The sequence below is a fragment of the Kitasatospora sp. GAS204B genome (genome assembly GCF_029892155.1).
Lineage (GTDB): Bacteria > Actinomycetota > Actinomycetes > Streptomycetales > Streptomycetaceae > Kitasatospora.
Window position 1 is genome coordinate 1 of sequence record NZ_JARZAG010000010.1, and the last position, 230,686, is coordinate 230,686.

Sequence of the window (230,686 nt, forward strand, 5' to 3'; positions counted from 1 at the left end):
ACTACCCTGACCCGAAAACAACACCGCCAACCGACCACCCACCACACCAGACCCACCCACCACCACACCCGACCGCCGCCCCTCCACCAACGCCGCCAGCCCGTCGGCCAGTTGCCCGGAGTCCGCGGCGACGACCACGGCCCGGTGCTCGAACCGCGCCCGGGTGGTGGCCAGCGCGGCGGCCGCCGCCTGCGGGTTCCCGCCCTGCGCCACGGCGGAGAGCACCGGGCCGAGTTGGGCGGCGCGGTCGCGCAGCGCCTGCTCGCTCCGGGCCGAGAGCACCCAGGGCAGTGGCACGCCGGGCAGCGGCACGCCGGGCCCGCCCGGCTCGGTCGCTTCGGGCGCCGACTCCGGCTCGGCCGGGGCCTGTTCGAGGATCAGATGGGCATTGGTGCCACTGATCCCGAACGAGGACACCGCCGCCCGCCGCGGGTGATCGGTCTCCGGCCACGCGGTGGGCTCGGCCAGCAGCGCCACCGCTCCGCTCTGCCAGTCCACTTGGGTCGAGGGCTGCTCGACGTGCAACGTCCTGGGCAGTACCCCGTGCCGCATCGCCTCGACCATCTTGATCACCCCGGCCACCCCCGCCGCCGCCTGGGTGTGCCCGATGTTGGACTTCACCGACCCCAGCCAGAGCGGCAGTTCGGCCGACCGGCCCTGACCGTAGGTCGCCAGCAGCGCCTGCGCCTCGATCGGATCACCCAGGCTCGTCCCGGTCCCGTGCGCCTCCACCGCGTCCACCTCACTCGCCGCGAGCCCCGCCCCGGCCAACGCCTGGCGGATCACCCGCTGCTGGGAGGGGCCGTTGGGCGCGGTGAGCCCGTTGCTCGCCCCGTCGGAGTTGACGGCGGAGCCGCGGACCACCGCGAGCACCCGGTGCCCGTTGCGGCGCGCGTCCGAGAGCCGCTCCAGCAGCACCATGCCCGCGCCTTCGGACCAGGCCGCACCGTCGGCGCCGTCCCCGAAGGACTTGCACCGCCCGTCCGGTGCCAGCCCGCGCTGCCGGCTGAACTCCACGAACACCGCGGGCGTGGCCATCACCGTCACCCCGCCCGCCACCGCCAGCGAGCACTCGCCACCGCGCAGCGCTTGCGCCGCCAGGTGGAGCGCGACCAGCGAGGAGGAGCAGGCGGTGTTGACCGTGACGGTGGGCCCCTCCAGGCCGAAGGTGTAGGCGATCCGCCCGGACGCGACGCTGCCGGCGCTGCCGGTGCCCAGGAAGCCCTCGTACTCGGCCGGTACGGGGTTGATCCGGGAGGCGTAGTCGTCGTACATCACTCCCGCGAAGACGCCGGTCGTGCTGCCGCGCAGCGCCGCAGGATCGATCCCGGCCCGCTCCACCGCCTCCCAGGTGGTCTCAAGGAGCAGCCGCTGCTGCGGGTCGGTGGCCATCGCCTCGCGCGGGCTCATGCCGAAGAAGTCGGGATCGAACTCGGCAGCGTCGTACAGGAATCCGCCCTCGCGGGTGTAGACCTTGCCCGGCGTGCCCGGGTCCGGGTCGTAGAGCGCGTCCAGATCCCAGCCCCGGTCGGCCGGGAACTCGCCGATCGCGTCCCGGCCGTCCGCCACCAGCTGCCAGAAGTCCTGCGGGGAGCACACCCCACCGGGAAAGCGGCAGGCCATGCCGATGATCGCGATCGGTTCGCCGGGATCGAGGGCTGCCGCCCTCGACCCGTCGGCGGCCGCGGTGTCCGGCTCGGTGCCGCAGAGCAGCGGCAGCAGGTGGCCGGCGAGCGCCGCCACCGTGGGGTGGTCGAAGACCAGGGTGGCGGGCAGCGCCAGTCCGGTGGCGGCGCCCAGCCGGTTGCGCAGTTCCACGGCCGTCAGCGAGTCGAAACCGAGGTCCTTGAAGGCCCGGTCGGCAGCCACCGCGTCCGGCGTGTCGTGGCCGAGGACGGCGGCGACCTGACCGCGGACCAGGTCGGCGAGGACCTGCGGGCGCTGGGCGGCCGGCCGGGCGCCCAGCCGCTCGGCCCAGCTCGAGCCCGTCGAGCCCGCCGGGCCGGCCGGGGTACGGGTGACCGGCAGCAGGCCGCGGACGACGGGCGGCAGCACGCCCTGCTCGACCAGCCGGCGCAGCACGCCCACGTCCACCCGGGCCGGGACCGTCACGGGCGCGCCGGACAGCAGCGCCGCGTCGAACAGCGCCAGCCCCTCGCTCGCCGACATCGGCACCAGGCCGCCGCGGGTCAGCCGGGAGCGGCCCCGGCTGCCCAGCTGCCGGGTCATGTCGCTGTCCAGTTCCCACAGACCCCAGGCCAGCGCGGCGGCCGGCCGGCCGATCGCCCGCCGGTACAGCGCCAGCGCGTCGACGAAGGCGTTGCCGGCCGCGTAGTGCGCCTGGCCGGCGGAGCCGAGCACGCCGGCGGCGGAGGAGAAGAGCACGAAGGCCGACAGGTCCGCGGTGGCGGTCAGTTCGTGCAGGTTCCAGGCGGCGTCGGCCTTGGGCCGCAGCACCCGGTCCAGCTGGTCCGGGGTCAGCGACTCCAGCACGCCGTCGTCGAGGACACCGGCGGCGTGCACCACGGCGGTCAGCGGGAACCGGTCCGGGATCCGGGCCAGCAGCGCGGCCAGCGCCTCGCGGTCGGCGCAGTCGCAGGCCTCGACGGCCACCTCGGTGCCCGACTCGGCGAGTTCGGCGACCAGTTCGGCGGCGCCGGCCGCCTCGGTACCCCGGCGGCTGACCAGCAGCAGCCGCCGCACGCCGTGCGCGCCGGCCAGATGCCTGGCCAGCAGTGAGCCGATGGCGCCGGTGCCGCCGGTGACCAGCACCGTGCCGGTGCCGAAGTCGACCGGCCCCGCAGGCTGTTCACCGCCATCGGGGGCCGTCGCGAGCCGGCCCAGACGCGGCACCAGGACGGCGCCCGCGCGCAGCGCGACCTGGGGTTCGAGGCAGCCCAGCGCGGCCGCCAGCGCCGCCCGGTCGTCCGGGTCGAGCTCGTGGCCGAGCTCCTGGGTGGGGTCCAGGTCGGCGTCCAGCAGGGTGAACCGGCCCGGGTGTTCGGCCTGAGCGCCACGGAGCAGGCCCCACAGGGCCGCGCCGACCAGGTCCGCCGGCTGCTCGCCGCGGACCGAGACCGCGCCCCGGGTCAGCACCACCAGCCGCGAGCCGGCGAACCTCGGCTCGCCGAGCCACCAGCGCAGCAGGTCGAGGGTCTCGCCGACGGCGGCCCGCACCCGCTCGCCGTCCGGCTGCCCGCCGCCGAGCCGGACCGCGACCACGGCGGGCGCCCCGGCCAGCGCGCGCAGCGCCGCCGCGCCGTCCACCACCACCGGCTCGGCGACGGCCGCACCGGCCGCCGCCGTGACCCAGTCCAGCCCCAGCAGCGAGCGGGAGGTGTCCCGCAGTCCGGCGGCCGGCAGTGCCCGGGTCCGCAGCGCCTCGACGGTGGCGACGGGCGCGCCGGTGGCGTCGGCGAGGTCGAGCGTGACGGCGTCCTCGCCGCGCGGCACCAGTCGCACCCGCAGCGCGGCCGGGCCGCCGGCGTGCAGGGTCACCCCGCTCCACTCGAACGGCAGCCGCACCTGGCGGGCGTTCGCCGCCAGCGCCTCCACCGCCAGCACGTGCAGCGCCGCGTCCAGCAGTGCGGGGTGCACGGCGAAGCCTGCGGCCTCGGTCGGCTCGAGCGGCGGCGCGATCTCCGCGAACAGCTCCTCGCCCCGCCGCCAGGCCGCCCGCAGGCCCTGGAACGCCGGACCGTACGCCAACCCCCGGTCGGCGAGCAGCTCGTAGGGGTCCAGCAGCTCGACGGGCCGCGCGTCCGCCGGTGGCCAGCTGTCCAGCCTGGCCGGCGGCCGCTCGGCGATCGGCGGCGTGAGCAGGCCGTCCGCGTGGCAGGTCCACGGGAGATCCGCGCTGTCCGGATCCGTGCTGTCCGGATCCGCGCTGGCCGCGCCGCCACGGGCGTTGATCGTCACGGTCCGCCCGCCGCCCGGGCCCGGTGCGCCGACGGCCACCTGTACGGCCACGCCGCCCTCGGCCGGCAGCTCCAGCGGGGCCCGCAGCGTCAGGTCGGCGATCCGCTCGCAGCCGGTGTGCCGGCCTGCCTGGAGGGCGAGTTCGGCGAAGGCCGTACCGGGGAAGAGCACCTGGCCGGCCACCGCGTGGTCGGCCAGCCAGGGGTGGGTGCGCAGCGACAGCCGCCCGGTGAGCACCAGCCCGCCGTCGGCGAGTTCGATCGCGGCGCCGAACAGCGGGTGGGCGACGGCGGCCTGGCCGAGCGCGAACGCGTCGCTGGGCGCCTGGGTGTCCTCCAGCCAGAAGCGCTCGCCCTGGAACGGGTAGGTGGGCAGCGCGATCGGCGGTCCGGGCCGCTCGCCGAAGGTCGCGGTCCAGTCCAACTGCACTCCCCGGGTGTGCAGTTCGGCCATCGCGGTGGCCAGGCGGGACAGGCCACCGTGGTTGCGCCGCAGGGTCCCCACCGCGACGCCCCGCACCCCGGCCGACTCCAGCGTCTCCTGGACCGCCGCGGTCAGCACCGGGTGCGGACTGACCTCGATGAACGTGGTGCAGCCGCCGGCCGACAGGGCCCGCACCGCCTCCTCGAAGCGGACGGTGCCGCGCAGGTTGCGGTACCAGTAGTCGGCGTCGAGCTCGGTGGTGTCCGCCACCGGCGCGCCGGTGAGTGTGGAGCAGAACGGGATCAGCGCCTGTCGCGGCGTCAGCACTCCGATCAGCTCGGCGAGTTCGTCCTTGAGCGCCTCGACGTGCGGGGTGTGCGAGGCGTAGTCGACCGGGATCCGACGGGCCCGCAGCTCGGCCTGCTCGCAGTGCGCCATGAGTTCGTCGAGCGCCGCCGCCGCGCCCGCCACGATGGTCGTGCCGGGGCCGTTGACGGCGGCGACGTGGATCCGCTCCGTCCAGGGCGCGATCAGCTCGCGGGCCGCCGGCTCAGGCAGCGGCACCGAGACCATGCCGCCGGTCCCGGCGAGCGCGGCCAGCGCCCGGCTGCGCCGCGCCACCACCTTGGCCGCGTCCTCCAGGCTGAGCGCCCCGGCGACGCAGGCGGCGGCGATCTCGCCCTGGGAGTGGCCGATCACGGCCGCGGGCGTGACGCCGCGCGAGCGCCACAGCGCGGCCAGCGACACCATCACCGCGAACAGCGCGGGCTGCACCACATCGACCCGCTCCAGCGAGGCGGCACCGGGCTCCTCGCGCAGCACCGCCAGCAGCGACCAGTCGGTGTGCGGGGCGAGGGCCGCCGCGCACTCCCGGATCCGCTCGGCGAACACCTCCGAGGTGTCCAGCAGTTCGGCGGCCATCCGCGGCCACTGCGAGCCCTGGCCGGGGAAGACGAAGACGGTCTTCCCGGTCGGCCCGGCGGCCCCCTCGACCAGGTTCGCGGCGGGGCGGTCCTCGGCCAGCGCCCGGATCCCGTCCAGGAGGCCGTCGCGATCGGCCGCCACCACCGCGGCCCGGTGCTCGAAGGAACTCCGGGTGGTGGCCAGGGCGTGGCCCAACTCGGCGACGCCGAGCTCTGGTTCGGCGCTCACGAAGGCGTACAGCCGGGCCGCCTGGGCGCGCAGCGCGGCGGGCGTCCGGGCCGACAGCATCAGCGGGAGCGGCTGCGCGTCGGGCGCGGGACCCCCAGCCCTCTGCTCCGCAGGCTCGTCGACCGGTGCTTCGGCGAGGATGACGTGCGCGTTGGTGCCGCTCATGCCGAACGAGGAGACGGCCGCGTGGCGTGGCCGGCCGCGCTCCGGCCAGTCGGCGGCCTCGGCGAGCAACGACACCGCGCCCGCCGCCCAGTCGACGTGCCCGGAGGGCCGGTCCAGGTGCAGCGTCCTGGGCAGCGTCCGGTGCCGGATCGCCTCGACCATCTTGATCACCCCGGCCACCCCCGCGGCGGCCTGGGTGTGCCCGATGTTGGATTTGATCGAGCCCAGGAACAGCGGCGCGTCCGCGGGCCGGTCGCGGCCGTAGGTGGCGAGCAGCGCCCGCGCCTCGATCGGGTCGCCGAGGGTGGTGCCGGTGCCGTGCCCTTCGACCACGTCCACCTCGGCCGGGGCGAGCCGGGCGTTGGCCAGTGCCTGGCGGATCACCCGTTCCTGGGACGGCCCGTTGGGCGCGGTGAGCCCGTTGCTCGCGCCGTCCTGGTTCACCGCGCTGCCGCGGACCACGGCCAGCACCCGGTGCCCGTTGCGCCGCGCGTCCGAGAGCCGCTCCAGCAGCAGCATGCCCACGCCCTCGCCCCAGGCGGTGCCGTTCGCGCCGTCGGCGTACGACCGGCAGCGCCCGTCGGGAGCCAGCCCGCGCTGCCGGCTGAACTCGACGAACGCGGTGGGCGCCGCCATGACGGTGGCGCCGCCGGCCAGCGCCAGGTCGCACTCGCCCTGACGCAGCGCCTGGCCGGCCAGGTGCAGGGCGACCAGCGAGGAGGAGCAGGCGGTGTCGACCGTGATCGCCGGGCCCTCCAGGCCGAAGCTGTAGGCGATCCGCCCGGAGGCGACGCTGGTCGTGTTGCCGCTGGCCAGGTAGCCCTCCAGGTCGGCGGGCTTGTGCTGGACGCGCGAGACGTAGTCGTTGTAGAAGACGCCCGCGAAGACCCCGGTGTTGCTGCCGCGCAGCGAGCCGGGTTCGATCCCCGACCGCTCCAGCGCCTCCCAGGAGACCTCCAGCAGCAGCCGCTGCTGCGGGTCGGTGGCCAGCGCCTCGCGCCGGTTGACCCCGAAGAACGCGCTGTCGAACAGGTCCGCGTCGTGCAGGAATCCGCCACTGCGGACGTAACTCTTGCCCGGCTGGTCGGGCGTGGGGTCGTAGAGGCCCTCGAGATCCCAGCCGCGGTTCGTCGGGAACGCGCCGATGGCATCGGTGCCGCTCGCCACGAGCCGCCACAGGTCCTCGGGAGAGCGGACGTCACCCGGGAACCGGCAGGCCATCGCGATGATCGCGATGGGCTCGTCCTCGGCCGACTCGGCCTCCTCCAGCCGCTGCCTGGTCCGGTGCAGTTCGGCGGTGACCCACTTCAGATAATCGGTGAGCTTCTGTTCGTTCGTCATCGTGGCTCGGCTTCCTGCGAGTTTCCGGCGAGCGGGCAACGGACGCGGCTGGCAATGCTGACCGGTAATCGTCGACCGGGTTCTTAAAGCAGGCCTAAACGCACTCCTGATCCGGCACGGTCCCGAATCCGCGCTCCGGGCCGTCGGCGCCGGATCCGCCGAAGCGTCCGGTATCCACCGGTTCATCCCGCCGCACCCGGAACGGCTTTGGGCCGGCTTCAGCCGGCGGACAATACTGGTGAGACGGTTTCGGCGGCGATCGAGCCCGGTCACCGCCGCAGGGAGGCTCCTTGACCCACGAAGGAAGCCGCGCCTAGCATCTAAACCGGTCATAAGGCAACGCTCAGCTTTGACGGGGGATCATGAGTCGTCCCGGGGGCCCTTCACCAACCGTGGATCTGTTACGGCAGCTGCACCTTTGCCGAACCTTCGCAGAATTTTCGCCCGGGCAGCCGGAATCCACCGACGCACTTTGTCAGCCCATGACGTTGCCAGGCCGGCGAAGCCGGACGGACACCCGTTCGCAGACGGCCGGTAGCGCGTCGCCGGCCACTCGGGCGTCGTCCGTCACGGCGGCGAACACCGGCACGCACCCGGCCGCGAAGGTGCGCACCGATGCCTAGGGCCGCCGCACGGATCGAGGCCTCCCGGCGACCGGCCGTCCGCCGCGCGGAGTTGCGCTCCGTCCAGTCGGCCCTGGAGCGGTTACGCCACGGCGACGGCGGCATCATCGAGATCTCGGGGGACCCGGGCTCGGGCAAGACCCGGCTGCTCGCCGAGGCGAAGCGCGCGGCCGAGGAGCTCGGCCTGGCCACGCTGAGCGGCTGTTGCGCCGAGGCGGAGGAGCAGACGCCGCTCAGCGCCTTCGCCCCGATCGTCGGCAGCCGCCTGATGGCCGAGGCCATGCGCGACCCGGCCGCACTCCCCATAGGCCCGTTCCCGCTGGCCGCCACCGCCGCACCGCAGCCCGCGCGGCCACGGCCGAACGCCATCCCCGAACCCTTCGACACCCGACTGCGCGCCCGCCTGCTGCTGGCCCGCTGCGCCCGCGACGGGCTGGTCCTGCTCCTCGACGACTTCCACTGGGCCGACGCCTGCTCGGTCGACGTGGTCGAACACTTCATCCGCAGCCCGCTCGACGCGCCGCTCCTGCTGATCCTCGCCCACCGTCCGCGCCAGAGCGCCCCGCGGATGCGCGCCGCGCTGGCCCACGGCATCGAGATGGGCACGGTCGAACACCTCCGGCTCGGCCCCCTGACGCTGCATCAGTCCGCCGAGATCCTGGACCTGCCGGCCGACCACCCGCAGTTGCACCGGCTGCACCGGGTGAGCACCGGCAACCCGTTCTACCTGCTGGCCCTGGCCGACCACCGGACCTGCGCGGCACCGCCGACCGATGGGGCCAGCGGTCCACCCGCCTGCTCGCCCGCCCCCGCGCCCGGCGACTGTGCGGCCCGGCTCACCGCCGACCAGACGCCGCTGATCATCGGCGAGCTGGCCTCGCTGGGAGCCGGGGAGATCGCGGTGCTGTCGGCCGGCGCCGTTCTCGGCGACGGCTTCGACTGGGCCACCCTGTCCACCGTCGCGGACCTGCCGCTGGACGAGACCGCCCGCGCGATCGACCGGCTCGCCGGCAAGGACCTGCTCCAACACTCGAGCTGTGGAAGCAGGCTGACGCTCCGTCACCCTGCCCTGGGCACCCTGCTGCGCGAGGACATGACGTCGTCCTGGCGGGCCGGCGCGCACCGTCGGGCGCTGCGACTGCTGGTCCGGCGCGGGGCGCCGGCCGCGGAACTGGCCGACCACCTCGAGTTCCTGCTGGACACGATCGGCCTCGACGACCTCGACGTCCTGGAGCGCGCGGCGCGCGACGCGCTGTGGTCGGCGCCGAACCTCTCCATCCGCTGGGCCAAGGCGGCGCTGCGCATCCTGCGGGAGCCGACCGATCCGGACCGGCACTACCTGCGGCTGACCCAGACGCTCGGCTACGCCCTGGCCTTCTCCGGTCAACTCACCGAGAGCAGCCACCTGTTCCGGAAGATCCGGCCGCTGTTGCGAACCGTGCCGGCCCGGGTCCGGCTGCCCACCGTGGCGCTGCACGCGATGGTCGAGAGCCTGCTCGACCACCGCGCCGAGGCGACCACGCTGCTCGCCGAGGAACTGGCCGCCCTGCCGCCACGGCCGCCGGTCGAGGCGGTCGGACTGCACGTCGTCCAGGGGCTGGTGGGCCTGCTGGCCGGCCGGGCCCCCGAACCCGCCCAGGTCCAGGCGGCCGTGCGGATCGCCGCCCAGCACCACGACTGGCTCGCCGAAGGGGGCACGCTGGCGCTGCGCGGCCTGGCCGAGGCCATGGCGGGCGAGGTCGAGGTCGCCGGGCAGAGCCTGTCGTGCAGTGCCGCGCTGCTCGACGGCTTCTCCGACCAGCGCCTGCGCGACCACCCGGAGTACCTCGCCCTGCTGGGGCGCGCCGAGTTGTTCATCGGGCGGTTCAAAGCGGCCAGGCGGCACTTCGAGCGTGGCGTGGTGCTGCTGCGCTCCCCCGGGCACCAGTACCTGCTCCCGGTCATGCTCATCGGTCTGGCGAGCAGTTGCCTGCGCACCGGTCCACTGGAGCAGGTCCGCAAGGCGGTGGACGAGGCCCAGGAGATCAGCCTGCGGATCGGCGCCAACCGGCTGTACGGCAGCACCCTGGCCCTGCGGTCGATCGAGCGTGGCTGGGCCGGTCCTGACGGCAGCCGGGCCGCGCTGCGGATCGCCGAGCAGGCCGTCAAGGCCGCGCCGCCGAACTCCGACCGCTGGGGCCTGGAGAGCGCTCTGGTGCTGGCCCGCGCCGCCCGCCTGGACGGCGATCCGCAGCGCTGCGTCAGCACGCTGCTCGACGCGTTCGGCGGCCCCGAACTGCCCGAGCTGCTCGCCGTGCTGCGCCCGTCGTGCTTCGAGCTGCTCGCGGCCGCCGCCGTCGAGTCCGGCCAGAACGCCAACCAGTGGGCAGTCGCGGCGCGGGCCGCCGCCGCCGCCCTGCCGGGGCCGTCCTGGGCCTCCTACGCCCTCGCGGCCCAGGCGCACGGCGCGCGCGGCTCGGGCCACCTCCCCTGTGCCGCACAGCTCTACCAGGAGGCCGCCGGCGGCTTCGGCCAGGCCGAGCTGATCGGTGACCAGGCGCGGATGCTGGCGCTCGGTGCGGCCTGCCTGGCCGCCGCCGGGCAGGCAGGCCAGGCCGACAGCCTGACCGCGGCGGCCGACCGCTCGGCGCTGCGCTACGGCACCAAGGCGATCGTCGTGGCCGCTGCGGTGGTCGAGCAGCCCGCCCGACCACCGCAGCGGCCACCCGCCGCGCCGCCGGAGCAGCCGCCACGCGAGCTGCTGTCGCCGCTCACCAAACGCGAGCGCGAGGTCGCGGGCCTGGCGAGCACCGCCATCCGCACCCGGGACATCGCCAAGGCGCTGGGGCTCAGCCCGAAGACGGTGGACGTCCACCTGACCCGGATCTACCGCAAGCTCAATGTCAACTCGCGCCTCGAACTGGTACGAAGAATGGGCGAGTTGGAGTGATCAGCGAGGTCCGTGGGAGTCGTGGGAGCGGTTCTGGCCGCGCGCGCTCAGCAACCGCAGCACGGCGCCCAACGCGGCGGTCCGCGGGCCGCGCACGCCGTGCATCCGCAGCACGGAGAGCAGCGCCCACAGCCGGGTCTCGGCGACGTGCCGGGGTGCGCCGTGCACGTCGTCATGCTCGACCAGTCGCAGCCGGCGGGCGTGGTCGCGCAGCAGCCGGACGTCCGCCGCCGGGATGATCTCGTCGCGGCGGCTCGCGCTGTAGGCGATCGGGATGTCCAGGTCGGCGATCAGCGCGGGTTCGAGCGCCCACGGCGCCAGCAGCTCGGGCAGTTCGTCGACCCTGGCGCCGGTGAGGTGGGCCAGCGTGTCCGCGGTGATCCGGGGCAGCCGCGCCAGCCAGTCGGCGTCCGTGAAGAACGCCTTGACCGGGGCGCCGGCCGTCACCACGCCGCGGATCCGCTTGTCCTCGGCAGCCGCCCGCAGCGCCAACTGGCCGCTGAAGCTGAGCGTGACGGTGTACACCGTGTCCACCTCGGCCCGGTCGGCGACCGCGTCGATGATCCGCGGCAGCAGTTGCCAGCTGTCGCCGTCGAAGCGCAGCGGGTTCTCGCCCACCCCGGGCAGCTCCAGGACCACGCCGGCCATCCCGAACCGGTCCAGGGCGCCGAGCGCCGGGGCCCACTGCTCCTTGCCGCTGACGATACCGCCGCACAGCAGCACCAGCGGACGCGGCCGTTCGGCGGACAGCCCGCTCGCCCAGCAGGCCACCCGGCCGCCCGGCAGCGCCACTTCCAGCCGCTCGAGGGACCGACCGGCCGCCCAGCCGGCGAAGGACTCCAGCGAACGCCGGTGCGCGAGCGCCCGGGCCGGCCCGTCCACGTAGGGGAAGCGCGCCATGTTGTAGTGCCGCAAGGCCGCCAGCGGCCGGCCGCGTTCGCGCAGCGCGTCGCCGTGCCGCGTCCACTCGGTGCTCCACGAGCCCGGCCGGCCGTCCTCGTCGGTGCTGATGCCGGCCAGGATCCGCTCGCAGTGCGCGATGCGCTGGGCGCGGGCGTGGGTCTGCGCGAAGTGCTTCAACTCCCGGACGTCGTTCACGCGCCGCCCCGGCCTGACGGCTCCTCGGCGAGCCCGCCGGCGACCGCTGCAACGGTCCGCCCGGTGGCCGGCGGCGGCGCCGACGGCTGCTGCGGCTGCGGCTGCGGCTGCGGCTGCGGCTGGGCGAAGTCCTGCAGCCCGTCCCGAAGTTCCGTCAGGACGTCCGCGGCCTCGGCACCGTCGATCACCCGGTGGTCGAAGGCCAGGCTGAGCCGCAGCACCGGCGCGATGGCGAGCTGTCCGTCCCGGACCACCGGCCGGTCGACGACCCGGCCGACGCCGAGGGTGACCGTGGTGCCGCCCACCGAGTGGAAACCGTCCACCGCGCGGTGCCCGAGCGAGCTGACCGCGACCGTGCCCATCCGGCGCCGCCGACCGCCCAGCGGGCGGATCCCGGCGTTGAAGGCGGCCGCGCCGAGCGGCCACGGCAGCCGCTGCAGCGCCCGGGTCGGGGCGAACTCGGGCATCGTCTGCGGATCGCCGTCCCGGTAGTGGTCCACCTGGGCCTGGATCTGCGCCAGGGTGGCGGCCTGGACGCCGGGCAGCAGCGCCGACAGCACGACCCGGCGCCCGTCGAGCGTCTTGTCGAGAGCCAGTTTGGCGTCCACCGAGTCGTAACGGGCGAGCCGCGGGCGCAGGCGGCCGCGCAGGGCAGCGTTGGCGTCCGGGTGCGCGGCGAGCACCCGGCCCGTGGTGTGCAGCAGATAGCTGACCCACGAGTAGTGCAGCCCGGCTTCGGCGGCGGCCGCCCGGTGCGCGCGGACCGCCGTCAGGTCCACCTCGGTGTCCAGGTAGACCGGTGCGAAGTCCCGCGCGTACTCCAGGAAGCGCAGGGTGTGCCGGCGCTGCCGGGGCAGCGGCTCGATCCTGGTCACGCCGGCACCGCCAGCCGGTAGAGCGAGCCGAGGCTCTGCGCCTGGAGGACGTCCGGGAAGGAGATCGTCCGGCCGGTCTCCCGTTCCAGGACGGTGACCAGTCGCAGCATGTGCAGCGAGTCCCAGCCCGGTACCTGGTCGAACCCGAGCTCCAGGTCGGCGCGGGTCACCGGCAGGCCGATCTCGTCCCGGATCAGGACCACGAAGTCCTCGGCGCTGTTCACGGTCGCATCCCTTCGAAGTTCTCGGTGAGCCGCAGGTTCGCGGGGGTCTCGGCGATCTCGGTCAGCTCGTGGCGGAAGACGGTCACGCCATCGCGCTCGGCGGCAACGGCGGCATCGGCGTCGCGGTCGGCGATCTCGACGAAGCCGTTGCGCGGGTAGAACGCCTTGACCTTGGCGTTCTTGGCCGTGGGCCGGTAGCCGGCCTCGACGGCCCGCACGCCGCTGTCCCGTGCGTGCCGCAACACCGCCGCCAGGCAGGCGCCCTCGATCCCCCGCGAGAACACCCGGCAGCTGAGCAGGAAGTTGTCCAGGTACCCGGTGTCGCCCTCGCGCCGGTAGAAGACCGCGCCGACCAGGCCGTTGTCGCCGAACCGGTCCGCGGCCTGGATGGCGAGCACCAGGTGGTCCGGGCTGCCGGCGAGCCGGCTGACGTCCGCCGCCTGCAGTCGGGTCGTCGTCAGGTTGAACTGGTTGGTGCGCAGCGTGAGTTGCGAGACGCGGGCGATCTGCTCGGCGGTCACCGTGCCCAGCCGCACCTCGATCCGCAGTTCGCGCAGGTAGTCCTCGATGCTGGAGAAGCTGGTGAGGAAGTCCTGACGGGCCAGCTCCTCGCGGTACTTGACGGTCCGTCCGCGATCCTCGCCGGTCAGCTCGCGCACGGCGAACCAGCCGTCCCGCAGCACCGCCCCGACGTGCTGCGCCGGGTCCTGACCGAGCTGGACCACCGCGACCTCGGGCAACTCCCGGCGCACCAGGCCGCACTCGTACGGGCTGTCGTCGACGAAGACGAAGCTGTCCGTACCGAGATTGAGCGCTTGGGCGAGCGCCTTGATGTTGTCGTGCTTGGGTTGCCAGTTGGCGATCACCCGGACGAAGTCCTCCTCGCGCAGCACCATGTCGGGATGCTCGCGCAACACCTGACGGACCGGTTCGAGGTCGTTCTTGCTCACCGCCGCCAGCAGCACACCCTGCGAGCCGAGTTGCTTGACGACCTGCTGGAACCGGTGGAAGGCCTCGCCACGGTAGCCGTCCGCGACCTCGATGCCCTCCGCGCCGTCGTCACCGAGGATGCCGCCCCACAGGGTGCCGTCCAGGTCGAGCAGCAGGCACTTCCTGGTCCGCCCGGCCACCTCGCGGGCAACCGCGCCCACCTCGCGGGCGTAGCCGGCCAGCAGCTGCGGTGACAGGTGGGCCTTGGCGTAGACGCTCATCCGAGGGTCACGGGCGGGAACACCATCGGCCAGGATCGGGTCGAGGTCGACGACCAGCAGACCGGGGTGCCGCTCGCCCAGCCGCAGCAGCCGGGCCGCCGCCTCGTGCCAGACGGCGGCCAGCTGCGCGCGGGACCGGTCGGCCACCAGCTGCGCGGTCGTCTCCCGCAGCAGCGGAAGGGTGTTGACCACCAGCGTCTTTCCGCCGGCCTGCTCGAAGGAGGTGGCCAGCCGGTCGACCAGCGCCACCTTGGCAGCCAGCACCCGTTCGGCATCGGCCGGGCTCCAGGGCACCGGTAGCTCGTCCAGCACCACGAAGGGGTCCAGCAGGCAGAGCGCGAGGTCGGGCGCGAAGCGGTACAGCTCGCTGTCCGGATCGGTCAGGTCGAAGACGTAGCTGTCGAAGTCGGCCAACTGCGGGCGCAACAGCAGGCCGTGCCGGGCCAGCTCCGCCGTGAGCGCGGGCACCAGGGCGGCGAGCGTGCCGTGCCCGGTGATCGCGATGCGCACCACGGGCTGCGCCGGATGGTGGGCCAGGACCTCGTCGACGTCGAGCCTGGCGAGCAACTGCCCGAACCTGGGCAGCAGTTCGTCCGGCACCTCGTGCAACAGCCCTTGCACCAAGTGGTATTCGGCGGTGAGCCGGCCCTCCCGGTTCAACCGGCCGAGGGTGTCCTGGGCCGTGGTCGCGAGTTCGGTGTCGGTCATCGCCTCAGGCCGCTTCCAGCACGAATCCGGACTTGATCCACTTGCTGGACTCCACCGCGACGGCCACCGCCCGCTGCCCGGACGACATCCGGGACAGCATCCGCTCCAACTGGAAGAAGGGCAGCGCGTTCGCGGTGTTGCCGGTCTCGCCCACGCAGCTCACCTCCTCGGCCCGCGGCAGCGCGAGGTGCTTCACGATCCGGTCCGTCATCCGGACCGACAGCTGCGGCGGCAACAGGTAGTCGAGGTCCGCCGGCTGCCACCCCTGGGCCTCGATGAGCTCGGTCAACGCCTGCGCGGCGAGCGTCGGCACGTGCTCCTCGATCGCCTTGAAGTCCTCGTGCAGTGCGGGCCGTTGCTCGTGCCGGTCGCCCATCCCGAACCACTCCACGATCTGCCCCGGCGCCCGGCCACGACCGACGAACCGGACCAGCACCCGGCGCAGCAGCACGCTGCCGGCTGCCGGGTCCGCGGTGAGCACCAGGGCACCCGCGCCGTCCCCGAAGAGCACGGTGTTCACCAACTCCCCCGGGGACAGGGTCTCGAACTCGACACCGAGGTCCACGTGTTTGGCGCAGACGTCCCCGCCGAGCACCAGCGCGGTGCGGTGCCGACCGGTCAACAGCATCTGGTGGGCGACGTCCAGGGCCTGCATCGCCCCCGTGCAGCCCGACTGCAGCTGGTAGGTGGCGACGCCGTCGATCCCCAGCCGGTCCGCCACCACGTTGACGGTGGTCGGCAGCAACGAGTCCGGCATCGAGGTGCCCATCACCACCAGGTCGACCTCGCCCGGCGCGACGCCCGCCGCCGACAACGCCTTGCGACCGGCCGTCTCCGCCAGGTCGGCGAGGCTGAACCGCACCTCGCCGGTCTCCAGGTCCATCGCGAGATGCCGGGTACTGGTACCGATGAAGGTGTCCACCCAGCTCTCGAACGTTCCGCCGGCCCGGAGCGTGCGGCCCAGCGTGGCATTGTCGATCGGCGGGCCCGGAAGCGCGGTGGCGACGGCGGCGACACCGATGTCAGAGGCGGCCATTGTGCTCCTTTCAGGAGTCTCCACGGGCCGGACGAGATCCGCAGCCGACCGGAGACGGCGTCTGAGCGGGATCCGCGGCACCCGTCGTGTGCGGCCATCGTGCGGACGGTGCGCAAAGCGGCCCTAAAGCCGCTCTGCGCACGCGACCGCCGCCCGCCGGACGGCCGGCCGACCTGCGCTCAGCCGGACATCCGGACGAGGCTGCTGCCGAGGTCGTCCTCGGCGGCCAGGATCGTCTGGTGCAGGTCGCGCAGCTGCCGGCAGGGTTCGATCCCCAGGTCGCGACGGAGCACCTCGCGCGCCCGCCGGTAGACCTGGAGCGCGTCCCCGCGCCGCCCCACCCGGTACAACGCCGCCATCAACCCCTGGTAGAACGCCTCGTGCAGCGGGTGTTCGAGGATCAACGAGTAGAGCAACCCGATGAGTTCGTGGTCCCGACCGAGCGCCAGGTTCGAGGTGACGTTCAACTCGACGCACTCCAGCTGAAGTTCCTCCAGCCAGGTGGCGAACCCGCTGACGATCCGCCCCTCCTTCAGCCCGCCGAGCGCCGGGCCGCGCCACAGCGCCAGGGCCTGGTCGAAACAGCCGACGGCCTGCTCGTAGCGCTGCGCGCGGGCGTGGCCGCGCCCCTGGATGGTGAGCCGCTGGAAGATCTGGAAGTCCAGCTCGTCCTCGCCCAGTTCCAGCAGGTACCCGGACGATCGGGTGACGATCGGACTGCGCTCGCGATCCCGACACGGCAGGAAACCACGCAGTTGTGAAATGTAGACGTGCAGTGCCGCCGTGGACCGGCTCGGCGGCTTGTCCCCCCACAACTCGTCGACCAGTTGATCCTTCGTGACCACCTGACCGGCCCTGATCAGCAGTGTTGCCAGGAGAATCTCCTTCTTCCTGGCACTCAGCGCATGAACCCCGCCATCCCCCATGACACGCAACGAGCCCAGGAGTTCGTATCGCACTTTCCCCCCTTGAAACCGTGCACTAACACCCGAGTAACATACGGCGAAACAAGCCGCTTGAATGCGTCGCAATCACGCTTTAGCAGCCTGCAAGAGCCGCGGGGTCGGCAGCAATAGGGGAAACTACCTACGGTTCGACAGCCGGACGGCCACCCTCCGGCCAGGCGTTGACGAAGCCGCCGAACCTGTGACGCAGAGCACATGACGTCCGCCGCCCCGCCCGCTCCCAGTCAAGAACGGGGTTAGCACTCCTTAAGCAGCGGCGCCGACGCTGCCAGGCGACCACCTCGGGCGCACCGCGACCTCCGCGACCGGGCCGGCGCCGAGTTGGGGAGGGAACCCACCACATGCCTTGCCGCCACCGGGCGCGGCGCATCGCCCGCCTCCTGCTCGCCGCCCTGCAGCCACTCGCGATCCACTGGGGCTGCTGGACCCCCCTGCCGCCGCCGAACCTCCCTCGCCGCGGCACCTCGCCCCTGCACCCCGAGGAACTGCGCCCCGACCTCCCGCTGACCCCCACCGAACGCGCCCTCAATCATCAACTGCGCCACCTGGACCGCTGACGCCCCGTCACCACGGCGGCCCGTCCCAGGCGCTCAGGGCACGCAGGGGCGGGTCTCGGTCCAGTCGACCAGCAGGCGGCGCTCGGCGAAGAACCACCCGCCGTCCCGCTTGACGAATTCGTCGAGGTAGCGGATGGACGCGATCATGATGGTGCGCTCGGCGTCCGCGCCGGACGAGATGTGGTGGGCCAGGCAGTAGCTCTCGCCGCTCGCCCGATCACCGTCGAGGGAGACCGTGCTCTGGCCGTTGAAGTGGGTCGTGGCCCGGTAGGAGTTGAGGTTGTCGAACACCGGGGCGAGAGCTTCCCGCCCGTGCAGTTCCTGGGTCGGCTCGGCCGCGGTGGCGTCCAGGTGGACCAGGAACCGGGTGTCTTCGGTGAACAGGGCCATCTGACCCTTGGCATCCCGGCGGTCGGCGCAGTGCGCGTAGGCGTCGATCAGCTCGCGGATGGCCAGCCGGTCGGCGGCCTCCTGTGCTGAGATCGAGCTGTGAGCGGACATGCCTGCTCCCATCATGGTTGAACCTTCAAGCCAAGTTCTCAGGCCAGGCCGAGCTGGGCGGCGATCACGGAGCCCTCCGCGTAGCAGTCGAAGCGCTTGATCCTGCCGTCCACCAACTCGAACACGTCACAGCAGGGGGCGTCCATGCGCTTGCCGGTCGGCGGGACGGTGCCCGACGGCAGCTCCAGCGGGCCGAGGTGGGTGCCCTGCAGCCGTAGCTGCACGATGACCATGTTGTCGACCGCATAGAACCGGCCGAGCTCCCGGTGCATGTCGGGGAACGCCTTCGCGTAGACCTCGACCGTCCTACCCAGCTCCTCCGCGCCGCGATAGGTGTGCGGGATGGACTCGTCCGTGAAGGTCCCGTCCTCGGTGAAGGCCGCGACCCACGCGGCGACATCCTTGTCCTCGGCGGCCTGGTAGGCGTTACGAATGATCTTCTCGTTGTCCAGTGACATCTCGGTTCTCCTGGTTCGTGCGGTCGGCACCGCTTGCCAATGGAGGCACCTGCCCTCTCAATCACTTTAATGCTCAAGTCATGAGAACGCGCAAGAGCAATACGCCGATTGCCACGTGCACAAGGTGAACGACTCGCCCGCGCGCTCAGCGCGCGGGCGAGTCGATGCGCCGCAGGATGCGCTCGGCGTCCTGGCCGAGCCGGCGCAGGCGCTCGCCGGACAGGTTGTCCACCACGAGGTGGCGTACGTAGGCCACGTGGCCGGGCGCGGCCGACTCGAGCTTGCTCATGCCGGCGGGCAGCAGGATGGCATTGGTGAAGCGCCCGTCGACCGGATCCGCTTCGCGCCGGACGTAGCCCCGGCGCTCGAGCCGCTTCACCAGGTGCGACAAGCGGGACAGCGACGAGCTGGTGTGCTCGGCCAGCACGCTCATCCGCAGGGTCCGCGCAGGAGCCTCGGACAACATCGCCAGAGTCATGTACTCGACCATGCTCAGATCCGCATCACGCAGCAACTGTGCGTCGATGGCCCACGGAAGCCGGGTGATCAGGCGGACCACCGACATCCATGACGCCAGTTCGGCGGACGTGAGCCACAAGTCGGCGTGCTCGTCCGCCTGCGGCGACGGCTCGGGCGTGGTCATCCTGCGAGGCTATCAGCGCGGCGTGGCGCGGGCGCGGCGCCTCGGAACGCACCGCCTCAGGACCCGCTCCGCAGCCTGTGCTCGATGTGCGGCGGGGTGACGAGGGTCCGGTCGGCGATGGCCTCGACGAAGGCGGCCGTGATCGGGTCGGGGCGAACCCGGGTGTAGACCGACAACGGTCGCAGGACCGGCGGGTCGGGTCGCAGCAGGGTGCCTTCGAAGCGCGGTGGGATGTTGTTGCCCGGGATGAGCGCGAGGCCGAGGCCGGCGAGCGCGAGGTTGAGCGCGGTGGGGCTCTGCTCGGCGCGTACCGCTACGCGCGGCGTGAATCCGACGGCGTTGCAGGCGTGGTCGAGGATCTCGGACAGGCCGCTCTGCGGGGTGAAGTGGATCCATTCGTGCTCGGCGAGGTCGGCCAGCCGGATCCGGTTGGTGTCGGCGGGCAGGTCGGCGTCGCTCGCGGCCACGATCAGGAACTCCTCGGTGCCGATCTCGCGGGTGGGGCCGTCCCAGTTCGGGGGCGTGGGGCCGACCGCGAGGTCGGCGTTGCCGGCCTCCATGGCCGCGACGAGGTCGTCGCTGTGGCGGAACTCGACGAGCTGGACGCGCAGTTCGGGGTAGTTGCGACGCCAGGCGCGCAGTGCGTGGGGCAGGACGCCGGTGCTGATGGAGTAGAGGGTGCCGACGTGCAGCTCACCGGTCGCGATGCCGTTGGCCCGGCGCCCCGCGCTGCCGGCCCGCTCGGCGTGGGCGAGGCTCGCTCGCGCGTGCGGCAGGACGGTGCGGCCGGCCGGGGTCAGGCGCACCCTGCGCGGCAGGCGCTCCAGCAGCGGACCACCGAGTTCGCGCTCCAGGGCCTGGATCTGGTGGGAGAGGCCCGGCTGGCTGACATGGAGCAGCTGGGCCGCTGCCGTGAACGACCCCTCGTCGACCACCGCAACGAAGTACTCGAGTTGACGCAACGAAACTGCCATGCACTCAGGTTATCACCGTAAGAACAGCCATTTGTTGGACGAATGGCGCAAGAAGGCGCACCATGATGTGCAGATGGCGACCAGTCAGTATCTCGACCTACGGCGGAAGTTCAGATATGCGCAATATTCGAGTGCTCTGCCTCCACGGCTATCACGGCAGCGGCCGCGTGCTGCGTGAGCAGATGGCACCCCTGACCGACGGCCTGCAAGATACCGTGGAATTCGTCTATGTGGATGCCCCGTCATTGGCCACCGGAGACTTCGGCTGGTGGCACCATGAGTTTCGCGGCTGGGAGCGCACCCGGGACTGGATGGTCGACCTGTTCGAACAGCAGCGCCCCTTCGACGGCGTCTTCGGCTTCAGCCAGGGCGCCGCACTCGCCTCGCTGCTCGTGGGGATGCGCGATCCGCACGGGCGCGTCGACGAACGCCCGCCCGTCGCCTTCGAGTTCGCGATGATGGTCGGCGGATTCCGCAGCGACTCGTCCAAGCATGCGGGGCTGTACGCCGCCACCGAGCGGTACCGCCTCCCGTCCCTGCACATCATGGGACGCTCCGACACCATCGTCCCGATCGGCGACTCACGGGTGCTCGCCGAGCAGTTCAGCTCCCCCACCGTCCTTGAGCACTCCGGTGGCCACGTCATTCCCGGCGCTCCGTTCATTCGCGACGAGGTGACGCGCTTTCTCCACCGCATGGCCGCATGAGGACCCACCAGAACACTCCGACAAGCCGACAGACAAGGACATCAGAAGTGATCCGCACCAGGTTCAAGTTCGCCGCGACCGCCACCGCTCTCGTCGCGACCGTGTGCGCCGTGGCCGGCTTCACCGGAAGCCAACCCGTGCGAAATGGTGAGCAGTCCACCGTCTCCGCGCAGCGGACGGACCGGGATCGTCCGAACCCGTACGCGTACCTGAAGAAGGTCCCCTCGTTCCGCCTCTCCAGCACGACCGTGCGCAACAGGGAGCCGCTTCCGACGCCGCAACTGTCGGGCGTCTTCGGCGTCCCGGGTGGAAAGGACATCTCACCGCAGTTGTCCTGGTCCGGCTTCCCCGAGCGCACCCAGAGCTTCGTCGTCTCGATGTACGACCCCGAGGCCCCCACCAGTAGCGGCTTCTGGCACTGGGTCGTCGCCGACCTCCCCGCCACGACCCACTCCCTGCCGGAGAACGCCGGCGCACCCGACAGCACGGACCTTCCCCCCGGAGCGTTCCAGCTCAACGGCGACGCCGGCACGCCCCGCTACATCGGCGGCGCCCCGCCGGCCCACTCCGGCGTCCACGACTACTACCTCACCGTCACCGCGCTCGACATCCCCAAGACCGGCCTCAACTCCGCCACCAGCGGCGCTCTGCTCGGTTTCACCATCAACAGCCACACCATCGCCCGGGCCACCTTGGTCTGCCCGACCAGCGCCGGCCCGGAGCAGTAGAGCGGATGCCGGGAGGCTCCGACGGCAGTGCGGCTCTTCGGGCCGTACCACCGTCGGCGTCGTCCCGGCGTGCTCGACCCGCTGCTCGCCGACATGCGGCACCCGCACGAGGGCATCACCGCCCACCCGGCGAACACGCTCAGGAGTCCTGAGTGAGTTTGTCCTGGAGCAGAGCGTGGCGGAACTGGTATCTGGGCCCCTCCGCCCGTAGCACCTGGCGGTTGTAGGCATCTTCCAGGAAGCGCATGCCACGGCCGGGGAACGCGCCTTGGAGACGCCACTGGAGGAACAGCAAGGAGCTGCGCCAGGCGTCGGAACTGGCGATCGTGACACATATTCCGCAAGGAACGGCGATACCGATCGTCTGGAACAGTGCGGCGACGAGGTCCTTGTTCCACATGAAGGCCTCGCGCAGACCGAACCCCAGGCCGACGCAGAGTCCGAACAGCACTCCGAAGACGATGGCCCGGCGGCGCTCCTGCCTCCAGACGGCATGCCGGCCGCTTCGTATGGCCACCTGGTAGGGAAGTCGCGCGGCTCCGATGATGAGGGAGACCATGAGCGTGCCCCACAGTCCGTTCAGCGGGCCTTCGACCGGATGGAGTCCGTGGGAGATGCCGTGCGGGAATGCGTATCTGAAGCCCAGCGGCAGGCCGCCGGCGACGGCGCCGGGGAGCAGGGGCAGTCTTGAGTACAGGGCCTTCCAACGTGACCACGCGGTCCGTCCGGGAGCCGGGTGGACACGTATCGCGGTCATGCCGGCCACGGCGCCGGCTCCGGTTCCGGCGGCGAGGAAGACCGCGGCTGCCGCCGCGAGGTCGTGGGTGGTGTTGAAGCAGTAGTCGCCGGACAGCATTCCGATGACGACCCCGACGATCGTTGCTATCCCCGGGTTGAAGCTCAACCGCCGCCTGCTGTCGTTGGCGAACCGCCAGCCGAGTCCACCCGGTCTGGAGTCGCGCAGTTCCGAGGCCGCCCCTGCCGCCAGGCCGATGACGACGCCCAACGCCGCCCCGACCAGAGCCCCGCTGCTCGCGCCACCGAATCCTTGAGTGTCGAAACCGCCCCAGCCGTAGCACAGGGCGCCGCCGAACGCTCCGGCGAGCGTGCACACGATGCTGAGCATGACGATCCTGGGCAACGCCCGCGCCCACCGCGGCAGATACCGCCAGTCAAGGCTGTAGGTGCCGTGCTCCGCCATCGTGGCCGCGAGATAGCTCAACCACCGTCGAGCCTGCGCCGCCTTGTAGGGGACCGGGTCGGAGAACTGCTGTGGCTGGTAGGCGATGCTGATGAACCGGTCCAGGAGATAGGCCATGACCTCCTCGGTGGTCGTGAACCGGTCCCGGTCCAGCAGATCGGTGAGGGCGTCGGAATGGGGGAACGCATCGCGGACCAGCGTGAGGCCCAGCGGTATGTCCAGGGCGCGGGAGAGGGCACTGTCCGGCTGGTTCCTGAGGTGGTCCATCAGCCGTTCCCACGGTTCGGGCGCGGGTTCCACCTGGCAGCGCCGCAGGTACTCGGCAGCGTCCGCGCCGGGAATCGGTGCCAGTTCCAGCACCGCGGCACCGGGCAGGTGACCGGCGCGGATCGTGTCGGTGAATTCGTCGGTGCGCGCGAACACCATCACCCGGGATTCGGAGTGGTGACCGATTCCCTTCAGGGCGGCCTGGCGCAGTCCGGGCTCCAACTCGTCGAATCCGTCGAGGAAGAGCGCGACCCGACCATGCTGCACCAGCGTGGCGGGAATCCTGCGTCCGTACTTGCGCTGCTTCAGGAAGGGATAGTCCTCGGCGAGTCGGGCGGCCGCCCAGTCGGTCAGGGTTTCACGACTCGCGTCCCATCCGCTGACGCTCAGCAGCACCGGGACCGGCACCTTGGCGCGCTCGAACGCGTTGTCCAGTTCGCTGCGGTGATTCAGCGCCTCCAACACCGTCAGGAGCGCCGCCTCGGACTTGCCGCTGCCCGGGCGGCCGAGCAGAGCGACGCGGCCCGAGGGCAGTCCGCCGTAGACCCGGAGCAGGTCGACCAGCTCACCCCCACCCAGAGTGCGGGAGTCCGTCACCGGAATGCCGGGCAGCGGTGCGAAGGGAACCGAGCCCTCGGAGTCCCCCAGCGCCGCCACCATCGGGCCGGCAAGCCCGCGGCGAGACCACCGCCACCGCACCGGTATCGGCGCGGGGGCATACAGCTTCCGGTCGTGCGCGGCCTGCTTCCACTGCTGATGCACCTCGTGCATCAGTGCGTCCGCCGCGGCATCCAGCGGCGGTGCCCCGCCTGCCAGTGCAAGGTGGCGCAGATCGATCCGGTCGACCGGCAGGATGACCGACCCGATGGTCGACTCCCGGTCAACGCGGGCCCTGTCCTTGGGATTCACGCTCCGGGAAAGCCGCGCCGGTTCGGCCGGCGGGATCGGCTCGATGCGCGCAGGCGGCTCGGGAGGTCCGGTCGGACGGCCCCGTTCCTCGGCCGGGTCCGCTGTCGGTGCCGCGGTGTTGCGAGCGAAGGCGTAACTGGCAGCGTGATTGCTCACGCGGCTTCGGGGCTCGGGCTTGCCGTCGCGTACCAGCCCGTCGGCGACCCGGTCGAAGATCGGGCCGAGTGTGAGTGCGGCAGGCTGACCGGGGATGCCGCGTTCGATGACGTCAGCCAGGTACTTGGTGAAGTAGGTCTGTGGTGCGGGGATGTCGGCTGCCGATTGGAACCAGGCCGTGTAGGAGGCGCCGCTGGCCATCATCAGGTAGAAGCCCGCCGAGCGCGGTAACTCTGCTTGCTGCGGTCCCAACGTGTTCCGGCCTGCGGCCAGTTCGGCGTAGCAGCAGTCCACGATCGCGATCTTCGTGGCCGCATCGCTGGACCGGAACGCCCTGCGAACGGCGTCGAAGGTGAGACTGGTGCTGGTCCGCAGGTAGGCGTCGTCGCTCGACTCGGCCAGTGCGAGGCAGAGTTCGTCGTCGTTGTCGTACTGGCCGTGCCCGACGTAGTAGAACAACGCGACGTCCGCTGCCTGGTGAAACCACCGAGTCAGCTGCTCCGGCAGGTCACCCGGCCTGCTCTGGTTGCGGACGACCAGGATGCTGTCCTCGGGCCAGCCGCCGCACAGCGGGCCGGCCAGCAGCGCCCGCATCCGGTTCAGGCTGTGCTCGGCCGCAGGCACGGCGCTCAGATTCCGGTACTCCCAGGTGCCGATGAGGACGGCTCTGGACCGGGAGAAGTCGCCGTCCAGGGCATCAGGCATCGCCGAACCACTCGTCAAGAGCAGGCTTCACCTCGGCTGCCCACGCGTCCCCGACGGCGTTGGTCCTGTTGATCGTGATACTGCGCTCCCCCGACGTCACGGTCACCGTGATGTCCGAGCGGCGGGACCGGATGAAGTCCGGCAGAGCCTTGATCACGACCGCCAGCACACCACTGCTGCCGGCCAGAACTTCCAGGATGTCCCAGGCTCCCTGTTCCCCGGGGCCGGGCCGACCCGGGAGCTGGACGACCTCCGCGCCGGACACCCGGCGCAGGTGCTCGCGAAGCGACCGCAGCTCAGCCGGGTCCGACACCGCCAACGCGATCGCGCGCTGCTGATGTGAGCTGTGCTCAACCGCCATGATGTGCCCCCGGATTGGTGCGACAGACCTGCGCCGACCATTGTCACAGGAAGTGGCCCTGCTGTCACGGAAACCGCAGTTCATGACTGCTGACCCGGCTGTGCTGACGCGGCACCATGGACACGAACCAGTTGTCGGATCAGGACCCGATCCCCAGGAACGCGCGGCCGTTGGCTTCGAGCGTCGCGGCATCGATGCCGCCCGCCAGCACGAAGCCCGCGGGGTCCGGCTGCGCCATGTCGAAGGGGTAGTCGCTGCCGCACAGGATTCGATCCGGCGCGGCGTGGGCGCGCAGCAACCGCAGCGCCTCGGGATCATGCGTGATCGTGTCGAAGTACAGCCGCGCGAACGACTCGGCCGGCGGGCGGCTGCTCCCCCGGCGCACGTCCGCCCGTGATCGCCAGCCGTGTTCCCAACGGCCGATCAGCGACGGCGCGCAGCCGCCGCCGTGGACGAAACAGATCCGCAGGTCGGGCAGGTCCTCCAGGACGCCGTCCAGCAGCACCGATGCCACGGCGGTGGTGCTCTCCACCGGGTTGCCGATCAGGTTGACCAGATAGTGCTCCGCCCACTCAGGCCGCGGCAGCTGCATCGGGTGGACCAGCACGGCGAGATCCAACTCCGCTGCGACGGCCAGCACTTCGCGCATGACGCCGGAGCCGTAGGAGCGACCGTCGGCGAGCGGCGGGACGGCCACGCCCGCGACGCCGTCCAACGCCGCCAGGTGCGTCAACTGCCGTCGGGCGGCACCCACATCGTCGAGCCGCACCAACCCCAGTCCGACGAGCGTGCCGTCGGTGGTCGACACCGCCTGTGCCAACTGTTCGTTGTAGGCGGTGATGTAGTCGTCCGCCTGCGCCGGCGCGTGCACCGGGAAGGCGAACGGCGGCGCCGAGATGACCCGGCAGCCGAGACCGGCTCGCACGGTGTCGGCGACGATGGTGCCGATGTCCGTCATCGCCGCCGTCGGAAGCGACAGCGGACGATCGCCCAGAAACAGCTCGCCGTCGCGGTCGTTCATCCCGCCCAGCGGGGAGCCGGGCGGCAGGGCGAGCAGGTCGCGTGGCAGCCAGTGCGCGTGGACGTCGATGATCCCCGCGCGGATCTCACCTGTTGACGCCATCTCGATCTCCCTGCTGCTCGCGCGCGGCCCGCAGGATGGCGCGACGGATGGGTTCGTAGCCGGTGCACCGGCAGATGTTGGAGCCGACCAGACCGTCGACGCGCTCCGGGTCGTCGCCGATGTTCGGATCGGCCTCCAGCGCCCCGGCCGCCACCATGAGGAAGCCCGGGGTGCAGAAGCCGCACTGCAGGGCGTGTTCGGCGGAGAACGCCCGCTGCAGCGGGTGCGGTTCACCGTCGGGCGCGGCGAGCCCCTCCACGGTGCGCACCGAGCTGCCGTCGCACTGCACGGCGAACATCAGGCACGCGCGGACCGCCTCGCCGTCCACCAGCACCGTGCACGCCCCGCAGATGCCGTGCTCGCAGCCCAGGTGGGTGCCGGTCAGCCCGCAGTCCTCGCGCAGCACGTCGGCGAGGATGCGGCGCGGCTCCACGTCGAGCGGATACGCCGCACCGTTCACCGTGAGGGTGATCTTCACTGCTGGTCTCCCTTGAGCTGGGCGGCGCGCGACCGCTGGTCGTTCGCCGCCTGGCAGAGCGTCCTGCCGACCAGGACCGCGATGGCCTGCCGCTTGTACTCGACGTCGGCGTACGGCTCCGCCAGGGGCGCGGCATCCCGCGCCGCCGCGATCCGGCCCGCGTGGGCGAACGGATGGTCCTCGGGCGGCCGGTAGCCGTCCACGGGCGGCCCGAGCTCCTTGCCGATCAGCGCCTGCTCGGCGGCGCGGGCCCGCAGCGGCCGGTCGGCGCAGTTCACCAGGCCGATCCGCGCCTCGCAGATCACCCCGTCGCGCACGGTCAGCGCGGCGGCGACGGCCACCTGGGCGAAGCAGAAGTGCGTGCGCCGGTGCTCGATGAAGCCGACCCCGGTGTCGTCGCCGAGCAACGGGAACCGTACGGCGGTGATGAGTTCCTCCGGTCGGCGCGCGGTCCGGTACGGACCGTGGAACCAGTCGCGAGCCGCGACCACCCGCCTGCCCGCCGGGCCCTGCACCTCGATGTCGGCATCCAGCGCGGTGCCGATCGCACACCACTCCGAGGCGGGGTGCGCCCAGGCGAAGCTGCCCACCATCGTGCCGCGGGAACGGATCGGCGGATGCGCGATGTTGACCACGGCGCGTGCGAAGAGCGTGCCGAGCGGGCCCGGCACGGCCCGCGCCGACTCGAAGACGCCATGGCGGACCAGCGCGCCCACCCGCAGCGTGTCGCCGTCCACGCTCAAACGGTCGAGCCCGGCGATGCGGTTGATGTCCACCACCAGCTCGGGGCGGATGCGTTGCAGGTGCATCTCGAGGATCAGGCTCTGCCCACCGGCGAGCACCTGGACCTTGCGCCCGGTGTCGCCGAGCGCCGCAACGGCCTCGGGCACCGTGCGCGGCACGACATAGTCGAAAGCGGCGGGCTTCACCGGACCTCCTGAAGTTTCGGGGCGCGGGCCGCCCGCCAGACCACGTCCGGGGTGAGCGGCATCTGCAACAGGTCGGGGTCGGCGATCCGCAGCGCGTCGGCCACCGCGTTGACGATCGCGGCCGGCGTGCCGATGCACCCCGACTCGCCCGCGCCCTTCGCGCCCAGCGGCGTGCTCGGGCTCGGCGTGCAGGTGTCCTTCACCTCGATGGGCGGGACCTCGGTGAACGTCGGCAGCAGGTAGTCCAGCAGGCCCGAGGCCAGCATCGGCACGCCGTCCTCGTCGTACGTCATCCCCTCGTACAGCGCCTGGCCGATGCCCTGCACGGCCGACCCGAAGGCCTGCCCGCGCACGAGCACGGGGTTGAGCACCACGCCGCAGTCGTCCACGGTCACCACCCGCAGCAGCCGCACCGTGCCCAACTCCGGATCGACCTCGGCCACCACCGCGTGGGAGCCGAACGGAAAGGCCATCCCCGACTCGAACCGGTCGGCCACCCGCAACGGCCCGGTGACCTTCACTAGTTCCGCCACCTCGATGGCTGCCGAGCCGCTCTCGGCGGCATGCACAAGGCCGTTGGACCACGCCACCTCGTCCACCGGCAACTCCCACAGCCGCGCGGCCCGCTCCCGTGCCTCGTCGACCAGCCGCCGTGCGACGTGCTGTAGCAACGCGCCGACCACCTGGGCGGAGCGGCTGGCGAACGAACCCAGGCCCTCGGGCTGCTCGTCGGTGTCCCCCTCGACCAGCCGGACCCGCTCCTCGGCGACCCCCAGCGTCCTGGCGACCAGCGCGGCGAAGACCGTCTCGTGCCCCTGCCCGCTGGGCGCCGCACCGCACCGAGCGGTGATCGTGCCGTCCTCGCCGACCTCGACGCTGCCGAACTCGTGCAGTCCGCCTGCCTCGCCGCCGGAGCGTTCCACGTAGCAGGACAGGCCGATGCCCAGCGGCAGGGCGGCCGGATCGGTGCGGCGCCGGGCCTGCTCGGCCCGCCACTTGTCGTACCCCAGGGTCTCCAACGCCAGGTCCAGCGCGGCGACGTAGTTCCCGCTGTCGTAGCACCGACCGGTGGGCGTCCGGTACGGGAAGCTCTCGGGTGGGATGAAGTTGCGCCGCCGCAACTCCGCCGGATCGAGCCGGAGCTGACGTGCCATCACATCCATCGCCCGCTCCAGCGCGATCGTCGCTTCCGGCCGGCCCGCACCGCGATAGGGGTACGTCATCATCGTGTTGGTCAGCACCGAGCGGACGGTCGCATGCACCTGAGGCGTGGTGTACGGGCCCGTCGCCAGCCAGGCGGTCTGCATCGGCAGCCCCGCCCCGAGGTGCGGATAGGCGCCCACGTCGGCGTCGATCTTCAACTCGTAGCCGAGCAACCGCCCTTCGGCGTCGGCCGCGAGCCGCACCCGCTGGTCCTGGCCCCGTCCCCGGGTCGCGACCAGCATGGATTCCAGCCGGTCCTCGATCCACCGCACGGGGCGACCCAGCTTCACCGCCAGGAACGCGACCACGACGAACTCCGGGAACGCCGCGCTCTTCGACCCGAACGCCCCGCCGGTGTCCGGCACCACCACGCGCACCCGGTCCTCCGACCACCCCAGCAGCGCCGCCAGTTCACGACGCAGCCGATGCGGCATCTGGTGCCCCGACCACACCGTCAGCCGGTCCCCCTCGGGCACGGCGAGGATCGTGCGGCACTCCATCGGTGTGGGCATGAGCAGTTGCTGGCGGTACCGGCCCTCCACCACGGCCGCCGCCTCGCGCCACACCGACTCCTCGACCGGCTTCCCGGCCTCGCCTTGGAACGCGATGTTGCTCAACCCGTCGAACAGCCGCACCGAATCGTCCACCGCGGCGGACGGCTTCACCATCGCGGGCAGCGGATCGACCTGGCAGGAGACCTCGGCCGCCCCGTCCTCGGCCCGGTAGCGGTCCTCCCCCAGCACCACCGCCAGCGCCTCGCCCGCGTACCGCACCCGGTCCTTCACCAGCGCCGGCCACTCCCGACCGGCCACGGCCTCCTCCGTGGAGAGCCTGGCGAGCAACGTGTACGGAACCGCGGGCAGTTCCGCCAGGTCCGCGGCGGACCAGGCCCCCACCACACCGGGCACCGCACGCGCGGCGGCGCAGTCCACCTCACGTAAAGTGCCGTGGCCCACCCTGCTTCTGACGAACACCGCGTCCAGACAACCCGGCACCGCGATATCGGCGACGAAGCGGCCCCGCCCGGTGAGCAGCCGCCTGTCCTCGCGCCTGGTCCATTGCTCCACGACTCCACCTCTGCGCCTCGTGATTGTTTGCGGGGAGTGACCGTGAACTCGCCACGCGCACACTGAGAGTGCTCGAACGAATTCAATGTATGGGCCGCCCGCGTCGTGACCAGAGCGACGAGTACTCCTGTGCGCTCCGAGGACAGGCCTGGTGCACTGCCCGGCGCGAATCACCCGCGCAGGACAGAGCCGGTGCGTGCAGAGGAAAGCCGCAGCCCGACGCCGACCTAGTTTGGTGCCCGCCAAGATCAACGAACCGTGCAGCCAACGCTGTTCGGCCCGAACGACAGGACCGGCACCATGCCCTTCATCACGGTCGGCGAAGAGAACTCCAGCAGCATCGACCTGTACTACGAGGACCACGGCACCGGCCGGCCCGTGGTGCTGATCCACGGCTGGCCGCTGAACGGGGCGTCCTGGGAGAAGCAGGTGGCCGCGCTGCTGGCCGCCGGCAACCGGGTGATCAGCTACGACCGCCGCGGCTTCGGCGCCTCCGACAAGCCGGCGTTCGGCTACGACTACGACACCTTCGCGGCCGACCTCGAGGCCGTGCTGACCCACCTCGACCTGCGGGACGTGGTCCTGGTGGGCTTCTCGATGGGCACCGGCGAGGTCACCCGCTACCTCGGCGCCTACGGCTCCGCGCGCGTCGCCAAGGCGGTGATGCTCGGCGTGGTGCCGCCGTTCCTGCTGCGCACCGACGACAACCCCGACGGCGTGGACGGCATCGTCTTCGAGGAGATCCAGGGCGCCATCCGCGCCGACCGCCCCGCCTTCATCGCGGACTTCCTCGCCGACTTCTACAACGTCGACGTGCTCGGCGGCGACCGGGTCAGCGACCAGGTGGTCCAGTACAGCTGGAACGTCGGCGTCTCGGCCTCCGCCAAGGCCACCCTGGACTGCGTCCCGGCCTGGCTCACCGACTTCCGCGCGGACCTGCCGAGGATCGACGTCCCCGTGCTGATCATCCACGGTGACGCGGACCGCACGCTGCCGCTGCGCTCGACCGCGATTCCGCTCTCCCAGCGCATCGCCGGCGCCCGGCTGGTGGTGCTGGAGGGCGCCCCGCACGGTCTCATCTGGACGCACGCCGAGGAGGTCAACAAGGAACTGCTCGCGTTCATCTCCGCATGACCGCACCGGTCTCCTGGAGGAAGTCGGCGGTGGCCTCCCACAGTTCGCGCTGGACCTGCTCGTCGTGTCCCGCCCGCGGGCAGGCCAGCGGCTCGGCGCCCTTGGCGCCGTAGAACCCACCGCTGCTCGCGGCGAACGCGGGATCGGTCGCCAACCGCACGATGGTGTCGGCGCCGTGCTGCGGGTCGCCGACACCACCTCGCGGTGGGCCACCACCTGCGCAAGGAGGTCGACGACACCATGACAGCGGGCGGCCTCTCCCTGGCCCGCACCAAAGTCCTGGAAGTCCTCGCCCGCCGCAACCCCCTGCAGCAGTCGGCACTGGCCGAAGCACTCGGCCACGCTCCCCGCTCCGTCACCCAATCCGTCGAGGCCCTGGAGCCCGAGGGACTCGTCGAGCGGACCACCTCCCCCGAGGACCGGCGCTCCAAGCTCGTCACCCTCACCCCCCAAGGTGCCGCCGCCCTCGCCGCCGGCACCACGGCGGGCGAGCACCTGCTGCGCCAGATCTTCGGCTCCCTGCCCGGCGCCGAACTGGCCCAGCTCGACAGACTGCTCGCCGCCGTCGCCACCGCCATGCCGACCGCAACGGGAACGCCGGAGAGCCACGGCAGCTGAGCCAGCCGTCCGCACCGCGTCGGCGAGCCGTGCCGGTCAGCCCGTGGTGGTGGCGTAGCGGGCCAGGAACATGCGGACAGCTGCGGTGATGTAGCGGTCGATGGTGGCCGAGTCGGGCGTCGCGCCGAGTTGGAGCATGGCCTGGTCGGGGACGAGAACCATGCTGTGGGCGTAGAGGGTGACGGTGACCTGGGGATCGTCGAGGCGCAGGAGGCCGCGGTCGGCGAGGCGGCCGAAGGCGCGCAGCAGGTACTGCTGGAGGCGTTCGGGGCCGCGTTCGTTCCAGGTCTGGGCGAGGTGGGGGAAGTTGGTCGACTCGCCGATGACGAGTCGGCGCAGGGCCAGGACGTGGGGCTGGAGCATGACGGTGGCCCAGGTGGTGCCGAGGCGGGTGAGGTCGGCTTCGAGGTCGTCGGATTCGCCGAGAGCCGTCTCCTCGACCTGGTCGGCGAGGGTGCCGAGGACCTGGTCGAGGACGTCCTGGACGACGGCGCGGAAGAGTCCTTCCTTGCCGCCGAAGTGGTTGTAGAGCGTCTGGCGGGACACGCCCGCCTCGGCGAGGATCGCGTCGACGCTGGTGCCGGCGTAGCCGTGGCGCAGGAAGACGCGCATGGCGGCCTGGCGGATCGCGTCCTGCTTGGCGTTGCGCCGCCCTGCAGTGGGTGGGGTGGGGGATGCTGGCATCGGCGCTCCTGCTCTTGGCGTGCGGACATCCGCCACGCAATAGATCACCCAGTCTAACAACATTCATCATGGCTGCTCAGTGCTAGCCTCTAGATTAGATCGTCTAGTCTACTTTGGAGTTGGTCATGGCAGTTCGAGGAGCCGACACCGTGCTGCGGGCCGCAGCAGTCCACACCCTGGTCGCCGGGCAGAAGCCGCAGCGGGCCCTCGCGATCGTCGGCGACCGCATCGCCGCCCTGTCACCGGACCCGCACGGCCTGGACGACTGGATCACCGAGCGCACCACCGTCATCGACCAGCCCGGCGCCACCGTGCTGCCCGCCTTCGACGACACCCACACCCACCTGATCCTGGCCGGCCACAGCGCCCACGACGTCCCCGTCCACCAGGCCCACACCATCGCCGAGTTCCTCGACCTGATCCGGCAGCGGGCCGCGACCACGCCCGAGGGCCAGTGGATCCGCACCACCACCAACTGGCAGGAACTCAACCTCGCCGAGCGCCGGATGCCCACCGCCGCCGAACTCGACCAGGCCAGCGACCGGCACCCGATCCTGGTCAAGCGCGGCGGCCACAACGACGTCGTCAACACCCTCGCCCTGAAGCTCGCGGGCATCACCGAGGACACTCCCACGCCGCCCGGCGGCGTCATCGGCCGCGACGAACACGGACAGCTCAACGGCCGCCTGATCGACAACGCGATGAGCCTGGTCGAGCGCCTCCTCCCGCCGCCGGACCTGACCACCCGCGTCGACGGCCTGCGCCGCGCCTCCCTCGACTACGCCGCCACCGGCATCGGCACCGTCCGCGACTGCATGGTCCCGCTGCCCGACCTCGCCGTCCTGCAAGCCGCCCAGCGCGACGGCGCCCTCAACGTCCGGATGCGCGCCCTGGTCTCCGCGATCGGCATGACCGACCCCGCCCAGATCGAGGACCTCCTCGACGGCATGCAGGACTGGCGCTACACCGCCGACCCGCTGCTGCGCGTCTGGGGCGTCAAGTTCGTCCTCGACGGCGGCCTGGAAGCCGGCGCCACCGAAGAGCCCTACTGCGACCACGGCGACTTCTACGGCACCCTCACCTGGGAACCCGACGCCCTCGTGCGCTCCGTCGAGGCCGTGGTCCGGCGCGGCTGGCGGGTCGGCACCCACGCCTACGGCGACCGCGGCGTGCGCACCCTGCTCGACGCCTACCAGCAGGTCCTGGAACGCAACCCCGGCCTACCCGCCAACATGCTCGTGATGGAACACGGCGGCCTCGCCGACGACAAGCAGCGCGCCCGCGCCATCGCACTCGGCATCCCGGTCACCATCCAGCAGCCGCTGCTGCACGACACCGCCGAGGTCGAGGACGGCTTCTGGGGACGGGAGCGGGTCGACCGCCTCTTCCCCGCCCGCGAATGGCTCGACCAGGGCGCCCTGGTGACCGGCGGCTCCGACTACCCCGTCGGCGCGTACGGGGCGATGCGCTCGGTGTGGGGCATGACGACCCGTCAGACCGTCACCGGCGTCCGCGGACCCGAGCACGCCATCACCCGCGCCGAGGCCCTCGCCCTGCACACCGTCAACGCCGCCCGCCTCACCGGCGAGAGCCACCTGCGCGGCACCCTCACCCCCGGCCGCCTCGCCGACCTCACCCTGTGGCCCACCGACCCCACCACCTGCCACACCGACCAGTTGCGCGACCTCGACCCGACCCACACCCTCGTCGGCGGCCGAACCGTCCACGCCCCGACGCGCTGAACACCCGCCCGCCCGGTCGGCGGGCGAGCACGCGGCCCACCGAGTTCAGGACCCCGGGGGCGGCGTCCGCCACTGCGCCATCTGCTCCCGGAACTTCGGGCACCCGACGATGTCCTCCTCACCGCAGTGCAGGGCGTGGGTGAGGAGTTGGTGCGCGTGGTCGAGATCGACCACGCGCTGCTCGATCTCGGCGATCTTGGCCTGGATCATCGCCTGCCTGCGCGGCTGGTCCTGTTGCAGTTCGCCGATCTCGACCAGCGTCAGTCCGGCCTGCTGGCACTTGCGCAGCAGCACGATCCGTTCAGCGGCCTCCGGTGGATAGCGCCGCTGCCCGCCCTGCCGTTCGGGCACGGGCAGCAGGCCGTGGCGCTCCCAGAACCGGATCGCGGACGCGGGCACCCCGGTCGCCTCGGCGAGCCGGCCGATCGTCATCGCGCACACCCTGTTCCGCCCTCTCCTCGCCTAGCCTTGACTTGAACCTTAGTTCAAGTTGAAGAGTGGTCGGCACGTGGACGGCGGCGAACGAGCGGCCGCTGGCAACAGACTTCGAGGTACCGGGATGACAGACACACATACGGCGAACGAGCAGGCCCAGCAGCTCGTCGCAGCCGCCGGGCAACTTTTCACGGCAGGGGTGATGTCCCACTCCGGACACGCCAACCTGAGCGCCAGGCTCGACGGCGAACGCTTCCTGCTGACACCGGGGTTCGTCTGCGGCCTGCGGCCCGAGCAGCTGGCGACCGTCGGTCTCGACGGGCGGGTCCTCGCGGGAGAACTGCGGTCCGTCAGCGCCGAGATCATCGCCATGCACAGCGCCGTCTACCGCGCCCGCCCTCAGGTGGGGGCGATCATCCACACCCACTCCCCCGCCGCGACGGCCTTCGCCGTGGCGCACAGGGCGTTGCCGTGCCGCACCGAACCGATGCTGCGCTTCGGACAGGCCGAGGACGTCCCGGTGGTTCCCTGGGGACCCCGCGGGTCGGACGTATCGGTCCGCGGCATCGCCGAGGTCCTGGAACGACGGCCCACGACGGCCGCGGTCCTGCTGGCCAACCACGGCCTGCTGGTGTTCGGCCCCGACTCGGCGGCCACCGCCCACCTCCTGGTGGCGATCGAGGAGAGCGCCGAGGCGGAGCTCGCCGCGGTGGCCATCGGCGGCGCCGTGGACTTCCCCGACGGAGCTCTGGAGGCTGTGCGGGCCTCGATCGCACGGGTCTCGTCATGACGGACGACGCCCTCGCCCGACGTGCCGAGGCCGTACGGGACCGCTACCGCGCCACCCTCGGAGCCGTTCCCAGTGGTGTCGAGGACCGGCTGCGCCTGGCCCGGGACTTCGGGCGGCTGCCTACCGAAGAGGCCGTCGCGGCACTGCGGCACATCGTGCTGACCGACAGTCCGCTGGGCGGGCGGGTGCAGCAACTGGTCCACTTCGGCCAACTGCTGGCCCTCGGCCGGGCACATCCCGCCCGGATCCACGCCCAGGGCGCACTCCATGCCGGCGCCGGCATCGCCGACCTCATCGGGGTCGCCGAGACCGCGCTGATCACCGCGGGCGTGCCCGCCTACGCGCTCGGTACCGAGATCATCGCCGAACTCCTGCCGGAGTAGCGGTAGCTGGTGCGGCAGCCGCCCCATCGCGCCGGGCGCCGCGAGTTTGCTCGCGGCGCCCGGCGCTTCGCTCACCTGGCGGTCGCGGAGGGCGACGGGCTCGGGGAGCTCGTCGGCGCGGCGGCCGTGGGCGAGGGGGACTCGCAGCTCGGCGTGGGGGTGCCGGAGGGCGCCGGGGAGCCCGGGGTCGCGGACGCGGAGGGCGTCGGGGTCGGGGTCGCGGAAGGCGACGGCGAGGCGGTGGGCGAGGTCGAGGTCGACGGGCTCGGCGAAGCGGACGCGCCGGCCGTCGGGGACGGGCAGGCGGTCGGCGTCGGGCTCGGGGTAGCCGTCGGCGAGGCGGTGGGGGTGGGCGACGGCTTCGCACTCGGCGACGGCGAGGCGGTGGCGGTCGGGGTGGGCGACGGCTTCGCGCTCGGCGACGGCGAGGCGGTGGCAGTGGCAGTGGCAGTGGCGGTGGCGCTGGGGGTGGCACTTGGGGTGGTCGTGGGCGAAGCGGTGGCGGACGGCTGCGCCGTGGGTGCGGCCGTGGCCGGCGGCGCGGTGGTGGGCACCGCGACCGGGCCGGGTACCGGGGACGACCCGGGCGTACCGGACGACCCGGAGGCGGTCGACACGGCGGCCACCGGCCCGGGCCCGGCCGACAGGTCCGGCACGGTCGAGGCGCCCGTCCGGTAGTAGGCCATCCAACTCTTGACCGTGTTGAGGTAGTCGGTGGAGTTGTTGTAGCCGAGGACCGCCCGGTCGAGCTGGGCCGGCACCGACAGGTCACGACCGTCCGCGCAGAGGTAGCGGCCGGCAGCCATGGCCGCGTCCCAGACGTTGTTGGGGTCGGCCTTCCCGTCGCCGTTGCCGTCGGCGCCCCACTCCGCCCAGGTGGAGGGGAGGAACTGCATCGGACCGACGGCCCGAGCCCAGGAACCGCTGCCGTCGTAGGTGCCGCCGACGGCGTTCGGGATCGCGGCGAAGCCGTTGGTCCCGTCCAGCGCCGGACCGAGGATCGGCGTGTACGTCGTGCCGGCGGCGTCGACCCGGCCGCCATCGGCCTGGCCGGACTCCACCTGGCCGATGCCGGCCAGCAGTTGCCACGGCAGGTGGCAGCCGGGGTCGGTGCGCGCGAGGGATGCTTCGGCGTTGCGGTAGGCGGCGAAGACCGTGGCCGGCAGCCGGGGTCCGTCCACGGACAGCGACATCGCAGGCGATACCGGTCCGGCGCTCGGCGTCCCGGTCGGCGTCCCGGTCGGCGTCCCGCTCGGTGCCGCGAAGGGCGATCCGGCCACCGTGGCCGGCGGCTGCGGCAGGGGCCGGGGGCCACCGCCGTCCAGCGGCGGCTGACCGGCCGTCGTCGCCCCGCCCGCGGCGGTCGCGGGCGCACCGAACGCCACCGGTGAAGCGAAGGTCAGGGGTGCGGACGGCGCCGCCGCGCCAGCGAGGGCGACGAACACCCCGGCTGTCTGGAACAGCATGCGTTTCCGTATCCACCCGGCCACGTGAACTCCTTCCGACGGTGCTGCGGTCAGTCATTGGACGAACCGACCGCCCATCAGGTTCCACTCGGGTCCCACAGTTCGGTCTCGACCGTCGACAGCCGGTCGGCCTCAGCATCAGACCATGCCGAGGTGACGCGGGTTCACGGGGGGCCCGAGGAAAGGCCCATGCCGGGCGGCTCGGCTCGCTGGACGGTCTCGGTGAGACAGTCGCCGGTACCGGAGCTGGTCAGCCGGCGGGCGGCGCAGGTCCGGGTCGGGCCGGCCGTCCGAGACACCCGTCCCCGCTGTGACCCGGTGCCGGGTCGATGGGCCGCTCATCCCTCCGGGTGCACTGGGCAGGCCGTGGGCGGCCGGTGGCCGCGAGGATGGGAAGCATTGTGCTCGTCTGCCGCATCGGCGGGTCGGTGATGTCCTGGTGGGAGCCGTCACCGTCCGTGCCTGCGTCCCGCGTGAAAGGCAGAGGTATGACCGAGACCGACTCGGACGGGGCCAGGAGCAGCCGGCGCTCGGAGCGCCGCGATCCGGATTCCGGGATCGCCGACCTGCGGCGCATCGGGGCGAACCCGGATTTCTGGTACCCGGTCGCGCTGTCCGGAAGCGTGCGCAGCAGGCGGGTGTTCGCGGCCACGTTCGCCGGTGAGCGGATCGCGCTCTACCGCGGCGCGAGCGGTGCCGTCTACGCGTTGGAGGACCGGTGTGCGCACCGTCAGGTGCCGCTGAGCATGGGCGTCGTGGAGGGTGAGGCGCTGCGCTGCTGCTATCACGCGTGGGCCTATCGTGGCGACGGCCGCATCTCGCAGATTCCGTACCTCTCCAAGGGTGACGGCCGGCCGCCACGCGGCGTGCGGGGCTATCCGGTCCGCGAGGCGTACGGTCTGGTGTTCGTCTTCCCGGGTGACCCGGAGAAGGCGGCGGTCACCGCGCTGCCGGAGCTGCCGGCCTTCGATTCACCGGCATACAAGACCATGACCTTCTCCCGGACCGTGCGCTGCCACTACTCGTTCATGCACGAGAACCTGCTCGACATGAACCACCAGTTCCTGCACCGGGGCGTCGTCGGCAAGCTCCGTCCCGAGCTGCTGGGCTACCGGACCGATGCGCGGTCGGTGGAGGCCAGGTACCTGTTCACCCACGCCGGAGGGAAGCGGAACCGCGGCGCCGGTCTGCTGGCCGGCGAGGGCCTCGGTGGCCGCGACTCCAGCGACGTCATGACCATCCGTACCGAGTACCCGTACCAGACCCTCGACCTGGTCCCGGAGAACGCCGAACGTCCGGCCTTCCGCCTCTGGGTCGCGTACGTCCCCGAGGACGCCGCGCAGCGCACCTGCCACGCCTACGGCCTGCTCATGATCGAGAAGCCCGGAATTCCCGGTGTTCTCCAACTCGCCTGGCCGTTGATCAGGCGCTTCACCGAGCGCGTGTTCGCCGAGGACCGGATGGCCGTCGAAGCCGAGCAACGGGCGTGGGACGAGCAGGGCGAGGACCGCAACCACGAGGTCTTCCCCCTGATCCTGGACGTCCGCGAGGTGCTGCGCACCAACGGCGTCCCGCTCCACCCCCAGACCGCCGCGTGCCCTACCGCCCCGCTGTGCCACGGCCCGACGCCGGCGGCACCCGGCGCCGGAACGTGACTGCGGGAGGCGATCCGGCCGGTCAGGACCGGTAGCGGGAGTGGGCTATGTGCCAGACGTACGAGGACGCGATGGACTGCAGGGCCCGGGCGTGCTCGCCCAGCGCACCCTCGCCATCGCCGGTGCCGGTCAGGTCGGTGATCAGAGCGCCGGCCCTGGCCGCCTCGTCCTCGCACATCCGGGAGGCCAGGCGGAAGGCCTCGCCGAGGTCGCAGTCGTGCGCCCGCATCAGGAGGGTGGGCAGGCTCAGGGGGGCCGGGCCGCCCTGGGCCGCCTCCTTGCGGTAGGAGGCGAGATCGTTGATCCAGCCGGCGAGGTCGGCGACGGCGGACTCCAGCTCTCGCAGTGCCGCCGAACTGCGCTGGGCTTCGGTCAGTTCGTAGTCGAGCGTGACCTCGGCGGCTGCCATGACGGTGCGCACGAAGACGGTGTGCGGGCGCATCGCGCGGTAGTCGGACAGGCTCACGAGCTCGGGGTGGTCGAGGTGCTGGGCCTCCCAGAGCATGCCGAAGAGGTTGTCCCGCAGGTGGGCGGTGAGCCGCAGGTACTGGGTGACCGTGGCCCGCTGCCGTAGGCGGTCCAGGAGGTTGCGCAGGGCAGCGCCGAACACGCTGGTCTCGCCGGGAGGTTCGGCGTGGCCGGCGAGCAGGTGGACGCACTCGGCGATCCTGCGGACCAGGGCGGCCGGGTCACGGGCTCCGGTGGCCTCGCCGTACGCGTCGTCGAAGGCGGTCAGCCACAGCAGAAGGTCGGCGCAGAGGAAGAGGCCGTCCTGGTCCGCCGTCGGGAAGGTGCGGGCGATGCCGTGTCCGGTGATGTTGCACAACACCTCGCGGGCGCGCGGCGAGCTGATCAGCGGGAATTCGCCGAGCCACTGGAGAGCCTGCTGCTCGATGGCGTGCGCGTGCGGGCTGATGGCGAAGGGCCCCGGGAAGGAGCGGCCGAGGTCGGGCATCGGCAGCGGACGCAGGGCCGGGTGGCCGGTGTCGGTCATGCCGTCACCCTGGCGGGGGCGTGCTGCCTGGTCTCGGCCACCATCTGGAGCGACGAGGGGTGCACGGTGATCTCGCCGACCGGGCGGACGGCGTTCTGGTGGGCCGGCCGCAGCCGCCAACGGGAGGCGATGAGCGCCGTGATGATGGTCGCCTCGGTCCGCGAGAACGCGTCGCCGATGCACATGCGCTTCCCGGAGCCGAAGGGGATGAAGGCGCCCTTCGGCGGCTGGGGGCGCTCCGGCAGCCAGCGGTCGGGGTCGAACCGCTCAGGGTCCGGGTAGAGGTCGGGGTCCCGGTGCAGCGCGTACGGACTCCACACCAGGTCCGCCCCCGCCGGCAGTTCGTACGGGCCCAGGCTCATGGCCGAGACGGCCTGCCGGGTCACCAGCCACGCGGGGCTGTACAGGCGCAGCGTCTCGCTGACGAGCCGGCTGGTGAAGGTGAGCCGCGGAACGTGCTCGACGGTGATCCGGTCGCCGCCGAGCACGGCGTCGACCTCCTCGTGCAGCCGCTGCTCCAACTCGGGGTTGCGGCCGAGCTCGTAGAAGAGCCACGCGAGGACGACCGCGGTGGTCTCGGAGCCCGCGGCGAGCAGCCCGGTGACCTCCGAGAGGATCTCGTCGTCGGTGAGCGCCTGCCCGTTCCCGTCCCCGACGGAGAGCAGCAGCGAGACGATGTCGTCGTAGGCGTCGGGGTTCGCCCGGTGGTCCTCGATGATCTCCGCGACCTTGGTGCGCAGGAGGTCGCCGGCGTCCTTGACCCGCCGGTTGCGCCGGGTGGGCAGCCGCTCGAGCAGGGGCACGGGCAGCAGCGCGCGCCGCAGGGCGACCATGAAGACCAGGTCGACGCTGTCGAGGATCTCGCGCGCGGCGCTGCTGCGCGGGTTCGAGGAGAAGAGCACCGACAGGATGACGCCCTGGGTCATCAGCTGCATCTCGGTCTTCAGATCGAGCTCGGTCCCGTCGTGCCAGCCCGCGATGGACGGTTCCACCGTGTCCCGCATGGTGTCGACGTAGCCGCTGATCTTCTCCCGGTGGAAGGCGGGCTGCATCTGGCGCCTGCGCTGCAGGTGCGGCTTGCCCTCGGCGACCGGCAGGGCGTCCTTCCCGAAGAGCTTGAGCTTCTCGAAGAGCAGCCCCTTGGAGAACTGGTCGGCCTTGGCGGTGAGCATCTCCTGGATCAGCTCGGGCGAGTTGACCACGGTCACCGACTTCGGGCCGATGGTGATGCGGACGATGGGCCCGTACGCGCGCAGGCGCTGGATGAACGCCAGACGGTCCCTGATCAGCGGTACGGCGTGGCCGACGAGCGGCAGTCGCCCCGGTGCGGTCGGCGGGTGCCGGAGGTCGGCGGTCACGTGTGTGCTCCTTGCAGGTCGGATCCGTACGAGTGGTCCGCGCGGGCCGTCCGCTGACCGGCCGAGCCGTGCCGGGTGCGCAGCAGCTCCCGCGCCGCGAGCACCTCCGCCTCGATCATCGCGCCCGGTGCGTACAGGGTCTTGTCGTGCCAGAGGGCGGGGTGCCGGTGGCCGGGGGCCGTTGCGTCCAGGTAGGCCTCGGCGCGGTCCAGGGCGCTCTCCTGCCGCGCCGGGCGCGAGGGTCCGGAAGCGGCCAGCAGGATCTTCGCGGCATAGGCGGTCTCCTCGGCGGTGCCGCCCCACACGCCCCAGGAACCGTCGTCGCGCTGGGTGTCCAGCGTCCAGGCGGCGGCCGCGTCGACGGCCGCGGTCGCGCCCTCGCCGCCGTACCGGGCGAGCGCGGTCACGCACCGTTCGGTGGCGTAGTACGGGGAGGCGTGCCACTTGTCGGGCCAGTGCCCCTCGGGCTGCTGCGCGTCGACCAGCCAGGCGGCCAGCTGCTGGATCCGGGGCCCGTAGGTGTGCTGCTCCTCGGGACACTGCTCCAGGTAGCCGCCGATCGCCTGCAGCGCGTGGGCGTTGGCGGTGACCGACCCGGTGTCCTCGCCGATGTAGCAGTCGTAGTGGCTGCCGTTGTGGAACAGCGCGAGCGGCGCGGGGTCCTGCGGCCGGCCCACGAGCGCGGCCACCAGCACGGCCATGGCCGTGTCGTCGGCGTCCACCATGAGGCCGGGCGCGCCGCGGACCCCGGCGGGATCGTAGATCCGCTCGACCCACCCGCGGATGGTCGGCAGCGTGGCGGCGGGCAGTCCGGCGCGGGCCAGCGCGGCGGCCACCCAGAGGCGTTCGAAGACCAGGATCGGAGCCGCTTCGGGGAAGAGGCCGTCGTAGCGCTGCGCCACGGCGCCGAGCTCGGCGGCCGCCCGCGCGGTGGCGGCGGCGGTGGGCGAGGCGGCGGCCAGCGCGGCGGTGGCGGCCGGTGAACTGCCCAGCAGCCCCTGCGCCTCGGGTATCAGCACCGGCGCCAGGTGCGCGGCTATGCCCTCGAACGTGTGGTGGAACTTGACGGGAAGTCGACCGGCCGCCTCGTAGCGCTGCGCCACGTACCCGGGCGCCGCCTCGTGGTAGCCGCCCGGGACCGCGAGCCGCGGCCCGGCCTGCCAGGGCCCGAGACCCGCGAGTCCCTCGGTGGCAGCCAGGTCCAGCTGCTCGTTGATCCTGCTGACCAGGCTGGGGACGAGCAGTTCGGCCGCGGCCGTGTCCGGCCACGGGCCTGCCGAGGGCAGCAGCCGCAGGGCGGCGATCCCCTTCTCCACCGCCGCCCTGAGCCGGGCACCGAGCTGGTCGGATCCGGCGCCGCGCAGCAGGACCGCCAGCGCGGCCTCCACCGCGCTGAGCGTCGGCAGCAGCCGGTACGGCTCCGGCCCCTCGCCCCAACTGCCGTCGGGCGCCTGCGCCTGGAGCAGGTAGTCGAGCCTGCGCGGTTCCCCGGGCAGCCAGGGCGCGGCCGAGATGACCCGGGCCGTCTCGTACAGGGACGGGCGGACACTGCCCCAGCCGTCCTGGTCGACCCGGGCCACCAGACGGGTGGCCTGCTCGGCGTAGGCCGTGCTCGTCTGCTCGGTACTCATGTGCGCGGCACCCATCGAAACGCCCTCTCCTCTCACGGCTGTGACACCTGCTCCCTGACGGTCCGTCACATCTGCCTCGTGGTCGCGGCCTGGGCGAGCCGGCGCAGACCGGCGGAGACGGCCTCCGGGAAGGGGGCCTGGTCCAGGGCGGTGAGGGCGGCGTCGTAGCGAGTGGTGATCATGCGCTCCACGGCCTGCCGAGCGCCGGTGGACTCGAGGACTTCGCGGACCTCGGCGGCCTGTTCGTCGTTCAGATCGCTTCGGCCGACCAGGCTTCGCAGGGTGCTCAGTTGGGCGGCGGAGGCCCGTTGGACGGCGAGCGCCATCAGCACGGTGGCCTTGCCCTCGCGCAGGTCGTCCACTATCGCCTTGCCCGTCTCGGCGGGATCGCCGAACACCCCGAGCAGGTCGTCGCGCAGCTGGAACGCTTCTCCCAGCGGGATACCGAAGGCGGTGCACGCGTCGAGGACCGGAGCGCCGGCCCCGGCCAGGGCGGCTCCGATGTGCAGGGGCCGTTCGATGGTGTACTTGGCGGTCTTGTACCGGATCACGTGCAGTGGCGTGTCGATGTCCGCGGAGAGCCGGCCGGTGGTCTGCAGGTCGAGGAGCTGGCCGTACATGACCTCGCTGCGCATGTCGTGGACCAGGGGCAGCACTTGGGCCAGGCGGTCCGGGTCGAGGCCCGCCGTGTGCAGGAGTTCACCGGACCACACCAGGGCCAGGTCGCCCAGCAGGATGGCCGCGCCCAGCCCGTACGCCTGGGCCCGGTCCCGCGGACCGCCGTCGGCGCTGTAGGCGGCGGCGAGCGCACGGTGCGCCGACGGCGTCCCGCGACGGATGTCGCTGTTGTCCATCACGTCGTCGTGGACCAGGGCGAAGGCCTGGAAGAGTTCGAGGCTGGCGGCCGCGCGGACGACGGCCGTCGCGTCGCCGGTTGCTCCGGCGGCATGCCAACCGTAGAGGCAGAGCACGGATCTCAGTCGTTTTCCGCCGGAGAGGAGCTTGCGGAGGGTGCTGGTGAGGTGGATCACCTCGATGCCCGGCGGGTTCCTGTCCTTGGCGTGCAGGAAGCCGGTGAGGGCCGCACCGACCTGGTCCCGCAGTGAGACGAGGTCGGGCAGCGCGGTCTCTGGCAGCGTGTCCGTCATTGGATCCTGGGTTCCCTTTCGGTCGGTGGCCGTGCTGGGGGTTTCCGCCTGGACAACGGTGGCTTCGGCCCGGACAGAGGACAGGGGGGACGGCACGCGCCGCTCCGCGCGTGGTGACGCCGGCGGTTTCTCCGCCGGCGTCACGGTGGTGGCGGGCCGGCTACGGCGACGCCGTGGCGGCCAGCGGGCCCGCCGGCGAGGTCGGTGACGTGCCCGATGACGTGCCCGGTGCGGTGCCGGCCGGGCTCCGGCTCCAGGGGGTGGCTCCCCTGGCATCGGGGGCCAGCGGGGTGAAACGGGCCGGAAGCGCGGTGAGTGTCCGGTGGAAGGGGCCCTCTTGGTAGGTCAGTTGATCGGCGGGAACGGCCAGTTCGATGTCCGGCAGGTAGCTGGCCAGCCGCTCGATGGCGGCCGTGGCGATCTGCATGGCCAGGTCACGGGCCGGGCAGGCGTGCGGACCGGCGGCGAAGGCCAAGTGCGCCTTGGTGCCGGAGCGGTAGCCGTCGGCCGGGACGCCGGCGTGCGGGCAGGTGTTGGCGGCGGCGTACGAGACCATGACCGGCGAGCCGGCCGGCAGGAACGTGCCGTGGAAGGTCAGGTCCTTCCTGGGGAAGTGGAGGCTGTAGTTGGCCAGCGGCGAGTTCTTCCACAGCGCCTCGTGGATGGCGTGCTGGACGGGAAGGCTGCCGGTGGTGAGGGTGCCGAAGTAGCGCTCGTCGCTCAGCATCCGGACACAGGTGTTCGCGATGAGGTTCGACAGCGGCTCGTTCCCGGCACCGAGGGTGATCAGGATCTGGTTGACGGCCTCCTCCTGGTTCAGACCGTTGGGGTGGTCGATGAACCAGGAGGTCAGGTCGTGGCCCCGCTGTGCGGCCTTGGTCTGGTACAGGGTGCCGAGGTACGCGCCGAACGCCTGGCCGCCCGCCGCCTGCCGCGCCGGGTCGCTGTCGACCATGGCCGACAGCGCGTCCACGAGCTGGGGACCGAACTCGTCCGGCATGCCGAACAGCGCATTGAAGATCATCAACGGCAGCTGCCGCGCGTACTGGCTGACCAGGTCGACGGTGCCGGCGTCGGCGAACTCCTGGAGCAGCGTGTCGGCGTAACGGAAGGTCACCATGCGCACGTCGTGCGGGTCGAGCAGCCCGAAGCTGTCCGTGATGACCTTGCGCAGGTGGGCGTGGTACTCGCCGTCGGCGTAGAAGAGGCTGTCCCGCCACTCCACGTTGGGCCGGATCGGGCTGTCCTGCGGCACCTGGGGCAGCCAGCCGCGGGTGTCCTTGGTCCAGGTTTCGACGTCCTGGAGGAGGTCGAGTGCGGCGCGGTAGTCGGTGACCAGGTGGACCACGACACCGGGGGCTATCTCGGCGAGGCCGACGGCCCCCTGCAGGCGCAGCAGTTCGTAGCTGCGCTGGGGGTCGGCGGCGTGCTCGGCGCCGTGCAGGGGCACCGGCACAGCGGCAGGTGTCATCGTCACGCTTCTGCTCCAGTAAAGGACAAGGAGTGGGCGGTCAGCTCGACCAGAGCAGTCAGACTGCTGTTCTTCACGCGAGCGTCACAGGTCACCAGGGGGGTGTCCGGGGCAAGGTCCAGCTTCGAACGCAACAGCTCCAAGTCGTAGTCGGGAGACTCCGGGAACACATTCACCGCGACGGCGTACGGCAAACCGCGTTCCTCGATGAGATCCATCACTTCGAACGATTCGTCCAGGCGCCGCGTGTCGACCAGGACGAGCGCACCGAGGGCACCGTGGGCGATGCCGTCCCAGAGCGGGAGGAACCGGCGCTGCCCCGGCGTGCCGTACAGGTAGAGGACCACCCGGTTGCCGGGCAGGGTCAGCCGGCCGAAGTCGATGGCCACCGTGGTGGTGCTCTTGTTGCGCAGTCCGACCAGGCTGAGGTCATCGACGCCGACCGCAGCGTCCGTCATGACCTCGTCGGTGTGCAGCGTCGGGATCTGCGAGAGCGTTCTGATCGCTGTCGTCTTGCCGACGCCGATCGGGCCGGCGACGAGGATCTTGACCCTTCGGTGGTCCCCCTCGGGCAGGTAGACGGGACGCGGGCTAGACAAGGAGGGCGCGGAGTCCACTCAAGACCTCTTCCATAACTTCCTTCGACGGGCGCCCGGCGCTCGACGGGGCGAGGGCGCCCGGGAGCGGCACAGTGGCCTTTAACCGACCGTCGCTGACGAGTTGCTCGGCCAACACGAGGCTGACGCTGACCGGTAGACCGAGATAGCCCGCCACCTCGACGACGGTGAGCGCACCGTCGGCGAGGAGCTGGACCAGTCGTTGGTGCACCGCCGTGTGGTACGAGGCGAGCGGAACATCCGTGGCACGCAGGGCAGTCAGCGAATCGAGAGTGCTGGGGACGGGAATGCTGCTGCTTCCAGTCGCCAAATAGGCAGGCAGCAGACGTCGTTGTTGCTGACCGCGACTCACGACCCGGCCTCTCCGCTGCGGACGGGAACGGACATGACCTGCTCGCCGAGCTTCTTCGCCTGGCGGGCCATCGTGTGGGCGACCACACCCATCGGCATCTCCTCGTCGCCGGCGGCCGCGATCAAGGTGTTGGTCCCGGCACCTGCCGGCATGACCATGTAGGTGCCCAGCGCGTTCACCGCGGTGACGGTCTGGATGGGAAGGTTCTCCCCCGCACCCAGCGCCGTGTTCGTGGCGGCGCGGGCGGCGGCGTGCATCGCCGCGGTCATCGCGGCTATGCCGTCGGCCTCGTCGACCGTGAGGTTCTGGGACTTGCCCCGGACCATCCCATCGAGGGTCATGATCAGGGCATGCCGCACGCCCCTGATCTCGGTGATGGGATTCAGGTACCAGGCGGACTGGTCCGTTCCGGTGTAGTTGTCGGGCGCGGTCACAGCTCTCCCTCTGAATTCGTGTCGCTTCGGCCGCTGGCGTGGCCCTCCTGGAAGGCCGTCCAGATGTCGCGTTCGCGCTCCGGGTCCGGGGCGCGGTACGGCGGCGGCGTCGTCGCAGTGGCGGCGCTCGCGGTGGTCGGCGCCGTGGCGGCACGACGGCGGCGCTGCGGCAGCTCCGGCGCGGCCCCGGCGGCGGTCGGCGCGGTGGGGCCCGCGTCCCAGTCGGCCTGGGCGTCCTGCGCGGCCTGGGCAGCCGGTGCGGGCCGCTTGGCGACCTGGGGAGCCACGGTGGGCATCGGAGCCATCGCCGACGGGGGCTCGGCTTCCTGGTCGATCGAGGTCAGCAGGTTCGGGGGAACAGACACCACAGCGCGCACCCCGCCATAGGGAGACGGATGGTCGATGGAGACGTGGAACCCGTAGTCGGCGACCAGGCGGCCGATGGCGGCGAAGCCCTGGGACGGCGGGTCACCGAGTTCGGTGAGCATCACTTCCTGCTGCTCACCGGAGGTCAGCCGGACACCCCGGGCGAGAGCCTCCGAGGTCATGCCCATGCCCGCATCGTCGATCGTGATGCAGACGCTGCCGTTGCCGGTCTGGATCAGGCTGACCTCCACGGCGAGGTCGTCCCGCGAGTGCTCCAGCGCGTTGGCCATGAGCTCGGCGCAGACCACCGCGATGGGCTCGGCCGCGCGCCCGACCACACCGATGTCGGAGGAGCCGAGCCGAGAGTTGATCTTGACGCGGTCGAAGCCGCGCAGTCGCGACGAGGCGCCCTGCACGACCTCCGCCACGTAGGTGTCCTTGCGGACGTGGCCCGGCCAGGCCCCGCAGACGATCGCGGTCCGCTGGATGAGGCGCAGGTTCTGCTCGTTGAGGTGGTCCGTGGCGAGCAGCCGCTCGGTCAGGCGCCGCGGCGCGCTGAACTCGTTCTGCAGGGCCTCGATCTCCGTCTGCAGACGGTACGACAGGGCCTGCGAGTCCTGGCTCGAACCGCGCAGCGCCGCCCTGGCCGCGGCGTCCACCCGACGGCGTTCCTTGAGGACGATGCCGGTCACGACCTCGATCACGGAATCGACGAGCTCCGCGCCCTCCGACCCCGCCAGGTCTTCGTGCAGGAGCCCCGGAACGGGGAGGTGGGAGCTGATCAGGTGCAGCGCGAGGGAGGGAAGCCGGACGGAGCGCAGGTGACGCACTTCGTCGCGGAGCCCGGCCTCGCGGGCTGCCGCGTCCTGCGCCTGGGAGTCCGCGGTGAGCCGGCGCTGGTCGGCGGACCGGGCGAGCTCCTCGGCGGACCGGGCCAGCTCTTCGGCGGACTTCAGAGATGCCGCCAGCACCTGGTTGCGACGGGCGAGTTCCCTGCGCGATCGTGCCAGCAGCAGCGCTGCGATGGCTATGAGAACAGCCACGGCGCCCAGCCCGAGGGCCAGTTCTGAGTGGGATGTCACGGGGGAGGGGTCCTAGGGGGTAGGGGTTGGGCCCCGGGTTCGGCTCGGCGGGGCGCCGGCCTCCGGGACGCCAGCGGACGAGGGAGGTGGTGCAGACCTCGCGGCAGGTTGTGGCTGCTGCGAAGCGCGCTCAGGCCGGTCAGGGGAGCCGCCTGAGCAGCGAGTGGCCGGCCACGCCCGCGGGGATCTCTCGCGGCGCTGCCGGCGCGGCGGCTCCATCGGAGGAACGTGCCTCCGACGGCCGACGGTTCATCAGCAGCGGTGCTTCCACCGGTCTCTGACAGGGCCGCCACACGATGCCTGCCGCAGATACCAGGTGATCAGGTCCATCAGAACTCCGTTGAGGACAATGGGAAGCCGGTGCCAGTACTGGCCGGGCGCTGTCGCGTCTCGGTCGTGCCATGCCAAAGCCCCGCCAGCTTACGCGAAGTTGATCTCCTCACGCAGTAGGGGGTGGGCCATAACTCAGCGTCAACTCCCCATGGCCGTTGGTAGATGACGCCCCTTCACCCGTCCGGCACCCCACCGATTGCCGGTCGCTCTCAGTTCTGACGACCATCCGGCCGAGGCGCGTGGGAGGCGCCGCGAGGCCACGGTGCCTTGCGAGCCCCGCTGTGTCCTTCCGGCAGCCCGGCTGCGCTTTCGGGCAGTTCGGGGAGGGCGAACGGGCGGCCGTCGGTGCCTGCGCGGGGGGACCTCCGGTCCTGTCCGCGAGAGACCGGGCGGGCCAGGGTGGTGGCGTGAGGCGGCGCGCGCATCCCATCAGGGGCGATGCGCCATGCCTCCGCGGTCCCGCGGCCGCGCCGGACGAGTGCCGGTCGGCGGGGGCCCTTCAGCTCTGTACGCCCGATGCCCCGCGCGGTCCGAGAGTCCCGCGCCGGAGAGGACCCTGCCGGTGAGCGTCAGTGAGACTCGGTCCCGTGCCGACCGCGGGGAGTGCCCCGAGTGCGGTGCGGCCCTCCAGCCGGAGCGCTCGTTCTGCGACGCCTGCGGTGCCTTCCTGAGCTGGTCCGCCGAGTCCGACACCGGGCCGGCCGACACCGCGAAAGCCGACAAAGCGACAGCCGACAAGGCAAAAGCCGACAAAGCGACAGCCGGCCAGGTGGCGGCCGGCAGCGGCCGGGCGGGCGAGGAGCCCGGTGCCGCGAAGGCGACGACGGGAGCGCCGGCGGCAGCCGCGGCCGAGCCCGCCGCCGGCGCACCGGACCCCGCTCCCGTGCGTGAGGTCCCCGTGCGCGAGGTCCCCGCCCGCGAGGTTCCCGCGCGTCAGGTGGAGGCCGACACCACCGAGATGCCGCCGGTGAGCCTGGCCGACGTGCTCGCGACGGAGCGGGCGCAGGCCCTCCTGGTGCCCGTGCCCGATCCCGCCGGGGTCGGCCCCGCAGTGGCGCCGGTGCTGCCGGGGCGGCCGCAGGAGAACGGCCCGCGGGTCAGGGGGGTGGTCGAGGAGCAGGTCCTGGACGGGATCGCCTGCCCGTGGTGCTCCACCGTGAACCCGCGCGAGCGGCACTTCTGCCGCCGCTGCGCCACCCGCTTCTCGACGGCCGAGCCCATCCAGGCCCACCGCCCCTGGTGGCGCCGAGTGCTCGACTTCCGCGGCCGCGAGGCACCCTGGGCCGGGCAGCGGCCGCGACTGAGCCGGGGCCCGTGGCAGCTGGTGCGCTGGATCGTCACGGGCGTGCTGGTGATCGCCCTGGTCTGCACGGCGGTGATCTGGACCGGACCGGGCGTGCAGGCGGTCAGCGACCACTTCGCTGACCCGGCCCCGATCCAGGTGGACTCGATGACGGCCTCGCACTCCTACCCGGGCCACGGCCCCGAGCTGACCATCGACCGCCAGTCCAACACCTGGTGGGGCAACGGCTATGCCGGACAGCCGGTGGACACCTGGCTGGAGGCCAAGTTCACCGCACCGGTCCGCCTGCTGGACGTGATCATCACCCCCGGCACCGGGACCTCCCCCGAGGAGCTGGACGCACAGGCCCGACCGCACCAGGTCGACCTGGTGACCACCGACAACGGCGGCCAGAAGACCACCACGCACATCGAGCTCTCCCCCGACGGTCCGCAGACCTTCAGCCTCCGCCTCCACCAGGTGGTCAGCGCCCGGCTGGTGATCCTCAGCGCCTACGGGGCGGCCGCGGACAAGCAGGTCGCGATCGGCGAAGTCGAGTTCTTCGGCACGACGAAGTGAGCACCGCCCCGGTCCGCACGCCGAGTACGCACCGCGAACCGGGTGCTCAGGCCAGCGTGGAGCACTCCCGCACGGCCCGTTCCCAGTACTGGTCGAGCCGTTCGGGTGCCTCGCCGCTGCGGATCGCTTCGGCGAGCCCGGCCAGCGTCCGGGCGGGTGCGGCCAGGTCGCGCTGCCCGGTGTAGAAGTCCAGGGCCGCGTCCAGCTCGCGGGCGGCCTCGGCGGATCGCAGCTCGTGCAGCGCCCGGCCCGCCGCGACCTGGAGCTGTGCGATGGCGTAGCTGAAACCGATCGTCCGGTACAGCCCGATGGCGCGCCGGTAGGCCGCCAGGGCCCTCGCCCAGTCGCCCAGCTCGGCGTGGTCCTCGGCCAACTCGCGCAGGGCGAGGGCCAGACCGTGCTGGGAAGGCGCGTCGGCCGCCGCGCCGTTCGGGGTGTCGTAGGTGAGCACCACCCGCTCATGGACGGCGGCGGCCTCCTCGGCGCGGCCCATCATGCGCAGCGCCGTCGCCCGGTTCCGCTCGGCGACCCAGCGGCCGAGGGGGAAGTCCGCCTCGATCATCAGGGCGGCCGCCCGCGCGGACTCCGCCGCGGACTCGGGCAGCGACCGGAGCCGGCGCAGCGCCGCGGCCCGGTACATCGCCGCCCACGCCTGCTGCAGGACATCCCCGGCGGCCCGCGCCGCCGCCGCGGCCCGCTCGGCGACCTCGACCGCCTCGGCGTGCTGGCCGGTGCTGCAGCTGAGCGCCCAGCTGAGGTAGTTGAGGTGGACGGCGGCGGCCGGCAGATCGTCCAGCGCGGCGGCCGCCGCGGCGGAGAACCCGAACAGCTCACACCAGTACGCCTGGTGCAGGCGGACGTCCGAGTACCAGTGCATGGCCACGGCCGTGTCCAGCACCAGGCGGTGCTCGCCCTGCTCCGCCGCCCACCGGACCGCCTCGGTCCAGTGGGCGAACTCGCCGTCGAGCCAGTCGGCGGCGCCGCTCCACCCCTGCCCGGAAGCCGGCCGCTGCGCGGCGGGGTCGAAGGCGTGCCCGGCCTCGATCGCCGTCCCCAGCAGCGCGCTCATCAGCCGGACCCGCGCCCGCTCGCGCTCGGCGGCCGGCTCGTCGCGGGCCAGCGCCTCGCCCGCGAAGAGCCTGACCAGGTCGTGGAAGCGGTAGCGGAAGGCGGCGTGCGCGGGTTCCAGCAGGCCGACCTCGACCAGGCCCTCCAGCAGCTCCTCGGCGGCGGGGGCCGACAGGTCGCACAGCGCCGCCACCGTCTGCGGCCCGAAGTCGGCGCCCGGCACCAGGGCCAGCCGCCGGAAGAACGTCTGCCGGTCGGCGGCCAGTTGCCGGTAGGAGTGCTGGAACGCCGCCCGCACCTGCAACTCGCCCGCGGCCATGCCGTCCAGCCGCCGCTCCTCGTCGCGTAGTTGCTCCGCGAGGAGCTCGGCGCTGCCGTCCTCGGCGACGGCCAGCCGGCGGCCCACGATCCGCAGGGCGAGCGGCAGGTAGCCGCAGAGCGAGGCCAGTTCGGCGAGTTGGCGCCGGGGCCGCGGACCGCCGATCCGTTCGAGCAGCGCGATGGCGTCCGCCGCCGGCAGCACCTCCAGCAGCAGCCGCTCGGCGCCTTCCAGGCCGGCCAGCGCGCGGCGGCTGGTGACCAGGGTGAGGCAGTGCGGGCCGCCGGGCAGCAGCGGGCGGACCTGCCTCTCGTCGAGGGCGTTGTCGAGCAGCACCAGCACCCGCCGCTCGGAGAGCAGCGACCGGTAGAGCCGGGTCCGCTCGGCCGTCTCCAGCGGCAGCCGGTCGTGCGGCACGCCGAGCGAGCCCAGCAGCCGGGCCAGCGCCTCGTCGGTGGTCAGCGGGCGGACGTCCACGCCCCGTAGGTCCAGGTAGAGCGCGCCGTCCGGGAAGCGCCGGCCCAGCTCCTCGGCCAGCCGCAGCGCGAGCGAGGTCTTGCCGAGGCCGGGCTGCCCGGAGGCGATGACCAGGGTGGAGCCGCGGCCAGCCGTGAAGGCGCCGGCCTCGGCCACCGCGCGCAGGCGGTCGAGCTCGGCGCGCCGGCCGGTGAAGTCGGTGGGCGCGGCCGGCGGACGGGACGACAGCGCGGTCAGCGGCCACGCTGCCGGTGCCGGTGTCGGTGTCGGTGTCGGTGACGGTGCGCCAGTCGGCTGGGCCGATCCCGCGGCTGCCGCCGCCCCCGGCCCGGCATGGGCTGGGACGCCAGCCGCGGATCCCGGGCCGGCCCCGCTGGCGGACCCGCTCCCGGGGTGGGCGGCCGCGGCGTTCTTCCGCTGTGCGGTACGCGTGCGGCCGCTGGCGGCGGCGGCCAGGAAGGCCGCCCGGTCCTGCGGCGTGAGCCCGAGCGCTTCGGCCAGCGCCCGGGCCGACCGGTCCTGCGGGGCCCGGCTGCGCCCGGTCTCCAGTTCGCTGATCGCCCGCACGCTCAGCGCCGAGGCGGCGGCCAGCTCACTCTGGGTGAGCCCCGCCGACTGGCGGTGGGCGATCAGCAGGCGGCCGAAGCCGACCGTCGGCGTCTGCTGGTTCGAATTGTGTACGACCATGGTGGATCGGCCCCCCTGTTCTGCTGACCCGGACGCAAGCACCCGACGCACCGAACGTGAAGAGCCAGTGACAGAAAAATACAAGATCATCAGTTCGCCTATGAACCTGGGGGCCCGTCAGCGCGTCTCGAGGAGAGGGGGACCCTGGAACGGCCGCGCGGGTGCGGACCGATGAACAGGACGGGAACGGCAGGAGACAGGATGGAGACGCGGCACGGGATGGCGGATCGGCGCGGAACAGTGCGGTTCGGGGAACTGCTCCGGCGGCATCGCAAGGCGGCGGGGCTGACGCAGGAGTCGCTCGCGGCCGCGGCGGAGCTGAGCTCGCGGACGGTCGGCAACCTGGAGCGGGCCCGCGCGAAGGTGCCCCAGCGGCGTTCGGTGGCGGCTCTGGCCGACACGCTGCAGCTGACCGGCGAGCCGCGCAGCGAATTCCTGCGCGCCGCGATCGCCGAACGGATGCCGCGCGCCGGTGAGCCGGTGCCGGGCGTCCGGCCCGCCCAGCTGCCGCCCGAGTTGTCCGACTTCACCGGGCGGGCGGAGGCGGTGGCCGAGCTGTGCGCGGGCCTCGGGCCGCACGGGCCGGCCGCCACGGGGGCAGCCGGCCCGGTCCGCCCCGAGGCCCGCCCGCGGGTCGCGGTGCTCACCGGCCCGGCCGGCGTGGGCAAGACCGCGACCGCCGTCCGCGCGGCCCACCGGGCACGTGAGCACTTCCCGGACGGGCAGCTCCACCTCGACCTGCGGGGCAGCGCCCCGGTCCCGGCCACCACCGGCCAGCTGCTCGGCACCCTGCTGCGCACCCTCGGCGTCCCCGCGACGCAGGTCCCCGCCGGGGCGGCGGACCGCTGGGAGCGCTACCGGGCGCTGGTGGCCGGCCGTCGCTTCCTACTCGTCCTGGACGACGCCGCGGACACCGCCCAGGTGGCGGCGGTGCTGCCCGCCTCCGCGACCTGCGCGGTGCTGGTCACCAGCCGGGTCCGGCTGCGCGGACTGCCGGGTGCCACCCTCGTCCGGCTGGGCCCGCTGCCGCGGGCCGAGGCGGGCGCGTTCCTCGCCAGGCTGGTGGGTCCCGCCCGGACGGCGGCCGAGCCGGCGGCGGCGGCGGCCGTCCTGACGGCCTGCCAGGGGCTGCCGCTGGCGCTGCGCGTGGTCGGGGCCCGGCTGGCGGCCCGGCCGGCCTGGGGCATCGCGGCCCTGGCCGGCCGGCTCGCCGACCCGAGGCGGCTGCTGGACGAGCTGACGGCCGGCGACCTGTCGGTCCGTCGGGCCCTGCGGGAGAGCTACCTGGCGCTGCCCGCCGAGCAGGAGCGCTCCGGGGCCTTCGCCGCCGCACTCTTCCGACTGATCGGCACCCTGCCGGGCGAGCGGATCCACGGGCGCGTCCTGGTCGCCCGCTCCGGCTTGCCGGAGGACGAGGTCAGGGCGGCGCTGGCGGCGCTGGCGGACCGCCACCTGCTCGAACCGGTCGACGAGCACGACGCGGGCGGGCTGCCTGGACCACTGGACGCGCTCGGACCGATGGACGCACCCGGCCCGCTGGACGCACCCGGCCCGCTGGAGACGCTGGACACCCGCGGCGCCCTCGGGACGCTCGGGCCCCTCGGATCGCGCGGCGCCCTCGCTCCCGAGCACCCGTGGGCCTACCGGATCGACCCGCTGGTCAAGTGCTTCGCCACCGAACTCGCGGGCCCTGCGGGTGCCGTGGCCACCACCGGCGCGGGAGCCGCCGCCAGGGCCGTCACGGGCACCGGCAGAGACACCGGGGCAGCGCTTCGGGCAACCGATCCGGCTCGGGAGGTCCCCGGCAAGTCCCTGGCAGCTTCCTGGTAGGTACCTGGTAAGTGCCTGGTAGGAGCCGCCCGCCAGACTTCCGGGCAACCGCCCGGGACCGAAGGGGCGGTCCGCAAGGGCAACCCGACAGTTCCCCCTGCCTTGTCCCGCCACCGCACCTACGCCCCACCGGAGACTGATCCATGTCCGTGCAGCGCATCGCCGTCCGCGTCCAGGCCGACGACCCCATCTCGCAGTCGGGAGTCGCCGCCCAGCTGCGGATCCGGCCCGAACTGCGGCTGCTGGAGGCTGCCGACACCGAGCACGCGGACGCGGTGCTGGTGGTCGCGGAAAGCGTGGACCAGCAGGTCGCCACCCAGCTGCGCAGCCTGCGGCGCACCGTGCCCTCGGCGCTGGTCCTGGTGGTGTCGACGATGGACGACGCGGCGATGGCCACAGCCGTGGAGTGCGGGGTGGTCGGGCTGGTCCGCCGCGCCGAGGCGACCGCCGACCAGTTGGTCCGCACCCTCGCGGCGGCAGTGCGCGGTGAAGGGGCCATCCCGCCCGACCTGCTGGGCCGGCTGCTCCAGCAGATGGGCCGGCTGCAGCGGCAGATCCTGGACCCGCGCGGGCTCTCCTTCTCCGGCCTGCACCAGCGCGAGATCGAGGTGCTGCGACTGGTCTCCGAGGGCCACGACACCCGCGAGATCGCCAAGCACCTCGCCTACTCCGAGCGCACGGTCAAGAACGTGCTGCACGACGTCACCAGCCGCCTCCAGCTGCGCAACCGCTCGCACGCCGTCGCCTACGCCATGCGCCAGGGCCTGATCTGACGCCAGCTCGGCGCGCTCCCTGCCCGAACGGGCACCGCCCCCTGCCCGCGAGCCCGCACCAGCGCCCGCTCCGGTCCCGGCCGGGGACGGGCAGGCTCAAAGGTGCGGCCAGGTCGGTCGGATCCGCCGGGCCGGCCGGAGCAGACGAGGGGTAGACGGAAACCGATGATCCACGAGGTCGACGAGGCCCTGCACACACTGCTCCGCGACGACGTCCTCGGCGGCGGGGAGATCGAGGTGGCGTTCGACGCCCCGACCAAGGACTGGTCGGCCCGTCGCACCGGGCCGACCATCAACGTCTTCCTCTACGACCTGCGCGAGGACCTCGGCATGCGCCAGGTGGGCGGCGTGCGCGAGTACGGCCCGGCGGGCGAGGTCGTGGCCGAGCACGAACCGCCGCGCTGGTACGCGCTCTCCTACCTGGTGACGGCCTGGACCGCCCGTCCGCAGGACGAGCACCGGCTGCTCTCCGCGCTGCTGGCCGGCCTGCTGCGCCAGTCGGCCCTGGTGCCGGAGCGACTCGCGGGCAGCATCGCCGAGTTCGGCCTGCCGCTGCCGTACACGGTGGCCGTGCCGCCGGCCGAGAAGCGCGCGCTGGCCGAGATCTGGTCGGCGCTCGGCGGTGAACTCAAGCCCTCGCTGGACCTGGTGGTCAGCGCACCGCTGGCCGCCGCCCGCCACCAGGCCGCGCCGCAGGTCACCGACGCGCTGCTGCTGAGCGTCGCCGACGTCGCCACGGACGAGCAACTGGAGGTCAGGCGGCTGCGCTTCGAGGACGAGCCGGACCGCTCGGCGCTGCCGGCCGCAACGCCGCTCGGCGCCCGCCGGGCCCGCGGGGCGGCCGCCCGCACGGCCCGGCCGGGGCGAATCGGCGGAGCGGGGCACGACGCGTGAGGACGACGGCGACAGTGCCCGGGACTTCGCCCGGAACGCAGTACCTGCTCCAGCGCCTGGCCCTGGTCGAGCACCGGGTCCGCGCGGCCGTCGCGGCGCGGCAGGCCACCGACCCCAAGCCGGACGACGCCTTCCGCGGCCTCTACCTCTCCGCGGAGTCGGCGCAGCGGCTGCTCGACCGGGCCGCCTCCGAGGATCCGCCGGCCCTCGACCCGGACCTCGCGTCCGACGAGGCCGGCGCGTCCGGCGAGGCCGGCGACCGCGCGGCCGTCGAGGAGTGGGCCGACCAGGCCGAGGCCGCCGGCGCCGTGCTCCCGCTGCGCGCGCTGGCCGCCGACTTCGGCCTCGGCCCGCTGGACACCGAGCTGCTGCTGATCGCCCTGCTCCCGGACGCCGACGCCCGCTTCGAGCAGCTCTACGGCTACCTCAACGACGACGTGTCGCGCCGTCGAGCCAGCACCGGCCTGGCCCTCGAACTGCTCGGCGCGAGCCCGCTGCAGGAGTCCGTCCGCTCCCGGCTGTCGCCCGCCGCTCCCCTGGTGGCGGGCGGCCTGCTGCTGGTCGAGGAGCCCGACCGCCCCTTCCTCAGCCGCCCGCTGCGAGTCCCCGACCGGGTGGTCGCGCACCTGCTCGGCGAGCACCATCCCGACCCCGAGCTGCGCGGCCTGCTGACCACCGCGGCCAAGCTCCCCTCCTCCCCCGCCGCCGCTGCCCTCGCCGAGGCGCTGGCCTGCGGCGTCCGGCTGGTCTACCTGCGCGAGCAGGGCGGCGGTTCGGCCGCCGCCGTGGCCGCCACCGCACTGCGCCTGGCGGGCCGCCCCGCCGTCTGCCTGGACCTCGCCGCGCTGGCCGCCGAACCGCACCCCGAGTTGCTGCTGCCGAGCGCGGCCCGCGAGGCACGGCTGCGCGGCGGCGGCCTGGTGGCCGGCCCGGTCGACGCCCTGGAGCCGGCTGGCCGCCCCGAACGGGCCCGGCTGCTGCGGCGGTTGGCCCAGCTCCCGGTACCGGTGCTGCTGACCGGCCACACCGCCTGGGACCCGCTCTGGGCCGAGGACAGCCCGTTGCTGCTGACGGCCCCTCAACTCGCCGTCGAGGAGCGGGCCGTGCTCTGGCGGGACGCGCTGGCCGGCGCCGCCGTCGACCCGTCGACCGACCCCGCCGGGCTGCTCGCCCCCTACCTGCTGAGCCCCGACCAGCTGCGCCGCGCCGCCCAGGCCGCGGGCCGGCAGGCCCTGCTCGACGGCGGCGTCCCGATCGACGCACGCCACCTGCGCACCGGCGTGCGCGCCCAGAACGCCGCCGGCCTGGAGCGCCTCGCCCGCCGGGTCGAGCCCGCCGTCGGCTGGGACGACCTGGTGCTGCCGCCCGCCACCGCCGAGCAGTTGGGCGACCTCGCGCTGCGTGCCCGGCACCGCGACCAGGTGCTCGGCGCCTGGCGGATGCGCCCGGGCGGCGGCCGTGGCCGGGGCGTGATGGCACTGTTCGCGGGCGACTCGGGGACCGGCAAGACGATGTCCGCGGAGGTGGTCGCCGCCGACCTCGGCCTGGACCTCTACGTGGTCGACCTCTCCACCGTGGTCGACAAGTACGTCGGCGAGACCGAGAAGAACCTGGAACGCATCTTCACCGAGGCCGCCGGTATCAACGGCATCCTGCTCTTCGACGAGGCCGACGCCATCTTCGGCAAGCGCTCCGAGGTCAAGGACGCCCACGACCGCTACGCCAACATGGAGAGCGCCTACCTGCTCCAGCGCATGGAGTCCTTCGACGGCATCGCCATCCTCACCACCAACCTGCGCGCCAACCTGGACGAGGCCTTCACCCGCCGCCTCGACGTCATCGTCGACTTCCCCGTCCCCGACCCGGTCGGCCGCCGCGCCCTCTGGGACCGCTGCCTCGGCCCCGCCGTCCCCCGCGCCGACGACCTCGACCTGGACTTCTGCGCCCGCTTCGAGTTGGCGGGCGGCTCGATCCGAGCGTGCGTGGTCACCGCCGCGTACCTCGCGGCGGCGGGCGAGCGGCCGGTGGGGATGGGCGATCTGGTGGCGGCGGTGCAGCGGGAGTACCGGAAGCTGGGGCGACTGGTGCTGCCGAGCGAGTTCGGGGCGTGGGGGGATGCCCCGACCTGGTGAGGCAACGACCGGTAGCCCGGCTTCGCGCTTTGGAAGCACCGCTCACCGTCGTCCGCCCACGACGTGGGCAGATACAGACGGCGGTCGATCAGCGTGCGTCCGCGGCCTGTCGCGTAGGTGAGGAACACCCCGATCTGGGAGTTCTCGGTGCGTCCCACGGTGCCGGAGTTCTGCCGCTGGACCTCGGCCGAACGGACCCCCCTTCTTCAGGAAGCCGGTGTCATCGACGATCAGGACGGCATCCCGGTCACCCAGGTGCTCGATGACGAAGTCACGCACGCTCTCCAGAACCTCGTCGGCGTACCACCTGATCCGGTTCAGCGGCCGGTGGATGCGATCGGGACCGGCATGCCCGGTCTCCTCCGCCAGCGTCCAGCCGTTCTTCCGCTCCAGTGGAGCAACCAGCCCCCGCATATAGGCCAGCGCCGACTGACACGGCTCCTCCCGGCTAAACCGGTGCACAAACCGCTCATGCACCGCCTCGATCTCACCCGCCCACAACCTGACATCAGCAAGGTCCCCACCCGAAACTGCATCAACGACCAAGCCGACCACCAGTCACGGCAAGCACCGTTGCAGTACCAGCACGGATCTCAGCTCGCCTCCGCACACGACGAAGCAGGCCCCGCCCCCGCTCGATCGCGGGGACGGGGCCTGCCATGGGCACAGGGGATCAGGGGATCACCCGAAGTTGCCGAAGTCCCTCATCTGCTCCATCGTACTCTCCCTGCTCCTCTCCGAGAGCTCCTTGATGGCCTGGTCCAGAGCCTCGTCACGAGTCTTCCGGAGTTTCCCGTAGGCCTGGGGGCTGACCTCTTCGATCTTCTTGACGGCGTCCGCGCCGTCGCCGATTTTCTTGGCCGTCCCCAGAAGTCCGGCGCCCGTCGAGACAGCCTTGACCGCCACCTTGGCGGGAGGCGGGATTACCGGGAGGAAATCCACAGCCTTGCCGATCGCCCCACCCGCCGCCACGGAGCCGAGGATGCTCCCCTCAAATTCCTGCTTCTTCGCCGCCAGTGTGTCATCGAATTGCTCCCGAAGCCTCCGGCCCTCCTCCGGACTCACGTGCTGTGCGGACTGGTTCACTGCCTGGAGCACCTTATCTTCACCCTCAAGCGCGACCCAGGCAGCCCAACGAATCCCTTCCCACATGCTCTCTGAACTCGGCATAGACCCGGTGAGCCCGGCGGCACGACCAGTGACAGCCGACTTCACTCCCTCCCCCAGCCCAGTCAAGAGCGGGTTCTCCGGCGTGTGTTCGACCATCTTCTGCCGGGCCAACTGCGACAGCAGGTCGGCGGCCCCGTGCCCCGGGCCGCCCAGGGACGGTTCGAGATTGCTGCTACTCGGTTGCCGCTGGCTCATCTGCCGCACCATCTCGCTTGGAAGGGGGCGGGCGGACTGCGCGTGTGGCGCCGCGAGGGAACTGACGACTTGCTTGCCGATGGCGTCGGCCAGCTCCTGCGCGCCAGCCTTGCTGTCCTCGTAGACACGAGTCTTTTCATCGGCTGTGAAGTCTTGGATCACACTCTTGGCTTTGATCTCCACCGCCACCGCCGCCGCGACACCGAGGGGCGCGCGCATAAGGGTTTTGACGGATTCGAATACCGAGATATCGTACTGTTTGAAGAATGCCCGAACGCTCGGCTCGTTGCTCAAATCCCGAGTTTTCTGCGGATCCTGCGCATCCTTGAGGCTCACCCGCCGCTGGATCGCGCCCTCAACCGGGCCGCCGCCCATTTCGGTGGGTGCCGCATTCTGCTGCGGAAGCGACGTGCTGCTCCGCATCACCCGCGTCGCATTGGCCTCTGCTTCGCGTTCGAAACGGTCGCTGGGGTCGCTGACGGAAAGCCCCCGGCCGTTGTCGGTCCCTGCGACCGGGCCCTGGCTCTGCTGGATCACGTGCGTGAGTTCGTGGACGAGGGTCACCGGGTTGGAGACATCGCCGACCACGTGGGAGCCGGAGGTGAGGGCGAGGGCGCCCTCACTGTTGGCGGCCTTGATGTCGCTGGGGCTGTCGTGGATCCGGACGCGCTGGAAGGCGCCCTGCGCCACCCCCATCCGGTCCTCCATGTTCGTGCGCACGGGCTCCGCCAAGGAGCGGCCGCTAGAGCCCAGGACGTCGTGCAGGGCCGATCGCTGCACAGCGGCAGGGTGGCCGCAGCCGTCGCTGTGGGCGTGTTGCTCCTGGCCGAGCGCGGCGGTGACGGCGGCGTTGCCGGCGGCCCGTTGGAGGGCGAGGAGTTCGGCGGCCGCAGGGGTCTCGCTGGAGCGTGGGGTCGTGCGCCGGGTGCGCGGGTCGGCGCGGTCCGGGTGTTCGTCGTGGGCGCGCATGGACGGGCTCCTGGGTGTGGGTGGACGTCGAGTCAAGCCTTGGCGTGGACGGCTCGGGTGGTAAATGCCGGGACGGGCAGGCACGGGGGCAGCGACGACTGCCCGGATGGGCGCGTGCCTGATCGGGCAGCAGGTGGTGCCCCACCCCCTGCCCCGCGGGCGTTTCAGGGGATGGGGGCGCTGGGCGAGGCTCTGAGTGGATCGGAGTCCACCGAAGAGGAGTGCCAAGGATGCCGTCGTACCTGTCCCCAGGCGTGTATGTGGAGGAGGTCTCCAGCGGACCTCGCCCGATCGAAGGGGTCGGCACGTCCGTGGCCGCCTTCGTCGGGTTCGCCGAGAAGGGGCAGTTCCACACGCCCACGCTGGTGACCACGTGGAGCCAGTACGTGCAGGCCTTCGGCGGGTTCACCGAGGGGGCCTACCTGGCGCACTCGGTGTACGGGTACTTCGCCAACGGCGGCGGTATCGCGTACGTGGTGCGGGTCGGCTCGGAGGTCGGCGAGGCGGCGAAGGCCAAGAGCGCGCTGGCCAAGCCGAAGGCGCTGCCGGTCGGCGAGGCCGTGGCGCTGGGCGCGTTCAAGGTCGCCGCGCTGGCCGGGGTCGAGGGTGAGCTCACCGTCGAGGTGGCCGAGGCCGAGGGTGAGAGCCCGAGCGAGGACCGGTTCAAGCTGGTCGTCAAGCAGGGCGGCAAGCCGGTCGAAACCTTCGACGTATCGGCCAAGAAGAGCGCCCGCAACTACGTGGTGACGCAGGTCAAGGAGCGCTCGGCGCTCATCCTGCTCGAGGAGGCGGCGGCCGCCGGCGGTGCGCTGGCGAAGCCGCAGAAGCAGACCGTCACGCTCGCCGTGCCGGCCGGCCCGGCCGAGGTGGTGCCGACCGGTATCTCGGTGGCCGAGTACGTGGGCGACGCCGACGCCCGCACCGGGTTCGCGGGCCTGGAGGCGATCGACGAGATCACCATGCTCGCCGTGCCCGACCTGATGGCCGCCCACCAGCAGGGTCTGATCGACGCCGAGGGCGTCAAGGCCGTGCAGAGCGCGATGATCACCCACTGCGAGCTGATGGGCGACCGCATCGCGGTGCTGGACCCGCTGCCGGACATGACGCCCCGCCAGGTCCGTGAGTGGCGGCAGGAGGGCGCCGGCTACGACTCCAAGTACGCCGCGCTCTACTACCCGTGGATCAAGGTCTTCGACCCGGCCAGTGGCCAGAACCGGTTCGTCCCGCCGAGCGGCCACATGCTGGGCGTCTGGGCGCGCAACGACAGCGAGCGCGGCGTGCACAAGGCGCCCGCCAACGAGGTGGTGCGCGGGGCGATCGACCTGGCGGTCAACGTCACCAAGGGCGAGCAGGACCTGCTGAACCCGATCGGCGTCAACTGCATCCGGGCGTTCCCCGGCCGCGGCATCCGGATCTGGGGCGCCCGCACGCTCTCCTCCGACCCGGCCTGGCGCTACATCAACGTCCGCCGGCTCTTCAACTACATCGAGGAATCGATCCTGCTGGGCACCCAGTGGACCGTCTTCGAGCCCAACGACGAGCTGCTCTGGATCAGCATCCGGCGCGACCTGACCGCCTTCCTCACCGAGGAGTGGCGGCGCGGCGCGCTCTTCGGGGCCACCGCCGCCCAGGCGTTCTACGTGAAGTGCGACGCCGAGACCAACCCGCCGTCCTCGGTCGACCTCGGCCAGGTCGTCTGCGAGATCGGCATCTGCCCGGTGAAGCCCGCCGAGTTCGTGGTCTTCCGGCTGGCGCAGTTCTCGGACAGCACCAGCCTGGTCGCCGAGTAGCCGTAGTTCCCCAGAATCCCAGCAGACTCAGAAAGGCGGTGGTCCGAGATGACGGACGCCGGTTACGCGGTTGCCACCCATATCTTCACGGTCAAGCTCGGTGCCTACGAGGTGGAGACCGTCCAGGAGGTGAGCGGGCTCTCCTTCGAGCTCGACTCGATCGACCACGCCGAGGTGACCAGCGCCGGCAAGCTGCTGGTCCGCAAGCTCGCGGGTGCGCGCAAGGGCGGCGAGGTCACGATTTCCCGCGGCGTCGACACCAGCTCGACCTTCACCGAGTGGCTCAAGAAGTCACTGATCAGCGGCGACGTGGCCTCAGCCCGGCAGACGATCTCGATCATCATCAAGGACTCGGCGGACAAGACGATCCGAACGATCAACCTGCAGAAGGCATGGGCGAAGAAGTGGGAGGGGCCGACCCTCACGGCCGGCGGAGCCACGGCCGCCATCGAGAAGGTCACCCTGGTCTTCGAGGATGTTGACTTCGCATGAGGCGACGTACGGTCGCGGGCGGGGCAGCCGGGTTCGACCCCGAAGAGGCATTCGAGGAGGCCGCCCCGCCCGCGGTGGCAGCGGTCGAACCGCTGCGCACCGAGTTCGAGTTCGAGCTGCCGCGCGGCTACGTCGACGCGGGGGGCACGGTGCACCGGCACGGCTCGATGCGGCTGGCGACCGCGCGCGACGAGCTGATGCCGCTGATCGACCTGCGGGTGAAGAGCAACCCGGCGTACCTGACCGTGGTACTGCTCGGCACGGTGATCACCCGGCTCGGCACGCTGTCCGCCCCCGGGCCCGGCGTGGTGGAGGAGCTGTTCGCCTCCGACCTCGCCTTCCTGCAGGACTTCTACCGGCGGATCAACGCGGAGGGGCACACCCGCGCCGCCGTGACCTGCCCGTCCTGCGAGAGCCCGTTCGAAGTCGACCTCGCGGGCGGGCGCCTGGGGGAATCGTGACGTACGCGGCCGACCGTCTGTACGAGGAGGCCGCGTACATCGCGTACCACTTCCACTGGCAGCAGGAGCAGATCCTCGACCTGACGCATGCCGAACGGGTGCGCTGGGTCGAGGAGATCGCGCGGATCAACACCAGGATCAACGAAGGATGAGTGAGCGGACGTGGCACTGCGAGACCGACTGGGACGGCGACGCCCCGGGCGCGCGCCCGCGGTGGACGCGTCCGGATCCGCGCCGGTGGACGGGCCGGTGGACGGGCCCGTGGACGCACCTGTCGACGCACCGGCGGCCACCGTGGGCGACCACGCGGGTGGCGGAGCTGCCCGGGCCGAGTGGCGTGCGCTGCCCGCGATCCAGCGGGCCTCGGCGGGCGCCGGGCCGGCCTCGGGCGACCTGGACGACCCCGACCGGTTCGTGAGCCGGCTGGCGACCCGGCAGAACCCCTCCTTTCACGGCTCGCTCGGCCACCTGGTCAGCTCCTCGGCACCGGCCGGCCTGCTGCACGGCGTGCTGCGCCCGGTGACCGGGGTGCCGGTGCAGCGGGCGGGCGAGGAGGCGTTGAGCTATGTGCGGCCGCTGCCCGAGCAGGCGGCGGCCGGGGCGAGCGGGGGCGGTTACCCGGACGGCGCGGGTGACGGTGGAGCGGGTGACGGTGGAGCGACTCATCGGACCGTCGAAGCCCGCGCAGGCCAGTCGCCCGCGCTGCCGCGGCTCGCGGTGCAGCGCGCGACGGTCGGCGGCCGGGCTGCGGCCGGAGCCGGAGCCGGGGCCGGAGCCGGTACGGCGGGACGTGACGGCAGGAGTGCCGCTCCGGCAAGGCCGTTGACGACGGCTCAGCCGGTCGCCGGGAACGCGCGGGCGCTGCCCGCGCTGCCGCTCACGGTGGCCAGCGCGCACCGGGGCCACGGGGCGACCGGCGGGCCGCCCCCGCCCCCGCCCCCGGCATCACCATCGGCGTCAGCACCTGGCGGGACATCTCCGGTGTCCCGTAGCGGACTTGGTGCCCCCATGACCGCAGTGCCGAGCTCGGCGGTGCCGGCTCTCCCCCTGGGGCCGGCTGCCGGGTCGGCCGAATCGGCGGCGGGCGGGCCCGCGCTCGTGCAGCGGGCCGTTCGCCCGGCCCCAACGGCCGTTGCCGCGAGCCCGGTCGCTCAGCCGAGCCCACCCGCCGCGCCGGAGTCGCCGAAGTTGCCGCAACGGCGGGTCGGCCTGGGCAAGCCGCTGTCGGCGTTGCCGCAGACGGCAGCCGTGCCGAGCCCGCCGACGGGTCCGGGCTCGCCCGTCCAGCGCAGTGCCACGCAGGGCGCGGACTCGAGCACGCGTGCGGCTGCGAGCGCGGTTGCTGCAAGCACACCAGCTTCGAGCGCGCCTGCATCGACCGTGCCTGCATCGAGCGCGCCTACGGCCGCAGTTGTGCAGCGCAGCGCAGCGGCGGCGTCGGGCGCGGACCGGGCCGCTGCCCCGGAAGCCGTCGCACCGCTGATCGGTGCGGACGGCGCGGGCCGCGCGGCCGTGGTGCAGCGCAGTGCCGACGGGGCGGGCACACCTGCGCAGGCCGCGCCGGTGCCGCCGGCAACGCCGTTGGTGACGGGTGACCGCTCGGGGCGCGCCGGCGCCGGCGCAGCCGCAGACGGACCGGGCGGCGCGGCCGGCGTGGCCAGCGCAAGCGCGGTGCAGCGCAGTGCGGACAGTGCACCTGCCGGTGGGCGGGCCGCGACGCCGGTGGTGCCGCTGGTGCAGGCGGCTCGGCGGGCGCCTGCCACCGCTGCGGCGGCCGGCAGCAGCACCCCCTCCGTGCAGCGACGCACCGAACGACCCGTGCCCAGCGTTCAGTTGCTCTCCTCCCGGCCGATCGCCCCGCTGCTCACAGCGGAGAGCGGCCCGGCGGCGGCCGGCACGGGGCCGGCGAGCCCGGCGACGCCCGCGGCGGTGCCGCTGCGGTGGCTCCGGCCGGCAGGCGAGTCCGCCACGGCCGCAGGCGCCGGGGCACCGGCGGGCCCGACGAGTGACGGATCTTCAGCACGGCGCGCCACGAGCACGGTGGCAGGTGCGCACGTTGCCGACTCCGGCGTAACGGCGCAGCGCGCGGATTCGCGTGCCACCGCTCGTGCCACCGCCCGTGCCGCCTCGGCGGTCCAGCGACGACTCGGGCACACCGGGCGGTCGGCGGCGGCCGAGAGCCCGGCCGAACCGAGCGGCGCGCCCGTCGTGCAGCGGCGCGGTGCGCGCGGTGGTCGGGCAACGGCGGCCGGGAGCGCACCGGAATCGGGGGGCAGCACCGGTGCGTCGCGGTCGCCGGCCGGCGTCGTCTCGGCGGTTCAGCGCCGGATCGGACGCACTGGTCGGGCTTCGGCCGCCGAGGGCAGCGCTACGCAGGGCGGGTCGGCGGTCAGCGCCTCCTCCGTCGTCCAGCGGCGCGGTACCCGCACCGCGCGGGCTTCGGTGGCCGCGAGCGCGCCGGAGCCGGGCGACAGCACCCCGGGCACCGGCGCCACGCCGGTGGTGCAGCGCCTGGCCGACCCGGGCAACGGTGCGTCGCAAGAGCCGATCGCCGGCGGCGACGTGCGGCCGAGCCCGGGACACCCCGCTTCGGGCGGCTTCCGCGCCGTCGCCCAGCGCGCCCTCGCCCGCCGCACCACCCGGGAAGCGACACAGGCTCAGGCCCAGGCCCACGGCACGGGAGCCCCAGCCGCAGCCACCGCCACAGCCACAGCCACAGCCACCGCCATGACGGCGCAACGCCGGACAGCCCCGTCCTCCCCAGCGACGCCCACAGCCCCCGCCACCCCGCCCGTGCAGCGCCGCGCCCAGCAGACCACTCCCCCCGTCCCACTGCGCCCCGCCGCCCCCACCACCCCCACGCCCACGTCCACCCCCACCACCCCTCCCACCCCCCTCCCCGCGGCGGCCCCCCACCGTCAGACCGCGAACTGGGCGCCTCCGGTCCCGCAGTCCGCGGGCGGCCCGGGTCGATCGGCCGGCCCCGCGGCGCCGATGGTCCAGCGGCTGCGGGAGCACCCGGTCACGAGCGCGCCGGCCGCCCCGCCGGCCGTTCCCGTGGTGCTCCGCAAGGTGCAGCAGCCGACCCCGCCCGCGCCCCCCGCCCCCACCGGCGCCACGACCGTGCAGCTCTTCGGCCACTCCCCCGCGCCCCACACCCCGAGCACCCCCACCCGAGCCAGCTCGACCACCGCCACCACGTCCACCGCCACCCCCGACAACGCGCCCCAGTCGCCCGCCCCGGACGGCGCGGGCGTGCTCGCCGCCCTCGATCGCGGCCATCTCGACGAGCTGGCCCGGCGGTTGGCCGGCCCGATCGGCCGGCTGCTGCGCTCGGAGCTGCGTCACGGCCGCGAGCGGGCCGGCCGCCTGACGGACGGCGGGCGATGAACGAGACCGCACCACCACCCGCAGGAGCGACCCGATGAGTACCCCCGACCCCGGAACCAGCGTCCACTTCCGCCTCCAGTTCACCGGCGTCGACCTCGGCGTCTTCACCACGTGCAGCGGCCTGGGTGCGCAGGTGGAGGTGGAGCAGCGTCCGGAGGGCGGCAACAACGGGTTCGTCTGGCAGTTGCCCACCCGGGTGAGCTACCCCAACGTGACGATGACCCGGGGCCTGACCGCGGACAGCGCCAAGATCGCCGCCTACCTGGCGAGCCTTCAGCAGAAGGTCACCCGGGGCACGGCGCAGATCACCGCGCTCACCGCGAACCTGCAGTCGCCGATCGCCACCTGGTCGCTGCGCGAGGTGATCCTGGTGCGCTGGAGCGGGCCGTCCTTCGACCCCGGCCGCTCCGAAGCGGCCGTCGAGACCATCGAGATCGCGCACCACGGCTTCATCTGAGCATCGAGCGGCCCACCACCGACCGCCCGCAGCCACCCACCACCCACCACCCACCACCCACCACCCACCACCCACCAGCAGAACGAGGGGAGCGGAGACCATGACCGTCGCGCCGGCCAAGGCCATCCTGACGGCTTACGAGCCACCGAAGACCCCGGGCGCCATGCCCGGCGGCAAGATCGGCAGCCCGGTCACCTTCCAGTTCAACCCGCACACCCTCGCGATGAGCAAGGGCGCGCGCTGGCTGCAGAATCCGGCCGCCAAGTCGCCGGAGGTGGGCACCCCCGAGTTCCAGGGTGCCGAGCCGCGCCGCCTGAACGTCGAGCTCTTCCTGGACGCGACGGCCACCCACGACGACAGCGTGGCCCGGGCGGTGGACACCGTGCTCGGCTGGTGCACCCCGACCGAGGCCTCGATCGCGGCCAAGGCGCCCTGCCCGCCGCGTGTGGTGTTCACCTGGGGGACGTTCCAGGCGGTGACCTTCGCCGGCTACCTGGAGAGCGTCAACGCGACCTTCACGCTCTTCGACACCGACGGCAAGCCGCTGCGCGCGACCTGCACGGTGGCACTCGCCGAGTCCGGCGAGCCGACACCGGGTCAGAACCCCACCTCGGGCGCGCTGACAGCGCGCCGGGTGCACCGGCTGGTCGGCGGCGACAGCCTGGAGATGCTCGCGTACCAGGAGTACGGCGACGCCACCGCCTGGCGCCGGATCGCGGAGGCGAACGACATCGACGACCCGATGCGGCTGCGGCCGGGCACCGAGGTCCTGGTGCCCTCCGGCACCGAGCGCCGGGCGGGGGCGGCCTGATGGGCGCCGACACCAGCGGCTTCGAGATCGGCGTCCCCGGCGCGCTGCCACCGGTCTGGGACTCCGCTCCGATGGACATCCTGGTGGAGGAGGGCGGCGGGCTCGCCGCCGTCGCCGTGGTGCGGTTCCTCGACCCGAGCCGCGCGCTGCTGGCGCAGACCGGGATCACCATCGGCGCGCTCTTCACGATCCAGGCCAAGCGCGACTCCGGCTCGCCGCTGGAGCCGCTGTTCACCGGCGAAGTGGTCGCGCTGGAGGCCGAGTTCGACGGCGCCGGCAGCTTCACCACGGTGCGCGCGATGGACGTCTCGCACCGGCTGCGGCGCGGGCGGCGGATCGCGGGCTATCCGCAGAGCACCGCCTCCGACATCGCCGCCGAGGTGGCCGAGAAGGCCGGCATCGGCCAGGTGCAGATCGACGCCACCACGATGGTGTATCCGTACGCCACCCAACCCAACGTCTCCGACTGGGACTTCCTGCAGGGGCTGGCGCTGGAGAACGACCGCGAGATGGTGGTCGAGAACGGCATCTTCCACTTCCGCAAGCCGGTGGCGGCCACCGGTGCCCCCGATCCGTCGACCGATGCGGACAAGAACCCGTTCGTGGTGGAGCTGGGCAAGACGACCCGGTCGGTGCGGGCTGCGGCGACCTCGGTGAACCAGGTCTCCGCGGTGGAGGCGCGGGGCTGGGACGTGGGCGCCAAGAAGGCGGTCGGCTACCGGGCCCCGGTGGTGCCGAGCGTGGGGCAGCAGCTCGGGCTGACCCCGGCGGCGGCCACCGCGAAGTTCCCGCCGGCCGACCTGGTGGTGGCCGACGTGCCGTACGGGACGGACGCCGAGGTGACCGCGGTGGCGACCGCGCTGGCCGCCGAGAACGCCGCCGCCCTGGGCGAGTTCGAGATCTGCGTCGACGGCAACCCGCAGCTGCGGGTCGGCACCCCGGTCGCCCTCGGCGGGGCGGGCACGCCGTTCGACGGGCGCTACACGATCACCGCCGTCTCGCACAGCTACCTGCGCGGGCTCGGCTACGAGACCCGGGTCACGGTCAGCGGGCGCCAGGACCGCACGCTCTTCGGTCTGGCCACCGGCGCCTCGGCCCCGGCCCGCTCGCCCCGGGTCCCGTCGGTGGCGATCGGTGTGGTGGTGGACGTGCTGCGGCCCGGGCAGATCCCGGCCGACGGCTACGGCGAGCAGGCCAAGCAGGGCTGGGTGAAGCTCAAGTTCCCCTGGCTGTCGGACAGTCCGGCCGAGGGCACGCCCGTGTACGTGACCGACTGGGTGCGCACGGTGCAGCTCGGCGGGGTCGGCGGCGGCGGCCTGTTCTGCCCGGAGATCGACGACGAGGTGCTGGTCGCCTTCGAACAGGGGCTGCTGGACCGCCCGGTGGTGCTCGGCGGGCTCTACAACGGCAAGGACAGCCCGTCCCCGGCCAGCGGCCAACTCATCGACCCCTCGGGCAAAGTGGCCGGCCGAACGCTCTCCTCGCGCAACGGCGACCGGCTGGAGCTGCAGGGCGCCATGGGCGAGGGCAAGGGCGTGCTGATCTCCACCGGCGACAACGGGTTGACGGTCCGGCTGGACCGGCAGCAGACCGAGATCACCGTGGACAGCAAGGGCAAGGTCACCATCCGCGGCGCCACCGGGATCACCCTGGACGCGGGAGCCGGTCCGCTCAGCCTCAGCGGCGGGAGTGTCTCGATCAAGGGAGAGGCCGAGGTCAGCGTCAACGCGCCGCTCATCAAGCTCAACTGACGTCACGTCAACTCGGCCGACCAGGCGGCCGCGTCATCTTGCCAGCACCGCAGCAGAACAAGGGAGTACGACCGATGCCGCCGGCCGCGAGGGTGGGGGACCCCATCAGCCATGAGTACATACCCGAGGTGGGCGGGCTGCCGAACGGGACGGTCGGCTTGCCCGGCGGCCAACTGCTGCCCCCGATGCCGGTCTTCGAGCCGCTGCTCGGCGTGCCCTCGGTGCGGATCGGTGGCGCACCGGCCGCCGTGGTCGGTGCCGAGTGCCTCTGCGCCCTGCACGCCGAGATCGAGCCCAACGTGATCCTGCCCGCGCTCTCACTGGGCAGCCAGGTGCTGATCGGCGGGTTCCCGGCGGCGCGCGAGGGCGACAAGGCGCTCTGCCAGGCGTCGGTCAGCTTCGGCGACCCCACCGTGCTGATCGGGGGTGCCTGAGATGCCCCAGCAGTTCGTCGGCTCCGGCTGGGCGTTCCCGCTGCGCACCGACCCGACCGGGGCGATCGCCCTGGTCGACTCGGACCGCGAGATCGTCGAGTCGATCCGGCTGGTCCTGGGCACCGCGCCCGGCGAGCGGCCGATGCGGCCCGAGTTCGGCTGCGGCGTCCACGACTACGTCTTCGCACCGACCGACGCCGACACCGCCGGGCGGATCTCCGCCGAGGTGCGCCGCTCGCTGGACCGCTGGGAGCCCCGGGTCGAGGTCGACTCCGTCGACGTCTCCTACGACCGGGTCGAGACCGGCACCCTCTACATCGACATCCGCTACACCGTGCGCGGCACCAACAACCCGCGCAGCCTGGTCTTCCCCTTCTACGTGATCCCCGAGCATGAGCAGGAGAGCTCCCACTGATGTCCCTGCCCGCGCCCAACCTGGACGACCGCCGTTTCCAGCAACTAGTCGACGAGGCCAAACGGTTCGTCCAGCAACGCTGCCCGGAGTGGTCGGACCACAACGTCTCCGACCCGGGCGTGACGCTGATCGAGGCGTTCGCGCACATGACCGACCAACTGATCTACCGGCTGAACCGGGTGCCCGAGAAGAACTACCTCGCCTTCCTGGACCTGATCGGCGTCAAGCTCTTCCCCGCCTCGGCCGCCCGGGCCGGGCTGACCTTCTGGCTCTCCGCACCGCGCGAGGCCGAACTGCGCCTGCGCGAAGGGACCGAGGTCTCCACCGTCAGCACCGGGCAGGACGACCGGGTGGTCTTCGCCACCGAGCGCGAACTGGCCATCGTGCCATGCGAGTTCAGCGCGCTGCTGACCCAGCCGGCCGGTGGCCGGCCGAGCGACCGGACCGAGGAGCTGCTGGACGGCCGGGACGTCGCCTGCTTCACCGAGAGCCCGCAGGTCGGCGACGTGATGCTGCTCGGCCTGTCCGCCGCGGTGCCGAACTGCGCGGTGCTGCTCGCGCTGGACAGCGAGGTCGAGGGCGTCGGCGTCGACCCCCGGCAGCCGCCGCTGGTCTGGGAGGCCTACGACGGGGACACCTGGCTGCCCTGCGAGGTGGACAGCGACGGCACCGGTGGCCTGAACCGCCCGGGCGAGGTGGTGCTGCACGTGCCGGCCGGCCACGCGGTGGCCGCCGTCTCGGGCCGGCGGGCCGGCTGGCTGCGCTGCCGGACCGTCAGCAGCCGCCCCGGCCAGCCGTTCTACTCCGCCACACCGACCGTGCGCGCCGTCTCGGCCGGCACCGTGGGCGGGACCGTGGGCGCGCTGCACGCCGAGACCGTCGACGAGGAGTGGATCGGCGACTCCGGCGGGACCCCGGGGCAGCGCTTCCCGGTCGCCCGCCCGCCGGTACTGGCCGAACCCGGCCCGCTGGTGGTCGAGGTCGCCGACGGCGACGGCTGGCAGGAGTGGACGGAGGTCGAGACCTTCGGCGACACCGGCCCGGCGGACCCGCACTTCACGCTGGACCGCACCACCGGCGAGGTCGCCTTCGGACCGGCCGTGCGCGAGGCCGACGGCACGCTGCGCCACTACGGTGCGGTGCCCGCCAAGGGAGCCCGGATCAGGGTCCGCCGCTACCGCACCGGCGGCGGGCGGCGCGGCAATGTGGCGCGCGGCGCGCTGAGCGTGCTGCGCAGCTCGGTCCCCTACGTCTCCCGGGTGGCCAACCGGGAGGGCGCGACGGGCGGCGTGGACGGCGAGACGGTGCAGTCCGCGATGCTCCGCGGACCGGTCGAACTGCGCACCCAGGACCGGGCGGTGACCGCCGCCGACTACGAGCTGCTGGCCCGCCGGGCGGCGCCGTCCACGGCCCGGATCCGCGCGCTGGCGGCCGGCCCGGGCGCCGCGGAGGGCGGAGTGCGGGTGCTGGTGGTGCCCGGGGTGACCGCGGACGCGGGCGACCGGCTGCGCTTCGAGCAAATGGTGCCGCCGGACGACCTGCTCGACACCATCGCGCGCTACCTGGACGACCGGCGCCCGATCGGCGCCCGGCTGGTGGTGGAGCCGCCGTTCTACCAGGGCGTCACCGTGGTGGCCCGGGTGATGGCCCGGCGCGGGGTGCCGGTGGGGCAGGTCCGCGAGCGGGCACTGGACGCGCTCTACCGCTACCTCAACCCGCTGACCGGCGGCCCGGACGGCCAGGGCTGGCCGTTCGGCCGTCCGGTGCAGGCGGGCGAGGCGTACGCGGTGCTGCAGCGGCTGCCCGGCGTCGAACTCGTGGACCACGTCCAGCTGTTCCCGGCGAACCCGCTGACCGGTGAGCGCGGCGACCCGAGCGACCGGGTCGACCTGGACCGCAACGCGCTGGTCTTCTCGCACCAGCACCAGGTCAGGGTGGAGGAGCTGTGACGACCGCTGCCGTGCCGGCGGGTGAGCCGGACCCGGGCGGGCGCCGGGCGGTGGACGGCCTGGCCTCGCCGCACCCGCTGGGCGCCCGACTGCCCGGCGTCTACGCCGAGGACGACTTCACCCAGCGCTTCCTGGGCGCGTTCGACGACGTCCTCGCCCCGGTCCACGCGGTGCTGGACTGCATGGACGCCTACTGGACCCCGAGCCAGGCGCCGGCCGACTTCCTGGACTGGCTGGCCGGCTGGGTGGCCGCCGAGCACACCGCCCGCGTCGACGGCGAGCCGGTGCCGCTGGCCGAGCGCCGCTCGCTGGTGGCGCAGACCATCCCCGCACACCGACTGCGCGGCACCAACCGCGGCCTGGTCGAACAGCTGCGGCTGCTCGGGGTCGAGGCGGAGGTGCTCGACAGCGGCGGCTCCACCTGGTCCGCCACCCCGAACGGCCCGCTGCCCGGCACACCCCGGCCCGCGGTGCTGGTGCGGGTCCGGGCCGCGGGCGCGGTGCCGCTGCGCCGGATCGAGGCAGTGGTGGAACGCGAGCGCCCGGCCCACGTCGACTTCCGGGTCGAGGTGCTGCCCGAGTAGCCGGGGTCCGGTAGCCGGGGTCCGCTAGCCGGGCCGGGGATCAGTCCAGGGAGGCGAGCAGGCTGTCGTACTGCCGGCTCACCCGCTCCGAGGAGGCCAGGTCACCGGCCCGGTGGTAGGCGCCGATCAGCGCGCGCCAGGCTCCGTCGTGGAAGGGCTCGAGGCGCAGGCTGTACTCGGCCGCCTCCACGGCGGCCCCGGTCCGGCCGGCCGCGAGCTCGGCGTCCGCCAGCCAGGCGCCGACCTCGGCCGCCCGGGCCCGCAGCCGCTCCCGCTCCTGGACCACCCACTCGGCCGGGCCCTCCTCCGGCAGCAGGTCGCCGACGTACCAGGTGCGCGCGGTGCGCAGCGCGGTGAGGGCCACAGCCGCGTCGCGGGTCCGGTCGAGCGGCCGGGCCGCGTCCGCCGCGCGTTCGAACTCACGCACGTCGCTGACCACCTGGTCCTCCTGCTGCGCTCCCAGCGCCAGTCCGTAGGCGTCACCGGTGCGGCAGAGCAGCCCCGCGCCCAGCAGTTCGCGCAGGCGCGAGACGGTGACCTGGAGGTTGCGGATCCCGGTGACACGAGGCAGGTCGGGCCAGAACGCCTCCAGCAGGACCTCGCGGTGCACGGGTCGACCACCGTTCATCGCCAGCAGCCGCAGCAGCCGCCGGGTCTTGGGGCGGGCCGCCGAGCAGTCCACCGGCGCCCCGGCGATCAACATCCGGAAGCCACCCAGGCAGCGCAGCTCCAGCAGCGGCGGAGCCGACCGCCGTCGGTCGACGATCAGCGGCACGACGACCGGCGGCACGACGCCCTGGCCGGACAGGCCCGACGAATCCGACGGGTCGGGCAGCGCGGGTACGGGTACGGGTACCGTCGGCGTATCAGGACTGCCGAGGCGACCGGTGACGCCCCGCGCACCGGGGCGGGCGAGCGGGATGGTCACTCCCGCCGGCCGACCGAGCCCGGTGCCCGCCGCCGCATCGCGGGCGAGCGCAGCGGCTCGGTCGTGCAGCCGGGCGGCCGAGCCGACCGGCTGGTGGCGGGCCACCGCGTCGCCGAGCACCGGGTGTCGGAAGGTCAGCGTCCCTCCAGGGGCCAGCAGTTCGGCCCGGAAGAGCAGGTCGGCCGCCTCGACCGCGCGCTCCGGCGCCAGCCCGGCGACCTGCGCGGTCCACGCCGGGCTCGCCTGCCCACCCAGCACCGCCAGCGCCCCGGCCAGCTGCCAGGCCGCGCTGCCCGGACCACCGGCCATCGCCTGCACGTGCTGCGCCACGCTCTGCGGCGCGTACCGGGGCAGCAGGCCGGCGCCGACCCGGTCGGGGGCGACCTCGTGCTCGGCCAGCTCGGTGAGCAGCGCCTCCAGCAGCCGGGGGTTGCCGCCGGTGCGGCGCAGGCACTCGGTGACGAAGCCGGGATCGGGGTCGCCGGGCAGGATCTCGCACACCAGCTGTTCGGCGTCGTTGCGGTCCAGGCCGCGCAGCTGCAGTTGCCGGAGCTCCGTCACCAGGTCGCGGCAGGGCTCGGGGTGACTGGCCGGCAGGTCGCCGCGGATCGAGGCGAGCAGCACCACGCGCAACCCGGCCAGCCGGTGCCGCAGGTGGCTGAGCGCCTGCAGCGACCAGGTGTCGCACCAGTGCAGGTCGTCCACCAGCAGCAGGACCGGTCGCTCCAGTTGTGCCGCGGTCACCCGCCGGGCGAAGCCGGTGGCGGTCTGCGGCAGCGAGCCCAGATCCTCCAGCAGCTGGCGCACCGCCGAGAACTGCTCCTGGTGGCCCTGCGGGTGGCAGCGAGCCCGGGCCGTGCGGAAGCCGGCGCCGGTGGCGGCGAGTGCGGCCTCGGCGAGGAAGGTGGTCCGGCCGATGCCGCACTCGCCGCGCACCAACAGAGCCCCCGCGGTGCCCGAACGGGCAGCTTCGAGGGCTCTCAGCACGGTCTGCGCCGGTCCGACCGGCCGCGCCGCGCCGACCGGGGCGTAGCGGGGGAGGTGACCGGTCGCGATCGTGTCCTGCACGGAGGCGTCCTTCCCTGTGTCGACTCACGGCTGCCCAACGGTTCAAGCAAAGCAGCGTGGGTGACGGTGGAACAGGAAGAACAGCTAGCGGAAGTAGGTCCGGTCCGCCGGCGACCGGCTCGGGGCCGACCACCGGCGGACCCGTTCCGCACCGGCCTCAGCCGGTGTACAGGCCGGGCCAGCCCGAGGCGTTGATGACGCCGGGCTGCGTGTTGTAGTCCTTGACCCAGCCGCCGACCAGCGCGTTCACCATGTTCGTGGTCCCCGAGGTGCCGGCCGGGGGGTGCACGTCCTGCTGGTACTGGTGGATCCCCTGGGTGTTGTAGCCCGCGGTCGGGTTGGCCGTCGCGTGCCTCAGGTTGGCCATGACCTGCTGGAGGAAGGTGGCCTCGGTGTTCAGGTCGTTCTGGCTGAGGCTGTCCTGGTCGGCCCAGACCAGGGCCGCGTTGGTGCAGGCGTTCTCCCAGGTGGTCTTGTCGCCCTCGACGTTGTCCGGCGTGCCGATCACCGGGAACATGATCATCGCGGTGATGGTGGCCCGCCCGAGGGCGCCCTTCGGATCGCTCGCCCCCAGGTTCCCGGGGTGCTGCGCGTTGCGGTCGGTGGCCGCCTGGAAGCAGGCGATCTGGGCGGCGGTGGCCTGGTCGAGCACCCCCGGGGTGACGGCCGCGGTCAGCTTGCACGGGTTGTTGCTGGACAGACTCGCCAGCCGCTGCTGGGCGAACTGCACGATCAGGTTGGCCGGGGTCCTGCTCGTCGTGGTGATCGGCAGGGCGAGCCCCGACGGAGCCGCGGCACCACCGCCGCCACCGCCACCACCGCCGCCACCACCGCCGCCACCGCCACCGGCCGGCTGCTGGGCCGGCTGAGCCGGCGGGTTGCCACCACCGCCGCCGCCACCGCCACCGCCGCCGCCACCGCCAGGGGCCTGGAGCGGGGCCGGGTTCTGCGCCGGAGCGACGTTGCCGCCCCCGGCGGGCACCGACAGCGGAGCGCCCGGGTCGGTGCTCGGCTGCCCGACCGGCGTCTGCGGCAGGGTGCTGGGCGCGCCCGCGGCCTGGGCCGCGGCGCCCGTGGTGGGGATCGCCGACGGGGCGACCGTCGCGGCGACCTCCGCGGCCCTGGTGCTCACGTGGGGCGCGGCCGCCAGCCACAGGGCGACCGCCGCCGCCGTCAGCACCGCGAGGACCGCCATGAACCGCATGATCCACCGGGGCAGCAGCGCGCCCTGCATCCAGGTGCCGTCGACCGTGGTCGGCTCGAACCCGGAGCGCTGCACCGCGATGCCGAACGGCAGGTCCTGCTTGCCGCCGATCCAGCGCCGCTGCTTCGGGCGCATCGTGACCTTGGCGAACGCCGCCCGCCCGGGGGCGATCTGGACCGAGGACGGCTGCAGCTCGAAGTCCAGCTGGTCGGCGCGGTCGCGGCCCACCAGCGAGGCGGTCAGCGGGGTGTTGCCGAGGTTGTCCAGCGCCAGCCGCGGGCGCCCGCGCAGCCGGCCCCGGGAGACCGGCGGTAGCAACTCGGCGAAGAACTCGGTGAACGGCGTGATCGACAGCATCCCTTCGACCACCACGGTCGCGTCGGGTTGCTCGACGGGCAGCACCTGCACGCCGTACGGGTTGGGCCCGGCGGTGGCGTCAGGGGTGCGCGGCGGGACGAAGGTCAACTCGACCGTGCCGCTGGTGCCCGGGTACAGCTTCAGCGTGGCGGGCTCGACCCGAACCCACAGGGCCGGGTCACCCACCAGCTGGATGCGGTACTCCTCGACGACGTCGCCGGTATTGCGCAGCCGCAAGGCCACGGTGGTGCTCGCGCCGGCGTCGACCGTTGCCGACGCGGGTTCCAGGGAGGTCCAGATACTCACCGTCGAACGGTAGCCACCACCGCCTCCAGCCAGGATGGTCCAACGGGTCGCCACTCGGGCAACGCTGACTGCCCGTCCGGGCAGATCCACCGATCATCGGCGGCCGCGCCGTGGTTCAGGCGATGAGCAGGCGCAGGCCGAGATCTGCCGCGTCGAGGTCGGCGAGGTCGCCGTTGCGCTCGGCCCACCGGCCGGAGTCGAGGTCGTCGCCGAGGCTTCGAACCGCCCGGCGCTCGGCCTGCGGCCCGACCTTCGTCCACACCGACATCGCACGGCGCACGTGATCCTCCAGATACGCCCCCGGCCGGCGCCAGTACGCCTCGAACAGACCGTCAGCGCAGTCCCACGGGACGGGCACCGGCTCAGCGCGGGCGCCGATCGCGTCGGCCATCCCAGCGAGCGAGGGGAACTCCGCGAGGACGGCGGCGAACTCGGACAGGTAGTCGCGGGTGAGCCAGAACCGGTCCAGCCAGCCGGGCTCGTCGGTGTCGAACGTGAGCACCACCACGCGCCGGGCCACCCGCCGCATCTCGCGCAGCCCCGCCATCGGGTCCCCCCAGTGGTGAACGGTGGAGACGGCCATCGCGACGTCGAAGGAGCGGTCCTCGAACGGCAGGCGCTCCGCGGCGGCGGCCACGCACGGCGCCGAGCCGGCAGGTCGCTGCCCCCGCATGACCGCCGACGGCTCCACCGCGATCACGTCGCGATCAGCGGGCTCGTAGGAGCCGGTGCCCGCCCCGACGTTCAGCACCGTCTGCGCGTCCCCCAGCGCGTCCCAGACCTGCGCGGCGATCCGCGGCTCGGTCCGCCGGGTTGCCGTGTAGGCGCCGCCGATCGCGTCGTACAGCCGTGCACCGAGCATCTCCAGTTGCTCCTCCGGTGTCACCTTCAGTCCCTTCGCTCGTGCCTCGAGTTCCCTGTCGATGGCCGCCACCATGGCGTCGGCGCGATCACGCCGCTCCAACAGCAGGCCGCGCAGTCGGCGCAGGTGCGCGACCGCGTCGGTGGACGGGTCGCCGACCAGGTCCGCGACCTCCCGCAGCCCGAAGCCCAACCGCCGGTAGGCCAGCACCTCCCGCAACCGCTCCACGTCGCCCTCCGAATAGGCCCGGTACCCGGCCAGGGTCCGCGCCGACGGCCGAACGAGCCCGATCCCGTCATAGTGATGCAGCGTGCGGACGCTCACGCCGGCCAGCTCGGCCACGCGTCCCACGGTCCAGTGATCTTCCACGGCACCGACTATGCGGCCTGACGCCACGTGAGGGTCAAGAGCCTCACTCAGGGCGGTCCGAGGCGACTCCCGCAAGCCGGTGCGGGCCCGGTTCGCCCCGCACGAATCTGCTGGCGGTGATCGCGCACAGGTGATGGACTGGCGGGCGGTGCTTGCCGATTGGACACAAGCGCCGCCAATTCGTCTACGCACATGGAGCATTCATGGCCCGCTCGTTCCGTTTCGGCGTCACCCTGCTCACCCCGGCCGCGCGGGGCGAGTGGCGCGAGAAGTGCCGCACAGCGGAGCTGCTCGGCTACGACGTGATCACGGTCTCCGACCACCTGGGCAGGCCGGCGCCGTTCCCCGCCCTGGTCGCCGCGGCCGAGGCCACCGAGCGTCCCCGGCTCGGCACGTTCGTGCTCGACTCGGGCTTCTGGAACCCGACACTGCTCGCCCGCGAGGTCGCCACCACGGACCAGCTCACCGGCGGCCGCCTCGAACTGGGGCTCGGCACCGGCTACTTGAAGGCGGAGCACGACGCGGCGGGCCTGCCCTTCGGCACGCCCGGCGAGCGCGTGACCCATCTCCAGCGCACGATCGAGGAGTTGGACCTTCGGTACGGCTCGGACGACTTCGCGCCGCAGCCGCTGCAGCGGCCCCGCCCGCCGCTGCTGATCGGCGGCAACGGGGACCGCGTCCTCAAGCTGACCGCCCGGCACGCCGAGATCGCCGCGTTCACCGGGGGGCGCGCGGACCCGAACGGCAAGCCGATCATGATCACGGCCGCGCAGCTGGACCAACGCGTGGCCGCGTACCAGCGCTTCGCCGCCGACCGCGCCGAGCCGGCCGAGCTGAACCTCCTGATCTACACGGTCATGGTCACCGACGACCGCCGGGCCGCCCTGCGGCGATCCCTCGGCAGCGTCCCGTACCTCACCATCCCGGACCTCACCGAGGACGAGGCCCTCGAGCTGCCGACCTTCCTCGTCGGCACGGTGCGACAGATGGCCGACCAGCTGCGGGCGCAGCGGGAGCGGTACGGCTTCACGTACATCACCGTCGTGGAGCCCGCCATGGCCGCCTTCGCCCCGGTCATCGAGGAGCTGCGCGGCGAGTGAGCGCCACCGCGCTCCACCCGGCGGAAATTCGTTTGGCGGACCCCCGCGACCCCTGCTACCTTTCCGGAGGCCGTGCGAGAGAACGAGGAGGTGGTACCCGTGAACGCAGTTTCGACATGGGTGCTCCTCTCCGAGGTCACGGTCGGGCGATAGGTCGTCCGGGAGCGCCGTTCAAGAGCCCTCCCGAAAGGCACGACCATGCACTTCACTTCCGAGCAGCGCCTCGACAACGGCGTCCTCGAACGCGAATTCACCCTCGGCGAGATCCCCGGCATCCTGTGGACGCCCGGATCCGCCTCCGCAACCGCACCGGCACCGCTGATCCTGCTCGGCCACCCCCCGCTCGGACTGCACAGGATGTACCCCCGACTGGTGGCGCGGGCCCTGCACGCTGCGGCGGATGGCTTCGCCGCGGCCACCATCGAGCTTCCCGGGAGCGGTGACCGGCCCCGTTGGCCCGCCGCCGATCAGGCTCGCGCCGACCTGCGCCGGGCCATGGAAGCCGGCGAGCCGGTCAGCGACGAGATCATCGACGCCCTGATCCTCCCGCTGGTCGAGAAGTCGGTCCCGGAATGGCAGGCCGCCCTGGATGCCCTCCTGTCGTTGCCCGAGATCGGCGGCCCGGTCGGGTACTCGGGGGGAGTGATCTCCATCGGCGTTCGCCTTGCGGTAGTCGAGCCGCGCATCGTGGCCGCCGGACTCTTCGCCGGGAGTTTCGTGCCTCGCGCCATGTTCGAGGAGGCGCGCCAGGTCACCATTCCGCTGCACGTCCTGCTGCAGTGGGACGATGAAGGCAACGACCGGCAGGCGGCCCTGGACCTGTTCGACGCCTTCGGCTCCAAGGAGAAGACGCTGCACGCCAACATGGGCGGGCACACCGGCGTCCCGCAGTTCGCCGGGGACGACGCGGCCGGGTTCTTCGCTCGGCACCTGAAGTGAGACCGGGCCGCCAGGCCGGCAGCAGCCGGTAGGCGGCGTCGGCCTGGACGTTGTTGTCCCGGCTCTCCACACCACGGGCCCCTGCCGACTCGGCAGGGGCCCGTGGTGCCCGAAGCCGTGAACAGAGCCATCTCGGGTCGTCCACGTACACTGACGCGCATGGCATGCCGCATCAGTGAGTTGGTCATCGACTGCGCCGACCCGGACCTGCTCGCCGCGTTCTGGAGCCAGGTCCTCGGCTACGTCGAACTCGGCCGGGAGGACGACGGAAGCATCGAGATCGGGCCGCCCGGCACCGGCTTCGGCGGCCCGCAGCCCACCCTCGTCCTCAGCCCCAGCAGCGACCCGCGGACCGGGAAGCTCCCGCTCCACATCGACGTCAACGCCACCGACCGTGACCAGGACGCCGAGTTGGCGCGGCTGCTCGCCCTCGGCGCCAAGCGCGCCGACGTCGGCCAGACCGGCACCGAGAACTGGCACGTCCTGGCCGACCCGGAAGGCAACGTGTTCTGCCTCCTGCACACCCGGCTCCAGCCCGTCTGACCGCGTGCGCCCCGGCCGGCGGTCAGGACGGGGGAACCGTCCGCTCCGGCGCGAGCGAGTTGCCCGCCGGGATGTGTCCGCAGTCGGACGGGGCCGGCTTGCCCGCGAACCGGTCGTCGAGCCAGGACACCGCCTTGGGCGCCCACACCGGCGCCGTTCCGACGTGGCTGAGCAGGTCGTACTGGTCGTAGCTGATCGAGCGGTCGCCGGTGGCGCAGTACTGGTCGGCCAGTGCCCGCACGTCGCCGGCGACCATGACGCCGTCGCCGGTTCCGATGCCGGGCGGGTCGGCGAAGGTTCCCTCCAGCACGCCCCCGTCACCCTGGGCGATGTAGCCGGGGACGGTCGGGGTGGGGGCCGAGCCCAGGTTGACCCTGTTCACCGCCTCGACGAACGGGGCCACCGAGTCCGGGTCGGCGTACTGCGGCTTCGCGATCTGCTGCCAGGTCAGGCCGGGGTAGTGGCCGAACGCGTCGAGGAGCGAGCCGTTCTGCAGCCGGTGGTAGACCTGGAGACCGTAGCTGTTCAGATACGGCGTCAGATCGATGCCGAACGAGCGGGAGACCCCGACGATCGACATGGGGATGACGCCGGACCAGACGACGGAGCCGTTGACGTACTTCAGGTTGTGCGCCGGGCGACGAGCAGCCCGCCCTCCGCGAAGCCGACGAGGTTCTCGTTGACGTCGGGCGCGTAGGTCGGGGCGAGTGCCGCCGCCCAATCGGTGGCGATGGAGCCGCCGGAGTAGCCCAGCAGGCCGAACTTGGTCGCGCCGTTCAGGCCGGTCGACGGGGAGTTGATCGCGGCCCGGATCGAGTCCAGGGTGTTGAAGCCGTACTCCGGTCCGGCCGCGAAGTCCGCGGACTGGCCCTCGGTGTCCGGGATGACGAGGTTGTCGCCCTGCAGCAACAGCGCCGAGAGGGCCGCGGATTCGAAGTTGGCGAGCGTGCCGCCCAGGGTCACCTTCCCGGCGATGGCTCGGGACGGCCCGTCCTGCGGGTTCAGGGAGTCGTAGAACGACTGGTAGGACACCGCCTTCGTGCTGTCACCCGTGCTGCTGCGCACCACCGACGTCACGTTGGCCGCCGGGCGCCCCTGGGCGTCGGTCGTGCGGTAGAGCAGCTGGATCGCGGTGACCGGTGTGGCGATGCCCACGATGTGGTACCGCACCGTCCGCGTCTTGAGCACGGTGCCGGGCGCGAACGCGGACAGTGGCGCGCTCCCGTCGTAGGTGTAGAAGGAATCGCTCGCGGTGCTGCTTGCCGTCGCGGCCCAGGCCGACGGGGCGGTGGCCAACGCCATCGCCGTGGCAGCGACGATGGCCAGGCGACGGACAGATCTTCTGTACATGGCTCCCCGAAGTCGTGAGGTGGGTCCCACTTCTGACTGCGAAGTAAGTTACCTACGGGTAGACCATCCGTACAATCACCGAGGGTCTCCGGCCTGCTCGGTGGCGGTGGGCGTCGGCGACGGATCCGGCCCGGACCGCGAGGTGAGCAGTGCCGGGTTGTCGGTCAGGCGGAGGGTGTCGACTTCCAGGTAGCGGCGTGAGTTGAGGGCCCAGCCGAGGTTCGGTGAGGGCGTAGACGTCCCCGATGCACTTGCGGGAGCCCGCCCCGAACGGGATGTAGGCCCCGCGCGCCAGAGCGGCCCGGCGCTCGGGCAACCACCGGTCGACGTCGAAGAGTTCAGGCTCCGGGTAGAGGTCGGGGCGGTGGTGGATGAGGTAGGGGGAGAGCAGCACCGCGCTGCCCTGCCGGAGCCTGCTGCCGGCCAGTTCGACAGGTGCGGTGACGGTGCGGCTGAAGAACCACGCGGACGGGTAGTACCGCAACGTCTCCGCCACCACCCGGTGGGCGAGGTCCAGACGGCTGACGGCGGGCGGCGATCGCGTCTTCGACCACCTGGCTCACGGTGGCACACGCCTGGCGGAAGCGGCGGTTGGCCGGCGTCGGCAGCCGGTCGAGCAACCGGAACGGAGAGCGCATGTGCCGGCCGATGCCTCCGAAACCCGACTGACACAGACGCGTCCGTGCGACAGGATGTCCGTTTGTCGTACTGACGAGTGGAAGGCAGTCCGCATGCCGCACCCTGCACCGCGACCGATTCCCGGGTCGACCGACCTGCTCACCGCGGACCTGGTGGTGGACATGGCCGCCCCCGTGGCGCCGGCCATCTCGCCGGACGGTCGCCTGGTCGCCTACGGCGTGGTCGCGAACAGCGGAAGGGACGGACATCCGCACAGCTCTGTCTGGGTCGCCGCCGCCGATGGCAGCGCAGCCCCGCGCAGGCTGACCGACGGCACGGCCTGCGACGCCGCCCCGAGGTGGGCGCCGGACTCGGCTTCTCTGTTCTTCACCTCCGACCGCGAGGAGCGGGGCACCGCTCAACTCCAGCGGATCCCGCTGGACGGCAGCGCGGACATCGCCAGGGCAGCGGCCCTGACCAGGTGGCGCGGGGGCATCTGCGACTACCACCCGCTCGCCGACGGCCGCACCGTCGCGCTGCTCGCCGAGGACGAGCCCACCGCGGCGGACGAACGCCGGGAGGCCGAGGGTGACGACGCGAAGGTCTGGGGCCGGCACCTCCCGGTCACCCGGCTGCGCCTGCTCGACCTGGCGACCGGCGCGGCCCGCACCGTGGACGGCCTCGGGGACCGCCATGTCGTGGAGGTGACCCAGCGTCCGGACGGCGGCCCGCTGGCCGTGCTGAGCTGGGCCACCCCCGAGCTCGATCCCGGCGCCACGACGGCAGGACTGCATCTGGTCGCCCCGGAGACGGGAGCCGTCCAGGACCTGGGTCCGGTCGGATTCGAGGCCCGGTCCCCGGTCTGGTGGAATCACGACGGTGACTGGCACCTGGCCCACCTGGCGGTGACCCCTGGGCACTTGGTGGGCGCGCTCGCCGTGATCGACACGGTCCCGCCGGCGACCGGCCCGACCGTCGAACAGCGCAATCTCACGGTCGGCAGGTCCGCCTGCCCCACCGAGCTGGTGCAGGTCGCCGACGGGCCGCCGCTGGCGCTGTTCGCCGAGGGGCTGGATACCGCGCTGTACCGGCTCGATCCGCAGTCGCTACGGTTCCACCGGTTGTCCTGCGCGACCGGCACGCTGGCCGGGCTCACTGCGAGTCACTCCGGAGAGACCCTCGCTGTGCTGATGAGCACCGCGCGCGAGCCCAAGAACGTCCACGCGGGACCCACGGGCGGGCCACTGCTCCAGCTCAGCGACACCAGTCCCGAACTGCGCAGGATCCGCTGGGGTGTCCAGCAGCGGCTCGGCTACCAGGCGTCCGACGGACTCCAGTTGGACGGCCTGCTGATCCTGCCGGCCGGCCGGACTCGGGACGAGGGTCCCTTCCCGCTCGTCACCTTGGTCCACGGCGGCCCCTACTTCCGCCATGCCGACGAGTTCACCCTCACTGTGGTCGACTGCGGCCAGTGGCTGGCGACCGCCGGATACGCGGTCTTCCTGGCCAATCCCCGGGGCGGGTCGGGCCACGGCCATGAATTCGCCGCCGTGGTGGCGGGCGCGGTGGGCGGCGACGAGTGGACCGACATCCTCGCCGGGATCGACCTGCTGGTCGCCGAGGGAGTCGCCGATCCCGAACGCCTGGGCATCTCCGGCTGGAGCCACGGCGGTTTCATGGCGGCCTGGGCCATCGGCCGGACCGAGCGGTTCAAGGCCGCCGTGATGGGCGCCGGCATCAGCGACTGGGGCATGCAGGCCGGGACCGGCGAGGACGGAATCATGGACGCGGCGCTCGGCGGCAGCACCGGCTGGAACGGGCCGGGACCGCACGTCCACGACCGGAACAGCCCGATCTCCTACGTGTCCCGGATCCGCACCCCGGTCCTGATCCTGCACGGCGAGCAGGACACCAACGTCCCACTCGGCCAGGTGGTCCACTTCCATCGCGCACTGCGCCACTTCGGCGTCGAGCACGAGTTCGTCGTCTACCCCCGAGAGGGCCACGGGCTTCACGAGCGCGCTCATCAACTCGACGCCCTCCGGCGCATCCGCGCCTGGTACGACCGCTGGCTGTAGGCCCGTACCAGGGTGGGCATCGAGGCGAGTTGATGATCCGCACGTCCTCAGTTCGCGGCAAGCGAGCTGCGTCCGGTGCGCGAGGCCGCCGCACGCACCTCGCGACGGCGCCGTCGGCCCACCGGGGTGTGTGTGGCGACGACGCTGCCGTTGCGCAGCACGTCCAGGCGGTACGGGACCACGCCGGTCGCCCGGAGAACCGCCGCGACCGGTGCGAGCAGCAGCCGAAGGGCGAACTCGACCAGCCAGAACGGCACCAGCACGGCGGCCACCAGCAACGCGGGAAGGGCGAGGACGAACGAGATCGGGTCGGTACCCAGGCCGCCGGGGGTCAGCTCGTCGATGATCCCGAGCTTGACCCTGGCCCGCCACGCCAGGCGGTCCTGCCGCAAACGCCATCGAGTGTTCTGCTCGCCCCGCCATCGCATGGCAGGGACTCTAGCGCGCTGGCCGGGCAGCCCGGCAGGGGCCTGAGAACGCGCGCGGACGTTGCCACAGCGGCAGGCCGACGCGAGCGCGGCACCGGCCGGCTGATCGGGAGCACCGGGAGGTGGGCCCCGCCGCCGGGCTCTCAGCCCGCGGTCACCCGCACCGTGCGCTGGGTGAGCAGAGCCTCCTCGGCAGCCGCCAGGACTCGCACCACCCGCAGCCCGAAGGCCAGATCGCACGGTGCGACACCCGCCCGCGCGGCGCCAGCGCCCGCCCCGCGGACGTCCGCCAGCAGCGCGTCGACGGCCCGCTGGAAGGCGGCGACCGGGCCCGCGGTTGAGCCGGGGATCCGCGTCACGCCGTCCTCGCCGCGCAGCTCGATGGCCATCTCGGCCGCCTTCGGCGGTGCGGTCATGCTCAGCGCGGCAGAACTGGAGGCGCCGCCCGCGTGCCGCAGGACCAGGTGCAGAGTGTCCCCGGCGCCGGGCGCCGCAGTGATCTGCTCGATGTCGCCGAGCGTCGGCAGCAGCACCGAGAGCAGGTGCGGGCCGACGTCCCAGAGCGGGCCCTTGCGCTGCCGCCAGGGCGAGGCGGCGTAGGGGCTGTCGCCCGAGCTGAAGACCGAGGACAGCCAGTGGGCGTGCGCGGTGAACCAGGGCCCGGCCGCGGCCTGTTCCTCGACCCAGCGTGACTGCCCCTCGTCGAAGCGCAGGGTGAAGAAGACCTGGCCGGCGACCTGGTTGCGCTCGGCGGCCGCCAGCACGGCCGCGGCCTGCTCGACCTCCATCGCGACCGGCTTGTCCAGGAGCAGGTGGCGGCCGGCCTCGGCGGCGCGCACGGCGAGCGCGGGCTGCACGTCGGGCGGCAACGCGATCGAGACGGCGTCGACCGCGGCGAGGAGCGCGTCGACCTCGCTGAAGGCCGGCACGCCGTGGCCGGCGGCGAGCTCCGCGGCCGCCTCGGGCCGTCGGCCCCAGACGCCGGCGAACTCCACCTCGGGGTGCGCGGCCAGTGCCGCCGCGTGGACGCGTCGCGCCCAGGGACCAGTGCCCAGAAGTCCGATTCGCATGACCGCCAGCCTGTCACACCACCTTTTTCCCGGGCGGACCGGACCGGAGCGGACCCGCCGGCCGGGCCCGACAACGCGTGCGTGCCGGTGCTGGTGCCCTGTCAACTCCCGTTGCCACGGTGGAGGTCGGGCCGTGCACCCGAGGACCGCGTTGGAGAACCGGGTCAGCAGCGGAGCTCCCGGGCGTCGTCGTCCTGCCGCGCGTGTCAGTCGGCGAAGTCCTGGGTCATCCAGACCGTTCCCGAGGAGTCGCGCAGCAGCTCGATACCGATGTGGTGGAACGCGGGGTCGAGGATGTTGCGACGGTGGCCGTCGTTCGGCGGCTGCTCGGCGAGCATGCTGTTGGTGAGCCCGACGGCCATGCCGGCTATCGCGGCCGTGGTGCCGGCGACCGGGCCGCCCTCGCCGATGTTCTCGCCGGCCGTTGTCCACTGCACGCCGCCGGCGTTCTCGCGGGCGCCGAAGGCGGGCTCGCCCGGGCACTGGTGCTGCAGTCCGCAGCCCGCGGCCATGGTGTGGTTGTGGGCGTCCGCGCTGGTCCGCAGGCCGGCGAGCATCTGCAGCGGTGCGACGCCCTGGGCGGCGCGTGCCTGGTTGATGACGGCCAGTACCTGGGCGGCAGCCGCGTCCAGGTCGGAGCCGGGGGCTCCGGCGGCGGTGGAGCTCGGCGCGGGGACGGGAGCGGGGACGGCGACGGTGCTGGAGCTCGAGCTTGGGGCGGGACCGGACGGGGTCTGGGAGGCAGCGGCGGTCTGCGAGTCGGCCGGCGTGGGCGCGCTCGACGGTGCAGCGGTGGTGGGACGGTTCACCGGCGTCGTGCTGGCGGACGGGCCGGGCAGCCGGGTGGGTCCGGTGGTCTGCGGAGCCGGGGCCGCCGAAACGGCAGGAGCCCCGGCAGGTGAGCCGGACGCGGTGCTCGCCAGGGCGTCGGTCGCCGGCGGTGGCTCCGGAGCCGAGAGCGGCTTGCCGTCCCGCGGGCCGGACGTCAGGGCCCCGCCGCCGATCACCGCGCTCGCCGCCGTCGCCGCCACCGCGACCGCGGCGAGCAGCGGCTTGGCGCCGGGCACCGCCCGCCTCGCCCGGTGCCGCCCGTTGCCGACCCGGCGATGGGCCCCACCACCGGGCCTGCGGGCGGCCGCACCCGGGTCGTGCCAGCCTGCCGGCCCCTCACCGCCCCAGGGCTGCGCAACCGACTCGGCTCCGGTGGTGAACTGCGGCATCGGCACTCCTTCAATCGACGGCCCTTCGTGACAGGAGACCCCCAGGACGTCAGCGGATAACGGAAAACCTGGAACAGGCTTTCGCGCCGGGGTCCACAGCCGTGGTGAGTCGGCCCGGGGCGCAGTGCCGGGGCGTGGTCTCCCCGCTGCGCGCGGGCACGGCGGGGACACCACGGACCTGCGGGTGGCAGCGCTCAGGAGACGTTGAGGGCGGTGTCATCGAGCACGAAGCTGACCCGCGAGGAGCCCTTGGCCTCGACACCGGTGAAGGTGAGCGTCACCGTCCGGCCGGCGAGGGCCGAGAGGTCCAGGGTCTTCTGCTGGTAGCCGCTGGCCGAGTTCCGGTCGGAGTAGGTCGCCAAGGTGGTCGAGTCGGCCACGACGGTCAGGGTGTCGGCGGTGCTGTTCGGGGTGGCGCTGTTGACGTGCAGCCAGAAGCTGAGGCTCGCCTTGCAGCCTGCCGGGATGGTCACCTGCTGCGAGACGGTGTCGGTGTGCGGGGTGAGGTAGCCGTCCAACCAGGCGTCCCAGGTGCCGGAGTGGGGCGGCTCCCCGCCGGAGTTGTCGATCACGAACGGGGTGGCCTGCCAGGGCGGGGCGGTGCCGGCTTCGAAGCCGGGGTCGGCCAGCAGTTGGGCCGGGGTGCAGCCGCCGGCCGGCGTGGTGGGAGCGGCGCTGGCGGTGGGAGTCGATCCGGTGGTGGGAGCGGCGCTGGAGGTGGGAGTCGATCCGGTGGTGGGAGCGGCGCTGGAGGTGGGCATCGCGGTCGGCAGGCCGGTGGACGTGGGCATCGCGGTCGGGACGGCGGTGGCCGATGCCGATGCCGATGCTGTCGGCGTGGCGGTTGGCGTCGAACCGGCCTGCTGGCAGCCGAGGTTGGTGAGCGAGGCCGCGAGGCGCTGGGTCAGGAAGTCAAAGAGGGTCTGCCCGTTCTGCGGGGAGGCGGCGACGGAGGTGAACGGCTTGTCCAGGTTGATGCGTCGGGTGCCGACCGTGGCGAGGTCGGTGCAGTAGGCGGCCGGGTCACCGTTGGCGGTGGCGCCGAGCGCGGGCTGATCGACACCGGCGCGGTAGAGGTTGGTCTTGTTCCGGCTCTGCTGGTTGTTCTCGGTGACCATCGGGTCGTTGAGCGGGACGACGGCGACGGGGTCCGCCTGGAACTTGGCCGCCTGCAGTTCGTTGAGGGCGAGCGAGGTGACCATACTGCCGGGGTCGGCGAGGTCCGGGGCCGTCCACGGGGTACAACCCAGGGCCGGGTCCTCGAAGTTGTCGAGCAGCAGGTTGTCGCTGCCGTTGAGCAGCGCGGCGGGCTGCATCGTCGCGCCGCCTCCGAGGGCGGCGCCGTTCTTCGCGGTCTTCTGGGCGATCGTGCCCTGCGTGGTGGCCAGGTACTCGGTGGTGACGTTGTCACTCTGGTCCTGGTCGACCAGGCCGAAGTCGCGGGTGGTCAGGCAGGGTCGGCCGTCCTTCGCGGTGCCCAGGGGCGGGACGGTGAGCCTGCCGGCGCCTTCGGCGGTGTCGGCCGCGGTGAAGAAGGCGGGGGCGTCGCAGTACGCGAACTGGCCGAACGGCTGCCCGCCCGGAACGCCGCCCACGCAGTTTCCGGCGGCGGTGTGGCCGGCCAGGGTGAGTGTGTTGCCGTTGTAGCCGAACCAGATGCCGACCACGGCGTTGGCCGGCAGGGTCGGCACGACGGGGGCGGCCGCCGGGGTGCTCCCGTTGTCGATGACCAGCGGGTCGTAGACCGAGATGGTGCCGGTGCCCGGGTCGATCACGGTGGCCTGGACGAAGGCCGACTGGTTGGCGTTCGACTCGTGGCAGGCGCCCTGGGCCGGATCGGTGGCCGTCAACCTGTAGGGCGTGGCCAGGCCCTGGGCGGTGAGCGGGTTGGCCGGCACCCGCAGGGTGCAGTTCGGGTTGGGCTGGGCCGGCGGGGCGGCCGGCGGCGTGGTGGCGGCGAAGGACACCCCCAGCAGGGCGACGCCTGCGGTGATGACACCGGCCAGGCTGAGGCTGAGCGTGGTCACCCGACGGCTTCGGGTACGGGAGCGATGGCGGGTTGGTGTTGGGGGCATGGGAGATCCTCTGAAGAAGGTGCCATGACGGTGGGACACGTCCATGAGGGCGACGGCCGATCGCTGACGGGTGCTCAATGGCGCGCAGGTGTCAGCTTCGAGACCACAGGAGGAGTTCGGCTCTCGACATCGAGCGAACGCCGATGTGATCGATCGTAGGAGGCGTCCGGGGCCGGATCCCACCGCCGGGTGATTCCCTAAGGGACACCTAAGGCGCCGCTCAACCGACGGCGGTGGTCACCGCACCCCCCGCGCGCCAGTCGCGGGACGACCCGTCGTTCACCGTGGTCGCCGTCACGCCGCTGCCCGGATCGTCGCCGTCCGGGGCCAACTCGACTTCTGCGGAGGGGGATCCAGGGCCGGCGACCGGACGGATCGCACCGGCCTCGGTGATGGCGAAGACCTCGTCCGCTCGCTCGGGAACGCCCGCGGCGAAGCACGGCCAGATCCCGGCGGCACCGTTGGCACCGGTGTCGGAGGCCAGGCAGTAGGTGGGGTCGGCCAGGTTGCGGATCACCCCGCCGCGGCTGACGGCCCACTTCTGGATCGGGTCCCCGGTGCAGGGGTTCAGCACGACGTCCGCGCCCGCCCGCAGGACCCCGTCCCGGACGTCGAGGCACAGACCCGACCCGGCGTTGACCAACTGGACGTAGGTGTAACCCTGGTGGGCTGGGGACGTGGTGGGGAAGGAAGGGGGCGAGACCGCGCCGACAGCCGGCGGACCGTCCGCCGCGGCGGAGACCGTGACCACGGCCCCGCCACTGCGGGGCAGCAGGGCGCTCACGGTACCGGCCACCACGAGGCCCAGCAGCATGGCGGCCAACGCCACACCGCTCGCCACCGCCCGCCGGGCCGGACCGCACGGACGTCGGGCCGCCGCCGTCACCGGGTCGTGCGGCCGGCCGGCCGCACGGTCGGACGGCTGCGCGCCACGACGGGGAACGCGCGGGGCCTGGGCCGCTGGTCGCCTCGTGACCGACTCCTGCGCGGCTGCGACGGCCGGGAGGCCCGCCGCGGCAGGTGTGCCGGACCGCGCCGGGACGTCGCCGGCGCGCAGGGTCCGGGCGGCGACGTAGGCCCCGCCCCACGGCAGCAACCCACGCGCCAGGACCGGGCCGGGGCGCGCGTTCAGGCCCTCCAGATCCCCGCGCGCCAGGCGGCAGTCGTGGCATCCGCTGACGTGCCGCTCGAAGTCCTCGTCCACCCGGGGATCGACGGGCCGGGTGGCGGCGTCCAGCAGACCGGTGAACCGGCGGCAGGTCTCCTGCGGCACCCAACCCGTGAACGCCCGCAGGTAGGAGGTGCGCAGCCGGCCCAACGCGTCGGCGCACAGGTCGGGCACCTCGTCGGGTTCGAGATCCAGCAGCACACCCACGTGCTCGGGATCGTCCTGCTCCACCAGGACGTGCCACAGCAGGGCCTGCGTGACCCCGGGCAGTGCGGTGAAGACGCGTCGGGTCAGCGGCAGGCCCGTGCCGGCCGGCGCTGGACTCGGGGCGCACTGCTGGACGAGTTCGAGCAACCGGTACCGCAGGGCGCCCGAGTGTTCTCCGGACAGCGCCCGTTGGAACGCCATGTCCACGAGCTGGGCCGGGTCGCCGTCGCCGTCGGCCAACCGGGCGTAGCAGAGCAGGGCCGACGTATGACGCAAGCGCAGTTCGGCAAGGGGGTCCGTGGGCTCGACACCGCCCGACGACGGGTCCCCCTGCACCGGTTGATCCACCGACGGCTGCGCCCCCGCCTGGAGGATCGCGAGCAGAACGGCGTCGGAAGGACTGCCCATCGGCGTGCCTGACAACTGCTCTCCCACCTTCAGCAGGGTGCGGGACGGGAGCGATGCCGTGCTCGGCAGGGCGCCCGCCGGTCCGCCGGGTGCGCGGCCGGAGCCTGCCCCGCTCATCGTGCGGCTGGGTCGGGGACCCGTACGCGACGCTGAGCGAGCCGCGCCGGGACACCCGACAGGGAAAGAAGAGTAGGCCTGCGGGTGGGCATCCCGGCGTTTTGCCGGAGTTTTGCCAAACTCCCTCGGTGCGGCCGGTGAGCCGTTGAACAGCGTTGGCCAGGCACAACCCGGTCGCGGCATTGCGCAGTTGCACGTGGGGCGTGTTCCTGCTCAGCCGGTGCACCGCTCGCGCCGCCGAACCGCCGGCCGCCGCCGCACCGGGCACGGGAGGGCTCCCAACAGGCCGACGGTGGGCCGGGGTTGCCGCAGGGGCGGGTCGAGACCGAGCGGTCGGCGAGCGGTCCCGGGTCCGATGGCGGCCGGCAGCGAGGACGGTGCGGCCGGGGTGTCCAGCGGCTGGACGCGCGAGACGGGCCAGGCGATCGCGATCGCTCGGCCGACCACGTTCGCCAGCGGGATGGTCCCCTGGCCTGGACTCCGCATGTGATAGCGCGAGTCGGCGGACACGTCACGGTGGTCACCCATCACCCAGAGCCGCCCCTCGGGCACGGTGACGCGAAAGGTGAGTCGGGAGGGCACGTTGCCGTCGGCGAGGTAGGGCTCGTTGATCCCGGTGCCGTTGACGGTGATCCGGCCGTGGGCGTCGCAGCAGGCCACGGTGTCCCCGCCGACCCCGATCACCCGCTTGATCAGATCCTGCCCGCTGTCCGAGGGCAGCAGGCCGACGTAGGAGAACGCCTCCTTCACCCCGCGCAGCACCGGTGGGTCCGAGGCGTTCTGCCGGCCGGGTTCCAGCCAGCCACCGGGGTCCTTGAACACCACCACGTCGCCGCGCCGCAGCCCGCCGCCGAACCACGGGGTGAGTCTGTCCACCATGACCCGGTCGCCGACGTCGATGGTGTTCTCCATCGAGCCCGAGGGAATCACGAACACCTGCACCAGGAAGGTCTTGAGCAGCAGGGCCATCACCAGTGCCGCCATCGCGATCACCGGCAGCTCGCGCACGAGGGAACGCTTCCGTCGGCGGGCCGCCCGGCGCGCGCTGCGGCGCCGCTCCACACGTCCCCTGACGGCGCGTGACCCCGACGCGGCTCCCGACACCACCTCGGACGTCTCCACGGTCACCAACCCTTGCTACCGGGCGGAACCCGACCGCTCCGCGCATGGTTCGTGCGTTCTCGCGCCACCGGACCGCGGGCGGATCAGTCGCCCAGCACCAGGTTGCCGCCGTCGACCTTGACCCCGACCGTGGGCAGCGCGGACATCGCCGGTCCCCCGACGACCGAGCCATCGGCGATCTTGAAGGTACTGCCGTGGCAGGGGCACTTGATGACTCCGTCGGCGACGCTGGAGACGGTGCAGCCCTTGTGGGTGCAGACCGCGCTGAACGCCTTGTACTGCCCCGCGGTCGCCTGGGTGACCACCACCTTGGCGGCGGGGAAGACGACGCCACCGCCGACCGGAACGTCCATCGCCTTGCCGAGCACGGTGGGGCCGCCGGACATCGACGGGTCGGCCGTACCGTTCGCGGCGGCACTGCCGGGCGAGGGGGAGCCGGCGGCGGCCGAGGAGCCGGTTGCGGGGCCGCCCGCACCCATGGCGGTGGGAGTGGCGGCGTTCCCGGCGCCCATCGAGCCGGATCCGTCTGACGCGGACGACGAACAACCGCACAGGGCCAGTGCCGCCGCACCGCCGATACCGGCGGTTCCGCAGAGCACTGCACGGCGGGAGGGGGTGGACTGCCGCGCTTCGGCGGCCGTGTTCTCGGACATGGGGATCGCTTTCTCGAAAGCTGGCGGTCAATGAGCGCCAGAACCGTTGCGGTGGGCCAACTGGGCTGAAGAGCACTGTGCTTGAGCCATCAACGGGACGCCCGCACAGCTTGACCAGAGGAGTGGTCCTCAGGTGTTCTGGTCGTCCGCGGGCTGCGGCGCGACGCTGCTGCTGCCGGGCACCGGTGCCTTGCTGGGCGGCATCGGCGGCGCGGTCAGCATGACCTGTAGGTAGAGGCCCGTCGTGACGACCATGACGGTGGCGATGAAGCGCCACCGGACGTTCCTTCGGGCGGGCTTGCTGAGCAGATGGTGCAGCAGGCTGCCGGTCCGCCGGGACCGGGACCGGGCGGAGCCGCGGCCACGACGGGATCGTCGCCGGCTCATCGGCGCCTCCTGACGGCCGGTGCCGAGGACCGCGTGAGCGGACGGGTGCGGTCGGGACGCTCGGTGCGGCCGATCCGGTCGCGGTAGCCGAGCAGTTGGCGGGGCATGTCGAACGCGACGGCGGCCACCAGCTGGCTGCCCTGTGGGGTGTCGCGGTGATAGGCGGCCACGAAGTTCTCGGAGCGCAGCGACCCTTCGACGATCTCCATCCGATCTCCCAGCGCGGGCATCCCGACCGCTTGCAGGCGCCTGCCGTGCTGTTCGGACCAGAATCGCGGGACCGGAGTGAAGATCGCGGCCTGAGCGGGGCCCTGGAGCAGGGCGTCGGCGGCGTGCTGGCCCATCTCGACCGCGTGGATCAGGTGTTCCACCCGCCGGGGCGTGGCGTCGAACCGCAGGTTGGGCCACCGGGCCACATCGCCTGCCGCCACCACGCCGGGGATCGGCCGGCCGGTCAGGTCCACGGCGTGGCAGGTCTCGTCGCAGAGCACGCCGTCGGAGATGTCCAGTCCGCTGCCGCCCAGCCATTCGGTGCGGGGCACGCTGCCCAGTCCCAGTACGACGAAGTCGGCGTCGATCACCTCTCCGTCGTCCAGCCGAAGGCGCAGTCCGGCGCCGGTGTCGGTCCACTCGCTGATCTGTGTGCTGAGCCGGACGTCGACCCCGGCCCGGGCCTGGATGCGCCCGACCACCTCGCCGAGCTTGCCGCCCAGCACCCGGCGCAGCAGCGGCGCGCTGTGCACGACCAGGGTCACGTCCATGCCGTGTTCGCGGGCGGTGCAGGCGAGTTCGCAGCCGACGAAGCCGCCGCCGAGGACCACCACGTGGTGGGCCCGAGCCTCCTGCATGGCCTGCTGGACGGCGACCGCGTCGGCTACGGTACGGACCGTGCGGACCCGGTCGCTGACGACGGGAGTCTCGGGCAGCCGCCTGGCGTCGACGCCGGTGGCGATCACCAGGCCGTCGTAGGGAAGCCGTTCGCCGCCGCGGAGCTCCAGGGTCCGCCGCTCGGTGTCCAGCCCGAGCAGGTGGGTGCCGAGCAGCCACTGCGCGTCCAGGGACTCGTCGGCCCGGAAGGTGAGATCGTCCTCGACCAGCTCGCCGGCCAGGAACTGCTTGGACAGCGGCGGTCGGCTGTAGGGCCGGCGCGCCTCCTCACCGACCAGGACCAGTTCGCCGTCGAAGCCCCGTTCGCGCAGCCGGCTCGCCGCGCTCAGCCCCGCCAGCCCGCCCCCGGCGACCACGATCCGCCGGTAGCCGTCCCGGCTCGCCGCGGCGCCGCGCGAACGGCGGGCCGGGCCGGGCAGCGAACCGCCGCGGATGGCGATGGCCTGCATCGGGCAGCAGCGGACCGCCTGGCGGGCCTGGGCCGCGAACTCCGCCGGCACGGTACCGGTGTAGTGCAGCGAACCACCCTCGGAGATCCGGAAGACCTCGGGTGCCTCCTGCTGGCAGATGCCGTAGATGTGGCAGCGGTTGTTGTCCACGCTGACCTTCACCGGCTCGGCCTCGTCGACGAGCTTGGGGAGGAACTCCTCGGGGGTGTATTCCAGCCAGCGCTCCAGGTCCGCCCCGGCTTCGGGCTCGAGCTCGAGGTCGAGGTCGGTCTCGAGCCCGAGGTCGAAGCCGAGTTCGGGTGCGGGCGCTGCCTCGAGTTCGAGCGCGGGCATCGGGTAGCCGGGCGTCTCGTCCGTGGGGACCTGGTAGGTGGGGACCGGGTAGGTGGGGACCGGGTACGCGGGCACGTACGAGAGCATCGTGCCGGCGAACGGGACCTGCTGGTCGTGGCCGGGGACCCACTGCTGGGGCTCGGTCCACCAGGGGGACCACTCGGCGGGCGGGGCGGAAGCGGGCTGACAGGCGTCGAGCACGCTCTGCGGCTGCCACTGCTCCCACGGCTGCACGGTCTGCTGCGCGGCCCACGGTTCCTGGGCAGGCCATGGCCCCTGGGCCTGGGAGGTCTGCTGCGGCGGCCGTTGTTCCTGCTGACGCTGTTCGTCCTGCGGCCACCATGCTTCGTTCGACCATATGGCCGGGATAGTCATCGGGTGGAGTCCAAATCGCTCGAGAAGAGCCCCTGGCAGGGCTTTTGACGGATCGTAGAGTCGTTGCGAGGCGAAAGTCCGGGGCGGCGGGAGTCGCTAACCAAGCCATAAGGTTCTGCTGAGCCGCCGGCCGGCCGCCAGGTCAGCGGACCGCGCTGGCGAGCACGAACCAGGCCGCCTTCCCCAGGCGCGCCGACCGGAATCCCCAGCGGCCCTGGGAGAGGGCGTCGACGATCTGCAGTCCGCGACCGCTCTCGGCGAGGATGGGTAACCGGCTGTCGACGTCGTCGTCCTCGGGATCGAGGGTGCCCGCGCCGTCGACGCGCACGGGGAGGACCGGCTGCCGGGGGTCGCTGTCGTGGACCTCGACGATGACGGCGGCTCGGGTGAGGATCAGCCGTAACAGGCAGGGAGTTGTGGCGTGGCACTGCGCGTTGGCGGTGAGTTCGCTCGCCATGACCAGGGCGTCCTCGACCCTCTCCGGGGGAAGGCGCAGACCGGTCAGGGCGTCGCGCAGGCGACGCCGGGCATGGGCCGTCGGGTTCGGCTCGTCGGCGGTCCAGGAGTACAGGGTGCGGAGGGAGTGTACGGCGCGGTGGCCGGTGGCCATCTCACGGCCTCTCTTGGCGGAGCCTGGAGGTGGAAGGCAGTGCCCGGATCAGGAAGGCCAACAGGCAGGCCAGGGCGCCTGCCGCGACCCCGACCGCGACGACGTTGACGTGGCGCGGCTCCGGATGGACGGTGAAGATGTGCAGCCAGATCAACCCGAAGGCGAGGTAGGCGAGTTGGTGGAGCCTCAGCCATTTCGCGTAGCCGAGTCGTTGCTGTAGCCACACCGAGCACCCGGCCGCGATGGCCAGTTCGGTGCCCAGCACGCCGAAACCGACCGGCACCCGCTGCAGACCGCCCGTGAACGGAACGAGGAGGTTGACGGTGCTGATGTCCCAGACGCTCTGGTAGCAGAAGGTCACACCGTGCAGCGCTCCGAAGATCAACGCGGAGAGCGCGAGGGTCATGTGTGCCCCGTACACCGTCTTGCGGTTGACGTTGCGTTGGAAGTAGCGCATGCGGAGCACGATGCCGAGCAGGACGGTCGCCACCATCAGCGTGTAGGAGATGATCGCGAAGAGGCGAGCGATCTCGTGGACGCCCGTGTCGTACGGAATCCGCCGGTCGTAGGCGTCCAACGGCGAGCCCGGTATGGGGGTCGCCGCCGATGCCGGCTGAGCGAAGACCAGCGACAGCACCGCGACGAGCGCCACCGCCACCACGAGCACCAGGACGGCCTGGCGCAGTCGCACCCGGACATCGCCGGGCAGCGTGCCCTTGGCGTCGAGGGTCGGCACAGCATCGGAAATCGAGGTCATGGATTCCTTGCTCCGTAAGGGTCTTGCGGTCGTGCCGAGGAAGGCGACACCGATCGTAGGATCGTCGCGAGACGGAAATCCCGGAGCACAGGAGCGTCTCACCAACCCCTAAGCCTGTGTTGACCCGAGGACGACGGGCGGACCGGGTGAGCGGGACCTTAAGCGATGTTTAGGGGGTCGTGCGGTGGGGCCCTTCGGCCCTGGTCAGCTCCTACGATCGAGCACGTAGGCGGTCGTGAAGACCGCGCATCGGCGCCGTGTACTTCCGCGCCAGGAGAAGGAGTTGGGCCAATGACAGGCAACAACCGGACGGATCCGGAAGCCGACTGGCAGCTCCGTGTACCGCCTTACGCGGACGGCGTACGAGTGCCGGCGCGGGCCGGCTCGGAGTGGGAGACCGCTCCTCTCCCGTCCGTGGCGTCGGTCCGCTCCGCCGAGTCGACCGACGCGGAACAGCGCGGCCGCCGCCGGGCCCTGCTGGCGGTCGGCGGCGGCCGGCGCCGGCCCTGGGCCGCCGGGGCGATGGCCCTGGTGGCGTTGGCCGCGGCGGCCGCCGTGAGCGTCCAGCTCGTCGCGTTGACCACGCCGACCGCCGTCCAGTCCGGCGGGACGCCCGTCGCCGTGTTCGGCGATCCCTCCCCGGGGCCGGACGGCTCGCAGCCCGCCGTGCCGACGTCCGGACCCACCGCTCCCGTGCCGGCCGCGCCCGTCTCAGCCGCACCCACGCCCGCCGCACCCACGCCCGCGGCACCCACTCCAGCCGCACCCACGCAGCCGGTCAGCATGCCGCCGGTCAGCCAGCCCCCGCCGGCGATCACCGCGGCCCCGGTGCCCGCCGCCGTGCTGGTCGAGCCGGCGTCCGGCCGCTGCCTCGACGTCACGACCGGCGGGAACGAGGTGGGAATCTGGTCCTGCGACGGCCGTGCGAGTCAGCAGTGGGCCCTCACCGCCGCCGCCGAGCTGAGCACCGAGGGCGGCACGCTCTGCCTGGCTCCTGCGGAGGACCCCGCGCAGCCCGGTACCCGGCTGGTGGCGAACTCCTGCACCGGTGCCGACAACCAGAAGTGGCACGTCCGGCCGGACGGCGGCCTGGTCAGTGCCGAGTTCGGCCTGTGCCTGGACGTACTGAACGGGTACACCGACAATGGTGCCCCGCTTCAGCTGTGGACCTGCGACAGCCAGCCGAGCGCGGTGAGCCGCTGAAGTCGGCGCCGGGCACGGCGCGAAGACGATCCCCCGGAGCAGGGGGCGCGGCTACAGGGGTGCCGTACTGACGGGTCGGCCGGAGGTCCGTCCAGCCGACCCGGTGAAGGTATGCGACCCAGGGGAGCGGTCCGGCCCGATCCAGAGGTGTGGCCACCGGCCTACCAGTGGCTGCCGAAGGCCGTGATCGTCGGGATCGGTGAGCTGGCGAGGCTCGGCGCCGTGGTCGGCGTCGGGTTCGGCGCCGCGCTCGGGCTCGGCGTCGTGGTGGGGGTCGGCGTCCCAGTGGGACGCGGTGCGACGGTCGGTGCCGTGGTGGCAGGCGGCGTGCTGGTCGCCATCGCACTGCCGCTCGGCGTGCTGGTCGTGCCCGGCGTGGCGGTGGGCTCCGCGGTCGGGCCGGGGGTGGGGTCGGCCGGCGGGCAGCCGAGGCTGGCCAGCGAGGCGGCCAGGCGCTGGGTCAGGAAGTCGAAGAGGCTCCGAGCTGCCTGCGGGGACGCCGCCCCGGCGGTGAACGTCCGGTCCAGGTTGAGGCGTTGGGCACCGAAGGTGGCCAGGTCCGTGCAGTACGCCGTCAGGTCGCGGCGTGCGCCGGCGCTGTCGCGGGGCAGTGTTCCGTCGGCGACGTAGCGCGTCGTCTGCCCCTGGTTCTGCTGCCCGGCCCCGGGGCCCAGCGGGCCACCGAGCGGGACCAACGCGATCGGTGACGCCTGGAAGTTGGCCGCCTGGAGTTCGTCGAGGGCGACCGCGGTGGCCTTGCTGCCCGGGTCGGCGAGGTCGGGGGCCATCCACGGGGTGCAGCCCAGTGCCGGGTCCTGGAAGGTGTCCAGCAGCACGTTGTCGCTGCCGTTGAGCGGCGCGACGCCGCCATGGATCAGGGCACCGTCGTGCAGCCGCCCGGAGTTCGCGGCGGTCTTCTGCGCGGTCCGGCCGTGTGCGGTGGTCAGGTACTCGGTGGTGACGTTGCCGGCGCGGTCCTGGTCGACCAGGCCCAGGTCGCGGGTGGTCGGGCAGGGCTTGCCGTCACGGGCCGTGCCCAGCGGCGGAACGGTGAGCTTTCCGGCGCGCTCCGCGGCCGTCGCGGCGGCGAAGAACGCGGAGCCGTTGCAGGAGGCGAACTGGCTGAACGGCTGCTTCGCGGATCGGCCGGCGCACTTCCCGGCGGCGGTCTGACCGTTCAGCCGGAGGGCGGCTCCGTTGAAGCTGACCCAGATGCCGACCACCGCCCGCTCCGGCAGCGCGGGGCGCACCGGAGCGGCGGCGGGCTCGCTGCCCTTGTCGATGACCAGGGGGTCGTAGACCGCGACCGCGCCGCTGACCGGGTCGAGCACGGTGGCCTGGACGAACGCCGCCTGGTCGGCGTTCGACTCGTGGCAGGGGCCCTTCGCGGGATCGGTGGCGGTCAGGGTGTAGGGGGTGGCCAACCCTCGGGCGGTGAGCGGGTCGGCCGGCACGGTGAGGGTGCAGTTCGGATCGGACAGGACGACCGGCGGAGCGGTGGGCACGGTGTCGGCGAAGGAGACGCTGAGCAGCGAGGCGCCGGCGGCGAGCACGCCCCCGAGCGCGAGGCTCCAGTTGGTCACCCGGCCACGTCGGGACGGGCAATGGTGCTTTCCTGACGGTCGAGGCATACGAGATCCTTTGGCCGATGTCGGTGCTGGGGAAAGGCAGGTCGGTCTCGGTCCGGAACCACTTGCCGACACCGTTGATCGTATGAACGGCTCGGGGCTGAAATCGCAGGCAACGAGAGCCTCTAACCAACGCATAAGGTTTCCCTCACCCGCGATTTCGGGGCCGCCCGGTGAGCTTCCCGACACCTGCGCCGAAGCCGCAGCTGAGGTGCTCCTCAGCGGAACCGAAAGTTCCCGGACAGCGCGGAGCCGCTCAGGCTCCCCGGGCGACGCGCCGGGCCTCCCCGGCCCTTCGGCGCCGGTGACCCCACGGCCGGCCGAGAACCCGGCGCGGATCGGAGGCCAGGCCGAGGATCACCTCCACCCGCGCTCCGCCCAGTGGGCTGCGCAGGATCCGCACGTCACCGCGGGTCGAGTCGGCGGCGCTGCGGGCGATGTCCAGCCCGAGGCCGGTGGACCCGCCCGTACTGACCCCGCGCGAGAGCGCGCCGGCCGGGTCCTCGATGCCGCTCCCGCCGTCCTCGACCACCAGGACGACGCTCTGCGCCGTCCGCTGCACGCTCACCGCGAAGTCGGTCCCCTGCGGCGTGTGCCGGAAGACGTTGCCGACCAGGGCGTCGACGACCGCGGCCAGGTCGTCCTCCGGCAGCCGAACGGGCGTCGGTTCGTCGGTCACCTCGAAGGCGCACGCGCGGCCCTGCTGCTCGGCGAGCACCGACCAGAAGCCGACGCGGTGTCCGGCCAGCTCGGCCACCTGGCATGACGGGGCGGCGGACTGCTCGGAGCGGGCGCCGCCCTCCCGACGCCCGATCTCGCCGCTCGGGCCCGCCGGTCGGGTGGACAGCGGTGTCCGGGCGGCCAGGATGATCGAGTCCAGCTCGGCCTCGAGATGGTGAATCGCCGCGGCTGCCCGTTCCGCCCCCTGGACCGGGCCGATCTGCTCGACCGCGAGGTGCAGCGCGGTCAACGGCGTCCGCAGCCGGTGCGACAGATCAGCGACCAACTCTCGTTCGGTCGCGAGGAGTTGCTTCACGTGGTCGGCCATGGAGTTGAACGCCAGGCCGGCCTCGTAGAGATCCGTGGGCCCCGCCGGCTCCACCCGTACGTCCAGGTTGCCGGCCCCCAGTGCCGCCGAGGCGTGGGCGAGCCGGCGCGACGCCCGCACCGCCCGCGCACCGAGCCGGTCGGCCACCAGCACCGAGCCGATCACCAGGCCCAGCGCCAGAAGTGACATCACCGCCCAGGCGCGGGTCACGCCCCGGGTGAGCTCTGCCCGCGGCACGAACTCCTCGACGACAGCCACCCGGTCGAGGTTCAGGAAGACCGGTTGCAGGTACTCCCACCCGCCGGCGACGTCACGGCTGACGGACTCCCGGTCCTGGACGGCCTGGCCCAGCAGCTGGGCCGACGCGTGCGGGGTGCCGACGACCTGCCCGTCCGGCAGGTGCAGGCAGAGCCGATCCGAGGAGTCCAGCCGAGCCACCACCGGTGCCAGGTCAGCAGGTTGGCTGGACTGGGCGAGGGCGGCCACCGCCACCGCGGCCCGCTGCTGCGCGGCTGCGGTCGCCTCGGCGTGCACCTGTGTGCGCAGCAGCAGGGCGAGCGGAATCAGGAACGACACGGCCACCATCGAGGTCGCCAGCAGCGCGACCATGGCCAGGGTGGCTCTCACAGCGGGGACACCAGCTTCACTCCGACGCCGCGGACGGTGTGCAGGTAGCGGGGCAGCGAGGCTCGTTCGCCCAACTTGCGGCGCAGGCAGGACAGGTGCACGTCGACGGTCTGCTCGTCCACGTACGGCTGGCGCCACACCTCGTCGAGGAGCTCGCGCTTGGAGATGACGCGACCGCAGTTGCGGGCCAGGAACGCCAGCAGGTCGAACTCACGCCGGGTCAACCTCACCTCCTGGTCGGCGAGATGAACGGTTCGCGCCATCGGGTCGATCCGCAGCTCGCCGGTGACCAGCGGCGTGTTGCCGCTGCCCAACACGCTGACGTCGCCCGCTTCGAGGGCCCCGGTGCGGGCGGCGCTGCGGCGCAGCACGGCCGCCAGCCGGGCGACCAACTGACCACCGGAGAACGGCTTGACCAGGTAGTCGTCGGCGCCCGCGTTGAGCAGCTTGATGATCTCCCGGTCGTCGTCGCGGGCGGTGGCCACCACCACGGGGACCTGGGACAGGCCGCGGATCATCCGCAGGGCGTCGGCGCCGTCCAGGTCGGGCAGGCCCAGATCGAGCACCACCGCGTCCGGTGGCCACTGGGTGATCTCCCGCAGGGCGCCGAACCCGTCGGGAGAACTGCGCACCAGAAGTCCGTGCGTGGTGAGGATCTCTATCAGGGACGTTCGGATGGTGGGGTCGTCTTCGACGACGAGGACGGACGTCATGGCGCACACCGTAGCCGACTCGTCGGCCCCGTCCACGGGCGGTGAATCGGGGCTTAGGGCTTCCTTAGCGGATTCTGTGCCCGGGTGCTCCGGCGTCGCGTCGCCCGTAGGCTCACCGCTGGAATGGCGGCCTGGTTCGCTCTCACTCGTGGCGTCCTGCCCGAAGGAAAAGCCTTATCCGCCACGGAATCTGACGTGGCGCCGGAGAACGCGTCGCGATCACTTCGCTACCGGGGTCCACGCACCGGCCCACACGGCTCGCCGGCATGCGGGTGCCGTGGCGCGTCACCGCGGACGCCCTGACTCCGGCTCAGACCAGCACCCAGACCCCGACCCGTGAACGGACGACGACCGTGAGCCTCGACCACGCCCCGCGCAAGGCCGTTTCCATCAAACGCGCCGCACCACTGACATCCCCGAGCACCGCACTGCCGGGCAGGCGGTCGACGACCGGCAGTCGCGCGCTGACACGCGAAGCCCGAACGGCCGGCACCGGTGCCCGGTCCGCGAACCTGACCTGGCCGGCGGAAGGCGAGCCCACGCGGGTCGGCGCCGACGAGGCACCAGTGGCCGGGGCCCGCCGACGGGACCAGACCCTGGAATCGTCCCGACATGAGCTCATCTCGTGGCTCTCGCACGACCTGCGCGCGCCGCTGGCCGGGCTTCGCGCGATGGCCGAGGCGCTGGAGGACGGAGTCGCCGAGGACCCGCACCGCTACTACGGCCAGATGCGCACCGAAGTGCACCGCCTCACCCGCATGGTCGACGACCTCGTCGAGCTCTCCCACCTCCAGAGCAGCACGCTGCGCCTCTCGCCCTCCCGGGTCTCGGTTGACGACCTGGTCGGCGACGCCATCGCCGGCGCCTCCCCGCTGGCCCGCGAGCGTGGCGTGCGGCTGCTGGACGCGCACGTCGAACCGGCCCCCGTCCAGGTGGACGACCGGGAGATCGCAAGGGTGTTGGCCAACCTGCTGACCAACGCCATCCGGCACACCCCGGCCGAAGGCGTGGTGGCGGTCGCCGCCCATCAGCTGGCATGCGAAGTGGTGGTCTCCGTCACCGACGAGTGCGGCGGCATACCGGAACAAGAACTGGCAAAGGTGTTCGACACCGGATGGCGAGGCGGCGGTACCCGAACTGCGGGATCGTCCCGTTCCGCCGGCGTCCTGAACACCAGCGGCGCGGCGTCCGGCCCGCCCTTGGGCGCCGGGGCCGGTCTGGGGCTGGCGATCGTCCGGGCAATCGTGGAGGCACATGCCGGGCGAGCCAGCGTACGCAACGTCAGCGGCGGTTGCTGCTTCGAGATCGTCCTGCCGGCCGCCGGTGCCGACGCACTGGGCCCGCAGGACGACCGCTCGGACGGCGATGCGCACGTCTCCAGCGCTGACGCCGGCAGCCGGCCCGGACGTGACCAGGCTCCGCGTACCGAGTCCACCCGGCCCTCCTCCCGAGCCGACGTCCCCTTTCCTCGGCTGCTCGGCGACGAGCCCTGCCGGCGCCTCGGCGTCGACCCCGAGACCTTCTGGCCCGAAGGCCCCGAGGCCGAGGCGCGCACCGCCACCGCGAAACAGTTGTGCGGCGACTGCCGGACCAGCACCCGCACCGAGTGCCTCAGCTGGACGCTCGCCAACCCCGCGCTTGCAGGCGGTGCCATCTGGGCCGGGCTCACCGCCCACGAACGCCGGGCCGAGATCAACCGCCTCCGGCAGGAAGAGCTCGCCGCGGAACGGCGGGACCGCTGGTCACAGCCCGGCGCCGGCTCGCGCGGTGAGGGAGGCCGCGAGGCGCTGGGTGAGGAAGTCGAAGAGCCCCTGGCCGGCCTGGGCGCCGAACCGGCGACCCGTCGCCCGTCGAGGCCGGTCGCAAGCGATGGCCCGCGCTGCCGAAGGCGAGAGTGAGCTGTTCCTTAGGGCTTCCTCTTGCCGACTGTTATGCGGCTTTTGACTGTTTCGGCGCCCCTAGGATCGGCCCAGCAGACCCGATGACGCACCAGCTCGGGTCGCCCGTGCCTCTCCCCCGCTGCCGGAGCAGGATGCCGCGTCGCCGACCGGCACGCCCACCGGACCCGCTCCGCTCGTCCGACAGGAGACTCGATTTGTCACACTCTCAGCAGCCCCCGACCAGGCGGTCCCGCAGGCGCCCCACGCTCAAGCGCAGGGTTCGCGTGGCGGGGATCGCCTCCTCGATAGCCGGACTGCTCGCCGGCGGCGCCATCGCGCTCAACTCGGCCGGTGCGGCGGTCATCGCCGCCCCCGCCGTGCACCTCGACGCGGCCGCCGCCCAGCACTACCGCGAGGCCTGCCCGCCCGCCTCCCCGGGCCACTACTCCTGCAACGCCCTGGTTCGTACCGACCTCAAGCCGCAGTTGGCCCGGCCTGACGCCACCCGCAACGCGGCCGTGCCCGGCTACGGCCCGAGCGAGTTGCAGTCCGCCTACGGCCTCGCCGCTGCTGCCGCCTCCGCCGGCAGCAGCGGTCGGACGGTCGCCATCGTCGACGCCTACGACGACCCCAACGCCGAGAGCGACCTCGCCGTCTACCGCAAGCAGTTCGGCCTCCCCGCCTGCACCGCGGCCGACGGCTGCTTCAGCAAGGTCGGTCAGAACGGCCAGACCTCCCAACTGCCCGCGCCGGCACCCGCGAACAACGACTGGACCGGCGAGGAGTCGCTCGACGTCGACATGGTCTCGGCCATCTGCCCGAACTGCCGCATCCTCCTGGTCGAGGCGAACTCAGCGAGCGACACCGACCTCGGCACGGCCGTGAACGCGGCCGTCCAACTCGGCGCCAAATACGTCTCCAACAGCTACGGCGGCCCCGAGTCGCCGAGGGAGACCACCGAGGACACCCAGTACTACAACCACCCCGGCGTAGCGATCACCGCCTCCTCGGGTGACTCCGGCTTCGGCGTCGAGTACCCGGCCGCGTCCCAGTACGTGACCGCCGTCGGCGGCACCGCGCTGAACCGGGCGAACAACGCGCGCGGCTGGAGCGAGTCGGTCTGGTCGACCTCCCCCTCCGAGGGCGCGGGCTCCGGCTGCTCCGCCTTCGACCCCAAGCCGTCCTGGCAGAGCGACAAGGGCTGCGCCAAGCGCACCGTCGCGGACGTCGCCGCCGTCGCCGACCCGGCCACCGGCGTCGCGAGCTACGACACCTTCAACGGCAACGGCGGCTGGAACGTCGAGGGCGGGACCTCCGTCGCCGCCCCGATCATCGCCGCGGTCTACGCCTTGGCCGGCACCCCGGCCGTCGGCGCCATCCCGGCCGCCTACCCGTACGCGCACGCCGCCGCCCTCAACGACGTCACCAGCGGCGCCACCGCGTCCTGCTCCCCCGGCTACCTGTGCACCGCGGGCCTCGGCTACGACGGCCCGACCGGGCTCGGCACGCCCAACGGGACCAGCGCGTTCACCGGCGGCGGGGCCACGGGCACCGGGGGTGCGGGCGGCGCAGGCACCGGCGCGTCGGGCCGCGGGGTGACGATCTCCAACACCGGCCTGATCTCGGGCACCCCGACCTCCTGACACCGCCACACCCACATCGGCCTCTGCGACCCTTCCAGGTCGCAGAGGCCGATGTCGCACGGGGCAGGTGGGAGGTCGGACCCCGGACCAGCCCCTGGCCACATGCCTGTCCAAGCCGCCTCTTACTATCGTTCCGCATTCTTCGACGGACGCTGATGCCCGCTTGGTCGTGTGCCCGCCGTCCAACGAGCAACACGACACAACGACTCCGCCGCCCGGCGATGGAGTCGTGCATCGAGGAGGAACGTTCATGCACGCCCGGAGGATCGGCACGGCTGCCGCAACGGCGTTGGCGCTTCTGGCTGCCCGCGACCTCATCCAGAAGCGGCACGCGCTGCTCCGGAACTTCCCGGTGGTCGGGCACGCCCGGTACCTGCTGGAGACGATCGGGCCGGAGCTGCGGCAGTACATCGTGACCTCCAACGAGGAGGAGCGACCGTTCAGTCGTGACCAGCGCAGCTGGATCTATGCGTCGGCGAAGGAGGAGAACAACTACTTCGGGTTCGGAACCGAAGTCGACGTCGAGCACGTGCAGGGGCACGCCTATCTGAAGCAGCGCACGTTCGCGGGCGCTCTGCCCGACGCGCACGACCCACAGGCCCCACTGCCCTCGGCCAAGGTGCTGGGCGGGCCGCGCGGGCGCGCCAAGGCGTTCCGACCGGCGAGCGTGGTGAACATCTCCGCGATGAGCTTCGGTTCGCTCTCCGGCGCGGCCATCACGGCGCTCAACAAGGGGGCGGCGCTGGCGGGCACGATGCACAACACGGGCGAGGGCGGCCTCTCGCCGTACCACCGCAACGGCGGCGACCTCGTCCTCCAGATCGGTACGGCATATTTCGGCTGCCGCAACGAGGACGGCAGCTTCAACCTCGACAAGCTCAAGGACGTGGTCGCCGGCGCCCCGGTCAAGGCGATAGAGATCAAGCTCTCCCAGGGCGCCAAGCCAGGGCTGGGCGGCATGCTGCCGGGCGCGAAGGTGACCGAGGAGATCGCCGCGATCCGGGGTATCCCGGTCGGCCAGGACTGCGCCTCCCCGTCGCGGCACACCGCGTTCAGCGACGTCGACTCGATGCTCGACTTCGTCGAGCTGCTGGCCACCGAGACCGGTCTGCCGGTCGGGGTCAAGAGCGCGGTCGGCGAGATGAGCTTCTGGCAGGAGCTGGCCACGCTGATGGCGCGTGGCGACCGTGGTGTCGACTTCGTGACGATCGACGGCGGTGAGGGCGGCACCGGGGCGGCACCGCGGATGTTCGCCGACTCGGTGGCGCTGCCGTTCCGGATGGGCTTCTCCCGGGTCTACGGCACCTTCGCCGAGCTGGGGCTGACCGACGACCTGACCTTCATCGCCTCCGGCAAGCTCGGCCTGCCCGAGAACGCCATGGTCGCCTTCGCCCTGGGCGCCGACATGATCAACGTGGCCCGTGAGGCGATGATGTCCATCGGCTGCATCCAGGCGCAGAAGTGCCACACCGACAAGTGCCCCACCGGCATCGCCACCCAGAACCCGTGGCTGGCTCGCGGCATCGACCCGACCTCGAAGGCCACCCGGGCCGCGGTCTACCTGCGCACCCTGCGCAAGGAGCTGATCAAGGTCTCGTCGGCGGTCGGTGTCGCCCACCCGGCACTCATCACCGCCAACGACATCGAGATCATGAACGGCGACTACGAGGCCCGCACCCTGGCCGGCGTCTACGGCTACAAGGACGGCTGGGGCGAGCTCGGCCCGCGCCTCGCCGATGAGATCACGGCACTTCTCACCGCCGGGCCGACCCCCGTCCAGAAGCCGGCCGTCTGACGCGCCGGCACCGACGAGCACCGCGCTCGAAGCGCAGGCTCTCATCTGACCAGTACTGCTGACCGCCCGTCAGTGCCCAGCTTTCCGAAAGGCCGGCGCTGACGGGCGGTCAGCAGCTATGGGGCCCCTGGTCGGAATGCATTGTCAGTGCTCCCTCGTAGTGTGGAACCAACGTTGGAGGGGACGCCGGAAAGGCGTCGGGAGAGCGTTGGAAAAGGGGCAGAACCATGTCTGCGAAGAGGATCAAGCACAAGGTCAACCACGTCTCGCTGGTGGTCGACAATTCCGGCTCGATGCGCAAGCACAAGGCGCAGCTTGTTCGTGTGGTGGACGAATTCGTGAAGGGCCTCCAGGAGGAGTCCGACCGGCTCGGTCACGAGACCCGGATCAGCCTCTACGCTTTCGATCACGCGGTGCAGAACCTGGTCTGGGACATGGACGTCAAGCACCTGCCGTCCCTGCGAGGCCTTTACGAGGTCAACAACGGTGCGACGGCGCTGATCGAGGCGGCCGTGAAATCCATCGCCGACCTGAAGAACATCTGGGAAGGATATGGGGAACACTCCTTCCTCCAGGTCGTCGTCACCGACGGCGAGGAGAACGCCTCGGGTTTCTCGGAGACCGGCCAGATGCACATCCGCATGGGCGGCAGCCAGGGCAGCGCCGTCCTGAGCAGGTGGCTGGGCCGCATTCAGGGTGCCCTGGACACCCTTCCCGACCACTGGACCTCGGCGATCCTGGTCCCGAACTCCCTGGCCAAGCGCACCGCCCAGGAGTACGGCTTCCCGGCGGGCAACATCGCGATCTGGGACGCGGACTCCAGCAAGGGCGTCGAGGAGGCCATCGGCACCGTCAAGACGGCTGCCACGAGCTTCCTGCGGGGCCGCGAACAGGGCGTGCGCGGTACCAGGAACCTGTTCGCCATGGGCCAGGATCTGAGCACCGCCGAGGTGAAGGCCAATCTCGACGCCCTGGAAACCGGCAAGTACATCCTGATCCCGGTCGACCAGCAGACGCCGATCCGCGACTTCGTCACCCGCGCCGGGCACCCGTACAAGACCGGCTGCGCCTTCTACGAGCTGTCCAAGCGCGAGAAGATCCAGGGCAACAAGCAACTCGCCGTGGCGGAGAAGGACCCGGCCACCGGACGGACGACAGGCAGGGTGTTCTCGGGCCCGGCGGCCCGCCAGCTCCTCGGCCTGCCGGAGTCGGAGGTCACGGTGAAGCCGGGCGACAACCCGGCGTACACCGTTTTCGTCCAATCGACCTCCGTCAACCGGAAGTTGGTTTCGGGTACCAAGCTGCTCGTCCTCCTGTAGCTTGCCACCGTCCTTTCTTCCCGGCTTCTCCGGATTCAGAACCAATTCCTCGAACTTCGGGTGCGGCCCGCCTCGCGGGGCGTCACAGCTGGCTCAGGATCGTCGGGTCCGTGATGCTCGTGTCGTCGGCCAGCAGCATGGCCTTGCTGAGGATCACGGCCAGCATGCGGTCGCCCTCGAAGGGGAGGTACCCGGTCTGCGGGGCGGCCGGGTTGGACGTCGGGACGATGCACAGGTACTGGTCGTTCGGCGTCATCAGGATGTTGCCCGAGCCGAGGTGGATCTTGTACGTGTGGCGCTCGCCCTTCACGTGCAGGAAGCGGCCTTCGATGGTGCAGCGGTCGGCGATCGCCAGCCGGGGTACGAGCCGTTCCAGCAGCACGCGGCGCGTCTCGGCGCTCTGGTTGAGCTCCCCGAAGCCGTAGGACGTCCAGTACTCCTGGAAGCGGCCCTCGGGTCCGCCGTCCTGCCAGGTCGGATCGTTCCCGATGCTGGCCACGCCGACGAACAGGTCGACGTCGCGCAGGACTTCGGACAGCACCAGGGGCGGGATGTCGGCGATCGGGAGGGACTCCACCGGTTCGGCACCATGGGGCAGCCACATCCGGTAGTCGCCGCCGTAGCAGGACGCCGAGTTCTCCGGGGCGTCGATCGGGTAGAAGCGGACCTGGTCGGTCGTCAGGCGCAGGTAGCTGCCGGAGTCGGTGGTGTCGTCGCCGTAGCTGTCGCCCTCGCCCTGGACCCAGTACTCGGCGCGCAGCCCCCAGTGCGGCAGCTCGCGCGTGGCCGGCGGGGCCGAGTCGTCGACCATCAGCCGCAGCTTGTTGCGCCAACCCCTGATCGCGGCCAACGAGTTGAACTGGTGCTGGCGCAGGATGTGCGCGGCGAAACGGTTGGAGTAGCTGCCCGTCGCGCGCTCGGCGTCGGTCAGCAGATACACCTCGCGGTGGGCCTGCTTGAACGGCTGGGTGATCGCGTGCCGCTCCAGCCAGTCGCGCCAGGCCACGATCTCGGCGGGCTCGTGGCCCACCGGATGCCACAGCCTGACCTCGGCTCCTTCGCACACCGGGTCGTCGGTGAGCGTGCGCAGCTCACCGTCGGCGAACCCGACGGTCGTACCGTCGACCGTCCACAGCAGGCGCCGGGCCAGGGTGCCGACCAGTGGATGGTCGAGATAGCGCTCGCGCCAACCGGCGTAGGACCAGCTACGGTTGGCGACGAACTGCCGGTCCAGGCGGTCGCTCTGCGCGGAGAGCATCTTGTCGATGTCCTTGACCGCCGTCTTCAGCTCCTTGAGCTCCTCGGCGTGGTCACGCCTGACCGCGGCGGGCACGCTCTTGACCCCCTTGCCCGCCGAGGTGCGCCAGCCGAGGACCACCTTGGTGCCCCGGATCTCCGACACGGCCGTGACCTCGCCCAGCTGCCGCTCGGCCCGCCCGACCTCGGTCAATCCATAGGCGGGGACGGCGAGTTCCTCGATCTCCTCGCGGGACAGACCCAACGCCTGGGCCCGGGTCTCCAGAGCGGCGTCGAGCAGCTTGAGCGTGCCCTTGTAGGTCACCCGGGTGGCCAGCCGGGCGAGTTCGGCGAGGGCGGGCTCACCGTCGATGCGGGAGAGCGCGTTGACACCGGCGTTGGCGACCTTCGGGTTGCGCGGGCCGAGCCCGGCGACCTTCTTGAGCGACGTCTCGACCAGCGTGCCGAGGGCGCGGGCGGTGTCCTGGTGCGACGGCAGCAGGGCCAGCACCCAGGTCAGGCCGCGAAGGGCATTGGCGTTGCAGGGGTCGTAGGCGTTGTTGACGTCGGGCTCGAACTCCCGGCGCTCCAGCTCGAAGGTGCGACGACCCACGAGGGCGAGCCAGGGCACCACGGTCGCCCGAACCCGGTCGGCGCCCAGCGGTTCGATCAGGGCGCGGGCCTGCTGCTCCCATGTGCGGGTGGGCTTGGCCGCGGTGGCGGTCGTCACATGCCGCAGCAGGGCCTGCCATTCAGGCGCGTCCTCGGCGTCCCGCAGCGCCTGCTCGGCCCATTCCTCGCCGACGTTGAGCACCGGGTCCGTGAGCTTCTCGACGAGCGCGCGGAGCGCGTCGTCACGGTAGTCCAGGGCCGCCCGCCGGAAGACGGCCACGACGGCGGGCGCGAGGGCACGACCGGCGGCGAGTTCGGCCTCGGCGAGGACCTCGTGGCGCTCCAGGTACCAGAAGGACGGCCGGCGGCCGAGTTCGTCGAGCTTCTCCCGGCGCTCCACCGAGAGCCGGTCGCCGGGCAGGCCACGCCCGATGACACCGATCAGGGTCAGGACGTTGCCGCGGGCGACCGGGCCAGCCGCGGCCGAGTGGTACTGCGCCACCAGCGCGTCGGCAAGCGCAGTGCGGCTCTCCGGCGGTAGCGCGCGCAGCTCGTCGAGCACGCGGGCCCACGGCCCGTTCCAGATGCCCCTGTTGGCGACCGCGAGCTTCAGCAGCTCGACGGCGAGCGCGTCCCACTCCCCCGCGGCGGCGTGCTGCCGGGCCAGGTGAGCGATCTTCTCGATGTCCCCCATCGTCAGCCCCCCACCAGTGCCACGAGCTTCAGGAACGTGACCTCCGCGCCGAGCACGAGCTCGATCTCCTCCGCCGGATCGGTGACCTGACGGTCCCCCACCAGCACCCGAAAGCCGTTGCCCGCGAAGGCCCTGAGCGCCAGCTCGGTCTGCACCTCGGGATCGATCCGGCGGGGCGTGCGCAGCGCGAACCCGTTCAGCACGCGCTCGGCGTTCGTCGGCTGCACCAGCCCCTGGAACACCTGCGGTGTGCGCGCGTTGTACTCGGCGACCTCCTGGAACACCCGGCGCCGGATCAGCTCACGCACGGTGAGCCTCTCCTCGGCGATCTCCAGGCCCCACCCCTCGCTCCGGTCCCCCGCAGTCGTCTCGTCGACGAACATCACGATTGCCATGCCGTCGACAGTACTGACGGCCAGTGACATCGAGGCCGGAGGGGGTGGCATGGTCATCGAGGTGGCCGGCGGGGTCAACGGCAAGTCCCCACTCGCGTCGTCACCGCCGATGCACCCTTGGATCCCGCCGCTCTCGATCCCCGAGCGCAATCCGCCGATTGGCTTGGATCTCTGACGGACCGTCACAAGGCACGCGATGGCCTACAAGCTGCTCGGACCGAGTCCACGGGTCGGACGACCGGGACCGGGTTGGGCCGGCACCAGCGAGGTGCAGGTCCGACCGGTACCGCAGCACCACTTGATGATGGTGTCCGGAACCCGGTCGCCGCGCGACCATCTGAAAGGATGATCCACATGCCTCGTGGCGCCAATATCACCGTGCAGATCACCGTGCTGATCGCCGCCTTCGCCCTGCGGTCGCTCGCGATCGGGTGGCTGTTCCTCATCGCGGTCGTTTTCACCCTCGGGCTGGGCGCGCTCATCGTCGCACTGCCGCTGCTCGCCGCGACCCTGGTACCGGTCCCGCACGGCCGCGTCCGCGCACCACTGCTGGCGCTCTTCCTGACCTCCGACGCTTTCCTGCTCACCTTCGCACTGCTGCTCCCCGACGCCGGGGACTCCTACTCCTACGCCCCACTGAGTGTCCTGACCGGCCAACGGGAGCTGTCACCGAACAAGGCGACGTTGTTCACCGAACTCGGCGAGGCCGCACTGCTCGGCTACCTGGCCACCACGCTGGCTACCCTGGTCATCGCGGTACGCCAACGGCCGCTCGGGCAGGCACCCTCCGGCCCGTGGCCTCCGACGCGATCCAAGCGATTCGGATAGGTGACCAGCGCTCATCCGTTCTGCCACCCGCTGTTCGAGCACGTCTCGACCGGGATTGTGAGCGGTGCCACGAGCAGCGGGCCGGCCGGCGACGATGCCGCCGCGCGGAGCCGGCCCGGCCCGGGGCACGGGGTCAGCTCTTGGGCTCCTCCCCTACGTGGTCGGTGACGGCGCGCAGGACGACGGCCGCCGCAGAGACCGAGCCGACCGCAGCGCCGCCCTGGCGACGAGCTCGACGCGGTTGAGCTCTCGCACCGCTGCCAGTACGTGCGTCGAGTCGGTGCGGACCCGGCCTTGTCGGCGGACCAGTCCGGCGTCCACCAGGCATGCGATGGCTCTGTCCGCGAGAACGGACAGCATGTGTGCGCCGGTTCGGGAGGCGCTTGGCCGCCGCGAGCGAGTCGAAATGTTCACCGCTTTCGACAGCGCCAGTGCTTGGCAAGAACACCAAGGGCGTTGGCTCCGTGCACTCGCTGGCGGCCGTCGCTGACGAGATCTGAAAACCAGCTGGCGCGGCTCGCGCGTGGTTCCGGCCGTGTCCTATGCGCGGATGCCGGCGGCTTCGATCGCCCGCTGGCGGGTCGCCCGTCCGGTCGCTCCCGACGCGGTGACCAGGGTGACGAGGGCGCAGAGCGCGACGGTTCCGCAGATCTGCGTCCACGGGATCACCGTCGGCGCGCCGGCCACGAGCTTGCTCAGCGAGACGTGCTGGGTGACCGCGGCGAGCCCGGTCGCCACGGCGGCGAGCACGGTGCCGACGACCACCGCCACGACCGATTCGGCCACGGTCACCTTCACGATCTGGCTGCGCACCGCGCCGGCCAGCCCGAGCAGGGCGAACTCCCGCCGCCGCCCGGCCATCGCCATGATCAGGGTGTTGGCGACCGCGATCAGCGCGTAGGCAAGCGCGATCCCGAGGATGACCACCGCGGCGTTGTCCGCCTGCTGGGCAGCGTCCGCGCGCTGGGCCTCGAGGTAGGCGTCGTAGGTCATGACGTGCGCACCGGAGCCTGCGAGCGCCTGGTTCACCGCGGCCGACTGCTGCTCGTCGAGCGGCAGGCCCGCGCCCGTCGAGGAGTCGAGGTAGACCCGGCTCGGGGGCACCGCGCCGGTCAGCGAGGAGGAGAGGTACGTGTCGTCGCCGTTCAGGCCACGTGCGACGACCGCCGCGATGACGGTCGGGACCCGCGCACCGGTCGGCAGCAGCGTGACCACCTCGTCCCCCGCCGACAGGCCGTCGGATTCGGCCGCGTGCTCGTCGATGACCAGGAAGTTCTCGGGCGGCGAGGAGAGCGAACCGGAGAGCACGGGCGGCCTGACGGTGGCGCCCAGCGCCGCCGCGGGCAGCGCGTTCGTGCTGAGCGAGTCGATCTGGTTGCCCTGGGCGGTGCCGATCCGGATGTTCATCGAGGTGACCGGGGTGGCCCGGACCCCGGGAACGGCCGACAGCCGCCCCAGCGTGCGGGCGTCGATCCCGGAACCGTCGGGCACGACCACGTCCGCCGCGTGGATCTCCTGCTGCTGCCGGGCGAGCACCGCGGCGTCACCGGACTTCTGCATCGTCAGCAGGGTGCCGACCAGCCCGACGGCCACCACGATCGGCGCCACCGTGGCGGCCGTACGCCGCCGGGAGGTGAGGATGTTCTCGCGCACCAGCAGCGGGCCGGCCTTGGCCGAGCCGCGAAGCGGACCGATCAGCAGCCGGGTGACCGGCCGCAACAGGATCGGCGCCAGCAGGGTGACCGCGCCGACGTAGAGGACCGGGACCGCCTCGTACTTGCGGGCGCTGGCCGCGAGGTACGGCTCGGTCCGGGCGATGACGATCCCCGCGATGACCGCGCCGATCAGCATCCCGATTCCCAGCAGCCACCGGATCGGCGTCATCGCGCGGCGCTCCACCACGCTCTCGCGCAGCACCTCGATCGGCCGGATCAGCGAGACCCGGACCAGGGTGGCGGCCGAGCCGGCCAGCGCCGCGGCCACGCCGATGACGAAGGAGATCGCCAGCGGCAGGGGGTTGAAGGGGATGGTGAACCAGGACGGGGCCACGTTGTGGTCGAGCATCCAGGAGCGCAGCGGCACGGTGCACAGCGGGGCGAGGACGCAGCCGGCGACCGCCGCCGCCAGGCCGATCAGCAGCGCCTCGCCGAGCACCATGCGCCGCACCTGGCGGGGCGCGGCACCCACCAGCCGCAGCAGCGCCAGTTCCCGGCGGCGCTGCTCGGTGGCGAAGGCGAAGGTCGCGATGACGACGAACACCGCGACGCACACCGCGAGTCCGGTCGTGCTGCCCGCCATCGCCTGGGCGCTGGCCAGCGCCTGGGCGCCGCCGGTGGAGTCGGGGTCGATCCGGGTCAGGTCGCCGCCGCTGAGGACCACGGCCTGGCCGCCCACGAGGGCGGTCAGCTGCTTCGCGTTCTGGTCGGTGACCAGTGTGTTGACGCCCGGCGACAGGCGCTCGGCCTCGGCACCGCTGAAGAAGACCGCGTTCTCGAACCAGAGCGCGTCGGTGACCCCCACTACCCGGTAGCGGCCGGTGCCAGCGGAGGTGGTGGCCTCGGCCTGACGCCCGATCAGCGACTCGGCACCGCCGCCGACGACGATCTCGTCCGCGCCCTGCGGCGCGCGCCCGGCCACCAGGTGGTAGCCCGCGAAGGCGGCCGAGGACCAGGGGTGGCCGGTCGTCCCCCCTGGACCGGGGTTCAGCCGTACGGGGAAGCTGCGGTCGGGTGTGGCCTTTCCGGCCGCGGTCACCTTCGTCACGACCTCGGTCGGCAGCACCGCGGGGGCCTTCATCGGGTACCCATCGAAGCCCTGCGGCGCGATGACGGTCGAGGCTTCCTTGAACCGCTGCGGCCCTGGGTGCGGCGTGCCGAAGGTGGCAGCCAGGGTCAGCGTCATCATGCCGATCATCGTCGTGCCGAGCGCGAGGGCGAGGAAGGCGCCCACGAAGCCCATCAGACGGTGGCGCAGGGTGGCTACGGCAATCCTCAGCACGGCTTCGTCCCGCTCCCGCCGGGCTCCAGCGCGGCCATCCGCAGGGCCACGCTCTCGGCCGTCGGCTCGAACAACTCGCCGGTCACCTTGCCGTCGGCGAGGAAGACCACCCGCTGCGAGTACGAAGCGGCCACCGGGTCGTGCGTGACCATGATCACCGTCTGCCCGTGCTGCTCGACGACGCCGCGCAGCAGCGCCAGGACCTCGCGCGCGGTACCCGAGTCCAGCGCGCCGGTCGGCTCGTCCGCGAAGATCACCTTGGGCCGGGTCACCAGCGCACGCGCGATGGCGACCCGCTGCTGCTGACCGCCCGAAAGCTCGGCGGGGCGGTGCCCGCCGCGCTCGGCGAGGCCGACCTCGGCCAGCCCCCGGTCGATCGCCGCCGCGTCGATCGGGCGTCCTGCCAACCGGAGCGGCAGCTCGACGTTCTGTCGGGCGGTCAGCGCCGGGATCAGGTTGAAGGACTGGAAGATGAAGCCCATGTGCTCGCGGCGCAGCTCGGTCAGGGCCCGCTCGGAGAGCTTGTGCAGCGGCGCGCCGTCGAGCAGGACCTGACCCGCGTCGACCCGGTCGAGGCCCGCCGCGCACTGCAGCAGCGTCGACTTGCCCGACCCCGAGGGGCCCATGATGGCGGTGAAGGTGCCCGCCGCGAAGTCCACGTCCACCCCGTCGAGCGCCTGCACCCGGTTGTCGCCACGGCCGTACGTCTTGTGCACACCGGTCAGACCGACGACGTCGCCCACGCTCGCCGCACCGACGCATGACAAGCCCGAAACCCACCCATCGCCGGGAGAACATGACGACGCTGCTGGAGCCTGGTTCCGGAACACTCTCACGCCTTCGCTATGGGGGGCATCGGTCGGCGGCATCGCTCTCACTCGCCGCACCGAAGCTACGGCCGTATGCAGCATCGACGCCTCCGGGCCGCCCCTGATATCGACCCTGAGGAACCCCTGACCGCTTCCGGGCCGGACTCGACGAGTCCGGCCCGGAACGGCTCAGTACGCGGCTGAGGCGGTCACTTGCTGATCATCTGGGTGCCGTCGGAGCCGACCGCGATCGCCTTGATGCCGGGGTCGCTCTCCTGGGTCCAGTTGTAGAGCCCGATGCTGCCCTTGGCGAGGACCGTGCCGCTGTTGTCGAGGATCATCTGGACGCCGCCGTTGGTGGAGATGGCCTTGATGCCGGGGTCGCTCTCCTGGGTCCAGTTGTAGAGCCCGACGCTGCTCTTGGCCGATACGACGCCGTTGTTGTCCAGGATCATCTGGACGCCGCCATTGGTGGCGATGGCCTGCACCACCGGGTCGCTCTCCTGGGTCCAGTTGTAGAGCCCGATGCTGCTCTTGGCGAGGACCGTGCCGCTGTTGTCGAGGATCATCTGGGTGCCGTCGGAGCCGACCGCGATGGCCTTGACGACGGCGTCGCTCTCCTGGGTCCAGCTGTAGAGCCCGACGCTGCTCTTGGCCCACACGACGCCGTTGTTGTCCAGGATCATCTGGACGCCACCGTTGGTGGAGACGGCCTTGATGCCGGGGTCGCTCTCCTGGGTCCAGTTGTAGAGCCCGACGCTGTTCTTGGCGAAGACCGTGCCGTTGTTGTCGAGGATCATCTGGGTGCCGTCGGAGCCGACCGCGATGGCCTTGACGACGGGGTCGCTCTCCTGGGTCCAGCTGTAGAGCCCGACGCTGCTCTTGGCCCACACGACGCCGTTGTTGTCCAGGATCATCTGGACGCCACCGCCGGTCGCCTGGGCGACGACGACGGGGTCGCTCTCCTGGGTCCAGTTGTAGAGCCCGATGCCGTTCTTGGCGAGGACGGTGTTGTAGACGGGGGCGGGGGCCGTGGTGTTGTTGACGGTGAACGAGCCGCCCCCGTACGTGTGGTTCTGACCGTCGATCTCGTTGGCGACGATGCTGATCGAGTAGTTGCCGTTGGCCATGTTCGCGGTGTTGAGGGCGTACGGGTAGTTCAGCGCGCCACCTCCGGCGCGCACCTCGCTGGAGCCCCCCGGGCCGGCGAGCACGTAGTCCACCCACTCGATGACGCCGCTCTGGGTGGGGTGAGCGGTGAGGTTCACGGTGCCGGAGAGGGTCTGGCCGGAGTTGAAGCCCCACAAGTTCACGTTGAAGCCGGACGGGATGACCGGAGCGACGGTACCCATCCGGTAGTAGCCGATGTTGGTGGTGGGCGGCACCCATCGGTGGTGCCCGACGAGGCCCGGCCCGACGAAGTTGGCGTCCACCACGTCGAAGCTGCCGTCGTGGTTGTTGGCGACCACGATCGCGGTGTGCAGCTGGTCGCCGTCAAGGGTGCCTTCCTGGATGATGTCACCCTTGACCGCCGTCGCCGCCGTGACCGCCACGCCACCGGCGTCGAGGTAGCTGTGCTGGTAGTTGCCGCCGGCGTCGACCGGCCACTGGGAGTGGCCGCTGACCATGTAGACGATGCAGTTGGCGAACTGCTTGCACTGGTCGCCACCGCTGTGTTGGGCGTCGGCGCAGGCCGCGGTGCCCGAACCGCCCACGTAGGCCAGCGCCTTGTCGGCGAGGTCCGCGTTGTTGTACGAGCCGACGGCGTGTGCGGCGGTGGCGCCCAGCAGCGTGGGGGCGAGGCTCGCGATGGTCGCGGTGGCCAGCAGGGAGGCAGACAGCCGACGGCGGGTGGACTTGGTGCGGGCGGAGCGGGTCTTGGTGAACATGCGGGATTCCCCCTGTAGTGATGGCGGGTAGCGGTAGGTGACGAGGTGTGGGTCAGTTGTCCAGTGCCGCCAGCGGCAGCACGTTGAAGTCGTCGGTGTGCCAGTGGAGGAGGGCAGGGCTTCGGGTGGCTCTGCCGAACAGACCTTCGGCGGTTCGGACGGCGTCGGCAGCGGTCTCGGCCCGCAGGAGCACGACCAGCTCAAGCTCGTCGGCGGTCACCAGGGCCTGGACGCGGACGTGGTCGAGCCCATCGGCCGTGGTCGCGTGGGCCCAGACCAGATCGACCACGGTGGCGGGGTGCGGGTTCCGATGCCTGGCCGGTGGTCCGGTCAGGTGAGCGGCCACCACATAGCGCGCGGTCAACGCTTAGCTCCAGCAGGCGCCGCAGACCAGGCCAGGGGCCGTGTCCGCGGCGGTGGTCACCGGAGCGGGTGCCGCGGGCGCGGCGACGGCGGGCGCGGCGGAGAGTCCGATGCCGAACAGGGCGATCAGGCCGAACAGGACGAATCGCAGTGTTCCGGGCATGGCGGGGCCTCCGTCGAGTGTCTGTGTGGTGTCGGCATGGCCGGTCGCTCCGGTGCCGGATCCGTCGGGCTGTCGGCGCCCTCCGGTGAACAGAAGTCTTCCGCGCAGCTCAGGCGGGCGGAAGCGGCGGCCATTGGCCCGAAAGTTCCATGGCACGATCGGGCCAGGCCCGGTGCGGCCGGCGCGGACCTTGCTCCGGTCGGACCGGTCGTGTCACGCTCGGACGCCACACACAGGCATCACATCGGCATCACACAGGGGACGGGGGCTGGAGCGGTGCTGCGCGCTCTGGGACTGGATGCGGTCTGCGAGCAGGTGTACCAAGAACTGCTGGCCGAACCGACATTGGACGCAACGCTGCTGGCCGAGCGCCTCGGCCTGAGCCAGGATCAGGTCGGTACGAGCCTGGACACGCTAGCCGACCTCGCACTGTTGCGGATGTCGCGCGAGGCACCGGAGCAGCGGCGCCCGGTCAGCCCGGAGCGCGCCCGCGCGCTGTTGCTGCGCCGCCAGGAGGAGGAACTCCGGGCCCGCCACGCCGCCCTGGAGGCCAACCGCATCGCAGTCGCCACCGCGGCCGAACAGGCGACCCGCGAGCAGCAGCGGATCCCCACCGGCACCGAACAGCTCGACGGCCTGGACGAGATCCAGTCCCGCCTGGAATCCCTGATCCAGAGCGCCACCACCGAGATCTGCTCGATCGTCCCCGGCCAGATGCCCCCCGAGGCCCTGGAAGCCTCCCGCGCCCTGGACGAGGAACTGCTCGGACGCGGCATCACCCTCAAGACCCTCTGCCACGAGGGCGCGCGCACCAACCCGCGCTCCCTCGCCTACGCGCGCTCGATGGTCGCCGTCGGTGCGCAACTGCGCACCGCGCCGGCGCTGCCGCACCGCCTGCTGGTGGTCGACCGGGCCACCGCCCTCGTCCCGCTCGACCCGGCCGCAGCGGCCCCCAGCGCCGTGCTGGTCACCACCCCCGGGATCGTGGCTGCCCTGGCCGAGCTGTTCGACCGGATCTGGGCGGACGCCGTCCCGTTGGACCAGGCCCCCACTCCCGACCGGGACACCGGCATCACCGTCGGCGAACGCGAGCTCCTGAGGATCCTCTCCACAGGCCTGACCGACGAAGCCGCCGCCAAGCGCCTGAGTGTCTCCGTACGCACCGTGAAGCGTCGGATGGAGGAGCTGATGCGCCGTCTGGAAGCCGGCTCCCGCTTCGAAGCCGGCCTCAAAGCCGGCCAACACGGCTGGATCTGACCCGCCAGGCGTCCCGCCGCGCTGCGCCGGAGCCGAGGGTCGGCAGGTCCTACTGCAGTCGGTAGGCGCAGGCGGGCGGGGCCGCGGCCTCGACGGGAACGCTCAGCACGGATCCGTCCTGGCTGCCGGGATCGGTGAGGCCGTGGCGGGCGGTGGTGACGAGGAGGCGGCCGCCGGTCGGGGTGAGGCAGACGGAGGTGGGTTGGGGGGTGGGCAGGTGCAGGGTGGCCAGGTGGGTGCCGTCGGGGTGGTAGCGGTGGACGGCGCCGTGTCCCCAGATCGCCACCCAGAGGCAGCCGTCGGTGTCCACGGTCATGCCGTCGGGTGAGCCGCCGGCGTTCACGCGGGTGAACTCCTCGCGGCCGGTGGGGTTGCCGTCGGGGTCGAGGGTGCAGCGGTGGATGATGCCGGCCGCGCTGTCGGCGACGTAGAGGAGATCTCCCGTGCCGTTGAAGGCGGGGCCGTTGACGATGGTCAGGCCGTCGAGGACACGGTGGACGGAGCCGTCGGAGTCGGTGCGGTAGAGGGATCCGGCACCCTTGGTGCCGTCGTAGGGCATGCTGCCCGCCCAGAAGCGGCCGTGCGGGTCGCAGACGCCGTCGTTCATCCTGGTGGGGACGGGTGAGCGGTCTTCGGGGCGGGCGAGCCAGTCCAGGCTGCCGTCCGGGGCGAGCAGGGCGATGCCGGTGCCGGCGGCGGCGATCCAGTGTCCTGGGCGGTCGACGACCGGGGCGACGGCGCCCAGTGGTACGTCAACGCGGGTGATTTCGCTCGCAGTTCGCGGGCCGGGTAGGTCGGCGACTTCGAGGAGGCGGCCGGCGAGGATGTCGACGTAGACGAGTCGTCCGTCGATCCAGCGGGCACCTTCGCCGAGTTCGTCGTCGCCGGCGGCCCACACCTCGACCTGGCTGGATTCAGTCATGGAAGCTCCCAGAGGGCTAGGGCCTGTCGTCAAACTCCCGTCGTCGCCCGAAGGGCGGCCCGTGCCAGGCGTCGCGGGGTAGACGGGAGTTTGACGATAGGCCCTAGCGAAGGGTGGTGCCGGCGGGCTGGTCGAGGAGGGCGAGGTCGCGGCGGGTGGGCAGGCCCTCCCAGTCGCCGCGGGTGGTGACGGCGAAGGCGCCGGTGGTGGTGGCCCGGTGCAGGCGGCCTTCGACGTCGAGCCCGTCGAGCAGGCCGGAGAGGTAGCCCGCGACGAACGCGTCGCCGGCGCCGACGACATCGACCACAGGCACCTTGCGGGCGAGGGTGCTGACGGTGCCGTGGGCGATGGTGGCGCTCGCGCCGTCGCCGCCGCGGGTGATCACCACCTCGCGGCGTCCCTGGGCGATCAGCGCGGCGACCGCGGCGGGCTCGGGCAGGTCCGGGTCCTCGGCGACCAGGTGCAGTTCGTCGGCGGAGGCGACCAGCACATCAGCGGTCCGCGCCAGCGGCAGCAGGACCTTCCTCGCCTCGGCCGGCGACCACAGGCGGGCGCGGTAGTTGACGTCGAGGCAGACGGTGATGCCGAGTTCGCCGGCTCTGACGGCTGCCACGCGGACGGCCTCGGCCGCGCCGGCGCTCAGGGCGGGGGTGATCCCGGTCAGGTGGAGGATGCGGACGCCGCGGTTGAGGGCGGGCAGGACGTCTGCGGCCCGCAGGGCCGATCCGGCCGATCCCGCGCGGTAGTAGGCGACGCTGACCAGGTCGGCGATCCGGTCCTCACGGGCCAGCAGGCCGGTGGGCCGGCCGTCGGCGTCGAGGCGGGTGTGGCTGACGTCGACCTGTTCCGCGCGCAGGGTGCGCAGGACGAGGGCGCCGAACTCGTCGTCGCCGACGCGTCCGACCCAGCCGGCCCGGTGGCCGAGCCTGGCCAGACCGATCGCGACGTTGGCCTCGGCGCCGGCGACGGAGAGCTGCATCGGTGCTCCGAGCCTGACCGGGCCGGTGGCGCGCAGGGCGGCCATCGTCTCCCCGACGGTCACGACATCGAGCGGTGCCAGACCGGTCATGCCGCGATCTCCTCGGTTAGGGCGGTGCGCCAGCGGGCGACGCGCTCGCGCAGTGCGTCCAGGTCTCCACCGCCGGCGGCGTCGCCGACCAGCGGTGAGCCCACGCCGACGGCGACGGCGCCGGCGGCGAGGTAGGCGCGGGCCAAGGCGGCGTCGAGGCCGCCGACGGGCACGAACGGGACGGCGGGGAAGGGGTCGCGCAGAGCCTTCAGGTAGCCGGGTCCGCCGAGCGAGGCGGGGAAGAGCTTGACGGCGAGGGCTCCGCACTCGTTCGCTGCGATCACCTCACTGGGTGTCAGCGCACCTATCAGCATGGGTAGTTCGAAAGCGGTGCGTCGGCGCAGGTCTTCGCCGAGGCCCGGAGTGACGAGGAAGCTCGCCCCGGCGTCGGCGGCGCGGGCGGCGTCCTCGCCGGTCAGCACGGTGCCGGCGCCGAGGGTGGCCTGGGGGCCCAGTTCGCGGCGGGCCTGCTCGATCACCCAGAGGGCGTCGGGGGTGGTCAGGGACACCTCGGTGGCGGTGATGCCCTCCTCGGCGAGGGTGAGGACGGTGTGCAGCGCCGCGTGGCGGTCGGTGCCGCGCACGATGGCCAGTGTCCGGTACGGCAGTTCGGTCAGGTTCACGGAGAGGCCTTGTCGGTCAGGTCGGTTCAGGTGGTGCGGGTGCTGGTCGCGGTGATGTCGAGCTGCCAGCGCAGCGTGCCGCCGGCCGGGACCGTCGCGGCCTCGCCGGGCCCGGCCTCGGCGAGGTCGAAGACGGACCCGAGCATCGGCTCGACCCCGATGCTGCGGTAGGGGGCCGAGGCGGGGAAGCCGCGCAGGTTGCGCCACAGGGCGATGGAGACGGGGATGTCGGCGTCGGCGTGCAGGGCGAAGGTGAGCGTGTCGGGGCCGTCGGTGACCGTCACGCTCGCGCAGTCGGTGAGGACCGCGCCGACGGCGGTGCCGTCGTCGGGGCCCAGGCGGTCGAGCGGCAGGCCGTGGGGCGTGGGCCATGGTCCGGTGATGTGGTGGGCGCCGGGCGGCCAGGGCTCTTCCAGTAGCGCGGCCGCCTCGGGGAAGAGCCGGGCCGAGGTGGCGTCGGGCGCGGACAGCTTGGCGCCCGGAGTGACGTCCAGGAGCGCGTGGGCCGCCCAGAGCAGGCGGTAGCCCGGGTCGGCGTGCAGCTCGTAGCTGGCGCGCAGCGCGGCCGGCGTGTGCTCGATGCGTCGGCGCAGCACGAAGTCGGGGCAGCGCAGGGTGTCGGTGTCACCGTCGCGCTGCCAGGGCCGGGACCAGGCGTCGCCGTGGTCGGGGGTGCCGCGCACGGTCGGGATGCACTCCTCCAGACCGCCCGCGTCGACGAAGGCGTCGCCAGGGCGGACGGTGTCGCGGGCCGGGTCCGGGCGGTGCCAGAGCCACTCGCGGTCGCCGGCTCGCAGGGAGGTCCACCGGCCGCCGTGGGCCGGGTCGGTGCGGACGGCGAGCGGGAGGTCGGTCATCGTTCGGGTCACCATTCCGCGAACGACCCGTCCTGGTGGTGCCAGACGGGGTTGCGCCAGCGGTGGCCGCTCTCGGCGGCGCGGCGCACGGCGGCCTCGTCGATCTCGATGCCCAGGCCGGGGCCGGTGGGCCGGGCGGCGTGGCCGTCGGTGAAACGGAACGGCTCGGGGTCCAGCAGGTAGTCCAGCAGGTCGTTGCCCTGGTTGTAGTGGATGCCCAGGCTCTGCTCCTGGATGAGGAAGTTCGGTATGGCGAAGGCCAGTTGGAGGCTGGCCGCGAGAGCGATCGGGCCGAGCGGGCAGTGCGGGGCCATCACCACGTCGTGGACCTCGGCGAGCGCCGCGATGCGCCGGACCTCGGAGATGCCGCCGGCGTGCGAGACGTCGGGCTGGGCGACGGCGATGCCGGTGGCGAGCACGTCGCGGAAGTCGAAGCGGGAGTAGAGCCGCTCGCCCACGGCCAACGGTACGGAGGTCGAGTCCACGAGGTGGCGCAGGTCGCGGGAGTGTTCGGGTAGGACGGGCTCTTCGACGAACATCGGGTGCAGCGGTTCCAGCAGCGGCAGAAGCCGGCGGGACATGGCCGTGGACATCCGGCCGTGGAAGTCGATGGCCACGTCGCGTTCGTCGCCGAGGACTTCGCGGACGGCGGCGACGCGGTCGATGACGGCCTGGGTCTGGGCGGGGGTGTCGATCGGGCGCAGCTGCGCGGAGCCGTTCATCTTGACGGCGGTGAAGCCGGCGTCGACCTGGGCCTGGGCGAGTTCGGCGACGTCGGCGGGGCGGTCGCCGCCGATCCAGGCGTACATCCGCACGCGGTCGCGGACGTGGCCGCCGAGCAGTTGGTGGACCGGGACGCCGTGGGCCTTGCCGGCGATGTCCCACAGCGCCTGGTCGATGCCGGCGACCGCGCTGGAAAGGACCGGGCCGCCGCGGTAGAAGCCGCCCTTGGTGAGGATCTGCCAGTGGTGCTCGATGCGCAGCGGGTCCTCGCCGACCAGGTGGTCGGCGAGTTCCCGGACGGCCGCCTGGACGGTTTCGGCGCGGCCTTCGACGACGGGTTCACCCCAGCCGGTGATGCCCTCGTCGGTGGCGATGCGCAGGAACAGCCAGCGCGGTGCCACGAGGAAGGTCTCCAGTGATGTGATCTTCATCCGGTCTCCCCCGGGTTGCTGTCGTCAATGAGGTCGCGGAGGTCGGCGGCGGCCTGGGCGAGCAGGTCCTGGACGGCGCGGGCGGCGACCTCCGGCTCCCGGGCGCGCACGGCGTCCAGGACGGCCCGGTGGGCGGGGACGGCATCGGCCCAGTGGTCGGCGCCGTGCACGATGTGGTCGCGCACCCGCAGGCCCGCCTCGATCACGACCTCCATCCGGGTGAGGAGTTCGTTGTGGGCGGCGGCCAACAGCGCACGGTGGAACGCCAGGTCGGCCTCGACCACGGCATCGGCGTCGCTGCCCGCGGCCGCCATCCGTTCGAGCGCGTCGGAGAGCGCGGCGAGGTCGGCGTCGTCGCGGCGCTCGGCGGCCAGCCGGGCCCCGGCCGGTTCGACGATGCTGCGGACCTCGCCGAGGTTGTCGAGGAAGGTCTCGTCGGGGATGCCCAGGCCCTGCCAGCGCAGCAGGTCGCTGTCCAGCAGGTTCCAGTCGGCGCGCGGGCGGACGAAGGTGCCGCGCTTCTGGCGGGAGTCGATCAGCCCCTTGGACGCCAGGACCCGCAGCGCCTCGCGCACGACGGTCTTGCTGACGCCGAGTTCCCGCTCGAGCTGGTCGGGGTAGAGCGAGGCGCCAGGAGCGTACGTGCCTCGGACGATCTGGGCGCCGATGACCTCGACGGCTTGCCCGTGCAGTCCTCGTACTGGCTGGTTCATGGCGCCTGACCCTCCGTCGGCCGACGCGGGCCGGCAGCCCGCGCATCGATCTTGCACATGTTCACGAGGAAGCTTTGACGACGGACCAGCCGCCGTCCACCACCAGGTTCACACCCGTGACGTAGGAGGCGTCCGAGGAGGCGAGGAATGCCACGGCCGCCGCGACCTCCTCGGGCCGGCCGAAGCGCTTGGCGACGGTCTCGGCAACACTGTCGGCCCGCCCGGCCTCGTCCACCCGGTCCCAGGCCGCCGTCATGATCGGCCCGGGCACGACGGTGTTGACGCGGACCTGCGGGCCGTACTCGACAGCGAGTTGACGGCCCATCGCGCACAGGGCACCCTTGGCCGCGGCGTACGCGGGGTGGCCCGGCAGGCCGATCAGCGCGTGCACCGAGGAGGTGAGCACCACCGCGCCCTCGCTGTCCCGCAAGGTCCCGGCGAAGGCGCGGACCGCCAGCCAGGAGGCCTTGAGTGTGACGGCCAGCTGGGTGTCCCACTCGCCCTCGGTCAGCTCGTGGGCGGGTTTGACGACGACGGCGTAGGCGTTGCTGTGCAGCACGTCCAGGCGCCCGTAGCGGCTGCGCACATGCGCGGCCAGCTCGTCCCACATCGCGGCGGAGGTCACGTCGCCGTGCCGGTACTCGGCCCGGCCGCCCTCGCCGGCGATCGCCTCGACCACCGCCTGACCGGCCGTGTCGGCGATGTCGACGGCGACGACGGACGCACCCTCGGCGGCCAGCCGCCGCGCGGTGGCGGCACCGATACCGCTGGCGGCACCGGTGATCAGGGCGACACGGCCCTGGAATCTTCGACAGGTCTGCTCAGTCACATCGCCACCGTAGCGCTTGTGATTAATTATGCAAATATCTTGACAGTGCTGGTTGCCTGGTCCCAGGATTCGAGCCCAGGACGACAGGCGAGACGCCGAGCGGGGCGGAGGCCGTCGCAGTTCCCGGACCACCCACCTCTTCTTCACTCCCGAAGAATCCCCCTTCTTGGAGTTCGACATGTTCACTGCACGCACCCGTGGCGCTGCCGCTGTCCTGGGCGCAGCCGTCGTCCTCGGTCTGACGGCGTGTTCGACCGGTCAGACCTCCGGTGCCGCCGGCGCGGCGTCGGTCGCTCCGGTCAGCGGGAAGATCTCCCTCACCTACCTGCAGAAGCAGGGCGACCAGCAGTACTTCATCGATGAGGCCAACGGCGCGAAGGCGAAGGCCGCCGCTCTGGGCATCGACCTGAAGGTGGTCAACCTGGGTAACGACGCCAACCAGACCGTCAGCGACATCCAGTCCGCGATCGCGCAGAAGAGCAACGGCCTGATCGTCGTCGTCCCCGACCCGGCGGTGGGTCCGCAGGTCGTGCAGATGGCCAAGGACGCCAAGGTCGCGCTGCTCACCTCCGACGACCAGGTCTGCGCCAACGGCCCGACCCCGGCCAGCTGTGCCCTGGCCGACATGGTCCCGCGGATCGGCTTCTCCGGGCAGCAGATGGGCGCCGAGGTCGGCAAGCGCGCCGCCGAGGAGTTCAAGAAGGCCGGTTGGAACGCCACCGACACCCGGATCATCTCGGCCTGGCAGCAGGACGTCACGGTCTGCGGTGACCGCGTGAAGGCCGCCAAGGACGCCTTCGCCGGCGGCGCCGGCGCCGGCGCCGGCGTGCAGAACATCGACGTGGCCACCGACAACACCCCGACCGGCGCCCAGGACAAGGTCGCCGCGACCCTGACCGCCAACCCGGGCGTCAAGCACTGGATCGTCTGGGGCTGCAACGACGAGAACGTGCAGGGCGGCGTGACGGCCCTGCAGAACGCGGGCGTCACCCCCGACAACATCGACGGTGTCGGCCTCGGCGCCTATCTCGCCTGCAAGGACTGGGGTGCCGGCACGCCCTCCGGCATGAAGGCCTCCCTGTTCATCAACGGAAGCGACATCGGCGCGCTCGCCGTCCAGACGATGTACGACAAGCTCAAGAACGGCAAGCCCTTCCCGCAGGAGGCCTTCGCCCCCACCACCATGGTCGACGCCACCACCTGGCAGTCCGCCGGCGTGAAGTGCAGCTGAGCGGATGACCATTCCCACCGCAGCGGCGTCCGGGGCCGGGCTGGCGGCCGAAGCGATCACCAAGCGGTTCGGCCCCGTCCAGGCTCTGCGAGACGTCACCCTGCACTTCCCGCCCGGTCAGGTCACCGCCCTGATGGGCGAGAACGGCGCCGGGAAGTCCACCCTCCTGCGCATTCTCACGGGCGACCACCAGCCCACCGAGGGCCGCGTCCTGCTGGACGGCCAGGTCCTGGACCTCAACGCACCGACCGACGCGCGACGGGCCGGAATCCGCATCATCCCGCAGGAGCCGGAGATCATCCCGCACGTCTCGGTCGCCGAGAACGTCTACGCCGGCTCCCTGCCCCGGCGTGCGGGCCGACGACTCGACCGGAGCGAACTGCGCCGCCGGATCACTGCCGACCTCGAACGCCTCGGCTTCGACAAGGTCCTCGACCCCGAGTTGCTCGGCTCCCAACTCACCGCCGCACAGCGGCAGCTGGTGGAGATCCTGCGCGCGCTGACCGGCGACACCGCGCCGCGGGCCATCGCCTTCGACGAGCCCACCTCCTCGCTGTCCGACCACGAGGTCGACGCCCTGTTCGCCCTCATCGGCCGGCTGCGCGACGCGGGCATCGCCGTCATCTACGTGTCCCACCGCATGAAGGAGATCTTCCGGCTCGCCGACCGGATCGCCGTCCTGCGCGACGGCACCGTCGCCGGCACCGTCGATGCCAGGACCACCGACGAGGGCGAACTCGTGCGCCTGATGGTCGGCCGCGACCTGTCCACTCTCTTCGCACGCCAGCACGTCGCCACCGACCGCGTCGTCCTCCAGGTCGACAACCTCACCACCGACGATGTCCACGACGTGAGTCTGGAGGTGAGAGCCGGCGAGGTCGTCGCCCTGGCCGGACTCATCGGCGCCGGACGCTCCGAACTCGCCCTCGCGCTGGCCGGCGACACACCCGTGCGCTCGGGAACCATCCGCGTCGACGGGAGCGTTGTGCGCCTGCGCGGACCACGCGACGCGATCCGCTGCGGCATCGGCCTCGCCCCCGAGGAGCGCAAGGCCCAGGCCCTGTTCCTCCAGCGCACCATCCGGGACAACACCTCGCTGGTGAGCCTCGGCCGGCTGCGCCGCTGGCGGTTCGTCAACCGCGGCCGGGAGAAGGCACTCGCCCAGGACTACGCGAACCGCCTGCGCGTGCGCGCCCCCTCCATCGAGGCCGAGGTCCGGACCCTGTCCGGCGGGAACCAGCAGAAGGTCGTCCTCGCCCGCTGGCTCGCCCGCAAGCCCGCCCTGCTGATCCTCGACGAGCCCACCCGCGGCGTCGACATCGGCGCCAAGGCCGAGATCTACCAGATCATCGCCGACCTGGCCCGAGCGGGCACCGCCATCCTGGTGATCTCCTCCGAGCTCCCCGAGGTCCTCGGCCTCGCCGATCGCGTCCTCGTCATGCAGAACGGCCGCGTCACCGGTCACCTCGACCACACCCAGGCCACCGAAGAGGCGATCCTCGCCCTCGCCATGGCCGACGACCTCACCCCCGACCTTCCGCACGAGACCACCACGGCACCTCGCACCGGAACCGACCCGGCCCCCGGAGGCACCCGATGACGACCGCCCTTTCCGTCGACCGAGAGCCCGGCGACCTCGGTGACCTCGGTGACCGGCCGACGCCGGCCGCCACGGCCCGAACCTGGCTGGCCAGGGCGGGCGGCCAGAACCTGGGTCTGATCGGCGCCCTGGCCCTCGTGCTCACCGTGTTCGGGTCGCTCAACCCCAACTACCTCGGCTGGGACAACATCCAGGTCATCGCCGAAGCCGTCACCATCTCCGGCCTCCTCGCGGTCGTCCAGACCGTCGTGATCATCTGCGGCGCGCTCGACATCTCCGTCGGCTCCCAGGCCGGCCTCGCGTCCGTCACCAGCGCGATGGTCTTCACCGCGACCGGCTCGAACTCCCTGCTCGGGATCGGCGCCGCCATCGCCATCGGTGCCGTGATCGGCGTGCTCAACGGCGCCGTCATCATCTACGGCCGGGTCAACGCGACCATCGCCACCCTGGCGGGCCTGGCGGCCTACAAGGGCATCGCGCAGCTGATCTCCAACGGCTCCGCGCAGGGCTACGTCCTCAACGACAGCCTGTTCGTCTTCCTGAGCCGCGGCAAGATCGCCGGCCTGCCCGTCATGGTCTGGCTGCTGCTCCTCGCCGCAGCAGCCGTCAACGTCCTACTGAAGTACACCGATATCGGCCGCAACATCTTCGCCATCGGCGGCAACGACACCGCCGCCCGGCTGGCCGGCATCAACCTCAACAAGTACCTCATCGCCGTCTACGCACTCAGCGGCATGGTCGCCGCCGCCGCGGGCGTGCTGCTCACCGCCCGCACCGGCTCCGGCCAGCCCGTCTCCGGCAGCGAAGGCCTCGAACTCCAGTCCATCACCGCCGCCGCCCTCGGCGGCTGCGCCCTCAAGGGCGGCAGGGGCGGCATCGGCGGCACCCTGCTCGCCGTCGCCCTGCTCGGCGCCCTCCAGAACGGCCTCACCGTCCAGGGCATCAACGCCTTCTGGCAGAACGTCGCCCAGGGCGCCCTGCTGGTCGCCGCCGTCGTCATCCAGCAGCGCCGCACCGGTGAACGCGCCGTCGGGCTACCCGCGTAAGCAACTCCTGCCAATCCCGCCGATCGCCGGCCCGATCCGGGCTGCACCCCCCACCCCCTCTCCCACCCCCCAGGGAGCGTGACCGCATGTCCCCTCACCCGCGCACCGCACGCACGGCAAGGGCTGCCTTGAGCCTGGCCGTAGTCGCGGTCTCACTGACGGCGCTGAGCACCGTCTCCGCCCCGCCCGCCGCGGCGATGGTCCCGCCCGGCGTCTTCGGCACCGCGACGGCGCCGATGGGCTGGAACTCGTGGTACTTCTTCAACAACAACTACGACTCGCAGAACATCGCCGACGAGGCCGCCAGCCTCGCCACACCGAACGCCGATCTTCCGCTCAACGGCTCGGGCGGCCACGAGAGCATGGCCGACCTCGGCTACAAGAACGTCGGCATGGACGGCGGCTGGTGGACCAACGGGTCCGCCGGCCGCGACGCCAACGGGAACATCGTCCCCAACTCGACGTTCCTGTCGGGCTACCGGACCAAGTCGCTCACCCTGTCCAACGGCACCACCGTGCCGTCCGTGACCCTGAACTCCATGAGCGACCTCACCGGCTACATCCACTCGCTCGGGCTGAACGCCGGCATCTACACCGACACCGGGACCACCGGCTGCGGCGGCCAGAACGGCAGCGGCGGCCACGAGGCCGCCGACGTCACGACCTTCGCCACCTGGGGCTTCGACTGGGCCAAGGTCGACCACTGCGGCGGCGTGCCGTCGGCCTACGGCTCGACCATGGCCGACTACGAGGCCTGGGGCAGCCTGATGGCCGGCGCCAGGACCACGGGTGGGTCGTCGCACCCGATGGCCCTGGAGATCTGCGAATGGGGGCAGGGCGGCCCGGACAACCCGTCGGTCTGGGGTGGCGCGGCCGGGCGCACCTGGCGCACCGGACGCGACATCAGCTTCGCGAACGGCTACGGGACCCCGTCCAACGGCGGCTCCTCCTGGATCAACTTCGGCAACGTGCAGAACAACTTCTCGTTGAACGACCACCCCAGCAACGAAGCCGCAGGACAGTACAACGACCCGGACTACCTGCTGATCGGCCCCGGCTTCGGCGACAACCCGACCACCGGTCAGCAGCAGTCCAACGGCGGCGCGCTCTACGGGCTCACCCCCGACGAGCAGCAGTCCTACTTCGGCATGTGGGCCATTCAAGGCGCGCCGCTCGTGCTGTCGACCGACGTCGCGAACCTCACCCCGGCCATCGCCGGCATCATCGGCAACCCGGCCGTCATCGGCGTCGACCAGGACAGCGCCGACCACCAGGGCCAGAAGATCCTCACCAACGGCGCCGTCCAGGTGTGGTCCAAGCAGCTCGCGGCGTCCGGGAGTCGAGCCGTACTGCTGCTGAACACCGGCACCTCGCCCACGACGTACTCGTTCACGACGCAGGGCCTGGATCTGCTGGGCAGCCCGTCGGTGCAGAACCTGTACTCCGGCGCCGGACTGGGCACCTTGAGCCAGACCGGCTCCCTGTCCTTCACCCTGGCAGCCCACCAGTCGGTGATGCTGAAGCTGACCGGCGGCACTGAGCAGCAGCCGGAGACGGTGTTCGCCGCCGGCGGCTCTGGCCTGAACCAGAAGAACTGGAACGGCAGTTCGTGGTCGGCGTGGCAGTCCCTGCCGCTGGGCGTCGCCGGCTCCACCGGCCCCGGCTCGATCCAGGGCGACCCGGCGGTGGTGTCCTCGCCGTCCGGCACCGACGTCTTCGTCCGGGGCGGCGACAACGCCCTGTGGGAGGACAGCTACACCGACGGAGCCTGGGGCGCCTGGGTCAGCCTCGGTGGCACTCTGTCGGCCAGCCCGGCCGCGGCAAGCCTGGGGCAGGACCGCATCGACGTGCTAGTCCGCGGCACCGACGGCGCCCTGTACCAGAAGACCTACCAGCAGATCCCCGCCTCCGGTTCGGCCGACAGCCCGAACGTCGCGTGGACGGCCAACTGGACCGACCTGGGCGGCCCGAGCACCGCCACCGGCCCCGGCACGTTCACCGGAACCCCAGCCGCCGTGGCGTCACTGAACCGCGTCGACGTCTTCGTCCGCGGCACTGACAACGCCCTGTGGCAGCGGAGCTACGTCAGCGGTGCGTGGACCGACTGGACGAACCGAGGCGGCACGCTGACGTCGTCCCCCGCCGCGGCCAGCGCCGCCCCCGGCCAGATCGACGTGTTCGCCGCACAGACCAGCGGCACGGTCGGCGAACTCAACTGGACGGCCGGTGGCGGCTGGAGCAGCAGCTGGTACGACCTCGGCGGCCAGGTCATCACCGGCGCGCCGAGTGCGGCCGAGGTCACGGGCCGTGCCAACGTCTACGCCCGCGGCGCCGACAACAGCCTGTGGCAGTGGTACCGCATCGGTGCCGGACCGTCCGGCAGCTGGCAGAAGCTGGACAGCACGCAGGCACTGGCGAGCAGCCCCGCAGCTTCCGGGCACGTCTGACATCCCGCCATCCGTCCGCCGCGTCCGGCACCGTCGTCCTGCGGTGCCGGACGCGGCGTCCGCTTCAACTACGCCGACCAAACTCACGATAACTCACCATGATCGCTTGCCATCCAACCCAGTCGACGCAGGTCAGCGTGGGCCGAGCGACTGACTTTGCTGTCAAAGAACATGGGGTGCCTGCCGCGAGAGAGCAACGGCGTCTGACGGCCTCTCCCATCACTGTTCGACGGCCGCCCGGATGCCGCCCGGTTCGGGATCGGCCGCGTCCGGGATCACCATGCCCCCTCGGACGGGACTATCAGGATTCCGGCTCTGCCCCGTAACCGGCGGTAGCATTGCGTAGTGATCACTGGAGGCGGATGCGGTGCCGGAGCAGGGGCCCAACTCCTTGATCTCACGCAGGAGGTGGGTGACGGGCATCGCGGGGTCTTCGGCCCAGCGCTGGCACAGGTGGTCCCGGTAGGGGTCGACGAGCGTGGGCTTGTAGCGGGGTGCGCGGCGCTCTGCGGTGGGCTCCTTCATGCGGGCGTACCGCTTGACGGTGCTCAGGGCGACGTCGAGGCGGCGGGCGCACTCAGGCAGGCCGACGCCGCGCCCGGCCGGCCGGGCGGCCCGCTAACTCCTGCACAACCTAACCGAGTTGGTCGGCGAGCCAGCGCGTGCGCCGCTGGTAACGTTCGATCAGGCCGGGGGGAAAGCCGACGGCTGTTGCGGCGGACTCCGGCCGCTCTTGGCATGCCGCGTGTGGGCTACCGACCGTTGAGAACCTCGGCGCTGACGGTCCGGTGCCAGCGGTTCAGTGTGCGCGTCTGCTCGGTAGCTCGCTGGATCAGTCGGTCAAGATCGCCCGGGTCCAGGCGCGGCTCGTTGTCGGCGATGGAGCGCAGTGCCTGCCACAGCGCGGTCTTGCCCTCAACGCCGGCGCGCATGCCCTCCAGTTCGATCAGATCGCTCAGCGGGGAGCGGCGAGTCAGCGTTCCGTTGGGCTTGAGGCGTGCGATCCGTTCGCCCGCGAGGCCGAGCCAGGTGCGGTAGTGGCGTACGGGCACGGCGAGGCTGTTCATGATCCGTACGAGGTCGTCGCGGTCCTGCTCCACGTCACGGGCCAACTGGCGCAGCTCGGCCGCACGGCGACTGTCCGGGTGCGTGTCGGCCATCCGGCGGGCGAGCGCGGCGCCGCCGAATGCACCGGTGAGGTGGTCGTTCAGGTAGATGCTCAGGGGTTCCGACAGGAACGTGGCTGTCATCGCGTGTCCTTCGAAGGGTTGGCCGACCGGGCCGCACGCACGCCGTGGCGGAGGCAGTGCCCGGGCCGCCACGGCCTCCGGGTGTGTCCGAGGCCGGCGCGGGAAGGCGCTGAAGTATGGCCAGGGAATTGACGGAGACGGAACGCAGGTACGAAGGGCTCGCACTGCCGGCGAGCCTGGAGAAGCTGCCCGGCGTGGCGGCAACCCGCGGTGCCGAGCCGCAGGACCTCGACGCCGTCTCCTACGACACCCCGGATCTACGGCTTCTGCGCCGGGGGATCACCGTACGCCGTAGATGCGGCGGCAGCGACGCCGGATGGCACGTCAAGCTGCCGCTCGGCGCCGACTCGCGGCGGGAGGTGCACCTCCCGCTCGACGCAGGGGGCTCGCACGAGATGCCCGCGGAGTTCGCCGACCGGCTCGCGGCCTTCACCCGCGGCGGCGCCGTGCTCCCCGTGGCCCGTCTGCGCACCCATCGGTCCCGGCAGCAGTTGCGCGACGACAAGGGGGGCACCGGCCGCGAAGCTGCCAGCCCCAGCGGTACGAGACGTTCGGTGCCGGCTTCGCCGTCACGGTGCTGTGGCGGATCGCCTTGGCCGTCTTCGTCATCTGGCTGCTCGGGTTCATCGCCCGCGGGACCACGGCCGGCGGGAGCCGGGGTCGCTGGTACCGCTGGTAGCGGATTTCGCGGTCCGACGGCACAGGGGTGCCTGCCGACCGTCGCGCGCGGTGCCGACGAGGCCCCGGGCATGTGCTGGGCCCCGTCCCGCAGGCCGCCCGGTGCCGTTCCCGGGACCGCTGCGGCGTGCTGCGAGCGCCAGCAACGCTACCGGTCCCCCGGGGGGTCGCCGTCTTCGTCTCCCGGGTCGTGGGCGGGGTCGTCGAAGACGACGTCGATGTGCTGTTCGGGGCGGCGCTCCTCCTGGCGGGTGATGGACTCCAGGACCTCCTGGTCGCTTTCGGTCAGCGGGGGCTGCACCAGGGCGCGCGGCCACAGCCGTCGGGCGAGTACCACGTTCGTCTCCGCCGCGTAGACGGTCACCTGCGCCACGAGGTAGAGCCAGGACAGCAGGCCGATCACGGTGGCGAAGAATCCGTAGACCTCGGTGGCGTGGCGCAGTTGGTGGGTCACCAGGACCGCGCCGAAGGCCTGCAGGAGGGTGAACAGAGGCCCTGCGAACGCGCAGCCGGGCACGAGGGCGCGCATGGTGATCTGCTTGGGGGTGAGGATGCGGAAGCACGCCAGGCACAGGGCCGTGTTGACGAGCCCGGACAGCACCAGGGCACCGATGCGCGCGACCGTGCCCGCCAAAGTGGTCGCGATCAGGCTCGCCGCGGCGGTGGCCACGATCAGTCCGGTCCCCAGGACGGCGAACAGGGCCAGGCTGCGGGCCAGGCGCGGCCAGTAGCCAGGGCGCTTGATCCCGGGCACGTTCCACACCTCGGCCATGGTGTGCTGCAGGATCTGCGCGATCCCGAGCGCGCCGTACAAGAGCCCGGCGATGCCGACGGCCAGTGCCAGGCCGCTGCCCTGGACGCTGTGGACGTTCTGCCGCAGCTGGTCCCCGATGATCGGGAAGTCGGCCAGCGCGGAGTTGACCACGGCCCCCTGCGCGCCGGGGTGACCGTGCAGGACGAAACCGAGCACGGTGGACAGCAGGAGAAGCAGTGGGATCAGCGCGACGAATGCGTAGTAGGTGATCAGTGCGGCGAGCAGGCCGCCGCGGTCGTCGCCGTACTTCTTGACCACGCCGACCCCCACCGCCAGGGCGGTGCGGCGCTGCTGGGCGCGGTCCACGGCCCGGATCAGCTGTTCGATGGGATTCATGTCAGGCCCTCCTGCCGTAGGCCCCGTGGGATTCTCTGAGAGGCGTGTGCCCGGCAGCCGTCGCAGGTACCCGGTATCGGGGTGCCCATCGAAGCCGTCGCAGTGGTGCCGTCAGGGCATCGCCGTGCCGGACGCGAGTCGGGCCGCAGTCTCGAGCATCAGCGCGTGAACGAAGGCCTGGGGCAGATTTCCGCGCAGCTGGCGCTGGGCGACGTCGGGCTCCTCCGCGTACCGGCCCGCCGGTCCGCACGCCGCACGGTTGCGTTCGAACCAGCGCGCCGCGCTGGAGCCGCGATGAAACCGCCGCGAGTGAGACCGCCCGGGGACTTCGGCAGTATCACCTCAGACGCCGCTATCGGAACGGGCGACGCGCCTCCCCCTCCCTCGTCGCGGACGGCCTCCCGTCTGGAACGCCAACGGGATCCCGCGCACCCGAGCCGCACAGACCGCGGCGAGAGGCCGGGGCGGACAGGAGGCGGGAGGGCGCTCCTCCTCCCGCACCACCTCGGCGGCAGCACCGCCGGCGGCACGGAGAGCGACTTCCTCTCTCTCGGACACGCAAAAATCTATGCTGCCCGGAGTAGACATCGGATGGTTCCGTGGTTAGTGTTTCTCTCGTAATCGCGGTCAAGCGGTACCCGCCAGACACGAACTGGCGGGCAGCAGTACAGAAGTTTGCAGGTGAGCACGGTCGCGGGATCCCGAAGCCAGAGCAGTTGCAGGACGGCGACGGAATCGGCGGCCGGGCCGGCGGCCCGCAGGTATCAGGGGCCGCCACCGAGTGGTACCGCGGTAGTGAAAGTGCAGTTTGAGCAGGTGAAGTTGAGTTGAGCGGTACCAGCAGTCGTAGTACGCGGTATCTCAGCAAAGGCGCCAGGACTGCGGGCGCGCGTGCTGGGAGTTCGGCAGTGGGGTTCCAAGCCAAGCAGGTGAGCAGGACGGGCGACGGGGCTGGCTGCCGGACCAGGCGGCCCGGGAGGGCCGTAGCAGTAGCCAGGTAGTTGGCAGTACCGCAGTTCGCAGTGCCAGTCAGTACAGAGGATGAACGGAGGGACAGAGCGCCATCAGGATCGCCCGGCCCGTGAGGCATTCACCCGGGCGGACACCGCAGACCCCCTTTGAGTACGAGGACGGTGGTTTCCGGTCACGCATACGCGATCCACGCACATCCCCACCCCCGGGGAGTTGCGGAACATGGAACCCGGCCCAGGCCGGTAGATGGTGTAAAACCCTTCGGGGCCCCGGAGCCGTTATGGCGCCGGGGCCCCTCGACGCGTCCCCGAACCAACACAGAAGAGGTGCAGTGACCACGGCAACCATTCGACCGCACACCCCCGACAACCTCGACGACGACGACTACCCTGCCTACACCATGGGCCGCGCCGCCGAGATGACCGGAACCACCCCCGGCTTCCTACGCTCCCTGGGCGAACAGGGCCTCATCACCCCACTTCGCTCCGAGGGCGGCCACCGCCGCTACTCCCGCTACCAACTGCGCATCGCGATGCGCGCCCGCGACCTCGTCGACCAGGGCACCGCCATCGACGCCGCCTGCCGCATCATCATCCTCGAAGACCAACTCGAAGAAGCCCTGCGCATCAACGAAGAGCTCCGCCAGAGCGCCGGCGACCCACAACCCCCAGCAGACACCTGACCTCCCCGCCGCGCTCAGCCGCCGGGACCGGTCGGTGGTGCGGCAGCCAGGACAACTCCGGGCACGCCGAGGCATCGCAGCGCCACCCTTCCCTGCTGGGGACTATCAGGATTCCCGCGGAGGCCGGATGACGGGGCCGGTCCGGGGGCAGGCAGTGGGGGTGCTGTCCTCGGGCCAGCCGGGGTCGCGGTCGAGCAGCCGGCCGATGCACCGGTCCCAGTCCGCGTGGCGGTGTTCGGTGCCGGCCGGGACCGCGGTGTAGCAGCGGTCGGGGAAGTGGTCGAGGTCGTCGGGGGCGCGATGAGCAGGGCGGTGCAGCCGCTCCGATCGGGCAGGGCGATGAACCACCGTAGTTCGATGGTGTACGGGTCGGACGTGCGGGAGTGGCACTCGACCGAGAGGTCCATCAGGCCGTCCCGGTAGGCAAGTTGTGTGGTCGTGCGGCTGCTGATGACATCCGTGCCTTGCCTTTCCGGACGACCGCGGCAGCCCGCGTCTTCGCTTTGCCTAGCAGATCACGCATCGGTGGGGTCCGGTGCGCGCGGATCAGACGTGCGGTCAGCGCAGCAGTACGGCCAGGAGTTCGGCAAGCGTCGGGCCGCTGTCGGCTGGGTGGCGCAGTTGCCCGGCGTCGATGACGTGGTAGCGATTGGTCCGCCCGTGCCGCTCGTGGCTGAGGTAGCCGGCGTTTTCGAGGTCGACGATGATGCGCTGGACCGCGCGTTCGGTCAGGAGGCACTGGGCGGCGATGTCGCGGACCCGGATGCCGGGGTCTCGGGCGATCTGGACCAGCACGCGGGCGTGGTTGGTCAGGAAGGTCCACTGACGTTGTGCCGGGCTGTCGTCCACGCCACCAGGATATGGCGCCCGTGTTGCACCACTTGAAAGCAGGACATTGAATTCGTGCATTGGTTGACAGGTCTGCTGAATGGGCGAACAGTGAGAACGCAGCCCCAGCAAGCGCGTTGGGGAGGCGGGGGTCACGCGAAGGAGGCTGGAACCCGTGGGACGTGTGAGCCGCGAAGGCATGGACGAGCTGTCCGGATTCCTGAAGCAACGGCTCGGCGAGTCGGCCGGCGGGCCCGAAGCTGACGCGCTGTCGGAGCCGGTGCGCCGGACGGTCAGGCATGCCCTCGCCGGCGTTGAGGCCTATCTCGCGGCCGTGGAAGCAGGCACCATCTCCGACCCGTCCATGCATGCGTACGCCGGGGAGCTGTGGGACCGCTTGCAGCACATCGCAGGAGCATGGCCGAACGCCTCAGAGGGCGACAGTCCGCAGGCCCTGTCGGCCGCTCGCTGACGCGCCCGGCCCCAGCCATCGAGCCGCAACGCAGCCGGCGTATCCAACCGACGTGAGCACTACCTGACCACCAGGCGAACCCGAGACGAGCAAGAGCATGCGATCTGCCCTGGCATGGTGGACCGACGATGCTCGAAGTGGCGGAGCCTGAGGTCCGCCTTCAGCAGCGAGCACCCGAGGGACGGGCTGGGGTGCTCCGCGAAGCGGGCCGGCCAGTTTCGTGACGGCCGTGGCAGGGCCGTGGTGGGGGTTGCTCTGCCCCACCAAGGCGGAGCTCTGCCGGCAGGTCACCGACCTGGACATCGCACCGTTCGAGATGACCCGCGACCAGCTCCAGGACGCCGCCGAACGCACCGCTTCCGCCTGGCGCCGCCACCTGCGTTCCCAGGTGGCGGACCTGGTGCAGGAGGTGGCGGTGCCGCGTCATGACGGTGGCCTTTCCTGGGTGCCGCGTGGCGGTGGCGGCGCTGTGGCGGGTCAGGGTCGGTGGCCGGGTTGAGGGCGGCCGAAGAGGAGGTCGTAGCCGGGGGGCAGTTGGAGCAGGATGCGTTCGGTGAGGTCGTCGCCTGCGGCGTCGGCCGCGGTGGACAGGACGGCGCCGATGTCCCACAGGGCGGTGGTCTCGGTGGCGCCTTCGATCCAGGCGGCGGTGGCGCGCACGAACCGCTCGGGGCTGAGTGGTTCGGCGGCCTGCAGGGGGTTGAGCAGGATCAGGGCTAGGGTCTCGGGCAGGCGGGCCGCGAGGTGGGCGCGCACCTCGCCGACCAGGTGGGCGCCGAGCAAGGCCAGGACCACACGGGTGGCCCGTTCTGCCTCCTGGGGTGTGTCGTATTCGCCGCGTTCCTGGACCGCGTCCAGGAACGCCTGCCATCGAAGAGTCACCGCGGTTCTCCCTCCGTTTCCGGGCTGGGCACGAACGCCCTCGGCACTTCGCTCAGGTCGCGGCGGTCAGGTGCCGGTGCAGGCCGGTGAGCTTCAGCAGCCGGACCGCGTGGTGGCCGCCACCGCGCAGGACCAGCCATCGGCCTTGGAGGTCAGCCTGGTTGCGGGCCGCGACGATGATGTTCAGGCCCGCGCAGTCCATGAATGTCACCTCCAGACAGGTCGAGCACGACCGGGTGGTGCGAGCGCAGTGCGTTGGCCAGGGCGCGCGTCCGTGCGGGGGCGGTGTCGAAATCGATGTCGCCGCTCGGCCTCACCACGGTGGGCGGTCTCGACCCCAGCGCCCACCACACCTCCCGTTGCCCAAGCCGCATTGCTCGACCACCCGCTTCGCCGCCCCTGTCGGCAGGCGGCGCGAGGAGGCCTTCACCCGCAAGGCCCAGAACCCCGCCATTGGCCTGCGTTCAGTCCGGTGGCTCCGGTGGCGTGGACTCGGGGCCCGGCCCACCAGGACCGGGCGGGAGCTGTGGGTCGGACGGTGGGACGGGTGCGCCGGGCGGCGCCGGGGGGTCCGGTGGCTTCGGCGGCTCAGCCGGCTGCGGCGGGCCAGGCGGGTCGACCGGCTCCAGCGGCCCCGGAGGTGACGGTGGCTCAAGCGGCGGGAACGGGGTGACGTCGGGGTCATGCGGTACGGGAACGGTGCCCATGGTGGGTGACTCCTATCGGCCCAGCGCGTTCTCGAGCTGCTTCTTGTTCATCTTGGAGCGGCCGTGGATGTTGCGTTGCCTGGCCTCGTTGTACAGCTGCTCCTTCGTGGGGCCCTGGGAGCCGCTGTGAGAGTGCAGCCCGCCACGCCGCGAGGAGGAGATGTCCTTCACCGAGCTGCGGCTGGCGGTCTTCGACTCCCCGTGCCGGGCGCGTTCCTTGTTCACCGTCCGAGCGGCGATCTCCTTGGCGCGCTTCTCGCTCTCACCGCGGTCCAGGGCGCTGTCCTTGATGTGTTCGTACTGGCGTTCCCGCTTGGGAGTTGATCCGCGAGGCATGGTCATTCACTCCTTTTCGTTGGCCCGCGGGGCGCGTCTGCCCAGCATCCGTGAAACGAACCCGGCCGGGGCATCACGCAAACCCGCCCTCACCCGTCCGGAAGTCCTGCCACGAATCCACCGGGCGGAACAGGTTGTCCGGGTCGCCCGTCCGCCGCCGCTCACTGCCATGTCCGACAGCGGCGGCCGGCGCCGGGCCCGCGTCATGCGTGTGCCCGGTAGGCGGATCGGCTACCGGCGTGTCCGGGAGTTAGCCGGACGGGCCGGCCGGAGCCGGGTGCGATCAGCCGGCGGCGATCAACCGGGCGAGGGCGGTGTCGATGTCGAGGTGGTCGGATTCCGACCCGGCGGGCACCAGGGTGAAGACCTCCACGAGGAAGGCGGTGACGGCGTCGCCCGGGGCGCTGAGCACCGCCCGGCCGCTGGGAGTCCGCAGAGTGATCAGGACGTCACCGGCGGATCCGGGCCTGATGTTGACGTCGCCGCTGCCGGCCGGGGCGTGACGGCCCTCGTCCAGCAGATCGCGGCTGAAGTACCAGCAGACCCGGGCGTCACCGCCGGTGCAGTCGCACGGGGCCACCGGGAACGCCAGGCATGCCGCGTACGGGCGGGCCGAGTCGAAGCACAGTTCCGCATCGACCGGGACCTCGGGCAGCGGGCTGTCGGGAAACGTGACGGACAGCGAACGGACGGCGGACGTCTGCATCAAAACCCTCCTGCGATGGCGGCATGTCGGCCCACGAGCGGGCCGACACGGGCCCATAGCGCCTACCCGACGCCGCGGCTGCCAGCCGGCAAGCCCGAAACCCCCACAACTCCCCCGCAAGCAGCCGGGTTGGAGCGGCTTGAAGAACTCAACGCGCACATAGGACATGCCACGGATCCGGTGCTCGACCGCAGCGTGCTCGCCGAGGAGGTCGCAGCTGGTCGCACCGCTGTCGTGGGCCTCTGCTACGGGCTGCCCGAGGGCACGGCACGGGTCGTCGCCATCCGAGGCATGGAGGTGGCCGTGCCTCCTGGGCCCTGAACCCGGCACGGGTCTGAGCGGCCGGGTGGGCGTGTAGGGAATGCGTTCGCGGGCAGACGCAATCGGCGAGGAGATGGTACTCATGATCGCGTTGCTGCTCGTTCTTCTGGTGATCATCGCTCTGGCCGGCGCGGGCTTCGCCCTGCACATCCTGTGGTGGGTCGCGGTCGCGGTGCTCGTGCTGTGGCTGCTCGGCTTCGTCGCCCGCGGGGCCTCGGCCGGCGGCGGCCGGTCACGCTGGTACCGCTGGTAGCACGACCCAGCGACTCCGGCTTCCGGCTTCCGGCTTCCGCGACCGGGGCACCGCGCGACTTCTCCCGGCTCCGCGTCACCCACCGTGCGCGGGCCCGCCCACAGCTTCCAGGTCCTGACCGTCCGCCAAGCCCGCGCGCAGGACCCGGAAGCTGTGGGCAAGCAGCCGGGAGACGTGCATCTGGGAGATCCCGAGGCGCCGCCCGATCTGGGCCTGAGTGAGGTCCTGGGTGAACCGCAGGGCCAGGATCGTGCGCTCACGCTCGGGCAGTTCGGCTATCAGCGGTTTCAGGGACTGCACGTCCTCCACCACGGCGAGCGCCGGATCGCAGCAGCCCAGGCGGCACTCCCGGGCGCTGTCCGCGTCCCCGGCGTCCAACGGCGCGTCCAACGAGGTCGCGGTGCGCGCGGTGGCGACTGCGAGTGCCTCGACCACCTCGTCCTGCGCCAGCGCGACGAATTCGGCGAGTTCCTCCGTGCTGGGCACCCGACCGAGTTCCTGCTCCAGTTCGTCCGAGCTCCTGGCGACAGCGAGCCGGGCCTCCTGAAGCCGCCTGGGCACGTGCACCGCCCAGGTCGAGTCCCGGAAGAACCGGCGGATCTCGCCGATGATCGTCGGGAGGGCGAACGTGGTGAACTCCACTCCACGCTCCGGGTCGAAGCGGTCGATGGCCTTGATCAGACCCACGGTGCCGGTCTGGACGATGTCGTCCATCGACTCGTGGCTGCTGCGGAAGCGCCGGGCCGCGAACTTGACCAGGGAGACGTTGAGTTCGATCAGCGTCCCGCGCAGGTAGGAGTGCAACTCGGTACCCTGCTCCGTCTGCCACAGGCGGAGCAGGAGGACGCGCGACAGTTCCCTCGCCTCCGCGGTGCTGACGGCCAGTGGATCGGCGATCTCCGGCAACCCGTACCGACGGGGGGAGAAGCCTGCATCGGTGCCTGCACTCGGCTCGATGTCCGGCACCACCGTTGTCGGCATAGCCATTTGAACGTTCCTTCCTGGTACCCCCGTCGCCTTTCGACCTGCCCACGCGCTGAGCGACCGCAAGTCCTTCGCCGCGCGAGTGGCGCGGCCGGCCGCGGACATGCGCGCCGGAAACGGTGTCGGCCGCGGTGGTCAGCAGACCGCCTAGCTGAAGCGCCCGGGCATGGACATGTCGATTGCCGCCTCTTGCTTGCTTGACGATGTCTGGTGACCGAGTCGCGTACGCCCGCGGTCGGCCGCGCGACGCACCCCGGCGACTGTGCCGTTCATCAGCGAAACGCGATCACGCGGGCCGACTCGCTGCGCCATTGACGGAAGCACCGAGCACTTCTCGGGTACCGGTGAGGTCGATGAGCCGTGACACCTGGGGGCTCACGGAGCTCACCCGTACGGCGCATCCGCTGGCTGCGGCGCGCCTACCCGCCCAGAGGAGGACGTTCAGACCGGCGCAGTCGCAGAAGGAGAGGCCCTCGAGGTCCACTTCGAGCCCGGCGGGGTGGTCGTTCAAGGCTGTCGCCATCGCATGCCGGAGCGCGTCAGCGCCGTCGTGGTCGACCTCGCCGACCAGGGCTACCAGAGCCGACCCATCGGGCCGATCGATGAGCTCCACGGCGAACCGGGCAGCCGCCGATGGTGGCCTCAGCGGCGGCGCGCCCGCGGCGGTCGGCGAAACCGGTGAGACCGACTGCTGGCGCGTCTGGTGACGGGACATGGTCGTTCTCCTCCCGCAAGAGGACGGGTTCTACGACCGATCGTCTGTCTGCCGGTGAAGCATGTCAAGGAATGCACGAAAATTTGTTCACATATTTGAGGACGCGAAATACCGCTCGTACGATGGACGGGTGGACACGAATGCCGGCAGCCATCGGCCGTGGACGTTTCTGACCAATCACGCCCGGGTGCTGTCCCTGATCGCCAGGGATCCGGGGATCCGGTTGCGGGACGTGGCCGCGGCGTGCCAGTTGACCGAGCGCGCCGTACAGACGATCGTCGCCGACCTGGAGGCGGAGGGATACCTCACGCACTCGCGAGAAGGGCGGCGCAATCGCTACCAGATCACGCCGCACACCCAGTTGCGACACCCCGCCGAAGCCGGCCGCACCGTAGCCGCCCTGCTCCAGCTGCTCGACGGGAAACCCGCTGGCACCGACGGCGAGCCGGACCAGCCAGCCCAAAGCCACGCCGAGCGGGATTCGTGACCGCCACGGCTCCCACGGCTCCCCGCACCGGCACGGGGTCATCCCCTCACGCTCACCACATCGGGCCGGAGCCCCTCGATCCGAGGAGGCCGTCGCATGAACACCGAACCGCACCGGACCGGAACCCCACCGCACAACTCGCAGGGCGGCCCCGGTCGTGAGGAGACGGCCGAGGAGCGTGCGGACCGGCTGTGGGGCGAGATGCTGCAAGAGGTCCGCGTGTGTCAGACCGGTGCCCAGATTCTCTTCGGCTTCCTGCTGAGCGTGGCGTTCACTCCCCGCTTCGGGTCGCTGGGGGGATTCGACAAGAGCCTGTACGTCGTCACCGTCATCCTCGGCGCCTGCGCCACCGCGGCGCTCATCGCCCCCGTCTCCTTTCACCACTTCTTCGCGGGACACGACCTCAAGACGGAGCTGGTCCACGTGGCCGGCAAGCTCATCGGCTGCGGCATGGTCCTGCTCGGCCTCACCATCGGGGCCGCACTCCTCCTGCTGCTGCGGACGGCCACCGGCCACCCGCTGCTGGCCGGGATTCTCACCGGCTGTGTGCTGGCATGGTTCGCCGTCTCGTGGCTCATCCTGCCTCTCCTGGCCCTGCGCCGAACCGAGCGGCGGCACCAACGGCAGCACACGTCCGAGCCGTGAGAGAACCCGGACGTGCCGGCACGCCGTTCCATCGGCGCGAGCCTCACGATCCAGGTGTGGAACCTCGCGTCGAGGGCAGGCGCGAACCGAAGCAGCCTCGCCGCGCAAGGCCAGAACCAACGGGACCAGGCGGAGGTGACGGGGTGAACAGCATCACGAGAACCGGAATCGGCGGCGCCCGCCACGGGTTCGCCGACGCACACCGTCTCGACCTCTCCACCGCGCGGCACGCGGTCACCACCGCTCGCGGCTTCACTCGCGACGTTCTCACCGGCTGGGAAGTCGGCGAACCCGCCGGCAGCGACGCCGTTCTCGTGGTCTGCGAGCTGGTCGCGAACGCCGCACAACACGCCGGGGGCGCCCGAGCACTGCGCCTGCACCACTGCGGGACGGCGCTGCGCATCGAGGTCAGCGACCCGGATCCCGCTGCACCGGCCCCCCGTCCCCCGGGCGTCGGCCGACCCGGCGGGTACGGGCTGATCGTGCTCGAGCGGCTGTGCCAACGCTGGGGCAGCGATCCGCGTCCTGCCGGGAAGACGGTCTGGGCGGAGATCCTCCTCACCGGACAGCGCCGGCCCTTGCATGGACGCCCCCATTCGGGGAACGCGCACCGAACGCCCAGCCGACCGGTCCGGGCGTCGGCATCATCCAGAGCACCGAGGAGAACAGCCATGAGCGGCGAGGACAAGGTCAAGAACGTCGCCGAAAAGGCGAAGGGCAAGGCGAAGGAGGCGGCGGGCAAGGCGGTCGGCAATGAGCGCTTGACCGCAGAGGGCAAGGCAGACCAGGTCAGCGGCGACGCCAAGCAGGCGGGAGAGAAGATCAAGGACGTCTTCAAGCATTGAGCCGTCCCGAGGAGGGTGCCTGTCGTTTGCACGGCGGGCCCCTCCGGGGAGGGAGCACGATGCGAACTGGACTGCCCCGACCGACTGACAGGGCCGGGGACGCGACGACCCGCGACGCACCCGCACCGGCGTCTTGAGAGCGAAGTCGTCCACACCCGCGCGGCGCCGTGGCGGGCCGCGGTCCGGAAGCCCGCGCAGGAGCCCGAGCCCAAACCCGGCACCAAGACCGCCCGTGAGCTGGTGACGCCGGGCGCCGAGTGCGTCGGTGAGAGCGAGCCGATGCTGCGGGCGCAGCGAAGATGGCCGAGCGCGGGATCGGCGCACTGCCGATCTGCGGCCCGGACGACCCACCGCCTGGCTCGGCGACCACCCCGGGACCGAGAGGGTGCGGGGCTAGACACCGCCATGGCCGGCTTCACGCCGGATGGCCGGCCTCGACACCGCCGACCTGGCGCAGGAGGAGAGGTGGTCCGACCGAACGGACCTGACCGTCGACAGGTGCCAACTTGAACCCCACGTGATCTCCCCAGTCTGCGTGTTCCTCGATCTGGGCGGCGAACCAGGCGAGTGCTCCGGTGAGCACCGGCACTCCCCCTGGCCCCTCTGTCCACTCCGTGCGTGCGAACTTGTCGGTGTGCTCCCCGGTCTCGCCGCCGAAGAGTTCCGCCAGGTCGCGCCGGTGCGCCGGCAGCAGATGGACCACCAGGAACTCGGCCCGCCTGGCGACCCGCACCGTCCCCAAGACCCAGAGCAGTCTCAGCTGGATCGCCATCAACGACCGTGCCCGCAAAGCCCTCAACGACCTCGGCTGCGTGCTCCACCACCACGGCCGGCCGCTCAACCCGAGGAAGGTCCTCGACCGGTTCCATCGGCTGTGCGACGAAGCCGGCTTTCCCCGCATAGCCGTCGACGCCATCGCCCGCCTCCTCGACTCCGCCGAACTCGCCCTCCACGCCACCCAACACCCAGACCGACCACGGAACCTGATCGCCCAGTTCCGCGACCACCTCACCGACCGCCAACGCAGAACCCACCGCGAACGCCCAGCTCACGCGCCACTTCCGATGTGACCGGTGCGATCACCATGCGACCACCAGCTGACGCAACGACAAAAAGGCCGCTCCCGCCAGAAGCGGAAACGGCCTACGACCTGCTGTTCAGCAAGTCGGGACGACAGGATTTGAACCTGCGCCCCCTTGACCCCCAAGGGGTTCACTTATTGCCGACAGCCGAGACCTCCGAGTCTCGGTTCTTTTGTTGCTCAACTACCCTGATGTGCACGTGAGTTGGGACTTCTCGGCGAGAGTGATGCTGCGAGCCGCTGACGGTGGCTCAGTGTTTACTTTGCACACAAGCGTCCGTTTTCGCCCATCAGGGTTCATGGGCGCTCATCGGGTGTGGTCCCAAAGTGGTCCCAGGGCCAGCCCCCCGCCGCACCTACTGCCGGTGACCGAGATCTGTCGACCCATCAGCAAGTAGCGTCGCGCCTGCCCGACTGTCCTTGCGTCCATGCCGTCAGCCGACCCATGGGGCCGGCGCCTGCGGGCGGATCATGGTCGCTTACCCATCGGCTACGGATGGTGATCTTCCGGGCAGTGTGTCGTCTTGTGCGTGTCCTCTCCAGTTGGTTCTGACGTGCCTCGCGCACCGCCCCTCACGCTCTGCCGCCACGCCGGACACGACGGCGAACGTTGGTGTCCCGGGATCACCCGGTCCGCCACCCTGCGCAACGCCCTCAACCACGCCGTACGCTCCTGGGACCTGCGCTACAACCCCGCCAAGCACTCCGTCCCGCCCAAGCCCCGTGCCGCCGAGCGCACCTGCTGGACACCGGCAGAGGCCGCGGCGTTCCTGCGCCACAACACGGAGCACTACGCCGACCAGCTCACCGACCTGTTCGAGGTCATGCTCGGCACCGGCATGCGCCGCGGCGAGATCCTCGCCCTGCACTGGTCCGACGTGCACCTCATGGACCGCAAGCTGTACGTCCGCTGGACCCTCGCCGCCATCGACAACGGGAAGATCCACCTGCGCGAGCCCAAGACCGAGGCCGGCCGCGCTTGAATCAGCCTCTCTCCCAGAGTCATGACCGCTCTCCGCCGCCAGGCCGCCCTCCGGGTGACCGCCCACCCCGACGGCCGACTCGAAGGACTCGTCTTCGCCCGCCCCGGCGGAACGCCGCTGCGGCCCCAGTGGGTCCTCGACCAACTCCGCAAGCGCACCGCCGAACTCAACCTCCCGCGGATCGGGCTGCACGGCCTGCGCCACACGGCGGCCGGCATCATGATCGCCGAAAACATCCCTCTCGCCATCGTCTCCAAGCCCCTCCGACACTCCACCCTCGCCACCACCATCAACCTCTATGGCCACCTCCTCAAGGACTCCGCCGACGAAGCCGTCACGGCACTCGCCTCCGCCCTCGACAAGGCAGACTCCACTTGGCCCGCACAACACAGCGGACCGGAGAACACCGGGCCTTTGCCGTTCGCCGCACAGCCTGCCAAGTCGGCTATCGAGGGACGCCCGTCGCCGGTGCTGTCCGGGGGCGGATGGCCATCCGGCTCGAGGCGGCCGGGGACGAGTCCAGGGCCCTCACCCTCCGAGGCTCCACGTCGGGTGTGCCCCTGCGCTGCTTCTGTCCTTGCCGCCGGGCAATGGCTGCCATGACAGCCCGACACTCCGCTTCGACTCCAAGTCCCTTAAAGATCACGAAAGTTGTCGATTTACATACTGGTCAGTTTGTCACCGCGCGTGCTTACGCTGGTGGAATGGCGAATGGCGTGTTCCATACCGGATACGGCATCACGATCAACCTCACCCTCCCCGACCTCGGTCATCCCGAGCGCCCGGATCTGCTGGAAGAGATCCTGCGCCCGGTCGGCGACCGCGACCGTGCACTCCTGGAGTGCCTCGACCACCACGCCGGCATGGTCTGCCGGTCGGAGAACGCCGACAAGTCCCCCTGGATGTTCATCAGCACCCGGCGCAGGAACGGCCATCTGGTGCTTGTCGCCGCCCACCTGCCGGTCACCCACAAAGCCACTCCCGAGGAGAGCGCCCGCCACCGGGCGATGAAGGAGCGGATCGCCCGCTGTGCGGAGCGGCATGGACTGCGCGCCCAGGTCGAGGCCCGCTCGGCGGACGGCCGCATCGTCACCGACGTCCTGGTTACCGGGGCCGGTGGCAGACGGATCGGCTGGGAGGCCCAATACTCGCCCATCACCAGTGAGACCGTCCGCCGCCGATCCTGCAGGGCGGCCGAAATCGGCATCACGCCACTGTGGGTGACCGACAGCGAGCGGGCCGCGCTGATCGACCGGGCACCGTGGGTGCGTGTGGACGACTTCTCCTCACGCGACATCACTTCCAAACTCGCGATGTTCGTCCGCGGTGGGATCCGCCACTTGCAGGTCTGGAAGTGCCTGCCGACCAGCGAACGTCCATGCCCGACCACGGGTAGCGCCTGCGGCCGCTTCCACTCCGGCTGGTTCCTGCCGGCACTGTGCCTGCCGAAGAAGGCCCCGACCCAGGTGGACCACCTGGTCGTGGCCAGTGCCGACGGCGAGTTCGTTCCCCTGCAGATACAGGACGACGACGGCCGGCGCACCGCCTCCCGCATGTGGGTTCCCGTCGCGGACCGGGACAAGTGGTGGGACATCGTCGGCCGGCCCGAGACAACCAGTGCGATGGAGGACACCACCGACTCGCCGGACGAGGAGATCACCTTCACCGGCGAGGAGATCGATCTCACCTGCCGCTACGGCGAGGAGACCCTCACCCGCAACGATCCCCGCCTTCGCCGGGAACGCCCGGACGCCACCGGCCTGCGAACCTTCGCCCAGGTCCCGCACTCCATGTTCGCCCTCCCTGCCGCCCCTCCCACGCTGAAGGCCAACGCCACTCAACGCCGAGCCGCTGCCGTGCAGTTCGGCTGCCCGGTCTGGGAGATCGGCCCGTGCGGCTTGTGCGGTGTCCCGATCCACCGCTACGGCAACCGCTCGGCTCACGCGTGCGGATCGTGCCGCACAGCCCTGCTGCGCAGCCGCCTGCCGGGACAGTAGCCCGAAGCGCAGCAGGGCGTTGAGCGTCCGGCAAGCGGTCGGCGGGCTCCCGGTGACCGCCCCCGCAGTGCCCCTTCAGTGCCGGATACATCCAGGCGGAACCGAGGGAGGTCCAGCCTGATCCTGGTCAGGCGTAGGGCGTTGTCCCATTCCCAACTCTCGGTCGGGTCATCGACGGTGAGCGAGGCGGTGGCCGGGTCCAGTCGACCTGGATGTGGAAGTTGGAGTGCGGCCCGTTGACCACCACCGTCGACTCTCCGAGGTGGCCGCGTGTGCGTACGGCGGGGCGTCATCCCGCCGGAGGCACGAGGTTGGAGTCAGCCCATGCTGGGAGCGGCGGCCAGTTCTTCGGTGAGCCGTTCCGTCGTGGTCTCAATCCAGTCCAGGGTCCGAGCCGTGTGGTAGCCGAGCGCGCGGTTGATACCGATCATGTGGCTGTTCGTCGTGGCCGTGGTGGTGCAGATGCGCTCCAGGTCCGGTCGCTCGTCGTTGAGCCGGCGCATCAGTGCGGCCTTGATCGCCCGGCCGAGCCCGTGCCCTCGGTGCGCGGCGAGCACCGACGTGTCGTGGACGTAGCCGATCTCGCGGCGGTGCGGGTAGTTGTGGATGACGTGCGTAGCGACGACCTGACCCGTTGCCTCGTCGATGGCGACGACAACCCGCTGTTCCGTGCCGGCGTCCAGCAGTTCGCGGTCTGTCACGCGAACCCGCTCCGAGGTCCAGACGGTCTCGCGGTAGCTCAACTGACCCATCGGAGCGTCGTGGATGGCCTGCCGGGCCAGGGCATAGGAGTCGACGAGGTGATCGGGCGCCGCACCGGTCCAGTGGACCAAGCGGTAGCCGCTGGGGACGGGAACGTCCCAGAGCGTCTCCGGAGCCGTCGCGATGACCAGGACCTGCATCGACATGCTGTGGGTCACGTCGAATCCGAGGTGCTCCGCGCGCCGGGCACCGGCCGAGCCGGGCTTCACCGGAAAACCGAGCACGGTGGCGCGCTGGGTCTCCTTAACCGCGGGCATCACGAAGCGGAGCAGATCGGTCCCGATACCGCGGCACCGCAGCTCGGGGTGCACGTTGACCTCGATGCTCGCGATCCCGCTGTTCTCGCCCTCGGGAAGCGCAAGCTTGACCGAACCGGCCAGGCGCCCGTCCACGTAGCCGACCCAGAAGCGGCACAGCCCGTCCTCCAGCGGTGGCGTACGCAGCCGACCGATCGAGGTCTCGTAGGTCAGCGGCGGGTCCTCCGGCGTGTCCGCCGCCACGCATGCTGCCCGCATCGCGAAGTAGTCGGAAAGGACGCGCTCGGAAGCACTCGCCGGGTCGAGCGGCTGAATGTCGAGAATCACCGAATCTCCATGATCTCTGCAGGTATATTCATTGCCATTGGCTGGAAATCGCCAGGCAGCGGCCTGTCGGCCGCCTCCGCCTCGGAGGCATCTGCCAGAGCGAGCGTATGACTGTCGCCGACGAGCAGGGTCAACACCAGTGCTATCATGACGAGCCCGAAACTGACCAGCCCCATCGCGACCATAATCCCGCCGTGCAGCAGAACCGCGAGGCAAAAAGCCGTTCGGCGAGCTCTTCGCGGTGACAGGGCGGCTGCGGCAATGGCCAGTTCGATGGCCAGGGCACCCCAGGTGAGCAACCTGATGGCGCTTTCGGAGGCCAATAGCGGGCCGAGTGCCTGTCGGATTCCCGGCGGGAGCCCGTAGAACGGATCCACGAGGACCGTGTACATCGCATGGCCGCTCCGCCACTGCGCCGTACAGAGCTTCGAGATTCCTGCGGTGAAATAGATGATGGCGATCTGGCAGCGAATTGCCCACCAAGCGGCATAGGAACTACCGGCCCACACCGGGGCGAGCGGCTCACTCGGCCGGGTCCAGTGCCAGATCCGCGTGTCGCCCAGAAGGAACGGCATCATCAGCATGGTTCCGGCGAGCGCGGCCTCCTCGGCGCCACTGGGCATCGTCATGCTGACGCTCAGACTCCAGGTGACGAACCAGTGAGGCGCGCACGTCCAGCGCGGACGATATCCGCTGACGACGAGAACAAGGACGGCGATCGCAATCAAGCGGCTACTGAGCAGGCCGGCCGGAGTGGATCCGGCAACGCACCACAAGGACAGGTCGTGAGCGCCGTAGCAGCGCATGCCACTGGACAGGCCAGGCTGGTAGGTGAACAGGCTGTGATCAGGGGTGAAGACGATGCTGATCAGCTCGGACAGTGCCAGAACTGATCTGGCAAAGGCCAGCGGCAGGCCCCGTGGGTCGAAGCTCGCGGCCGACGCGAGAGCGCGATCCGTCAGCCGGCGCATTCGATTTCACTGTTCACTGTCCTGATGATCTTCCAGTCGCTCTGCCAGAAACGGGTATTCGTCGTCCAACGCGTCGGGCTCTCCACCGAGATCAAGACGTGGCCGCAGACGGACGGATGTGAGGTGTGATTGACACTGCGGACAACAGGAGCACGCAGCGCCATGGACCTGCACGCGGCAGGGGTGAGTTCGGTGCAATCCAGCCAGTCGCCGGCGGCGATCTGGTGGGTGAGGTTTCCCAGTTCGACATAGCGCGCATACGCCGAGCGGCTCAGGCCCCAGTCCGTGGACTGCGCCATCTGCAGCTGGGGGGCGGCGGTCAACTGACCGCCGTCCCCCACGAAGAGTGCCACGCTGGCATCCGTAGTCGGCTGCTTGGCAAAGAAGCCCCAACCCTGAGGCCACATCACCGTTATGGAGGCACGCTCCGTCTGCAACCAACCCGGCACCAACCGGGCTGGTAGCAACTGCGTGGAAGAAGTGAGCAGCATGACGAGGAGCAGGGCAGCCGTGAAGTAGAACCCCTGAGTACTCCGGGATGTGGTAGCCGCTCCTCGCCGTGCCATCACTGGCAGGAAACGCAGCTCAAGTTGGCCGGCACAACTGCAGAGCTGTGCGTCCCGGTGGAGACGGCGCCCACCAGCACCATGCCGACGAGTGCGCCAATTATCACAAATCGCATCTGTATTCCCCGTGTTGATTAATCGTTGATCCATCGTTGCCCTGGGCAGCCGATGGATCAGAACCTACCTGACTCCGCTACCGGCAGCCTACTGATGAGCTAACCTTACGATCGGCTGGCGCGCGATCATGGTGCCGCAGGAGCCAGGAGTACGCGCGTCAGGTGGTCACGGCTTCCCTCCGGACGTAGCCGAGCACGACATGGGGGTGCGGATGGATCTCGACGTTCGGCTGTTGGGGCCGCTGGAGGTCGAGGTGGCAGGCGACCTCCTGCCGCTCGGAGGTCTTCGTTCGCATCGACTGCTCGCCGTGCTCCTGTTGAATGCCAACAGCGTCGTGCAGGTGGACCGGTTGGTCGATGTGATGTGGGAAGCAGCACCACAGTCGGCACGCCAGCAGATCCACAACACGGTGGCGGCGTTGCGTCGTGCCATGGCGCCGGTGGCCGGGTTCGACATCGTCACCACTCAACTCGGTTACCGGATCGTCGTGGACAGCGACCGGCTGGACCTGACTCGGTACCGCTCCGCAGTACGGCAGGCCGATCGGGCGGTGGCCGACGGCGAGCTGGGGACAGCGGTCTCCTTGCTCACCGGGGCACAGGGCTTGTGGCGAGGGTCGGCGCTGACGGGACTTGGCGGCGAGTACTTCGCCAACGTCGGAACCCGGCTGGCGGAGGAGTACCTCTCGACGACCGAGCTGCTCATGGACCTGCATGTCCAGCTGGGCGAGAGCGCCCGTGTCGTGGGCGAGCTCATCGAACTGGTCGCATCGCACCCGTCGCGGCAGGCGCTCCGCGCGACACTGATGGCCGCTCTCCACTCCACCGGTCGGCAGGCCGACGCGCTTGAGGTCTACGAGGAGGGCAGGCGGCTGCTCGTCGAGGAGTTCGGGCTCGACCCGAGTGATGACCTCAAAGCACTGCACGAGCGCATCCTGCAGGGACTGTCAGTGGTCGAACCTCCCGCAGTGGAGCGCCCGTCGGCTCCACCAGCAGCCCTGGCGGCCCCGGATGCCGCCGGCCTGCCGGTGCCGGCGACACGACGGTTCCTTCCCCATGACCCCCGCGAGTTCTCCGGGCGCCAGGACGAGATCCTCCAACTCATGGAGGACAGCCGGCAGACCGAATCGGTCTCGCTGGTCATCTCGGCGATCAACGGGATGGGCGGGATCGGGAAGACCGCGCTCGCGGTGCGCTTCGCCCACACGGTCGCGGCCGACTACCCCGATGGTCAGTACTTTGTCGACCTCAGGGGGTTCACCGTCGGTGTGGAGCCGCTCAGTCCGGAGGACGCCCTCGGCCACCTGTTGAGGCAGTGCGGACTGCCGGATGAGCTGATCCCGCCGGGCCTTGAGGACCGCACCGCTACCTGGCGCAGTCTCATGGCCGACAAGAGAGCGCTGGTACTGCTGGACAACGCCCTCGGCGTCCAGCAGGTCAGGCCGCTGCTCCCCGGTACGAACGGCCCACTCATTCTGATCACCAGTCGCCGTCGTCTGCCGGCGCTGGAGGGCATCGTCCCACTGTCACTCGACCTGATGCCGCCCGCTGACGCGGTCGCGCTGTTCATCCACATCGTCGGGACCCGGCGTCTGGCGTCCGATGAGGAGGGTGTCGCCGAACTCGTCGAGCTGTGCGGGCGCCTGCCACTGGCCATCCGGATCGCTGCCGCACGTTTCCGTGAGCGGAGGAGCTGGACGGTGCCGTACCTCATCCAGCAACTCAGCGACCAGGAAAAGCGCGCCAGGTTTCTGGACTTCGGCGACCGGAGCGTGTCAGCGGTCATCTCGATGTCCTACCGCTGCCTTTCGGACGACCACCGTCGGCTCTTTCGCCTGCTGAGCCTCCACCCGGGCCCCGACTTCAGTCCGCCCGTCGCGGCGGCCCTTGCCGCACTGCCGATCGACCGGGCCCAAGAGATTCTTGAGTCGCTGTTCGACGACAACCTCGTCCTCCAGGAGCAGCCGGACCGATACCACTTCCACGACCTGGTCCGTGACTACGCGTCGCGGATGTCTGTGGAACACGACAGCGACGAAGGCAGAAGCGAGGCCCGCAGGCGGCTGTTCGACTACTACCTGCAGACTGCCTCGACTTGGTGTGCGCCGCTGGCGATGGGGCCGTTTCGCGTCACACCGACCATCGCCCACGCCGTCACCGGCATACCTGTGCCGGCATCGGCCACCGACGCCATCGAGTTGCTCACCGAAGAGTCGGCCAACCTCGTCGAAGTCGCCCGGACCGCGCTCAGTGACGGCCCTTCCGGCGTGGCCTGGCAGTTGGTCTGCGCCATCCAGCCGTTCCTCCGGAGGACCAACTATCCGGGCGCGGCGCTCAAGCTCTTCGAGGACGCGGTCGAAGCTGCCCGGTCGGCCGGGGACGAGCACGGCGAGGCGCTGATCCTCATCGGGCTGGCCGGCGCCCTACGACAGCGAGGCCGTAGCTCGGACGCCCGGGTGGCCCTGGAAGCCGGCATCGAGATCAGCAGACGCGGGGACGATCGGTACACGGAGATGTACCAGCTGACCGAGCTCGGCATCCTCAAGATCAACGACGAGAGTTTCAGCGAAGCGTACGACTGCTTTCACTCGGCTCTCGTCATCGCTGGGACTCTCGGCGACCAGCAGCTGAGTGCGGTACTGAACAACAACCTGGGTGTTGCCTGCCGAGAGCTGGGCCGCAGTTCGGAGAGCTTCGAGTACTTCTCCCTGGTGCTGGACGACCACCAGGTGGCCGGCCGGGACCTGTCGGAGGCCTTCACCCTGGTGAACATCGGGCTCCTGCTCGTGCGGGAAGGACGCTCCGAGGAGGCAGTCGACTACTTGGACCGTGCTCTGAAGATGGCCGACGGCGAAACCCACGTGCACCTGGCTGCTGAAGCGCAGGTGGTCCTGTGCGAGGCGCACAGAGCGCTCGGCGATGTCCCGCAGTCCTTCGAATACGGTCGTGCTGCTCTTCGCATCAGCCGCGAGCACAAGCTGCTGGAAGCCGAGTGCTTCGCATTGAACGGGCTCGGTGAGGCCTACCTGGCCGTGCGGGACCTGGACAACGCAGAGGTGACTTTTCGCCATGCCGCCAGCCTGTCCCGGGAAAGGAAGCTGCGTTCGTGCGAAGCCAGGGCGCTGGAAGGCTCCGCGCACATCGCACTGTACCGAGATGATCAGGAGGTGGCGATCCGCCGATTCCAGATCGCCAGTTCGACCTACCCTGCTGATGCCGCAGAGATAGCGAACTCCCGTGTCCACCTGGCCGATCCGGCATCCCCGGGCGTTCGCTGCAAGCGCTGCTCCGGCCCGGTCGAGCAGTGAATCCGCCCCTGGCGACGTCGACTGCCACGGTCAGGGGCGGTCCCGTGAAGACCGCCCCTGACCGGGCATCGACCCCGTACAGGCCCTAGGGCCTGTACGGCGGATCTTTCCGGGCCCGCGACGCCGGGCATCCCGGCTGGACGCACTCCCGAATCGCCCAAGTACGTCCAGTACGAGGACGACTCGGGCGCACGCCCAGCCGGGCGCCCAACGCCGCGGGCTCATCCGAAAAGATCCGCCGTACAGGCCCTAGTCGAGGGCAGCAGCCCGGATCAGCTCGGCCAACTCCCCCACCTGCGGTCGATGCAGCACGTTGTGATGGGTGCCGGGGATCTGCCGGGCGCGAGACTCGGGCGCCCACACGCCCCACCCCATCGCACTGTCCCCCGTCCGATCGCCGCCCTGTTCGGCGCGGTAGACGTGCACCGTGCCCGGGTACGGCTGGAGCGTGCCCGGCGTGACGAGGTCGAAAATCCGGGCCTCGACCAGGAACAGCCGGGCAATACGCTCGACCTGGTCCGCAGGAACCAGCCCACGGCCGGCGATCCAGCGCACCGCGGCCGCGTGTCGCACCTCCTGTGTGCCGTCGAACAGCTCCGTCGGCGGAACGGGAAGGTCTTCGGCGCGAAGCCCGGGTCGGTTGAGCAGTGCACCGAGCAGCTCGTGCGGTGGGAAGACCACCGGCATGTCAGGCCGCGGCGCTTCCGCCTCGATCACTCCGACGTACCGCACCTCCCGGCCCGCCGCTGCCAGTTGGCGGGCGACGACGACGCTGATGATGCCACCGCCGGACCATCCGCCGATGCGGTAGGGACCTTCGGGCTGGACACGCAGGATCTCCGTGACGTACCGCGCGGCGAGGAGCTCCAGGTCCGTGTAGGAGTCAGGCCCCTCGAACAGCATCGGAGCCTGTAGCCCGTACGAGCTGGTGCGCGGACCGACCAGACGGGCCAGTTCGTGGTAGCACAGGACGGTCCCGCCCAGCGGATGGATCCAGAAGAACACCGCCTCCGGATCCTCCACCACGTGCAACGGCACCACCACCGCGTCCTCCTCGGCGCTGTGGTCCGCCCCGGTGACCGCCTCGGCGAGACGCTCCACCGTGCTGGCGCTGACGATCGCGTGCAACGGCACGGCGACCTGGAACTCTCGTTGGATGGCGGTGACGAGGTGGATCGCCAGCAGAGAGCTGCCGCCAAGCTCGAAGAAGCTGTCCCGGACCCCGATCCGCTCGATCCCCAGGATGCGCTGCCAGATCTCGGCGAGCCGCCGTTCCACCGCGTCGCGCGGTTCGAGGTAGGGCGTGCGCAGGTCAGGACGCTCGTACCGGACCAGTCCGGCCACCGTCGGTTGCTCCTGGTCCCAGTCCGACCGCACCCAACGGGCGAGCCTGCTGCCCAGATCGGCGGTGGAGACCACGATCTGGGTCGACGGCCGGCCACGCAGCAGGCGTTCCAGCACGGGGCCGCCGTCCTCCTGGCTCATGGCGAGAGCCGCAAGGGACTCCCCGAGCACGACACCGCTCCCCGTCTCCGGCAGACCGTGCGGCAGCGGCCGCCAGCCCTCCCAGTTCACCGCCAGCCAGGTGGCGCCGGTGAGCCTGCGCTGCCGGTGCGCGAACAGGTCGAGATGGGCGTTGGCCGCAGCGTAGGCCGCCAGACCCAGACCGCCCAGCACCGGGCTGAGTGAGGAGACCAGCAGAACAAAGTCCAACGTGAGTCCGTCGGTGACCTCGGCCAGCACCTGCAGGCCCTCGACCTTGGAGCGGACCTGCTGATCGCAGGTGTCGCGATCGAGCTCGTCCAGTGCCAGCGCCGGGCCCTCGGCGACCGTGCCCGCACAGTGGAGGACACCGTTCAGCGCACCGAAGCGGTCGGTGACCTGGCGGATCACCTCGCGCATCTGTGCCGGGTCGGCCAGGTCCGCGGCGAAGGTGAGCACCTCGGCCCCGGCTTCTTCCAGCCGGCTTACCGCCGCGATCCTCGAAGCCACCAGCGAGTCCGGCTCCGCACGAAGGAGGCTCGGCCACTGTGAGCGGGGTGGCAGGGCTTGGCGGTGCACCACTGCGAGCTTGGCCGACCGCGCGTGGGCGAGATGCGCGGCGAGAGACTGCCCGACCGTTCCAAGGCCGCCGAGCAGCAGGTAGACGCCGCCTTCCCGGAGCAGGCTCGGACCGGCCTCCGGGAGCTGGACGGGCTCGTAGTGCTGGACCCACCGGTCCTCTCCGCGATACGCGACGTCGGCGGGCAGCAGGGCCGGCTCAGCCGCGAGTTCCGCGGCCAGCTGCGCCGCGAGTCGCTGTCCGGCCTCGACCGTCGGCGCCGCTTCGACGTCGACCAGACGGGCATGGACCCCCGGAATCTCCTGGGGGATGACTCGGCAGGCCCCCGCGGCCATCGCGTGCTCCGGAACCAGATCGGGTTCCCCAGCCACCGCGAGCGCGCGGTTGGTCACCACGGTGTACCGAAGCGGACCGGTGACCTGGCAGCGGAGCAGCGCGCGGGCGAGGAACAGCACACTGTGCAGGCTGCGTCCGCGCACGTCCGGCCGGGCCGTGGGAACGGCGCAGAGCGTGTGGACCAGGTGTGCGGGGAATCCCCCCGACGTGCTGCGGACGACGGAGACCAGCCGCTCCGCATCCTCGGGCGAGGACAGGTCGAAGGCGAAGTGCTGGGATCCCAACTGGGTGAAGCTCTCGCCGGGTTCAGCCGTGACCACGAGGTGCCCGCGCTCCCGCAGCCAGTCGGCGAGCAGCGAGCCGAGCCCGTCGGGATCCGTGACCACCAACCATGAGCCGGGCTTCTCGTCGGGGTCGGCCACCGGCCAGGACGTGCGGGTCCAGCCGGCGGAGTAGAACCAGCGCGAGACCTCCGGCAGGCGTTCGGTGGCATCGGCCGCAGCTCGGACGGGCTCGCTCGGCACGTCCAACCAGTGCCGCTTGCGCTGGAAGGCGTAGGTCGGCAGAAGCACCCGGCTGGGCCGCTCAATGCCGGCCGCAGCCAGCTCCACCGGAACTCCCGCCAGCCACAACCCGGCGAGGGCCGCGCTGAAGCCGTAGCTCGCGGGCACGTCCTCGGCCCGCCGCCCGAAGACGGGAAGTACGACGGCGTCCGTCGGTCCGGCCGCCCCGGGAGAGGCCGCCCCCTCGCCGCCGAGGGCGTGCTCGCTGTCCAGTGACAGGTCGATCACGGGACCGTCCAGGTCCTGGGCAAGCGCCTCACGGAGGTCGGGCGCCGTCGGCTCCACCACCTGGGCGGCCCAGAAGCCCGGGTCCGTCGCCTCCTCGGCTTCCACCCACCGGCCGCGAGCGGCGCAGTACAACGCCAGCGCGGGGTGGGCCAGCGGTACCCGGCGCAGCTCCTGGGACGCCGCAGCGAGCCGGGCATCCGGCGCGGCTTGCGCCACAGCGAGCGCGACCTCGAAGACGTCGGCCACGGGGAGGACCCCCGCAGCCGCGGCAGCCAACAGGGCGCCCAGTCCCGTGCCGAGTGCGGCCGAGGGCCGTACCCCGTGCTCTGCCAGCGTCAGGGTCAGCGCATGCTGCGCCACCAGCACCGCCGTCTCGGAAAGCGACCGGGCCTGGTCCGCTCGCCCCGGGCTGCCCATCAGCTCCGTACGCACCCGACCGGCGACCCGGGGCGTCAACGCATCGCACAGCGCGCTCAGATGACGACGGAACGCGGGAAGCTCCGCGACCAGTCCCGTGAGGAACTCGGTACCGACGCCGTTGCCCGCCGGGCCGTAGTACAGCGCGACGCCGGCGTGGTCCACCGTGTCGTCCACGTAGGACCGATCGCTGCCGGCCGCCATGACCTGGTGGAGGAGGGTGGTGGCCTGCTCGGTGCTGTCGGCGATGACGACGCGGCGGTACGGGTGCTGGGTGCGTCCGTACTGGAGGGTGTGGGCGATGTCGGGGAGGGCCAGGCCGGCGTTCCTGCCGAGGTGTTCGGCCAGCCGGGCGGTGGCCTGGTCGAGGGCCTGCGGGGTCTTGGCGGACAGCGGCAGGACATGCGGCCGCCGGGTGGCGGGCGGCGTCGCGCCCCGCTCGGGGGCCTGTTCGAGGATGACGTGGGCGTTGGTGCCGCCCATCCCGAGGGAGCTGGCGCCGGCCCGGCGCGGGAGGCGGGTGGCCGGCCAGGGCGTCACGCTGGTCGGCACATGGAACGGGGTGCGGTCCAGGTCCAGATGGGGATTGGGCTCGGTGTAGTGGAGCGTGGGCGGGATGACGCCGTGCTCGACGGTGAGGATGGCCTTGATGAGGCCGGTGACACCGGCAGCGGCGTCGAGGTGACCGATGTTGCTCTTGACCGAGCCCAGCGCACAGCTGGCCGGTGCCAGAGCGGGGCTCGCGCCGAACGCCTCGCTGAGCGCCGCCACCTCGATGGGATCCCCGAGCGAGGTCGCGGTACCGTGCGCCTCGACGTAGCCGATCTCCTCAGGGCGCGTTCCGGCCGCTCGCAGCGCGCCGCGGATCGCCGCGACCTGTCCTTCGACGCTCGGAGCGGTGTAACCGACCTTGCCTGCACCGTCGTTGTTGACCGCGGTACCGGTGATCACGGCGTGGATGGTGTCACCGTCGGCGAGGGCGTCCTCCAGCCTGCGCAGCACGACCACCCCGGCGCCACTGCCCGGCACGCTGCCGGCCGACTTCGCGTCGAACGGCCGGCAGTGCCCGTCAGGAGAGGTGATCCCGCCTTCCTGGTACAGGTAGCCGCGAGCCGGGACGAGGATCGAGGACCCTCCGGCCAGTGCCAGGTCGGTCTCGCCGTTGAGCAGCGCCTGAACGGCCAGGTGCACGGCGACCAGCGACGTCGAACAGGCAGTCTGCACCGTGATCGCGGGACCCCGGAGGTCGAGCTTGTACGCCACCCGGCTGGCCGTGAAGTCCTTGTCGATGGCCAACCCCAGCTGGAACCCACCGGTCTCCTCCAGGCGGTGGATGTTCGGCAGGAGGTTGTTCCACGCGTAGTCGCCGAAGCCGACTCCGGCGTAGATGCCGATCAGCCCGGGGAACCGCTGCGGATCATGGCCCGACCGCTGCAGAGCCTCGGTCGCCACCTCCAACAGCAACCGCTGCTGCGGATCGAGCAACTCCGCCTCACGAGGCGAGAACCCGAAGTACTCCGCATCGAACTCCCCCACCCCCCGCAGGAACCCCCCACGAGCCACGTACTCCGGCCGCGCCACCTTCTCGGCCGGCACACCCGCAGCCTCAAGCTCCTGCGCACTCAACGTCGAAATCGACTCACGACCACCGAGCAGGTTCTCCCAGAACTGCTCGACATCCTCCGCACCCGGAACACGGCACTGCATACCCACCACTGCGATCTTCGGTCCGGTGCTCGCCGGGGAGGGCGGGGCGGCCTCGGGCAGGACGACCTCCGCCGACGTGGCACTCGACCGGCCGCCGGCCTCGATGTGCCGGGCGATCGCCGCGACCGTCGGGTGGCTGAAGAAGTCGACGATGGGAATCTCGTGTCCCAACTCGGCTGCCAGGATCGAGCGGACCCGCAGCAACAGTAGGGAGTGCCCACCGACGTCGAAGAAGTTGTCGTGCCGCCCGACGCGGTCGAGGCCGAGCACCCTGCTCCACACCTCAGCGATCCGTGCCTCTGTCCCGGCCAGCGGAGCGGTCGCCCGGCCAGGGCGCTCCGCCGGCTCGGCGGCCGGCTCCTGTGCTGTCAACGCGGCACGATCGATCTTGCCGTTGGGGTTGAGCGGGAACGCATCGATCACCACGAGTCGACCCGGGACGAGGAACCGGGGTATCCGCTCGGCCAGTTGGCCCAGCACCTGGTCGGTATCGACCTGCCGGCCCGGCAGCGCGGTGAGGTAGCAGACCAGGATCTCGTGCCCCTGCACGGCCCGCGTGACCACCGCCACGGCCTGGGCGACGTCGTCGCAGGTCCTGGCAACCGACTCCAGCTCGCCGAGCTCGATCCGCACTCCGCGCAGCTTGGTCTGTGAGTCGCCGCGCCCGTGGTACTCCAGTTCCCCGTTGCTGTTCCAGCGGACCGAGTCGCCGGTGCGGTACATGCGGGCGCCCGGGGTCCGGTCGAACGGATCAGGTAGGAAGCGCTCCGCGCTCAGGCGCGGGTTGCCGATGTAGCACCGCCCGGTGGCGGGGCCGCCCAGGTACAACTGCCCCGGTGTGCCGATCGGCACCGGGCGCAGGTCGGCGTCCAGCACGTAGGTCCGGACGCCGCGGATCGGCGCACCGATGGGAACGGAGCCGTGCTCGGCAGCCCCGGGAAAAGCCGCTGTGGACGAGCACGCCGCTTCGGTGACCCCGTAGATGTTGACCACCCGAAGTCCCGCGATCCGGTCACCGAGCCGGCCCACGAGCTCCGCGGGGAGGGCCTCGCCCGCGAGTACCACGGTCTCCAGAGTCGCCGGAAGGCCGCCGGCACGCACCAGTTCGGCCGCGATCGACGGAACGGTGTGCATCGCACGCACCGGTACGGGGAACGGAACGGCGGCCAGGTCGAGCGCATCCCGCGCAATCAGCAGCGTGCCGCCGTGCGAGAGCGGAATGAAGAGCTCCATGACCGAAAGGTCGAAGCTCGCCGAGCAGGTGGCGGAGAACCCGGCGAGTTCCCCGTCGGAGAACAGCTCGCGTCCGTAGGCCATCAGACCGACCAGGGAGCGGTGTTCGTTGGCCACTCCCTTGGGTGTCCCGGTCGATCCCGAGGTGTAGATGACGTAGCACAGCTGGGCACCGGTCACCGGAACCTCGGGACGAGCCGTCGGGACGCCGCCCTGCTCGGCGTGTCCGCCGTCCAGCGCGACCAGCGCCAGCCCCTCGGTCGGGAGATCGGCCAGGAGCTCCTCATGACCGACGACCGCGGCGGCGCCGCTGCTCTCCAGCATGTGGCGCAGCCGCGCCGGCGGGTAGCCCGGGTCCAGCGGAAGGTACGCAAGACCGGCCTTCATCACCCCGTAGAGGGCGACCAGCAGGTCCACGTCGCGATGTGCACACACACCGACCGCGGTCTCGGGAGCGAACCCGTGCCCGATCAGGCGGTGAGCCACCTGGTTGGCGCGCGCATCGAGTTCGGCATAGGTCAGTGTCCTCTTGCCGTCGCTCACGGCGATCCGGTCCGGGAAGCGGTCCACCGACTGCTCGAAGCAGCCGTGCAGGTGCGGCGGCAGGTCGAAGGAGTCCGTCGGCCCGGAGCACCATGCGTCCAGAAGGCGTTCTTCGGCGGCGCCGAGCACCGGCAACTCGCTGATCGGGTCGTCGGGGCGCGCGGCGGCGCCGACCGCCGCCGTCACCGCACGTTCGCCGAGCCGGGCCATGGCGGGCTCGTCGAACAGCGCGGTGTCGTATTCGAAGACGCACCGCACCGAGCCGTCCTGGCGCTCGATCAGCACGACGTTCAGATCGAACTTGGCCGTGTTGTTGGGTACGAGGTCGTAGTCGATGTCCAGTGCACCGAGTTTGATCTGCTCCGCCGGCGCGTTCTGCAGCACGACCATGATCTGGAACAGCGGGTTCCGCGACGGGTCGCGGACCGGCGCCAGCTCCTCGACCACCTTCTCGAACGGCAGGTCCTGGTGCTCGTAGGCTTCCAGGCAGGTGGCACGGACCCGCCGGAGGCACTCGCGAAAGCTCGGAGCGCCCGACAGGTCGGAACGCAGGATCAGCGTATTGACGAAGAAGCCGATCACCTGGTCGAGCTCAAGCCGGGTACGGCCAGCGATCGCCCCCGCCACGCTGATGTCGGTCTCGCCGGTCGAACGGGCGAACACCGTCTTGAACACCGCCAGCAGAGCCATGTACAGGGTCGCCTGCTCCTGCGCCGCCAGGTCGCGCAGGACCTGGACAGCCGACGCGGGGATGTCGAAGCCGTAGCTCGCGCCGAGGTGTTCTGCCGACTCCACGCGCTCACGGCTGCTCGGCAGCGCGGTGATGCCGGCGCCCCGGAGCTTCTCGCGCCAGTAGGCCAGGTGCTCGTCGAAGTCGCCGGCGTCGAGCAGCTCCTGCTGCCAGAGGGCGTAGTCGGCGTACTGGATCCCCAGCTCGGGCAGCTGTGGCTCCCGCCCGCCGGTGTAGCCCTCGTAGAGGGTACGGAGCTCCCGGAAGTACACGTCCTGGGACCACGCGTCCGTGATGACGTGGTGGCTCATGATGAGGAGCTGGTGCTCCTCGGGTCCCAGCACGAGCAGCATCTGACGCTGCAGCGGGCCGGTCGCGAGGTCGAACGGCCTGCGTGCCTCCTCGGCGACGATCCGCGCGCGCTCGTCCTCGCGTGCCGCGGGCGGCAGCCCACTGAGATCGGTCACCGTCAACGGGATCCTCAGATCGGCGTGGATGACCGCCAGGATCTCGCCGTCCCGTTCGACGAATGTGGACCGCAACGACTCGTGGCGAGCGACCAGGCCCTCCAGCGACCGCTCCAGTGCCCCCAGGTCCAGCCGCCCACGCAGTCGAAGCGTCATGGGAACCACGTAGAAGGGGTTGCCCGGGTCCAACTGCTGGGTCAGCCAGAGTCCTCGCTGCGAGCACGAGGTGGGCATGGCGAAGGCATCGCTGTCCGGCATACTGCGTTTCCTTTCGGGACCTAGGGCGTGTCTGACGGCTTGCGCGCAGCAAGCATGAACATCTGCCCGTGAGCGTCGGGAAGCTCCTGGTAGGCGAGGTCCAGGTCGATCAACCGCTGGAGCTCGAAGGTGTGGTCCGCTCGTCTTCCGATGTCGTATCCGACGGAGTCCGGGAAGACGCAGAAGGGGTCCACCCGCACCACGTCGAGTCCGGCCGTCTCGACGTCCCTGCACAGGTCCGTGCGGCTGCGCAGGTTCTGCCAGAGCAGGTCGATCTGCGCGGGCGTGTACATCGTGAGGAAGTCGACCCGCCTGGATTCGGGATCCCAGGTCGAGCAGACGAAGTGTCCGCCGGGGCGCAGGACCCGGTTGACCTCGCTGAGCACCCGGGGCAGCAGCGGGAGCGTCAGGTGCGAGAGCGTGCCCATCATGCAGGTCACGAGGTCGAAGCTGGCCGCGGCGAAGGGCAGGCGGGTCGCATCCCCCACGACCAGCGGGATGTCGTCGTCGCTGTACAGGCGCGACGACCTCGCATAGCGAACCGCTTCGTACTCCAGCTCGACACCGAAGCTGCGGAAGCCGAGCTTCTTGAGGACGCGCGGGTAGCGGGCGGTTGCGGTCCCGATGTCCAGGGAGGTTCCGGTGATCTTCGCCTCTTTGACGAATGCCAGGCTGTGAATGATGTCCAGCCACTTCTTGACCTCGTCCGCCGGTGGGGAGAAGTCGTAGGCGAGATAGCTCGCCAGCGGCACCCGCGGCTGCGGCGTCGCGGCCAGCTTCCCCAGCACGCTGTCGACCAGGACACCACCGTGCAGCAGATGTGTGCGGTAGTCGGCATCGGTGTCGTGGTGCGCCCACGGCCTGGGAGCGGGGAAACCGCCGTCGGCAGATGGCGGCCGGCCCCCGGTGGTCGTCGGCTGGTCCGGATCGGTGCCGAGCGGCGAGAGCGCGGCGATGCGGCGGAACGTGTCCCGGTAGTCGACGTTCCATCCCGCGACGGTCTGGTAGACCGACCGTGCCTCGACGACGTCACCCTGCCGCTCGTACGACTGCGCGAGGTTGTACAGGGTGATGAGGCCGCCGCGTTCGATCCGCCGCTGATGGATCCTCTGACGGCTGACCTGGGCCGCCATCGGCATGTCCAGTGCCTCGAAGCACAGGCTCGCACAGGTCAGCGCCTGCGAGGTGAAGTCGGCGTCGGCCGCGGCCCGCTGGTAGTGGCCGATCGCCTCCAGGTGAAGCCCGCGCCCGTGCAACAGGTCCCCGAGCAACTGCCGCTCCGGGCCGCGGTCCGGACAACTGACGAGATAGTCCCCCAGCACCGCCATCACGGCGTGTTCGGCCTGCCTGGCCTGGTCGGCCGGCGCCCTGTGGACCGCGTCGAGCAGGTAGCGGTGACCATAGGTCAGCACTCCGAAGGCGCTGCACAGGTCGAGCAGGTCCGCCAGCGCGTTCTCCCTGCCCTCGACGAACGCCCGCTCCGCCGCGCGCAGTCGGGTCAGGCGGCGACAGGTCAGCCGGTTCTCCAGGACGACGACCGAACCGTCACCCGTACCGACCACCGCCGTCGCGCCGTCCGCGCTCAACGCCGTGGACCACGCCTCGCCGTCACCGGACCAGCTCCAGTACTCCTCCGCCCTGCAGCCACCGAGGACCACCCGCCCGTCGACGCTGCCGACCAGGACCAGCTCTCCGTCCGATGTCGCGGAGGACGAACACACCGTGGCGGCCGGCGCGGTCACACCCGCCCACGCGCCGCGGCTCCCGTCCGGCCACTCGGTCCGCGCTCCGGCGTCGGACGGGGCCGGTGCGCGGTCGGCGGCCTGGTAGCCGCGACCGCCCCAGACATACCGGTGCGCCCGGCCCGAGCGGAGGAGGAGTTCGAGGAACCGTCCGTCCGCACTCAGCGCCACATGCTCGACTGCCTCGGTGTAGTCCTGGTGGAACAGCTCACCGCCGGCTTGGTCGAAGACCGTGACCGAGCCGCTCCGTTCCCCGGACAGCAAGGTGCCTACCGCGACCCGACCGCCGCCGCAGGCGAGCGCGGTGCTCGGTTGCCCGGCCATCGGCTCGGAACGCCACAGCAGACCGCCCGCGCCGTCCAGCAGGTGCAGTCGTCGGTCCGCCGAAACCGCAGCGACCCGCCGGCCGTCCTCGTCCACCGCCACGCAGAGGACCGCGTCACCGGCTCGGTAGAGCGCTCGTTGCGCGAACGGCGGGGCCGCCTCACCGGCGGCCGGCCACCGGACGTCGGCCGGGGCGAGGACGACCGCGCTGCGGGATTCGGGTGGCTCGACGACAAGGAGCTCGTCGTGGCTGCGAGTCGTCACGGCTGCTCCCCCGCGGCCGGGTCGCGAAGGCTGGTCCGGTACTTGTCGCGGGACACCGCGATGATGGGCCGGGACCGGCGACGGTCGCTCACGCGGTCCCGGGCCTCCCGTACGACCATGGCGAGCCCGGCCAGCGTCGGGTGGGTGAGCAGCTCGTGCAGTGGTACGTGCACACCGAGCTCCTCACTGATCCGTGCCACCACCCGGGTGGCGATCAGCGAATGGCCCCCCAGTGCGAAGAAGCTGTCGTCGGCCCCGATCTGACGCACTCCCAGGAGCTGCTGCCAGATCTCCCGGAGCGCCAGTTCCAGCTCGTCCGAGCACTCCCGGTAGTCCGTCTGGAGCACCGGCCGATCGTGCAGCGTCTGGTCCGCGGCCGGGTCGCTGCTACCGCCTGCTTCGGCGCGCCAGGCGCCGGTCACCCACTGCGCGATGCGGCTGTCCAGCGGACCAGTCGACACCACCACCTGGGGAACGAAGGGGTTCCCGAACAGGCGGGCCATCACCTGCCTGCCGGCTTCGTCGTCGATCAGGTACTCGGCGAGCGTCGCCGCCGTGCTGGCGTCCTTGGCGGCGTCCCCGAAGGTCCATCCCTCCCAGTTGACGGACATCCAGCTCACGCCCGTGCGCTCGCTCTCGCGTTGCGCGAACGCGTCCATGTGGCAGTTCGCCGCGGCGTAGGGGTAGTAGCCGATACCGCCCAGTACCGAGGCGATGGACGAGTTGACCAGGACGAAGTCCAGCGGCTTGCCGTCCAGGCAGTCCGCCAGGACCCGCAGACCACGCACCTTGGCGGCGAAGTGCCGCTCACATGCCTCACGATCCACCAGATGCATCGGCACGCTGGCGCCTTCGTTCACCATTCCGGCCGAGTGGACGACACCGGTGAGCGGGCCGAACCGGTCCTCGACCTGGGCGACCGCGGCTGCCAGGGCTTCGGGCGAGCTGATGTCGGCGGTGACCGTCATCACCTGCGCACCCGCCCCCTCCAGCTCCTTCAGTGCAGCCACCGCGTAGTCGAGCCGCTCGTCGCCGCCGGACGCCCAGTCCTGCCAGTCCGCCTGTGCCGGCATCGGAGTACGTTGCAGGAAGGCGAGGTTGACGTCGGTGGTGGCAACGAGCTGCCGGGCCACCATCCGTCCCAACGGCCCCAGGCCACCGATCAGCAGGTAGGTGCCGCCCTTTCGGACGACGGACCGGCCGGTGTCCTCGCGGAACCGCACCGGTTCGAACGCCTGGACCCAGCGGTGCGGCCCACGCAGGGCCACCGCGGCGTCCGCGGGGGCGGCCAGCAGCTCGGAGACGAGCGGTCCCAGGACAGCCGGCAGGGCGTCGGGGCCGGTGACCCCGACGATGTCGATGGTGCGAGGACGCACGTGCGGCAGTTCCTGTCCGAGGACCCGGCAGGCGCCGCTCAGCATGGCCCGCGCCGGATGCGGATCGAGCTCGCCGCTCACCGACTGGGCACCCGCGGTCACCACACTCAGCTCGACCGATGCGACCTGGCCGACCGCCGTGAGCGCCTGTGCCAGGTAGAGCAGGGAGACTACGTCGTCCTGCTGGCCGTCGTGGCCCGCCGGCGGTAGGGTCGCGGCGAGTGCGTTGACCAGCCGTGGCGCAATCCCACCCAGCGTCGCAGCCAGCGCGTCGAGCAGGCCGACCACCGAGTCGGGCCGCATCGCGTCGTACCGGTACACGCCATCCGCTGTCCGCTCCACCTGCTGCCCTGCTCGGCTGATCGCCAGCTGGACGTCCGCGCCCCGTCGGCGCAGGGCATCGGCCAGGGCGGTGCCCATGGCCGCATCGGCCGCGAGGACCAGGAACGGCGTCTCACCGCCGGTGCCCGGTTCCAACGGCATCACCCGGCGCCAGGACGGCAGGTAGAACCAGTCGGAAGGGTCCTTGCGTCGCCCGGTGGCCACCGGAGCAACCCCCGCGTTGGCCTTCAGCCAGTAACTGCGACGCTGGAAGGGGTAGGTGGGCAGTGCCACGCGACGCTGCACCGGCGCCGGCTCCGAAGCTCCCGCGTCCCCGCCCCAGCGGATGTCGGCGCCCCGCAGCCACAGCCGTCCGAGCGTCGCACGCACCGTGGTCAGGTCGTCGTCAGCGCTGCTGCGGCCCGGCAGCCCGGGCAGGACCAGACCCCTCGGTGCACCGGCCCGGGCCGGGTGCTGCATGGCGAGGCTTCCCAAAATCTGGCCCGGCCCGATCTCGACGATGATCGGCGCCTCATCCAGGTCCCACACCTCGGCCAGGTTGTCGGCGAACCGGACCGGCTGGGTGAGGTGACGAGCGAAGTAGTCGGGGTCGGTGGCCTCCTCCTCGCTGAGCCAACCACCGGTGACGTTGGACAGCACCGGAATGGCCGGGGGGCGCAGCTCGAACCTCGAAGCCAGGGTGCGCAGTGCATCCGCGGCGGGCCGCATCATCGGCGAGTGGAAGGCGTGCGACGTGGGCAGCGTCCGGCTGGCAACGCCGTCCGCGGTGAGTTGCTCCGCGAGCGAGCGCACCGACTCGGACGAGCCCGACACGACGGTCAGCATGGGCCCGTCGATCGCGGCGAAGCACAGGTCCGGCAGTGCGGCGAGGTAGGGCTCCAACGTCGCCGTGTCGGCCAGGACGGCCACCATCGAGCCGCCGGGGAGCTCGTCGATCAGAGCCGCACGGCTGGCCACCAGGGAGAGCGCCTCGTCCAGTGCCAGGACCCCGGCGACACAGGCGGCCGTGTACTCGCCGATGCTGTAGCCGCCGACCGCGGCCGGCTCCACGCCGTAGCTGCGGTAGAGCTGGGCCAACGCGTAACCAAGCACGAAGGCGAACGGCTGCGCGAGCCGGGTGAGACTGAGGTCGGGGGCGTCGTGCGAGCCGTCCCCCGGCTCCTGGAAGACCTCGGTGAGGTCCGTGCCGAGCATCGGACGCAGGATGCTCGCGCACGTGCGGAACTCGGCCCGGAAGACCGGCTCGTGCTCATAGAGCTGGGCGGCCATCTCGGGGTAGTGGTCACCGACACCGGAGAACAGGAGGACCACCGGGCTGCGGCGCTCCGCCACCCGGTCGCTGAAGACCGCCGCCGGATCCGCCTGGTGGAGGAGGGCGGTGGCCTGCTCGGTGCTGTCGGCGATGACGACGCGGCGGTACGGGTGCTGGGTGCGTCCGTACTGGAGGGTGTGGGCGATGTCGGGGAGGGCCAGGCCGGCGTTCCTGCCGAGGTGTTCGGCCAGCCGGGCGGTGGCCTGGTCGAGGGCCTGCGGGGTCTTGGCGGACAGCGGCAGGACATGCGGCCGCCGGGTGGCGGGCGGCGTCGCGCCCCGCTCGGGGGCCTGTTCGAGGATGACGTGGGCGTTGGTGCCGCCCATCCCGAAGGAGCTGGCGCCGGCCCGGCGCGGGAGGCGGGTGGCCGGCCAGGGCGTCACGCTGGTCGGCACATGGAACGGGGTGCGGTCCAGGTCCAGATGGGGATTGGGCTCGGTGTAGTGGAGCGTGGGCGGGATGACGCCGTGCTCGACGGTGAGGATGGCCTTGATGAGGCCGGTGACACCGGCAGCGGCGTCGAGGTGACCGATGTTGCTCTTGACCGAGCCCAGCGCACAGCTGGCCGGTGCCAGAGCGGGGCTCGCGCCGAACGCCTCGCTGAGCGCCGCCACCTCGATGGGATCCCCGAGCGAGGTCGCGGCGCCGTGCGCCTCGACGTAGCCGATGGTTGCCGGAGCGGCGTCCGCTATGGCGAGCGCCTCGGCGATCACCCGAGCCTGGGCGGTCTTGCTGGGGGCGGTGTAACCGACCTTGACAGCGCCGTCGTTGTTGACCGCGGTACCGGTGATCACGGCGTGGATGGTGTCACCGTCGGCGAGGGCGTCCTCCAGCCTGCGCAGCACGACCACCCCGGCGCCACTGCCCGGCACCGTGCCGGAGGACTTCGCGTCGAACGGCCGGCAGTGCCCGTCCGGAGAGAGAAGTCCGCCCTCGGCCACTTCGTATCCATGACCTGACGGGTAGATCGAGGCCCCGCCGGCCAGAGCCAGGTCGGTGTCACCGTTGAGCAGCGCCTGAACGGCCAGGTGCACGGCGACCAGCGACGTCGAACAGGCGCTCTGCACCGTGACGGCCGGACCCCGGAGGTCGAGCTTGTACGCCACCCGGCTGGACGCGTAGTCCTTGTCGCCCGACATCACGACCTGGAGCATCGGAAACTCGGCGAGCACCTCGGGGTGGCTCATCACGTTGTTCATCAGGTATCCCGGGAAGCCGACTCCGGCGTAGATGCCGATCAGCCCGGGGAACCGCTGCGGATCATGGCCCGACCGCTGCAGAGCCTCGGTCGCCACCTCCAACAGCAACCGCTGCTGCGGATCGAGCAACTCCGCCTCACGAGGCGAGAACCCGAAGTACTCCGCATCGAACTCCCCCACCCCCCGCAGGAACCCCCCACGAGCCACGTACTCCGGCCGCGCCACCTTCTCGGCCGGCACACCCGCAGCCTCAAGCTCCTGCGCACTCAGCGTCGAAATCGACTCACGACCACCGAGCAGGTTCTCCCAGAACTGCTCGACATCCTCCGCACCCGGAACACGGCACTGCATACCCACCACTGCGATGCCGTTGCTGGTGGCGTCCATAACCCTCATCTCGTCGATGCTGCTGCTGGTTGGGGGGCGTCGGCTCAGCTGCCGGCCGCTGCGTTCCGTTTCCGGGTCACCAGGTCCGCCATGGCGGCGGCCGACCGGAAGTTGTCCAGCTCAAGGTCCTCGTCCTCGACCCGGATGCCGAACTTCTTCTCGACGAAGAGGACCAGCTCCATCGCGAAGAGTGAGTTGACGAGGCCGAGCGCGAAGATGTCATCCGCCGCCGCGATGTCCGTACTCCGGAAGTACGCGTGCAGGAAGTCCAGCACCTCGGTCTCGACCACGGTCGTCTCGTCTGCTGTTCCAGGCATTAGCCGTCGCTTTCCACGGGATGGGGACTGGTTGTCATGGGAGACAGCGCTCGCCAGTTCACCTGCAGGCCGGACGTCCAGAGCCAGCCGAGGGTGTGCAGCCAGCTCGTCGTGTCGTTCTGCCAGTACGGCGACCGCTGCACCGAGGCGAGCACCGGCGTCCTGGTCGCAGCGGACTCCAGCTGCGTGTGCGCGGCGAAGGTCGTCAGCGCCTCTCCCAGGCCCACCTCCAGGAAGGCCGGAGGTCGGCCGCGTAGCGCAAGTCGGAGCGCTGCAAGGTAGTTGACGGGCGCGGTCGTGTGGCGGGCCCAGTACTGCGGGTCGACGGCGTCCTGTGGCCGCATCAGGCGGCCGGTCACCGTCGAGATCCATCGCAACTGCGGCCGCTTCCGCTGTACTCGGGCCACTTCCGCAGCGAGCGGGGCGCTCACCGGATCGAGCAGCGGCGAGTGGAACGGGCGGTCGACAGGCAGGAAACGGTGCGAGACGCCGTCCCGGGCCAGGTCCTCGGCCAGCGTGCGCAGTGAAGCGTGGCTGCCGGAGACAGCCGTCACCGAGGGCGCGTTCATCGCGGAGACGACCGCTCCGTCCGGCAGCCTGAGCGAGACCTCGCGCGCAGGCAGGCCGACCGCCAGCATGCCCCCGGCGGGCAACCCGCCGAGGAGCTCTGCCCTTCGGATGACCAGCCTCAGCGCGTCCTCCTCGGTGAACACACCGGCGACACAGGCGGCGACGTATTCGCCCAGACTGTGACCCACCAGTAAGTCCGGGGCCACCCCCGCCGCCAACCACGTGCGCGCCAGGGCGTAGCCGACCGCCCAACGCATGGGCTGGTCCTCTTCGGTCGGCAGGGCCGGAGTCGGCGGTTCGACCACCGGCGGGCCGGTGCGCCGGGCCGCCCCGAGCAGTGCGCGAGAAGCGGTCAGGCCCACCGACCGGTCGTCGGCTCGACCCGCCGGCGCCGAACTCCGCAGCGGACCGAGCACCAGCGAACGGCCATGGTGTGCGACGGACAGCCGGTCCAGTCGGTCCAGGGTCTGCCTGAACTCCGCATTGGTCCGGTAGAGCGAGTCGCCCAGGACCACTGGCGACTCCCCCAACCCCGAGAAGCAGAAGGCGACCTGAGGCGAGACCCGGTCGGGATCCATGGTCCGGACCCATCTGGTGTCCATGGTCGCCAACGACTCCTGCGCGTGCCGGACCGAGGATGCGAGCACCACCCGGCGGTGCGGGGCGTCCGCGGGCACCTGGTCCCACAGCCTCGTGGCAGCGACCCCAAGGTCGGTGTCGCCGCCCCAGGCTGTGGCCTCGGCCGTCCGCTGCTCCAGTTCGCCGGCGCTGTCGCCCCATAGCGGCAGGAGAAAGAACGGCCGGCCGGATATCGGCACGAACTGCTCTGCAGCGGGCAAGGGCACCACCTTGAAGTCCCTTCTCTCGATTATGTCACCGGCTCATTGTGCGCACCCCCGGTCATCGCCCGGATATCACGCCGCCATCGTCCCATCACGACCCGTTTCCCCCTCGCCTCCGGGCCCTTTCGGACCGGTACACCCAATGCTACGGTTCAAGTGACCACCATCAACCGGCGAGGAGTTGGCGAACAATGGAAGACGACGATATCCGGACCTACACGGTAGTTCTGAACGATGAGGGGCAGTATTCCATCTGGTTTGCCGGGCGCGCCGCTCCGGCTGGCTGGTCGGAAGCCGGCCACCAGGGCACCCGGGCGGAGTGCCTGGACTTCATCGAGAGCGCGTGGACGGACATGCGGCCGCGCAGTGTCCGAGAGTTTCACGCCGCCACCTGACGGGCGGACCCGCCCAGAGGAGCTTTCCGCGTGAGCGTAACACCGGTACAACCGGCCTCGGCCGAACAGTTCGAGGCCGTTGATCTCTCCGTTCTCCGCAATCGACTCAGCGAGAAATGGATGCGCCACTCAGCCGAGATCATCCCCTCCTTCATCGCCGAAATGGACCTGCCCATAGCAGCTCCACTGATCCAGGCGATACGGTCGCACCTGGAGGGCGGGGGCGATCTCGGCTACGCGTTCTCCTACACCGAGGACGCCCCGGTCCACCGGGCCTTCACCAGCTGGGCAGCAGAGCAGTTCCAGTGGGCCATCCGCTCCGACCAGGTGCTGCTGTTCCCGGATGTGATGAGGATCGTCGAGACGGGCATCGAGCAGTTCACCGACCCCGGCGACGCGATCGTCGTCGACATCCCCGCGTATCCGCCGTTCCTGGAGGCCGTTCCCGCCGCCCGCCGCACGCTGGTGGGAAATCCGATGGTCATCCGCGACGGCCGTTGGACGATTGATTTCGACGGCCTGGAGAAGAAATTCCGGGCCGGCGCCACCGGCTACATCCTCTGCAATCCGCACAACCCGACCGGACGGGTATTCACCGCCGACGAACTCGGCCGGATCCTCCGACTCGCCCGCGCCCACCGGGTCGCGGTCCTCTCGGACGAGGTCCACGCCCCGCTGGTCTTCCCCGGGCATACGCACCTTCCTCTCGCGGTGCTTCCGGAGGCATCCGACGTCCCGCTCGTCACGGCGATCTCCGCCAGCAAAGGCTGGAACATCGCCGGACTGAAATGTGCCTTCGCCGTACCCAACTCACCGGAGGACATGGAACGGCTGTCCCGGATGCGGCCGCGGGACCGCGACGGAGTCGGAATTCTCGGCGTCTCCGCGAACCTCGCCGCATTCACTGCCGGCGGACCCTGGCTGCATGATGTCCTCCGCCATCTGGACGCCAATCGGAGGCTCCTGCTGACCAGGATCCCCGAACTCCTGGGGGCCGACGTCTCATGGGTGCCTCCAGAGGGCACGTACCTGGGCTGGATCGACTGCCGGAATCTCGCCGGCCGTCTCGGCACGGATGACCTCGGCGAGTTCTTCCTCCAGCACGGCAACGTTGCCGTGAGTGACGGAAGGGAATACGGAAGCCCAGGTTTCATCCGGATCAACTTCGGCACCTCTCGCCCGATCCTCGAAAAGACGCTCCACGGGTTGGCCCGCGCCATGCGAACCGCCCGTCGCGGCGTTCTCACGAGCTGACACCTGCTCAGGGCCGCTGCCGCTGCTGGTCACGGGTGGAGCACCCGGAACGCAGGAGGGGGTGTACCGCTTGCGGCGGTACACCCCCTCCTGCGTTCCCGCCGGATCAGGTCAGGTCCTCCAACTGCACGTGGCCGGGCATCGGGATCCCGGCGGTGTGATCCTCCCGCTCCAGGAGCACGGCACGCTCCCCGGTAGCGCCGGCCTTGGCCCGGAAGCCGGCCAGCCGGAACGCCACGTACATCGGCCGGTTCCGGCCGGTGTCGACGAACTCCGCGCGGAGCGTGGCCCCGGCGGCCACGGAGCGGTTCACCAGGAAGGCCAGCAGCATCGACCCGACCCCGCGGTTGAGCACCCGACAGGACGTGAGCAGGAGCTTGACGACCCAACTGTCACCGTCGCGCTCGATCAGGGCCAACCCGACCTTGCCGTAGCTGCCGAACCGGTCGGCCACCTCGGCGACCAGAAGCTCATGGCGATCGGACCGGATGCACGCCGCCAACTCGTCCAGGTCGTAGGTGTGACCCGTGGAGTTCAGCTGGTTGGTCCGCAACGTGAGCTCCTGCAGGCGCTCCAGATCGCCGACCCCCGCCTGCTGCACGTGCAACGTGAGACCCAGCGTGGCCAGGAACTCGGTCGGCGGGCCGTCGTGGCACTCCTCCGCCTGAGTCCTGGCGATCTCGTCCTGGTAGAGCCGGCGTCGCTGGGCCGCCTCGCCGGTCCGGGCTCCGGCGAAGGCCGGGTGGTCGAGAAACGAGGCGGCGGCGTCGGGGTGGAAGCACCGGACCTCGGGAAACCGGAATGCCACCTCAGCCCGCTCCACCGGGTCGTCATCGACGAAGACGATGGTTTCCGGCGCGAGTTGGAGGTCAGCGGCGATGGCCGCGACCGACTCCGACTTGGCCCCCCAGCCGATCCGGGGGTGCAGGAAGTACTCGGCCAGACCGAACTCCCGCAGCCGGCCCCACGCAAGCTGCTCGTCGTTGCGGCTGGCCACCGAGTGCAGGATGCCGCGCCGGTCGAGCTCTTTGATCGATTGGGCTACCACCGGATCCACCTGGACATCCGAGTCCTCCAGCAGTACCCCGTGCCACAGCGTCTGGTCGAGGTCCCAGACGATGACCTTGACCGCAGGCGCATCCTGGCTTCGTGCTGTCGTTTCCAGACCAAGGGCCGACATGCTGTCTCCCACTCCCATTCTCTTTCGAAGAGGCACGGACTCGCGCCGCTACAGGACCGACGCGCCGTCAACGCGCGGGTAGGCCAGTCGCTGGATGTGCCCCGCGATGGTGGCCTGGTGGATCTGCTCCGTCCCCTCCACCAGCTCCAGCAGCTTCGCGTCACGGAACGCCCGCTCCACCGGATGGCCCGCGGACGTGCCGAAGGCTCCGTGCAGTTGGAGCGCATCGCGCGTCGCCCGGGCCGCCGTACGGGCCGATCGGTACTTCGCCATCGAGGTGTAGACCAACGCCTCCGGCGCACCCTCCTCCCGCAGCCTGGCGGCCTCCGCGCAGAGCAGACGGGCCGCCGCGGTCTCCACCAGCATGTCGCTGAGCATGGCGCGCACCAGCTGGTGGTCCAGGAGCGGCGACCCGAACTGATGGCGTTGCGCTGTGCGGTCGGCGCAGTTGCGCAACGATGCCTGGGCCAGGCCGACTCCGCCCCAGGCCAGGCAGAACCGCCCGTGGTCCAGCGCCGTGGCCGCCACGTGCCGCAGCCCGCTGGCGGGGCGGCCCACGACCCGCCGTGCGGGCACCACGACCTCGTTCATGGCCAGCTGGGCGAGCCCGGCCGCCCGGAATCCCAACAGCGGCTCGATCGGGGTGACTTCGACCCCGGGATCGGCCCGGTCCACCAGGAGGGCGATCGGCCCGCCCGGCGACTGGGCCAGAACCAGGAACAGGTCCGCGTCCTGGCCTCCGCTGAGCCAGGTCTTGACGCCGGTGATCCGGTAGCCCTCAGCTGCCGGCTCGGCGTGGCTACGCACCCCCTCCGCGTCGCTGCCGGCCTCCGGCTCGCTCAAGGCGAACGCCAACTGCCGCCGGCCGCCGGCGGCCTCGGCCAGGACAGTGGCCGCCAGCTCGTGGTTGCCCCAACGGCCGATCGCCTCGGCCGCCATCATGTGCGCGGTGAGCACGCTCAGCAGCGAGACCCACTGACCGCCCAACTCCTCGCAGAGCGCGCCCAACTCGTACTGGTTCAGCGCCAGGCCGCCCACATCGCGCGAGCGGCAGGGCAGCAGCAACCCCCGCTCGCCGAGTTCCCCCAGGAGGCCCTCGGGCAACCGTCCCGCTGCCTCGGCCGCCTGGATGTCGACGGTTCGCAGCACCTCCCGCAGTCCCTGCAGCGCGCGGCCGCCAACCCCGGCCGCCGAGGTGGCCGGGGTTGGCGTGGTCGGCGAGCTCACCGGAGGGAGGACACGGCCGCGGTGTCGGCCGCCGCCCGCTTGGCCGCGACGAAGGCGCAGATCCGCTCGACCGAAAGGAAGTTGCCCAGATCCAGGTCGGTGCCCTGCGCGAAGATTCCGAACTGCCGCTCCAACCACATCACCAGCTGGACCGCGAACAGCGAGTTCACGTAGCCGCCGGCGAAGATGTCCTGGTCGTCTGCGACCTCGGCGCCACCGACGCCGGCTGCCACGAAGGAACGGATCGCGATGATGTCGTCAGCCACGGTCGGCCTCCTCGCGGATCTGTCCGCGCTCGTCGTAGGTGTAGAAGCCCTTGCCGTTCTTGCGCCCGTGCAGCCCGGCGTCCACCAGCTGCTTGAGCAGGACGCACGGACGGTACTTGGGGTCGTCGAAGTTCTCCAACAGCACCTCAAGCGAGTACAGGATCGTGTCGAGGCCGATGAGATCGGCCGTCTCCAGCGGCCCCATGGTGTGGCCGAAGCACTTCTTGAACAGTCGGTCGATGTCCCGGACGGATGAGACACCCTCGTGCAGCAGGAAGATCGCCTCGTTGATGGTGAGCATCAGGACGCGGTTCGTCACGAAGCCGGGCGAATCCTCGACAACGATGCTCTCCTTCCCGATGCCCGCCAGGATGTCCTGGGTGAGTCGCACGGTGTCCGCACTCGTGTGGTAGCCACGGATGACCTCGACGAGCGGCTTCAGCGGCGCCGGGTTCATGAAGTGCGTCCCGATGACGCGGTCCGGACGGCCGGTCAGCGCGGCGACCTTGGTGATCGGGATGGCCGAGGTGTTCACGGCGAGCACGCACTCCTCGGGGCAGACCTCGTCCAGGCCGGGGAAGATCCCCTGCTTGACGCCCCAGTTCTCGGTGGCGTTCTCCACCACGAACTGGGCGTTCCCGAGCGCGGCCAGACCGGTGCTGAAGGAGATGTTCTGCAGCACGTCAGAAGCCGGCCGGGCCGGCGCCTCCTTGCGCAGCAGGGGGTAGAACCGGACGTTTCGCTCGATCTCGGTCTTGGCCCGTTCCAGCGCCCGCTCGTCGATGTCGACGAGCGCCACCGTGAACCCGGCCTCGGCGAACGCGTGCGACACGCCGATCCCCATCGTCCCCGCGCCGACCACACCGATGTTCCTGATGTCCATGTTCCTCCAGTCAAATGTCATTTCCGACTTCACGAGGCCGACTTGTAGATTTCCGCCGGCCATTTATCGGGGTCGATGCCGTGGCGGCACACGAACGCGTAGGCGAACCGCTCCAACCCGAACCCGACGCAACCCGTGTACGCGTTCTCACCGCTCTCGACGGTGATGTCGAACGTGTCACCGAAGAAGGTCTCGTGCAGGTTGAACGAGCCGGCCGCCAGATCGCGACCGCCCTCGATATCGAGTCGCAGCTCGTACTTCATCTCCAGCATCCGCTGCGACCAGATCTGCTCACCGGTCCGCGGCCCACCGAAGAAGGGGTCATTGGCCACCACGAGCCGTGCGGGGAGATCGAGAGACTCCACCAACCGCATCGTCGCGTTCATGAGCTCCCCCCGCTTCGAGCGGACGAACTCCCGGTCGCCGAGAAAAACGATCTCCCTGATGCTGAAGTCCCACAACCGCTCAAGCGTGCGGTGGTAACGCGACTCATGGCGAAACGACTTACCGCGGCTGGAGACCACCGTTCCGGCGCCCTCCAGGCGAGTCCCCTCCATTTCGTGGAAGGTGTGGTAGCACATGGTCGGCGGGAGGCAGTAGTCAGCGTTCCCGAAGTGCTCGGCCAGCCCGTCCCCGATGCTTTCCCGGCCGGCCGCGTACTCCGCGAACTTCCGGTACTCGTTGCTGTCCGTGTGCAGCCTGGTGACGAACATGACGAACTGCGGGAACGAGGAGAAGTACCCGCACCGGTGAAGCGTCTGGGTGCCGATCAGCGTGGGGTAGCGACGCTGTCGCCCGCCGAGCTCCCGAACGATCGCGGCGAACCGCTCGTCAAGCATGTCCATCAGTTCCAGCAGCGGGCTGCCGAGCGAGATCTGGCCCTCCCCCACCTCGGCCACGATCCGGCGCCCGAGCAACTCGCGGTACACGTCCTCCTGCACCGGAGCGCTTGCCGGGTGCTCCCAGAGGACCTTGGCCGCCGGGCTGCGCTGACTGAGGATGTCGGCTTCCACCACGTGGTGGAGCTGCTCGGCGAGCGACTCGGCGGAGGAGCCCGCCGAGAACTCCAGCTCGACGGCGGCCACCGCTTCCCCGTCGAACAGCAGACGGAAATCGGTGATGGCCTCGGAGACGAAGAAGATCTTCGAGGAGAGCTCCGGCGCCAGTTCTGCGGGCACCGGTGCCTTGAGTTCGATGGTTCGACGGGGCATGACGTCCTTCCGAGTTGGGTCAGGGCCGGCCCGGCACGCCCAACAGCCTGGCGATGATGTCGCGTTGGATCTCTGACGTGCCGCCGTAGACCGTGGTACCAAAGGCGTCACGCACCTCGTGCTCGATTCCGAGGTCCTTCGTGTAGCCGAGCGCGCCGTGCAGTTGTGCGGTATCCAGCGCGGACTGGACCAGTGACTCGCTGACGAAGAGCTTGAGCATGGAGCTCTCCAGCATGGCCAGGCGTCCCTCGCGCTTGAGTTCGCCGACCTTGTAGAGCAGCAGCCGGGCCAACTCCAGGCGGACGCCCATGTCGGCGATGCGGTGCGACACGGCCTGGTGGTGCCCGATGGGCCGGCCGAACTGCCTGCGCGCGGCCGAACGCGCCACGCTGCCTTCCAGCAGACGGGCCAGTACGCCCACCTGACTGGCGCACATGAAGCCGCGCTCCCAGTCCATCGTGGCCGTGAAGATCTGGTACCCCGCGCCTTCGGCGCCCAGCAGGGCGTCGGCCGGAACCCGGCACTCCTGGAAGGAGAGCTCCCCCATCAGGCAACCCTCCAGCCCGGCCTTCTCGATCCGGCGGACGACCCGTAGTCCGGGGGTCGTGCTCGGCACCACGAACGCCGACAGTGCCGACTGCCCACCAGCCGTGCTGCCCGTGCGGGCGAACACGATGAACAGGTCGGCGCAGGGTCCGTTGCTGATGAAGCACTTCGCGCCGTCGATCACCCAGTCGTCGCCGTCGCGTCGAGCACTGGTGGTGATGCTGAGCATGTCCGAGCCGGCCTCGGCCTCGGTCAGCGCGTGGGCGCCGATCAGGGATCCGTCGACCAGTCCGGGCAGCCAGCGCCCCTTCTGGGCCGGTGTGCCGTGCTCCATCAGATAGACCATGCAGGCCCAGACGTGGTTGTTGACGGCGAACACCAGCCCGTTGTCCGTGCAGCCCTGGCCCAGCGCCTCGAACGCGAGGATCGCGGACAGCGGGTCCAGTCCGGCTCCGCCGTATTCCACAGGGGCGATCCAGCCGTGCACGCCGAATTCTGCCAGACGCTTCCAGCCGACCCGGTCGAAACCATCGCGAGCCTTTTCATCGGATTCGGCCGACAGCGCCCGAGCGAATTCCAGAACCTTATTGCGCAGTGCGTGATCTTCCGGGCCGAACATAGAATCCTTCCTCCGGTCCCTGCTGCGAGCCGTCGGACCCGACTTCAGCCGAAGTTCCGACCGTGGTGGCACGGGTGGCCGGCAGGTCAGGAACAACTGACGGGGACAGCATTCCCGAGGAATGCCATCGAGACGCCATCGCGCGACCATCGACGAGCCACAGCCGGGCCCGCCAATAGCCTGCCTCCCTTGCTCCGGGACCTTCCTCCTGGTTCAGTTGACCCTCGTGAGCAACAGGTCACCGGAGAAAATACCCGAACTGACCGACCGCACCTGCCACGTGTGGTGGGCGGACTCGGACCAGGCAACGTCGATGAACGTGGAACTGCTATCCTCTGACGAACAGAGAAAGCGTTCCTCGCTACCGAAACCGTTCGACCGAGACCGGTTCACGGTCGGTCGTGTCCTGGTTCGTACGGTTCTCTCCGGCCTCACCGGATGCCCACCGGCCGAACTACGGTTCAGCCGCATCTGCGCTTACTGCGGCGGCCCGCACGGAAAACCCCGGCTCCGGCTCCCGGGAAGCCAGATATTCTTCAACATCTCGCATTCCGGCCGACTGGTGGTCGCTGCCTTCGCCCGCTCGGCGGACGTCGGCGTGGACGTGGAGGAGATCCAACCGGGTTTTGACGCCAGTGCCGCCGCGCGGTTCTCCTGCAGCGACGACGAGCAGTCGGTCCTGGCTTCGCTGCCGGACTCCGCCCGGGCCCCCGCGTTCTTCCGGTACTGGGCGCGGAAGGAAGCCGCGGTCAAGGCGACCGGCGAAGGCCTGCGCCGCTCCCTGCGGCTGATCGAGGTAGGGCACCCGGACCATCGGCCTCGATTGCTCGCCCATACGTGGCGGCCCGCCATCGCCGCCGATGCCGAACTGCTCGACCTGCGGCCGGCGCCCGGGTACGCCGCCGCCCTGTGCCTGCTCGGTCCGGTGGACCGAGTTCAGACCTGGGACGCGCGCACCCTCCTCACCGCGGCGCCAGGCCTGACCCGCTCGTTTCCCCACCGGGCAGCAACGGTGGCCTACTGAGGTTGGTTCAACGTGGACATGAACGATCCCACGCCCACTGTGCTGGAGATCTGGGCCGATATCCTGGCAACGACGCCGGACGAACTCTCCGCGGACGACGACTTCTTCGACATCGGCGGCAGTTCTCTCGCGGCAGCGGGAATCCAGTTGCTCATTCGGGAGCGGCTCGGAGTGTCGGTACCGCTCGGCCGGCTGCTGGACGGCCCGACCCCGCGCGGCATGGCGACCGCGGTGACGGATGCCCGGCGAACCACCGGTTCGACGGATGCGCTCGCCACGGAGCCGGCGGCCGCACCGCCGGGCCACACCACAGGCCACCCGCGCGGCCTCTCCTCCGGGCAGGAGCGGTTGTGGTTCCTGCACCGTCTCATGCCCGAAAGCGCCTTCTACCACGTGCCGTTGACGCTCCGACTGGCCGGCGAGTTGGATGTCGAAGCGCTGTCCGCCGCCTTGGACGAGGTACTCCAGCGGCACGAAGTGCTCCGGACAGCGGTGGTCTCCGAGCAGGGCCGTCCCGTCGCCGAGGTACGGCACGCACAGGTCGGGCTGCCGGTGATCGACCTCAGCAGCCTTCCGCCGGACGAGCGGGAAGCCCGGCTCGGTCAACTGACCCGGGACGAGGCCCTGCGCCCGTTCGACCTCACCACCGGTCCGATGCTGCGGGCCGGGCTGCTGCGCCTGTCGCCGGATGACCACCTCCTGGTGCTGGTGGTGCACCACATCGCCTATGACGGAGCCTCACAGAGCATCCTCTTCCGCGATCTCAGCCATGCCTACCGCAGGGCCCTGGGCGGGCACGCTCCGATGCAGCCGCTGCCGGCCCAGTACGGGGACTACGTCGAGTGGCAGCGCTCACGCAGAGGATCGGCGCAGACCGACCGTCAGATCGAGTTCTGGCGCGAACGGCTGGACGGCACCTGCGACATCCTCGCGCTGCCGACCGACCGGCCGCGGCCGGCCCACCAGTCGTTCCGAGGCGCGGTGTTGCGCTTCGCGCTGCCGGCGGACCTGTCCGCCGCCGTCCTCCGGCTCGCCCGCGCGCAGCGCAGCACACCGTTCATGCTGCTGCTGGCGGCCTTCTCCGGTGTCCTCGGTGCGTACAGCGGCACGGAGGACGTGGTGATCGGGGTGCCTGCCATGAGCCGGGGTGCCTCCGAGTTCCAGGACCTGATCGGCTTCTTCATCAACACCCTCCCACTGCGCTGCGACCTGTCCGGCGATCCGTCCTTCGCGGAGCTTCTGGGGCGGGTCCGGGAGACCTGCATCTCGGCGTACGAACACCAGGACGTCCCGTTCGAGACCCTGGTGGAGCAGCTCCGGCCGCAGCGGGACCTCAGCCGTGCCCCCATCGTCCAGGTACTCGCTTCCTGGGAGGAGGAGGCGCCGCAGCCCGAGTTCGAAGGTCTGCAGGCCACGCTCTCCAGCATCCGCACCGACTCCACCAAGCTGGACCTGTCGCTCTTCCTCCGACCGACCGCGAACGGCATCGCCGGAGCATTCGAGTACTCCACGGACCTGTTCGACGAGCGGACCGTCCAAAACTTCGCCGACAGCCTGGTCGCCGCTCTGACCGCCGTGGTCGCCGATCCGCAGACCCGGCTGCACGAGGTGCCGCTGCTGTCCGCCGCCGAACGCGACCGACTACTGCACCACTGGAACGACACCACCACCCCGACCCCCACCACCACCGTCCACGACCTCGTCATCACCCAAGCCCACCGCACCCCCGACGCCACCGCCGTCCGCACCCCCACCACCACCCTCACCTACCGACAACTCCTCGACGACGCCCACCACCTCGCCGCCACCCTCCAACACCACGGCGCCCGCCCCGGCACCACCATCGGCATCCTCGCCCCCCGCACCCCCCAACTCGTCACCGCCCTCCTCGCCACCCTCATCACCGGAGCCGCCTACACCCCCCTCGACCCCGAATACCCCGCCAACCGCCTCCACCACATGATCCAGACCTCCCACATCACCACCATCCTCACCCACCACAACCACCCCCACATCACCGACCACTTCACCGGCACCCTCATCCCCATCGACACCCACCACCCCCACACCCCCACACCCACCACCACCCACCCCCAGGACCTCGCCTACACCATCTACACCAGCGGCTCCACCGGCACCCCCAAGGGCATCGACATGCCGCACCAGCCCCTGGTCAACCTGCTGCTGTGGCAGCTCGGGCGCTCCGACCTCAAGCCGGACGACGCCACCCTGCAGTTCCCCGCGTTCAGCTTCGACATGTCGTTCCTCGACATCTTCTACACGTTGGTCTCCGGTCGGACCCTGGTCTTCGCGCAGGAGCAGGTGCGCCGCGATCCAGTCGAGCGGGCTGCCTACATGGCCGAGCAGAACGTGGGCTGCTTCGTCCTGTCGCCCGCAGCCCTGTACCAGCAGGCCGCCTACGCGAACCAGCCGCACGGAACGCTGCCCGGTGTCCGCGAGATCATCAGCGCGGGCGAGCAGCTGGTGATCACCGACAGCGTGCGCGAGATGTTCGCCGATCGGACCGACTGCGTCGTGGTCAACCAGTACGGACCGACCGAGACGCACTGCATGACGGCGTACGAGCTGCAGGCGCCGGCCGCCGACTGGCCGGCGTCGGTGCCGATCGGCAGGCCCATCGCCAACACCAGGGCATACGTCCTCGACGAGCGGCTGCGGCCGCTGCCCGCCGGGATACCCGGCGAGCTGTACCTGGCCGGCGCCTGCCTGGCCAGGGGGTACACCGGACAACCCGCCCTGACGGCAGACCGGTTCGTCCCCGACCCGTACGCTCCGTCCCCCGGAGCCCGGATGTACCGCACCGGGGACCAGGCCCGCTGGCGCCCCGACGGCAACCTGGAGTACCTCGGCCGCCTCGACCACCAGCTCAAGATCCGCGGCTTCCGGATCGAGCCGGCCGAGGTGGAGAAGGCACTCGCCGCCCACCCGGGGGTCCTCCAGTCGGTCGTCGTCACCGAGCGGAGCGCACCCGGCGCGGACCAGCGGCTGATCGCGTATGTCGTCGGTGACACCGGGCCGGTACGCGAACTGCGGGCGTTCCTGCGCAACTCGCTGCCCGACTACCTGATCCCGGACGTCTTCGAGCCGATGACGGAACTGCCGCTGACCCCGAGCGGCAAGATCGACCGGAACCGGCTCCCGGCCGTCACCGCGGTCGTACCGCAGCCGCCCGTGGCCGGCCCGGGAGGTGCGGGCATCGAGCACCAGGTGCATGCCGCCTGGGCGGCGGTGCTCGGGCACGACGCCATCGACCGGGAGGACAGCTTCTTCGAGATCGGTGGCAACTCCCTGCGTGCCACCCAGCTGCACGGGCTGCTGCAGGCGAGCTTCCAGGGCCGGGTCGCGATCGTCGACCTCTTCCGGTACCACACGATCGCCGCCCTGACGGAGTACCTCGCCGCCACAGCGAACGACAACGCCGCGCGGCAGTCACCCCCGCCTGCGGCCCGGCGCCAGGACCGGCTCCGCAGCCAGCGGAGCTCCCGAACCCGCGACAACTGATCCGCCTGCCGACCGCCGGAGCGGCAGGCACCGAACAACGGAGGAACGATGGAGCGCACGAGCAGTGACGCAACGGGCCCTGCGAGCAGCGGGGCAGCAGCAGACCCGACGCTGGCCGAACGACTCACGGAGGTGTTCGCGCAGACGCTGGGAATCGCGTCGCAGGACGTGCGCCCGGACGAGTCCTTCTTCACACAGGGCGGCGACTCCCTGCTGAGCATCGAAGCCTCGGCCGCCGCCGAGGAGCAGGGCATCCCCATGACACTGGAGATGCTGTACCGGTGTCAGAGCCTGCGCGGGGTCCTGGCCGACCTCGCCGCAGCCGAGGAGCCGGCCCGGTCCGCCGCAGCGGACACCTCGACGGCGGTGACCGCGTTCCAGCTCTCCGACGAGGACCGCGCCCTGACCGCGGAGGGGCTGGAGGACGCGTTCCCGGCATCCGCGCTGCAGCAGGGCATGATCCTGCACTCCTCGATGTACGCCGGCAGCACGGCTTACCACGACGTGGCCCTGTACCGGGTCGGGGAGCGCCTCGACCCGGCCGCGATGCGGTCCGCCGTGGTCCACACCGTCGCCGCGCACCCGACCCTCCGCTCAAGTTTCGACATGGACTCGTACAGCGAGCCGCTCCAGCTCGTCCACCTCGCGGCCGAGGCCGAGTCGACCGCACACGACCACCGGGGGCTGAGCGGAGCCGAGCTGCAGGACCGCTACGACCGATGGGTGCGCGAGGAACACGCCCGTCCGTTCGACATCGCCTGCCCCCCGCTGCTGCGTCTGGCCCTCTTCGACGAAGGACCGGCCGGATTCGTGCTGGGGGTCTCGTTCCACCACGCGATTCTGGACGGGCACAGCCTGGCGCGTTTCGTCAGGCTCCTGCTCACTGCCCACCACGCGCTCGCGACAGGCGAGCGGCTGCCGCACGCCTCGTCCGCCATACCCGCCCAGCGGCAGGCAGCGGTTCTGGAGCAGCAGGCAGCGCGTTCCCAGGAGCAGCTCGACTGGTGGCGCGGCTACCTGCACGACTTCACGCCGCTCCGGCTGCCCCGCAGCGCGCAGCAGCACGGTCGAGACGGGATCGGCCGGCTGGAACAGCTCCTCGATCCCCAGGTGGCCGAACGGCTCAGGGCGGTGGCCCACGACCTCCGGCTCGGGATCAAGCACCTCACGCTGGGGATCCATCAGTGGATGGTGGGCCAGGTGACCGGGCGGACGGACGTCACCTGCGGGCTCATCGTCAACGTGCGCCCGCAGGCGGTCGGCAGCATCGACCAGTTGGGCCTCTTCCTCAACACCCTGCCCTGCCGGACCTCGGTCTCCGCGGCGAGCTGGCAGCAGCTGGCACAGCGGGCGCTGGAGGCCGAAGCAGCGGTCCTGGCCCACCGGCACGTCCCGTACGCGGTGCTGCGGCGCGAGCTGAAGCCGGCTGAGGAGCCGACCGAGGCCACGTTCAACTACGTGCGGTTCCGGGACCTCGACGCACTGACGGCGCAGACCGATGTCACCGTCGAGCCGCTGATGTTCTACGAGGAGGGCAACTTCCCGCTCAGCACCTACGTGGTGGAGGACATCGCGAGCTCGGCCATCGCTGTCCAGCTCCACTATGACCGCGGCGTGATCGACGACGCCTCGGCCCAGCGCATGATGGACCTGTACGTCCAGGGTCTCGATGCCTGCGCCTCGGATCCCACCGCGCCGTGCCCCCCACCGGATCCCGCGCCGGGCACGCTCGAACTCCTCGCCGGCGCACTGGATCTGGACGCAGCAGCGGTGGCCTCGGTGGTGGCGGCCAACGCGACCCAGCGCGACCTCTACCTCGACTACTGCCGCGAGCCCGACGCCGACCGGTACTGCCTCGCCTTCACGGCGGAGCTGGGACCGTCGTTGGACCTGACGGCCTGGCAGTCCGCCGTTGCCGGCGTGGTCGCCGAACACCCCGCCCTGCGGACGAGGTTCGCGGCCCTGGACGACGAGCCCTACTTCTGCGCCCTGCAACCGCAGCATGCGCCCGTCGAGGTCGCCGTTCCGGCCCCCGGCGCGCGGCCCGGCTCGCTCAAGGACGCGATCTCCGAGGCGCGCAAGCCGTACCGGCTGGAGCGCGATCCGCTCGTCCGCCATGCCGTGCTGCACGTTGACGGGCAGTGGCACGCGGTCCTGGGCGCGCACCACCTGGTGTTGGACGTGGCCGGTGCCCAGGAGGTGTTCGCCGACCTCTTCCACGCGTACGCCCGCCTCACTTCACCGCTCCCGGTCGATGCCGCTCCCGAGGACTCGCCGCAACCCGCCGAGCGCCCGGAGACCGAGCCCGCCTTCGACACGCCGGACACGATCGAGTACTGGCGCCAGATCGCCGACCGGACGGACGCGCTGAGCGTTCCGCCGCCCTTCGGAGCACCGCTCGACCGGCTTGACGAGGCGGCCCTCCGGGAGGAGCGCGTCAGCATCGGCGGCGAACCGCTGCTGCGGCTGCGGCGCGAGTGCGAGCGCCGCGGCATCGGCCCCTCCAGCATTCTGCTCGCCGCCTTCGGCCTGATGCTGGGACGCTGCTTCGCTCCCACCGGGGACTTCGTGGTCCATCGGCTCCAGGCCGGCCGCACCGCGGTCCGCCGCGCGAGCGGGGCCCGTTACCACGTGGTGCCGACGGTCATCCCCTGGTCCCAGCGGCACCAGGACGGGTTCGCAGGGCAGTTGCCGCAGACCCTGCACGACCGGCACCGAGCTCTCGGGCCGCGGGCCTTCGTCTCGGTGCTGCGCCAGCGCCGGCTGTTCAACGAGCAGACCCGCTTCTTCTACAACCACTATCCGACCCGCGAGCTGGACGGGCCGGGCGGCCCGGTGTCGCTGAGGGTGCACGAGGCCTACCCGCGTAACGAGGTCCACCTGATCGTCGAGGACCACGGCGACACGGTGGACCTGGTCCTTCGCGCGCACGCCGGCGACCTCCCCGTCCAGGGTCTGGCGGACCGGATCGCACGTACCGTCTCCGCCATCCTTCCGGCGGGCTCCGCAGCGGCGGAGCTGCACGAGGTGCCGCTGCTGTCCGCCGCCGAACGCGACCGACTACTGCACCACTGGAACGACACCACCACCCCGACCCCCACCACCACCGTCCACGACCTCGTCATCACCCAAGCCCACCGCACCCCCGACGCCACCGCCGTCCGCACCCCCACCACCACCCTCACCTACCGACAACTCCTCGACGACGCCCACCACCTCGCCGCCACCCTCCAACACCACGGCGCCCGCCCCGGCACCACCATCGGCATCCTCGCCCCCCGCACCCCCCAACTCGTCACCGCCCTCCTCGCCACCCTCATCACCGGAGCCGCCTACACCCCCCTCGACCCCGAATACCCCGCCAACCGCCTCCACCACATGATCCAGACCTCCCACATCACCACCATCCTCACCCACCACAACCACCCCCACATCACCGACCACTTCACCGGCACCCTCATCCCCATCGACACCCACCACCCCCACACCCCCACACCCACCACCACCCACCCCCAGGACCTCGCCTACACCATCTACACCAGCGGCTCCACCGGCACCCCCAAGGGCGCCATGAACCAGCACGACGGCGTGGTCAACCGACTGCTGTGGATGCGGGACGAGTTCGGTGTCGGGGCGGACGACGCCATCCTGCAGAAGACACCGATGAGCTTCGACGTGGCGGTATGGGAGTTCTTCCTCCCGCTGATCAGTGGCGCCGAGCTGGTGCTGGCCGAACCCGGGGGGCATCGGGACCCGCTCTACCTGGTCGAGGCCATCCGGACCGAGCGGATCACGACCGTGCACTTCGTGCCGTCCATGCTCCGCTACTTCCTCGCCGCGGTCGCGCCCGGAGACCTCCCGAGCCTTCGGCGGATCATCTGCAGCGGAGAGGCCCTCCCGGCCGACCTGCGCGACGAGTGCCACCGGAAGCTGCCCGACGTGCTGCTGAGCAACCTCTACGGTCCGACCGAGGCGGCCGTCGACGTCACCGCCTGGCACTGCGCACCCGACGAGACCGGCAGCAGCGTGCCGATCGGCAGCCCGATCGCCAACACCCGCACCTACGTCCTGGACGAGAACCTCGACCCGCTGCCGGTGGGAGCGGCAGGCGAGCTGTACCTCGCCGGAATCCAGGTCGGACGGGGATACTACGACCGCCCCTCGCTGTCGGCCGAACGCTTCCTGCCCGACCCGTACGCTCCGGCCCCCGGAGCCCGGATGTACCGCACCGGGGACCGGGCCCGCTGGCGCCCCGACGGCAACCTGGACTACCTCGGCCGCCTCGACCACCAGGTCAAGATCCGCGGGCAGCGGATCGAACTGGGCGAGATCGAAGCCGCCCTGCGGGCCCAACCCGGCGTGAGCGAAGCCGTGGTCGATGTCCGCGAAGCGGTCGCCGGACACCCGCAGCTGTTCGCCTACCTCACCGGCGACGGATCCACCGACCTCTCCGTGCCGAGCCTGCGCGCGGCCCTGGCCGACCTCCTCCCCTCCGCGATGCTGCCTTCGCGCTACACCGTGCTGGAAGCGATGCCGTTGAACAGCAACGGCAAGCTGGACCGCCGGGCCCTGCCCACCCCGGCGCCGCCGCGCACGGCGCGGCCCGCGTTCGCCAACGCGACCGAGTCGTCCATCGCCGGCGTCTGGGCCGAGGTCCTCGGCCGCTCGGACATCGCCCCGAACACCAACTTCTTCGACGCGGGAGGCGACTCACTGCTCCTGCTCCGCGTCCGGGGCAAGCTCGGCCGACTGCTGCCGGCAGCCCGAGGGCTCTCCCCGGTCGACCTCTTCGAGTTCCCCACCATCAGCTCGCTGGCCGCCAAGCTCACCGGTGAGGCCCGCGGAGACCAGTCAGCAGAGCCCGACCGGGCTTCGCTCCGACGTGCGCTGACCGCACGTCGGCGTCGTCCGGAAGGACCGCACGCATGACCGAGAGCGGCAAAGGCCTGGAACTGGCGATCGTCGGCATGGCCGGCCGGTTCCCCGGCGCTCCCGACGTCGACACCTTCTGGCGCAACCTCTGCGCCGGGGTGAGCGGCATCCGCGACCTGAGCGACGACGAGTTGCTGGCCTCCGGAGTGGCGGCGGAGCTACTGACCCGACCCGACTACGTGCGCAAAGCGGCGGTGATCGACGACGAGGACAGCTTCGACGCCGAATACTTCGGCTACAGTCCCGCGGAAGCCGCCATCATCGATCCCCAGCAGCGACTCTTCCTCCAGACGGCGGCAGCGGCACTGCAGAACGCCGGCTACGACTCCCGACGCTACCCGGGCCGGATCGGCGTGTTCGGTTCCGCCAGCGCCAACACCTATCTCCTCAACAACGTCTGGCCGAACGAGGCGCTGCACCGCACCTTCAGCCCGTTCACCCTGCTCCTGGGCGGCGAGAAGGACTACCTCGCCACCCGTACCGCCTACAAGCTCGATCTGACCGGGCCGGCGATGGCCGTGCAGAGTGCCTGCTCCAGCTCGCTCGTGGCGGTCCACCTCGCCGCCCAGGCCCTGATCGCCGGCGAGTGCGACATGGCGCTCGCGGGTGGCGTGACCGTCCGGGTTCCGCAGCGCGTCGGCCACCTCGCACACGAGTCGGGCATCGGCTCGCCGGACGGCCTGTGCCGCCCGTTCGACGCGGACGGGCAGGGCACCATCACCGGCAACGGGGTGGGCATGGTCCTCCTGAAGCCGCTGGACGACGCGATCGCCGCGGGCGACACCGTGGTCGCCGTGCTGCGCGGCTCCGCGGTCACCAATGACGGGGCGGCCAAGGTCGGGTTCTCCGCCCCCAGCGTGAACGGCCAGAGCGCCGCGATCCGCGCGGCACTCGATGTCGCCGAGATCGACTCCGGCTCGATCGGGTACGTCGAGGCCCACGGAACCGGCACTCCCCTCGGCGATCCGATCGAAGTCGCCGCGCTGACCCAGGCGTTCGGGCCAGGACCGGCGGCCCAGTGGTGCGCGATCGGCTCGGTGAAGTCCAACATCGGTCACCTGGACGCCGCCGCCGGCGTGGTCGGCCTGATCAAGGCCGCGCTCTGCGTCCGGGACGGCGTCATTCCGCCGAGCCTGAACTTCGACCGGCCGAACCCGCACATCCCGTTCGCCGAGGGCCCGTTCTTCGTCAACACCCGGCTGCGGAGCTGGCCGCTCGACGGCGTCCGCCGGGCCTGTGTCAACTCGATGGGCATCGGCGGCACCAATGCGCACGTGGTGCTGGAGCAACCGCCCACGCCACCGCTCATCGCAGCCGACGGCTCACGGGAGTTCGTGCTGGTGTCCGCCCGTACCGCCGACGCACTCGAACAGGCGACGGAGCAGCTGGCCGGCCGGTTGGAGAGCCACCCCGAGCTGCCGCTCGCCGATGTCGCGTGGACTACTCAGGTCGGCCGCCCCGAGCTCGACCACCGGCGGGCCGTCAGCGTGCGGGGCACCGCGCAGGTGCCATCGGCCCTGCGGGACGCAGCCGCCGGTGTCAGCCTCCGGTCGCCGCGCGGTTCCGAGCTGCACGCCGCATGGCTGTTCTCCGGGCAGGGCTCGCAGTTCCCCGGGATGGGCGCCGAGCTGTACCGGGAGAACGCGGCCTTCCGAGCCGCCCTCGACGACTGCGCCGACATCCTCCGCGCCCCCCTCGGGGTGGACATCCGCGAGCTGCTCCACGGCGCGGCCCCCGCCGGGGAGGAGGAGCTGCTGGACACCCGGCTGGCTCAACCGGTCCTGTTCTCCATGGGGTACGCCATGGCCGAAGCCCTCCGGGCCTACGGACTGCGGCCCGGGGCCCTGCTCGGCCACAGTGTCGGCGAGTACGTAGCGGCCCAGCAGGCCGGAATCCTCTCGCTCCCGGACGCGCTCGGCATCGTCGAGGCGCGCGGCCGCATCGTCTCCGGCCTGCGGCGCGGCGCGATGCTGACGGTGCCGCTGCCGCCGGCCGAGGTGGCCGGAATGCTGCCCGCGTCCCTGGCAGTCGCCGCGGTCAACGGGCCTGCGCTCTGCACCGTGGCCGGGCCGGGCGAAGCGATCGACGAACTGGCCGCGCTCCTGGCCGCATCGGGAACCACCGCCCGCCGTCTGCGGGTGTCGCACGCCTTCCACACCGCCGCCATGGACGAGGCGCTCGACCCCCTGCGGGTGGTTCTGCAGAACGTCGCGCTCCGCCCGCCCACGGTGCCCGTGGTGTCCAACGTGACCGGCGAGGTCCTGACTCCCGCTCAGGCCACCTCCCCCGAGTACTGGGTCCGGCACCTGCGCGAGCCGGTGCTCTTCTCCGACGGGGTCCGCACGCTCCTCGCCCAGGGCCACCGCGTCTTCCTGGACGTCGGCGCCCATCCGGTGCTCGGTCCGCTGGTACGCCACCATGCCGAGGACTCGGTCTTCGTGGCGACGCTGAACCGGCACACGGGACAGGGAGACGCAGAGCTGGCCGGATCGGTCGCCCGGTTGTGGACGCTGGGAGTGTCCGTCGACTGGCTCGCGGGGCGAAGGACCAGCTCGCGCCAGAGGATCCCGCTGCCCACCTATCCGTTCGAACGGCGACGGCACTGGGTGGACCCGCCAAGCGCGTCACCGCGGGCGGCCGCGCAGGACCCGGCCCGACCTGTGGCCGGCGCCGAACCGCGCACCGCCGGCCCCGGGCCCGCCGCGGCCGGCGACCCGCCCTCGACCACCAGGACCGCCCTGGCGGCCGTCTGGGCAGAACTGACCGGCGTGAGCGAGGTAGGCCCTGCCGACGACTTCTTCGCGCTGGGCGGCCACTCGCTACTCGCCACCCAGCTGTTCGCCCGGGTCAGGGAGCTCTTCGACCTCTCCCTGCCGATGCGCACGATCTTCGACCACCCGGAACTCGGTGCCCTGGCCGACCACATCGACCGGCTCAGGCCCCGGAGCAACGCCTCCCCCGCGAAGGCGACCGAGTCGGCACCGACCGCCGCGGAGGTCGTCCAGGAGGCGTACTTCCCGCTGACCAGCTCTCAGCAGAACCTCTGGTTCCTCCAGCGGGTCGCTCCCACGAGCAACTTCTACGCGCTGGGGAACCGCATCACCCTGCAAGGGCCGCTGGACCTCGACGCCTTCGAGGCCGCCCTGCGCGAGCTGGTCCAGCGGCACGCGATCCTGCGCACCACCTTTCCCCTGGTCGCACGCCGACCCGTCCAACACATCCGCCCAGCCGCCGAGAGCGCCGTCGAGGTGGTCGACGCCCGCCTGCTGCCGGACTCCGAGGTCCGGGAGATCCAGTCGGCCGCCGAACGGACCTGCCTCTCGCGGGTCCGGGACCTGACCGCGAACGCACCCTTCGCAGCAGTCGTCATACGCCGTTCCGAGGTTCGGCACGATGTGGTCCTGGTGCTGCACCACATAGCCGCCGACTACTGGGCGTCCGCGCTGCTCCTCACGGATCTCTTCGGCCTGTACACCGCGATGGCCGCCGGACAGCCGGCCCCGTCCGCTCCGCTCCCCCTGGCATTCGCGAACTTCGCCGTCGAGGAGCGCAAGAGGGAGGCGGAGCCGGAGTTCCAGCGCCTGATCGAGCATTGGAAGGGCGTCTTCCGTACTGCTCCACCGCCCCTGCAACTCCCCGGCCAGGGCAGCCGGCCCGCCTCGCCGGCGCACGCCGGCGCGTGGCAACCCGTCCACATCTGCGCGGAGACCGGGCTGCGGACCACGAACCTGGCCCGCAGTGTCACGGCGACGCCCTTCATGGTGCTGCTCGCCGCGTTCGCCGTGCAGTTGCACGCACTGAGCGGCGAGCAGGACCTGTGCATCGGCGCCTACGCCGGCAACCGCGCCAGCACGGAACTGGAATCGGTCATCGGGCTGTTCGCCAGCACCATCGCCCTGCGCATGGACGTGTCACCGGAGCTGACGTTCCGGCAGCTGGTCGAGCACGTCAAGGCCGTCTGCCTGGACGCGTTCGACCACTCGGGCGTCTCGGTCGACCAGCTGGTCAGCCACCTCGAACTGCCGCGGCAGGCGGGCCGGAACCCTCTGTTCCAAGCGATGCTGGTACTGGAGTCGGCCCCCCACCGGGACCCTGACGTCCCCGGCCTGGACATCACGGTGGAGGCGATAGAGACCGGAACAGCCAAACTCGACCTGCTGCTGACCCTCTTCCCCGACGGGTCCGGCTATCGGGGTTTCCTGGAGTACAGCCGTGACCTCTTCAGCGCCGAGACCGCGGCCGGACTGGCAGCAGGACTCGTCGAGACGCTGCGGTTGCTCGTCGGCCGGCCGGACGAACAGCTGGCTCACCTGCTCCGTAGCAGGTGAGCCAGTACCTCCGGAAACGGCGGATCGTGTCCTGCGTGGTGGTGCTCCGAGCACCGGCACGCAGGACACGATCCAAGGGCTGAGGCGTACCGGCCCTAACCCACCATCGACTCGATCAGCACCCCTGCCGGGCGGGAGGACCGAGCCGCCTCAGGCTCCTCGTCCACGGCACGCTCGCGACAGAAGACCCTCGGCAGCTCGGCGAGCCGGTAGGCGACCTCACCACCCGAGGTCCGCTCGGCCTCCACCAACCGCAGGTCCACCGCCTCCTCCAGCGCCTCCTCGGTCTCGTCCACCGAGAGTTCGGCAAGCTCCGCGCCCTGCACGGCGGTCACCGGGTGGCTGGTCGAGCGACCTATGCACCGGAAGACCCGCCGGGCCACGGGTCGAAGCCGGCGGTAGGGCTCCTCGAAGAGTGAGCGGGCACTGCGACCACCGCGTTCCAACTCGTCGAACCGGCGGGAGACCGGCTGGAGCAGGTCGACCAGACGCTGGATACTCCAGTGCGGCTTGGCAGCCAGGCGCATCCCGGCGCTGCTCACCGCGAGCGGCAGGTACCCGCAGAGCGCCACCAGCTGGCGGGCACTGGCGAGTTCCCGCTCGACGCGGCCGTCGCCCACGACCGAGACCAGGAGGTCGGTGGCATCCTGTTCCGTCAGCGGCGCCAACTGGACCAGGTGCCCCAGCCCCTTTCCGACCAGCCGAGCGCGGCTGGTCGTGATCACCGCGCAGTTCGCCGCCCCGGGCGTCAGATCCCGCAGGGTCCTCTCGTCCGGAACGTCGTCCAGCACGATCAGCACCCGCCGCTCCGCCAGGGCGCTGCGGTATTCCGTGATCCGGTCGTCCAGCTTCTCGGGCACGTCCACGCCCAGGGCATGGAGGAGATGGGCGAGTGTCTCGCCGAAGTCCGCCTGCAGCAGACCGCTGCCGCGGAAATCCACGAAGAGCTGCCCGTCCTGAAAACGCTCCTTCAGCTGATGGGCGACGTGCACGGCGAGTGAGGTCTTCCCGATCCCGCCCTCGCCGGTCACGATGCAGACCGCCGGCCCGTTCGGTGCCGCGTCGTCCTGACGGGTCAGAATCCGCGCCATCGCCTCGGCGGGTCCATCCGTTCCGACCAGGATCCCGAGGGCGGGTGGAAGCTGACGCGGCACCGGTCGCTCCGGCGCCTCGGTCTGCTCCAGGAGTCGCGGAGCCGGCAAGGTGGGCAGGTCGAGGGCGGGATCCTCCGCCAGGATGGACTGCTCGACCCGCTGCAGCGTGGCGCTCGGCTCCAGGCCGAGCTCCTCGATCATCGTCCGCCGCGTCTGGCGGTACACCGCGAGTGCCTCGGCCTGACGGCCGGAGCGGTAGAGCGCGAGCATCAGTTGGGCGCGCAGCTGCTCCCGGAGCGGATGCTCGGTGATCAGGGCGGTCAGCTCCCCGACCATCTCGCGGTGGCGGCCGAGGCCGAGCTCCAGCTCGATGCACTCCTCCAGTGCCACCAGGCGCTGCTCGTTCAGCCGGGCCGCACCCGCACGCACCACCCGGCTGGACAGATCATCGAAGGCGGGGCCGCGCCACATGTCCAGGGCACGGCGCAGTTCACCGCAGGCCTGTTCCCGCTGCCCCTGCGCCGCCGCCGTCCGCGCCACTGCCACCACGTCGTTGAAGCCGTTGAGGTCCAGGGCATCGCGCGGGACGTCCAGCAGGTACCCCGAGGGGCGGGTGAGGATGATGCCGCTCGGCGCGCCCGCCGCGACGAGCGCCCGACGAAGCATCGAAACGCAGTTCTGCACCTGCTCCTTGGCGGTCGCGGGCGGCACGGTGTCCCACATCGTCTCGGTCAGGCGACTGACCGAGACCGTCCTTCCGGCGTTGAGGAGCAGCACAGCGAGAATGTGCCGCTGCCGCAGGCCGCCGACCTCGATGGTCTTCTCACTGGCCGTCATCTCCAACGGACCGAGCACCGAAAAGTACATTTGAATCTCCCGGTAATAGCGCGTCCGGACACCGGAAGGCGACGCGAACAACCGGGTGGATCCCACCCTCGCCAGTAGGCTGCCCGCCGCTCAACCGCCGAACCTGCGGGTGATGCTGCCGCCAGCGCCTACTTTCCACCTCACGAGCCGCTACCACCGCTGCCATCAGCGGTACCGCGGTCGGCGGTCCAGGGTAGAGCGGACAAACCGCGACCGACCGACGCCTTGGCCGCCGGTCCCCGCGACGTCGCGGGGACCGGCGGCCAAGGCGAAGCCGCTTCCGGCTCAGGCCGCGGTGGACCGGGTCAGCCGCCCGCCACCTGCTGCGGTTCGGGCGTGGCCTCGGCGGCCTCCGCGTCGACCGGCTTGGCCTCCTGGGGCTTGCGCAACGACCTGGCCGGCGAAAAGATCATGAAGAGTGGGGACGCGAGGTACGCACCGCAGCAGATCAGCAGGGAACCCCGCAGACCGACAGCAGTACCGAGCCAGCCACCCAGCACCGCCGAGACCGCCAGCAGACCCCAGGACAGCACGCTGGAGGCCGAACTGATGCGTCCGAGCATGCCGGCGGGGCTCGCGCTCTGGATCAGCGTCTGGGTCAGGCTCCCGTACACCGGCGCGATGAAGCCGAAGAGGAGCCACGGTGCGCTCACCACGAGCACCGAGACCGGACGGTGGCCGAGCAGCGGGAACGCGAACGACGCCAAGCCGTTGAGCAGGCCGGCGACGATCAGGGTCGGACCGAAACCGAACCGGCGGCCGATCGAGGCAGCCGACAGGGAGCCCGCGATGGCCCCCGCGCCGAACACCATGAACGGCACCGCTACCAAGGACGGCGCGAGGCCCAGGGTGCGGGTCAGGAAGAGGATGTAGACCGGGCCGAAGATGCCGTTCCCCAGGGCCAGTGCCCCGGTGCTCAGTACCGCCGGACGCAGGTACCGATTTCCGAACAGCGTGCGCAGGCCTTCCCCGATGTCCTGCCGAAGCGTCGTCTCACGTCGCTCCGGCTGCTTCCGTGCCTCCTGCTCGGGCAGCCGGAACATGAACAGCGCCGAGACGAGATAGGAGAGCGAGTCGACCACCAACGCGACCGGAGCGGTCAGCACTCCGACCAGCCAGCCACCGAGGCCGGGGCCCGCGACATAGGAAACGGACTGGCTCAGCCGGGTCAGACTGTTTCCCTCGACCAGCTGTTCCTCGTCGATGAGTTCGGGCAGGACCGCGGAGGACGCGGAATTCGCGAACACCGTGCAGACTCCGACGCACAGCACCACGAAGGCCAGGCCCATGAAATTCAGGACGTGACACCAGGCGCATATCGGTACGATCGCCAGCAGTCCGAAGCGGAGCAGATCCGTGAGGATCAGCGTGCGCCGATGCGAGGACCGGTCCACCCAACTCCCCGCCTGGAGCCCGATCACCAGCCAGGGCAGGAACCCGAGGGCGGACAGCAGGCCCATCTGAAAGGTCGAGACCTTCAGATAGACGGCCGAGGTGAGCGGCATGGCGATCTCCGTCACTGCGGTGCCCATCACCGAAATGCTCTGGCCGATCCAGAGATTCCGGAACCGAGCCTGGCGCCTCAGGGTGTTGACCATCATCCTCAAAGCATCCTCCCCAAGTCCTCTACGTCAGCGTACGATCGCCCCGAGTAAATCAGCCGCTCCAATGCAGGACAAGGCCGCGCGATCACCTCGGGGATCGTCAATGGTTCGCCGATGGCGCCCTGATGACACTTCGATGGGAAATCCCTGGATTATTTCTCTGCAGAAATTTCTCACGAAGGCGCACGGAGCGGACCCCGATGCGCCGCCTCTCCGATCCAGACAAATCCCTGAGAAGGGCAATCATGGCGGACCGCCAAGTATTCTCCGGACACTCCGAATCAGTACCGGACAGGATCGGCAGACCACTCCACTGCTGGTTGGCGGGCAGGGGCGCACTTGTCATCGAGTGCGGCGAACGCCTGCTCGCACGCGGACATCGGGTCGGCGGAATGGCCGGCGAACGGGGCCCGGCCAGAGAGTGGGCAGAACGACGCGGCGTCCCCACCGCCGACCACACCCGCGGCCTGGGCGGACCGCGGCCCGACTACCTGTTCAGCATCGCCAATCCCGAGGTACTCACCGGCGCCGAACTAGCACTGCCTGGCAAGCTGGCGATCAACTTCCACAGCTCTCCGCTGCCGCGCTACGCCGGTGTGAACCAGATGCCCTGGGCGCTGGTGAACGGCGAGCAGGAATACGGCACCACCTGGCACACGATGCGGGAGCGTCTCGACAGCGGCGACATCCTGGTCCAGCGGACGTTTCCGGTCGCAGCCGACGAGACCACCCTGACCCTGAGCATCAAGTGCTACGACGACGGCCTGGCCGGCTTCGACGAGCTGCTGGCGCAGCTGGAGCAGCAGCGTCTGCGACCACGGGCCCAGGACCTGGAGCAGCGCTCCTACTACTCCCGTCGACGCCGTCTGCCGGCAGCCGGGCTGGTCGCGGCCGGTCAGCCCGCCGAGGAGATCGAACGCTGGTGCCGGGCGGCCGACATGGGTCCGACGGACAACGCCTTCGGCGCCCCCAAGATCCTGGTGGGCGACTCACTGGCGGTACTCACGAAAGTCACCTCGCGGGCAGCCTCCGACGAGGATCGCAGCGGTCTCGTGGTGCCCGCTGATCCGGGCACGCTCGCACTCACCACGGGTGGCGGCGATCTCGTCATCCACCGGGTTCGCGGCCTGGACGGCGTCGAGCTGTCGGGGGCCGAGTGGGCCTCGGCCCTCGGCATCGAGGCCGGCCGGCATCTCGACCTCCCCGGCCACGACCTGGCCCGGCTCGCTGGTGAGTGCGACACCGGGTTCAACCGCCACGAGAGCGGTTGGGCAGCTGTGCTGGCAACGGTCCAGCCGATGTCCGAGCACCTGCCGCTGGGGGCTTCGACCGGATCGCTGCCGCCGGACTCCCACACGGCCACCGTCCGGCTCCCCCCGGCGGCCCGGCCGGCCACCCGCACCCGCGAGGGCCGACGAGAGTGGCTGACCGCCGCGGCGCTGGGCTGGGCCGCCTACGCGGCGGGCTTCGGCGGACGGCAGCAGACCTTCTGGTGGAGCGAACCATCCGTCCGAGCCGCAGTCGGCCCCTTGGACCAGCTGTTCGCGACAGCCGTGCCGGTCACCCTCGACACCGACGACGCCGAGATCGAGTCCACGGGCTCCGCCGCCGTACGGCAAGCCGCCGCTCAGGGCACGTTCCTGCGTGACATCGCCGTGCGCCGAGCAGGCGTCCCGCCGCAAGCCCCGCGCCCGACCATCGTCTTCGCCCTGGACACCGGTCCGCTCGGGCTGCGCCCGGCACCGCGGATCACCGTCTGCCTGAACGTGGACGAAGACCGGTTGCACGTCATGGCGCCGGATTCCGACACGTCTTTCACTGTGGCGGCAGTCCTCGCTGCCGCGCTCACCACCCGGGCCCAACGCGTTCAAAGCGGCGGCTCCCGGCAGGAAGGACTCCAATGAACGCTGACACCGCACTGCCGACCCTCGCCCTGGTCTACGGGTTCGGTTCGGTCAGCCCGATCAGCATCATCCAGGCCGCGCAGACGGACGCCCGGCTGCTGTTCCTCATCGACGGGCAGGACCCGCACTGCCGCACGATGCGCCCTGTCCTGGAGGCGCTGGCGCCGACTGTCGACTACAGCACCGCCGAGGACCTGGCGTCGGCGTGTACCGAGGCATCGGAGAGCCCGGTCCGCGGCATCCTGACGTTCAGTGACTCACTGGTGCGCACCACGGCTGGGCTGGCCGCTCGCCTCGGCCTCCCCTACCACCGGCTCGAGACGGCCGCCGCACTGACCGACAAGTCGCGCCAGCGCGCCCTGCTGAACGCGGCCGGCGTGAGCGTGACGCGACAGGTCTCCGTTGCCGACAGCTCCGAGCTGGCGGCAGCCGCGGCAACGGTCGGCTACCCGGTGGTCGTCAAGCCCGTGCACGGCGACTCCGGCCGGTACACGCTGTGCTGTACCGACAAGGACGAGCTGGCGCAGGCCGTCGAGACCGTCCTGCCCGAGCGGCTGGGGGACGGCCCGCACAGCTGGGAGGTCGAGGAGCTGCTGACACCGGGGCGCCATCCGTTCGGTGACTGGCTCGGTGACTACGTGTCGGTGGAGTCGGTCACCGATGCGTCGGGGACCTGGCACTTCGCGGTCAGCGACAAGCTGCCGCTCGCCGCTCCCTTCCGCGAGCACGGGACGATCATCCCCGGCATGCTGCCCCAGGAGCTCCGGGACGAGGTCACGGCGATGGCAGCGGCAGCGGTGCGGGCGCTGGGCGTCGACATCGGCATCACCCATACCGAGCTCAAGCTGACGCCGCAGGGACCACGGGTGATCGAGGTGAACGGCCGCCTGGGCGGCGGGATCGCCCAGCTGATGAACCGGTGCTCGGACCTCGATCCGGTACGGCTGGCGGTCCGCACCGCGGTCGGCTACCCGGTGGACCGGCGGCCTGTGGTGTTCGACGGCTCGGCGCTGTTCTACCTCGCCCTGCCGCCGCAGCAGCGCGTGCGGGTCCGGAGCGCGGCACCCGCCTCCCGGTTCCTGCGCCACCCCCGGGTGTGGGACGTGGATGTGTTCGTCCAGCCCGGCACGGTCCTCGACTGGCGCAACGGCCTGAAGGACCGCGCGTTCACGATCCGGGCCGAGGGCGCGGACCACACGGAGATCGCCGAGGTGGTCCGCTGGCTGGACCACGCCTGCGCGGAGGGCATCGAGTACGAACCCGCCGACTGAGCCGCTCACGCCGGCCGGACGCGCCAAAAACCGCGGGAGCGTGCCGTGTTCTGCTGAACACGGCACGCTCCCGCAGGTTCTCAGGGAAGGTTGAAGCCACCGTCGACCGCGAGGTTGACCCCGGTGATCCAGGCAGCCGCCGGGCTGCAGAGGAACGTGGCCGCGTGCGCGATGTCGTCCTCGGTCCCGAGCCGCCCGAGTGGAATCCGGCCGAGCACATCGGCGAACGCGTCACCGGAGTCGGCCAGCCCGAGCATGTTCGCGGCCGCACCGGCAGTCGGCACCGGCCCCGGGCCGATGCCGTTGACCCGAATGCCGTGCTTCCCCCACTCACCGGCCCAGCTCCGGGTCAGCGACAGGACTCCCGCCTTGGCCGCGCCGGCGTGCGAGAAGCCGGGGAAGCCGCGTTCGGCATCGACCATGCTGATGTTGAGGATGCTCCCGCGGGCAGCCTCGATCATGTCGTTGGCGAAGGCCCTCGTCACGTTGAAGGTGCCGACGAGGTCGATGTCCAGGACCGTCGAGAAGGCCCGCCGGGTCATCCGCTCCGCCGCCATCTTGAAGTTGGCGGCCGCGTTGTTGACCAGGATCGTCGGTACCCCCACCGCACCGAGCACGTGCTCGCGCAGCAGGTCGATGCGCTCCTCGTCCCGGACGTCGCAGAGGAAGCCGCCCGGTGTTCGACCGGTCCGCTCCGCGATACCGGTCATGGCCTGCTCCAGTCGCTCGGGCCTGCGGGCCACGATCACGACCTCGCATCCCAGCCTGGTGAAGCCTTCCGCGATCGCCAGGCCGATGCCGCTGGAACCACCTGTCACCACGGCGGTCTGACCGGCCAACAACCCGTCGGCGAATATTCGGCTCACGCTCCCACTCCTGATCTTCGATTGCGGCCGGCCGCACCGGCCTGGGGCCCGATCGCCAGGGGTGCTCCGGGCGGCACGATCCGCCCGGAGCACCCAGGTCTGCCACGGTCAGCCCGCGCCCAGTGAACGGAGTTCCTCGGCCAGGGCGCCGAGCGTCGGGTATTCGAACAACACGGCGATGCTGAGGTCGATGCGATACCTGGCCCTGATCCGGGTGATCAGGTCCACCGCGGTGAGCGAGTTGCCGCCGAGGGTGAAGAAGTCGTCCCCCGGCCCGATGTCCGGGATTCCCAGCGCGTCGGTCCACAGCTCTCGCATGGTGTCCACCGTCGACTGCTCCGCCGCCTGCGGCAACGCCTCCGGAGTCAGAGTCGGCACCGGTGTCGGCACCGCGGCGGCCCGGTGCTCCGGGGTCGCGGCGGGCACGGGCAACGCTTCGACGGCCGGCCGGGCGACCACGGGAACCCGACGCGCGTCCGCGGAGAGCACCGGTACGCCGTCCCGGAACCGTGCCACCGCGACCTGTCGCGGCGTCCTGGCACCGATCAGCTCAAGCAGCAGCCCGACCCCGGTCTCGGGATCGATACCGGTCTGACCGGACGTGGCGTCAGCCTCCGGCCTGCCGGGAGCCCGCGGCTCGTCCACCTCCGCGACCGGGGTGTCCCCCACGACGAACCCGTCCTCCACCCGTCGCATGGCGAAGCCCTCGATCTCGACCAGCAATCGCCCGTCGGGCGCCACTACATCGATGTCGGCCACGATCAGGCCGTCGGCGCCGCTGCCACGACGGATGTGGCTGTAGATCCGGGCGGGCAGCCGGTCGTACACCACGACCGACCGGTACATGAACGGCAGGTGCGGGGCATCGCGCTCCGGGTCGCGAGCGAAGGCGGTGGCGTTGTCCAGCAGCGCGGGGTGCAGTTCGTGTTCGGTTGCCTCGGCCGCGAACGCCTCCGGCAGGTCCAGCCGCACCAGTATCTCGCCGGGATCCGCCGGGCCGGATCCGACCTCCGTGACATTGCTCCAGCGAGGGCCGAACTCGACCAGTCGGCGCTCCGGTTCCCCTCGCTCCCGGCGGTCGGACAGGGAGACCCGCAGGGTGTCCAGGTCCAGCTGACGAGCGGTGCCCGCTGCGCTCTCCACCCTGCCGGTCGCGTGCACCTGCACGTCACCGACGGCCCGGGTGCCGGCGAACGAACGCACCACGAACTGCCATACGTCGTCGCCCGGCGTGAACGCGATCTCCATCGTCCGGGAGTCATGCACCACCAGCGGTGTCCGGAAGACCACCTCGGTCAGCCGGACGGGCGTGGCCGCTCCGTCGAGCACCTGGGCCCGGAAGGCGCGGACCACGAAGTCGAGGTGGCCGGTCCCCGGCAGCACCGCCTCACCGTTGATCCGGTGCTCGTCCAGCATCGGGCACTCGCTCGGGGTCAGCGCGGCCCGCCACACCGGCCCCGCCACCGCCGCGGTCGCCTCTGTCTGCTTCGCGAGACCGGGCACGGCCATCCCGACCGAATTCCAGGCAGGCCAGTTGATGGTCAGGGCACGGCGGGCGAACGGCAGCTGCGTCGCGGCAAAGGCATCGAGGAAGCAGTTCGCGGCAGCGTAGTCCCCGCTCCCGCGCAGACCCCGGAGTGCGGCCGTACTCGAAAAGGCCACGAAGAAGTCGAGACTCGGCCGGTCGGCGAACGCCTCGGCCAGTGCGAGGGAGCCGAGCACCTTCGGCGCGAGCACCGCTTCGGCCTGCTGCCGCGTGCGGAACTGCATCATCCCGTCGCCCGCCACACCGGCGAGGTGCAACACCCCGGCGATCGGGCCGCGCCGGCCGGTGGCCTCGGCCAGCGCCGCGCGCAGGGCCGCCGGGTCGCTCAGGTCCGCGGTGACGATCCGGTACGAGGCCCCCAGCTCCTCGATCTCCTCCAGCCCCGCACGCAGCCGGGTGGTCCGCTCGTCCGCTCCGTCCGGCACCCGGTGCGGCTCCTCGACCTCGGCGAGTCCGGTCCTGCCCAGCAGCAGCAGGTGCGGGCGCAGGCCCGTTCGGGCGATCCCCTTGGCCACCTCCAGGCCCAGCCCACCGAGTCCACCCGTGATCAGGTAGCTGCCGCCGGGCCGGAACGCCGTGGCCGTACCGCTCTCGGGCACGAACTGCTGCTCACTCCTGACCCACCGCCGGTCACCGCGCAGGGCCACCACCTCGTGGGACGACCAGTCGGCGAGTTCGTCGGTCAGGTCCTCCTCCGGGACTCCGCGGCCCAGGTCGATCAACTTGCACGCGGTGCCGGGCTCTTCGACGGCAAGAGTCCGGACCAGTCCGTGCAGGGTCGCCTTGACCGCATCGACCTGCTCGCCCCCGGAGACATCCACCGACCGGTCGGTGAGGACCAGCAGTCCGGGAACCGGGTTCCCCGCCGCCCGCCGCGCGCCCTGCTGGACGAAGGCCAGCACGCTGTGGAAGGAACGCTCCGTCTGGCCGGGGGCGTTCGCCACGGTGGGGGGCGCCCACGCGCCGAGCGTGGCAGCGTGCACGACCAGGCGCGGATAGCTGCCGCGCCGCGCGAGCGCGGTGAACACGCGCTCGATGTCCTCGGTGCTGTCACGGCGGATACGGAAGCCCACAGCGGTCTCCCGGTACGCCTCGCCCGGGGTGACCGGAATGACCCGAAGACCGGCTCGCTGCAGTGCTGCGGCCACCTCGCCGGCCGAGGACCGGTCCTCGGGCAGGAGCGCCAGCGCTGTGGTCGCGCCGCCCCGCGCCGATCCGGACCCGCGCGGCTGTTCGGTCCACGAGAGCGTGTAGAACGGCAGCGGCCGCGCCTCGTGCTCGGGCTCCTCCCGCCCGGCCTCCTCATGGCCGACAACGGCGTTGACGACCGCCGCCGCAGCTGCCTCGGTGCTCCCGCTGCTCTCGGCGGGCGTTTCGACCCAGTGGCGCGTGCGCTGGTACGGGTAGCCCGGCACCACCGTACGGCGCCACGTCTCCTGCTGTGCCATCCTCGCCCAGTCGAGCGGGTGGCCCTCGGTCCACAGCACTGCCGCCGCCGCGAGCAGCGACTCCCAGTCGCCGCGCGCCGCCCCCGGGTGCGGCAGGCTCGCCACCACCGCGCTGCGTCCCTGCGTGACCTCGCGGTGCGGCTTGGCCAGGCCGGCGAGGGCCTGCTGGGGCCCCACCTCCAGCAGCAGCTGCGGCCCCTCGGCGAGCATGCCGTCCAGGGCCCGGCCGAACCAGACGGGGGTGGTGAGCTGGTCTGCCCAGAAGTCGGGGTCGACGGCCTGGGCCTCGGTCAGGAGGCCGCCGCTCGCTGCGGAGTACAACGGGATCTCCGGCGCCCGGAGAACGATCCCCTCGAAGGACCGCCGGAACTCCTCGGCCGCCGGTGCCATGGCCTCGCTGTGGAAGGCGTGCGAGGTACGCACGCTCTTCGTGCGGATCCCCCGCTCGGCCAGCAGCCGGGCGAAATCGTCCAGGGCAGCCTTCGGTCCGGCTACCACGGTCTGCCGGGGCCCGTTGACCACCGCGACACCGATCGCGGGCGGCAGGAGGTCCTCGATCTCCGTCGGCGCGGCTGACACCGCGAGCATCGCACCGGCCGGCATCGCCGCCATGGCACCGGCCCGAGCCGCCACCAGCCGTGCGGCGTCGGCGAGTTCGAACACCCCGGCCACGGTGGCCGCGGTGAGCTCACCGATGCTGTGACCCAGCAACCGTTCGGGGCGCACTCCCCAGGACTGCCACATCCGGCTCAGCGCCCACTCGACCGCGAACAGCAACGGCTGGGCGAGCTCGGTCCTCTGGAGTTCCTCATCCTCCGTGGCCTCGCGCCAGGCACTCCCGGCAGCGGCACCAGCCTCGTCCAGCAGGGCCAGGCACTCGTCGAACGACTGGGTGAACACCCGGTCGACTCCGTGGAGTCCGGCCGCCATGGCGGCGTGCTGCGAGCCCTGGCCGGGGAAGAGGAAGGCGACCGGGCGGGGCTCCTCGGCGGACCCGGTGACGACGGCCGGGGCGCCCGGTACTCCGCGCAGCGCGGCCGCCGACTCCGCGGCGCTCGACGCCACCACGGCCGACCGGACCACCTCGGCCTTCCGGCCGTGCTGCATCGTGAGGACGGTGTCGGCGAACAGCTCCTCTCCGGCGCCGGCGAGGTGGGCTGCCAGCCTGCTCCGGTACTCCTGTTCGGCCTGCGGTGTCCGGCCCGACCAGACGACCAGACGCGGGCGGTGGTCGGTTTCCGCGGAGTCCCGCAGCGGGGCCTCCTCCAGCACCATGTGCACATTGGTGCCGCCGATTCCGAGTGAATGGACCGCCGAGCGACGCGGCTTCCCGTCGGCACGCTCCCACTTCTGCAGCGTGTCGTTCACGAAGAACGGCGACCGGTCGAACTCGGCCTTGGGGTTGGGCTCGCTGAAGTTGATACTGGCCGGGATCCGCTCGTTCTCCAGCGCCAGCACCATCTTGATGAGGGCCGCCGAACCCGCCGCGTGACCGAGGTGTCCGATGTTGCCCTTGACCGAGGAGAGCGCGATGCTCCCTGGCGTCATGTGGCCGTCCGCGAGGGACCGGTAGGCGTCGTTGAGTGCCGCCACCTCGATCAGGTCGCCCAGTGGGGTACCCGTGCCGTGGGACTCCACGTAGGAGATGTCGGACGGCTCGACTCCGGCCATCAGCATCGCCTCGCTGATCACGGCGGACTGGCCGGCCATGCTGGGGGCACTGAAGCCGATCTTGTCCGAGCCGTCGTTGTTCACCGCGGAGCTGCGGATGACCGCTCGGATATTGTCACCGTCCGCCAGCGCGTCGCTCAGCCGCTTCAGCGCGACGACACCGACGCCGCTGCCAAAGATGGTGCCGTCCGCATCCCGGTCGAAGGGCCGCACTCGGCCCTCCTTGCTCAACGGGCTGCCCGGGGCCCACCAGTGTCCGTGCCCGAGGGGGAACTCGACGTCCGCCCCGCCGGCCAGGGCGATCTCACACTCGCCGTTGCGCAGGGCCTGAACAGCCAGGTGGGTTGCGACCAGCGAGCTGGAGCAGGCGGTCTGCACAGTGAAGCTGGGCCCCTGGAAACCGAACTTGTAGGACACCAGGGTCGCTACGTAGTCGGTGTTGTTGAGCACCGCGAGCGAGATGCCGGAGGCACTGCGCAGCGCGCTCTCGGTCTTGCCCTCCAGCGCGCCGTAGCGGTTCGCCCCGCCCGAGGCGAAGACGCCGACGTCGGTGACCGTTCCCGGCGCGTACCCCGCGTTCTCGAACGCGGCGTGCGCGGTCTCCAGGAGCAGGCGCATCTGCGGGTGGCACAGCTGTGCCTCACGCGGTGTCAGACCGAAGAACGCGGCATCGAACTTGTCCACGTCCGGTGCCAGTGCGACGGCCTTGACGTAGTCCGGATCGGCGAGGACCTCGTGCGAGACACCGAGAGCCAACAGTTCGTCGTCCGAGGGACGATGAACCGACTCCCTTCCCTCGCACAGGTTCCGCCAGTACTGGTCGACATCGCCGGCGCCGGGGAAACGCCCGGCTATCCCGATGATCGCAATGGGTTCGGCGTACTCGCTCATGCATGCTCCTGGTGACTGCGGTAGAGCTGGCTACGGATGCTCCGGCGGCTTTCTGCGGCACGGACGGCGGTCTGGTTCGGCCGGGGCCGCCGCCCGGTCCGTCGCGATGAGGCGGTAGCGGCGCCGGACAGGTGGGCGGCCAGAGACCGCAGAGTGGTGTGGGTGAACAGGTCGGTCACGGCGATCTGGTCGTCGAACTCCTCGACCAGCCGAGCGTGCAGCCGCAGCACGGCCATCGAGTTGAGCCCGGCGTCGAAGAAGTTCTCGTCCGGGCCGAGGTCGCGATCGATGAAGCACTTGATGTACTCGCTCAGCCGGGCCACGGTCACGTTGTCGATCACTGCCGTCCGCACGCCTGGGGCGGCGCTCGGCCCGACCGGCGGCCGACCGGCGGCCTTGTGGTTGCCGTCCCGAGCGAGGCGTTCGACGACCCTGACCGTGGCGGGCACGGCCGCCTTCGGCAGCCTGGCGGCGAGGTGGGCCCGCAGTTCGGCGGGCTCCGGGGCCGCACCCGGCACTGGTGTGACGTACAGCGTCAGTGTCTCGCCGCCGACCGTCTCGGCCAGGGCCGCGGCGGCCTCGCGGACGCCAGAGTGCCGCAGGGCGACGGCCTCGACCTCTTCCAAGGTCACGCGCAACCCGTGGATCAGGACCTGGCGGTCGGATCGGCCCGCGAGATGGATCCGGCCTGACGGATCGAGCCGGCCGAGGTCGCCGGTGCGGAACGCCGCGGGCCGCGAGCTGTCCGAACCGGAGACGAACCGGTCCTGTCGTTCGGCACCGTCGAGGTAGCCGTCCGCAACCTGACCACCGCACACGATCAGCTCACCGAGCTGCCCGACGCCGCACGGCCGGCCACCGGCGTCGACGACGGCCAGTTCCGTACCGGGAACCGCCCTACCGATCGGCAACGTGGCGTCCGCCGGCAGCGGCTCGTCCGCGACACGGGTCCACGCCGCGATCTGGGGGGTCTCCGTCGCACCGTAGGCGTTCACCAGCGTTGCTCCGGTCACCGTGCGCAGTCTGCCGGCCAACCCCCCGCGGAGCGGTGCACCACCGGTGACCACCAGCCGAAGGGCCGTCAGGCGCTCGCCGTGGCGCTCCTCGCCGCCGGCCAGCACCAGTTCGAGGAGCGCGGGCGTTGTGTGCAGGACAGTGATCCGCTGCCGAAGCAGGAAGTCGAACAGTCTCGCCGGAGTGCTGTACACGTCGTCCGGGGGAACCACCAGGGTGCCACCGCTGAGCAGCGGCGCCAGGACGTCCCTCAGCAGCGGGTCGTGCCCGAGCCCGGCCAGCAGGGGGACCCGGTCCTCAGGGGTGAACTCGAACTCGCCCAGGTACCAGTCCATCGCGGTTCGCAGCGGACCGGGTGGGACCACGACTCCAGCGGGCCGGCCGGTGGTTCCCGAGGTGAACAGCACATGACTGGCCCCCGGCAGCGAGCGCGGATCCTCGACGCCGTCGGAGAGCACGGGGGCGGCGGAGTCCATCGGCACCGTCAGGGTGTGGGACGGTCGCAGCTGCCGACGGCAGTCGTCCAACCGTCCGCCGGGAAGCGTTCCGTCCACCAGTGCCGCGACCGCTCCCGTTCGCCAGACGGCCAGCAGCGCCACCGCCAGGCGCGGCAGGCGTGCGGTGCGCAGTTCCACGACGGAACCGGTCCCGCAACCGGCCGAGGCGAGCCGGTCGGCCAACTCGGCCACCTCGCGCTCCAGCTGGCCGTAGGTCATGGCCGCACCGTCCGGCATGGCGATCGCCACCCGGTCCGCCTGCCGTGCGGCCGTTTCCATGACCTGTGCGACCACCGGCCGGCCGGGAACGGAGCGCTGCGGGGCTTGGTGCCGGCGAACCGCCAGGTCGGTCATCCGCCCGGTCCGCAGGTCGAGCGCGTCCAGCTGGGAGGCCGGATCCTCGATCACCTGGTCCAGCACCGCCAGGCACTGGTCGACCAGCTCGTCGGCCACGGCGGACGCCACCCGGTCGACGGCCCGCACCAGGTCGATCCGGTATCCGCCGTCACCCGCGACGTCGCGCCGCAGGTAGAAGTTCAGGTCGAACAGGGCAGGTGTCCAGGGGGTCTCGTACTCCTCGACAGACAGGCCGGGCAGGGACGGAGCAGGCGCCGACTGGCTGAGGTCGTTCAGCCAGACCTGGAAGAGCGGGTTGCCGGTGGGCTGGGTGGGCACACCCAGCGCCTCGACGACGGCGTCGAAGGCCGGCCTGTGGTGCTGCAGGCCCTCGACCTGCCGCTGCCTCGCATGAGCGAGCAGCGCGGTGAAATCCCGGTGGTCCCGCACGTCGACCCGGATCGGCAGGCTGTCCACGAGGAATCCGACGAGTTGCTCTTCCTCGACGGTCCGCCGTCGCGACGCCGCCATGCCGAGCACGACGCTGTGCTGCCCGGACCAGGCTGACAGGACGACACTCACACAGGCCAGCAGAAGGGTCGCCGGGGTGACCGCGGCTCGCGCGGCGAGTTCGCGCATCTTCTGGCTGCGGTCCGCTCCGAGCGAGCGGCGGTGCGCCTCCCCTGCCGTGTCCGGCGGACCTTCCGACGGCCGCTGGAAAGGCAGTCGAAGTTCGCGGGGCGCCTCCGACAGGCGCTCCCGCCAGTGGTCCAGGTCGGCCTGCCACCGCGGCGAGCCGACCTCGCAGGCTTCGCGCTCGGCATGGCCGGCGTGGCTCGGTGCCGGTTCGAAGACGGGCCGAACTCCCCGCAGCGCCGCCGCATAGGCGGTGGCGAGGTCCGCGAGGACGATCTCGGTGGTCCGCTGGTCGGCGATGACGTGGTGCAGGGAGAGGACGAAGCAGCTCTCCCCGCCCGCCAGGGAACGGAACAGGCCAGCCCGGAGCAGGGGTGCTCGATCGAGCGCGATCGGGTCGCGCACCAACTCGTCCGTGAACCGTTCGATGGACCTGTCGGTCAGTGCCTGCACGGCCGTCCGCTCCACCAGGGTGGGCGCTGCGCTCACGTCGTACCGCCAGCTCGGCTCCTCGCTGCCGACCACCCTTGCGCGCAGCGCGTCATGCCGGTCGACGACCGCGGCGAGAGCCGCTTGCAGTGCGGTCACCGAGACCTCGCCGCGCAGCCGGAGCACGGAGAGCACGTGGTAGGCGGAGGAGTCGGGGTGCAGCTTGCTCCACAACCAGAGCCGGCGCTGCCCGGGAGCCAGCGGCGAGGACCCGCTCCTGCGGTCCGGCGCGTCCGACTGGGCCCGCACCGCGGTCGAAGGCGCGCACGGGACGGCATCGGCTGCCTCCACGAACGCCTCCAGCTCCTTCAGCGACGCGTTCTCGTCGAGTAGCAGCCGCAGCGGGACCTCGACCCCGAGGTGCTCCAGACACCATCCGGCCAGCCGTGCCGCGAGCAGCGAATGGCCGCCGAGACTGACGAAGCCCTCGGTGTCGCCTTCCGTGCCCTCGGGCCGGGCCACCAGGTCCCACCAGGTGCCGGCCAGGTCCGAGGTGTCCGCGGCCCCGGGCATCCGCGAGGGCGCTCGGTGTCGGCCGAGCACCTCCCGCAGTCGGCGCCGGTCGGCCTTGCCGCTGTGTCCCAGCGGGATCGCGTCGAGCCACGTGACGCCGGAGGGCACGTAGGCCGACGGCAACCGCTCGCTCAGGTAGGACCGCAACTGCGACTCGGTCGGCTCGCGATCCGCGAACGCCGGGCGTGCCGTCACCGCCGCCAGCAGCCGGGACTCGCCGGGCTCCCGCCCCTCCACCACCACCGCGACGGCATGGCCGACCGCCGGGTGCCCGCCCAGGACCTGTTCCACCTCGCCCAACTCGACCCGCACTCCGCGGATCTTGACCTGGTCATCGGCCCGGCCGAGGTATTCGAGGCCGCCCTCGACCTCACGGACCAGATCCCCGGTCCGATAGCAGGTGGCGCCCCCGACACGCCGGAAAGCCGCTGCGGTGGCGTCGGGCCGGTTGACGTACTCCCGGGCGACCGGGACACCGCCGATCCACAGTTCACCGACGTCGCCGGCCGCGACCGGCTTCCGCTCGCCGTCCAGGACGTGGAGCACGCAGTTGTCGATCGGCCTGCCGATCAGCACCCGGTCCCCGACCTCCAGGGTCCTGGGCACCGGCCAGTACGTGACGTCGATGGCGGCTTCGGTGGGTCCGTAGAGGTTGTGCAACTCGGCGTCGAACACCTGGTGGAAGCGGACCGCCACGGCCGCCGGCAGAGCCTCCCCGCTGCAGAACACGCGACGCAGTGATGCGCCGTCGCGGCCACTGGCGCTCTGGAGGAACACCGCCAGCATGGAAGGGACGAAGTGACAGGTCGTCACCTGGTACCTCCGCACGAAGCGCATGACCAGGGCCGGATCGCGGTGGTCGCCCTCGGGCATGAAGAGGCACTGGGCTCCTGCGATCAGCGGCCAGAACAGCTCCCAACCTGACACGTCGAACGTGCACGGGGTCTTCTGCAGAACGACGTCGTCCTCGGCGAGACCGTAGTGGCGGTCCATCCACACCAGGCGGTTGCACAGTGCGGCACTGCCCAGCAGCACGCCCTTCGGCGCGCCGGTCGAGCCCGAGGTGAACAGGACGTACACCGGGTCGTCCGGCGCGACCTTGCGAAGTGGCCGCAAGGCGTCGTGCTGCGGCGCCCCGGGAAGCGGTACCAGCGGGAGACCGGTCAACGCCTCACAGAGGTCCGCGGAATCCGCCACCACGGCCAGCGGTCGCGCGTCGGCGACCATCGACGCCACTCGGGTGCCCGGCTCCTCCAGGGACACCGGCAGGTACCAGCAACCGGCCTTGAGAATGCCGAGGAAGGCGACCAGCACATCGACGCTCCTGGCCAGTCGGACCACGACAGCGCCCCGACGTCCTCCCGTGGCCGCCTCGACCGCGACCGCGAACGCGTCGCTGAGCAGGTCGAGTTCCCGATAGGTCAACTGACGATTGACATCCCGGCAGGCAACGGCCTGCGGAGAGCGGAGGGTACTCTCCCTCACCAGGCCGGGCAGGCCCCGATCGTAGGAGTGGACGATCACCGGCCCGCTGAGTACAGGACGCGGCCCTCGCGTATCGGCTGCATGGTTCACTCGTTCGCCCTTCCGGGTCACCGATGGTCTGCTCGGCGCTCAGCCGCTGCTCCGGCATGACATCGCTACGGCCCGGTACGGGACATCGCCTTCAACGGACGGCCCGGGCGACGCCGACCGGACCACGGCAGAGCGCGGCAGGAATGAGCGCGGTCAGGCGCATCGGAGTTCTTCGCTGATTATGCGCTTTCCTGGGATTGCGGCACTGACCCTCATCAGCATGGGGACTCGGTCCACCGCCGGACCATTGAACCGCCATCATCTCCCCATATGCGGGCTTTCCAGGCCGTCGGCACTGCCATCCGAGGCCCCTGCTGCCTTACTGTGCATTTGTCGCCGATCGGCGAGCGAGAATAGTACGGCTGCCCTGGAGCCGTGGAATCAGGAGGAGCCCATGCGATCACGATCCTCGTCGAAATGGCTCACGCTTCCCGTCGAGCGACCGCAGGCCCGTGTCCGGTTGTACTGCTTGCCGCACGCCGGCGGTGGGGCGTCGACCTACTGGCCGTGGGCCCGCGCGGTCGCCGACTTCATCGAGGTCTGCCCGGTCCAACTGCCGGGCCGTGAGTCGCGTTTCGACGAGTCGGCGCTCGGGTCAGCCGACGAGATAGCCGATGCCCTGCTCGACCGGATCGTCGAGAGCGACGACCGGCCCTATGCCCTTTTCGGTCACAGCATGGGCGCCGCAGTGGCCTTCCAGGTCGCCAGGAATGCCGCCCGCCGCGGGCGCCCGGGCCCGATCCACCTCTTCGTGTCGGCATTCCATTCGCCCACGCTGCCCTACCGGCGCACCGCGGTCTCGACACTCCCTGACCGCGAGCTGATCCACTCGCTGTCCAGCTACGGCGGAATTCCGAAAGCACTCCTGGAGGCCCAGGAGTACTTGCAACTGCTGCTGCCCGCCATTCGCCAGGACTTCTCCGTGGTCGAGTCGCTTCCCATCGCAGCGGCCCGTTCGCTCGACTGCCCGGTCACCGTGTTCGGTGGCGCCGACGACGAATACGTGACGCCCGAGGAACTGGCGACCTGGAGGGAGACGACCTCCGGCCACTGCACCGTGCACGTCCTTCCCGGCGGGCATTTCTATCTCCGGGATTCCGCGGAGACCGTCCTCGCGAAGCTGGCCGATGACACGGCCCTGCAGCTGGAGCTCAGTCGCTGAGCGTGCTCCTCCAGGCCCACCGGGGCGGCCGTCCCTCGACAGGCCGTCACGGACACGTCGAAGCTCCGGTCGGACGAGGCGACTTGAGAAAGGTCGCCCCGTTCGACCAGAGCTTCGACGTGCCGTCAGCAGCGCACGGGGACGACACGCCGTGAAGCCGGAGCCGACTCAGCCGGCCGTCCCCGGGTTCTCGGCCGGGTGGCCCGGGTCGTCGGCGAGCGCGGTGTCGATTGCGGCAGCAAGATCTTCGAGGACCGGGTTGTCCAGGATGCACCGGAAGCCGACGGAGGCGCCGAGGTCCTGCTGTACCCGCCGCACGATGTTGAACGCCGAGAGCGAGTTCCCGCCCAGGGTGAAGAAGTCGTCGCTCGCACTGACCATGGTCACGCCCAGCAGCTCGCACCACAGGTCGGCCAGGAAGCGCTGCGTTCCCGGCCGGGTCGGGGCGGGGGCCGGCTGCCCGCGCTCGGCATGGCTGGCCAGCTCGATCAGCGCGGCACGGTCGCGCTTGCCGTGGTCGTTCACCGGAATCGCCGGAATCCTCACGAACCGGGACGGAACCATGTAGTCGGGAAGTTCCTCGGCGGCGAGGAAGCGCAGGTCTTCGGAGCACAAGGCGTCTTCGTGGACCACGAAGGCGATGAGGTGCCGGGCATCGCCTTCACCGGCCGACAGCACCGCGACGTCCGTCACGCGCGGGTGTCGCTGGAGCAGGCGCTCGACCTCCCCCGGCTCGACCCGGTAGCCGCGCACCTTGACCTGATCGTCCACCCGGCCGACGAATTCGAGGTTGCCGTCAGGTCGTTGTCGGACGAGATCACCGGTGGCGTACATCCGGTATCCACCACTCGTGGCCTGGTCGGGCCGGAACTTCTCCTTGGTGAGCTCCGCGTTGTTGGCGTAGCCACGCGCGACTCCGAGCCCCGAGACGTGCAGTTCGCCGACCTCACCGGGCCTGACGGGGCGCTGCTCGTCGTCGAGGACGTGGGCCGCCGCGCCGGCCAGCGGACGGCCGATGGGGACGGTCGTGTCGCCCGGGTCCACGTGGTCCACCCGATGGAACACGCAGGCGGTGGTCGCCTCCGAGGGGCCGTAGAGGTTGAACAGCGAGCCGGAGAAGCCGCTCTCCAGCAGGGCCCGGCAGGAGGCCGGGGAGAGGACGTCGCCGCCGGTGTGCAGGATGCGCAGGGAAGAGAACGATGTCGGGTCCTCCCGCATCATCGTGTTGGCGAAGGCGGTCGGCACCAGCAGCACGCTGATGCGCTGTCGGCGCAGCTCCGCTCCCAGCCCGGTGGCCAGGAGATCGGCGGCGGGAGGCAGAACGACGATCTCGGCGCCCTGCGCCAGGCTGCACCACACCTCGAAGTGGAAGGCGTCGAAGGACACGTTGGAGATCTGCCCGACACGTTCTCCCGCCAGCGGAGCGGGAAGGGCCGGATTCCTGGCGAACGAAACGAGGTTGCGGTGTTCGAGCACGATCGCCTTGGGCGTGCCGGACGAGCCCGAGGTGAAGAGCACGCTGGCAGCGGAGCCTGGTTCGGCGGGCGAGGACGCGGGCGGTGCCGCCATGCCCGGAGCCGTCCACTCAAGGATCTCCGCATCGAGTCCGGCCGGCAGCCGGTCGGCACCGGCGGAATCGGTCAGCACGGCCTTGGCGCCGCTCTCCCGCAGCATCAGGTCGCGCCGGGAGTCCGGGTACCCGGTGTCCACGGCCACATAGGCGGCTCCTGACTTCAGGATTCCCAGCAGCCCGACGACCAGGTCCGCCGAGCGGGGGAGGTACAGGACCACCCGGTCCTCGGATCCCAGCCCGCGGCCCTGCAGCAGGTCGGCCACCGCGTCGGACCGCTCGTCCAGGTCGCGGTAGGTCAGGGTCTGTCGCCGGTCGCTGACAGCGGCCAGGTCCTGGTGGTGCGTCACCGTCTCGCGGAACAGTTCCACGAGAGTGCCGCTGCTGAACCCCGGGTCGTAGAGAAGCTCCGTCATGCCTACGTACTCTGTCGAACCAGGCGCATCGCATTGCCATCGATCTGGCATTCGCTGCGCACGATGGCCGGCGGTTCGGCCGGCGTTGGCCTGTGCACCGGATCATCACCTGCGCATGCGCTCGGACGGCCGCTAGGGTGAGTCCATGGGACACGAAGCTGTTCACGTGACGGTGTGGAACGACTCGGGATCGGACGCGCCCCGGGTGCTGCTGGTGCACGGCACGATGACCTGGGGGACGGACTGCTTCGCTGCCCAGCGTCCGCTGGCCGATGCCTTCCGGCTCGACGTCATGGACCGGCGCGGCTTCGGGGACAGTCCTGACATCGAGCGCAGCGACTACGAGGTGGACGCTGACGACGTCGTCGAGCTGCTGGGCGCGAGCGCTCACCTGGTCGGGTACTCCTATGGCGGCGTCGTCGCGATGATCGCCGCTGCGCGCAAGCCCGAGGCGGTCCGTTCGTTGGCGCTGATCGAGCCGTCGGCCCTCCGGGTGGCGGAGGAACACCCGGTCGTGGCCGCCGCGTTGGACCGGCTCCGGGCGACCGTCGGCGCGGAGCGCGAGCCGGTGAGCCCGGAGGACTACCTGCGGATGTCGACCGAGCCGTACGGACTGCCCTGCCCGGAGCTCACCCCGCGCAGGATCCGGGCCACACGGACGTCGATGGATGAACGGCCCTGCTGGGACGCGCAGATCACGCTCGCGCCGCTGGCCGCAGCGACCTGGCCGAAGCTCGTGGTCAACGGCACCTGGGAGACCGCCGCACAGCCCTACCGGGAGTTCGTGGGCGACGCCATCGCGGCCACTGGCCAGTTCATCGCGGAGCGGATCGGAGCCGACGCGGTGCGGGTCGCCGGTACGGACCACTACCCGCACCAGGACCGCCATCAGGTGGTGAACGAGTTGCTCAGGGAGTTCTGGACGCAAGGGCGTTCCAAGACCCCGGTGATCATGTGAGTCCGCAGGTCGTCGAGGCGGTGTGACTAGTGCGGGTCAGGCCGTCACGGACCTCCGTGGTCCGGTAGATGACCTTCCCCTCATAGTGTAGAGGCCATCGCCGGGCCGTCCACGACGTCGCCCACCAACTGGTCGATTGGGCCGAACAGCGCTACCCCCGGCTCGACTTCGACCGGCACGCCGTCCGGGGGGGCACCGAGGAACTCGCCCGCTTCGCCCGCAACCACGCATCGTGGAGCGCCGCCGGCATCAGCGCCGAGGACCTGCTGGTGAGCGTCGCCGACAAGGTCTGGAAGGGCAAGCGCGTCACCGATCTCGAACAACTAATGATCGAGCGCCTCGCCGAGGCTGGCCACCAACAGCCCTGGGAAGCGTTCGTGGCACTCGACGATGTTCTCGACCACATCGCGCAAGACGCCGAACGCAGGCTGGCCTTCCAAGCTGAGCACCCAGTCGCTCCCGGCATGGGATGAGCGCCCAACGCACTGACGCATGCCGCATACCTGCAACCTCTCCGCCAGCCTGATTGGGATCCACACCAGGGGCCGAGGGTGCCAGGTGAAGACCGTCGGGAGCGACTGACCTCGCCGTCCTGGCGGGGTGCCGATCCGGGCGACGCATCGTCTGGCGACGGGCGGAATGCGTCCCACCGCGAACATCTACAGCCACCTGACCTGGGAAGTGGCGATGGCCGCGGTCCACACCATCGAAGCCAGGCTCTGCCTCGTCGAAGCCCGCGCGCGCGGCGTTGACGTCCTCGCCCTCAGCGGCCCGGCACCGAACCCTCTCTTCAGCCACGCCGCCTGACGGCGCTACAGCCACGTCCCACGCCAGGGGTCACAGAACACCGGGCAGCCGGTCCACAGCTGACGTCCACTCAAGCAACCGCCCACAAACGGATGCCGCGGGTCTCACAGGCATGCCCGCCCACAGAAAAATCAACGTCACTCCGACGCCGAACCGCGTCCGAACGGCCTGTCAGCTGCGCTCAACTCGCCAGCGAAGGAGGACCCAGCCACCCTGAGACGCTCCCGAGTGCAGGTAGTGCCCTCCGGAGCGCGACGTGAACGAGCGTTCACGACCACACTGCGACCACCAACCACGAAGGCCGTCTCCGCCATCCAGCGGAAACGGCCTCTGACCTGCAGTGATGCAAGTCGGGACGACAGGATTTGAACCTGCGACCCCTTGACCCCCAGTCAAGTGCGCTACCAAGCTGCGCCACGTCCCGTGGTCTCGCTGCCGCGCCCTCGGGCTTGGCTTCTCGACCTTGTCCCCGGTGTCCCGGCGACGTGGAAAACAATACAGCACGGCGGGGGGTGCTCGCTGCCAGCTTTCCGTGCAGGTCACGTGGCTGGTGCCGGTGCTGGTGGGGGGGCGGTGAGGGCGGTCGCCGCTCACGGGGTGGGGTGGCGGGCGTCGTAGCGGAGGAAGGTGGGGCGACGGGCTGCGAGGAGGAGGATGGCGGCGACGCAGGCGAGGCCGCCGGAGATCACCGAGATGGTGGGGGTGGTGAGGGCGGCTACGGTGCCGGATTCGAAGTCGCCCAGGCGGGGGCCGCCGGCGACGACCACGATGAAGATGCCCTGGAGCCGGCCACGCATCTCGTCGGGGGCGGCGACCTGCATCATCGTGTTGCGGAAGATCATGCTGACCGTGTCGGCGCAGCCGGCGACGGCGAGCAGGGCGAGGCCCAGCCAGAGGTGGCCCGAGGTGAGGCCGAAGGCGGCGATGGACAGGCCCCAGGCGGTGACGGCGGCGAGGACGGCCACGCCGTGCCGGTGCACCCGGGCGATCCAGCCGGAGAAGAGGGCGCCGGTGAGCGCGCCGACCGCCGGGGCGGCGACGAGCAGGCCGACGGTGCCGGCGTGGCCGCCGTAGAAGCCGACCGCGAGCGCCGGGAAGAGCGAGCGCGGCAGGCCGAAGATCATCGCGGCCAGGTCGGCCAGGAAGCTGGTGCGCAGGTTGGGCTGCTCGCGCAGGAAGCGCAGGCCGTCCAGCACGGAGGCGCGTCGGCCGGGCTGGACGGCCTGCGCGCCTCCCGGGCGCATCGCCGGCAGCCGCCACATCGCGTACAGGGTGGCGGTGAAGGCGACGGTGTCGACCAGGTACGCGGCCTGGCTGCCGTAGGCGCCGATCAGCAGGCCGCCCAGCATCGGGCCGACCGTCATGCCCAGGTTCATGCTGACCGTGGCGAGCGCGTTGGCAGCGGGCAACTGCTCGGCGGGGAGCAGGCGCGGGATCATCGAAGAGCGGGCCGGCGAGGAGACGGCGAAGAACGCGCCTTGCAGCGCCACCGCTATATAGAGCAGAGCGACCTGGCGCAGGCCGAGCAGCGCCTGGGCGGCCAGCAGGGCGGAGACGGCGGCCAGGCCGGCGGAGCCGAGCAGGCCGAGCTTTCGGCGGTCCACGGTGTCGGCGATCGCGCCGCCGTACAGGCCGAAGGCGACCAGCGGGATCAGCGAGCACAGGCCCACCGCGCCGGTGGCGAAGGTGGAGCCGGTGAGGGCGTAGACCTGGACCGAGACCGCGACGGCGGTCATCTGCTGGCCGATCGAGGAGACGGACTGGCCGAACCAGATCCGCCGGTAGTCGGCGCTCGCGCGCAGCGGGGTGAGGTCGGCGACGGCACCGCGGAGCAGGCGGCGCAGCCGGGTGGACGAGCCGTCCGGCGGGGCGGCGCAGGGCTCGGTCTCCGGTGGGGAAGGGGAACGGGAAGAGGAAGAGGTGGGATGATTGGTCGACACAGCGACCTATCGTCGCCCCCGCTCCCCCGCGCATCGGAGGCGGGGTGGCCCGGGTCGCCCGCGCTCAGCCCCGCAGCACCGCCTTCTCCCCGGCCCGGACCGCGATCGGCAGCCGGTTGCCGGGCGGCGGGAACGGGCAGATGAAGTGCTCCGCGAAGGCGCACGGCGGCAGGTACGCGCGGTTCAGGTCCAGCACCGTGCGGCCGTCGGCGGCCGGTGCGGGCAGGGTGATGAAGCGGAAGCGGTAGGTGTCCTGCCCGCTGCTCGCGTCGGCGATCACACCGCTCAGCCGGTCCGCGGCCCGGCTCACGGTCAGCGTGTACGGCTCGCCGGCCAGGTGGAAGGCGATCTCGCCGGCGACGGCGAGCGGGCGGTCGCGGCCGTCGGCGCTCGGGACGGTCACCGCACGGTCGCCGGTCTCGAAGGGGGTGAAGACGGCCGGCACGGACCACTCGGGCGCGTAGGGGTAGCTGGCGATTGCGGCGAAGTGCGCGCGGCCCTCGGAGTCGGGGTCGAAGACGCGCAGCGCGAACTCGCCGTCACGCTCGATCGGGACCAGCAGCTTGTCCCCGTGCCGCACCACCTCGGCGTCGTCGTGCGTGTCGGGGCGCAGCACCAGCTCGCCGGTCACCGGCTGCTCGGCCGCACCGGCCCGCAGCCCCTCGCCGGCGGTGGCAACCACCCGTACACCCGCCCCGGCCACTGACCAGCGGCCGGGGACGCCGGGTATCTCGACCGGCTCGGCGTCGAGCCAATGGGTGCCGATGAGCGCGAGCATGCCGTGCGGGGCGCTCACGGACGCCGTGCGGGCCTCGGTCCAGCGCTGCCAATCCTCGGCGTCGGTCGTCGTCATGAGCCGCTCTCCTCGAATGCTCGACTGCTCGACTACCCGTAGCAGGTACGGATGGGACTCTGTCAGCTCTCCCGCAGCGGCCGGAAGAGCCCCTCCTGCACCACCGACACGACCAACTGCCCGCTCCGGTCGAAGATCTGACCGCGCGCCAGGCCTCGGGCGCCGTGCGCGATCGGCGACTCCTGCTGGTACAGCAGCCACTCGTCGGCACGGAACGGACGGTGGAACCACATCGCGTGGTCGAGCGAGGCCATGTCGAAGTTGCGCCGGCCCCAGAGCGGCTCGACGGGGGCCCGGACCGAGTCCAGCAGGGTCATGTCACTGGCGTAGGTCAGTGCGCAGACGTGGATCAGCGGGTCGTCCGGCAGGGAGCCGTTGGTGCGCAGCCAGACGCCGCTGCGCGGCTGCACGCCGGCCAGCTCCTCCTGGGTCCAGCGCAGCCGCTCGACGTAGCGGATGTCGAACGGCTGGCGGCGGCTGATGAACGGCGGCAGCTCGCCGAGCCGGGCGCCGACCTCCTCCAGGGCACTGGGCAGCTCTTCGGGACCGGGGACGGCGGGCATCGTCTCCTGGTGCTCGATGCCGCCGGGCTCGGCGACGTGGAAGTCGGCGGTCAGCGCGAAGATGCTTCGGCCCTGCTGGATGCCGAGGACCCGGCGCGTGGTGAACGAACGGCCGTCCCGGATCCGGTCGACCTGGTAGACGATCGGGACGCCGGGAACGCCGGGGCGTAGGAAGTACGCGTGCAGCGAGTGCACCGCGCGGTCGGCCGCGACGGTACGGCCCGCGGCGACCAGCGCCTGGCCGGCCACCTGCCCGCCGAAGGTCCGCTGCAGCGACTCCTCAGGGCTGCGGCCCCGGAAGATGTTGAGCTCGATCTGCTCGAGATCCAGCAGGTCGACTAGCTGGTCGACTGGCGTTCCCATGGTGTGCGTCCTCTCCAACGGGCACGCCGGAGGGGCCGGCGGCATACCGCTGCTGTCTAGCTGGAAGTCTGCTGGCCGCTCGGGAATTCCCACCGGTCGGCGCCGCTGACGGTACCGGAAGGTACGGCGACCGACCGTGGCGGCCCACCGCCCGCCTCCCACGGCGAAAACGCTGAGCGCTCAGCCCTCTGCACTCAGCCCGGACTGCCGCACCGTTATGTTGAGCCGCCCGGTCATCGGCGGCCCCGGCTCACCCAGCCGCAGCTCCGGGTCGACGCTGCCGGGCAGGGTGCGCAGCACACCGTGGTAGGCGTACCGCGCGGGGCCGCCGAACACCAGCAGGTCACCGCTGCGCAGCTCGACGTCGGTCCACGGCCGGGTGCGGGTCCGGCTGTTGCCGAGCCGGAAGACGCCGGAGTCGCCGAGCGAGAGCGAGACCACCGGGGCGTCGACCCGCTCCTCGCGGTCCTGGTGCAGGCCCATCCGCGCACCAGCGGGGTAGTGGTTGATCAACGCGACGTCCGGCGCGTATCCGACGACGCCCGCCACCACGGCACCACCCTCGCCGTACGCCGCCGCGACGGCGCGCCGTGCGAGGGCGTCGAGCAGCGTGGAGAACGGCTTGACGGGAGCGCCGTCGCCGTCCTGCGCCCGACGGGTGTAGGCGTAGGGGAACCAGTGATCGCCGCAGCCCTCGGCCGCCTTGCGCGCGGAGCCGCAGCTGGGGCAGCGGGCCACCACGCCCCAGTGCCAGCCGAGGCAGACCTGACGGACCGACATCTCGGCGCCACCGGGCAGCCGGACGGTGCGCAGCCCGGCCGGCGGGCGAGCCCAGTCGCGGCAGGCGGCGACCAGCTCGCGTTGCTCGGCCGGCGTCAACCAGTCGGGCAGCAGCACGGCTCCGGGTGCGAGCTCGGCCCGCGCCCGCCCGAACAGCTCACTGGTCACCGAGCACACCTTCCCCCGACAGTCGCGCGCGGGTCGGCATCGCCGTCCTGGCACCGGTCCGCTCGACGCTCAGCGCGGCGGCTCGGACGGCGAACCGGGCCGCCGCGACCAGGGGCAGGCCCTCCGCCAGGCCGACCGCCAACGCGCCGCAGAAGGTGTCCCCGGCGCCGGTGGTGTCGACGGCGCGCACCGTCGGCGCGGCGACCAGCTCGCACCGCTCGCCCTCGCGGACCAACGCACCGTCGGCGCCCAGCGTGACCACCACGCGGGCGCAGGGCAGTCCGGCGGCCAGCCGCGCCACCTCGGCGGCGTCGCGCACCGCGCTGTCGGGGACGCCGCAGAGCCGGGCCAGCTCCGTCCGGTTGGGCACCAGCACGTCGACCAGCGGCCAGAGCTCGGCAGGCAGACCGGGCACGGGCACCGGCGCCGGGTTGAGGACGAACACGCCGCGCGCCAGCCGAGCGGCGGCCAGCACGGGCGCCATCGGGATCTCCAGCTGGGCGAGCACGACCGCGGCCGACTCCAGCAGCGCGCCGGCGGCGTGCACCGCCTCGGCGTCGAGTCCGGCGTTGGCGCCGGGCGAGACCACCACGCAGTTCTCGGCCTGCCGGTCGACCAGGACGACGGCGTGACCGGGCGGTCCGTCCACGGCGGCGAGCCGGCTGACGTCGATCCCCTCGGCAGCCAGCTCGCGGCGCAGCCCGGCGCTGTCCGCGTCCGTCCCGACTGCGCCGACGAAGGCGACGGACCGGCCGAGCCGGGCCGCAGCGACGGCCTGGTTGGCACCCTTGCCACCGCCGAGTCGGATGATCGGACCGCCCTGAACGGTCTCGCCCGGCGCGGGGAGCACCGCGACCTCGATCACTCGGTCGAGGTTGACGCTGCCCACCACGACGATGTCCGCACCGGTGCCCGATTCCATCCCACCAGCTTGCCACTCCCACCTGCCAGGCCGGACCGATACCTCAGAGCGGACCGATCCCTCGGACGAGAGCGATCCGCCAGCCCGGACCGATCCGGCTCACGGCAGCAAACCCACCTCACGCGCACACTCGGCCCAGGCCTGCCAACCCTGCTGACGCAGAATCTCCTGAGCCACCGTGATCTGCTGTCGCCGGCCGGCCCGGTCCGGTCGGCTCGCGTAGCGCAGGCCCCCCGCCTCCCGCCAGGTCGGTGGCCAGATCTGCAGGCCGCCGTAGTAGCCGTTGCCGGTGTCGGCGGCCCAGTCACCGTCGCTCTCGCAGTCGGCGACCTGATCCCAGGTCGCATCGGCGACGGGGACGGAGACGGGGACAGAAACCGGGCCGGGGCCACCGGTCCGACCGGAGCCGGCTCCGGCGTCACCCCCGGGTCCCGGGGCCGGACTGCCGGCCAGCGCGAGCGCGGCGCCGCAGAGCAGCCCGGCTATTCGAGGCTTGATTCCACGCATCCTCCGACTGTCCACGAGCCGCTCCCCCACCCGCGACCGGGCCCGCTCCCCGCTACGCCATCGGAGCGCCGCCACCGGCCCGGCACCCGGCCGGCGCGAAACGCCGTCGACCGCCGCCCCCAACGGGGACGGCGGTCCACAGCACAGCAGCGCGAGATGACAGCGACGCGATGCGTCAGCGCATCAGCGACCTCAGAACGAGAGCACCTGGCCAGGCAGGATCAGGTTGGCGTCGCCGCCGATGACCTGAACGTTCTTCTGGTACAGCGACTGCCAGTTGGTGCCGTGCGCGGCGGCGATGTCGCTCAGCGTGTCACCGCTCTTGACGGTGTAGCTGCCACCGGTGGTCGCGGAGTCGTAGGTCTTGGCGGCCGGCTTCGAGGGCTGGGCCGGGGCCTGCTGCACCGGGGCCTGCTTCTGCGCGGGGGCCTTCGGGGCGGGGGCCTGCTGCACCGGGGCCTGCTGCTGCACGGGGGCCTTGGCGGCCGGCGCCGGGGTCTGGGCGGCGGGGGCAGCCGGGGCCGGAGCGGGGTTGACGGCGGCGGGGGCGCCACCGGCGGTCAGGCCGGCCTTCACCGAGCAGACGGGCCAGGCGCCGGGGCCCTGAGCGGCCAGCACCTTCTCGGCGACCGAGATCTGCTGGGCCTCGGTGGCCTGGTTGGCCTGCGGCGCGTACTGGGTGCCACCGAAGGCGGCCCAGGTGGAGGAGGTGAACTGCAGGCCGCCGTAGAAGCCGTTACCGGTGTTGATGCTCCAGTTGCCGGTGCTCTCGCACTGGGCGACGGCCTCCCAGGTCGAGGTGGAGGCGGCAGAGGCCGTGGAGGCCGTGACGAGGCCCGCCACCGGGACGACCGCCACAGCGGTGGCGCCCAGGACGGCCAGCCGAACGCGGTTGCGCTTGGTGGCCGTGGTGGTGGCAGCGGCGTTCTCGTTACGGAAAGTCATGGAATCCCTCTCGACAGCCCCGGGCGGGCGTGCGGAACCAGACCCCTGCGGGCCGAAGTTCGCGTGCCGCGTCCTTGGGCGGCCGAGTACGTGTCCGACGTACCGCGCCGCCCCGGCTACTCCCACGCGCCGCCGACTTGTTCGAGCCGTCGGACGGCGGGCACCCGGTGGGGTGCGCTGGGGGTGAACCCGGGTGGTGCTCGTTGCACCGGGGACGAAGCTAGGGGTCGGAAGTGTCCGGAATCAACCGGTTCAAGATCCGCCCAGGATTCCCCCAGGTCAGCCAGGTGTTACCCGAAGTAACGATCAAGTACTTGAATGATCAAATGTCCGTTTTGATAGGTTTTGAGCGACTCAAACCTTCTGTGCACGTGGCGCCGGTCACATTTCACCGCCTGTGAGCCTGCGCACATCATCGACAGATTGTGATCGCATCGACACCATTCGCAGTCGGCGCGGAGGAAAAAAGCGACACTCCGACCCCCAACCCGTGACTCCGACCACAGCAGCCCGTTGGTAATGGCGGCCGGGCCCGCCCGCGCCGCACCGGGGCCACCGCACCGCCCGGTCAAGGAGAACGGCGTCCAGCCGACGACACCCGAGGAGTCCTGTTGCCGCGCATGCTCGAGGTCAGCGACGAGGTCCGCGCCGAGATCGGCGACGACGAGGCCGACCGTCTGCTCGGCGGGGCCCACGCCCCTGACACCTATGACTGCACGTCCTGTCGAACGCCGGGCGACTCACTGCACGAGTCGACCAGCACCGTGCTCTTCGTCGGCGACGAGACCGCGGTGCTGGCGTTCGCGCACGCGCGGTGCATCCCCTCCCAGGTCGTCCCGGTCTCCGAGGAGCAGTTGCTGGGCGCGGTCCGCAGCATCAGCCAGGCCCAGGGCAGCGGGTTCCCCACCCGGGCCGGATACCCCGGCGCCGGGCAGGCCGGATACCCGGGCGACCCCGGGTACCCGGTCGACGCCCTCGGCCTTCCTCTCACCCCCACCCACGCCGCTCAGCCGGCACCCCCGGCGCCCGTGCCCGACGCGGCGCCCGTACCCGACTCGACGCTCGACGCACCCGCGCGCCCGGCCGACCCGGCTGCCCGGGTGCCGGCCCCGGGCGACCCGGCGGTCCTGGGCGTCACCTGCGGCCTGGTGCTCTGCGGAGACACCGGGCACGCCGCCATCGTGGTCGAGCCGACCGGCCCGGTCGGCCGGCCTGGTCAGGTGACCGGAGCGGACGAGTTCCTCCCGCTGCTCGCCGAGCACGGCTTCACCCCGATCGTGGACGTGGACAAGCCGCCGGCCCGGTTGGCGGGCTGGTCGGTGCTGGTGGCGATGGGGCGGCTGCACTCGATCCTGCAACCGTCCGCGATCGGCAACAGCGCTTGGTGGCAGGCGCATTCACCGCTCGCCGTCACCGACGCGTGGCGGCTCGCGGCGGCCCGGCGGTCCGAGGTGATCATGTATGCCGCGCCGGCCGGCACGATCGGCCGCCAGCCCCGCGAGGACCTGCTGCGGGCCGCCCTCGACCGGGCGGCCGCGCAGGGCCTGCTGGTCGCCGCCGCCCTTCCGCTGGCCGGCACCTGAGCCACCCCGATATCCCGAGCGTCCCGCCCCGTCCTGTCCCGCCGCTCCCGTCCCGCCGTCCCGCCGCCCCACCGGCGCGCGGGGCGCGGGGCACCCGCACGCCGACCGCCACACACCCACCCGACGCCCCACCGCGCCACCCCGGTGCGCTGCGACCCGCATCCCCAGCCCGGCTGGCTCGTTGGGCCCTGCGTGTACAGCTACGACGTGACCTCAGCCTTCCGCCAGACCACCGCCACCCGAGGGATCCCGGCAATGAGGCCGTCGTACGACGGAGAGCATCCGATCGCCCCCACCCCCACGCCGATCTACGACGAGCTGTACTCCGAGTACCGCCGCCTCTTCCGCGCGCTGCCCGGCGACCGCGCTGGCGAGGAGGACATGCGGTTCACCGGCTTCGCCATCCGCGAGCGCCCGTTCGGGGGCAGCGGCGGGGGTAGCGCTGGAGGCAGCGCCGGGGGCGACAGCTACCGCGACGGGTACGGGGCGGTGCCGCAGCACCCTGCCTTCACCGGCTACCCGGGCCAGCTCACGGGGGCGCCGCAGTTCGTGCCCGCCCAGCACGTGCCGCAGCAGCAGCCATCGCAGCAACCGGCGCACCAGCAACACGCACCCCACCAGCCCGCCGCACAGCACCCGTACCAGGCGTCCCCCTACCCCCACCCGCAGCAGCCGTCGACCACCGGCCAGGGCTGGGTGGCCGCCGGCTACCTCACCCCGACCGCCCCGGCCCCGGCAGCGCCCGGCCCGGCCACCCCGGGCCGTCACCGCGGCAACCTGCTCTCGCTGCCCCCGGGCCGCAGCTGACACGCCGCCGGTCGGCAACAGCAGAGCGGTCCGGTGGCTCCCCGCCACCGGACCGCTCTGCTGTCACCTGCCGCTCCTACTCACTACTTGCGCTTGCGCTTCTCGCGCACCCGCACCGAGATCGAGATCGGCGTCCCCACGAACCCGAACTCCTCACGCAGCCGCCGCTCGACGAACCGTCGGTAGCCGGCCTCCAGGAATCCGGAGGCGAACAGCACGAACCGCGGCGGCTTGGCCCCGGCCTGGGTCCCGAAGAGGATGCGCGGCTGCTTGCCGCCGCGGATCGGGTGCGGGTGGGCGGCGACCAGCTCACCGAGGAAGGCGTTCAGCCTGGCGGTCGTGATCCGGGTCTCCCAGCCGGCCAGCGCGGTCTCGATCGCCGGGACCAGCTTCTCCATGTGCCGGCCGGTCAGCGCCGAGACGTTGACCCGGGGCGCCCACTGCACCTGGACGAGATCCTGCTCGATCTCCCGCTCCAGGTAGTAGCGGCGCTCCTCGTCCATCTGGTCCCACTTGTTGTAGGCGACGACGACGGCGCGTCCGGCCTCGACGGCCATCGAGATGATCCGGGTGTCCTGCTCCGCGAGCGGCTCACTGGAGTCGATCAGGATGACCGCGACCTCGGCCTTGTCCAGCGCGGCGGAGGTGCGCAGCGAGGCGTAGAAGTCGGCGCCGGAGGTCAGGTGGACCCGGCGGCGGATACCGGCGGTGTCGATGAACTTCCAGGTCTTGCCGCCCAGTTCGATCAGCTCGTCGACCGGGTCACGGGTGGTGCCGGCCAGCTCGTTGACGACCACCCGGTCCTCGCCGGCCACCTTGTTGAGCAGGCTCGACTTGCCGACGTTGGGCCGGCCGATCAGCGCGACCCGGCGGGGGCCGCCGACCGTGGTGCCGAAGGTCTGCGGCGGGGCCTCGGGCAGCGCGGCCATCACGGCGTCCAGCAGGTCGCCGGAGCCGCGGCCGTGCAGCCCGGAGACGGGGTAGGGCTCACCGAGGCCGAGCGACCAGAGGTAGGCGGCCTCGGCCTCGGTCGCGGGGCCGTCGACCTTGTTGGCGCAGAGCACGGTCGGCTTGCCGGCCCGGCGGATCAGCTTGATCAGCGCCTCGTCGGTGTCGGTGGCGCCGACCGTGGCGTCCACCACGAAGAGCACCGCATCCGCGGTCTCGATGCCCAGCTCGGCCTGTGCGGCGACCATGGCGTCGATGCCGAGGACGTCGATCTCCCAGCCACCGGTGTCGACCACCTTGAACCGGCGGCCGTTCCAGGTCGCCTCGTAGCTCACCCGGTCGCGGGTGACGCCGGGCTTGTCCTCGACGACGGCCTCACGGCGGCCGATGAACCGGTTGACCAGGGTCGACTTGCCGACATTCGGGCGGCCGACCACGGCCAGCACCGGCAGCGGCACGTGCCCGCCGTTCTCCAGGTCGAGGTCCCCGTCCTCGAAGCCCTCGCCCTCGGCCAGGGCCATGAACTCGGCGTACTCGGAATCGTCCAGCTCACCGTGACCGGCGAGGTGCTCGTTGCTCATTCTCGTCTGTTCCGTTTCCCGGCGTCCCGAAGCTCGGGGCGCCGTGCGTACCTGCCCGGGCGCGAACGGCCGGGCAGCGCGAAAAAATCACATCTGGGCGGGGCTCAGACAGCCGTCATCAGGCAGCCGTCAGGTGCCCGGCCCGCTGCTCCACCAACTCCGCGATCGTGTCGATCACCTGCTGGAGCGTCAGCTCGCTGGTGTCCACCAGGACGGCGTCCGGCGCCTGGGCCAGCGGGGCGGTGGCCCGCGAGGAGTCGGCGGCGTCGCGGCGGCCCAGGTCGGCCGCCATCGCGGCGATGGTCGCCTCGTCGACGCCCTTGGCCCGCAGCTCGGCCGCCCGTCGCTCGGCGCGGGCGGTCTCGGAGGCGGTCAGGAAGATCTTGGCGGTGGCGCCGGGGAAGACCACGGTGCCCATGTCACGGCCCTCGGCGACGATGCCGCGCGGGGCCAGCTCGGCGCAGCCGCGCTGCAGCTCCACCAGCCGGGCCCGCACCTGCGGAACCGCGGCCACCGCGCTGACCTGCGCCGTCACCTCGGGGCCGCGGATCGGCCCGGAGACGTCCTGGCCGTCGACCGTGATGGTCGGGCCGCCGGCGTCGGTACCGGAGACGATCACGGGCTTGGCGCAGGCGATGGCGACCGCGTCCGCGTCCGTCACGTCCACCTCGTTGGCCAGCATCCACCAGGTCATCGCCCGGTACATGGCGCCGGTGTCGAGAAAGCTGAGGCCCAGCCGGGCCGCCACCGCGCGGGAGACGGTCGACTTGCCGGAGCCGGAGGGTCCGTCGATGGCGACGACGACCGGGGCATGCGCTCGGTCGGCAGTGTCCACGGGGGAACCTCTCTACTCGTACACCCGGGGGAGATACCTCAAGGTTAGACGACCGCCGCCAGTCGCCCGACCGGCTCCGCTCCCGCCCGGGCCCGCTCAGCCCGCCCGCCGCCAGGCCCGCGCCTCCCAGCCGTCAGTCCCGCAGGTCCCAGCCGCGGTCGCTCAGCGCGCTCTCCAGCCGCCGCACCGCGTCCGGTTCCACCTGGAGCTGCACCAGGCCGATCCGGCGGCCGGCCGAGTGGTCGATCGCCACGTCCTCGATGTTGACCCCGGCCCTGGCCGCCTCGCGGAACAGCCGGCCCAGCTCGCCGGGCTGGTCGCCGATCGCCACCACCACGGTCTCGTAGCGGGTGGGCGGAGCGCCGTGCTTGCCGGGGATCCGGGCCTGGCCGTGGTTGCCGCGGCGCATCACCGCCTCGATGTCGGCGGTGCCCGAGCGCCGCCCGGCCTCGTCACCGGTCTCCAGCGCCCGCAGCGCGGCGACCGTGGTGCCCAGGTCGGTGGCGAGCTCCTCCAGGATGTCGGCGACCATCCCGGCGTTGGCGGCGAGGATGTCCAGCCACATCCGGGGGTCCGAGGCGGCGATCCGGGTCACGTCGCGCACGCCCTGCCCGGCCAGGCGCACGGCGGCGTCGTCGGCGTGCTCCAGCCGGGCGGCGACCAGCGAGGAGAGCAGTTGCGGGGTGTGCGAGACCAGCGCGACGGCGCGGTCGTGCGCGGCGGCCTCCATCACCACCGGCATCGCGCCGCAGAGCGCGACCAGCTCCAGCGCCGCGTTGAGCGTCTCGGTCGCGGTGTCGGGCGTGGGGGTGAGCACCCAGGGCCGGCCCTCGAACAGGTCCGCGCGGGCGGCCAGCGGGCCGGACTGCTCGCGACCCGCCATCGGGTGGCCGCCGATGTAGCGGACGGTGTCACAGCCCAGCGCCGCGATCTCGGCGCGCGGGCCGGCCTTCACGCTGGCCACGTCGGTGTAGCAGCGGGCCAGCTCGCGCCGCTGGCAGTCGGCCAGCACCTTGCCGACCAGCGCGGGCGGGACGGCCACGATCGCCAGGT

177 protein-coding genes, 1 tRNA gene and 3 pseudogenes (1 of these 181 cut by a window edge) are annotated in these 230,686 nt (G+C 71.5%); 69 read left to right on the plus strand and 112 right to left on the minus strand.

From position 1 onward, the window contains the following. Positions 1–6,999, minus strand: a 6,999-nt coding sequence (locus P3T41_RS15600) for a type I polyketide synthase (RefSeq protein ID WP_280690442.1), incomplete at its 3' end; no start/stop codon positions are given. A gap of 615 nt (positions 7,000–7,614) precedes the next feature. Between P3T41_RS15600 and P3T41_RS15605 the strand changes: the two genes are divergently transcribed. Next, on the plus strand, positions 7,615–10,551 hold the full coding sequence (locus P3T41_RS15605; protein ID WP_280690443.1) for a LuxR family transcriptional regulator: 2,937 nt from the start codon (positions 7,615–7,617) through the stop codon (positions 10,549–10,551). Here the strand turns inward: P3T41_RS15605 and P3T41_RS15610 are convergent, their stop codons facing one another. The 6 genes from P3T41_RS15610 to P3T41_RS15635 all read right to left on the minus strand — a co-directional run bounded on the left by P3T41_RS15610 (position 10,552) and on the right by P3T41_RS15635 (position 16,629). Continuing rightward, positions 10,552–11,649, minus strand: coding sequence for an alpha/beta fold hydrolase (locus P3T41_RS15610; RefSeq protein WP_280690444.1), 1,098 nt, complete (start codon positions 11,647–11,649; stop codon positions 10,552–10,554). After that, entirely contained in the window at positions 11,646–12,524 is an 879-nt protein-coding gene (locus P3T41_RS15615) for a 2-oxo acid dehydrogenase subunit E2 (RefSeq protein WP_280690445.1), read from the minus strand. Before P3T41_RS15615 ends, P3T41_RS15610 begins: the two co-directional genes overlap by 4 nt. After that, on the minus strand, positions 12,521–12,748 hold the full coding sequence (locus tag P3T41_RS15620) for an acyl carrier protein (protein WP_280690446.1): 228 nt from the start codon (positions 12,746–12,748) through the stop codon (positions 12,521–12,523). Before P3T41_RS15620 ends, P3T41_RS15615 begins: the two co-directional genes overlap by 4 nt. Beyond that, positions 12,745–14,667 carry an HAD-IIIC family phosphatase gene (locus P3T41_RS15625; RefSeq protein ID WP_280690447.1) on the minus strand — a complete coding sequence of 641 codons (1,923 nt, stop codon included), beginning with the start codon at positions 14,665–14,667 and terminating at the stop codon, positions 12,745–12,747. Before P3T41_RS15625 ends, P3T41_RS15620 begins: the two co-directional genes overlap by 4 nt. 4 nt (positions 14,668–14,671) lie before the next feature. Further along, entirely contained in the window at positions 14,672–15,703 is a 1,032-nt protein-coding gene (locus tag P3T41_RS15630) for a 3-oxoacyl-ACP synthase III family protein (RefSeq protein WP_280690448.1), read from the minus strand. 179 nt (positions 15,704–15,882) lie between these two features. Beyond that, positions 15,883–16,629: an AfsR/SARP family transcriptional regulator gene (locus P3T41_RS15635; protein ID WP_348533663.1), complete on the minus strand. Its 747-nt coding sequence runs from the start codon at positions 16,627–16,629 to the stop codon at positions 15,883–15,885. A gap of 380 nt (positions 16,630–17,009) precedes the next feature. On the opposite strand from P3T41_RS15635, the gene P3T41_RS15640 reads away from it, so the two are divergent. After that, the gene (locus P3T41_RS15640; RefSeq protein ID WP_280690450.1) at positions 17,010–17,225 is read left to right on the plus strand and encodes a DUF6059 family protein; all 216 of its coding nucleotides are present in this window, start codon (positions 17,010–17,012) and stop codon (positions 17,223–17,225) included. 33 nt (positions 17,226–17,258) lie between these two features. Here the strand turns inward: P3T41_RS15640 and P3T41_RS15645 are convergent, their stop codons facing one another. From P3T41_RS15645 to P3T41_RS15660, 4 genes are all read right to left on the minus strand, one after another. Continuing rightward, positions 17,259–17,726: a nuclear transport factor 2 family protein gene (locus P3T41_RS15645; RefSeq protein ID WP_280690451.1), complete on the minus strand. Its 468-nt coding sequence runs from the start codon at positions 17,724–17,726 to the stop codon at positions 17,259–17,261. 38 nt (positions 17,727–17,764) lie between these two features. After that, the gene (locus P3T41_RS15650) at positions 17,765–18,184 is read right to left on the minus strand and encodes a nuclear transport factor 2 family protein (RefSeq protein ID WP_280690452.1); all 420 of its coding nucleotides are present in this window, start codon (positions 18,182–18,184) and stop codon (positions 17,765–17,767) included. Positions 18,185–18,329: 145 nt separating this feature from the next. Then, entirely contained in the window at positions 18,330–18,827 is a 498-nt protein-coding gene (locus P3T41_RS15655; RefSeq protein ID WP_280690453.1) for a MarR family transcriptional regulator, read from the minus strand. A gap of 56 nt (positions 18,828–18,883) precedes the next feature. Next, on the minus strand, positions 18,884–19,801 hold the full coding sequence (locus P3T41_RS15660) for a LysR family transcriptional regulator (RefSeq protein WP_280690454.1): 918 nt from the start codon (positions 19,799–19,801) through the stop codon (positions 18,884–18,886). Positions 19,802–19,917: 116 nt separating this feature from the next. On the opposite strand from P3T41_RS15660, the gene P3T41_RS15665 reads away from it, so the two are divergent. Together P3T41_RS15665 and P3T41_RS15670 are read left to right on the plus strand one after the other, a co-directional pair. Beyond that, positions 19,918–20,508 carry a hypothetical protein gene (locus P3T41_RS15665; RefSeq protein ID WP_280690455.1) on the plus strand — a complete coding sequence of 197 codons (591 nt, stop codon included), beginning with the start codon at positions 19,918–19,920 and terminating at the stop codon, positions 20,506–20,508. Positions 20,509–20,555: 47 nt separating this feature from the next. Next, positions 20,556–21,236: a YbhB/YbcL family Raf kinase inhibitor-like protein gene (locus tag P3T41_RS15670; protein ID WP_348533656.1), complete on the plus strand. Its 681-nt coding sequence runs from the start codon at positions 20,556–20,558 to the stop codon at positions 21,234–21,236. Between the two features lie 139 nt (positions 21,237–21,375). Here P3T41_RS15670 and P3T41_RS15675 read toward each other — a convergent pair whose 3' ends face one another. From P3T41_RS15675 to P3T41_RS15700, 6 genes are all read right to left on the minus strand, one after another. Further along, on the minus strand, positions 21,376–24,474 hold the full coding sequence (locus P3T41_RS15675) for a caspase family protein (RefSeq protein WP_280690456.1): 3,099 nt from the start codon (positions 24,472–24,474) through the stop codon (positions 21,376–21,378). Next, positions 24,467–24,835 (minus strand): hypothetical protein, encoded by a 369-nt coding sequence (locus P3T41_RS15680; RefSeq protein WP_280690457.1) that lies wholly within the window; start codon positions 24,833–24,835, stop codon positions 24,467–24,469. The genes P3T41_RS15675 and P3T41_RS15680 overlap by 8 nt, the downstream gene beginning before the upstream one ends. Before the next feature lie 139 nt (positions 24,836–24,974). Next, positions 24,975–25,958, minus strand: a complete 984-nt coding sequence (locus P3T41_RS15685) for an amidohydrolase family protein (protein WP_280690458.1) — start codon at positions 25,956–25,958, stop codon at positions 24,975–24,977. Beyond that, positions 25,942–26,436 carry a 2Fe-2S iron-sulfur cluster-binding protein gene (locus tag P3T41_RS15690; protein WP_280690459.1) on the minus strand — a complete coding sequence of 165 codons (495 nt, stop codon included), beginning with the start codon at positions 26,434–26,436 and terminating at the stop codon, positions 25,942–25,944. Before P3T41_RS15690 ends, P3T41_RS15685 begins: the two co-directional genes overlap by 17 nt. Next, entirely contained in the window at positions 26,433–27,365 is a 933-nt protein-coding gene (locus P3T41_RS15695) for an FAD binding domain-containing protein (protein ID WP_280690460.1), read from the minus strand. The genes P3T41_RS15690 and P3T41_RS15695 overlap by 4 nt, the downstream gene beginning before the upstream one ends. Continuing rightward, positions 27,362–29,635 (minus strand): xanthine dehydrogenase family protein molybdopterin-binding subunit, encoded by a 2,274-nt coding sequence (locus tag P3T41_RS15700; protein ID WP_280690461.1) that lies wholly within the window; start codon positions 29,633–29,635, stop codon positions 27,362–27,364. The genes P3T41_RS15695 and P3T41_RS15700 overlap by 4 nt, the downstream gene beginning before the upstream one ends. A 300-nt stretch (positions 29,636–29,935) precedes the next feature. Between P3T41_RS15700 and P3T41_RS15705 the strand changes: the two genes are divergently transcribed. Continuing rightward, the gene (locus tag P3T41_RS15705; RefSeq protein WP_280690462.1) at positions 29,936–30,769 is read left to right on the plus strand and encodes an alpha/beta hydrolase; all 834 of its coding nucleotides are present in this window, start codon (positions 29,936–29,938) and stop codon (positions 30,767–30,769) included. Here P3T41_RS15705 and P3T41_RS15710 read toward each other — a convergent pair. Beyond that, positions 30,756–30,923, minus strand: coding sequence for a hypothetical protein (locus tag P3T41_RS15710; protein ID WP_280690463.1), 168 nt, complete (start codon positions 30,921–30,923; stop codon positions 30,756–30,758). The two genes, P3T41_RS15705 and P3T41_RS15710, sit on opposite strands and share 14 nt — an antisense overlap. A 50-nt stretch (positions 30,924–30,973) precedes the next feature. On the opposite strand from P3T41_RS15710, the gene P3T41_RS15715 reads away from it, so the two are divergent. Further along, the gene (locus tag P3T41_RS15715; RefSeq protein ID WP_280690464.1) at positions 30,974–31,387 is read left to right on the plus strand and encodes a MarR family winged helix-turn-helix transcriptional regulator; all 414 of its coding nucleotides are present in this window, start codon (positions 30,974–30,976) and stop codon (positions 31,385–31,387) included. Positions 31,388–31,423: 36 nt separating this feature from the next. Here P3T41_RS15715 and P3T41_RS15720 read toward each other — a convergent pair whose 3' ends face one another. After that, a complete protein-coding gene (locus tag P3T41_RS15720; protein ID WP_280690465.1) occupies positions 31,424–32,071 on the minus strand; it encodes a TetR/AcrR family transcriptional regulator in 648 nt (215 codons plus the stop codon). A 125-nt stretch (positions 32,072–32,196) separates the two neighbouring features. On the opposite strand from P3T41_RS15720, the gene P3T41_RS15725 reads away from it, so the two are divergent. Next, on the plus strand, positions 32,197–33,813 hold the full coding sequence (locus tag P3T41_RS15725) for an amidohydrolase (protein ID WP_280690466.1): 1,617 nt from the start codon (positions 32,197–32,199) through the stop codon (positions 33,811–33,813). Positions 33,814–33,858: 45 nt separating this feature from the next. Here the strand turns inward: P3T41_RS15725 and P3T41_RS15730 are convergent, their stop codons facing one another. Beyond that, on the minus strand, positions 33,859–34,245 hold the full coding sequence (locus P3T41_RS15730) for a MerR family transcriptional regulator (RefSeq protein ID WP_280690467.1): 387 nt from the start codon (positions 34,243–34,245) through the stop codon (positions 33,859–33,861). 127 nt (positions 34,246–34,372) lie between these two features. Here P3T41_RS15730 and P3T41_RS15735 point away from each other — a divergent pair, with 127 nt between their 5' ends. Then, positions 34,373–35,038 carry a class II aldolase/adducin family protein gene (locus P3T41_RS15735; protein WP_280690468.1) on the plus strand — a complete coding sequence of 222 codons (666 nt, stop codon included), beginning with the start codon at positions 34,373–34,375 and terminating at the stop codon, positions 35,036–35,038. Continuing rightward, positions 35,035–35,421, plus strand: coding sequence for a carboxymuconolactone decarboxylase family protein (locus P3T41_RS15740; RefSeq protein WP_280690469.1), 387 nt, complete (start codon positions 35,035–35,037; stop codon positions 35,419–35,421). The genes P3T41_RS15735 and P3T41_RS15740 overlap by 4 nt, the downstream gene beginning before the upstream one ends. A 71-nt stretch (positions 35,422–35,492) precedes the next feature. Here P3T41_RS15740 and P3T41_RS15745 read toward each other — a convergent pair whose 3' ends face one another. Beyond that, positions 35,493–36,887 (minus strand): lytic transglycosylase domain-containing protein, encoded by a 1,395-nt coding sequence (locus P3T41_RS15745; RefSeq protein WP_280690470.1) that lies wholly within the window; start codon positions 36,885–36,887, stop codon positions 35,493–35,495. Between the two features lie 488 nt (positions 36,888–37,375). On the opposite strand from P3T41_RS15745, the gene P3T41_RS15750 reads away from it, so the two are divergent. Continuing rightward, complete coding sequence (locus tag P3T41_RS15750; RefSeq protein ID WP_280690471.1) at positions 37,376–38,542, plus strand: aromatic ring-hydroxylating dioxygenase subunit alpha; 1,167 nt, start codon at positions 37,376–37,378, stop codon at positions 38,540–38,542. Between the two features lie 22 nt (positions 38,543–38,564). Here the strand turns inward: P3T41_RS15750 and P3T41_RS15755 are convergent, their stop codons facing one another. From P3T41_RS15755 to P3T41_RS15795, 9 genes are all read right to left on the minus strand, one after another. After that, positions 38,565–39,536, minus strand: coding sequence for a terpene synthase family protein (locus P3T41_RS15755; protein ID WP_280690472.1), 972 nt, complete (start codon positions 39,534–39,536; stop codon positions 38,565–38,567). Further along, positions 39,533–40,894 carry a cytochrome P450 gene (locus P3T41_RS15760; protein WP_280690473.1) on the minus strand — a complete coding sequence of 454 codons (1,362 nt, stop codon included), beginning with the start codon at positions 40,892–40,894 and terminating at the stop codon, positions 39,533–39,535. Before P3T41_RS15760 ends, P3T41_RS15755 begins: the two co-directional genes overlap by 4 nt. Next, the gene (locus P3T41_RS15765) at positions 40,891–42,525 is read right to left on the minus strand and encodes a prenyltransferase/squalene oxidase repeat-containing protein (RefSeq protein WP_280690474.1); all 1,635 of its coding nucleotides are present in this window, start codon (positions 42,523–42,525) and stop codon (positions 40,891–40,893) included. Before P3T41_RS15765 ends, P3T41_RS15760 begins: the two co-directional genes overlap by 4 nt. A 65-nt stretch (positions 42,526–42,590) precedes the next feature. After that, the gene (locus tag P3T41_RS15770) at positions 42,591–43,673 is read right to left on the minus strand and encodes a polyprenyl synthetase family protein (RefSeq protein WP_280690475.1); all 1,083 of its coding nucleotides are present in this window, start codon (positions 43,671–43,673) and stop codon (positions 42,591–42,593) included. A gap of 160 nt (positions 43,674–43,833) precedes the next feature. Beyond that, on the minus strand, positions 43,834–45,150 hold the full coding sequence (locus tag P3T41_RS15775) for a cytochrome P450 (RefSeq protein ID WP_280690476.1): 1,317 nt from the start codon (positions 45,148–45,150) through the stop codon (positions 43,834–43,836). Then, positions 45,147–45,743 (minus strand): ATP/GTP-binding protein, encoded by a 597-nt coding sequence (locus tag P3T41_RS15780; RefSeq protein WP_280690629.1) that lies wholly within the window; start codon positions 45,741–45,743, stop codon positions 45,147–45,149. The genes P3T41_RS15775 and P3T41_RS15780 overlap by 4 nt, the downstream gene beginning before the upstream one ends. Next, positions 45,736–46,113, minus strand: coding sequence for a DUF742 domain-containing protein (locus P3T41_RS15785; RefSeq protein WP_280690477.1), 378 nt, complete (start codon positions 46,111–46,113; stop codon positions 45,736–45,738). The genes P3T41_RS15780 and P3T41_RS15785 overlap by 8 nt, the downstream gene beginning before the upstream one ends. Then, positions 46,110–46,547 (minus strand): roadblock/LC7 domain-containing protein, encoded by a 438-nt coding sequence (locus P3T41_RS15790; protein WP_280690478.1) that lies wholly within the window; start codon positions 46,545–46,547, stop codon positions 46,110–46,112. The genes P3T41_RS15785 and P3T41_RS15790 overlap by 4 nt, the downstream gene beginning before the upstream one ends. Then, the gene (locus tag P3T41_RS15795) at positions 46,544–47,995 is read right to left on the minus strand and encodes an ATP-binding protein (protein ID WP_280690479.1); all 1,452 of its coding nucleotides are present in this window, start codon (positions 47,993–47,995) and stop codon (positions 46,544–46,546) included. Before P3T41_RS15795 ends, P3T41_RS15790 begins: the two co-directional genes overlap by 4 nt. Positions 47,996–48,890: 895 nt before the next feature. On the opposite strand from P3T41_RS15795, the gene P3T41_RS15800 reads away from it, so the two are divergent. Continuing rightward, complete coding sequence (locus tag P3T41_RS15800; RefSeq protein ID WP_280690480.1) at positions 48,891–50,189, plus strand: zinc ribbon domain-containing protein; 1,299 nt, start codon at positions 48,891–48,893, stop codon at positions 50,187–50,189. 46 nt (positions 50,190–50,235) lie between these two features. On the opposite strand, the gene P3T41_RS15805 is transcribed toward P3T41_RS15800, so the two are convergent. Beyond that, a complete protein-coding gene (locus P3T41_RS15805) occupies positions 50,236–52,740 on the minus strand; it encodes a helix-turn-helix domain-containing protein (protein WP_280690481.1) in 2,505 nt (834 codons plus the stop codon). Positions 52,741–52,941: 201 nt separating this feature from the next. Between P3T41_RS15805 and P3T41_RS15810 the strand changes: the two genes are divergently transcribed. The 4 genes from P3T41_RS15810 (at position 52,942) to P3T41_RS15825 (ending at position 58,369) form a co-directional block, all read left to right on the plus strand. Next, positions 52,942–54,570: an XRE family transcriptional regulator gene (locus P3T41_RS15810; protein WP_280690482.1), complete on the plus strand. Its 1,629-nt coding sequence runs from the start codon at positions 52,942–52,944 to the stop codon at positions 54,568–54,570. Positions 54,571–54,713: 143 nt separating this feature from the next. Then, positions 54,714–55,343, plus strand: coding sequence for a response regulator transcription factor (locus P3T41_RS15815; protein WP_280690483.1), 630 nt, complete (start codon positions 54,714–54,716; stop codon positions 55,341–55,343). A gap of 165 nt (positions 55,344–55,508) precedes the next feature. Further along, entirely contained in the window at positions 55,509–56,237 is a 729-nt protein-coding gene (locus P3T41_RS15820; protein ID WP_280690484.1) for a DUF4255 domain-containing protein, read from the plus strand. A gap of 14 nt (positions 56,238–56,251) precedes the next feature. Then, positions 56,252–58,369, plus strand: a complete 2,118-nt coding sequence (locus tag P3T41_RS15825) for an ATP-binding protein (RefSeq protein ID WP_280690485.1) — start codon at positions 56,252–56,254, stop codon at positions 58,367–58,369. Positions 58,370–58,404: 35 nt separating this feature from the next. Here P3T41_RS15825 and P3T41_RS15830 read toward each other — a convergent pair. After that, positions 58,405–58,915, minus strand: a pseudogene (locus P3T41_RS15830) (transposase); the annotation flags it as partial. Between the two features lie 135 nt (positions 58,916–59,050). After that, positions 59,051–60,703 carry a DUF4157 domain-containing protein gene (locus P3T41_RS15835; RefSeq protein ID WP_280690486.1) on the minus strand — a complete coding sequence of 551 codons (1,653 nt, stop codon included), beginning with the start codon at positions 60,701–60,703 and terminating at the stop codon, positions 59,051–59,053. A 230-nt stretch (positions 60,704–60,933) separates the two neighbouring features. On the opposite strand from P3T41_RS15835, the gene P3T41_RS15840 reads away from it, so the two are divergent. Genes P3T41_RS15840 through P3T41_RS15855 form a run of 4 tightly spaced genes read left to right on the plus strand, consistent with a single transcriptional unit; the run spans position 60,934 to position 63,598 of the window. Further along, positions 60,934–62,493 carry a phage tail sheath subtilisin-like domain-containing protein gene (locus tag P3T41_RS15840; RefSeq protein WP_280690487.1) on the plus strand — a complete coding sequence of 520 codons (1,560 nt, stop codon included), beginning with the start codon at positions 60,934–60,936 and terminating at the stop codon, positions 62,491–62,493. A gap of 48 nt (positions 62,494–62,541) precedes the next feature. Then, on the plus strand, positions 62,542–62,985 hold the full coding sequence (locus tag P3T41_RS15845) for a phage tail protein (protein ID WP_280690488.1): 444 nt from the start codon (positions 62,542–62,544) through the stop codon (positions 62,983–62,985). After that, a complete protein-coding gene (locus P3T41_RS15850; RefSeq protein ID WP_280690489.1) occupies positions 62,982–63,446 on the plus strand; it encodes a hypothetical protein in 465 nt (154 codons plus the stop codon). Before P3T41_RS15845 ends, P3T41_RS15850 begins: the two co-directional genes overlap by 4 nt. Further along, complete coding sequence (locus P3T41_RS15855) at positions 63,443–63,598, plus strand: DUF6760 family protein (RefSeq protein ID WP_280690490.1); 156 nt, start codon at positions 63,443–63,445, stop codon at positions 63,596–63,598. The genes P3T41_RS15850 and P3T41_RS15855 overlap by 4 nt, the downstream gene beginning before the upstream one ends. A gap of 999 nt (positions 63,599–64,597) precedes the next feature. Here the strand turns inward: P3T41_RS15855 and P3T41_RS15860 are convergent. From P3T41_RS15860 to P3T41_RS15870, 3 genes are all read right to left on the minus strand, one after another. Continuing rightward, a complete protein-coding gene (locus tag P3T41_RS15860) occupies positions 64,598–65,233 on the minus strand; it encodes a hypothetical protein (protein ID WP_280690491.1) in 636 nt (211 codons plus the stop codon). Positions 65,234–65,275: 42 nt separating this feature from the next. Continuing rightward, positions 65,276–65,416, minus strand: a complete 141-nt coding sequence (locus tag P3T41_RS15865; protein ID WP_280690492.1) for a hypothetical protein — start codon at positions 65,414–65,416, stop codon at positions 65,276–65,278. Positions 65,417–65,764: 348 nt separating this feature from the next. Then, positions 65,765–65,941: a hypothetical protein gene (locus P3T41_RS15870; RefSeq protein WP_280690493.1), complete on the minus strand. Its 177-nt coding sequence runs from the start codon at positions 65,939–65,941 to the stop codon at positions 65,765–65,767. 232 nt (positions 65,942–66,173) lie between these two features. On the opposite strand from P3T41_RS15870, the gene P3T41_RS15875 reads away from it, so the two are divergent. The 8 genes from P3T41_RS15875 (at position 66,174) to P3T41_RS15910 (ending at position 73,237) form a co-directional block, all read left to right on the plus strand. Beyond that, positions 66,174–66,836 carry a hypothetical protein gene (locus tag P3T41_RS15875; protein ID WP_280690494.1) on the plus strand — a complete coding sequence of 221 codons (663 nt, stop codon included), beginning with the start codon at positions 66,174–66,176 and terminating at the stop codon, positions 66,834–66,836. A 34-nt stretch (positions 66,837–66,870) separates the two neighbouring features. Next, the gene (locus P3T41_RS15880; RefSeq protein ID WP_280690495.1) at positions 66,871–67,293 is read left to right on the plus strand and encodes a phage tail protein; all 423 of its coding nucleotides are present in this window, start codon (positions 66,871–66,873) and stop codon (positions 67,291–67,293) included. A gap of 100 nt (positions 67,294–67,393) precedes the next feature. After that, a complete protein-coding gene (locus tag P3T41_RS15885; protein ID WP_280690496.1) occupies positions 67,394–68,104 on the plus strand; it encodes a LysM peptidoglycan-binding domain-containing protein in 711 nt (236 codons plus the stop codon). Continuing rightward, positions 68,104–69,855 carry a VgrG-related protein gene (locus tag P3T41_RS15890; RefSeq protein ID WP_280690497.1) on the plus strand — a complete coding sequence of 584 codons (1,752 nt, stop codon included), beginning with the start codon at positions 68,104–68,106 and terminating at the stop codon, positions 69,853–69,855. The genes P3T41_RS15885 and P3T41_RS15890 overlap by 1 nt, the downstream gene beginning before the upstream one ends. Positions 69,856–69,929: 74 nt before the next feature. Then, complete coding sequence (locus P3T41_RS15895) at positions 69,930–70,289, plus strand: PAAR domain-containing protein (protein ID WP_280690498.1); 360 nt, start codon at positions 69,930–69,932, stop codon at positions 70,287–70,289. A 1-nt stretch (position 70,290) separates the two neighbouring features. Further along, positions 70,291–70,704, plus strand: coding sequence for a GPW/gp25 family protein (locus tag P3T41_RS15900; protein ID WP_280690499.1), 414 nt, complete (start codon positions 70,291–70,293; stop codon positions 70,702–70,704). Next, positions 70,704–72,653 (plus strand): putative baseplate assembly protein, encoded by a 1,950-nt coding sequence (locus P3T41_RS15905; protein WP_280690500.1) that lies wholly within the window; start codon positions 70,704–70,706, stop codon positions 72,651–72,653. The genes P3T41_RS15900 and P3T41_RS15905 overlap by 1 nt, the downstream gene beginning before the upstream one ends. After that, positions 72,650–73,237, plus strand: a complete 588-nt coding sequence (locus tag P3T41_RS15910) for a phage tail protein (protein ID WP_280690501.1) — start codon at positions 72,650–72,652, stop codon at positions 73,235–73,237. The genes P3T41_RS15905 and P3T41_RS15910 overlap by 4 nt, the downstream gene beginning before the upstream one ends. Positions 73,238–73,277: 40 nt before the next feature. Here the strand turns inward: P3T41_RS15910 and P3T41_RS15915 are convergent, their stop codons facing one another. The 3 genes from P3T41_RS15915 to P3T41_RS15925 all read right to left on the minus strand — a co-directional run bounded on the left by P3T41_RS15915 (position 73,278) and on the right by P3T41_RS15925 (position 78,313). Further along, a complete protein-coding gene (locus P3T41_RS15915) occupies positions 73,278–75,233 on the minus strand; it encodes a BTAD domain-containing putative transcriptional regulator (RefSeq protein WP_280690502.1) in 1,956 nt (651 codons plus the stop codon). A 157-nt stretch (positions 75,234–75,390) separates the two neighbouring features. Continuing rightward, positions 75,391–77,100 (minus strand): peptidoglycan-binding protein, encoded by a 1,710-nt coding sequence (locus tag P3T41_RS15920; protein WP_280690503.1) that lies wholly within the window; start codon positions 77,098–77,100, stop codon positions 75,391–75,393. Positions 77,101–77,215: 115 nt separating this feature from the next. After that, the gene (locus P3T41_RS15925) at positions 77,216–78,313 is read right to left on the minus strand and encodes a MerR family transcriptional regulator (RefSeq protein ID WP_280690630.1); all 1,098 of its coding nucleotides are present in this window, start codon (positions 78,311–78,313) and stop codon (positions 77,216–77,218) included. Positions 78,314–78,534: 221 nt separating this feature from the next. Between P3T41_RS15925 and P3T41_RS15930 the strand changes: the two genes are divergently transcribed. The 3 genes from P3T41_RS15930 (at position 78,535) to P3T41_RS15940 (ending at position 80,913) form a co-directional block, all read left to right on the plus strand. Further along, complete coding sequence (locus P3T41_RS15930; RefSeq protein WP_280690504.1) at positions 78,535–79,431, plus strand: TIGR03621 family F420-dependent LLM class oxidoreductase; 897 nt, start codon at positions 78,535–78,537, stop codon at positions 79,429–79,431. Between the two features lie 198 nt (positions 79,432–79,629). Beyond that, the gene (locus P3T41_RS15935; protein ID WP_280690505.1) at positions 79,630–80,370 is read left to right on the plus strand and encodes an alpha/beta hydrolase; all 741 of its coding nucleotides are present in this window, start codon (positions 79,630–79,632) and stop codon (positions 80,368–80,370) included. A gap of 159 nt (positions 80,371–80,529) precedes the next feature. Further along, entirely contained in the window at positions 80,530–80,913 is a 384-nt protein-coding gene (locus tag P3T41_RS15940) for a VOC family protein (RefSeq protein WP_280690506.1), read from the plus strand. A gap of 22 nt (positions 80,914–80,935) precedes the next feature. On the opposite strand, the gene P3T41_RS15945 is transcribed toward P3T41_RS15940, so the two are convergent. From P3T41_RS15945 to P3T41_RS15955, 3 genes are read right to left on the minus strand one after another with little or no spacing between them, the layout of a single operon-like run. Further along, entirely contained in the window at positions 80,936–81,493 is a 558-nt protein-coding gene (locus P3T41_RS15945; protein WP_280690507.1) for a lipase family protein, read from the minus strand. Positions 81,494–81,534: 41 nt separating this feature from the next. Beyond that, positions 81,535–82,263: a lipase family protein gene (locus P3T41_RS15950; RefSeq protein WP_280690508.1), complete on the minus strand. Its 729-nt coding sequence runs from the start codon at positions 82,261–82,263 to the stop codon at positions 81,535–81,537. 52 nt (positions 82,264–82,315) lie between these two features. Beyond that, positions 82,316–82,780, minus strand: a complete 465-nt coding sequence (locus P3T41_RS15955; RefSeq protein ID WP_280690631.1) for a cytochrome P450 — start codon at positions 82,778–82,780, stop codon at positions 82,316–82,318. 214 nt (positions 82,781–82,994) lie between these two features. Between P3T41_RS15955 and P3T41_RS15960 the strand changes: the two genes are divergently transcribed. After that, on the plus strand, positions 82,995–84,959 hold the full coding sequence (locus P3T41_RS15960; protein WP_280690509.1) for a S9 family peptidase: 1,965 nt from the start codon (positions 82,995–82,997) through the stop codon (positions 84,957–84,959). A gap of 47 nt (positions 84,960–85,006) precedes the next feature. On the opposite strand, the gene P3T41_RS15965 is transcribed toward P3T41_RS15960, so the two are convergent. The 11 genes from P3T41_RS15965 to P3T41_RS16015 form a co-directional block, all read right to left on the minus strand. Beyond that, positions 85,007–85,351, minus strand: coding sequence for a hypothetical protein (locus tag P3T41_RS15965; RefSeq protein ID WP_280690510.1), 345 nt, complete (start codon positions 85,349–85,351; stop codon positions 85,007–85,009). A gap of 179 nt (positions 85,352–85,530) precedes the next feature. Beyond that, the gene (locus tag P3T41_RS15970) at positions 85,531–86,457 is read right to left on the minus strand and encodes a Gfo/Idh/MocA family oxidoreductase (RefSeq protein WP_280690511.1); all 927 of its coding nucleotides are present in this window, start codon (positions 86,455–86,457) and stop codon (positions 85,531–85,533) included. Positions 86,458–86,663: 206 nt separating this feature from the next. Then, positions 86,664–87,677, minus strand: coding sequence for a CAP domain-containing protein (locus tag P3T41_RS15975; RefSeq protein ID WP_280690512.1), 1,014 nt, complete (start codon positions 87,675–87,677; stop codon positions 86,664–86,666). Positions 87,678–87,871: 194 nt separating this feature from the next. Beyond that, complete coding sequence (locus tag P3T41_RS15980; RefSeq protein ID WP_280690513.1) at positions 87,872–89,704, minus strand: hypothetical protein; 1,833 nt, start codon at positions 89,702–89,704, stop codon at positions 87,872–87,874. Positions 89,705–89,972: 268 nt separating this feature from the next. After that, positions 89,973–91,535, minus strand: a complete 1,563-nt coding sequence (locus tag P3T41_RS15985) for an RICIN domain-containing protein (protein ID WP_280690514.1) — start codon at positions 91,533–91,535, stop codon at positions 89,973–89,975. A gap of 330 nt (positions 91,536–91,865) precedes the next feature. After that, on the minus strand, positions 91,866–92,660 hold the full coding sequence (gene lepB, locus P3T41_RS15990; protein ID WP_348533657.1) for a signal peptidase I: 795 nt from the start codon (positions 92,658–92,660) through the stop codon (positions 91,866–91,868). 197 nt (positions 92,661–92,857) lie between these two features. Then, complete coding sequence (locus P3T41_RS15995; protein WP_280690515.1) at positions 92,858–93,427, minus strand: Rieske (2Fe-2S) protein; 570 nt, start codon at positions 93,425–93,427, stop codon at positions 92,858–92,860. 129 nt (positions 93,428–93,556) lie between these two features. Further along, positions 93,557–93,814, minus strand: coding sequence for a hypothetical protein (locus P3T41_RS16000; RefSeq protein ID WP_280690516.1), 258 nt, complete (start codon positions 93,812–93,814; stop codon positions 93,557–93,559). Further along, positions 93,811–95,859 (minus strand): FAD-dependent oxidoreductase, encoded by a 2,049-nt coding sequence (locus P3T41_RS16005; protein ID WP_280690517.1) that lies wholly within the window; start codon positions 95,857–95,859, stop codon positions 93,811–93,813. Before P3T41_RS16005 ends, P3T41_RS16000 begins: the two co-directional genes overlap by 4 nt. 142 nt (positions 95,860–96,001) lie before the next feature. Continuing rightward, positions 96,002–96,469, minus strand: a complete 468-nt coding sequence (locus P3T41_RS16010) for an ATP-binding protein (protein ID WP_280690518.1) — start codon at positions 96,467–96,469, stop codon at positions 96,002–96,004. A gap of 1 nt (position 96,470) precedes the next feature. Then, the gene (locus tag P3T41_RS16015) at positions 96,471–97,226 is read right to left on the minus strand and encodes a ferric reductase-like transmembrane domain-containing protein (protein ID WP_280690519.1); all 756 of its coding nucleotides are present in this window, start codon (positions 97,224–97,226) and stop codon (positions 96,471–96,473) included. A 291-nt stretch (positions 97,227–97,517) separates the two neighbouring features. Here P3T41_RS16015 and P3T41_RS16020 point away from each other — a divergent pair, with 291 nt between their 5' ends. Then, positions 97,518–98,429: an RICIN domain-containing protein gene (locus P3T41_RS16020; protein WP_280690520.1), complete on the plus strand. Its 912-nt coding sequence runs from the start codon at positions 97,518–97,520 to the stop codon at positions 98,427–98,429. A 161-nt stretch (positions 98,430–98,590) separates the two neighbouring features. On the opposite strand, the gene P3T41_RS16025 is transcribed toward P3T41_RS16020, so the two are convergent. From P3T41_RS16025 to P3T41_RS16035, 3 genes are all read right to left on the minus strand, one after another. Continuing rightward, positions 98,591–100,012 (minus strand): hypothetical protein, encoded by a 1,422-nt coding sequence (locus P3T41_RS16025; protein WP_280690521.1) that lies wholly within the window; start codon positions 100,010–100,012, stop codon positions 98,591–98,593. Positions 100,013–100,313: 301 nt separating this feature from the next. Next, positions 100,314–101,732, minus strand: coding sequence for a HAMP domain-containing sensor histidine kinase (locus P3T41_RS16030; RefSeq protein WP_280690522.1), 1,419 nt, complete (start codon positions 101,730–101,732; stop codon positions 100,314–100,316). Beyond that, positions 101,729–102,445 (minus strand): response regulator transcription factor, encoded by a 717-nt coding sequence (locus P3T41_RS16035; RefSeq protein ID WP_280690523.1) that lies wholly within the window; start codon positions 102,443–102,445, stop codon positions 101,729–101,731. Before P3T41_RS16035 ends, P3T41_RS16030 begins: the two co-directional genes overlap by 4 nt. 353 nt (positions 102,446–102,798) lie before the next feature. Between P3T41_RS16035 and P3T41_RS36945 the strand changes: the two genes are divergently transcribed. The 4 genes from P3T41_RS36945 to P3T41_RS16060 all read left to right on the plus strand — a co-directional run bounded on the left by P3T41_RS36945 (position 102,799) and on the right by P3T41_RS16060 (position 109,082). Then, on the plus strand, positions 102,799–104,343 hold the full coding sequence (locus P3T41_RS36945) for an ATP-binding protein (protein ID WP_348533658.1): 1,545 nt from the start codon (positions 102,799–102,801) through the stop codon (positions 104,341–104,343). A gap of 266 nt (positions 104,344–104,609) precedes the next feature. Beyond that, positions 104,610–105,968 (plus strand): peptidase S8, encoded by a 1,359-nt coding sequence (locus P3T41_RS16050; protein WP_348533659.1) that lies wholly within the window; start codon positions 104,610–104,612, stop codon positions 105,966–105,968. A 250-nt stretch (positions 105,969–106,218) separates the two neighbouring features. Then, a complete protein-coding gene (locus P3T41_RS16055; RefSeq protein WP_280690524.1) occupies positions 106,219–107,763 on the plus strand; it encodes an FMN-binding glutamate synthase family protein in 1,545 nt (514 codons plus the stop codon). A 227-nt stretch (positions 107,764–107,990) separates the two neighbouring features. Beyond that, positions 107,991–109,082, plus strand: coding sequence for a VWA domain-containing protein (locus P3T41_RS16060; protein ID WP_280690525.1), 1,092 nt, complete (start codon positions 107,991–107,993; stop codon positions 109,080–109,082). Between the two features lie 82 nt (positions 109,083–109,164). On the opposite strand, the gene P3T41_RS16065 is transcribed toward P3T41_RS16060, so the two are convergent. Continuing rightward, positions 109,165–111,624, minus strand: a complete 2,460-nt coding sequence (locus tag P3T41_RS16065) for a DUF4132 domain-containing protein (protein ID WP_280690526.1) — start codon at positions 111,622–111,624, stop codon at positions 109,165–109,167. 2 nt (positions 111,625–111,626) lie between these two features. Next, the gene (locus tag P3T41_RS16070; RefSeq protein WP_280690527.1) at positions 111,627–112,019 is read right to left on the minus strand and encodes a hypothetical protein; all 393 of its coding nucleotides are present in this window, start codon (positions 112,017–112,019) and stop codon (positions 111,627–111,629) included. 354 nt (positions 112,020–112,373) lie between these two features. Between P3T41_RS16070 and P3T41_RS16075 the strand changes: the two genes are divergently transcribed. Continuing rightward, positions 112,374–112,847 carry a hypothetical protein gene (locus P3T41_RS16075; protein ID WP_280690528.1) on the plus strand — a complete coding sequence of 158 codons (474 nt, stop codon included), beginning with the start codon at positions 112,374–112,376 and terminating at the stop codon, positions 112,845–112,847. A gap of 540 nt (positions 112,848–113,387) precedes the next feature. On the opposite strand, the gene P3T41_RS16080 is transcribed toward P3T41_RS16075, so the two are convergent. The 5 genes from P3T41_RS16080 to P3T41_RS16100 form a co-directional block, all read right to left on the minus strand. Beyond that, positions 113,388–115,844, minus strand: coding sequence for an FtsX-like permease family protein (locus P3T41_RS16080; protein WP_280690529.1), 2,457 nt, complete (start codon positions 115,842–115,844; stop codon positions 113,388–113,390). Continuing rightward, entirely contained in the window at positions 115,838–116,587 is a 750-nt protein-coding gene (locus tag P3T41_RS16085; RefSeq protein WP_280690530.1) for an ABC transporter ATP-binding protein, read from the minus strand. Before P3T41_RS16085 ends, P3T41_RS16080 begins: the two co-directional genes overlap by 7 nt. Positions 116,588–116,862: 275 nt before the next feature. Further along, the gene (locus P3T41_RS16090) at positions 116,863–118,542 is read right to left on the minus strand and encodes a hypothetical protein (protein WP_280690531.1); all 1,680 of its coding nucleotides are present in this window, start codon (positions 118,540–118,542) and stop codon (positions 116,863–116,865) included. A gap of 52 nt (positions 118,543–118,594) precedes the next feature. Next, positions 118,595–118,906: a hypothetical protein gene (locus P3T41_RS16095; protein WP_280690532.1), complete on the minus strand. Its 312-nt coding sequence runs from the start codon at positions 118,904–118,906 to the stop codon at positions 118,595–118,597. Positions 118,907–118,909: 3 nt separating this feature from the next. Beyond that, a complete protein-coding gene (locus P3T41_RS16100; RefSeq protein WP_280690533.1) occupies positions 118,910–119,068 on the minus strand; it encodes a hypothetical protein in 159 nt (52 codons plus the stop codon). A 276-nt stretch (positions 119,069–119,344) separates the two neighbouring features. Here P3T41_RS16100 and P3T41_RS16105 point away from each other — a divergent pair, with 276 nt between their 5' ends. Then, on the plus strand, positions 119,345–120,325 hold the full coding sequence (locus P3T41_RS16105; RefSeq protein WP_280690534.1) for a LuxR C-terminal-related transcriptional regulator: 981 nt from the start codon (positions 119,345–119,347) through the stop codon (positions 120,323–120,325). 49 nt (positions 120,326–120,374) lie between these two features. Here the strand turns inward: P3T41_RS16105 and P3T41_RS16110 are convergent, their stop codons facing one another. From P3T41_RS16110 to P3T41_RS16140, 7 genes are all read right to left on the minus strand, one after another. Then, entirely contained in the window at positions 120,375–121,247 is an 873-nt protein-coding gene (locus P3T41_RS16110) for an SMP-30/gluconolactonase/LRE family protein (protein WP_280690535.1), read from the minus strand. A gap of 103 nt (positions 121,248–121,350) precedes the next feature. Then, a complete protein-coding gene (locus tag P3T41_RS16115; protein ID WP_280690536.1) occupies positions 121,351–122,316 on the minus strand; it encodes a sugar kinase in 966 nt (321 codons plus the stop codon). Further along, positions 122,313–122,939, minus strand: coding sequence for a bifunctional 4-hydroxy-2-oxoglutarate aldolase/2-dehydro-3-deoxy-phosphogluconate aldolase (locus P3T41_RS16120; RefSeq protein ID WP_280690537.1), 627 nt, complete (start codon positions 122,937–122,939; stop codon positions 122,313–122,315). Before P3T41_RS16120 ends, P3T41_RS16115 begins: the two co-directional genes overlap by 4 nt. A 26-nt stretch (positions 122,940–122,965) precedes the next feature. Continuing rightward, positions 122,966–123,796 (minus strand): hypothetical protein, encoded by an 831-nt coding sequence (locus tag P3T41_RS16125; RefSeq protein ID WP_280690538.1) that lies wholly within the window; start codon positions 123,794–123,796, stop codon positions 122,966–122,968. An 8-nt stretch (positions 123,797–123,804) separates the two neighbouring features. Then, positions 123,805–124,950 carry a galactonate dehydratase gene (gene dgoD / locus P3T41_RS16130; RefSeq protein WP_280690539.1) on the minus strand — a complete coding sequence of 382 codons (1,146 nt, stop codon included), beginning with the start codon at positions 124,948–124,950 and terminating at the stop codon, positions 123,805–123,807. Beyond that, a complete protein-coding gene (locus P3T41_RS16135; protein ID WP_280690540.1) occupies positions 124,947–125,663 on the minus strand; it encodes a FadR/GntR family transcriptional regulator in 717 nt (238 codons plus the stop codon). Before P3T41_RS16135 ends, dgoD begins: the two co-directional genes overlap by 4 nt. A 61-nt stretch (positions 125,664–125,724) precedes the next feature. After that, complete coding sequence (locus P3T41_RS16140) at positions 125,725–126,492, minus strand: SDR family oxidoreductase (protein WP_280690541.1); 768 nt, start codon at positions 126,490–126,492, stop codon at positions 125,725–125,727. 178 nt (positions 126,493–126,670) lie between these two features. Here P3T41_RS16140 and P3T41_RS16145 point away from each other — a divergent pair, with 178 nt between their 5' ends. The 4 genes from P3T41_RS16145 to P3T41_RS16160 all read left to right on the plus strand — a co-directional run bounded on the left by P3T41_RS16145 (position 126,671) and on the right by P3T41_RS16160 (position 132,816). Next, positions 126,671–127,723, plus strand: coding sequence for a substrate-binding domain-containing protein (locus P3T41_RS16145; RefSeq protein ID WP_280690542.1), 1,053 nt, complete (start codon positions 126,671–126,673; stop codon positions 127,721–127,723). A 4-nt stretch (positions 127,724–127,727) separates the two neighbouring features. Then, positions 127,728–129,323, plus strand: coding sequence for a sugar ABC transporter ATP-binding protein (locus P3T41_RS16150; RefSeq protein ID WP_280690543.1), 1,596 nt, complete (start codon positions 127,728–127,730; stop codon positions 129,321–129,323). Beyond that, a complete protein-coding gene (locus P3T41_RS16155; RefSeq protein WP_280690544.1) occupies positions 129,320–130,369 on the plus strand; it encodes an ABC transporter permease in 1,050 nt (349 codons plus the stop codon). Before P3T41_RS16150 ends, P3T41_RS16155 begins: the two co-directional genes overlap by 4 nt. Positions 130,370–130,497: 128 nt before the next feature. Next, positions 130,498–132,816, plus strand: a complete 2,319-nt coding sequence (locus P3T41_RS16160) for a hypothetical protein (RefSeq protein ID WP_280690545.1) — start codon at positions 130,498–130,500, stop codon at positions 132,814–132,816. A gap of 390 nt (positions 132,817–133,206) precedes the next feature. Here P3T41_RS16160 and P3T41_RS16165 read toward each other — a convergent pair. Together P3T41_RS16165 and P3T41_RS16170 are read right to left on the minus strand one after the other, a co-directional pair. After that, positions 133,207–133,416, minus strand: a pseudogene (locus P3T41_RS16165) (ISL3 family transposase); the annotation flags it as partial. A 152-nt stretch (positions 133,417–133,568) separates the two neighbouring features. Continuing rightward, positions 133,569–134,066, minus strand: a complete 498-nt coding sequence (locus P3T41_RS16170) for a hypothetical protein (protein ID WP_280690546.1) — start codon at positions 134,064–134,066, stop codon at positions 133,569–133,571. A 550-nt stretch (positions 134,067–134,616) separates the two neighbouring features. Between P3T41_RS16170 and P3T41_RS16175 the strand changes: the two are divergent. Next, positions 134,617–134,745: pseudogene (locus P3T41_RS16175) on the plus strand (hydrophobic protein); the annotation flags it as partial. Between the two features lie 147 nt (positions 134,746–134,892). Here P3T41_RS16175 and P3T41_RS16180 read toward each other — a convergent pair. Further along, the gene (locus P3T41_RS16180; protein ID WP_280690547.1) at positions 134,893–135,894 is read right to left on the minus strand and encodes a YihY/virulence factor BrkB family protein; all 1,002 of its coding nucleotides are present in this window, start codon (positions 135,892–135,894) and stop codon (positions 134,893–134,895) included. Positions 135,895–137,266: 1,372 nt separating this feature from the next. Here P3T41_RS16180 and P3T41_RS16185 point away from each other — a divergent pair. Continuing rightward, positions 137,267–137,548, plus strand: a complete 282-nt coding sequence (locus P3T41_RS16185; RefSeq protein ID WP_280690633.1) for a MerR family transcriptional regulator — start codon at positions 137,267–137,269, stop codon at positions 137,546–137,548. 558 nt (positions 137,549–138,106) lie between these two features. On the opposite strand, the gene P3T41_RS16190 is transcribed toward P3T41_RS16185, so the two are convergent. Next, complete coding sequence (locus P3T41_RS16190) at positions 138,107–138,397, minus strand: helix-turn-helix domain-containing protein (RefSeq protein WP_348533660.1); 291 nt, start codon at positions 138,395–138,397, stop codon at positions 138,107–138,109. Positions 138,398–138,551: 154 nt separating this feature from the next. Here P3T41_RS16190 and P3T41_RS16195 point away from each other — a divergent pair, with 154 nt between their 5' ends. Both P3T41_RS16195 and P3T41_RS16200 read left to right on the plus strand, forming a co-directional pair. Then, on the plus strand, positions 138,552–138,848 hold the full coding sequence (locus P3T41_RS16195; protein ID WP_280690548.1) for a hypothetical protein: 297 nt from the start codon (positions 138,552–138,554) through the stop codon (positions 138,846–138,848). A 229-nt stretch (positions 138,849–139,077) separates the two neighbouring features. After that, complete coding sequence (locus P3T41_RS16200; RefSeq protein ID WP_280690549.1) at positions 139,078–139,347, plus strand: hypothetical protein; 270 nt, start codon at positions 139,078–139,080, stop codon at positions 139,345–139,347. On the opposite strand, the gene P3T41_RS16205 is transcribed toward P3T41_RS16200, so the two are convergent. From P3T41_RS16205 to P3T41_RS16220, 4 genes are all read right to left on the minus strand, one after another. Further along, entirely contained in the window at positions 139,326–139,730 is a 405-nt protein-coding gene (locus P3T41_RS16205; protein WP_280690550.1) for a DUF2267 domain-containing protein, read from the minus strand. The genes P3T41_RS16200 and P3T41_RS16205 overlap by 22 nt on opposite strands. 52 nt (positions 139,731–139,782) lie before the next feature. After that, complete coding sequence (locus P3T41_RS16210) at positions 139,783–139,932, minus strand: hypothetical protein (RefSeq protein WP_280690551.1); 150 nt, start codon at positions 139,930–139,932, stop codon at positions 139,783–139,785. Positions 139,933–140,449: 517 nt separating this feature from the next. Then, positions 140,450–140,773 carry a plasmid stabilization protein gene (locus P3T41_RS16215; RefSeq protein WP_280690552.1) on the minus strand — a complete coding sequence of 108 codons (324 nt, stop codon included), beginning with the start codon at positions 140,771–140,773 and terminating at the stop codon, positions 140,450–140,452. Positions 140,774–141,056: 283 nt separating this feature from the next. Continuing rightward, positions 141,057–141,479 (minus strand): SsgA family sporulation/cell division regulator, encoded by a 423-nt coding sequence (locus P3T41_RS16220; RefSeq protein WP_280690553.1) that lies wholly within the window; start codon positions 141,477–141,479, stop codon positions 141,057–141,059. Positions 141,480–141,608: 129 nt separating this feature from the next. Here P3T41_RS16220 and P3T41_RS16225 point away from each other — a divergent pair, with 129 nt between their 5' ends. Then, a complete protein-coding gene (locus P3T41_RS16225; protein ID WP_280690554.1) occupies positions 141,609–141,800 on the plus strand; it encodes a hypothetical protein in 192 nt (63 codons plus the stop codon). An 82-nt stretch (positions 141,801–141,882) separates the two neighbouring features. After that, positions 141,883–142,053: a hydrophobic protein gene (locus P3T41_RS16230; protein WP_280690555.1), complete on the plus strand. Its 171-nt coding sequence runs from the start codon at positions 141,883–141,885 to the stop codon at positions 142,051–142,053. A gap of 75 nt (positions 142,054–142,128) precedes the next feature. Here the strand turns inward: P3T41_RS16230 and P3T41_RS16235 are convergent, their stop codons facing one another. Then, complete coding sequence (locus tag P3T41_RS16235; protein ID WP_280690556.1) at positions 142,129–143,040, minus strand: SigB/SigF/SigG family RNA polymerase sigma factor; 912 nt, start codon at positions 143,038–143,040, stop codon at positions 142,129–142,131. Between the two features lie 283 nt (positions 143,041–143,323). Further along, positions 143,324–143,752 carry an STAS domain-containing protein gene (locus tag P3T41_RS16240; RefSeq protein WP_280690557.1) on the minus strand — a complete coding sequence of 143 codons (429 nt, stop codon included), beginning with the start codon at positions 143,750–143,752 and terminating at the stop codon, positions 143,324–143,326. 130 nt (positions 143,753–143,882) lie between these two features. Between P3T41_RS16240 and P3T41_RS16245 the strand changes: the two genes are divergently transcribed. From P3T41_RS16245 to P3T41_RS16255, 3 genes are all read left to right on the plus strand, one after another. Further along, positions 143,883–144,239 carry a winged helix-turn-helix domain-containing protein gene (locus P3T41_RS16245; protein WP_280690558.1) on the plus strand — a complete coding sequence of 119 codons (357 nt, stop codon included), beginning with the start codon at positions 143,883–143,885 and terminating at the stop codon, positions 144,237–144,239. A 96-nt stretch (positions 144,240–144,335) separates the two neighbouring features. Beyond that, positions 144,336–144,884, plus strand: a complete 549-nt coding sequence (locus P3T41_RS16250) for a DUF6328 family protein (RefSeq protein WP_280690559.1) — start codon at positions 144,336–144,338, stop codon at positions 144,882–144,884. Between the two features lie 143 nt (positions 144,885–145,027). Then, positions 145,028–145,729 carry a CsbD family protein gene (locus P3T41_RS16255; protein ID WP_280690560.1) on the plus strand — a complete coding sequence of 234 codons (702 nt, stop codon included), beginning with the start codon at positions 145,028–145,030 and terminating at the stop codon, positions 145,727–145,729. 415 nt (positions 145,730–146,144) lie between these two features. Here P3T41_RS16255 and P3T41_RS16260 read toward each other — a convergent pair whose 3' ends face one another. Beyond that, the gene (locus tag P3T41_RS16260; protein WP_280690561.1) at positions 146,145–146,501 is read right to left on the minus strand and encodes a flavin reductase family protein; all 357 of its coding nucleotides are present in this window, start codon (positions 146,499–146,501) and stop codon (positions 146,145–146,147) included. 863 nt (positions 146,502–147,364) lie between these two features. On the opposite strand from P3T41_RS16260, the gene P3T41_RS16265 reads away from it, so the two are divergent. Genes P3T41_RS16265 through P3T41_RS16275 form a run of 3 tightly spaced genes read left to right on the plus strand, consistent with a single transcriptional unit; the run spans position 147,365 to position 149,790 of the window. After that, a complete protein-coding gene (locus P3T41_RS16265; RefSeq protein WP_280690562.1) occupies positions 147,365–147,793 on the plus strand; it encodes a tyrosine-type recombinase/integrase in 429 nt (142 codons plus the stop codon). A gap of 21 nt (positions 147,794–147,814) precedes the next feature. After that, entirely contained in the window at positions 147,815–148,396 is a 582-nt protein-coding gene (locus P3T41_RS16270; protein ID WP_280690563.1) for a tyrosine-type recombinase/integrase, read from the plus strand. Further along, on the plus strand, positions 148,393–149,790 hold the full coding sequence (locus P3T41_RS16275) for a hypothetical protein (protein WP_280690564.1): 1,398 nt from the start codon (positions 148,393–148,395) through the stop codon (positions 149,788–149,790). The genes P3T41_RS16270 and P3T41_RS16275 overlap by 4 nt, the downstream gene beginning before the upstream one ends. 317 nt (positions 149,791–150,107) lie before the next feature. Here the strand turns inward: P3T41_RS16275 and P3T41_RS16280 are convergent, their stop codons facing one another. From P3T41_RS16280 to P3T41_RS16290, 3 genes are read right to left on the minus strand one after another with little or no spacing between them, the layout of a single operon-like run. Next, positions 150,108–151,136 (minus strand): GNAT family N-acetyltransferase, encoded by a 1,029-nt coding sequence (locus P3T41_RS16280; protein WP_280690565.1) that lies wholly within the window; start codon positions 151,134–151,136, stop codon positions 150,108–150,110. Next, positions 151,133–152,107, minus strand: coding sequence for a sporulation-delaying protein SdpB family protein (locus tag P3T41_RS16285; protein ID WP_280690566.1), 975 nt, complete (start codon positions 152,105–152,107; stop codon positions 151,133–151,135). Before P3T41_RS16285 ends, P3T41_RS16280 begins: the two co-directional genes overlap by 4 nt. Next, complete coding sequence (locus P3T41_RS16290) at positions 152,095–152,598, minus strand: SdpA family antimicrobial peptide system protein (RefSeq protein ID WP_280690567.1); 504 nt, start codon at positions 152,596–152,598, stop codon at positions 152,095–152,097. The genes P3T41_RS16285 and P3T41_RS16290 overlap by 13 nt, the downstream gene beginning before the upstream one ends. A gap of 403 nt (positions 152,599–153,001) precedes the next feature. On the opposite strand from P3T41_RS16290, the gene P3T41_RS16295 reads away from it, so the two are divergent. Then, complete coding sequence (locus P3T41_RS16295) at positions 153,002–156,097, plus strand: BTAD domain-containing putative transcriptional regulator (protein ID WP_280690568.1); 3,096 nt, start codon at positions 153,002–153,004, stop codon at positions 156,095–156,097. Between the two features lie 249 nt (positions 156,098–156,346). On the opposite strand, the gene P3T41_RS16300 is transcribed toward P3T41_RS16295, so the two are convergent. Genes P3T41_RS16300 through P3T41_RS16320 form a run of 5 tightly spaced genes read right to left on the minus strand, consistent with a single transcriptional unit; the run spans position 156,347 to position 173,313 of the window. Continuing rightward, the gene (locus tag P3T41_RS16300; RefSeq protein ID WP_280690569.1) at positions 156,347–164,641 is read right to left on the minus strand and encodes a non-ribosomal peptide synthetase; all 8,295 of its coding nucleotides are present in this window, start codon (positions 164,639–164,641) and stop codon (positions 156,347–156,349) included. A gap of 20 nt (positions 164,642–164,661) precedes the next feature. Further along, positions 164,662–166,971 carry a methyltransferase domain-containing protein gene (locus P3T41_RS16305; protein WP_280690570.1) on the minus strand — a complete coding sequence of 770 codons (2,310 nt, stop codon included), beginning with the start codon at positions 166,969–166,971 and terminating at the stop codon, positions 164,662–164,664. Next, the gene (locus tag P3T41_RS16310; RefSeq protein WP_280690571.1) at positions 166,968–171,596 is read right to left on the minus strand and encodes a type I polyketide synthase; all 4,629 of its coding nucleotides are present in this window, start codon (positions 171,594–171,596) and stop codon (positions 166,968–166,970) included. Before P3T41_RS16310 ends, P3T41_RS16305 begins: the two co-directional genes overlap by 4 nt. A 35-nt stretch (positions 171,597–171,631) precedes the next feature. Beyond that, positions 171,632–171,904, minus strand: coding sequence for a phosphopantetheine-binding protein (locus P3T41_RS16315; RefSeq protein ID WP_280690572.1), 273 nt, complete (start codon positions 171,902–171,904; stop codon positions 171,632–171,634). After that, positions 171,904–173,313: an acyltransferase domain-containing protein gene (locus P3T41_RS16320; RefSeq protein ID WP_280690573.1), complete on the minus strand. Its 1,410-nt coding sequence runs from the start codon at positions 173,311–173,313 to the stop codon at positions 171,904–171,906. Before P3T41_RS16320 ends, P3T41_RS16315 begins: the two co-directional genes overlap by 1 nt. 194 nt (positions 173,314–173,507) lie before the next feature. Between P3T41_RS16320 and P3T41_RS16325 the strand changes: the two genes are divergently transcribed. Continuing rightward, a complete protein-coding gene (locus P3T41_RS16325) occupies positions 173,508–173,711 on the plus strand; it encodes an MbtH family NRPS accessory protein (RefSeq protein ID WP_280690574.1) in 204 nt (67 codons plus the stop codon). 30 nt (positions 173,712–173,741) lie between these two features. Then, on the plus strand, positions 173,742–174,965 hold the full coding sequence (locus P3T41_RS16330) for an aminotransferase class I/II-fold pyridoxal phosphate-dependent enzyme (protein WP_280690575.1): 1,224 nt from the start codon (positions 173,742–173,744) through the stop codon (positions 174,963–174,965). A gap of 106 nt (positions 174,966–175,071) precedes the next feature. On the opposite strand, the gene P3T41_RS16335 is transcribed toward P3T41_RS16330, so the two are convergent. The 6 genes from P3T41_RS16335 to P3T41_RS16360 are packed head-to-tail and all read right to left on the minus strand — an operon-like array spanning position 175,072 to position 180,897. Beyond that, complete coding sequence (locus P3T41_RS16335) at positions 175,072–176,145, minus strand: HAD-IIIC family phosphatase (RefSeq protein ID WP_280690576.1); 1,074 nt, start codon at positions 176,143–176,145, stop codon at positions 175,072–175,074. A gap of 48 nt (positions 176,146–176,193) precedes the next feature. After that, a complete protein-coding gene (locus P3T41_RS16340; RefSeq protein ID WP_280690577.1) occupies positions 176,194–177,372 on the minus strand; it encodes an acyl-CoA dehydrogenase family protein in 1,179 nt (392 codons plus the stop codon). Further along, positions 177,369–177,638, minus strand: a complete 270-nt coding sequence (locus tag P3T41_RS16345) for a phosphopantetheine-binding protein (RefSeq protein ID WP_280690578.1) — start codon at positions 177,636–177,638, stop codon at positions 177,369–177,371. Before P3T41_RS16345 ends, P3T41_RS16340 begins: the two co-directional genes overlap by 4 nt. Further along, positions 177,631–178,521: a 3-hydroxyacyl-CoA dehydrogenase NAD-binding domain-containing protein gene (locus tag P3T41_RS16350; RefSeq protein ID WP_280690579.1), complete on the minus strand. Its 891-nt coding sequence runs from the start codon at positions 178,519–178,521 to the stop codon at positions 177,631–177,633. Before P3T41_RS16350 ends, P3T41_RS16345 begins: the two co-directional genes overlap by 8 nt. 29 nt (positions 178,522–178,550) lie before the next feature. Next, a complete protein-coding gene (locus P3T41_RS16355; RefSeq protein ID WP_280690580.1) occupies positions 178,551–179,732 on the minus strand; it encodes a hypothetical protein in 1,182 nt (393 codons plus the stop codon). Between the two features lie 19 nt (positions 179,733–179,751). Then, positions 179,752–180,897, minus strand: coding sequence for an acyl-CoA dehydrogenase family protein (locus P3T41_RS16360; RefSeq protein ID WP_280690581.1), 1,146 nt, complete (start codon positions 180,895–180,897; stop codon positions 179,752–179,754). Positions 180,898–181,123: 226 nt separating this feature from the next. Here P3T41_RS16360 and P3T41_RS16365 point away from each other — a divergent pair, with 226 nt between their 5' ends. The 4 genes from P3T41_RS16365 to P3T41_RS16380 are packed head-to-tail and all read left to right on the plus strand — an operon-like array spanning position 181,124 to position 194,703. Continuing rightward, complete coding sequence (locus P3T41_RS16365; RefSeq protein ID WP_280690582.1) at positions 181,124–181,921, plus strand: 4'-phosphopantetheinyl transferase superfamily protein; 798 nt, start codon at positions 181,124–181,126, stop codon at positions 181,919–181,921. Positions 181,922–181,939: 18 nt separating this feature from the next. Further along, positions 181,940–185,443 carry an amino acid adenylation domain-containing protein gene (locus P3T41_RS16370; RefSeq protein ID WP_280690583.1) on the plus strand — a complete coding sequence of 1,168 codons (3,504 nt, stop codon included), beginning with the start codon at positions 181,940–181,942 and terminating at the stop codon, positions 185,441–185,443. 48 nt (positions 185,444–185,491) lie between these two features. Beyond that, positions 185,492–190,372 carry a non-ribosomal peptide synthetase gene (locus P3T41_RS16375; RefSeq protein ID WP_280690584.1) on the plus strand — a complete coding sequence of 1,627 codons (4,881 nt, stop codon included), beginning with the start codon at positions 185,492–185,494 and terminating at the stop codon, positions 190,370–190,372. Next, positions 190,369–194,703: a condensation domain-containing protein gene (locus P3T41_RS16380; protein ID WP_280690585.1), complete on the plus strand. Its 4,335-nt coding sequence runs from the start codon at positions 190,369–190,371 to the stop codon at positions 194,701–194,703. Before P3T41_RS16375 ends, P3T41_RS16380 begins: the two co-directional genes overlap by 4 nt. Positions 194,704–194,798: 95 nt before the next feature. Here the strand turns inward: P3T41_RS16380 and P3T41_RS16385 are convergent, their stop codons facing one another. Further along, on the minus strand, positions 194,799–196,664 hold the full coding sequence (locus P3T41_RS16385; protein WP_280690586.1) for an AfsR/SARP family transcriptional regulator: 1,866 nt from the start codon (positions 196,662–196,664) through the stop codon (positions 194,799–194,801). A gap of 305 nt (positions 196,665–196,969) precedes the next feature. Next, positions 196,970–198,265: an MFS transporter gene (locus P3T41_RS16390; protein ID WP_348533661.1), complete on the minus strand. Its 1,296-nt coding sequence runs from the start codon at positions 198,263–198,265 to the stop codon at positions 196,970–196,972. A 395-nt stretch (positions 198,266–198,660) separates the two neighbouring features. On the opposite strand from P3T41_RS16390, the gene P3T41_RS16395 reads away from it, so the two are divergent. Both P3T41_RS16395 and P3T41_RS16400 read left to right on the plus strand, forming a co-directional pair. After that, complete coding sequence (locus tag P3T41_RS16395) at positions 198,661–200,172, plus strand: formyltransferase family protein (protein WP_280690587.1); 1,512 nt, start codon at positions 198,661–198,663, stop codon at positions 200,170–200,172. Then, positions 200,169–201,443 carry an ATP-grasp domain-containing protein gene (locus P3T41_RS16400; protein ID WP_280690588.1) on the plus strand — a complete coding sequence of 425 codons (1,275 nt, stop codon included), beginning with the start codon at positions 200,169–200,171 and terminating at the stop codon, positions 201,441–201,443. The genes P3T41_RS16395 and P3T41_RS16400 overlap by 4 nt, the downstream gene beginning before the upstream one ends. An 80-nt stretch (positions 201,444–201,523) precedes the next feature. Here the strand turns inward: P3T41_RS16400 and P3T41_RS16405 are convergent, their stop codons facing one another. From P3T41_RS16405 to P3T41_RS16415, 3 genes are all read right to left on the minus strand, one after another. Next, on the minus strand, positions 201,524–202,309 hold the full coding sequence (locus tag P3T41_RS16405) for an SDR family oxidoreductase (protein WP_280690589.1): 786 nt from the start codon (positions 202,307–202,309) through the stop codon (positions 201,524–201,526). Positions 202,310–202,417: 108 nt separating this feature from the next. After that, positions 202,418–207,865 (minus strand): type I polyketide synthase, encoded by a 5,448-nt coding sequence (locus P3T41_RS16410; protein WP_280690590.1) that lies wholly within the window; start codon positions 207,863–207,865, stop codon positions 202,418–202,420. Further along, a complete protein-coding gene (locus P3T41_RS16415; RefSeq protein ID WP_348533662.1) occupies positions 207,862–212,946 on the minus strand; it encodes an amino acid adenylation domain-containing protein in 5,085 nt (1,694 codons plus the stop codon). The genes P3T41_RS16410 and P3T41_RS16415 overlap by 4 nt, the downstream gene beginning before the upstream one ends. A 373-nt stretch (positions 212,947–213,319) precedes the next feature. Between P3T41_RS16415 and P3T41_RS16420 the strand changes: the two genes are divergently transcribed. Beyond that, the gene (locus tag P3T41_RS16420; RefSeq protein ID WP_280690592.1) at positions 213,320–214,087 is read left to right on the plus strand and encodes an alpha/beta fold hydrolase; all 768 of its coding nucleotides are present in this window, start codon (positions 213,320–213,322) and stop codon (positions 214,085–214,087) included. Positions 214,088–214,255: 168 nt separating this feature from the next. Here P3T41_RS16420 and P3T41_RS16425 read toward each other — a convergent pair whose 3' ends face one another. Beyond that, the gene (locus tag P3T41_RS16425; protein ID WP_280690593.1) at positions 214,256–216,073 is read right to left on the minus strand and encodes a non-ribosomal peptide synthetase; all 1,818 of its coding nucleotides are present in this window, start codon (positions 216,071–216,073) and stop codon (positions 214,256–214,258) included. A 145-nt stretch (positions 216,074–216,218) separates the two neighbouring features. Between P3T41_RS16425 and P3T41_RS16430 the strand changes: the two genes are divergently transcribed. From P3T41_RS16430 to P3T41_RS16440, 3 genes are all read left to right on the plus strand, one after another. Then, entirely contained in the window at positions 216,219–217,031 is an 813-nt protein-coding gene (locus tag P3T41_RS16430) for an alpha/beta hydrolase (RefSeq protein ID WP_280690594.1), read from the plus strand. A 269-nt stretch (positions 217,032–217,300) separates the two neighbouring features. Then, positions 217,301–217,504: a hypothetical protein gene (locus P3T41_RS16435; protein ID WP_280690595.1), complete on the plus strand. Its 204-nt coding sequence runs from the start codon at positions 217,301–217,303 to the stop codon at positions 217,502–217,504. A gap of 127 nt (positions 217,505–217,631) precedes the next feature. Beyond that, on the plus strand, positions 217,632–217,838 hold the full coding sequence (locus P3T41_RS16440) for a hypothetical protein (RefSeq protein WP_280690596.1): 207 nt from the start codon (positions 217,632–217,634) through the stop codon (positions 217,836–217,838). A gap of 350 nt (positions 217,839–218,188) precedes the next feature. Here P3T41_RS16440 and P3T41_RS16445 read toward each other — a convergent pair. From P3T41_RS16445 to P3T41_RS16480, 8 genes are all read right to left on the minus strand, one after another. Next, positions 218,189–218,262, minus strand: a tRNA-Pro gene (locus P3T41_RS16445). 166 nt (positions 218,263–218,428) lie between these two features. Next, the gene (locus P3T41_RS16450) at positions 218,429–219,682 is read right to left on the minus strand and encodes an MFS transporter (RefSeq protein ID WP_280690636.1); all 1,254 of its coding nucleotides are present in this window, start codon (positions 219,680–219,682) and stop codon (positions 218,429–218,431) included. 160 nt (positions 219,683–219,842) lie between these two features. Beyond that, positions 219,843–220,631 carry a DUF1684 domain-containing protein gene (locus tag P3T41_RS16455; RefSeq protein ID WP_280690597.1) on the minus strand — a complete coding sequence of 263 codons (789 nt, stop codon included), beginning with the start codon at positions 220,629–220,631 and terminating at the stop codon, positions 219,843–219,845. Positions 220,632–220,693: 62 nt separating this feature from the next. Next, a complete protein-coding gene (locus P3T41_RS16460; protein WP_280690598.1) occupies positions 220,694–221,557 on the minus strand; it encodes an acyl-CoA thioesterase II in 864 nt (287 codons plus the stop codon). Between the two features lie 180 nt (positions 221,558–221,737). Then, positions 221,738–222,505 (minus strand): alpha-ketoglutarate-dependent dioxygenase AlkB, encoded by a 768-nt coding sequence (locus P3T41_RS16465; protein ID WP_280690599.1) that lies wholly within the window; start codon positions 222,503–222,505, stop codon positions 221,738–221,740. Next, positions 222,495–223,427 carry a ribokinase gene (locus P3T41_RS16470; protein WP_280690600.1) on the minus strand — a complete coding sequence of 311 codons (933 nt, stop codon included), beginning with the start codon at positions 223,425–223,427 and terminating at the stop codon, positions 222,495–222,497. Before P3T41_RS16470 ends, P3T41_RS16465 begins: the two co-directional genes overlap by 11 nt. A gap of 99 nt (positions 223,428–223,526) precedes the next feature. Then, entirely contained in the window at positions 223,527–223,934 is a 408-nt protein-coding gene (locus P3T41_RS16475) for a transglycosylase family protein (RefSeq protein ID WP_280690601.1), read from the minus strand. A gap of 192 nt (positions 223,935–224,126) precedes the next feature. After that, a complete protein-coding gene (locus tag P3T41_RS16480) occupies positions 224,127–224,879 on the minus strand; it encodes a transglycosylase family protein (RefSeq protein ID WP_280690602.1) in 753 nt (250 codons plus the stop codon). 611 nt (positions 224,880–225,490) lie between these two features. Here P3T41_RS16480 and P3T41_RS16485 point away from each other — a divergent pair. Both P3T41_RS16485 and P3T41_RS16490 read left to right on the plus strand, forming a co-directional pair. After that, complete coding sequence (locus P3T41_RS16485; RefSeq protein ID WP_280690603.1) at positions 225,491–226,462, plus strand: hypothetical protein; 972 nt, start codon at positions 225,491–225,493, stop codon at positions 226,460–226,462. A 255-nt stretch (positions 226,463–226,717) separates the two neighbouring features. Further along, complete coding sequence (locus P3T41_RS16490; RefSeq protein WP_280690643.1) at positions 226,718–227,269, plus strand: hypothetical protein; 552 nt, start codon at positions 226,718–226,720, stop codon at positions 227,267–227,269. Between the two features lie 83 nt (positions 227,270–227,352). Here the strand turns inward: P3T41_RS16490 and der are convergent, their stop codons facing one another. From der to P3T41_RS16505, 3 genes are all read right to left on the minus strand, one after another. Further along, on the minus strand, positions 227,353–228,798 hold the full coding sequence (gene der / locus P3T41_RS16495) for a ribosome biogenesis GTPase Der (protein WP_280690604.1): 1,446 nt from the start codon (positions 228,796–228,798) through the stop codon (positions 227,353–227,355). Between the two features lie 118 nt (positions 228,799–228,916). Next, positions 228,917–229,633: a (d)CMP kinase gene (gene cmk, locus P3T41_RS16500; RefSeq protein ID WP_280690605.1), complete on the minus strand. Its 717-nt coding sequence runs from the start codon at positions 229,631–229,633 to the stop codon at positions 228,917–228,919. Positions 229,634–229,766: 133 nt separating this feature from the next. Beyond that, positions 229,767–230,686: the 3' portion of a prephenate dehydrogenase gene (locus tag P3T41_RS16505; RefSeq protein WP_280690606.1), read on the minus strand. It continues 208 nt past the right edge of the window; the window shows 920 of its 1,128 coding nt (coding positions 209–1,128); the start codon falls outside the window, past its right edge; its stop codon occupies positions 229,767–229,769.

Coding starts and splice junctions, on each gene's coding strand:
- P3T41_RS15605 (WP_280690443.1), top strand. CDS start 7,615: ATGCCTAGGGCCGCCGCACGGATCGAGGCCTCCCGGCGACCGGCCGTC.
- P3T41_RS15625 (WP_280690447.1), bottom strand. CDS start 14,667: ATGACCGACACCGAACTCGCGACCACGGCCCAGGACACCCTCGGCCGG.
- P3T41_RS15630 (WP_280690448.1), bottom strand. CDS start 15,703: ATGGCCGCCTCTGACATCGGTGTCGCCGCCGTCGCCACCGCGCTTCCG.
- P3T41_RS15635 (WP_348533663.1), bottom strand. CDS start 16,629: ATGGGGGATGGCGGGGTTCATGCGCTGAGTGCCAGGAAGAAGGAGATT.
- P3T41_RS15640 (WP_280690450.1), top strand. CDS start 17,010: ATGCCTTGCCGCCACCGGGCGCGGCGCATCGCCCGCCTCCTGCTCGCC.
- P3T41_RS15645 (WP_280690451.1), bottom strand. CDS start 17,726: ATGTCCGCTCACAGCTCGATCTCAGCACAGGAGGCCGCCGACCGGCTG.
- P3T41_RS15650 (WP_280690452.1), bottom strand. CDS start 18,184: ATGTCACTGGACAACGAGAAGATCATTCGTAACGCCTACCAGGCCGCC.
- P3T41_RS15655 (WP_280690453.1), bottom strand. CDS start 18,827: ATGACCACGCCCGAGCCGTCGCCGCAGGCGGACGAGCACGCCGACTTG.
- P3T41_RS15660 (WP_280690454.1), bottom strand. CDS start 19,801: ATGGCAGTTTCGTTGCGTCAACTCGAGTACTTCGTTGCGGTGGTCGAC.
- P3T41_RS15665 (WP_280690455.1), top strand. CDS start 19,918: ATGCGCAATATTCGAGTGCTCTGCCTCCACGGCTATCACGGCAGCGGC.
- P3T41_RS15675 (WP_280690456.1), bottom strand. CDS start 24,474: ATGCCTGATGCCCTGGACGGCGACTTCTCCCGGTCCAGAGCCGTCCTC.
- P3T41_RS15680 (WP_280690457.1), bottom strand. CDS start 24,835: ATGGCGGTTGAGCACAGCTCACATCAGCAGCGCGCGATCGCGTTGGCG.
- P3T41_RS15685 (WP_280690458.1), bottom strand. CDS start 25,958: ATGGCGTCAACAGGTGAGATCCGCGCGGGGATCATCGACGTCCACGCG.
- P3T41_RS15705 (WP_280690462.1), top strand. CDS start 29,936: ATGCCCTTCATCACGGTCGGCGAAGAGAACTCCAGCAGCATCGACCTG.
- P3T41_RS15720 (WP_280690465.1), bottom strand. CDS start 32,071: ATGCCAGCATCCCCCACCCCACCCACTGCAGGGCGGCGCAACGCCAAG.
- P3T41_RS15725 (WP_280690466.1), top strand. CDS start 32,197: ATGGCAGTTCGAGGAGCCGACACCGTGCTGCGGGCCGCAGCAGTCCAC.
- P3T41_RS15730 (WP_280690467.1), bottom strand. CDS start 34,245: ATGACGATCGGCCGGCTCGCCGAGGCGACCGGGGTGCCCGCGTCCGCG.
- P3T41_RS15735 (WP_280690468.1), top strand. CDS start 34,373: ATGACAGACACACATACGGCGAACGAGCAGGCCCAGCAGCTCGTCGCA.
- P3T41_RS15740 (WP_280690469.1), top strand. CDS start 35,035: ATGACGGACGACGCCCTCGCCCGACGTGCCGAGGCCGTACGGGACCGC.
- P3T41_RS15745 (WP_280690470.1), bottom strand. CDS start 36,887: ATGCTGTTCCAGACAGCCGGGGTGTTCGTCGCCCTCGCTGGCGCGGCG.
- P3T41_RS15750 (WP_280690471.1), top strand. CDS start 37,376: ATGACCGAGACCGACTCGGACGGGGCCAGGAGCAGCCGGCGCTCGGAG.
- P3T41_RS15755 (WP_280690472.1), bottom strand. CDS start 39,536: ATGACCGACACCGGCCACCCGGCCCTGCGTCCGCTGCCGATGCCCGAC.
- P3T41_RS15765 (WP_280690474.1), bottom strand. CDS start 42,525: ATGAGTACCGAGCAGACGAGCACGGCCTACGCCGAGCAGGCCACCCGT.
- P3T41_RS15770 (WP_280690475.1), bottom strand. CDS start 43,673: ATGACGGACACGCTGCCAGAGACCGCGCTGCCCGACCTCGTCTCACTG.
- P3T41_RS15805 (WP_280690481.1), bottom strand. CDS start 52,740: ATGGTCGTACACAATTCGAACCAGCAGACGCCGACGGTCGGCTTCGGC.
- P3T41_RS15810 (WP_280690482.1), top strand. CDS start 52,942: ATGGAGACGCGGCACGGGATGGCGGATCGGCGCGGAACAGTGCGGTTC.
- P3T41_RS15815 (WP_280690483.1), top strand. CDS start 54,714: ATGTCCGTGCAGCGCATCGCCGTCCGCGTCCAGGCCGACGACCCCATC.
- P3T41_RS15820 (WP_280690484.1), top strand. CDS start 55,509: ATGATCCACGAGGTCGACGAGGCCCTGCACACACTGCTCCGCGACGAC.
- P3T41_RS15835 (WP_280690486.1), bottom strand. CDS start 60,703: ATGCGCGCCCACGACGAACACCCGGACCGCGCCGACCCGCGCACCCGG.
- P3T41_RS15840 (WP_280690487.1), top strand. CDS start 60,934: ATGCCGTCGTACCTGTCCCCAGGCGTGTATGTGGAGGAGGTCTCCAGC.
- P3T41_RS15845 (WP_280690488.1), top strand. CDS start 62,542: ATGACGGACGCCGGTTACGCGGTTGCCACCCATATCTTCACGGTCAAG.
- P3T41_RS15850 (WP_280690489.1), top strand. CDS start 62,982: ATGAGGCGACGTACGGTCGCGGGCGGGGCAGCCGGGTTCGACCCCGAA.
- P3T41_RS15875 (WP_280690494.1), top strand. CDS start 66,174: ATGACGGCGCAACGCCGGACAGCCCCGTCCTCCCCAGCGACGCCCACA.
- P3T41_RS15880 (WP_280690495.1), top strand. CDS start 66,871: ATGAGTACCCCCGACCCCGGAACCAGCGTCCACTTCCGCCTCCAGTTC.
- P3T41_RS15885 (WP_280690496.1), top strand. CDS start 67,394: ATGACCGTCGCGCCGGCCAAGGCCATCCTGACGGCTTACGAGCCACCG.
- P3T41_RS15890 (WP_280690497.1), top strand. CDS start 68,104: ATGGGCGCCGACACCAGCGGCTTCGAGATCGGCGTCCCCGGCGCGCTG.
- P3T41_RS15895 (WP_280690498.1), top strand. CDS start 69,930: ATGCCGCCGGCCGCGAGGGTGGGGGACCCCATCAGCCATGAGTACATA.
- P3T41_RS15900 (WP_280690499.1), top strand. CDS start 70,291: ATGCCCCAGCAGTTCGTCGGCTCCGGCTGGGCGTTCCCGCTGCGCACC.
- P3T41_RS15905 (WP_280690500.1), top strand. CDS start 70,704: ATGTCCCTGCCCGCGCCCAACCTGGACGACCGCCGTTTCCAGCAACTA.
- P3T41_RS15930 (WP_280690504.1), top strand. CDS start 78,535: ATGGCCCGCTCGTTCCGTTTCGGCGTCACCCTGCTCACCCCGGCCGCG.
- P3T41_RS15935 (WP_280690505.1), top strand. CDS start 79,630: ATGCACTTCACTTCCGAGCAGCGCCTCGACAACGGCGTCCTCGAACGC.
- P3T41_RS15940 (WP_280690506.1), top strand. CDS start 80,530: ATGGCATGCCGCATCAGTGAGTTGGTCATCGACTGCGCCGACCCGGAC.
- P3T41_RS15945 (WP_280690507.1), bottom strand. CDS start 81,493: ATGTCGATCGTCGGGGTCTCCCGCTCGTTCGGCATCGATCTGACGCCG.
- P3T41_RS15950 (WP_280690508.1), bottom strand. CDS start 82,263: ATGTACAGAAGATCTGTCCGTCGCCTGGCCATCGTCGCTGCCACGGCG.
- P3T41_RS15960 (WP_280690509.1), top strand. CDS start 82,995: ATGCCGCACCCTGCACCGCGACCGATTCCCGGGTCGACCGACCTGCTC.
- P3T41_RS15970 (WP_280690511.1), bottom strand. CDS start 86,457: ATGCGAATCGGACTTCTGGGCACTGGTCCCTGGGCGCGACGCGTCCAC.
- P3T41_RS15975 (WP_280690512.1), bottom strand. CDS start 87,677: ATGCCGCAGTTCACCACCGGAGCCGAGTCGGTTGCGCAGCCCTGGGGC.
- P3T41_RS15985 (WP_280690514.1), bottom strand. CDS start 91,535: ATGGGCAGTCCTTCCGACGCCGTTCTGCTCGCGATCCTCCAGGCGGGG.
- P3T41_RS15995 (WP_280690515.1), bottom strand. CDS start 93,427: ATGTCCGAGAACACGGCCGCCGAAGCGCGGCAGTCCACCCCCTCCCGC.
- P3T41_RS16000 (WP_280690516.1), bottom strand. CDS start 93,814: ATGAGCCGGCGACGATCCCGTCGTGGCCGCGGCTCCGCCCGGTCCCGG.
- P3T41_RS16005 (WP_280690517.1), bottom strand. CDS start 95,859: ATGACTATCCCGGCCATATGGTCGAACGAAGCATGGTGGCCGCAGGAC.
- P3T41_RS16010 (WP_280690518.1), bottom strand. CDS start 96,469: ATGGCCACCGGCCACCGCGCCGTACACTCCCTCCGCACCCTGTACTCC.
- P3T41_RS16015 (WP_280690519.1), bottom strand. CDS start 97,226: ATGACCTCGATTTCCGATGCTGTGCCGACCCTCGACGCCAAGGGCACG.
- P3T41_RS16020 (WP_280690520.1), top strand. CDS start 97,518: ATGACAGGCAACAACCGGACGGATCCGGAAGCCGACTGGCAGCTCCGT.
- P3T41_RS16035 (WP_280690523.1), bottom strand. CDS start 102,445: ATGACGTCCGTCCTCGTCGTCGAAGACGACCCCACCATCCGAACGTCC.
- P3T41_RS16055 (WP_280690524.1), top strand. CDS start 106,219: ATGCACGCCCGGAGGATCGGCACGGCTGCCGCAACGGCGTTGGCGCTT.
- P3T41_RS16060 (WP_280690525.1), top strand. CDS start 107,991: ATGTCTGCGAAGAGGATCAAGCACAAGGTCAACCACGTCTCGCTGGTG.
- P3T41_RS16065 (WP_280690526.1), bottom strand. CDS start 111,624: ATGGGGGACATCGAGAAGATCGCTCACCTGGCCCGGCAGCACGCCGCC.
- P3T41_RS16070 (WP_280690527.1), bottom strand. CDS start 112,019: ATGGCAATCGTGATGTTCGTCGACGAGACGACTGCGGGGGACCGGAGC.
- P3T41_RS16075 (WP_280690528.1), top strand. CDS start 112,374: ATGCCTCGTGGCGCCAATATCACCGTGCAGATCACCGTGCTGATCGCC.
- P3T41_RS16090 (WP_280690531.1), bottom strand. CDS start 118,542: ATGTTCACCAAGACCCGCTCCGCCCGCACCAAGTCCACCCGCCGTCGG.
- P3T41_RS16100 (WP_280690533.1), bottom strand. CDS start 119,068: ATGCCCGGAACACTGCGATTCGTCCTGTTCGGCCTGATCGCCCTGTTC.
- P3T41_RS16110 (WP_280690535.1), bottom strand. CDS start 121,247: ATGACTGAATCCAGCCAGGTCGAGGTGTGGGCCGCCGGCGACGACGAA.
- P3T41_RS16115 (WP_280690536.1), bottom strand. CDS start 122,316: ATGACCGGTCTGGCACCGCTCGATGTCGTGACCGTCGGGGAGACGATG.
- P3T41_RS16125 (WP_280690538.1), bottom strand. CDS start 123,796: ATGACCGACCTCCCGCTCGCCGTCCGCACCGACCCGGCCCACGGCGGC.
- dgoD (WP_280690539.1), bottom strand. CDS start 124,950: ATGAAGATCACATCACTGGAGACCTTCCTCGTGGCACCGCGCTGGCTG.
- P3T41_RS16135 (WP_280690540.1), bottom strand. CDS start 125,663: ATGAACCAGCCAGTACGAGGACTGCACGGGCAAGCCGTCGAGGTCATC.
- P3T41_RS16145 (WP_280690542.1), top strand. CDS start 126,671: ATGTTCACTGCACGCACCCGTGGCGCTGCCGCTGTCCTGGGCGCAGCC.
- P3T41_RS16150 (WP_280690543.1), top strand. CDS start 127,728: ATGACCATTCCCACCGCAGCGGCGTCCGGGGCCGGGCTGGCGGCCGAA.
- P3T41_RS16155 (WP_280690544.1), top strand. CDS start 129,320: ATGACGACCGCCCTTTCCGTCGACCGAGAGCCCGGCGACCTCGGTGAC.
- P3T41_RS16170 (WP_280690546.1), bottom strand. CDS start 134,066: ATGACAGCCACGTTCCTGTCGGAACCCCTGAGCATCTACCTGAACGAC.
- P3T41_RS16180 (WP_280690547.1), bottom strand. CDS start 135,894: ATGAATCCCATCGAACAGCTGATCCGGGCCGTGGACCGCGCCCAGCAG.
- P3T41_RS16185 (WP_280690633.1), top strand. CDS start 137,267: ATGGGCCGCGCCGCCGAGATGACCGGAACCACCCCCGGCTTCCTACGC.
- P3T41_RS16210 (WP_280690551.1), bottom strand. CDS start 139,932: ATGGACTGCGCGGGCCTGAACATCATCGTCGCGGCCCGCAACCAGGCT.
- P3T41_RS16215 (WP_280690552.1), bottom strand. CDS start 140,773: ATGCCTCGCGGATCAACTCCCAAGCGGGAACGCCAGTACGAACACATC.
- P3T41_RS16220 (WP_280690553.1), bottom strand. CDS start 141,479: ATGCAGACGTCCGCCGTCCGTTCGCTGTCCGTCACGTTTCCCGACAGC.
- P3T41_RS16230 (WP_280690555.1), top strand. CDS start 141,883: ATGATCGCGTTGCTGCTCGTTCTTCTGGTGATCATCGCTCTGGCCGGC.
- P3T41_RS16235 (WP_280690556.1), bottom strand. CDS start 143,040: ATGGCTATGCCGACAACGGTGGTGCCGGACATCGAGCCGAGTGCAGGC.
- P3T41_RS16240 (WP_280690557.1), bottom strand. CDS start 143,752: ATGTCCCGTCACCAGACGCGCCAGCAGTCGGTCTCACCGGTTTCGCCG.
- P3T41_RS16250 (WP_280690559.1), top strand. CDS start 144,336: ATGAACACCGAACCGCACCGGACCGGAACCCCACCGCACAACTCGCAG.
- P3T41_RS16260 (WP_280690561.1), bottom strand. CDS start 146,501: ATGGCGATCCAGCTGAGACTGCTCTGGGTCTTGGGGACGGTGCGGGTC.
- P3T41_RS16270 (WP_280690563.1), top strand. CDS start 147,815: ATGACCGCTCTCCGCCGCCAGGCCGCCCTCCGGGTGACCGCCCACCCC.
- P3T41_RS16275 (WP_280690564.1), top strand. CDS start 148,393: ATGACAGCCCGACACTCCGCTTCGACTCCAAGTCCCTTAAAGATCACG.
- P3T41_RS16285 (WP_280690566.1), bottom strand. CDS start 152,107: ATGCGCCGGCTGACGGATCGCGCTCTCGCGTCGGCCGCGAGCTTCGAC.
- P3T41_RS16290 (WP_280690567.1), bottom strand. CDS start 152,598: ATGCTGCTCACTTCTTCCACGCAGTTGCTACCAGCCCGGTTGGTGCCG.
- P3T41_RS16295 (WP_280690568.1), top strand. CDS start 153,002: ATGGATCTCGACGTTCGGCTGTTGGGGCCGCTGGAGGTCGAGGTGGCA.
- P3T41_RS16300 (WP_280690569.1), bottom strand. CDS start 164,641: ATGCCGGACAGCGATGCCTTCGCCATGCCCACCTCGTGCTCGCAGCGA.
- P3T41_RS16310 (WP_280690571.1), bottom strand. CDS start 171,596: ATGAGGGTTATGGACGCCACCAGCAACGGCATCGCAGTGGTGGGTATG.
- P3T41_RS16315 (WP_280690572.1), bottom strand. CDS start 171,904: ATGCCTGGAACAGCAGACGAGACGACCGTGGTCGAGACCGAGGTGCTG.
- P3T41_RS16325 (WP_280690574.1), top strand. CDS start 173,508: ATGGAAGACGACGATATCCGGACCTACACGGTAGTTCTGAACGATGAG.
- P3T41_RS16335 (WP_280690576.1), bottom strand. CDS start 176,145: ATGTCGGCCCTTGGTCTGGAAACGACAGCACGAAGCCAGGATGCGCCT.
- P3T41_RS16350 (WP_280690579.1), bottom strand. CDS start 178,521: ATGGACATCAGGAACATCGGTGTGGTCGGCGCGGGGACGATGGGGATC.
- P3T41_RS16355 (WP_280690580.1), bottom strand. CDS start 179,732: ATGCCCCGTCGAACCATCGAACTCAAGGCACCGGTGCCCGCAGAACTG.
- P3T41_RS16360 (WP_280690581.1), bottom strand. CDS start 180,897: ATGTTCGGCCCGGAAGATCACGCACTGCGCAATAAGGTTCTGGAATTC.
- P3T41_RS16370 (WP_280690583.1), top strand. CDS start 181,940: ATGAACGATCCCACGCCCACTGTGCTGGAGATCTGGGCCGATATCCTG.
- P3T41_RS16375 (WP_280690584.1), top strand. CDS start 185,492: ATGGAGCGCACGAGCAGTGACGCAACGGGCCCTGCGAGCAGCGGGGCA.
- P3T41_RS16380 (WP_280690585.1), top strand. CDS start 190,369: ATGACCGAGAGCGGCAAAGGCCTGGAACTGGCGATCGTCGGCATGGCC.
- P3T41_RS16385 (WP_280690586.1), bottom strand. CDS start 196,664: ATGTACTTTTCGGTGCTCGGTCCGTTGGAGATGACGGCCAGTGAGAAG.
- P3T41_RS16390 (WP_348533661.1), bottom strand. CDS start 198,265: ATGATGGTCAACACCCTGAGGCGCCAGGCTCGGTTCCGGAATCTCTGG.
- P3T41_RS16395 (WP_280690587.1), top strand. CDS start 198,661: ATGGCCGGCGAACGGGGCCCGGCCAGAGAGTGGGCAGAACGACGCGGC.
- P3T41_RS16400 (WP_280690588.1), top strand. CDS start 200,169: ATGAACGCTGACACCGCACTGCCGACCCTCGCCCTGGTCTACGGGTTC.
- P3T41_RS16410 (WP_280690590.1), bottom strand. CDS start 207,865: ATGAGCGAGTACGCCGAACCCATTGCGATCATCGGGATAGCCGGGCGT.
- P3T41_RS16420 (WP_280690592.1), top strand. CDS start 213,320: ATGCGATCACGATCCTCGTCGAAATGGCTCACGCTTCCCGTCGAGCGA.
- P3T41_RS16425 (WP_280690593.1), bottom strand. CDS start 216,073: ATGACGGAGCTTCTCTACGACCCGGGGTTCAGCAGCGGCACTCTCGTG.
- P3T41_RS16430 (WP_280690594.1), top strand. CDS start 216,219: ATGGGACACGAAGCTGTTCACGTGACGGTGTGGAACGACTCGGGATCG.
- P3T41_RS16455 (WP_280690597.1), bottom strand. CDS start 220,631: ATGACGACGACCGACGCCGAGGATTGGCAGCGCTGGACCGAGGCCCGC.
- P3T41_RS16460 (WP_280690598.1), bottom strand. CDS start 221,557: ATGGGAACGCCAGTCGACCAGCTAGTCGACCTGCTGGATCTCGAGCAG.
- P3T41_RS16470 (WP_280690600.1), bottom strand. CDS start 223,427: ATGGAATCGGGCACCGGTGCGGACATCGTCGTGGTGGGCAGCGTCAAC.
- P3T41_RS16475 (WP_280690601.1), bottom strand. CDS start 223,934: ATGCGTGGAATCAAGCCTCGAATAGCCGGGCTGCTCTGCGGCGCCGCG.
- P3T41_RS16480 (WP_280690602.1), bottom strand. CDS start 224,879: ATGACTTTCCGTAACGAGAACGCCGCTGCCACCACCACGGCCACCAAG.
- P3T41_RS16490 (WP_280690643.1), top strand. CDS start 226,718: ATGAGGCCGTCGTACGACGGAGAGCATCCGATCGCCCCCACCCCCACG.
- der (WP_280690604.1), bottom strand. CDS start 228,798: ATGAGCAACGAGCACCTCGCCGGTCACGGTGAGCTGGACGATTCCGAG.